This window comes from Paracoccus sp. SMMA_5_TC (genome assembly GCF_009696685.2).
In the GTDB taxonomy this organism is placed as follows: Bacteria; Pseudomonadota; Alphaproteobacteria; order Rhodobacterales; family Rhodobacteraceae; genus Paracoccus.
Window position 1 is genome coordinate 2,318,314 of the sequence record NZ_CP102355.1, and the last position, 223,769, is coordinate 2,542,082.

Annotated in this window: 216 protein-coding genes, 2 tRNA genes and 1 pseudogene (2 of these 219 only partly in view); 97 read left to right on the forward strand and 122 right to left on the reverse strand. The window is 64.7% G+C overall.

Annotation, left to right across the window (positions count from 1 at the left end; translation table 11 throughout):
• The 10 genes from GB880_RS11995 to GB880_RS12040 form a co-directional block, all read right to left on the reverse strand.
• On the reverse strand, nucleotides 1-306 hold the 5' portion of the coding sequence (locus GB880_RS11995; RefSeq protein WP_154489929.1) for a pore-forming ESAT-6 family protein. 147 nt of this gene lie to the left of the window's left edge; the window shows 306 of its 453 coding nt (coding positions 1-306); the start codon lies at nucleotides 304-306; the stop codon falls past the left edge of the window.
• A 97-nt stretch (nucleotides 307-403) separates the two neighbouring features.
• Nucleotides 404-1,501 (reverse strand): ABC transporter ATP-binding protein, encoded by a 1,098-nt coding sequence (locus GB880_RS12000; RefSeq protein WP_154490140.1) that lies wholly within the window; start codon nucleotides 1,499-1,501, stop codon nucleotides 404-406.
• A gap of 53 nt (nucleotides 1,502-1,554) precedes the next feature.
• On the reverse strand, nucleotides 1,555-2,361 hold the full coding sequence (locus GB880_RS12005) for an ABC transporter permease (protein WP_154489931.1): 807 nt from the start codon (nucleotides 2,359-2,361) through the stop codon (nucleotides 1,555-1,557).
• Nucleotides 2,358-3,227: an ABC transporter permease gene (locus GB880_RS12010; protein ID WP_154489933.1), complete on the reverse strand. Its 870-nt coding sequence runs from the start codon at nucleotides 3,225-3,227 to the stop codon at nucleotides 2,358-2,360. Before GB880_RS12010 ends, GB880_RS12005 begins: the two co-directional genes overlap by 4 nt.
• A gap of 97 nt (nucleotides 3,228-3,324) precedes the next feature.
• Nucleotides 3,325-3,750 (reverse strand): secondary thiamine-phosphate synthase enzyme YjbQ, encoded by a 426-nt coding sequence (locus GB880_RS12015; RefSeq protein ID WP_154489946.1) that lies wholly within the window; start codon nucleotides 3,748-3,750, stop codon nucleotides 3,325-3,327.
• A complete protein-coding gene (rmuC, locus tag GB880_RS12020; RefSeq protein ID WP_154489948.1) occupies nucleotides 3,747-5,174 on the reverse strand; it encodes a DNA recombination protein RmuC in 1,428 nt (475 codons plus the stop codon). The genes GB880_RS12015 and rmuC overlap by 4 nt, the downstream gene beginning before the upstream one ends.
• 85 nt (nucleotides 5,175-5,259) lie before the next feature.
• A complete protein-coding gene (locus GB880_RS12025) occupies nucleotides 5,260-5,673 on the reverse strand; it encodes a BLUF domain-containing protein (protein WP_154489950.1) in 414 nt (137 codons plus the stop codon).
• Nucleotide 5,674: 1 nt separating this feature from the next.
• Complete coding sequence (gene rpoD, locus GB880_RS12030) at nucleotides 5,675-7,663, reverse strand: RNA polymerase sigma factor RpoD (protein ID WP_154489952.1); 1,989 nt, start codon at nucleotides 7,661-7,663, stop codon at nucleotides 5,675-5,677.
• A gap of 162 nt (nucleotides 7,664-7,825) precedes the next feature.
• Nucleotides 7,826-9,757 (reverse strand): DNA primase, encoded by a 1,932-nt coding sequence (dnaG, locus tag GB880_RS12035; protein WP_154489954.1) that lies wholly within the window; start codon nucleotides 9,755-9,757, stop codon nucleotides 7,826-7,828.
• A gap of 41 nt (nucleotides 9,758-9,798) precedes the next feature.
• Entirely contained in the window at nucleotides 9,799-10,383 is a 585-nt protein-coding gene (locus GB880_RS12040; protein ID WP_154489956.1) for a TetR/AcrR family transcriptional regulator, read from the reverse strand.
• A gap of 100 nt (nucleotides 10,384-10,483) precedes the next feature.
• Here GB880_RS12040 and GB880_RS12045 point away from each other — a divergent pair, with 100 nt between their 5' ends.
• Both GB880_RS12045 and GB880_RS12050 read left to right on the forward strand, forming a co-directional pair.
• Nucleotides 10,484-10,834, forward strand: coding sequence for a hypothetical protein (locus GB880_RS12045; protein ID WP_154489958.1), 351 nt, complete (start codon nucleotides 10,484-10,486; stop codon nucleotides 10,832-10,834).
• Nucleotides 10,835-10,843: 9 nt separating this feature from the next.
• Nucleotides 10,844-12,016: an alpha-hydroxy acid oxidase gene (locus GB880_RS12050; RefSeq protein WP_154489960.1), complete on the forward strand. Its 1,173-nt coding sequence runs from the start codon at nucleotides 10,844-10,846 to the stop codon at nucleotides 12,014-12,016.
• Between the two features lie 9 nt (nucleotides 12,017-12,025).
• Here the strand turns inward: GB880_RS12050 and GB880_RS12055 are convergent, their stop codons facing one another.
• Entirely contained in the window at nucleotides 12,026-13,000 is a 975-nt protein-coding gene (locus tag GB880_RS12055) for an acyltransferase family protein (protein ID WP_229774246.1), read from the reverse strand.
• 192 nt (nucleotides 13,001-13,192) lie between these two features.
• On the opposite strand from GB880_RS12055, the gene GB880_RS12060 reads away from it, so the two are divergent.
• The 3 genes from GB880_RS12060 (at nucleotide 13,193) to gluQRS (ending at nucleotide 16,096) form a co-directional block, all read left to right on the forward strand.
• Nucleotides 13,193-13,804 (forward strand): 50S ribosomal protein L25/general stress protein Ctc, encoded by a 612-nt coding sequence (locus GB880_RS12060; RefSeq protein WP_154489964.1) that lies wholly within the window; start codon nucleotides 13,193-13,195, stop codon nucleotides 13,802-13,804.
• A gap of 112 nt (nucleotides 13,805-13,916) precedes the next feature.
• Complete coding sequence (gene trmFO, locus GB880_RS12065; RefSeq protein ID WP_154489966.1) at nucleotides 13,917-15,257, forward strand: methylenetetrahydrofolate--tRNA-(uracil(54)-C(5))-methyltransferase (FADH(2)-oxidizing) TrmFO; 1,341 nt, start codon at nucleotides 13,917-13,919, stop codon at nucleotides 15,255-15,257.
• Nucleotides 15,236-16,096 (forward strand): tRNA glutamyl-Q(34) synthetase GluQRS, encoded by an 861-nt coding sequence (gene gluQRS / locus GB880_RS12070; protein ID WP_154489968.1) that lies wholly within the window; start codon nucleotides 15,236-15,238, stop codon nucleotides 16,094-16,096. Before trmFO ends, gluQRS begins: the two co-directional genes overlap by 22 nt.
• On the opposite strand, the gene hisI is transcribed toward gluQRS, so the two are convergent.
• The gene (hisI, locus tag GB880_RS12075; RefSeq protein WP_154489970.1) at nucleotides 16,085-16,444 is read right to left on the reverse strand and encodes a phosphoribosyl-AMP cyclohydrolase; all 360 of its coding nucleotides are present in this window, start codon (nucleotides 16,442-16,444) and stop codon (nucleotides 16,085-16,087) included. The two genes, gluQRS and hisI, sit on opposite strands and share 12 nt — an antisense overlap.
• 60 nt (nucleotides 16,445-16,504) lie before the next feature.
• Between hisI and GB880_RS12080 the strand changes: the two genes are divergently transcribed.
• A complete protein-coding gene (locus tag GB880_RS12080; protein ID WP_154489972.1) occupies nucleotides 16,505-16,942 on the forward strand; it encodes an iron-sulfur cluster assembly scaffold protein in 438 nt (145 codons plus the stop codon).
• Nucleotides 16,943-17,239: 297 nt separating this feature from the next.
• On the opposite strand, the gene recG is transcribed toward GB880_RS12080, so the two are convergent.
• The 4 genes from recG to sciP all read right to left on the reverse strand — a co-directional run bounded on the left by recG (nucleotide 17,240) and on the right by sciP (nucleotide 22,777).
• A complete protein-coding gene (gene recG, locus GB880_RS12085) occupies nucleotides 17,240-19,354 on the reverse strand; it encodes an ATP-dependent DNA helicase RecG (RefSeq protein WP_154489974.1) in 2,115 nt (704 codons plus the stop codon).
• Nucleotides 19,330-21,597, reverse strand: a complete 2,268-nt coding sequence (gene ligA / locus GB880_RS12090; RefSeq protein WP_154489976.1) for an NAD-dependent DNA ligase LigA — start codon at nucleotides 21,595-21,597, stop codon at nucleotides 19,330-19,332. Before ligA ends, recG begins: the two co-directional genes overlap by 25 nt.
• A 96-nt stretch (nucleotides 21,598-21,693) precedes the next feature.
• Nucleotides 21,694-22,410 (reverse strand): response regulator transcription factor CtrA, encoded by a 717-nt coding sequence (gene ctrA, locus GB880_RS12095; RefSeq protein ID WP_154489978.1) that lies wholly within the window; start codon nucleotides 22,408-22,410, stop codon nucleotides 21,694-21,696.
• Nucleotides 22,411-22,501: 91 nt separating this feature from the next.
• A complete protein-coding gene (gene sciP / locus GB880_RS12100; protein ID WP_154489980.1) occupies nucleotides 22,502-22,777 on the reverse strand; it encodes a CtrA inhibitor SciP in 276 nt (91 codons plus the stop codon).
• 190 nt (nucleotides 22,778-22,967) lie between these two features.
• Here sciP and mnmA point away from each other — a divergent pair, with 190 nt between their 5' ends.
• On the forward strand, nucleotides 22,968-24,104 hold the full coding sequence (mnmA, locus tag GB880_RS12105) for a tRNA 2-thiouridine(34) synthase MnmA (protein WP_263467380.1): 1,137 nt from the start codon (nucleotides 22,968-22,970) through the stop codon (nucleotides 24,102-24,104).
• On the opposite strand, the gene GB880_RS12110 is transcribed toward mnmA, so the two are convergent.
• Complete coding sequence (locus GB880_RS12110; protein ID WP_154489982.1) at nucleotides 24,101-24,508, reverse strand: SufE family protein; 408 nt, start codon at nucleotides 24,506-24,508, stop codon at nucleotides 24,101-24,103. The two genes, mnmA and GB880_RS12110, sit on opposite strands and share 4 nt — an antisense overlap.
• Nucleotides 24,509-24,628: 120 nt before the next feature.
• Here GB880_RS12110 and GB880_RS12115 point away from each other — a divergent pair, with 120 nt between their 5' ends.
• Nucleotides 24,629-25,132, forward strand: coding sequence for a hypothetical protein (locus GB880_RS12115; RefSeq protein ID WP_154489984.1), 504 nt, complete (start codon nucleotides 24,629-24,631; stop codon nucleotides 25,130-25,132).
• Nucleotides 25,133-25,166: 34 nt separating this feature from the next.
• On the opposite strand, the gene GB880_RS12120 is transcribed toward GB880_RS12115, so the two are convergent.
• The 6 genes from GB880_RS12120 to GB880_RS12145 all read right to left on the reverse strand — a co-directional run bounded on the left by GB880_RS12120 (nucleotide 25,167) and on the right by GB880_RS12145 (nucleotide 28,767).
• A complete protein-coding gene (locus GB880_RS12120; RefSeq protein WP_154489986.1) occupies nucleotides 25,167-25,715 on the reverse strand; it encodes a GNAT family N-acetyltransferase in 549 nt (182 codons plus the stop codon).
• 112 nt (nucleotides 25,716-25,827) lie between these two features.
• Nucleotides 25,828-26,100, reverse strand: a complete 273-nt coding sequence (rpmA, locus tag GB880_RS12125) for a 50S ribosomal protein L27 (RefSeq protein WP_154489988.1) — start codon at nucleotides 26,098-26,100, stop codon at nucleotides 25,828-25,830.
• A 19-nt stretch (nucleotides 26,101-26,119) separates the two neighbouring features.
• Nucleotides 26,120-26,488: a 50S ribosomal protein L21 gene (gene rplU, locus GB880_RS12130; RefSeq protein ID WP_154489990.1), complete on the reverse strand. Its 369-nt coding sequence runs from the start codon at nucleotides 26,486-26,488 to the stop codon at nucleotides 26,120-26,122.
• Between the two features lie 172 nt (nucleotides 26,489-26,660).
• Nucleotides 26,661-27,740, reverse strand: coding sequence for a CaiB/BaiF CoA transferase family protein (locus GB880_RS12135; protein ID WP_154489992.1), 1,080 nt, complete (start codon nucleotides 27,738-27,740; stop codon nucleotides 26,661-26,663).
• Nucleotides 27,741-27,761: 21 nt separating this feature from the next.
• A tRNA-Val gene (locus tag GB880_RS12140) sits at nucleotides 27,762-27,837 on the reverse strand.
• Nucleotides 27,838-27,900: 63 nt separating this feature from the next.
• Nucleotides 27,901-28,767: an NAD(P)-dependent oxidoreductase gene (locus GB880_RS12145; protein ID WP_154489994.1), complete on the reverse strand. Its 867-nt coding sequence runs from the start codon at nucleotides 28,765-28,767 to the stop codon at nucleotides 27,901-27,903.
• 129 nt (nucleotides 28,768-28,896) lie between these two features.
• On the opposite strand from GB880_RS12145, the gene GB880_RS12150 reads away from it, so the two are divergent.
• Nucleotides 28,897-31,350 (forward strand): penicillin acylase family protein, encoded by a 2,454-nt coding sequence (locus tag GB880_RS12150; protein ID WP_154489996.1) that lies wholly within the window; start codon nucleotides 28,897-28,899, stop codon nucleotides 31,348-31,350.
• A 69-nt stretch (nucleotides 31,351-31,419) separates the two neighbouring features.
• Nucleotides 31,420-32,367, forward strand: coding sequence for a nucleoside hydrolase (locus GB880_RS12155; RefSeq protein ID WP_154489998.1), 948 nt, complete (start codon nucleotides 31,420-31,422; stop codon nucleotides 32,365-32,367).
• A 129-nt stretch (nucleotides 32,368-32,496) separates the two neighbouring features.
• On the opposite strand, the gene GB880_RS12160 is transcribed toward GB880_RS12155, so the two are convergent.
• The 9 genes from GB880_RS12160 to pyrH all read right to left on the reverse strand — a co-directional run bounded on the left by GB880_RS12160 (nucleotide 32,497) and on the right by pyrH (nucleotide 41,563).
• On the reverse strand, nucleotides 32,497-32,907 hold the full coding sequence (locus GB880_RS12160; RefSeq protein ID WP_154490000.1) for a cupin domain-containing protein: 411 nt from the start codon (nucleotides 32,905-32,907) through the stop codon (nucleotides 32,497-32,499).
• Nucleotides 32,908-33,010: 103 nt separating this feature from the next.
• Nucleotides 33,011-33,655, reverse strand: coding sequence for an OmpH family outer membrane protein (locus tag GB880_RS12165; RefSeq protein ID WP_154490002.1), 645 nt, complete (start codon nucleotides 33,653-33,655; stop codon nucleotides 33,011-33,013).
• Nucleotides 33,655-35,991, reverse strand: a complete 2,337-nt coding sequence (bamA, locus tag GB880_RS12170; RefSeq protein WP_154490004.1) for an outer membrane protein assembly factor BamA — start codon at nucleotides 35,989-35,991, stop codon at nucleotides 33,655-33,657. The genes GB880_RS12165 and bamA overlap by 1 nt, the downstream gene beginning before the upstream one ends.
• A 101-nt stretch (nucleotides 35,992-36,092) precedes the next feature.
• Nucleotides 36,093-37,418 carry an RIP metalloprotease RseP gene (rseP, locus tag GB880_RS12175; RefSeq protein WP_154490006.1) on the reverse strand — a complete coding sequence of 442 codons (1,326 nt, stop codon included), beginning with the start codon at nucleotides 37,416-37,418 and terminating at the stop codon, nucleotides 36,093-36,095.
• A complete protein-coding gene (gene dxr / locus GB880_RS12180) occupies nucleotides 37,418-38,590 on the reverse strand; it encodes a 1-deoxy-D-xylulose-5-phosphate reductoisomerase (RefSeq protein WP_154490008.1) in 1,173 nt (390 codons plus the stop codon). The genes rseP and dxr overlap by 1 nt, the downstream gene beginning before the upstream one ends.
• Nucleotides 38,591-38,593: 3 nt before the next feature.
• A complete protein-coding gene (locus tag GB880_RS12185; protein ID WP_263467162.1) occupies nucleotides 38,594-39,349 on the reverse strand; it encodes a phosphatidate cytidylyltransferase in 756 nt (251 codons plus the stop codon).
• A gap of 95 nt (nucleotides 39,350-39,444) precedes the next feature.
• A complete protein-coding gene (gene uppS / locus GB880_RS12190) occupies nucleotides 39,445-40,179 on the reverse strand; it encodes a polyprenyl diphosphate synthase (protein ID WP_154490012.1) in 735 nt (244 codons plus the stop codon).
• Between the two features lie 4 nt (nucleotides 40,180-40,183).
• Complete coding sequence (frr, locus tag GB880_RS12195; RefSeq protein ID WP_154490014.1) at nucleotides 40,184-40,747, reverse strand: ribosome recycling factor; 564 nt, start codon at nucleotides 40,745-40,747, stop codon at nucleotides 40,184-40,186.
• An 81-nt stretch (nucleotides 40,748-40,828) separates the two neighbouring features.
• Nucleotides 40,829-41,563, reverse strand: a complete 735-nt coding sequence (gene pyrH / locus GB880_RS12200; RefSeq protein WP_154490016.1) for a UMP kinase — start codon at nucleotides 41,561-41,563, stop codon at nucleotides 40,829-40,831.
• A gap of 91 nt (nucleotides 41,564-41,654) precedes the next feature.
• On the opposite strand from pyrH, the gene miaA reads away from it, so the two are divergent.
• Together miaA and GB880_RS12210 are read left to right on the forward strand one after the other, a co-directional pair.
• Nucleotides 41,655-42,533 (forward strand): tRNA (adenosine(37)-N6)-dimethylallyltransferase MiaA, encoded by an 879-nt coding sequence (miaA, locus tag GB880_RS12205; RefSeq protein ID WP_229774247.1) that lies wholly within the window; start codon nucleotides 41,655-41,657, stop codon nucleotides 42,531-42,533.
• A 358-nt stretch (nucleotides 42,534-42,891) separates the two neighbouring features.
• On the forward strand, nucleotides 42,892-43,647 hold the full coding sequence (locus GB880_RS12210; protein WP_195840840.1) for an AraC family transcriptional regulator: 756 nt from the start codon (nucleotides 42,892-42,894) through the stop codon (nucleotides 43,645-43,647).
• Here GB880_RS12210 and GB880_RS12215 read toward each other — a convergent pair.
• On the reverse strand, nucleotides 43,644-44,417 hold the full coding sequence (locus tag GB880_RS12215; protein WP_154490022.1) for an RlmE family RNA methyltransferase: 774 nt from the start codon (nucleotides 44,415-44,417) through the stop codon (nucleotides 43,644-43,646). The two genes, GB880_RS12210 and GB880_RS12215, sit on opposite strands and share 4 nt — an antisense overlap.
• Entirely contained in the window at nucleotides 44,418-45,542 is a 1,125-nt protein-coding gene (locus GB880_RS12220; protein WP_154490024.1) for a Ppx/GppA phosphatase family protein, read from the reverse strand.
• 106 nt (nucleotides 45,543-45,648) lie between these two features.
• Between GB880_RS12220 and GB880_RS12225 the strand changes: the two genes are divergently transcribed.
• Genes GB880_RS12225 through GB880_RS12245 form a run of 5 tightly spaced genes read left to right on the forward strand, consistent with a single transcriptional unit; the run spans nucleotide 45,649 to nucleotide 50,370 of the window.
• The gene (locus GB880_RS12225; RefSeq protein ID WP_195840839.1) at nucleotides 45,649-45,813 is read left to right on the forward strand and encodes a hypothetical protein; all 165 of its coding nucleotides are present in this window, start codon (nucleotides 45,649-45,651) and stop codon (nucleotides 45,811-45,813) included.
• On the forward strand, nucleotides 45,813-46,994 hold the full coding sequence (locus tag GB880_RS12230; RefSeq protein ID WP_154490026.1) for a vWA domain-containing protein: 1,182 nt from the start codon (nucleotides 45,813-45,815) through the stop codon (nucleotides 46,992-46,994). Before GB880_RS12225 ends, GB880_RS12230 begins: the two co-directional genes overlap by 1 nt.
• A 53-nt stretch (nucleotides 46,995-47,047) precedes the next feature.
• The gene (locus GB880_RS12235; protein WP_154490028.1) at nucleotides 47,048-47,731 is read left to right on the forward strand and encodes a M48 family metallopeptidase; all 684 of its coding nucleotides are present in this window, start codon (nucleotides 47,048-47,050) and stop codon (nucleotides 47,729-47,731) included.
• A 54-nt stretch (nucleotides 47,732-47,785) separates the two neighbouring features.
• Nucleotides 47,786-48,976: a hypothetical protein gene (locus GB880_RS12240; RefSeq protein WP_154490030.1), complete on the forward strand. Its 1,191-nt coding sequence runs from the start codon at nucleotides 47,786-47,788 to the stop codon at nucleotides 48,974-48,976.
• Nucleotides 48,961-50,370, forward strand: coding sequence for a cytochrome P450 (locus tag GB880_RS12245; protein WP_263467163.1), 1,410 nt, complete (start codon nucleotides 48,961-48,963; stop codon nucleotides 50,368-50,370). Before GB880_RS12240 ends, GB880_RS12245 begins: the two co-directional genes overlap by 16 nt.
• Here GB880_RS12245 and GB880_RS12250 read toward each other — a convergent pair.
• The 3 genes from GB880_RS12250 to GB880_RS12260 are packed head-to-tail and all read right to left on the reverse strand — an operon-like array spanning nucleotide 50,358 to nucleotide 53,756.
• A complete protein-coding gene (locus GB880_RS12250; RefSeq protein WP_154490032.1) occupies nucleotides 50,358-51,830 on the reverse strand; it encodes a carboxypeptidase M32 in 1,473 nt (490 codons plus the stop codon). The genes GB880_RS12245 and GB880_RS12250 overlap by 13 nt on opposite strands.
• Nucleotides 51,827-52,972 (reverse strand): heme A synthase, encoded by a 1,146-nt coding sequence (ctaA, locus tag GB880_RS12255; RefSeq protein WP_154490034.1) that lies wholly within the window; start codon nucleotides 52,970-52,972, stop codon nucleotides 51,827-51,829. The genes GB880_RS12250 and ctaA overlap by 4 nt, the downstream gene beginning before the upstream one ends.
• A 55-nt stretch (nucleotides 52,973-53,027) precedes the next feature.
• Nucleotides 53,028-53,756, reverse strand: coding sequence for an RNA methyltransferase (locus tag GB880_RS12260; RefSeq protein WP_154490036.1), 729 nt, complete (start codon nucleotides 53,754-53,756; stop codon nucleotides 53,028-53,030).
• Nucleotides 53,757-53,842: 86 nt separating this feature from the next.
• Between GB880_RS12260 and GB880_RS12265 the strand changes: the two genes are divergently transcribed.
• Nucleotides 53,843-54,454 carry a thiamine phosphate synthase gene (locus GB880_RS12265; protein ID WP_154490038.1) on the forward strand — a complete coding sequence of 204 codons (612 nt, stop codon included), beginning with the start codon at nucleotides 53,843-53,845 and terminating at the stop codon, nucleotides 54,452-54,454.
• Nucleotides 54,455-54,516: 62 nt separating this feature from the next.
• Complete coding sequence (gene guaA, locus GB880_RS12270; RefSeq protein ID WP_154490040.1) at nucleotides 54,517-56,076, forward strand: glutamine-hydrolyzing GMP synthase; 1,560 nt, start codon at nucleotides 54,517-54,519, stop codon at nucleotides 56,074-56,076.
• A gap of 74 nt (nucleotides 56,077-56,150) precedes the next feature.
• Here guaA and GB880_RS12275 read toward each other — a convergent pair whose 3' ends face one another.
• Nucleotides 56,151-56,462: an ETC complex I subunit gene (locus tag GB880_RS12275; RefSeq protein ID WP_154490042.1), complete on the reverse strand. Its 312-nt coding sequence runs from the start codon at nucleotides 56,460-56,462 to the stop codon at nucleotides 56,151-56,153.
• A gap of 138 nt (nucleotides 56,463-56,600) precedes the next feature.
• Here GB880_RS12275 and uvrB point away from each other — a divergent pair, with 138 nt between their 5' ends.
• Entirely contained in the window at nucleotides 56,601-58,787 is a 2,187-nt protein-coding gene (uvrB, locus tag GB880_RS12280; protein WP_154490044.1) for an excinuclease ABC subunit UvrB, read from the forward strand.
• A 9-nt stretch (nucleotides 58,788-58,796) separates the two neighbouring features.
• Here uvrB and GB880_RS12285 read toward each other — a convergent pair whose 3' ends face one another.
• From GB880_RS12285 to GB880_RS12295, 3 genes are all read right to left on the reverse strand, one after another.
• Entirely contained in the window at nucleotides 58,797-59,108 is a 312-nt protein-coding gene (locus GB880_RS12285) for an I78 family peptidase inhibitor (protein WP_229774249.1), read from the reverse strand.
• A 76-nt stretch (nucleotides 59,109-59,184) separates the two neighbouring features.
• Entirely contained in the window at nucleotides 59,185-59,820 is a 636-nt protein-coding gene (gene parA, locus GB880_RS12290; RefSeq protein ID WP_154490047.1) for a ParA family partition ATPase, read from the reverse strand.
• A gap of 79 nt (nucleotides 59,821-59,899) precedes the next feature.
• Nucleotides 59,900-60,223: an antibiotic biosynthesis monooxygenase family protein gene (locus GB880_RS12295; protein ID WP_154490049.1), complete on the reverse strand. Its 324-nt coding sequence runs from the start codon at nucleotides 60,221-60,223 to the stop codon at nucleotides 59,900-59,902.
• A gap of 149 nt (nucleotides 60,224-60,372) precedes the next feature.
• Between GB880_RS12295 and GB880_RS12300 the strand changes: the two genes are divergently transcribed.
• A complete protein-coding gene (locus tag GB880_RS12300) occupies nucleotides 60,373-61,422 on the forward strand; it encodes a dipeptidase (protein ID WP_154490051.1) in 1,050 nt (349 codons plus the stop codon).
• 152 nt (nucleotides 61,423-61,574) lie between these two features.
• Here the strand turns inward: GB880_RS12300 and GB880_RS12305 are convergent, their stop codons facing one another.
• The 4 genes from GB880_RS12305 to GB880_RS12320 form a co-directional block, all read right to left on the reverse strand.
• Entirely contained in the window at nucleotides 61,575-63,116 is a 1,542-nt protein-coding gene (locus GB880_RS12305) for a Ppx/GppA family phosphatase (protein WP_154490053.1), read from the reverse strand.
• Nucleotides 63,117-63,182: 66 nt separating this feature from the next.
• Nucleotides 63,183-65,348 carry an RNA degradosome polyphosphate kinase gene (locus tag GB880_RS12310; protein WP_154490055.1) on the reverse strand — a complete coding sequence of 722 codons (2,166 nt, stop codon included), beginning with the start codon at nucleotides 65,346-65,348 and terminating at the stop codon, nucleotides 63,183-63,185.
• A 28-nt stretch (nucleotides 65,349-65,376) separates the two neighbouring features.
• Nucleotides 65,377-66,066 carry a DnaA ATPase domain-containing protein gene (locus tag GB880_RS12315; protein WP_263467164.1) on the reverse strand — a complete coding sequence of 230 codons (690 nt, stop codon included), beginning with the start codon at nucleotides 66,064-66,066 and terminating at the stop codon, nucleotides 65,377-65,379.
• Nucleotides 66,067-67,377 carry an AI-2E family transporter gene (locus GB880_RS12320; RefSeq protein WP_154490057.1) on the reverse strand — a complete coding sequence of 437 codons (1,311 nt, stop codon included), beginning with the start codon at nucleotides 67,375-67,377 and terminating at the stop codon, nucleotides 66,067-66,069.
• A 127-nt stretch (nucleotides 67,378-67,504) separates the two neighbouring features.
• On the opposite strand from GB880_RS12320, the gene proS reads away from it, so the two are divergent.
• The 16 genes from proS to mnhG all read left to right on the forward strand — a co-directional run bounded on the left by proS (nucleotide 67,505) and on the right by mnhG (nucleotide 84,374).
• The gene (proS, locus tag GB880_RS12325) at nucleotides 67,505-68,857 is read left to right on the forward strand and encodes a proline--tRNA ligase (protein WP_154490059.1); all 1,353 of its coding nucleotides are present in this window, start codon (nucleotides 67,505-67,507) and stop codon (nucleotides 68,855-68,857) included.
• Nucleotides 68,858-68,951: 94 nt separating this feature from the next.
• Nucleotides 68,952-70,076, forward strand: coding sequence for a GDP-mannose 4,6-dehydratase (gmd, locus tag GB880_RS12330; RefSeq protein ID WP_154490061.1), 1,125 nt, complete (start codon nucleotides 68,952-68,954; stop codon nucleotides 70,074-70,076).
• The gene (locus GB880_RS12335; protein ID WP_154490063.1) at nucleotides 70,077-71,000 is read left to right on the forward strand and encodes an NAD-dependent epimerase/dehydratase family protein; all 924 of its coding nucleotides are present in this window, start codon (nucleotides 70,077-70,079) and stop codon (nucleotides 70,998-71,000) included.
• Nucleotides 70,997-72,166 (forward strand): DegT/DnrJ/EryC1/StrS family aminotransferase, encoded by a 1,170-nt coding sequence (locus tag GB880_RS12340; protein ID WP_154490065.1) that lies wholly within the window; start codon nucleotides 70,997-70,999, stop codon nucleotides 72,164-72,166. The genes GB880_RS12335 and GB880_RS12340 overlap by 4 nt, the downstream gene beginning before the upstream one ends.
• A 24-nt stretch (nucleotides 72,167-72,190) precedes the next feature.
• Nucleotides 72,191-73,354, forward strand: a complete 1,164-nt coding sequence (locus GB880_RS12345; protein WP_154490067.1) for an SGNH/GDSL hydrolase family protein — start codon at nucleotides 72,191-72,193, stop codon at nucleotides 73,352-73,354.
• A gap of 117 nt (nucleotides 73,355-73,471) precedes the next feature.
• The gene (locus GB880_RS12350) at nucleotides 73,472-74,464 is read left to right on the forward strand and encodes a glycosyltransferase family 61 protein (RefSeq protein WP_263467165.1); all 993 of its coding nucleotides are present in this window, start codon (nucleotides 73,472-73,474) and stop codon (nucleotides 74,462-74,464) included.
• Between the two features lie 96 nt (nucleotides 74,465-74,560).
• Nucleotides 74,561-75,097, forward strand: coding sequence for a serine O-acetyltransferase (locus GB880_RS12355; protein ID WP_154490070.1), 537 nt, complete (start codon nucleotides 74,561-74,563; stop codon nucleotides 75,095-75,097).
• The gene (locus tag GB880_RS12360; RefSeq protein WP_154490072.1) at nucleotides 75,090-76,667 is read left to right on the forward strand and encodes an AMP-binding protein; all 1,578 of its coding nucleotides are present in this window, start codon (nucleotides 75,090-75,092) and stop codon (nucleotides 76,665-76,667) included. Before GB880_RS12355 ends, GB880_RS12360 begins: the two co-directional genes overlap by 8 nt.
• 13 nt (nucleotides 76,668-76,680) lie before the next feature.
• Nucleotides 76,681-76,917, forward strand: a complete 237-nt coding sequence (locus tag GB880_RS12365) for an acyl carrier protein (RefSeq protein ID WP_154490074.1) — start codon at nucleotides 76,681-76,683, stop codon at nucleotides 76,915-76,917.
• Entirely contained in the window at nucleotides 76,910-78,139 is a 1,230-nt protein-coding gene (locus GB880_RS12370; protein WP_229774250.1) for a type III PLP-dependent enzyme, read from the forward strand. The genes GB880_RS12365 and GB880_RS12370 overlap by 8 nt, the downstream gene beginning before the upstream one ends.
• Before the next feature lie 138 nt (nucleotides 78,140-78,277).
• Nucleotides 78,278-81,151, forward strand: coding sequence for a monovalent cation/H+ antiporter subunit A (locus GB880_RS12375; protein WP_154490078.1), 2,874 nt, complete (start codon nucleotides 78,278-78,280; stop codon nucleotides 81,149-81,151).
• Complete coding sequence (locus GB880_RS12380; protein ID WP_154490080.1) at nucleotides 81,151-81,495, forward strand: Na+/H+ antiporter subunit C; 345 nt, start codon at nucleotides 81,151-81,153, stop codon at nucleotides 81,493-81,495. Before GB880_RS12375 ends, GB880_RS12380 begins: the two co-directional genes overlap by 1 nt.
• Nucleotides 81,492-83,222 carry a monovalent cation/H+ antiporter subunit D gene (locus GB880_RS12385; protein WP_154490082.1) on the forward strand — a complete coding sequence of 577 codons (1,731 nt, stop codon included), beginning with the start codon at nucleotides 81,492-81,494 and terminating at the stop codon, nucleotides 83,220-83,222. The genes GB880_RS12380 and GB880_RS12385 overlap by 4 nt, the downstream gene beginning before the upstream one ends.
• Nucleotides 83,219-83,707, forward strand: coding sequence for a Na+/H+ antiporter subunit E (locus tag GB880_RS12390; protein WP_154490084.1), 489 nt, complete (start codon nucleotides 83,219-83,221; stop codon nucleotides 83,705-83,707). The genes GB880_RS12385 and GB880_RS12390 overlap by 4 nt, the downstream gene beginning before the upstream one ends.
• Complete coding sequence (locus GB880_RS12395; RefSeq protein ID WP_154490086.1) at nucleotides 83,704-83,985, forward strand: K+/H+ antiporter subunit F; 282 nt, start codon at nucleotides 83,704-83,706, stop codon at nucleotides 83,983-83,985. Before GB880_RS12390 ends, GB880_RS12395 begins: the two co-directional genes overlap by 4 nt.
• Nucleotides 83,982-84,374 (forward strand): monovalent cation/H(+) antiporter subunit G, encoded by a 393-nt coding sequence (gene mnhG, locus GB880_RS12400; RefSeq protein ID WP_154490088.1) that lies wholly within the window; start codon nucleotides 83,982-83,984, stop codon nucleotides 84,372-84,374. Before GB880_RS12395 ends, mnhG begins: the two co-directional genes overlap by 4 nt.
• On the opposite strand, the gene aroB is transcribed toward mnhG, so the two are convergent.
• Complete coding sequence (aroB, locus tag GB880_RS12405; RefSeq protein ID WP_154490090.1) at nucleotides 84,350-85,453, reverse strand: 3-dehydroquinate synthase; 1,104 nt, start codon at nucleotides 85,451-85,453, stop codon at nucleotides 84,350-84,352. The genes mnhG and aroB overlap by 25 nt on opposite strands.
• Nucleotides 85,450-85,986 (reverse strand): shikimate kinase, encoded by a 537-nt coding sequence (locus GB880_RS12410; protein ID WP_154490092.1) that lies wholly within the window; start codon nucleotides 85,984-85,986, stop codon nucleotides 85,450-85,452. Before GB880_RS12410 ends, aroB begins: the two co-directional genes overlap by 4 nt.
• Nucleotides 85,987-86,116: 130 nt before the next feature.
• Between GB880_RS12410 and GB880_RS12415 the strand changes: the two genes are divergently transcribed.
• From GB880_RS12415 to GB880_RS12425, 3 genes are read left to right on the forward strand one after another with little or no spacing between them, the layout of a single operon-like run.
• On the forward strand, nucleotides 86,117-86,347 hold the full coding sequence (locus tag GB880_RS12415; protein ID WP_154490094.1) for a hypothetical protein: 231 nt from the start codon (nucleotides 86,117-86,119) through the stop codon (nucleotides 86,345-86,347).
• Nucleotides 86,334-87,956, forward strand: a complete 1,623-nt coding sequence (locus GB880_RS12420) for a hypothetical protein (protein ID WP_154490096.1) — start codon at nucleotides 86,334-86,336, stop codon at nucleotides 87,954-87,956. Before GB880_RS12415 ends, GB880_RS12420 begins: the two co-directional genes overlap by 14 nt.
• Nucleotides 87,953-88,939, forward strand: a complete 987-nt coding sequence (locus GB880_RS12425) for a site-specific tyrosine recombinase XerD (RefSeq protein ID WP_154490098.1) — start codon at nucleotides 87,953-87,955, stop codon at nucleotides 88,937-88,939. The genes GB880_RS12420 and GB880_RS12425 overlap by 4 nt, the downstream gene beginning before the upstream one ends.
• A gap of 21 nt (nucleotides 88,940-88,960) precedes the next feature.
• On the opposite strand, the gene GB880_RS12430 is transcribed toward GB880_RS12425, so the two are convergent.
• The 3 genes from GB880_RS12430 to GB880_RS12440 form a co-directional block, all read right to left on the reverse strand.
• Nucleotides 88,961-90,451 carry a nucleobase:cation symporter-2 family protein gene (locus GB880_RS12430; protein WP_154490100.1) on the reverse strand — a complete coding sequence of 497 codons (1,491 nt, stop codon included), beginning with the start codon at nucleotides 90,449-90,451 and terminating at the stop codon, nucleotides 88,961-88,963.
• 72 nt (nucleotides 90,452-90,523) lie between these two features.
• Nucleotides 90,524-91,849, reverse strand: a complete 1,326-nt coding sequence (locus GB880_RS12435; RefSeq protein ID WP_263467166.1) for a hypothetical protein — start codon at nucleotides 91,847-91,849, stop codon at nucleotides 90,524-90,526.
• Between the two features lie 75 nt (nucleotides 91,850-91,924).
• Complete coding sequence (locus GB880_RS12440) at nucleotides 91,925-92,485, reverse strand: hypothetical protein (RefSeq protein ID WP_263467167.1); 561 nt, start codon at nucleotides 92,483-92,485, stop codon at nucleotides 91,925-91,927.
• 56 nt (nucleotides 92,486-92,541) lie between these two features.
• Between GB880_RS12440 and tkt the strand changes: the two genes are divergently transcribed.
• From tkt to aat, 6 genes are all read left to right on the forward strand, one after another.
• Nucleotides 92,542-94,560: a transketolase gene (tkt, locus tag GB880_RS12445; protein ID WP_154550528.1), complete on the forward strand. Its 2,019-nt coding sequence runs from the start codon at nucleotides 92,542-92,544 to the stop codon at nucleotides 94,558-94,560.
• A gap of 122 nt (nucleotides 94,561-94,682) precedes the next feature.
• Nucleotides 94,683-95,603, forward strand: coding sequence for a DMT family transporter (locus tag GB880_RS12450; RefSeq protein ID WP_154490104.1), 921 nt, complete (start codon nucleotides 94,683-94,685; stop codon nucleotides 95,601-95,603).
• A complete protein-coding gene (locus tag GB880_RS12455) occupies nucleotides 95,600-96,490 on the forward strand; it encodes a lysophospholipid acyltransferase family protein (protein WP_154490106.1) in 891 nt (296 codons plus the stop codon). The genes GB880_RS12450 and GB880_RS12455 overlap by 4 nt, the downstream gene beginning before the upstream one ends.
• Nucleotides 96,491-96,589: 99 nt before the next feature.
• Nucleotides 96,590-97,114, forward strand: a complete 525-nt coding sequence (gene accB / locus GB880_RS12460; RefSeq protein ID WP_154490108.1) for an acetyl-CoA carboxylase biotin carboxyl carrier protein — start codon at nucleotides 96,590-96,592, stop codon at nucleotides 97,112-97,114.
• A 7-nt stretch (nucleotides 97,115-97,121) separates the two neighbouring features.
• A complete protein-coding gene (gene accC / locus GB880_RS12465; protein ID WP_154490110.1) occupies nucleotides 97,122-98,471 on the forward strand; it encodes an acetyl-CoA carboxylase biotin carboxylase subunit in 1,350 nt (449 codons plus the stop codon).
• A gap of 32 nt (nucleotides 98,472-98,503) precedes the next feature.
• A complete protein-coding gene (gene aat, locus GB880_RS12470; protein WP_154490112.1) occupies nucleotides 98,504-99,142 on the forward strand; it encodes a leucyl/phenylalanyl-tRNA--protein transferase in 639 nt (212 codons plus the stop codon).
• Here aat and GB880_RS12475 read toward each other — a convergent pair.
• The 5 genes from GB880_RS12475 to GB880_RS12495 all read right to left on the reverse strand — a co-directional run bounded on the left by GB880_RS12475 (nucleotide 99,106) and on the right by GB880_RS12495 (nucleotide 102,608).
• Complete coding sequence (locus GB880_RS12475; protein WP_154490114.1) at nucleotides 99,106-99,597, reverse strand: DUF2155 domain-containing protein; 492 nt, start codon at nucleotides 99,595-99,597, stop codon at nucleotides 99,106-99,108. The two genes, aat and GB880_RS12475, sit on opposite strands and share 37 nt — an antisense overlap.
• The gene (gene mlaD, locus GB880_RS12480; RefSeq protein WP_327077746.1) at nucleotides 99,594-100,022 is read right to left on the reverse strand and encodes an outer membrane lipid asymmetry maintenance protein MlaD; all 429 of its coding nucleotides are present in this window, start codon (nucleotides 100,020-100,022) and stop codon (nucleotides 99,594-99,596) included. Before mlaD ends, GB880_RS12475 begins: the two co-directional genes overlap by 4 nt.
• Before the next feature lie 45 nt (nucleotides 100,023-100,067).
• A complete protein-coding gene (locus tag GB880_RS12485; RefSeq protein WP_154490118.1) occupies nucleotides 100,068-100,442 on the reverse strand; it encodes an NADH:ubiquinone oxidoreductase subunit NDUFA12 in 375 nt (124 codons plus the stop codon).
• A 110-nt stretch (nucleotides 100,443-100,552) separates the two neighbouring features.
• Nucleotides 100,553-101,818: an ATP-dependent Clp protease ATP-binding subunit ClpX gene (gene clpX / locus GB880_RS12490; RefSeq protein ID WP_154490120.1), complete on the reverse strand. Its 1,266-nt coding sequence runs from the start codon at nucleotides 101,816-101,818 to the stop codon at nucleotides 100,553-100,555.
• Nucleotides 101,819-101,978: 160 nt separating this feature from the next.
• Nucleotides 101,979-102,608, reverse strand: coding sequence for an ATP-dependent Clp protease proteolytic subunit (locus GB880_RS12495; protein ID WP_154490122.1), 630 nt, complete (start codon nucleotides 102,606-102,608; stop codon nucleotides 101,979-101,981).
• A gap of 196 nt (nucleotides 102,609-102,804) precedes the next feature.
• Here GB880_RS12495 and pth point away from each other — a divergent pair, with 196 nt between their 5' ends.
• Together pth and GB880_RS12505 are read left to right on the forward strand one after the other, a co-directional pair.
• The gene (gene pth / locus GB880_RS12500) at nucleotides 102,805-103,509 is read left to right on the forward strand and encodes an aminoacyl-tRNA hydrolase (RefSeq protein ID WP_154490124.1); all 705 of its coding nucleotides are present in this window, start codon (nucleotides 102,805-102,807) and stop codon (nucleotides 103,507-103,509) included.
• Nucleotides 103,510-103,738: 229 nt separating this feature from the next.
• Nucleotides 103,739-104,116 (forward strand): DUF2237 family protein, encoded by a 378-nt coding sequence (locus tag GB880_RS12505; RefSeq protein WP_195840748.1) that lies wholly within the window; start codon nucleotides 103,739-103,741, stop codon nucleotides 104,114-104,116.
• On the opposite strand, the gene GB880_RS12510 is transcribed toward GB880_RS12505, so the two are convergent.
• Complete coding sequence (locus GB880_RS12510) at nucleotides 104,113-104,472, reverse strand: YigZ family protein (RefSeq protein ID WP_154490126.1); 360 nt, start codon at nucleotides 104,470-104,472, stop codon at nucleotides 104,113-104,115. The genes GB880_RS12505 and GB880_RS12510 overlap by 4 nt on opposite strands.
• On the reverse strand, nucleotides 104,469-104,891 hold the full coding sequence (locus tag GB880_RS12515) for a Fur family transcriptional regulator (RefSeq protein ID WP_154490128.1): 423 nt from the start codon (nucleotides 104,889-104,891) through the stop codon (nucleotides 104,469-104,471). The genes GB880_RS12510 and GB880_RS12515 overlap by 4 nt, the downstream gene beginning before the upstream one ends.
• An 89-nt stretch (nucleotides 104,892-104,980) precedes the next feature.
• Here GB880_RS12515 and GB880_RS12520 point away from each other — a divergent pair, with 89 nt between their 5' ends.
• The 4 genes from GB880_RS12520 to GB880_RS12535 are packed head-to-tail and all read left to right on the forward strand — an operon-like array spanning nucleotide 104,981 to nucleotide 108,405.
• Entirely contained in the window at nucleotides 104,981-105,874 is an 894-nt protein-coding gene (locus tag GB880_RS12520) for a metal ABC transporter substrate-binding protein (RefSeq protein WP_154490130.1), read from the forward strand.
• Nucleotides 105,867-106,721 carry a manganese/iron ABC transporter ATP-binding protein gene (locus GB880_RS12525; protein WP_154490132.1) on the forward strand — a complete coding sequence of 285 codons (855 nt, stop codon included), beginning with the start codon at nucleotides 105,867-105,869 and terminating at the stop codon, nucleotides 106,719-106,721. The genes GB880_RS12520 and GB880_RS12525 overlap by 8 nt, the downstream gene beginning before the upstream one ends.
• A complete protein-coding gene (locus tag GB880_RS12530) occupies nucleotides 106,718-107,575 on the forward strand; it encodes a metal ABC transporter permease (protein ID WP_154490134.1) in 858 nt (285 codons plus the stop codon). Before GB880_RS12525 ends, GB880_RS12530 begins: the two co-directional genes overlap by 4 nt.
• Complete coding sequence (locus GB880_RS12535) at nucleotides 107,572-108,405, forward strand: metal ABC transporter permease (protein WP_154490136.1); 834 nt, start codon at nucleotides 107,572-107,574, stop codon at nucleotides 108,403-108,405. Before GB880_RS12530 ends, GB880_RS12535 begins: the two co-directional genes overlap by 4 nt.
• A gap of 6 nt (nucleotides 108,406-108,411) precedes the next feature.
• Here GB880_RS12535 and GB880_RS12540 read toward each other — a convergent pair whose 3' ends face one another.
• Both GB880_RS12540 and GB880_RS12545 read right to left on the reverse strand, forming a co-directional pair.
• Entirely contained in the window at nucleotides 108,412-109,161 is a 750-nt protein-coding gene (locus GB880_RS12540; RefSeq protein ID WP_229774251.1) for an SDR family oxidoreductase, read from the reverse strand.
• Nucleotides 109,162-109,174: 13 nt separating this feature from the next.
• Nucleotides 109,175-110,620 (reverse strand): aldehyde dehydrogenase family protein, encoded by a 1,446-nt coding sequence (locus GB880_RS12545; protein WP_263467168.1) that lies wholly within the window; start codon nucleotides 110,618-110,620, stop codon nucleotides 109,175-109,177.
• A gap of 123 nt (nucleotides 110,621-110,743) precedes the next feature.
• Between GB880_RS12545 and GB880_RS12550 the strand changes: the two genes are divergently transcribed.
• Nucleotides 110,744-111,460 (forward strand): VIT1/CCC1 transporter family protein, encoded by a 717-nt coding sequence (locus GB880_RS12550; RefSeq protein WP_263467169.1) that lies wholly within the window; start codon nucleotides 110,744-110,746, stop codon nucleotides 111,458-111,460.
• Here GB880_RS12550 and GB880_RS12555 read toward each other — a convergent pair whose 3' ends face one another.
• The 5 genes from GB880_RS12555 to GB880_RS12575 form a co-directional block, all read right to left on the reverse strand.
• The gene (locus GB880_RS12555; protein ID WP_154494099.1) at nucleotides 111,461-112,213 is read right to left on the reverse strand and encodes an ABC transporter ATP-binding protein; all 753 of its coding nucleotides are present in this window, start codon (nucleotides 112,211-112,213) and stop codon (nucleotides 111,461-111,463) included.
• Between the two features lies 1 nt (nucleotide 112,214).
• Nucleotides 112,215-113,066, reverse strand: coding sequence for an ABC transporter ATP-binding protein (locus tag GB880_RS12560; RefSeq protein WP_154494090.1), 852 nt, complete (start codon nucleotides 113,064-113,066; stop codon nucleotides 112,215-112,217).
• The gene (gene nikC, locus GB880_RS12565) at nucleotides 113,063-113,971 is read right to left on the reverse strand and encodes a nickel transporter permease (protein WP_154494091.1); all 909 of its coding nucleotides are present in this window, start codon (nucleotides 113,969-113,971) and stop codon (nucleotides 113,063-113,065) included. Before nikC ends, GB880_RS12560 begins: the two co-directional genes overlap by 4 nt.
• Nucleotides 113,968-114,960 carry an ABC transporter permease gene (locus GB880_RS12570; RefSeq protein ID WP_195840833.1) on the reverse strand — a complete coding sequence of 331 codons (993 nt, stop codon included), beginning with the start codon at nucleotides 114,958-114,960 and terminating at the stop codon, nucleotides 113,968-113,970. Before GB880_RS12570 ends, nikC begins: the two co-directional genes overlap by 4 nt.
• Before the next feature lie 67 nt (nucleotides 114,961-115,027).
• On the reverse strand, nucleotides 115,028-116,623 hold the full coding sequence (locus tag GB880_RS12575; RefSeq protein WP_154494092.1) for an ABC transporter substrate-binding protein: 1,596 nt from the start codon (nucleotides 116,621-116,623) through the stop codon (nucleotides 115,028-115,030).
• Nucleotides 116,624-116,768: 145 nt separating this feature from the next.
• Here GB880_RS12575 and GB880_RS12580 point away from each other — a divergent pair, with 145 nt between their 5' ends.
• The 4 genes from GB880_RS12580 to groL all read left to right on the forward strand — a co-directional run bounded on the left by GB880_RS12580 (nucleotide 116,769) and on the right by groL (nucleotide 120,712).
• The gene (locus GB880_RS12580; protein WP_154494093.1) at nucleotides 116,769-117,992 is read left to right on the forward strand and encodes a glutathionylspermidine synthase family protein; all 1,224 of its coding nucleotides are present in this window, start codon (nucleotides 116,769-116,771) and stop codon (nucleotides 117,990-117,992) included.
• Between the two features lie 2 nt (nucleotides 117,993-117,994).
• Nucleotides 117,995-118,600 (forward strand): DUF1190 domain-containing protein, encoded by a 606-nt coding sequence (locus tag GB880_RS12585; RefSeq protein WP_154494094.1) that lies wholly within the window; start codon nucleotides 117,995-117,997, stop codon nucleotides 118,598-118,600.
• 148 nt (nucleotides 118,601-118,748) lie between these two features.
• On the forward strand, nucleotides 118,749-119,036 hold the full coding sequence (gene groES, locus GB880_RS12590; protein ID WP_154494095.1) for a co-chaperone GroES: 288 nt from the start codon (nucleotides 118,749-118,751) through the stop codon (nucleotides 119,034-119,036).
• 38 nt (nucleotides 119,037-119,074) lie between these two features.
• Complete coding sequence (groL, locus tag GB880_RS12595) at nucleotides 119,075-120,712, forward strand: chaperonin GroEL (protein ID WP_154494096.1); 1,638 nt, start codon at nucleotides 119,075-119,077, stop codon at nucleotides 120,710-120,712.
• A gap of 804 nt (nucleotides 120,713-121,516) precedes the next feature.
• Here groL and GB880_RS12600 read toward each other — a convergent pair.
• Nucleotides 121,517-123,340: an ABC-F family ATP-binding cassette domain-containing protein gene (locus GB880_RS12600; protein WP_154494097.1), complete on the reverse strand. Its 1,824-nt coding sequence runs from the start codon at nucleotides 123,338-123,340 to the stop codon at nucleotides 121,517-121,519.
• A gap of 160 nt (nucleotides 123,341-123,500) precedes the next feature.
• Between GB880_RS12600 and GB880_RS12605 the strand changes: the two genes are divergently transcribed.
• From GB880_RS12605 to recR, 4 genes are read left to right on the forward strand one after another with little or no spacing between them, the layout of a single operon-like run.
• The gene (locus tag GB880_RS12605) at nucleotides 123,501-123,791 is read left to right on the forward strand and encodes a DUF2218 domain-containing protein (RefSeq protein ID WP_229774438.1); all 291 of its coding nucleotides are present in this window, start codon (nucleotides 123,501-123,503) and stop codon (nucleotides 123,789-123,791) included.
• Between the two features lie 58 nt (nucleotides 123,792-123,849).
• Nucleotides 123,850-125,637, forward strand: coding sequence for a DNA polymerase III subunit gamma/tau (locus tag GB880_RS12610; RefSeq protein ID WP_263467170.1), 1,788 nt, complete (start codon nucleotides 123,850-123,852; stop codon nucleotides 125,635-125,637).
• Nucleotides 125,638-125,640: 3 nt separating this feature from the next.
• Nucleotides 125,641-125,985, forward strand: coding sequence for a YbaB/EbfC family nucleoid-associated protein (locus GB880_RS12615; protein ID WP_154493993.1), 345 nt, complete (start codon nucleotides 125,641-125,643; stop codon nucleotides 125,983-125,985).
• Nucleotide 125,986: 1 nt separating this feature from the next.
• Complete coding sequence (gene recR, locus GB880_RS12620; protein WP_154493992.1) at nucleotides 125,987-126,586, forward strand: recombination mediator RecR; 600 nt, start codon at nucleotides 125,987-125,989, stop codon at nucleotides 126,584-126,586.
• 210 nt (nucleotides 126,587-126,796) lie between these two features.
• On the opposite strand, the gene GB880_RS12625 is transcribed toward recR, so the two are convergent.
• The 11 genes from GB880_RS12625 to GB880_RS12675 all read right to left on the reverse strand — a co-directional run bounded on the left by GB880_RS12625 (nucleotide 126,797) and on the right by GB880_RS12675 (nucleotide 138,978).
• Nucleotides 126,797-127,243 (reverse strand): Hsp20 family protein, encoded by a 447-nt coding sequence (locus tag GB880_RS12625; protein ID WP_154493991.1) that lies wholly within the window; start codon nucleotides 127,241-127,243, stop codon nucleotides 126,797-126,799.
• A gap of 113 nt (nucleotides 127,244-127,356) precedes the next feature.
• On the reverse strand, nucleotides 127,357-128,676 hold the full coding sequence (glcF, locus tag GB880_RS12630) for a glycolate oxidase subunit GlcF (protein ID WP_154493990.1): 1,320 nt from the start codon (nucleotides 128,674-128,676) through the stop codon (nucleotides 127,357-127,359).
• Nucleotides 128,676-129,710 carry an FAD-binding protein gene (locus GB880_RS12635; protein WP_154493989.1) on the reverse strand — a complete coding sequence of 345 codons (1,035 nt, stop codon included), beginning with the start codon at nucleotides 129,708-129,710 and terminating at the stop codon, nucleotides 128,676-128,678. Before GB880_RS12635 ends, glcF begins: the two co-directional genes overlap by 1 nt.
• Nucleotides 129,711-129,712: 2 nt before the next feature.
• Nucleotides 129,713-131,158 carry an FAD-linked oxidase C-terminal domain-containing protein gene (locus GB880_RS12640; protein WP_154493988.1) on the reverse strand — a complete coding sequence of 482 codons (1,446 nt, stop codon included), beginning with the start codon at nucleotides 131,156-131,158 and terminating at the stop codon, nucleotides 129,713-129,715.
• Nucleotides 131,159-131,283: 125 nt separating this feature from the next.
• A complete protein-coding gene (locus tag GB880_RS12645) occupies nucleotides 131,284-132,072 on the reverse strand; it encodes a crotonase/enoyl-CoA hydratase family protein (protein ID WP_154493987.1) in 789 nt (262 codons plus the stop codon).
• Nucleotides 132,072-132,929 carry a hydroxymethylglutaryl-CoA lyase gene (locus GB880_RS12650; RefSeq protein ID WP_154493986.1) on the reverse strand — a complete coding sequence of 286 codons (858 nt, stop codon included), beginning with the start codon at nucleotides 132,927-132,929 and terminating at the stop codon, nucleotides 132,072-132,074. The genes GB880_RS12645 and GB880_RS12650 overlap by 1 nt, the downstream gene beginning before the upstream one ends.
• Nucleotides 132,913-133,581 carry a glutathione S-transferase family protein gene (locus GB880_RS12655; RefSeq protein WP_154493985.1) on the reverse strand — a complete coding sequence of 223 codons (669 nt, stop codon included), beginning with the start codon at nucleotides 133,579-133,581 and terminating at the stop codon, nucleotides 132,913-132,915. Before GB880_RS12655 ends, GB880_RS12650 begins: the two co-directional genes overlap by 17 nt.
• The gene (locus GB880_RS12660) at nucleotides 133,574-135,499 is read right to left on the reverse strand and encodes an acetyl-CoA carboxylase biotin carboxylase subunit (protein WP_154493984.1); all 1,926 of its coding nucleotides are present in this window, start codon (nucleotides 135,497-135,499) and stop codon (nucleotides 133,574-133,576) included. The genes GB880_RS12655 and GB880_RS12660 overlap by 8 nt, the downstream gene beginning before the upstream one ends.
• A 105-nt stretch (nucleotides 135,500-135,604) precedes the next feature.
• Entirely contained in the window at nucleotides 135,605-137,209 is a 1,605-nt protein-coding gene (locus GB880_RS12665; RefSeq protein WP_154493983.1) for a carboxyl transferase domain-containing protein, read from the reverse strand.
• Between the two features lie 102 nt (nucleotides 137,210-137,311).
• Nucleotides 137,312-137,818 (reverse strand): lysozyme inhibitor LprI family protein, encoded by a 507-nt coding sequence (locus GB880_RS12670; RefSeq protein ID WP_154493982.1) that lies wholly within the window; start codon nucleotides 137,816-137,818, stop codon nucleotides 137,312-137,314.
• The gene (locus tag GB880_RS12675; RefSeq protein ID WP_154493981.1) at nucleotides 137,818-138,978 is read right to left on the reverse strand and encodes an isovaleryl-CoA dehydrogenase; all 1,161 of its coding nucleotides are present in this window, start codon (nucleotides 138,976-138,978) and stop codon (nucleotides 137,818-137,820) included. The genes GB880_RS12670 and GB880_RS12675 overlap by 1 nt, the downstream gene beginning before the upstream one ends.
• 189 nt (nucleotides 138,979-139,167) lie before the next feature.
• Here GB880_RS12675 and GB880_RS12680 point away from each other — a divergent pair, with 189 nt between their 5' ends.
• Complete coding sequence (locus GB880_RS12680; protein WP_154493980.1) at nucleotides 139,168-139,716, forward strand: histidine phosphatase family protein; 549 nt, start codon at nucleotides 139,168-139,170, stop codon at nucleotides 139,714-139,716.
• On the forward strand, nucleotides 139,713-140,654 hold the full coding sequence (gene cbiB, locus GB880_RS12685; protein WP_263467172.1) for an adenosylcobinamide-phosphate synthase CbiB: 942 nt from the start codon (nucleotides 139,713-139,715) through the stop codon (nucleotides 140,652-140,654). Before GB880_RS12680 ends, cbiB begins: the two co-directional genes overlap by 4 nt.
• On the opposite strand, the gene hemC is transcribed toward cbiB, so the two are convergent.
• Complete coding sequence (hemC, locus tag GB880_RS12690; protein ID WP_154494290.1) at nucleotides 140,651-141,592, reverse strand: hydroxymethylbilane synthase; 942 nt, start codon at nucleotides 141,590-141,592, stop codon at nucleotides 140,651-140,653. The two genes, cbiB and hemC, sit on opposite strands and share 4 nt — an antisense overlap.
• A gap of 73 nt (nucleotides 141,593-141,665) precedes the next feature.
• Between hemC and hemE the strand changes: the two genes are divergently transcribed.
• Complete coding sequence (gene hemE / locus GB880_RS12695; RefSeq protein ID WP_154494289.1) at nucleotides 141,666-142,694, forward strand: uroporphyrinogen decarboxylase; 1,029 nt, start codon at nucleotides 141,666-141,668, stop codon at nucleotides 142,692-142,694.
• A gap of 21 nt (nucleotides 142,695-142,715) precedes the next feature.
• Here the strand turns inward: hemE and GB880_RS12700 are convergent, their stop codons facing one another.
• On the reverse strand, nucleotides 142,716-143,303 hold the full coding sequence (locus GB880_RS12700; RefSeq protein WP_154494288.1) for a LysE family translocator: 588 nt from the start codon (nucleotides 143,301-143,303) through the stop codon (nucleotides 142,716-142,718).
• Between the two features lie 150 nt (nucleotides 143,304-143,453).
• On the opposite strand from GB880_RS12700, the gene GB880_RS12705 reads away from it, so the two are divergent.
• From GB880_RS12705 to GB880_RS12715, 3 genes are all read left to right on the forward strand, one after another.
• Complete coding sequence (locus GB880_RS12705) at nucleotides 143,454-143,846, forward strand: Lrp/AsnC family transcriptional regulator (RefSeq protein WP_327077761.1); 393 nt, start codon at nucleotides 143,454-143,456, stop codon at nucleotides 143,844-143,846.
• 48 nt (nucleotides 143,847-143,894) lie between these two features.
• Nucleotides 143,895-145,442 (forward strand): ATP-dependent DNA helicase, encoded by a 1,548-nt coding sequence (locus GB880_RS12710; RefSeq protein ID WP_154494286.1) that lies wholly within the window; start codon nucleotides 143,895-143,897, stop codon nucleotides 145,440-145,442.
• A gap of 89 nt (nucleotides 145,443-145,531) precedes the next feature.
• Nucleotides 145,532-146,548 (forward strand): nucleotidyltransferase family protein, encoded by a 1,017-nt coding sequence (locus GB880_RS12715; protein ID WP_263467173.1) that lies wholly within the window; start codon nucleotides 145,532-145,534, stop codon nucleotides 146,546-146,548.
• Here the strand turns inward: GB880_RS12715 and GB880_RS12720 are convergent.
• The 3 genes from GB880_RS12720 to GB880_RS12730 are packed head-to-tail and all read right to left on the reverse strand — an operon-like array spanning nucleotide 146,545 to nucleotide 149,555.
• Nucleotides 146,545-147,420 (reverse strand): sigma-54-dependent transcriptional regulator, encoded by an 876-nt coding sequence (locus tag GB880_RS12720; protein ID WP_263467174.1) that lies wholly within the window; start codon nucleotides 147,418-147,420, stop codon nucleotides 146,545-146,547. The genes GB880_RS12715 and GB880_RS12720 overlap by 4 nt on opposite strands.
• Before the next feature lie 27 nt (nucleotides 147,421-147,447).
• Nucleotides 147,448-147,876 (reverse strand): sigma-54-dependent Fis family transcriptional regulator, encoded by a 429-nt coding sequence (locus GB880_RS12725; RefSeq protein ID WP_263467175.1) that lies wholly within the window; start codon nucleotides 147,874-147,876, stop codon nucleotides 147,448-147,450.
• Nucleotides 147,873-149,555, reverse strand: a complete 1,683-nt coding sequence (locus GB880_RS12730; RefSeq protein WP_263467176.1) for a sensor histidine kinase — start codon at nucleotides 149,553-149,555, stop codon at nucleotides 147,873-147,875. The genes GB880_RS12725 and GB880_RS12730 overlap by 4 nt, the downstream gene beginning before the upstream one ends.
• A 205-nt stretch (nucleotides 149,556-149,760) precedes the next feature.
• Here GB880_RS12730 and GB880_RS12735 point away from each other — a divergent pair, with 205 nt between their 5' ends.
• On the forward strand, nucleotides 149,761-151,128 hold the full coding sequence (locus GB880_RS12735) for a dicarboxylate/amino acid:cation symporter (protein ID WP_154491767.1): 1,368 nt from the start codon (nucleotides 149,761-149,763) through the stop codon (nucleotides 151,126-151,128).
• Nucleotides 151,129-151,199: 71 nt separating this feature from the next.
• Here GB880_RS12735 and GB880_RS12740 read toward each other — a convergent pair whose 3' ends face one another.
• Nucleotides 151,200-152,021: an EcsC family protein gene (locus GB880_RS12740; RefSeq protein ID WP_154491770.1), complete on the reverse strand. Its 822-nt coding sequence runs from the start codon at nucleotides 152,019-152,021 to the stop codon at nucleotides 151,200-151,202.
• Between the two features lie 112 nt (nucleotides 152,022-152,133).
• On the opposite strand from GB880_RS12740, the gene GB880_RS12745 reads away from it, so the two are divergent.
• Complete coding sequence (locus GB880_RS12745) at nucleotides 152,134-152,628, forward strand: Ivy family c-type lysozyme inhibitor (protein WP_154491773.1); 495 nt, start codon at nucleotides 152,134-152,136, stop codon at nucleotides 152,626-152,628.
• On the opposite strand, the gene GB880_RS12750 is transcribed toward GB880_RS12745, so the two are convergent.
• On the reverse strand, nucleotides 152,619-153,203 hold the full coding sequence (locus tag GB880_RS12750; protein ID WP_154491776.1) for a GNAT family N-acetyltransferase: 585 nt from the start codon (nucleotides 153,201-153,203) through the stop codon (nucleotides 152,619-152,621). The genes GB880_RS12745 and GB880_RS12750 overlap by 10 nt on opposite strands.
• Before the next feature lie 185 nt (nucleotides 153,204-153,388).
• On the opposite strand from GB880_RS12750, the gene GB880_RS12755 reads away from it, so the two are divergent.
• The 6 genes from GB880_RS12755 to GB880_RS12780 are packed head-to-tail and all read left to right on the forward strand — an operon-like array spanning nucleotide 153,389 to nucleotide 157,289.
• Nucleotides 153,389-153,982, forward strand: coding sequence for a flavin reductase family protein (locus GB880_RS12755; RefSeq protein ID WP_154491779.1), 594 nt, complete (start codon nucleotides 153,389-153,391; stop codon nucleotides 153,980-153,982).
• Nucleotides 153,982-154,533 (forward strand): adenine phosphoribosyltransferase, encoded by a 552-nt coding sequence (locus GB880_RS12760; protein ID WP_154491782.1) that lies wholly within the window; start codon nucleotides 153,982-153,984, stop codon nucleotides 154,531-154,533. The genes GB880_RS12755 and GB880_RS12760 overlap by 1 nt, the downstream gene beginning before the upstream one ends.
• Before the next feature lie 36 nt (nucleotides 154,534-154,569).
• Nucleotides 154,570-155,520 carry a 4-hydroxy-3-methylbut-2-enyl diphosphate reductase gene (ispH, locus tag GB880_RS12765; RefSeq protein WP_154491785.1) on the forward strand — a complete coding sequence of 317 codons (951 nt, stop codon included), beginning with the start codon at nucleotides 154,570-154,572 and terminating at the stop codon, nucleotides 155,518-155,520.
• A 35-nt stretch (nucleotides 155,521-155,555) separates the two neighbouring features.
• Nucleotides 155,556-156,161: a glutathione S-transferase family protein gene (locus GB880_RS12770; protein ID WP_154491788.1), complete on the forward strand. Its 606-nt coding sequence runs from the start codon at nucleotides 155,556-155,558 to the stop codon at nucleotides 156,159-156,161.
• A gap of 31 nt (nucleotides 156,162-156,192) precedes the next feature.
• Entirely contained in the window at nucleotides 156,193-156,660 is a 468-nt protein-coding gene (gene rnhA / locus GB880_RS12775) for a ribonuclease HI (RefSeq protein ID WP_263467177.1), read from the forward strand.
• Nucleotides 156,657-157,289 (forward strand): trimeric intracellular cation channel family protein, encoded by a 633-nt coding sequence (locus GB880_RS12780; protein ID WP_154491791.1) that lies wholly within the window; start codon nucleotides 156,657-156,659, stop codon nucleotides 157,287-157,289. The genes rnhA and GB880_RS12780 overlap by 4 nt, the downstream gene beginning before the upstream one ends.
• Here the strand turns inward: GB880_RS12780 and GB880_RS12785 are convergent.
• Entirely contained in the window at nucleotides 157,286-157,609 is a 324-nt protein-coding gene (locus tag GB880_RS12785) for a VOC family protein (protein ID WP_154491794.1), read from the reverse strand. The genes GB880_RS12780 and GB880_RS12785 overlap by 4 nt on opposite strands.
• 49 nt (nucleotides 157,610-157,658) lie before the next feature.
• Nucleotides 157,659-158,060 (reverse strand): group III truncated hemoglobin, encoded by a 402-nt coding sequence (locus GB880_RS12790; protein ID WP_154491797.1) that lies wholly within the window; start codon nucleotides 158,058-158,060, stop codon nucleotides 157,659-157,661.
• A 232-nt stretch (nucleotides 158,061-158,292) separates the two neighbouring features.
• Here GB880_RS12790 and ileS point away from each other — a divergent pair, with 232 nt between their 5' ends.
• The 3 genes from ileS to GB880_RS12805 all read left to right on the forward strand — a co-directional run bounded on the left by ileS (nucleotide 158,293) and on the right by GB880_RS12805 (nucleotide 162,252).
• Nucleotides 158,293-161,196, forward strand: a complete 2,904-nt coding sequence (ileS, locus tag GB880_RS12795; protein WP_154491800.1) for an isoleucine--tRNA ligase — start codon at nucleotides 158,293-158,295, stop codon at nucleotides 161,194-161,196.
• A gap of 240 nt (nucleotides 161,197-161,436) precedes the next feature.
• Nucleotides 161,437-161,700, forward strand: coding sequence for a hypothetical protein (locus GB880_RS12800; RefSeq protein ID WP_154491803.1), 264 nt, complete (start codon nucleotides 161,437-161,439; stop codon nucleotides 161,698-161,700).
• 147 nt (nucleotides 161,701-161,847) lie between these two features.
• Complete coding sequence (locus tag GB880_RS12805; RefSeq protein WP_154491806.1) at nucleotides 161,848-162,252, forward strand: hypothetical protein; 405 nt, start codon at nucleotides 161,848-161,850, stop codon at nucleotides 162,250-162,252.
• Here the strand turns inward: GB880_RS12805 and miaB are convergent, their stop codons facing one another.
• On the reverse strand, nucleotides 162,253-163,590 hold the full coding sequence (gene miaB / locus GB880_RS12810) for a tRNA (N6-isopentenyl adenosine(37)-C2)-methylthiotransferase MiaB (RefSeq protein WP_154491809.1): 1,338 nt from the start codon (nucleotides 163,588-163,590) through the stop codon (nucleotides 162,253-162,255).
• 232 nt (nucleotides 163,591-163,822) lie between these two features.
• Between miaB and GB880_RS12815 the strand changes: the two genes are divergently transcribed.
• On the forward strand, nucleotides 163,823-165,184 hold the full coding sequence (locus GB880_RS12815; RefSeq protein WP_442793763.1) for an aminotransferase: 1,362 nt from the start codon (nucleotides 163,823-163,825) through the stop codon (nucleotides 165,182-165,184).
• Nucleotides 165,185-165,202: 18 nt separating this feature from the next.
• Here GB880_RS12815 and GB880_RS12820 read toward each other — a convergent pair whose 3' ends face one another.
• Entirely contained in the window at nucleotides 165,203-165,472 is a 270-nt protein-coding gene (locus GB880_RS12820; protein WP_154491815.1) for a DUF3572 domain-containing protein, read from the reverse strand.
• A gap of 114 nt (nucleotides 165,473-165,586) precedes the next feature.
• Between GB880_RS12820 and GB880_RS12825 the strand changes: the two genes are divergently transcribed.
• The 3 genes from GB880_RS12825 to GB880_RS12835 all read left to right on the forward strand — a co-directional run bounded on the left by GB880_RS12825 (nucleotide 165,587) and on the right by GB880_RS12835 (nucleotide 168,181).
• Nucleotides 165,587-166,978, forward strand: coding sequence for a diguanylate cyclase (locus GB880_RS12825; RefSeq protein WP_154491818.1), 1,392 nt, complete (start codon nucleotides 165,587-165,589; stop codon nucleotides 166,976-166,978).
• A 91-nt stretch (nucleotides 166,979-167,069) separates the two neighbouring features.
• Entirely contained in the window at nucleotides 167,070-167,480 is a 411-nt protein-coding gene (locus tag GB880_RS12830) for a DUF983 domain-containing protein (RefSeq protein ID WP_154491821.1), read from the forward strand.
• Entirely contained in the window at nucleotides 167,477-168,181 is a 705-nt protein-coding gene (locus GB880_RS12835) for an NUDIX domain-containing protein (protein WP_154491824.1), read from the forward strand. The genes GB880_RS12830 and GB880_RS12835 overlap by 4 nt, the downstream gene beginning before the upstream one ends.
• On the opposite strand, the gene GB880_RS12840 is transcribed toward GB880_RS12835, so the two are convergent.
• The 8 genes from GB880_RS12840 to GB880_RS12875 form a co-directional block, all read right to left on the reverse strand.
• Entirely contained in the window at nucleotides 168,178-168,948 is a 771-nt protein-coding gene (locus tag GB880_RS12840; protein WP_154491827.1) for an enoyl-CoA hydratase-related protein, read from the reverse strand. The two genes, GB880_RS12835 and GB880_RS12840, sit on opposite strands and share 4 nt — an antisense overlap.
• Before the next feature lie 64 nt (nucleotides 168,949-169,012).
• Nucleotides 169,013-169,465 (reverse strand): cytochrome c-type biogenesis protein, encoded by a 453-nt coding sequence (locus tag GB880_RS12845; RefSeq protein WP_154491830.1) that lies wholly within the window; start codon nucleotides 169,463-169,465, stop codon nucleotides 169,013-169,015.
• Between the two features lie 3 nt (nucleotides 169,466-169,468).
• Nucleotides 169,469-171,427 carry a heme lyase CcmF/NrfE family subunit gene (locus GB880_RS12850; protein WP_263467178.1) on the reverse strand — a complete coding sequence of 653 codons (1,959 nt, stop codon included), beginning with the start codon at nucleotides 171,425-171,427 and terminating at the stop codon, nucleotides 169,469-169,471.
• Nucleotides 171,428-171,515: 88 nt separating this feature from the next.
• Complete coding sequence (locus GB880_RS12855; protein WP_154491832.1) at nucleotides 171,516-172,031, reverse strand: holin family protein; 516 nt, start codon at nucleotides 172,029-172,031, stop codon at nucleotides 171,516-171,518.
• On the reverse strand, nucleotides 172,022-172,633 hold the full coding sequence (locus GB880_RS12860; protein WP_154491835.1) for a holin-associated N-acetylmuramidase: 612 nt from the start codon (nucleotides 172,631-172,633) through the stop codon (nucleotides 172,022-172,024). The genes GB880_RS12855 and GB880_RS12860 overlap by 10 nt, the downstream gene beginning before the upstream one ends.
• Nucleotides 172,634-172,708: 75 nt before the next feature.
• Nucleotides 172,709-173,152: a cytochrome c maturation protein CcmE gene (ccmE, locus tag GB880_RS12865; protein WP_154550542.1), complete on the reverse strand. Its 444-nt coding sequence runs from the start codon at nucleotides 173,150-173,152 to the stop codon at nucleotides 172,709-172,711.
• A 3-nt stretch (nucleotides 173,153-173,155) separates the two neighbouring features.
• Nucleotides 173,156-173,983, reverse strand: a complete 828-nt coding sequence (locus GB880_RS12870; protein WP_154491838.1) for a glutamate racemase — start codon at nucleotides 173,981-173,983, stop codon at nucleotides 173,156-173,158.
• A 63-nt stretch (nucleotides 173,984-174,046) separates the two neighbouring features.
• Nucleotides 174,047-177,445 carry an indolepyruvate ferredoxin oxidoreductase family protein gene (locus GB880_RS12875; RefSeq protein ID WP_263467179.1) on the reverse strand — a complete coding sequence of 1,133 codons (3,399 nt, stop codon included), beginning with the start codon at nucleotides 177,443-177,445 and terminating at the stop codon, nucleotides 174,047-174,049.
• Nucleotides 177,446-177,602: 157 nt separating this feature from the next.
• Between GB880_RS12875 and GB880_RS12880 the strand changes: the two genes are divergently transcribed.
• Together GB880_RS12880 and purL are read left to right on the forward strand one after the other, a co-directional pair.
• Nucleotides 177,603-178,523 (forward strand): LysR family transcriptional regulator, encoded by a 921-nt coding sequence (locus tag GB880_RS12880; RefSeq protein ID WP_154491844.1) that lies wholly within the window; start codon nucleotides 177,603-177,605, stop codon nucleotides 178,521-178,523.
• Between the two features lie 311 nt (nucleotides 178,524-178,834).
• The gene (purL, locus tag GB880_RS12885; RefSeq protein ID WP_154491847.1) at nucleotides 178,835-181,006 is read left to right on the forward strand and encodes a phosphoribosylformylglycinamidine synthase subunit PurL; all 2,172 of its coding nucleotides are present in this window, start codon (nucleotides 178,835-178,837) and stop codon (nucleotides 181,004-181,006) included.
• Between the two features lie 68 nt (nucleotides 181,007-181,074).
• On the opposite strand, the gene GB880_RS12890 is transcribed toward purL, so the two are convergent.
• From GB880_RS12890 to GB880_RS12930, 9 genes are all read right to left on the reverse strand, one after another.
• Nucleotides 181,075-182,601 (reverse strand): DegQ family serine endoprotease, encoded by a 1,527-nt coding sequence (locus GB880_RS12890; protein ID WP_154491850.1) that lies wholly within the window; start codon nucleotides 182,599-182,601, stop codon nucleotides 181,075-181,077.
• 151 nt (nucleotides 182,602-182,752) lie between these two features.
• Entirely contained in the window at nucleotides 182,753-183,073 is a 321-nt protein-coding gene (locus GB880_RS12895; RefSeq protein WP_229774310.1) for a hypothetical protein, read from the reverse strand.
• On the reverse strand, nucleotides 183,073-186,672 hold the full coding sequence (locus tag GB880_RS12900; RefSeq protein WP_263467180.1) for a vitamin B12-dependent ribonucleotide reductase: 3,600 nt from the start codon (nucleotides 186,670-186,672) through the stop codon (nucleotides 183,073-183,075). The genes GB880_RS12895 and GB880_RS12900 overlap by 1 nt, the downstream gene beginning before the upstream one ends.
• Nucleotides 186,673-186,783: 111 nt before the next feature.
• Nucleotides 186,784-187,011: a hypothetical protein gene (locus GB880_RS12905; protein ID WP_154491853.1), complete on the reverse strand. Its 228-nt coding sequence runs from the start codon at nucleotides 187,009-187,011 to the stop codon at nucleotides 186,784-186,786.
• A gap of 67 nt (nucleotides 187,012-187,078) precedes the next feature.
• Entirely contained in the window at nucleotides 187,079-187,621 is a 543-nt protein-coding gene (locus GB880_RS12910; RefSeq protein WP_154491856.1) for a 5-formyltetrahydrofolate cyclo-ligase, read from the reverse strand.
• A complete protein-coding gene (mgtE, locus tag GB880_RS12915; RefSeq protein ID WP_154491859.1) occupies nucleotides 187,606-188,991 on the reverse strand; it encodes a magnesium transporter in 1,386 nt (461 codons plus the stop codon). Before mgtE ends, GB880_RS12910 begins: the two co-directional genes overlap by 16 nt.
• 66 nt (nucleotides 188,992-189,057) lie before the next feature.
• Entirely contained in the window at nucleotides 189,058-189,873 is an 816-nt protein-coding gene (locus GB880_RS12920; protein WP_154491861.1) for an inositol monophosphatase family protein, read from the reverse strand.
• Between the two features lie 77 nt (nucleotides 189,874-189,950).
• A complete protein-coding gene (locus GB880_RS12925) occupies nucleotides 189,951-190,310 on the reverse strand; it encodes a helix-turn-helix domain-containing protein (protein WP_154491864.1) in 360 nt (119 codons plus the stop codon).
• A gap of 228 nt (nucleotides 190,311-190,538) precedes the next feature.
• On the reverse strand, nucleotides 190,539-191,765 hold the full coding sequence (locus GB880_RS12930; protein WP_154494635.1) for an IS256 family transposase: 1,227 nt from the start codon (nucleotides 191,763-191,765) through the stop codon (nucleotides 190,539-190,541).
• 125 nt (nucleotides 191,766-191,890) lie between these two features.
• Here GB880_RS12930 and GB880_RS12935 point away from each other — a divergent pair, with 125 nt between their 5' ends.
• Both GB880_RS12935 and GB880_RS12940 read left to right on the forward strand, forming a co-directional pair.
• Nucleotides 191,891-192,859, forward strand: coding sequence for an NADPH:quinone oxidoreductase family protein (locus GB880_RS12935; protein ID WP_154494284.1), 969 nt, complete (start codon nucleotides 191,891-191,893; stop codon nucleotides 192,857-192,859).
• A 125-nt stretch (nucleotides 192,860-192,984) separates the two neighbouring features.
• Nucleotides 192,985-193,728 (forward strand): Bax inhibitor-1/YccA family protein, encoded by a 744-nt coding sequence (locus GB880_RS12940; RefSeq protein ID WP_154494283.1) that lies wholly within the window; start codon nucleotides 192,985-192,987, stop codon nucleotides 193,726-193,728.
• 121 nt (nucleotides 193,729-193,849) lie between these two features.
• Here the strand turns inward: GB880_RS12940 and GB880_RS12945 are convergent.
• The 7 genes and pseudogenes from GB880_RS12945 to argH all read right to left on the reverse strand — a co-directional run.
• Nucleotides 193,850-194,266: pseudogene (locus GB880_RS12945) on the reverse strand (transposase); the annotation flags it as partial.
• A 71-nt stretch (nucleotides 194,267-194,337) separates the two neighbouring features.
• The gene (locus tag GB880_RS12950) at nucleotides 194,338-195,249 is read right to left on the reverse strand and encodes a polysaccharide deacetylase family protein (RefSeq protein ID WP_154494282.1); all 912 of its coding nucleotides are present in this window, start codon (nucleotides 195,247-195,249) and stop codon (nucleotides 194,338-194,340) included.
• Nucleotides 195,250-195,252: 3 nt separating this feature from the next.
• On the reverse strand, nucleotides 195,253-196,650 hold the full coding sequence (locus tag GB880_RS12955; protein WP_154494281.1) for an MmgE/PrpD family protein: 1,398 nt from the start codon (nucleotides 196,648-196,650) through the stop codon (nucleotides 195,253-195,255).
• A gap of 51 nt (nucleotides 196,651-196,701) precedes the next feature.
• Nucleotides 196,702-197,529, reverse strand: a complete 828-nt coding sequence (locus tag GB880_RS12960; protein ID WP_154494280.1) for an ABC transporter substrate-binding protein — start codon at nucleotides 197,527-197,529, stop codon at nucleotides 196,702-196,704.
• Nucleotides 197,530-197,548: 19 nt separating this feature from the next.
• Nucleotides 197,549-198,319 (reverse strand): amino acid ABC transporter ATP-binding protein, encoded by a 771-nt coding sequence (locus GB880_RS12965; protein WP_154494279.1) that lies wholly within the window; start codon nucleotides 198,317-198,319, stop codon nucleotides 197,549-197,551.
• Between the two features lie 10 nt (nucleotides 198,320-198,329).
• Complete coding sequence (locus GB880_RS12970; protein ID WP_154494278.1) at nucleotides 198,330-199,196, reverse strand: amino acid ABC transporter permease; 867 nt, start codon at nucleotides 199,194-199,196, stop codon at nucleotides 198,330-198,332.
• Entirely contained in the window at nucleotides 199,193-200,578 is a 1,386-nt protein-coding gene (gene argH / locus GB880_RS12975) for an argininosuccinate lyase (protein ID WP_229774464.1), read from the reverse strand. The genes GB880_RS12970 and argH overlap by 4 nt, the downstream gene beginning before the upstream one ends.
• Before the next feature lie 174 nt (nucleotides 200,579-200,752).
• Here argH and GB880_RS12980 point away from each other — a divergent pair, with 174 nt between their 5' ends.
• The gene (locus GB880_RS12980; protein ID WP_154494635.1) at nucleotides 200,753-201,979 is read left to right on the forward strand and encodes an IS256 family transposase; all 1,227 of its coding nucleotides are present in this window, start codon (nucleotides 200,753-200,755) and stop codon (nucleotides 201,977-201,979) included.
• Nucleotides 201,980-202,192: 213 nt separating this feature from the next.
• Complete coding sequence (locus GB880_RS12985; RefSeq protein ID WP_154493016.1) at nucleotides 202,193-203,059, forward strand: LysR substrate-binding domain-containing protein; 867 nt, start codon at nucleotides 202,193-202,195, stop codon at nucleotides 203,057-203,059.
• 402 nt (nucleotides 203,060-203,461) lie between these two features.
• Here the strand turns inward: GB880_RS12985 and GB880_RS12990 are convergent.
• A tRNA-Tyr gene (locus GB880_RS12990) sits at nucleotides 203,462-203,545 on the reverse strand.
• A gap of 166 nt (nucleotides 203,546-203,711) precedes the next feature.
• Between GB880_RS12990 and rlmB the strand changes: the two genes are divergently transcribed.
• The 3 genes from rlmB to GB880_RS13005 all read left to right on the forward strand — a co-directional run bounded on the left by rlmB (nucleotide 203,712) and on the right by GB880_RS13005 (nucleotide 205,657).
• Nucleotides 203,712-204,533 (forward strand): 23S rRNA (guanosine(2251)-2'-O)-methyltransferase RlmB, encoded by an 822-nt coding sequence (gene rlmB / locus GB880_RS12995; RefSeq protein WP_154493018.1) that lies wholly within the window; start codon nucleotides 203,712-203,714, stop codon nucleotides 204,531-204,533.
• A 75-nt stretch (nucleotides 204,534-204,608) separates the two neighbouring features.
• Nucleotides 204,609-205,022, forward strand: a complete 414-nt coding sequence (locus GB880_RS13000) for a YHS domain-containing (seleno)protein (protein ID WP_154493020.1) — start codon at nucleotides 204,609-204,611, stop codon at nucleotides 205,020-205,022.
• Nucleotides 205,023-205,207: 185 nt separating this feature from the next.
• Nucleotides 205,208-205,657: a CoA-binding protein gene (locus GB880_RS13005; RefSeq protein ID WP_154493022.1), complete on the forward strand. Its 450-nt coding sequence runs from the start codon at nucleotides 205,208-205,210 to the stop codon at nucleotides 205,655-205,657.
• A 61-nt stretch (nucleotides 205,658-205,718) separates the two neighbouring features.
• Here GB880_RS13005 and GB880_RS13010 read toward each other — a convergent pair whose 3' ends face one another.
• Nucleotides 205,719-206,738, reverse strand: a complete 1,020-nt coding sequence (locus tag GB880_RS13010; protein ID WP_154493024.1) for a ribose-phosphate pyrophosphokinase — start codon at nucleotides 206,736-206,738, stop codon at nucleotides 205,719-205,721.
• 78 nt (nucleotides 206,739-206,816) lie between these two features.
• Here GB880_RS13010 and GB880_RS13015 point away from each other — a divergent pair, with 78 nt between their 5' ends.
• Nucleotides 206,817-207,416, forward strand: a complete 600-nt coding sequence (locus tag GB880_RS13015; RefSeq protein ID WP_154493026.1) for a 2-hydroxychromene-2-carboxylate isomerase — start codon at nucleotides 206,817-206,819, stop codon at nucleotides 207,414-207,416.
• Nucleotides 207,413-208,189, forward strand: a complete 777-nt coding sequence (locus tag GB880_RS13020; protein ID WP_154493028.1) for an alpha/beta fold hydrolase — start codon at nucleotides 207,413-207,415, stop codon at nucleotides 208,187-208,189. The genes GB880_RS13015 and GB880_RS13020 overlap by 4 nt, the downstream gene beginning before the upstream one ends.
• A gap of 6 nt (nucleotides 208,190-208,195) precedes the next feature.
• Here GB880_RS13020 and GB880_RS13025 read toward each other — a convergent pair whose 3' ends face one another.
• The 7 genes from GB880_RS13025 to GB880_RS13055 form a co-directional block, all read right to left on the reverse strand.
• Nucleotides 208,196-208,441 carry an H-type lectin domain-containing protein gene (locus GB880_RS13025; protein WP_327077747.1) on the reverse strand — a complete coding sequence of 82 codons (246 nt, stop codon included), beginning with the start codon at nucleotides 208,439-208,441 and terminating at the stop codon, nucleotides 208,196-208,198.
• Between the two features lie 199 nt (nucleotides 208,442-208,640).
• Nucleotides 208,641-209,087, reverse strand: coding sequence for a F0F1 ATP synthase subunit epsilon (locus GB880_RS13030; protein WP_154493032.1), 447 nt, complete (start codon nucleotides 209,085-209,087; stop codon nucleotides 208,641-208,643).
• Nucleotides 209,088-209,096: 9 nt separating this feature from the next.
• Nucleotides 209,097-210,521 carry a F0F1 ATP synthase subunit beta gene (gene atpD, locus GB880_RS13035; RefSeq protein ID WP_154493034.1) on the reverse strand — a complete coding sequence of 475 codons (1,425 nt, stop codon included), beginning with the start codon at nucleotides 210,519-210,521 and terminating at the stop codon, nucleotides 209,097-209,099.
• An 18-nt stretch (nucleotides 210,522-210,539) separates the two neighbouring features.
• Nucleotides 210,540-211,412: a F0F1 ATP synthase subunit gamma gene (locus GB880_RS13040; RefSeq protein ID WP_154493036.1), complete on the reverse strand. Its 873-nt coding sequence runs from the start codon at nucleotides 211,410-211,412 to the stop codon at nucleotides 210,540-210,542.
• 12 nt (nucleotides 211,413-211,424) lie between these two features.
• Nucleotides 211,425-212,960: a F0F1 ATP synthase subunit alpha gene (gene atpA, locus GB880_RS13045; protein ID WP_154493038.1), complete on the reverse strand. Its 1,536-nt coding sequence runs from the start codon at nucleotides 212,958-212,960 to the stop codon at nucleotides 211,425-211,427.
• Nucleotides 212,960-213,526 carry a F0F1 ATP synthase subunit delta gene (locus tag GB880_RS13050; protein WP_154493040.1) on the reverse strand — a complete coding sequence of 189 codons (567 nt, stop codon included), beginning with the start codon at nucleotides 213,524-213,526 and terminating at the stop codon, nucleotides 212,960-212,962. The genes atpA and GB880_RS13050 overlap by 1 nt, the downstream gene beginning before the upstream one ends.
• 260 nt (nucleotides 213,527-213,786) lie before the next feature.
• The gene (locus GB880_RS13055; RefSeq protein WP_154493042.1) at nucleotides 213,787-214,569 is read right to left on the reverse strand and encodes a class I SAM-dependent methyltransferase; all 783 of its coding nucleotides are present in this window, start codon (nucleotides 214,567-214,569) and stop codon (nucleotides 213,787-213,789) included.
• Nucleotides 214,570-214,620: 51 nt separating this feature from the next.
• On the opposite strand from GB880_RS13055, the gene gloB reads away from it, so the two are divergent.
• Nucleotides 214,621-215,367, forward strand: coding sequence for a hydroxyacylglutathione hydrolase (gene gloB / locus GB880_RS13060; RefSeq protein WP_154493044.1), 747 nt, complete (start codon nucleotides 214,621-214,623; stop codon nucleotides 215,365-215,367).
• Between the two features lie 247 nt (nucleotides 215,368-215,614).
• Nucleotides 215,615-217,936, forward strand: coding sequence for an ATP-dependent Clp protease ATP-binding subunit ClpA (gene clpA / locus GB880_RS13065; protein ID WP_263467182.1), 2,322 nt, complete (start codon nucleotides 215,615-215,617; stop codon nucleotides 217,934-217,936).
• A 78-nt stretch (nucleotides 217,937-218,014) separates the two neighbouring features.
• Here the strand turns inward: clpA and mfd are convergent, their stop codons facing one another.
• The gene (gene mfd / locus GB880_RS13070) at nucleotides 218,015-221,479 is read right to left on the reverse strand and encodes a transcription-repair coupling factor (RefSeq protein ID WP_154493046.1); all 3,465 of its coding nucleotides are present in this window, start codon (nucleotides 221,477-221,479) and stop codon (nucleotides 218,015-218,017) included.
• A gap of 42 nt (nucleotides 221,480-221,521) precedes the next feature.
• The gene (locus GB880_RS13075) at nucleotides 221,522-222,088 is read right to left on the reverse strand and encodes a hypothetical protein (RefSeq protein WP_263467183.1); all 567 of its coding nucleotides are present in this window, start codon (nucleotides 222,086-222,088) and stop codon (nucleotides 221,522-221,524) included.
• Between the two features lie 165 nt (nucleotides 222,089-222,253).
• On the opposite strand from GB880_RS13075, the gene hemB reads away from it, so the two are divergent.
• Both hemB and GB880_RS13085 read left to right on the forward strand, forming a co-directional pair.
• Complete coding sequence (gene hemB, locus GB880_RS13080; protein ID WP_154493048.1) at nucleotides 222,254-223,258, forward strand: porphobilinogen synthase; 1,005 nt, start codon at nucleotides 222,254-222,256, stop codon at nucleotides 223,256-223,258.
• A gap of 59 nt (nucleotides 223,259-223,317) precedes the next feature.
• On the forward strand, nucleotides 223,318-223,769 hold the 5' portion of the coding sequence (locus GB880_RS13085) for a YSC84-related protein (protein ID WP_154493050.1). It continues 121 nt past the right edge of the window; the window shows 452 of its 573 coding nt (coding positions 1-452); the start codon lies at nucleotides 223,318-223,320; its stop codon lies off the right edge, out of view.

The following is a 223,769-nucleotide window of genomic DNA, read 5'->3' on the forward strand; positions in this document are numbered from 1 at the left end:
TTCGGCGGCGTCGCCCTTGGCGGTGTCGCCGGGCGGGATCATCGCCAGCAGCCGGTTCTGCGTCTCGACAGCGGCGGCATCGATGAAGCCTTTCTCCTGGCAATAGATCAGCACACCCAACTGGTTGCGCGCGCTTTCATAGGTGGCGCCGCTATCCTGGGGGGCGGCCGCGCTGTCGGTTGGCGTGGCTGCGGGGGCGGTCTGCGGGGCCGGGGCGGCCTGTTCCTGCGCGCCGGCGACCCCGGCGGACAGCAGGGTCAGGGCGGACAGCAGGACGGCCCCAAGGGCTGCGGAACGTGCGATCATGGCGATCTCCGTCTGTTGCAATGTGGCGCGACAGTGGCATGGCGGGCCGGGGGCTGCAAACCGGCTGCGCGGATTGCCGCGCCCTGCCCGGTCCCGATCAGCGGAAAAGCACCAGCGACCCCGGCGACCAGCTGACATTTGCGCGAGTGCCCACATCCTGCACCTCGCGGCCAAAGACGTTGCGCATGGCGATGCGCACCGGCCGCGCCTTGCCGTCAAAGGAGTCCGCGCCATCCAGCCGCACGTCGTAATAGGTCATGTCGCCGTAATAGACGACTTCATCGACCACGCCTTCGGTAACGCGATTTGCCCCCTGCTGACCGGGGGCGACCAGCGACACCGCCTCGGGGCGGAAACCGATCGACGGTCCTTCGTCGCCGGGATCGGCATGGCTGACGTTCGACAGCGGAATATCGACCCGCCCCAGGCCCGGCGCCTCGACCTGCACGGCATCTGCGGTTTCGCCCAATACGCGGGCGGGCAGGAAGTTCATCACCCCGATGAAATTGGCGACCCGGCGGCTTGTCGGCCGGGCATAAAGGGCCTCGGGTCCGTCCAGCTGGGCAATCTGCCCCTCGAACATCACCGCGATGCGGTCCGACATCACCAGAGCCTCTTCCTGATCGTGGGTGACCAGAACAAAGGTGATGCCGACCTGACGCTGCAGCTTTATCAGCTCGACCTGCATCTGCTCGCGCATCTTGCGGTCCAAGGCCGACAAGGGTTCGTCCAGCAGCAGAACCTTGGGCTTCAGGATCAACGCCCGCGCCAGGGCCACGCGCTGACGCTGGCCACCGGAAAGGGCATGGCTGGCGCGCGCGCCGTATCCTTTCAGCCCGACCATCGCCAGCGCCTCTTCGACCGCCGCGGCCTTTTCGGCCTTGGATCGCGGATCGCGGCGCAGGCCGAAGCCCACATTCTCGGCCACGCTCAGATGCGGAAAGATGGCATAGGACTGGAACACCATGTTGGTGGGGCGACGGTTGGCCGGAACTGCCTCCATGTCCTGGCCGTCGATCAGCACCACGCCCGAGGATATGTCCTCGAACCCCGCGATGGTGCGCAGCAGCGTGGTCTTGCCGCAGCCCGATGGCCCCAGAAGCGAGAAGAATTCGCCCGAACGGATCGTCAGGTTGATGCCGCGCAGCGCGTGATAGTCGCCGTAATACTTGTGGACATCGCGGCATTCGATCATCGGCCGGGCCGCGGCCATGACCGCACGATGGGCTGCGGTGCTTTTCTGGGTGGTCAAAGGAAGCCCCCTGTATCTTTGGCGCCGGTCCTGGCGATGCCGCGGCGGCGGAAGTATTCGGCAATGGTCAGCAGCAATATCGACAGCAGCACCAGCACCGTGCCCAAAGCCATGATCATCGGGATCTGCTTGGGAAAGCGCAGCTGGCTGAAGATATAGGTGGGCAGGGTCGGTTCGTTGCCCGCAAGGAAGAAGGCGATGATGAATTCGTCCAGGCTGATGGTAAAGCTCATCAGCAGCGACGAGATGATGCCGGGCATCACCAGCGGCAGGATCACCAGCCGAAAGGCGCTGGCGCGGGTTTCGCCCAGATCATAGGCGGCCTCTTCGAGCGAGCGGTCCAGCGAGTTGAAGGCCGTGGTCAGGATCACCGTCGCATAGGGCATGCAGATCAGCGTGTGGCCTACGATCACCGTCAGGATCGACAGCTGCACCCCCAGCGACAGCAGCACCACCAGCAGCGAAATCGACACGATGATCTCGGGCAGGACCAGCGGCAGCATGATCAGCCCCATGATCGGCCCCTTGCCCGGAAACTCGAACCGGGTCGAGGCGCGGGCGGCGAAAACCCCCAGACAGGTCGCCAGGATCGAGGCGCTGACGGCGATAGTCAGCGAATTGGTCAGCGCCCGCCGCAGCGTGGCATTTCCCGCCATCTGCGCGAACCATTCCGTGGTGAAACCCTTCAAGGGAAAGGCGATGATCGTTCCCGAGTTGAAGGCAAAGATCGGCAGCAGCAGGATCGGCGCGTAAAGAAACAGCAGATAAAGGATCGCATAGATGCGCAGCCCGCCCCCCTTCATTGCCGCACCTTCAGAAAGCGGCGGTTCAGGGCGATGAACAGCACGCTCAGCACGGCCACGATCAGCATGGCGGTGACCGCCAGCGCCGAACCCAGAGGCCGGTTGTCCTGGTCCAGCATCTGGCTCTGGATCATGTTGGCGATCATCGGGATCTTGCCGCCCCCGATCAGCGCCGGGGTGACATAATCGCCGATGGTGGGAATGAATACGATCAGCGCCGCGGCCACCACACCCGGCATGGCCAGCGGCAAGGTCACGCGCCAGAAGGTCATGGCGCGGCTTTCGCCCAGATCGCGCCCGGCCTCGAGCAGCGAGCGATCGATTTTCTCAAGCGCGATGAAAATCGGCAGGATGGCAAAGGGCGCATAGGCATGGGCCAGCGTAATCACCATGGAATTGACATTGTAGAGGATGAAGGTCAGCGGCTGTTCGATCAGCCCCAGCGTCTTGAGCCCCGAGTTGATGACGCCGTTGTAGCCCAGGATCACCTTCCACAGGAATACCCGGATCAGATAGCTGGTCCAGAACGGAATGGTAATCAGGAACAGCCACATCGACTTGCGTTGCGGCGACACGGCAAAGGACAGGAAATAGGCCACCGGAAACGCCAGCAGCACCGTGACCAGCGTCACCATGCCGGCTACCGCCAGGGAACGCAGCATGATCTTGTGAAAGATCGGATCGCTCCAGACGGCGCGATAGTTTTCCAGCGTGAATTCGCGGATGACGGTCAGATAGCCGTCCTTGAAAAAGGAATAGGCCAGAATCGTCAGCAACGGCGCCGCCAGTACCAGAACCGCATAGCCCAGGGGCGGTGCAATCAGCGTCAGACCCTGGGCGGCCTGTGATCGGTTCGCAGAAGCCATGCCGTGAATACCCTTTGCGCCGTGCCTTCTGCCCCGCAAGTTTCCACATGCTGCCGCCAAGGGGAAGGCACTTTTGCGCGCCTGTCCACAGCTTTTGTCAGCCGGACAGGAACTTGCACAGGATTTCGCGCCGATGCGGCGCGCGACGATGCTCGAGCAGATAGACACCCTGCCAGGTGCCCAGCAGCATCCGCCCGCCAGCAACCGGGATATGCAGGCTGACCGGCAGGATGGCCGCCTTGAGATGGGCGGGCATGTCATCCGGACCCTCTGCGCGATGGGTCAGATAGGTCATGGCGGGACTGTCGGCCGATGGTGCGATACGGTCAAGCCAGGACAGCAGATCGCGTTGAACGTCGGGATCGGCGTTTTCCTGAATCAGCAGCGAGCATGAGGTATGCCGCACGAATATCGTCAGAACGCCGTCCTCGGCGCCGATCCCGCCCAGCCAATCGGCGATGCGCGCGGTCAGGTCATGAAAGCCCGGGCCATGCGTGGCGACGCGAAACCGCGTCAGGCTCATTCGGCGGCCTCGCCCGGCGCCTCGAGCGCGGCGCCTCCATCGTGATCCAGATCGATCCGCTTTTGCGTGCGTGCGCCCAGTTCGCGCAGCATCTCGGCCTGGCGGATGACATTGCCGGGGCCGCGTGTCAGCCGGTCCAGCGCCAGTGCATGGCTTTTCTGCGCCTTGTCCAGCGCCTGGCCGACATCCTCGATGGCCGACACGAATCCGTGCAGCTTGTCATAAAGCTGCCCTGCCCGGGCGGCGATCTGCATGGCATTGGATTCGCGACGCTCGACCGTCCAGATGTGATCGACGGTGCGCAGCGTCAGCATCAATGTCGTCGGGGTCGCGAGACCCACGCGATTTTCCATCGCAAACCGTGTCAGATCCGAATCGACGCGCAGCGCCTCGGAAAAGGCGCCCTCAATGGGAATGAACATCAGCACATAATCGACCGAACCTTCGTCAAGGGCCTGATACCCCTTGGCCGCCAAAGCCGTCACATGCGCGCGGACAGCGGCGACATGACGCCGCAAGGCCGCATCGCGCGCAGCGTCATCCTCGGCATTCACCGCATCTTCATAGGCATTCAGCGAAACCTTGCTATCGATGACCAGAAGCTTGCGCTGCGGCATCCTGACCAGCACATCCGGTCGCCAGATCCGTCCCTCGGCGTCACGTCGACTGACCTGGGATTCGTAATGGATCCCCGCCATCAGGCCGGATTGCTCAAGAATACGTTCCAGAATCATTTCGCCCCAGGCGCCTCGTTTCTGGCTGTCGCCCTTGAGCGCGCGTGTGAGCGCCACCGCCTCGCGCGAAATATCCTCGGAACGCTTGTGCAGGTATTCGATCTGCGCATGCAGGCGGGCGCGTTCCTCGTCCGTCGCCTTGTTGCGCGCCTGAAGTTCGGTCTGGAAGCGATGCACCTGATCACGAAAGGGCGTCAGCAAGGCCGACAGCTGCTCGCCATGCCGTTTCTGCAATTCGGCGCCCTGGCTTTTCAAGGTCTCATGCGCCATCAACCGGAAATGGCCAGTCATTTCCTCGCGCAATTCGCGCAGCGTGGCGATATCGCGCTGCGCCGCCTCGCGGTCCTTTTGAGCCGCAAGCCGGGTTTCGGCAAGATCGCGTTCAAGCCGCGCGGTCGTCTGACGTTCCCGGTGCAGTGCATCGCCCAAGCCGTCGCGTTCCTCGATCAGTTCCTGCACGCGCGCTGCCAGCGCCTCCGCCCGTGTCTCGAGCCGGCTCAGCGCCAGCAACTGGTCGCGCGATTCTGCCGCCGCCTGCTCGATCCGGTGCGTCATCGCCTGCTCATGCGCGCGCAAGGCCGCCTGGGTTTGCCGCTGGCGCCAGACCACCACCAGCAGCACGATCGCAAGCAGACACAGTACCATCACCAGCATCCGCAGACGTTCGGTATCCGTCAGCCAGGTTTCCATGTCCCACGCCCTTGCTTGCAGCGGCAGTTCAGGGGCCAGAATGTTCACGATTTACCCCGAATTGCAAGCCAGCATGAACCTGCCGTCAGCCCTGTTGCTGGCGCGCCCCCGCCAACATGAACCCCAGCAGACCGCGCGCAAAACCTGCGACGTCCCCCACGGTGACGCCGCTGCGCACCACCCAGTCGAAAAGTGTGCCGGGATCGGCGCTGCCAAAGCCCATATGCCAGTCGCCGAACATCCGCTGGGGCTGCGTGCCGCGCCACAGATATGTCATGTCGTAGTGACGCGGATCGGCTTCGATCAGGGCGGCGACCTGGTTCAGCGCGGCTTCCGGTCCCTCGAGCCATTGATAGAACTGGCCATCCTCGAGATGCAGATAGCCGCTGAGATGCAGTTCCTCATTGCGCCTGCGTGCCGATGCCAGAATGTCGCTGCATTCTGCCGAACGGGGCTGAACCCCCGTCCGGCTTTTATAAAGCAGAAAAGCGCACTCCACTCTATTGATCCAGGAAGGAACGCAGCTTACGCGACCGCGAAGGGTGCTTGAGCTTGCGCAGCGCCTTGGCCTCGATCTGGCGGATGCGTTCGCGGGTGACGCTGAACTGCTGACCCACTTCTTCCAGCGTGTGGTCGGTATTCATGCCGATGCCGAAGCGCATGCGCAACACCCGTTCTTCGCGCGGGGTCAGGCTGGCCAGCACGCGGGTGGTGGTCTCCTTGAGGTTTTCCTGGATCGCGCTGTCCAGCGGCAGGACGGCATTCTTGTCCTCGATGAAATCGCCAAGCTGGCTGTCCTCCTCGTCGCCGATGGGCGTCTCGAGGCTGATCGGTTCCTTGGCGATCTTCATCACCTTGCGGACCTTTTCCAGCGGCATCTGCAGCTTTTCGGCCAGTTCCTCGGGGGTGGGTTCGCGGCCGATCTCGTGCAGCATCTGGCGGCCGGTGCGCACCAGCTTGTTGATCGTCTCGATCATGTGAACCGGGATGCGGATGGTCCGCGCCTGGTCCGCGATGGACCGGGTGATCGCCTGCCGGATCCACCAGGTCGCATAGGTCGAGAACTTGTAGCCGCGGCGATATTCGAACTTGTCGACGGCCTTCATCAGGCCGATGTTGCCTTCCTGAATGAGATCAAGGAATTGCAGACCACGGTTCGTGTATTTCTTGGCAATCGAGATCACCAGGCGCAGGTTGGCCTCGACCATTTCCTTCTTGGCCTGCCGCGATTCCTTTTCGCCCCGCTGAACCTGCGAAACGATGCGGCGGAATTCCTCGATGTCGACGCCTACGTGCTGGCCGACCATGGCCATTTCGCTGCGCAGTTCCTCGACCTGGCGACGCGACTTTTCAAACAGCGCCTGCCAGCCGCGGCCCTTGTTTTCCATCATGCGCTCGACCCAGGTGGGGTCAAGTTCGCTGCCGCGGTAGGCCTCGATGAACTCACGCCGGTTGATGCGCGCGGCATCCGCCAGCTTGACCATGTTGGAATCGATGGTGACGATGCGGCGGTTGATGCCATAGATCTGATCGACCAGGGCCTCGATACGGTTGTTGTGCAGGTGCAGTTCGTTCACCAGCCCGACGATCCTGGCGCGCAACTCCTGATAGGCGGTTTCCTGTGCCGCGGAAAAGGTGCCGTCCTCGTTCAAGGTGGCGGACATGCGGTTGTCCTGCATATGCGCCAGTTCTTCATAGCCCTGGGCAATCGCTTCCAAGGTCTCGAGAACCTTGGGCTTCAGCGACGCTTCCATCGCCGCCAGCGACAGGTTCTGGCCGTCGTCCTCGTCCTCATCCTCTTCGATGCGGCTCATGGGATTGCCGTCGGCGTCCAGCTCCTCCTCGTCGCGGGCAGCCGCGCTTGCAACAGGACGGGGCGCGTCCGTCCCCAGCACCACCTCTTCGTCGCCCTCGTCATCCATGGAGCGACCGAAGGTGGTTTCCAGATCGATCACGTCGCGCAGCAGGATTTCCTCGTCCAGAAGTTCCTGACGCCACATGGTGATGGCCTTGAAGGTCAGCGGGCTTTCGCACAGACCGGCAATCATCGTATTGCGACCGGCCTCGATGCGCTTGGCGATCGCGATTTCGCCTTCGCGCGACAGCAGTTCGACCGAGCCCATCTCTCGCAGATACATGCGCACCGGGTCATCCGTGCGATCCAGCTTTTCGGTTTCGCTGCTGGCAACCGCCAATTCGCGCGAACCCGATCCGGTGGTGGTCAATTCGCCCCCGGCAGCCTCGGCCTCTTCGGCGTCCTCGTCGTTCTCGACCACGCGGATGTCCATTTCGGACAGCATGGACATGACGTCCTCGATCTGGTCGGAACTGACCTGTTCAGGGGGAAGAACGGCGTTCAGCTGATCATAGGTGATGTAGCCACGCTCACGCCCTTCGGCGATCATGCGTTTGACCGCAGCCTGCGACATGTCCAGAGAATGATCGTCGTCCTTGGTGTCGGGCTTCTGGTCGTCGTCGTTGGCTGCCATGCTGGCTCCCTTGAAGCGGTGATTCGCGAATCGGCGAATCGGGGTCGGCGGTCGAAGGGTTCTAGCCCGAATCGCAGGCGATTCAAAGCCTGCTCCAAGCCGGGAACCCCGTGATTCGGCAGGGCTGATTCGCCCCCGAGGATGACGCAAGCCCCGTGCCGGTCATCGACGAGGCTTGCGCCAGATTTCGTTGCGCAGCGCCGCCTCGAGGATGGCGCGATGCGCTTCGCTGTCCTCGCCCAGATCCGACAGATCGGCCAGCGAGGGGTGGTCTGCGCGTTGCCGGGCCTTGGCCGACTGCGCCATGCGCCAGGTCAGCCCTTCATCGGCCAAACCCTGGATTTCGGCTTCGGCCCGGGCGATTTCCTCACGGGCGGCGCGGCGCGCCTCGATCCGGTCGAGGGCATTGGTCAGAATTTCGGCGGCAGCGTCACCGTCCTGCGGACGCAGGATCGCCGGAGCGGTCTTGACATGGGGCTCGGCCATGATGCTTTCAAGGGCGCGCTGTCCGGCCTGCGATTGACCGCCCGACAGCAGATCGTGAACCAGAGCGGCCCGGTCCGCATCCTGCGGCGCCAGCCGTTCAAGGCGGGATTCAACATTGGCGATCAGCGAGGGATGCGTGGCGCATATGGCCAACACCATCGCCTCGATCAGCAGTTCGGCGTCGGTTTCATCGGCATCCGGCGAGGAAAGCCGCGAGGCGCGTGTCGGCGCGGCCGGCGCAGCCAAAGGTGCATGACGCAGATCCCGCGGCCAGGACGTGCGCGGCGTTCCGGCGCCGCGCGCCCCTGACGCGCCACGGCGGCTTGCGCCAAACAATTCCCATTTCAACTGCCGCAAAGTGGCAAAGTAATGGTCTCGGGTATCCTTGTCGGGAATGCGGGCCACTGCCTCGGCCAGGGCCCTGTCCAGCGCCGCGCGCCGCTCGGGGCTGTCAAAGACCTTGCCCTCGGTCTCGCGCCGCCACAGCAGATCGACCAGCGGCCTTGCCTGATCGAGCACCGCCTGCATTGCGCCAGAGCCCTTGGCACGGATCAGATCGTCGGGGTCCATGCCCTGCGGCAGAAACGCGAAACGCAATGCCTGCCCCGGCCCGGTCAGCGGCAGTGCCAGGTCGATCAGCCGCATGGCGGCGCGCAGCCCGGCACTGTCGCCATCCAGCGCGATCACCGGCTCGGGCGAGACGCGCCACATCAGCCGCAGCTGTTCCTCGGTGATCGCGGTGCCCAGCGGTGCGACGGCGCCGTCGAAACCGGCGCGAACCAGGGCGATCACATCCATATAGCCTTCGGCCACGACCAGCGGCCGGCCCTTGGCCACGGCAGCGCGGGCGGGGCCGATGTTGTAAAGGTTCCGTCCCTTGTCGAACAGGGCGGTTTCGGGGCTGTTGAGATATTTCGCCCGCGCGTTCGGGTCGAGCGAACGCCCGCCGAAGGCGATGCAGCGCCCGCGGCCGTCGCGGATGGGAAAGATGATACGGCCACGAAAGCGGTCGAAGGGCGCGCCGCCACCATCGGGGCGCGCGGCAAGGCCGGCATCGACGATCAGCGCCTCGGCCACGCCCTTGCTGCGCAGCGCATTGAACAGGCCCTGGCGCTGGTCGGGGGCAAAGCCGATACCGAACTGTTCGCAGGCCGCCGCATCCAGGCCGCGGCGTTGCAGATAGGCGCGCGCGTCCTCGGCCGGGGCCATGCCCAGCTGCATGCGGAACCAGCGCTGGGCCAGCTCCATCACCTCGACCAGTTCGTTGCGGCGGTCGCTACGCTGGACCTGACGGGGGTCGCGTTCGGGCATGGGCAGGCCGGCCTCGGCCGCAAGCAGTTCGACCGCCTCGATGAACCCCATGCCCTCGGCCTCGCGCAGAAAGGTTAGCGCATCGCCCTTGGCGTGGCAGCCGAAGCAGTAATAGAATCCCTTCTGATCATCGACATGGAACGAGGCGGTTTTCTCGCCATGAAACGGACACGGCGCCCACCAGTCGCCCTTGGCCTGGTTGGAACGCCGCAGATCCCAGACCACCTTTTTCCCGATGATGCGCGACAAGGGCACCCGGGCGCGGATCTCGTCAAGGAATTGGGGCGGCAGGCTCATGCCGTCTTATATCGGATCGACATGGCGGGTTGCAAAGGGGTTCACGCGCCGACCGCGCCGCGCACCAGATCCCAATAGACGGCCAGCACGCGGTCCTGATCCAGGCGGCCGCCTTCGCGATACCAGTTCGTCACCCCGGTCAGCATTGCAATCAGCGCCATGGTGGCCAGCCGTGTGTCCGGCACCGACATGCTTCCTTCGGCCTCGCCGGCGATCAGGATGGCTTCCAGTGCGTCCTCGTAGCGGCGGCGCAGTGCGGCAATGCGACTGCGGTTTTCGGGCGTCAGGTTGCGCAGTTCCATATAGGACAGGAACACCGATTCGGGGCGTTCCAGGCTGTTGCGAATGTGAAAGCGCAGGAACCGCTCCAGTCGCTCCAGCGCCGGGCGCGACGGATCGTCCACCCAGGCGGCCAGCAACTCTTCCATATGACCATGCAGCAGATCGGCCAGCAGTGCCTGCTTGTCGGGGGTATAGGCGTAAAGCGCGCCGACCTGCACCCCGACCTCGGCCGCGATCTGGCGCATGGACACCGCGGCATAGCCATGGCGGGCAAACAGCCGCCGCGCCGCCTCGCGGACAAGCGGTCCGGTGATTTCTGCCCTTGATCCCTGTTTGCGTGCCATACCGTCGTTTAGGTCTGACACTCGGCAAAGAAAAGACCGCATCTTGCCCCTGCCCCCGACGCCGCCCTATGGTTCGCGCAACGATCGTCCGGGGAATGGAATGCGACAGCCATTGATTGCAGCATCGCTGGCCTTGCTGGGGCTGAGCGCCTGCGGCGACGACAGCGGCGATTATCCGGCGCTGCTGCCGACCGAACAGATGCTGGCCGAACCGGCCCTGCCTGCTCATGCCGCGGATGCCGCGCGGCAGGACAACCTGGCGACAGCCTTGCAGGCACGCGCAGGGGCGCTGTCCGGGCGCGCGCCTGCCCCAGTGATCGATCAGGCCGCGCTGGCGCGACGCGCACAGGCGCTGCGCGACCGCGCCGCGGCACTGGCACGCCAGCCGCTGGACAGCGCGGCAACCGCCTGTCCCGACGATGCGCCAGAATGCACCGCCACGACCCGATAGGATTGTTCCATGCCCGTGATTACCTGCATCGACGATCTCAAGCGCATCTACCGCCGGCGGGTGCCGCGCATGTTCTACGATTACGCCGAAAGCGGCAGCTATACCGAGACCACCTTTCGCCAGAACAGCGACGATTTCAGGCGCATTGCCCTGCGTCAGCGCGTGGCGGTCGACATGTCCGACCGCAATACGGCCAGCACCATGATCGGACAGCCGGTCAGCATGCCGGTCGGCCTGGCGCCTGTTGGTCTGACAGGCATGCAATCTGCGGATGGCGAGATCAAGGCCGCACGCGCCGCGCGGGATTTCGGCGTGCCCTTCACGCTTTCCACTATGTCGATCTGTTCGATCGAGGATGTGGCGCAGGCTACCGGCCATCCGTTCTGGTTCCAGCTCTACGTCATGCGCGACCAGGAGTTTCTTGAGGCGATCATCGAACGCGCCCGGCAGGCGCAATGTTCGGCCCTGGTGCTGACGCTGGACCTGCAGATCCTGGGACAGCGGCACAAGGATCTCAAGAACGGCCTGTCCGCCCCGCCCAAGCTGACCCTGCCCGTGCTGATGGACCTGGCGACGAAATGGCGCTGGGGGATCGAGATGCTGCAGACCCGCCGCCGCTTTTTCGGCAATATCGTCGGCCACGCCAAGGGCGTCGGCGACACCTCGTCGCTGGCCAGCTGGACCGCCGAGCAGTTCGATCCGCAACTCGATTGGGACAAGATCGCGCGCATCCGCGACCTTTGGGGCGGCAAGCTGATCCTGAAAGGCATCAACGACCCCGAGGACGCGCGCATGGCGGCGGGCTTTGGCGCCGATGCGATCGTCGTCAGCAATCACGGCGGCCGGCAACTGGACGGCGCCGTCAGCTCGATCCGGATGCTGCCGCATATCGTAAAGGCGGTTGGCGATCAGGTGGAAATCCACCTCGACAGCGGCATCCGCTCGGGACAGGACGTGCTGAAGGCCCTGGCGCTGGGGGCGCATGCCACCTATATCGGCCGCGCCTTCATCTATGGGCTGGGGGCCATGGGCCAGGCTGGAGTCACCACGGCGCTGGATATCATCCGTCGCGAACTGGACGTGACCATGGCGCTGTGCGGCGAACGCGATGTGCGCAACCTGGGCCGACACAATCTGCTGCTGCCGAAAGATTTCCTGAACCCCTGGGCCGATCCGGCCTGAGCACCTGCCTCACGGCCGCGCGTGGTCCCGCCGCCCAGAGGGATGGCGCGGTTTGCCAAAGCCGGGAATGGGGAAGCGCTGCAGGATCAGGGCGACCAGCGTCGGTAAACCGACGGCAAATAGCATCTGTTCCCCCAGGTTTCTGTAACCCATCTGGGTGGCCAGCCACAATCCGATCACATGCATGAAGTAGATCGAGGCGGAAATGGGATCCAGACGCATGGGTGGCGCGGGCATGCGCGTGCCCAGGGTGGCAATGAACAATGCCGGGGCGGCAACATACGAACTCAGCGGAATATCCAGCATCACCTGCAAACCCCAGCGAGCCTGAACCAGCCAGGATTCCACCATCAACAGCCCCAGACCGACGACTGTTGCCAGCAGCACCAGCGGTCGGGCCGGCAATGCCTCCATCCCACAGCGGGCGACACGGCGGCCAATGACATAGCCGATTGCCAGAAACGGAAAGCACATGAACAGCCCGTTTGAAAACTTGTGCACCCCAACCTTGGCGATCCCGGAAAGCGAGACATATTGCAGCACCACCCCGATGATCGCGCAGACCGCCGCCACCGCCATCATCAGCCGGTATTGTGCCAGTGGCGCCACGCGCTGGCCGATCTCGCGCAGGATCAGCACGAAGGCGCCGGCCGCCAGGATTCCGGCCATGAACCAGAGGTGAAAATACCCCCAGACCAGGGTCTTGACCAAGGACAGCGGCCCATGCACCTCGTTGCTCCAGAACGGCAGATAGACGGCCATCCAGAACAGATACAACACCGCCACGCGCTTCAGCCATTTCAGCCCCTTGCCACGGGCCACCGCGGAATAGAGGAAATATCCGGCAGTAATGCAGAACGTCGGCACCATCACCCGCATCAGCCCGTTGCCGATCATGAACAGCTGCGGTGTCATGTGGGTCTGCAGCCAGTAGGTGTGGCCGAAGGCAACCGCGATTGCCAGGCCGAGTTTGAGATAGTCCAAGGAATGAATGCGGTGCAACCTGTGTCCCCGCCGGTTCGGAAATGTGTTGGTATGGTGCCTCTTGATCGTGCCATTTCGGTCCGTCATGCAAGCTTTTTCTGCTTCACATTTCATTTGCGTCGCGTTATAGGCCCGGCCTTGGCCATGCACCCTTGGAGGATGGCCGCCAACGCTTAACAAAGGATTACCGACATGGCCAAAGAGATCCCGGATCTGGTGGCCGAGGCACGCGCGGGGACAGGCAAGGGGGCCGCCCGCCAAGCTCGCCGCGAAGGCAAGGTGCCCGGCATCGTCTATGGCGACGGCAAGGAACCGCAGCCGATCGCCCTGGACTTCAACTATCTGCTGACCAAGCTGCGCGCCGGCCGCTTCATGTCCACCCTGTGGAACCTGAAGGTCGAAGGTCAGGATGACGTCCGCGTCGTCTGCCGCGGCGTGCAGCGCGATGTGGTCAAGGATCTTCCGACCCATATCGACTTCATGCGCCTGCACCGCAACACCCGCGTCAACCTGTTCATCCACGTGAACTTCGAAAACCACGAAGCTTCGCCGGGGCTGAAGCGTGGCGGCACGCTGGTCGTCGTGCGTCCCGAGGTTGAACTGGTCGTGACGGCGTCGGACATCCCCGATCACATCACCGTCGACCTGACGGGCAAGCAGATCGGCGACACGATCCACATCAACGATGTCGAGCTGCCCAAGGGCGTCAAGCCGACCATTGATCGCAACTTCGTCATCGCCAACATCGCGGCGCCTTCGGGCCTGCGGTCCGAGGAAAACGAGGAAGCCGCGGCCGAGGCCTGATCGCCACGTCCCGATCCAGTCGCGGGCGGCATCCCTTGCGGATGCCGCCCTTTTGCTTGTGATGCGCTGCGCGCCTTGTTAACAGGCCCGCCGTAGTGAAAAAGGGGAAGCCATGGAACCGATCCATGTCATCGGCGCCGGTCTGGCCGGGTCCGAGGCCGCCTGGCAGATTTCGCGTTTGGGGGTGCCGGTTGTCCTGCACGAGATGCGGCCACAGGTCGGAACCTTTGCCCATCGCACCGGCGATTGCGCAGAAATGGTCTGCTCGAACAGCTTTCGGTCGGATGACGACCGCATGAACGCGGTCGGGCAGCTGCATTGGGAAATGCGGGCCGCAGGCGGGTTGATCATGGCCATGGCCGAACAGCATCGACTGCCGGCCGGAGGGGCGCTGGCGGTCGATCGCGAGGCATTTTCGGCCGCTGTTACCCGGGCCCTGCATGAGCAGCCCCTGATCAGCTTTGCCCCCGGGGAAATCACCGAACTGCCGCAGGACGGCCGCTGGATCATCGCAACTGGTCCGCTGACATCGCCGGCGCTGGGACAATCGATCCTGGCAGCGACTGGCGAAGGCGCATTGGCCTTTTTCGACGCCATCGCGCCGATCGTTCACGCCGACACCATCGACATGTCCATCTGCTGGCGTCAAAGTCGCTACGACAAGGGCGAAACCGAGGCCGAACGCACCGCCTATATCAACTGCCCCCTGACGCGCCAGGAGTATGAAGATTTCATAGACGCCCTGCTGGCTGCCGAGAAAACCGAATTTCACGAAGGCGAAACCGCGGGTTATTTCGACGGCTGCCTGCCCATCGAAGTTATGGCCGAACGCGGCCGCGAAACCCTGCGCCATGGGCCGATGAAGCCCGTCGGGCTGACCAACGCCCATAAGCCCAGCGAAAAACCCCATGCGGTCGTGCAGCTGCGCCGAGATAATGCGCTGGGCACGCTTTATAATATGGTCGGCTTTCAGACAAAGATGAAATATGGCGCGCAAGTCGATGTTTTCAGACGCATTCCTGGGCTGCAAAACGCCAGCTTTGCACGTCTGGGCGGAATTCACCGCAATACATTCCTGAATTCCCCCAGGTTGATCGACAATCGCTTGCGTCTGCGCGATCGCCCGAACTTGCGCTTTGCCGGTCAGATAACCGGGGTCGAAGGCTATGTCGAATCTGCGGCCATGGGGTTGTTGGCGGGCCGTATGGCCGCAGCCGAAGCGCTGGGCCGCGATCTGCCGCCACCGCCCGCCACGACATCCATGGGGGCGCTGGTCAACCACATCACCGGCGGGGCTGATGCGCGCAGCTTCCAGCCCATGAATGTGAACTTTGGCCTGTTCCCGCCGCTGGATGCAGGCAGCACCGGGCGCAAGGGGCGCAAGGATCGCTATCCCGCTTACACTGATCGGGCGAAAAAAGATTTTTCCCAATGGCTTGCGGGTCAGATATAACGCGCACGCGCTTTGCACCATCGCCCACCGGCCCGCTGCATCTGGGCCATGCCTTTGCAGCCTTGACGGCCGCGCAACTGGCCAGCCCGGGCCAGTTCCTGCTGCGGATCGAGGATATCGACCAGAGCAGATGCCGCGCGATCTATGAAAACATGATCGATGAGGATCTGCACTGGCTGGGCCTTGAATGGCCGCAACCGGTCATGAGGCAGTCGGAACGCCTGGAGGTTTACAGGGCGGCCCTGGACCGCCTGACACAACTGGGACTGCTATATCCTTGTCGCTGTCGCCGCGCCGATATCCGGCAAGCGTTGTCAGCCCCGCAAGAGGGTGCGACCCCCAACCTTGGCCCCGATGGACCGGTCTATCCTGGCACGTGTCGTGGCCGCAGCATGCGCGATGCCGCAGCAGGTGACGCGCTGCGGTTGGATGTGGGTAGGGCCTTTGCTCACCTGGGCTGCGAGGGGCTTGGTTTTGTCGATCAGATCGTCGGGCCGGGGTATCATTCCCTGTCTGCCGCAGAATTCAGGGCGCGGATCGGCGATGTGGTGCTGGCGCGGCGCGGCATGGGGACCAGCTATCATCTGTCGGTAGTGATCGACGATGCCGAGCAGGGCATCACATTGGTGACGCGCGGCGAAGATCTTTTTGAATCTACATGGATACATGTTCTTCTTCAGAAACTTCTTGGCTTTCCTCAGCCAAGCTATCACCATCATCGCCTGATCCGCGACGCACAGGGCAAAAGGCTGGCCAAGCGCGACGACGCCCGCGCGCTGCGCCTGCTGCGCGACGAAGGCATCACCCCCGACCAGATCCGCCAGCAACTAGGGTTCTAGCGGCTGCATGATCTCGACCTCGGCATCGTCACGCAGCGCCGAATAGAAGCAGCTTCGCCGGTTGGTGTGGCAGGCCGGGCCGATCTGCTCGACCAGCAGCAACAGGCAGTCGCGGTCGCAATCAATGCGGAGTTCGACCAGCTTCTGGACATGCCCCGATGTTTCGCCCTTGGCCCAGAACGCCTGCCGCGAGCGCGACCAGTAGGTGACCTGACCGCTGTCCAGCGTTCGGCGCAGGGATTGCGCGTTCATCCAGGCCATCATCAGCACCTCACCGCTGCGATGATCCTGGGCGATGGCGGGAATCAGCCCGTTGGCATCGTATTTCAGGCTGGCGAGGTCGAACATCGGCTTTCCTTTCGGCATGACCATGCCTATCTAGATGCGGTGGCAGAAAGGGAAAAGTCCATGTCCGACAGCGACCTGATGCAGCTTTATTCGCGCCGCATCCTGGCCTTGGCGGCGGACATTCCTCACCTGGGCACATTGCCTGCGCCGACAGGCAGCGCGCATCGGCGTTCGCCGCAATGCGGATCCTCGGTCACGGCGCATGTGGTGATGCAAGACGGCCGTATCGCCGAATTCGCGCAAGAGGTCCGGGCCTGTGCCCTGGGTCAGGCATCGGCCGGGGTGGCGGGTCGCGTGGCCATCGGCCGCAGCCGCGAGGAAATCGGCGCCGCGCGCGACGCGCTGGAACGGATGCTGAAGCAGGACGGCCCTGCCCCCGAACCGCCCTTTGACGCGCTGGAGGCCCTGTTGCCGGCGCGCGACTTTCCCAACCGCCATGCCTCGATCCTGCTGGCCTGGGACGCGATTCTGGGTGCGATCGACGCATCGCCCGCCTGAAACCGCCTTATTCCCCCCAAAAAAAGCCGGCCCATGGGGCCGGCAGTGGCGCGCGTATTCGCCGGGGGACGTCGAACCGCCCAGGCGACAGACGGTTCTGCGCGCGGGGCAGTCAGGGTCACGCCGCCAGGATCGACGGCAGGGAAAACAGGATGATGGCAGTGACCGAAATCGCAATCGTGCCAAGCAGATCGGACAATGTTTCGCGGTTCATGCGGACCTCATCAGGTTGTTTATGGTTTGTTCTCATACGGTGCGATTCGTGTAAAGAACTTTTTAAGAACATCTTAAGGAATATTACCCGGCGTTGATCAGGCGGATTGCCTGATCCTGCTCCAGCAACCACAGCAGAAAGCGCACGGCCTCGGCCCGGGGTGTCTGCATCTGCGGGTCGCGTTCCAGAAACGCCTGCGCATCCTTGCGCGCCATTGCCATCAGCCCCGCCTGACGTTCCAGATCGGCGATGCGGAACCGCGGCAACCCCGACTGCGCGGTGCCGATCACGTCGCCGGCCCCCCGCAGGGCCAGATCCTCTTCGGCGATGCGAAAGCCATCCTCGGTCTCGCGCAGGATGGCCAGCCGCCTGCGGCCGGTTTCGGACAGCGGTTCCTGATACATCAGCACGCAGCTTGATGCGCCGCTGCCCCGCCCGACGCGGCCACGCAACTGGTGCAGCTGAGCCAGGCCAAAGCTTTCTGCCCGTTCGATCACCATGATCGTGGCCTCTGGCACGTCCACCCCCACCTCGATCACCGTGGTCGCGACCAGGATCTGCGCCCGTCCGGCGGCAAAATCGGCCATGGCGACATCGCGTTGATCCGGCGGCATCTGGCCGTGCATCAGCCGCACCTGATCGCCAAAGCGCGCGCGCAACGCCTGAAACCGCGTTTCCGCAGCGGTCAGATCGACACGTTCGCTTTCCTCGACCAGCGGGCAGACCCAATAGGCACGCGAGCCGGCGGCAATCGCCCGCGCCAGGTGCGACATGATCTCTTCGATCCGGCTGTCAGGAATGACCGTGGTGCGGATCGGCTGGCGGCCGGGGGGCTTTTCATCCAGAACCGACAGGTCCATGTCGCCGAATTGGGCCAGCGCCAGCGAGCGCGGGATTGGTGTTGCCGTCATCACCAGCATGTCCGGCGGCGCAGCGGCGCCCTTGCTGGCCAGTTCCAGCCGCTGATTCACGCCGAAGCGATGCTGTTCGTCTATGATTGCCAGGCGCAGGTCATGAAATGCGACCGCCTTCTGGATCACCGCATGGGTGCCGATCAGGATGTCGATCGCGCCGGCCGCAAGATCGGTCAGAATCGTCTCGCGCGCCTCGCCTCGATCGCGGCCGGTCAGCGCCTCGATGCGGATGCCGGCCAGTTGCGCCCAGGGGCGCAGCGCCTGCAGATGCTGGCGGGCCAGGATTTCGGTGGGCGCCATCAGCACCCCCTGCCCGCCCGCCTCGACCGCGATCAGCAACGACAGGAACGCCACCAGCGTCTTGCCGGCGCCAACATCGCCTTGCAGCAATCGGCTCATCCGGCGCGGGGCTGCCATATCGGCTGCGATCTCGGCCAAGGCCCGTTTCTGGGCGCCGGTCGGGGGCCAGGGCAGCCCGGCCAGCACCCGCGCCTGCAACGCGCCATTGCCCCGGGTTTCCAACCCCCGCTGCCGTCGCCTGTTGCGCCGCAACAGCGCCAGCGTCATCTGATGGGCGAAAAGCTCGTCATAGGCCAGGCGCTGGCGGGCGGGATCGGTGGGCGACAGCCCTTGCGGACCCGCTGGCGCATGGGCCAGGCGCAATGCCTGACGCCAGTCCGGCCAGGCTTCGCGCGCGATAACGCCGGGATCGATCCATTCGGCGGGCTGGGGCAATTGAGCCATCGCGGCCGCCACAGCCTTGTGCATCACCCCCTGCGTCAGACGGCCAGACAGGGGATACACCGGCTCGAATGACGGGGGCGGGGCCGCATCGGCAGGCAGGACATGATCGGGATGCACCATTTGCGCCACGCCGTCGAACAGTTCGAGCTTGCCCGAGATCAGCCGCCACGCACCGACCGGCAGATGCTGTTCAAGCCAGGGTTTGCGCGCGTGAAAGAAGACCAGTTGCAGGTCGCTGTCGCCGTCGCTGCACAGGATACGCCAGGGCCGACCCTTGGCCGTGGCGGGTATGTGCCGTTTGACATCAATGACAATGCTGATCACCTCGGGCGGGGTCGCTTGCGCGAGCCGCTCGATCAGCCGCCTGCGTATACCCCCATGCGGCAGGGTCAGCACCAGATCGCGCGGGCGGGTAACGCCCATCTGCGCCAGCGCCTCGGCCGCACGCGGCCCGACACCGGGCAGGTTCTGGACCGGCGCGAACAGCGGAAACAGCGCTTCCGGCCGGCCCGGGGTTAGCCTAGCGCGATCGCCAGCCATTCGTCCTCATCGATCACGCGGATGCCCAGTTCGGCAGCCTTGCGTGCCTTGGACCCCGCGCCAGGGCCGGCAACAACCAGATCCGTCTTGGCCGAGACCGAGCCCGCGACATGGGCGCCCAGGGCCTCGGCCCGAGCCTTTGCCTCGGCACGCGTCATCTTTTCCAGCGTTCCGGTGAAAACCAGGGTCTTGCCGGCAATGGCACTGTCGGTCGCGCGCGCCTTGGCCGGCAGCACGTTCAGATGCGCGATCAGCCGATCGATCGCACCACGCTCGCCGGGGTTGGCGAAAGCATCCGAAAGCGACAATGCCAACACCGGCCCGATGCCATCCGCGGCAATCAGATCAGACCAGGCGGCGCTGGCCTCGGGAGGAACCTGAGCGCGGGCCAGAACAGAGGTCCGCACCTCTGCCAGGCGCGGTCGGCGCTGTTGCGCTGCCGCGGCCTCACGTTCGGCCATCATGGCTGTTTCGGCCTCGCGATGGGCAAGGGCGGCGGGACGCGCGATATCCAAGGCGCGCACCAACTCCGGCCAGGTATGATAGTGTCTTGCAACGGCGCCCGCGGCGACTTCGCCCAGATGGCGGATGCCCAAGGCAAACAGCAGACGCTCGAAGGAAATTTCACGCTTGCGACGGATCGATGCGAAAAGCGCCGCGGCGCTCTTGTCGCCCCAGCCCTCGCGGTTGCGCAGCTGGGTCAGGCTGCCGGGACCAAAGCGCTGCTCGAGCGTGAAGATATCGGCCGGTTCACCAATCCAGCCATCCCGAAACAGTTCTTCGACAAGCTTGCTGCCCAGCCCCTCGATATCGAAAGCTGCGCGAGACACGAAATGACGCAGCTTTTCCACCGCCTGCGCAGGACAAATCAATCCGCCCGTGCACCGCCGAACGGAATCGCCTTCTTCCCGAATGGCTGGTGAGCCGCATTCAGGGCAGGTGTCGGGAAAACGATAAGGTTCGGCATCCGCCGGTCGTCGTCCCAGATCGACGTCGGCAACCTTGGGGATCACATCGCCCGCGCGATAGACCTGCACCCAGTCGCCGACCCTGAAATCCTTGCCCTCGCGGATGATCGTGCCATCGGCGCTGCGCGCTTGAATATAATCCTCGTTATGCAGCGTGGCGTTTGACACGACTACGCCGCCCACCGTCACCGGCAGCAACCTCGCCACCGGGCTCAGGGCACCGGTTCTGCCCACCTGGATGTCGATTGCCAGCAAGCGAGTCCACGCCTTTTCTGCCGGAAACTTGTGCGCCAGCGCCCAGCGTGGCGTCGTCGAGCGAATCCCCAATCGGGATTGATAGGTCAGGTCGTTCACCTTGTAGACGACACCGTCAATGTCATAACCCAAGGTGGCGCGCATCTGCTCGATCTCACCCCAGGCCCGCATCAACTCATCGACGTTGTGGCACAACCGCATGATCGGATTGGTGCGAAAACCAAGATCGGCCAGTTTCTCCACCGCATCGAACTGGGTTTCCGCCAAGGGTTCACTGACCTCGCCCCAGGCATAGGCAAAGAAACGAAGAGGCCGCGCTGCCGTGACCGAAGGATCGAGCTGGCGCAAGGATCCCGCGGCTGCATTTCGAGGATTGGCAAACGTCCGGGCGCTGTCAGATCGGTTCAGGGCAGCAAAATCTTCATGCGACATGAAGCACTCACCCCGCACTTCCAGCACGCCAGGCGCGGCCGCGGGCAGAACGTGCGGAATGTCGGCAATGGTGCGGGCATTGGCCGTCACATCCTCGCCAATCGCGCCGTCACCCCTTGTCGCGGCCTGAACCAGACGACCGCCCTCATAGCGCAATGAAAGGGATAATCCATCGATCTTTGGTTCCGCGGTGAAGGCCAGCGTCCTATCCTTCGCCAGGTTCAGGAAGCCGCGGATACGCTGCACGAAATTCGCCACATCCTCTTCGGAAAATGCGTTTTCGAGCGAGAGCATCGGCTGACGATGCGCCACCTTTGCAAAGCGGCTGTCCGGGGCATAACCCACCTGCCCCGTCGGGCTGTCGGCCGCGCGCAATTCGACAAAGGTCTGCTCGATTTCCTGAAGGCGCCGCTTTGCCGCGTCATATTCGGCATCGCTGATGAAGGGGGCGTCTTCGCCATGATACGCCCGGTTTGCCCGCTCCAGCAGATCGGTCAGCCGCCTTGCCTCGGCCTTTGCCTCTTTCAGACGTGCTTCGCGACCCTTCTCGGCTGCGGCTGCCTGATCAGATTGCGTTGCGTCGCCCATCCGCTTCCCCATCCTGGTCTGCCTTGCAGAGCATGCTTCAGATCAAGGGTGATAGCGGCGCCCGCCCAATCTTGTCCAGCCAGTCACGGGGTCGCGTCAGGCACGCAAGGCCAGCCGTTCGACATTTGCGGTCTCGGTTACCGGATCTCGCAGCACATAGCCGCGCCCCCAGACAGTCTCGATATGGCTTTCCCCGCCCATCGCTGCGGCCAGTTTCTTGCGCAGCTTGCAAACGAAGACATCGATGATCTTGAGTTCAGGCTCGTCCATGCCACCGTAAAGATGGTTGAGAAACATCTCCTTGGTCAATGTCGTCCCCTTGCGCAGGCTCAGCAGCTCAAGGATCTGATATTCCTTGCCGGTCAGATTGACGGGTCGTCCATCGACCTCGACCGAGCGGGCATCCAGGTTGACGACCATGCTTCCCGTGCGGATAACCGACTGGCTATGCCCCTTTGAGCGCCTGATGATCGCCTGGATACGGGCAATCAGTTCATCCCGATTGAATGGCTTGGTCATGTAATCGTCAGCCCCGAATCCAAAGCCGCGCAGCTTGCTTTCGGTGTCGTCCGAGCCTGTCAGGATCAGAATGGGGGTATCGATACGTGACATCCGGATCTGACGCAGCACTTCCATCCCGTGCATGTCGGGCAGGTCAAGATCCAGCAGGATCAGGTCATAATCATACAGCTTGGCAAGATCGATACCTTCCTCACCCATATCCGTTCGATAGACGTTGTAGCTGGCATTCGTCAGCATCAGTTCGATGCTGCGCGCCGTTGTCGGATCATCCTCCACCAGAAGAATGCGCATGGTGCCCCCTTGCTCGCCAAGTCCATGTGCCGACATTGTCAGCAAATGGTTAATATCACGTTAGCAGGGCAACCATATAATGAAATTCAATCTATGGTTGTCTGAATTTCTGCATCTGTGTCACCTTTAGCGCATTGGCACCGTATCGGGACAGAGCAGCATCCCAGCTGTCAAATTCTTCCTCAGTCAAACCATAGCGGGCTATCGCTTCGGATCGGGGCAGCAGGCCATAACGCACGGCGTCCACGACAACGGCCTTGCGACTGGCCACCCAGCGCGTCTGCGGATCTGGCAGATCGGCCAGGGTAAGAATGCGGCCATCGGGCAAAATCGCGGTTCGCGGTCCTGTGGTCTTTTTCAAAAACATCGGCAAGTCCCTGTCTTTCTTGCCTCAATTTGCCATGAACTTCTTAAGCCTCGGTGAAACGAACGGCGTTTTCAACCGGCCTACCCTTGAGAATTTTAACGGTTACGCCTAAATGGCGGGAAATGCGGCGCATCCTGACGCTGCAGAAGGATGATCCGTGACAATCGCACCCGAGACGCCGCATACGCCGGTGACAGACAGCCGCCTGAATTCCCTGGGTTTCGCCAAACCGCCGGAACAGACGCGCGTGGTCGTGGCCATGTCGGGCGGTGTCGACAGTTCGGTCGTGGCGGCCATGCTGGCGGCCGAAGGCTATGATGTCATCGGCGTGACCTTGCAGCTTTACGATCATGGCGCTGCCTTGGCAAAGAAAGGGGCTTGCTGCGCGGGTCAGGACATCCACGATGCGCGTCGTGTCGCCGAAAGGGTGGGCTTCCCCCATTACGTTCTGGATTACGAGAACCGATTCCGCGAATCGGTCATCGAGGAATTTGCCGAGGCATATCTTGCCGGGGCAACGCCTGTGCCGTGCATCAGATGCAATGAAAGGGTCAAGTTTCGGGATCTGCTGGAAACAGCCCGCGAACTCGACGCCGATTGCATGGCGACGGGTCACTACATCCGGCGCATCCCAGGCCACGAACGCGCAGAGCTGCATATGGCCGCCGATCCGACCCGCGATCAAAGCTATTTTCTGTTTTCGACCACGCAGGAGCAGCTCGACTTTCTGCGCTTCCCGCTGGGTGGGCTCGTGAGCAAGGCCGAAACCCGGGCGCTGGCCAGCCGATTTGGTCTGCCGGTTGCAGACAAGCCGGACAGCCAGGACATCTGTTTTGTTCCGAACGGCGATTACGCCAGCGTCATTGAAAAGCTGCGCCCCGGTGCTGCCGATGCGGGCGACATTGTCGATATGGACGGGAACATTCTTGGCCAGCATCGTGGCGTGATCCACTATACGATCGGTCAACGGAGGGGGCTGGGCATCGGCGGATTGGGCGAACCGCTTTATGTTGTCCGCCTGCAACCTGACAAGCGCCGCGTGGTGGTCGGGCCCAAGTCGGCACTTGCGACCCGTATCGTGCCCGTGACCGAAGTGAACTGGCTGGGAGATCAACCGTTCGAGGGCGAAATCGCCATTGCCGCACGTATTAGGTCAACCCGGCCACCGCGCCCTGCGATCCTGCGGGTCACGGGCAGCGACCGGGCCGAGGTCGAACTGCTCGACCCCGAAGAGGGTGTCAGCCCCGGTCAGGCCTGCGTGTTTTACGCGACCGAGGGCACACGTGTCCTGGGCGGCGGTTGGATTACCCACCGCCGCGGCAGTTAGGCAGTCGCTGCCAGGCGACGGATACGCTCGACCATGGCGCGCAGGCCGTTCGAGCGTTGCGCTGACAGATGCTCATGCAGACCCAGACGGGCGAGTTCGGCAGCTGCATCTATCCGGCCGACCTCGCTGACCGGAACGCCCGAATAAAGGGCATGCAGGATTGCGATCAGACCGCGCACGATCAACGCGTCGCTATCGCCTTCGAAATCGAAACGATCCTTCTGAATTCGGGGCAGGATCCACACCTGACTGGCACAGCCTTCGACCTTTGTCGCCGGCACCTGCAAAGCGGGGTCCATGGGCGGCATCGCCTTTCCCAGCTCGATGACATGGCGATAGCGCTCCTCCCAGTCATCGAGGAACTCGAAGGTTTCGGCAATCTCTTCGAAAGCAGGGGTCGCCATTCAGGATCCTTTTGCGTTTGGTCGGGCAGGCATAACCTGCCCATGCGCACAGGTCAAAGAGGCTTTCGCGCCGCGCCGACTTGGCCTATCACTGCGCCAAGGACAAGATCGGGGACCGGTATGGGCAAGAGGACTTGGGGCGCGCTGGCCTGTATGCTGCTGGTGGTTGCAGGATGTGGCCGATTCGGCGACAGCAGCCTCAACCCGCTGCGCTGGATGGGGTCAGCGCAACCGGCAAGCATCGAACCCAAGGGGGGCTATCCCACCGAACGTGCTGACGGACGGCTGCCGCTTTCCCGCATCACCGCCGCCCGCTGGGAGCCGCTGTATGAAGGCCGCTTGCTGGTCGTCGAAGGACTCGGCGCCAGCAAGGGTTGGTGGGACGCAAGGCTGCAAACCGAAACCCCGATGCCTGCGGGCCGCCTCAGCCCGGACGAAAACGGTGTGCTGCGTTTGCTTCTCGTAGGCAAGCCGCCCCAAGCCAACACGTTCGAGGCTGCAAATCCGCCCAACCCGGTCACCGATCGGATTACCGTCGGCCTGCCCGTTCCGAATGCAGTGCTGGACAATCTGCGCGAGGTGGTAATCACCAGCGCCGGAAATTCGGTAACCCTGCGGCGCTGATGACGGGCCTGCGCATCGACAGAAATCCGCCGGGTCAGGCGGACATCTTGCGCAGGTAAGTCCAGGTGGGCACCCGCGCATTGCGGGCAACCGACCAGCTTTCGGCATCCCCCAGATACTCGAACCCGCAATTGGTCAGCACGCGCGCCGAGCCGGGATTGTCCTGAAAGGCTTCGGCAAACAGGGTGCGCGATCCATGAGGGTTGGCGGCCACCAATGCCTGAACAGCCTCTGTTGCAAAACCGGTATTCCAGAATCCGGCGCCAATCCAGAAACCCAGTTCGGACTGCTGCTTGTCAATTCGGGTCAGGGACACAACGCCCAGCAGCTCGGCCAGCTTGTGATCCGATCCATCGATGGCCCAGACATCTTCATCCCTGTCCGCGGCGCTGGCGCGGCGCACATAGGCCTCGGCTGCGCCGGGCGGAAGCGGATGGGGGATAGAGCGGGTTCCCTCGGCCACGCGTCGATCGGCAGTATAATGGGCAATCAGCCCTGCATCCGACGCGCGCAACGGTCTGAGCAAGAAGCGTTCGGTGCGGATTTCGATCTGCTGCGTGTCCGAGGTAATCAGTTCGCTCATCTGGGTTTCTCCCCCGCAATACTTTGGAAAGATATGGGTGCAGAAGGTTGAAATGCGAAGAGGACCGGCCGGGGCCGATCCTCCTTCTAGCACCCGAGTATGAAGAATCGGCTTACTCGGCCGCTTCGATGGTGGCCGGCAGCACCGAAATATAGGTGCGGCCTTTCAGGCCCTTGCGAAAGGTTACCTGACCGTCGGTCAGCGCAAACAGGGTGTGATCGCGACCCATGCCGACATTGGCGCCAGGCCACCAGGTGGTGCCGCGCTGGCGCACGATGATGTTGCCGGCGACGGCCTGCTGACCGCCATAAAGTTTCACGCCAAGACGACGGCCGGCCGAATCGCGACCGTTGCGGGACGAACCGCCTGCTTTCTTATGTGCCATGGTTCAGTCTCCTTCTGGGTCAGTTGGCGGTTTCGACACGGGTGCGGGCACCCACGGCGGGCTTGACGTCGGTCTTGTCGGCCCCGGTTTCCAGCAGGTCGGTAACACGGACCAGGGTCAGTTGCTGGCGATGACCGCGCGTGCGCTGCGACGAATGCTTCCGGCGGCGCTTGACATAGGTGATGACCTTGTCGGCCTTGATCGTGTCGATCACTTCGGCCTGCACGGCCGCACCGGCCACCAGCGGCGCCCCGATGGTCGAGCCGATCATCAGCACGTCGTTGAACTGCACCTTGTCGCCCGCTTCGGCGTTCAGCTTTTCGACGCGCAGCACGTCACCGGCCTGAACCCGGTATTGCTTGCCACCCGTCTTGAGAACTGCGAACATTCCGTCTTTCCTTGTTCTTCCGCGCCCTTTGGCCCCTGCATCGCAGGTGTTTCGGATCCCGGACCCGCCTTCGGACAGCGCACCCGTCTGAGGGGTGAGGTTCAAAATAACAACCCGGCAACGGGCGAAAGCCCGGCCGGTCGCGGGTATATGGTCGATCCCGTGGCAGAAGTCAACGCAATTGCCGCCGATCAGGCCAGTTTTCCAGAGCATGGGCCATGTCGATCCGCCCTTCCCCACCGATGCTGCCTGGCGTAACCGTAAGGCGTGGTGCCGGCGCAGGTTCCCCGTTGCAAAAGACGGTCCGGGCGCGATTGTGCGGGTGCAGCGGCGCCTCGTCCATGGACAACACGGGCGCCACGCAGGCGTCGCTGCCCTCGAACAAGGATGCCCATTCGTCCCGGCTGCGGCGCAAAAACCTGTCGGCAAGGAGCGCGCGCAATTCCGGCCAGTGCGCCGGATCGTGACGATCGGGTAAAGTCAAGGCGTCCAGCCCCAATCCGCGCAACAGCACCTCCCAGAACTGTGGCTCGATGGCGCCGACAGCAACATGACCCGCGCAGGCGCAAGCATAACAGGTGTAATAGGGTGCCGCCCCGTCCAGAAGGTTGGCCGCACGCCGGTCGTGCCATTTGCCGGCGCTGCGCAGCCCGGTGATCATCGCCATCAGATGCATGACGCCATCGGTGATCGCGGCATCCACCACCTGTCCCTGCCCGGTTTCGCGCGCATGCAGAACCGCGGCCAGCATCCCGGCGACCAGATACATCGAGCCGCCGGCAAAATCGCCCAGCAGATTCAGCGGCGGCGACGGGTGCATGGCCGGCCCGATGGCATGCAGCGCCCCGGTGATGGCCAGATAGGTGATGTCATGACCGGCAGAATGCGCCAGCGGTCCCGATTGGCCCCAGCCGGTCATCCGCCCGTAGACGAGTGCCGGATGCTCGGGGAAATCCGCGGGCCCCAAGCCCAGGCGCTCGACCACGCCGGGCCGCATGCCTTCGATGACAGCGTCTGCCCGCAGGACAAGTTCGCGCGCAGCGGCACGGCCATGGTCCGACTTCAGATCCAGCTCGACCCAGGGCCGCCCCCGGTCCAGCACGTCGCGGTCGAGCCCGAAGATGTGCCGGCTGCCTGGCCGCAGGATGCGCAGCACACTGGCGCCGTGATCGGCCAGCCACATCGCCGCGAAAGGAGTCGGTCCCAGGCCGGCGAACTCGACCACCCGCAACGATGACAGCGCGCCAGCCATCAAGGCAATACCCGTGCAGGGTGGTGGGCGGTGAGGGACTCGAACCCCCGACATTCTCGGTGTAAACGAGACGCTCTACCAACTGAGCTAACCGCCCGACGTGTGGCTGATAGCCCGAGCAGTCGGTGTTTGGCAAGCCACAGGCGATCGGCCGCTTCAGTCATTTGCGCAGCCTTGCAATCAGCGAGGACGTATCCCAGCGCCCGCCTCCCATCTTCTGCACATCCTTGTAGAACTGATCCACCAGCGCCGTGACAGGCAAGCTGGCGCCGTTTTCATCGGCTGTTGCAAGGCAGATCGCCAGATCCTTGCGCATCCAGTCCACCGCAAAGCCGAAATCGAAGCGGCCTTCGGCCATGGTCTGATGGCGGTTCTGCATCTGCCAGCTTCCAGCGGCGCCCTGGCTGATCACCTCGACCACATCCGGAATCGACAGTCCGGCGCTCTCGGCAAAATGCAGCGATTCGGCAAGACCCTGCAACAGGCCGGCAATGGCGATCTGGTTGCACATCTTGGTCAGCTGGCCAGAGCCGGAGGGGCCCATGAGCTTGCAGATGCGGGCATAGCTGTCGATTATGGGTCGCGCGCGATCGAAATCCTCTGTGCTGCCGCCGCACATCACCGAAAGCTGCCCGTTTTCTGCCCCAGCCTGGCCGCCGGAAATCGGCGCATCGACAAAGCCAAGTCCCGCCTGTCCGGCCAGCGCCGACAGTTCGCGCGTGACCGCGGCCGACACGGTGGTGTGATCCACCAGCACCGCGCCCGCCGTCATTCCGACAAAAGCCCCATCCGCGCCAAGGCAGACCTCGCGCAGGTCATTGTCATTGCCAACGCAGGTCATGACGAATTCGGCCCCCTCGGCCGCTTCGCGCGCAGTGCTGGCCGCCTTGCCGGGGTGACGCTGAATCCACGCCTCGCGACGCGCAGGCGAGCGGTTCCAGACAGTGATCTGATGCCCCGCCGCTGCCAGGTGACCCGCCATCGGAAAGCCCATCACCCCCAGTCCCAGAAATGCAACGCGCGCCATCACTTTCCTCCTTGGCGTGTCGAAGGCGCGTTGATCCGCTGCGCGCCCTGCCCTATTCAGCCCGATGATTTCCACCACCCGGCGCGGGGGTCAACCACCGCGCCGCAGCTTGGGACAGCGACGCGCCTCATGGTGACAGTTTTCCGTTGGCTCTTGCGGCTGACCGTCGGATCCATCGTGCTGGCTGCGGCACTGATGGGGCTGGCCGTCTATTTCGCCCTGCGCTCCTTGCCCGATTACGACCAGACCTATCGCGTCGACGGCATTTCGGCCCCGGTCGAGATCGTGCGCAGCACCGAAAATGTGCCGCATATCTTCGGACAGACCGACAATGATGTTTTCTTTGCCCTGGGTCTGGCGCACGCGCAGGACCGGCTGTTCCAGATGACGGTTCTGCGTCGCGCGGCACAGGGTCGTCTGGCCGAAATCTATGGCCCAGCGGCTGTGCCTGCCGACGATCTGGCGCGGCGGCTGGGGCTTTATCGCAACGCACTTGCTTCGGTCGAGGTGCAGGACAAGGCAACAGGTGAGGCGCTTGCCGCCTACGCACGCGGAGTCAATGCCTGGATCGAACAGGTCAATCTGGGTGCGCGCGGTCGCGGCGCGCCTGAGTTCTTCCTGTATCCGGAGGAAATCGCCTATTGGGAGCCCGCCGATTCGCTTGCCATCCTGAAACTGCTTGCCGCGTCGTCGAGCACCGAACTGCGGCGCGAGATCCTGCGGGCAAGATTATCCCTGGTGGCGCCCGAACGTGGACAGGAGTTGCTGGCCGCGCCGGGCGAGCCGCCTTTGCCGGCTTATGCCAGCCTGTTTCCGGGTGCCCAGTTCAATGGCACAGAGCCCGTTGCTGTTGCAGGTGACTGGGCGACATCGCTTGCAGGCTATCTGGCCCCTTTTTCCGGGGCGTCTGCGAACGGTTGGGCGGTCGCGGCCTCGCGCACGGCGGCAGGGGGGGCCTTGCTGGCCAATGACCCGCAATTTGCGTTAACTGCGCCGGGTCTGTGGTATCTGGCGCGTCTGGAACTTTCGGGCGGGGGTGTAATCGGCGGCACCATTCCCGGCATGCCGCTGGTTCTTTCGGGGCGGAACCGGAATCTTGCCTGGGGGGTAACGCCCACCCAGATTGACGACCAGGATTTGTTCATCGAAGAGGTCCAACCGGGTGATGCCAACCGCTATCGTGGCCCGAACGGCTGGACCGAGTTCGCGACCCGGCAGGAAATCATCCGGATCAAGGGGCATGAGCCCGAAACCATCACCCTGCGCGAAACCGGCAATGGCCCTGTGATCCCCTCCGCGCATCTGGGTCTGGGGGCCGTGGTGCCTTCCGGTCATGTCGCAACCCTGGCCTGGACAGGCAACACGGCCGAGGACCGAAGCATGACAGCCTTGCTGGGACTGATGCATGCCCGCGACCGAAGCCAGGCTGCCGACAGCCTGGCAGTTCTGGTCGCGCCTTCGATGACCTTCACCTTGGCCGACAAGCAGGGAGTGGCGCAGGTTCTGGCGGGCGCCGTGCCCCAGCGCCTGGCCGATCACCAGACCGCAGGACGCCTTCCCGCGCCCGGCTGGCTGCCCCGAAACCATTGGCAGGGTCTGGCCCCGGCCCCATCAGACCTGACCGACAACAGCTCACAGAACGGAACTGTGGCCAGCAGTGGCAACGCCCCCGGCGACCCTAGGCTGGGTCTGGCTCGCGGCGATCAGCACCGTTACGGTCGCCTGCGGCATCTGCTGGACAGCCGCGAGGTTCACTCTCGCGACAGTTTCATCGCCATCCAGAATGATACTGTCAGCCCGGTCGCGCGCGCCTTGCTGCCGCTGGTCGGTGCAGACCTGTGGTTCACCGACGATCCGGCGGCACCTGGCACACCCCAGCGCTTGCGGCAGGACGCCTTGAACCTGCTGGCGAACTGGGACGGCAACATGAACGAGCACCTGCCAGAGCCATTGATCTATGCCGCCTGGATGCGGGCGCTGCAGGACCGGCTGCTAAGGGATGATCTGGGCCCGCTGGCCGATACGCTGACCCAGCTTTATCCGGATTTCATCGAGCGGGTGTTCCGCAACACCAACGGGGCGTCCGCATGGTGCGACATTCGTCAGTCGGCCCCGGTGGAAACCTGCACCCAGATCGCGCGACAGGCGCTCGATGCGGCGCTGCTGGATCTGTCGGCGCGTTTCGGGCCAGACCTGGCCAGCTGGCGCTGGGGCGACCTGCACCGGGCCCGGCACGTCCATCCGGCTCTGGGCGACATGCGCGGCCTGTCCTATCTGGTCAACCTGATCCAGCCGACATCGGGCGGCGAAAACACGGTGGCACGCGCCGGCTTTCTGGGCATGGGGCGCAACCCGTGGCTGAACGTCATCGGCCCCGCCTATCGCGGCGTCTATGACCTGGCCGATCCGGACAGTTCGGTATTCATCATCTCGACCGGGCAATCGGGTCATCCGCTGTCACGCCACTACGACGATCTTGCCGAATTGTGGCGGCGTGGCGAATATATCGTGATGTCACTGGACCCCGCGCTGGCCCGTGCGGCGGCGACCGGCATCACCCATCTGGAACCGGCAAGCCCCTAGCAGGGCACAGCCCGCTTGCATCGGCAACGCCGACACGCTTCCCTGCAACAACGAAGGACGGAGGACGACATGCCGCGCAAGATCATCATCGACACCGACCCCGGCCAGGACGACGCCGTCGCCATCCTGCTGGCGCTGGCCAGCCCGGAGCTTGAGGTGCTTGGTCTGTCGGTGGTGGCGGGGAATGTGCCCCTGCACCATACCGAACGCAACGCCCGCCTGATCTGCGAGCTGGCGGGGCGCAGCGATCTGGCGGTTCATGCGGGCGCCGATGCCCCCCTGGCGCGGCCGCTGGTGACTGCCGAGCATGTCCACGGCAAGACAGGGCTCGACGGGCTGACCCTGCCCGAACCGCGCATGCAGCTGGCTGCCGACCATGCGGTCGATTTCCTGATCCGCACCTTGCGGTCCGAACCGTCGGGCAGCGTGACGCTGGTGCCCATCGGGCCGCTGACCAACATCGCCCTGGCGTTTCAGCGCGCCCCCGACATTATTGGTCGGGTTCAGGAAATCGTGCTGATGGGCGGCGCCTATTTCGAGGTCGGCAACATCACCCCCACCGCCGAGTTCAACATCTATGTCGACCCCGAGGCCGCGCGCATCGTCTTTGCCGCCGGCGTGCCCCTGACGGTGATGCCCCTGGATGTCACCCACAAGGCGCTGACCAGCCGCGCCTGGGTCGAGCGCATGCGTGCGATGGGCCGGATCGGTCAGGCCGTCGCCAGCTGGACGGATTACTTTGAACGCTACGACCGCGAGAAATACGGCAGCGAGGGCGCCCCGCTGCATGATCCCTGCACGATCGCCTGGCTGCTGGCACCGGAACTGTTCTCGGGCCGCCACATCAATGTCGAGATAGAGACACAGGGCCAATACACCCTGGGTATGACCGTGGCCGACTGGTGGCGCGTTAGCGGGCGTGCCCCCAACGCCACTTTCATCCGCGATGTCGATGCGCCGGCCTTGTTTGAGCTGATCACGGCGCGCCTTGCGCAACTGGATCGCCTGGTGGGTTAGCACCTGGCGGCATTCGTCAGGACAAGTTGCGCGCCAACCGCGTCAAGACCGATCACCGGCAGCCTGCTGGGCGCTCTGCGCCTTGGCATGGCTGCACAGTCCGAAAGCGCAAGGACCAGACGGCAGGAATCATTCGGCCTCGGCCCCCGGCTCGTTGGCCCAGTAATCCGGATCCTGCCCCAGCCAGCCGATGTGGCGAAAGCGGGCAGACAGCAGGCCTTGGCCCGGCGGAATGCCTGCAGCGACCAGCAGCTTGCTTGAATCCGGATATTCGACCACATCTGGATCGTGCCGGGTCGAAATCACCAGATAGCGCAGATCGTCGCTTCCGGTGTTGGTCAGCCGATGCGCGGTCGACGCATCCCCGGCGGGCGCCGCAATCACATCACCCGCCCCGACCGACCATTCCCGGTCCCCCATGCGATACTTGCCCGATCCCGCGAGGATAACGAAAAATTCTTCGTTGCAGTGATGATTGTGGCGCGGAAAGGCGGACTTTCCCGCCGGCACCTCGAAATACTGGGCACCAAGGTCGCTCATCGGCAGCACCGCCCCGATACGCGCACTGCGACTGGCAAAATCGCGCCCTTTGCTGGTCGCCTTGAGCGTCAGTTAGTCAAGGTTCACGATGGGCGGGTGCCTGTCAGTCATCCTGGGACTTTGGCTGCTCGGGTTCGGTCTTGGCGGGCTGCGGGCCGGCGCCAATCTCCTGGTTCAGTCGGGCGATCAGCGCATCGGTGATATCTATGGACTGGGCGGCAACGAAAATCGCGCGCTGGTCCAGCACGGCCACTGCCCCGCGCTCTTTCATCAAGGCCGCCAGCACCGGTAGCGCCGCGCGAAAAAAGGCCTGCCGCTCTTCTTCTGCACGGGTCTGCAACGCGCGCGCAGCAATGTCGCGCTCGCGGCGCACCTCGACCACGCGCTTGTCGAATTCGTCGGCGCGCGCACGGAACTCGTCTGCCGGCAGGCTTTGGCGCAGGGCGGTAAGCTGTTGCTCTTCTGCCGCGAACTCCTCGGCCAGGCGATCATTTTCGGCAGCGATGTCGCGTCCCTGCTTTTCAAGTTCGGCCTGCACCCGCTGCCCCCAGTCCGAGCGCAGATAGACCTCGTCCTGATCAAGGGTCATCAGCGGCAAGCTGGCCTCGCCAGCCTTGTCCGCTGTCTCGACCACCAAAGGCGGCAGATCGTGACCGATGCCGCCCGTTGCCGGCGCCGAGTTCTGTGCAGCGGTCACGCAGGGAAATGACACCGCCAGCACCAGCCCGCAAACCCCAGAACCACGCATCAGAACTTGGTCGAAATCGTAAGGTCGAAGGCCTGTTCCTTGTCGTAGTCCTCTTTCTTGATGGCCTTGGCAAAGTTGAAGCGCAGCGGACCGATCGGCGTGGTCCAGAACAGCGATGCCCCGACCGAGGCCCGAACATGCATGCTGTCATCGACGGTAAATCCGCCGGCACCCAGCGTGTCGTCCAGCCCCCAGACCGATCCCGCATCGGCAAACAGGCCGCCGGTGATGCCATATTCCTCGGGCAGACCCAGCGGGAATTGCAATTCGGTGCGCAAAGCCCAGAAATAGTTGCCGCCCAAGGCATCGCGGTTCGGCGCGTTCAGATCGCGCGGGCCAAGACCATTCGGCTCGAAGCCGCGGATCTTGTTGTTGCCGGTGTAGCGGTTCATGAAGCGGCTGTTCTGATCGTCCAGCATATAGACGGCGCCGGCCTCGAATTCGGCCAGCATGGTCACGCTTTCGCGCCACGCGCGGCTTTCCACCCCGGCATAAAGCGCCGAGGTGACCGCCTTGATGTCGCCGCCCAGCCCCGCATAATCCTGGCTGAACCGCAGGCGATAGCCTGTCAGCGGGTCCAGCCCGGAGATGCGGCTGTCCCAGCTGTAGGTATAGCCCAGGGCCGATGTGAAATAACCGCCCTGATCGCGCACCAGGATCGGTGACGACCCCACCAGTTCACCGGTTTCTTCGTCGTATTCGATAGGCCGCACGCCGTTCAGCGTGTCCTTGCTGAGCTTGTAGCGCAATTCCAGCCGGCCGTTTTCGGAAACCGGAAACTCCAATCCCGTCAAAAGGCCGACGGTGCGGGTATTGTATTCAGAGTTCAGGCGGTCGGTGGTGTTGTACCACGTCTGGAAACGCGCGCGCAGGTCGCGACCCAGGAAATAGGGTTCGATGAAGGTCAGACCTGAACTTTTTGTTCCCGAACCGGTTGCAAGCGACAGGTCGACCTGCTGACCGCGGCCCAGGAAGTTCTTTTCCGACAGCGATGCGTTGAAGCCCACCCCGGTCGCAACGCCGTAGCTTACACCGAAGCTGAGGCTGCCGGTCGGCTGTTCCTCGACATTGACATCGACGATGACCTGCTCGGGCGACGACCCCTGGCGGCTTTCGGCCTGAACGTCCGAGAAATAACCCAGGGCCCGCAGACGCTCGGCGGAATTGCGGATCTCGCGCGGGTTGAAGGGATCGCCTTCGACGGTGGTGAACTGGCGACGGATCACCTCGTCCAGCGTGGTGGTATTGCCTTCGATATCGATGCGCTCGACAAAGACGCGCTGTCCGCGGGTCAGGGCGAAAGTCAGATCCAGAATCTGATTGCGCTCATTGCGCGTGATGCGGGGTTCGATATTGACGAAGTTCAACCCCTTGCGCAGGGCAAGCGCCTCCATCCGCCGGATGGTGATATCGATGGCGGCAGGGTTGTAGACATCGCCGCGGCGCACGCGGTTCTGCGCCTGGAACTCGGCCGCGTCCACGCCGGGAATTTCGCTGACCGTGGTCACATTGCCGAACCTGTAACGCGGTCCTTCCTGGATCTGGAAGGTGATGTAGAAGGCATCGCGTTCGCGCGCCACCTCGGGTGCGATGCCCTGCACCTTGAAGTCGGCATAGCCGCGCGAGCGATAGAAATCGGTCAGCAGCTTTTCATCCACCGCGATCCGATCCGGGGCGAATGTGTCACGCTTGATGAAGGTCCGCAGCAATCCCGCCTGCTTGGTTTGCAGCACATTCCGCAGTCGCGCGTCGGAAAATGCGCGGTTGCCTACAAAGCCGATGCGTTCGATTTCGGTCACCGCACCTTCGCGGATCTCGAACACCAGGTCGACACGGTTGTCGCTGCGCCGGATGATGCGCGGATCGACCCGCGCCGCCAGCCGACCCTCGGCGGCATAGGCCTTGCTGATTTCGGCGGCATCGGCCTCGGCCTGGGCGGGCGAATAGACGCGGCGGGCCTGGGACTTGATGATCTTGGACAGATTCTCGTCCTTGAGCCGCCGGTTGCCTTCAAAGCTGATGACATTGATGGTGGGGTATTCGGACACCCGCACCACCAGAGTTCCGCCCGAGGGAACAAGTTCGACGCTTTCGAACAGGCCCGAGTTCTGCAGCCGCTGCAGCGCATCGTTCAGCGCCCCGGCCGAAACATCCTGACCGCGCGGCAGGTCCAGATAAGCCAGGATCGTCTGGGGCTCGATCCGCTGATTGCCTTCGATCCGGACGTTGCTGAACACATAGGCCGAAGCAGGGCTGGCCACCATGGCCACGGGGGCCGCCACCGCCAGCGCCGAAATCAGCGCCAGCGCGCCCTTGCCAAGTTTCCTGTCCGTCATCCGCTGCCCCTTGCGTGATAGGTGCCGGACGGGTTAGCCCCGCCCCATTTGCCCCGATGGATACAGCGAAGCGGGCGCGACTGTCAAAAGGCTAGGCCGCTTCAGGGGCAGAAAAGATCGTTCGAGAGGCCAAAGAACATCAGCGCCAGCACCGCTGCCAGCCCCAGGGCGGACAGGATATCCACCACCCGCCGCGAGGGCGGCCTGCCGGTGATCGCCTCATAGGCGTAAAACATCAGATGCCCGCCATCCAGCACCGGCACCGGCAGCAGGTTCAGAAAGCCCACAGCCGTCGACAGCACCGCGATCCACCAGATGAAGCTGCTGCCCCCCGCAGCCGCCGCCTGCCCCGTGGTCTCGGCGATCGAGATTGCACCGCCCAGGTTGCAGCTGTCGATCTGGGCGGTGATCATCGCCCAGATTCCGGACAGGGATGATGCGATGATGTCCCAGGTCCGTCGCGCCCCCAGGCCAAGGGCCTCGATCAACCCGGCGCTGCGGGTCGCCGGCTCGAAATAGGCGCTGCCGCCGGTAATGCCGATCAGCCAGCGCCGTTCGTATCCGGTCGCGGTGGGCAAGTCCTGCTCGCGCGGCGCCAGTGTATAGTCCGTATGACCCTGATCCGGGCGCCAGACACGCAAAAGCACAGGGCGCCCCTGGGCAGCCGCCAGATGCTGGCGCAGTTCGTCAAAGCTGGCCACTGCCTGCCCGTCGATGGCCAGGATCACGTCGCCGCCCCGCAGGCCGGCATCCGCCGCCGGGCTGCGCGGCGCAATGCCCGAAATCAGCGGCGGCAGCGGGTGCGGACCGGGCACGGTCACCTCTTTCCCGTCGCGCAGGACCGTCCAGCGATGAATGTCCTGGGCCGGCAGATCCTGACCGATGCGCGCCAGATCGGCCCAGCGCTGCACCCTCTGGCCATCCAGCGCCAGCACCGTGTCGCCGGGTTGCAACTGCATTTCGACGCCGGGCGGGGTTTGATACAGCTTGCCCACCCGCACCTCGTCGACAGGCAAGCCTTGCCACAGGGTGATGCCCGCAAAGACCAGGATGGACAGCACGAAATTGAACACCGGGCCTGCCGCGACCGTCGCCGCACGCGCCCATAGCGGCGCACCGTTCAGGCTTTGACGGCGGCGGGCAGGATCGACCTCTTGCCCCGTGCCTGCGCTGGCGGCGTTGCTGTCGCCCAGAAAACGGACATACCCCCCCAACGGCACGGCAGCGATCTGCCATAGCGTCCCACGGCGGTCGCGCCGCGCCAGCAGCCGCGGGCCGAAGCCCAGCGAAAACACCTCAGCCCGGATGCCGCACCAACGCCCGACGATGTAATGGCCGTATTCATGCACCGCGACGATGATCGATAGCGCAAGGATAAAGGCGCCCACCGTCCACAGGCTGTCGAGCAGTCCCGCCACCACCGTCATCACGCCGCCCCCTGCCATTGGGCCGCGGCGCGGCGGGCAAAACCGTCCCAGTCCAGAACCTCGTCCAGCGACGCCGGGCTTTGTGCAAATCCGGCCCGGGCGGCGGCCTGATCCAGCGCATGTTCGACGGCCGCGGCCATGTCGGTGAAGCGGACACGACCGGCGATGAAGTCATCCAGCGCCTGCTCCTTGGCCGCATTTAACACCGCGCCGGCGGCGCCCCCCGCCTCGACCGCCTGCCGCGCCAGGCGCAGGGCCGGCCAGCGCGCCTCGTCGGGCTCTTGAAAAGTCAGGCTGCCGATACGCGCCAGATCCAGCGGCGGCACCGGAAGCGGCTGGCGCTGCGGCCAGTGCAGCGCATAACCGATGGCATGGCGCATGTCGGGGGCGCCCAGATGTGCAATGCTGCCACCGTCGCGATGCGTGACCATAGCGTGAACGATCGATTGCGGATGCACCAGCACGCGCAACCGGCCCATGCCCAGGCCAAAGAATTCATGCGCCTCGATGATTTCCAGTGCCTTGTTGAACATGCTGGCGCTGTCGATGGTGATGCGCTGGCCCATGTCCCAGTTGGGATGGCAGCTGGCCTGGGCAACCGTGGCGCTGGCCAGGCGTTCCAGCGGCCAATCGCGGAAGGCCCCGCCCGAGGCGGTGATGGTCACATGTTCAACGGTTTCAAGGTTTTCCCCCTGAAGTGCCTGAAATATCGCGGAATGTTCGGAATCGACGGGCAGAATGGTTGCACCTTCGCGGCGGGCGGTGGCCATGACCAGCGGGCCGGCGGCGACCAGGGTTTCCTTGTTCGCCAATGCCAGGGTGCCGCCGCGTCCCAGCACCTTGAGCCCCGGCGCCAGACCCGCCGCACCGATGATCGCCGACAGCGTCCAATCGGCCGGCCGCCCGGCAGCCTCGACGATGGCGTCAGCCCCGGCCGCCGCCTCGATGCCGCTGCCCGCAAGGGCCGCGCGCAGCGCCGGCAAGGCATCCGGCCAGGCCGTCACCGCGATTTCCGCCCTGAGCGCCCGGGCCATCTCGGCCAGGCGCGCCACATTGGTGCCCCCGGTCAGGGCGACCGTCCGCCACCGTTCCGGCCCGCCCGAGCGCATCAACAGATCGAATGCGCTTTCGCCGACCGACCCGGTCGCCCCCAGAACGCTGATGCTGCGCATGTCTCAGCCTCCGACACTCGGCAAAAGATTGACGATCAGCAAGGCCAGCGCCAGTAGCAATGCCCCGGACATGGCGTCGAACCGATCCATCGCCCCGCCGTGGCCGGGAATCAGATCGGAACTGTCCTTGACCCCGACGCGCCGTTTCAGCCAGCTTTCCGCGATGTCGCCGAACTGCCCCGACAACGCGATCAAGGGACCGACGATCAGCACCGCCCAGCCGGCCTGCCCCGAAACTGCCAGTCCCAATGCCAGGGCAAAGGCGCCCACCCAGCCGGCGATGGTGCCGCTCCAGGTCTTTTTCGGGCTGATTGCCGGCCAGAATCGCGGCCCGCCCATTTTTCGACCGACGAAATATCCCAGGACATCGGACAGAACCACGGTCAGCACGATCCACAGCAGCGTCGGCAGGCCCATAACCTCGCGGATCACCACCAGGGCATAGCCGGCTGCAATGATCGCCAGCGTGAACAGGACAAAGGCAAGCCTTTCATGCGAATGCGTGCCGCGCCAGCCCGCCACCACCGGCACCAGCGCCAGAAGGAACGGCCAGTCCCCCGGCAGCGCCAGAATGGTCAGCATCACCAGCCCGGCAAGCACGCCGATCAGAACCGGATGCCGGGGGCTGTGAAATTCCGGATGACGCCAGGCCGTCAGCCGCGCCAGTTCCCAAAGCATCAGGCCGATCACGATCGACACGCCAAATCGCAGCCAAAGCCCGGACGACAGCAGCAGCACCACCCCCAGCACTGCCAGCACCAGACCGGATACCACCCTTGGCCAAAGGTCAGCCCATTTGTCCCGACCGCGGCGCAAGGCGTTCCGAATGCGGCCGCGCTGAGGATCCGAGACGTTCATGCGCCGCCAAAACGCCGGTCACGCAAGCCGAAGCGATCCAGGATGGCTGCGAGGTGTTCGGACGTGAAATCCGGCCACAAGGTCGGCGTGAATTCGTATTCCGAATAGGCGGCTTGAAAGGGCAAAAAATTCGACGTTCGCGTTTCGCCCGACGTGCGGATCACCAGGTCGGGGTCAGGATGACCAGCCGTGTCCAGGCAATCGGCCAGATCGCCCTCGGTCGGGGTCACGATTTCGCCGCGCGCGATTTTCTGCGCCAGGCGCGCCGCGGCGCGGGTCAGCTCGTCGCGGCCGCCATAGTTGATGGCCACGGTCAGGTTAAGACGGCTGTTCATGGCAGTGCGCGACTCGATCCCGGCCATCAGCCGCTGCAACTTCGGATCCAGCCGCTCACGCCCGCCGATGAAACGCATCCGCACGCCTTCGGCTGCCAGGCCATCGGCCTCGCGTTCGATGTAGCGGGCGAAAATCGCCATCAGACCCAGCACTTCCTCGGTCGAGCGCTTCCAGTTTTCGGTCGAGAATGCGTAAACCGTCAGCCAGTTCACGCCCAGGTCAGGACAGGCGCGCACGATCTGCTTGACCCTTTCGGCGCCGCGCCGGTGGCCGACAAGCCGCGGCCAGCCCCGGTTCTTGGCCCAACGGCCGTTGCCGTCCATGATGATGGCAACGTGGCGTGGCCGTTGATGCCCTGCCCCGGAAGTCGGCAGGCTGGCTGCGGTTTCGGCCATGCGCTCAGACCTGCATGATTTCGGCTTGCTTGGATTCCAGCGCCTGATCGACCGCCGCAATCATCTTGTCGGTCAGCTCCTGCACCGCGCCTTCCCAGAACTTCTGGTCGTCCTCGGACATTCCGGCGGCCTTGGCCTTCTTGATCTGGTCCATGCCATCGCGGCGCACGTTGCGGATGGCGACGCGGGCATGTTCGGCATATTGCGCCGCCACGCGTGTCAGTTCCCGGCGGCGCTCCTCGTTCAGCTCGGGGATCGGCAGCATGATGATGGTGCCGTTGAGCTGAGGATTGATGCCCAGACCGGATTCGCGGATCGCCTTTTCCGCCTTGCCCACCAGCGCCTTGTCCCAGATGTTGATCGTCACCATGCGCGGTTCGGGCACGTTGATGGTGCCGATCTGGTTGATGGGCGTGGGCGAACCGTAAGCATCGACCATGATGGGTTCCACCATGCTGGCCGAGGCGCGTCCGGTGCGCAGCGACGCAAATTCGTGGCGCAACGCATCCATCGCCCCCTTCATCCGGCGCTCCAGGTCGTCGGTGTCGATTTCAAACTCGTCGGACATGCTCGGTCACGGCCCTTGTTGCTGTGGTTTTCAGCGCTTTTAGCCGAGCGGCGTGCGCAAGGCAAAGCCTATGCGGTCATTTTAGCCATGCACGCGCGTATATGTGCCGGAACCGGCGAGGATGCCGCGGAATCCGCCCGGCTCGTCCAGCGAGAACACGATGATGGGCAGATCGTTGTCGCGCGCCAGCGCAATGGCCGAGGCGTCCATGACCCCCAGATGCTGTTGCAGCACCTCGTCATAGGTCACGTCATCATAGCGCTTGGCATCGGCGAACTTGGCGGGATCCTTGTCATAGACGCCATCGACCTTGGTGCCCTTGAAGATGGCTTCGCAGTTCATTTCATTGGCGCGCAGGGTGGCGGCGGTATCGGTGGTGAAATAGGGGTTGCCCGTGCCGGCGGCAAAGATGCAGACGCGTTTCTTTTCCAGATGCCGCACGGCGCGGCGGCGGATGTAGGGCTCGCACACCTCATCCATGCGGATGGCGGAAATCACACGGGTATGGATGTTCAACGCCTCGAGCGCGGCCTGCATCGCCAGGGCATTCATCACCGTGGCCAGCATCCCCATGTAATCGGCTGTCGCGCGCTCCATGCCCTGCGCGCTGCCCTGCAAGCCGCGGAAGATGTTTCCCCCGCCGATGACCATGCAGATTTCGACGCCCAGATCGTGGACCGACTTGACCTCGCGGGCGATGCGGGCCACCGTCGGCGGGTGCAGGCCATAGCCCTGATCGCCCATCAGCGCCTCGCCCGAGATCTTCAGCATCACTCGGGAGTAGCTGGCGGCAGGTTTCTGGGCGAGGTCCGACATGGGATTACCTTTTTGCGGGTGTTTCATCGGCCCGCAAAATGTCGCAAACAGTGCCCATGTTCAACCGCCGCCGTCAGACGACAGGCCAAAGATGACGACCTCATTCGTTCGCAACCTGCCGCCCGATCGCCACGTGGTCATCGCAGGACCGACCGCCAGCGGCAAATCCGCCCTGGCATTGCGCATCGCCCAGACCCAGGGCGGCACGGTCGTGAATGCCGATGCGCTTCAGGTCTGGTCCTGCTGGCAGATCCTGACAGCGCGCCCCGATGCGACCGATCTGGCCCAGGCGCCGCATGCCCTTTACGGACATGTCGCACCCGGGTGCCACTACTCGGCAGGCGAATGGCTGTCCGAGGTATCCCGAATTTCGGGGCGCCTGATCGTGGTGGGCGGCACCGGGCTATATCTGAACGCCCTGACCCGCGGTCTGGCCGAGATCCCGCCCACACCTGCGGAAATTCGCGCAGCCGGCGATGCAATGATGCGCATGCCGCAAGGTTTGGCCCGGATGGTGGCGCAGCTGGACCCAGCCACCCGCGCGCGGATCGATTTGAACAACTCTGCCCGCGTGCAGCGCGCATGGGAGGTGCTGCAAACCACCGGCAAAGGTATCGTCACGTGGCAGCAACACACGCCGCCGCCGCTGATCGATTCTGCCCGGGCCTGCATGGTGGTGCTGGAATCGGATCGCGATTGGCTCGCCACCCGGATCGAACGGCGCTTTCACCGGATGATGGACCAGGGCGCCTTGGATGAGGTGCGCGCGAACCTGCCCCGCTGGGATCAGGGCGCGTTGTGGGCCAGGGCAATCGGGGCTTCGGAACTTGTCGAACATCTGCAAGGGCGTATATCGCTGGAAACCGCCATTGACCGGGCAATTGCCGCCACGCGACAATACGCCAAGGCGCAGCGAACATTCTTTCGTGGGCGCATGCGGGATTGGCCACGGCTGCGCGTTGATGCCTGAAAGCCGCAGACCCGCAATCATTCCGCGCAACGCGCGATCAAGCTTCTGCACGATTGGCAGCGCCCGTATTATATAGGCAGATATTTGCCGAAAGATGCCGCCGATGAGCGATTCGCCGCCAAGCCCCCATGATTCAGCACAAGATCCCGTGATCCAGCGCCTGGTGGCGGCCGGGGTCAGCGCCCCAGAGATTCCAGGGGAAAACCCTGCTCCAATGCGCAGGCTGGTGTTGGTGGCCGGTGGCAAGGCAGGATCGGCGCCATTCAGGCAGCCACCCCAGGCCGGCCGCCGCCCTCCGAACAGGACGGTCGATCGCCTGCGGCTGGTGCCTTTGGCAGGGTTTCACTGGGGCCGGCCGATGACCGGCACGATGCAGGGCGACCTGCCGCGCGTGCGCAACGACCACGTGCTGATCCGCATCTCCGAAGGCATCACCACGATCCGTTTTCCGCGCCACGATCATGTGCTGGGCAGTCAGCAGCTGGCCTTTCTGCCGGCAGGCACGGCGTTTTCCCTGCGTCCCTCGGCAAACGTGCAGGGCGAGGTGATCCTGATTCCGCTGATCGCCGCGCGCCATGTCAGCTTGCCCCATGAGTTCCGCAGCGGCCTGCCGGAAAGCGGTGATGTCGGCCTTTTGCGTCCCGCACTGCAAAGGCTCGAGGCGGATACCAGCGCCGTGGACCCGCTGCCCATGATTGCCGCGATCCTCTCGCGCCTGCGCCCGTCAACGGCCCAGCCCACGACAGCCGACGGTGCATTCGATCTGGCGAAAGATCTTGTTGATCGCTTTCTGAACCGCGCACTTGCCGATCTGGGCAACAGCCCGAGCATTGCCGAACTGGCGCGGGGGCTTGACTGCTCACAGGGACATCTGGATCGGGCCTGCAAGCTGGTGCGCGGACGCAACGCATTGCAACTGCTTTACGACCTGCGGTTGCAGACAGTCCGCCAGGCCCTGGCCTGCCCCGAACCGGCGCTGCCCCAGCTGGCAAAGGATCTGGGGTTTGCAGATATGGGCCATTTCATCCGCGCCTTTCAGGCCGCCACAGGACAGACCCCTGCGGCATATCGCCAGCAATGCCTGCAAGCCAAGGGCAGTGAAGGCGCGGCCTAATCCGTATCCGGTGCGGTTGCAGAGCTGGCTTCAAGCTCCTGCGCCCGGCCGCGAAAGCCCTGAGCGACGACAAATTTTTCGGAACTGTCCGAACGGCTGGCCGGCGGCTTTACGTTAGCGACCTTGCGGAAGTTGCGCTTGAGCATTGCCTGCATCTCGTTTTCGGCGCCACCGGCCAGCACCTTTGCAACAAAGGTGCCACCCGGTTCCAGCACATCAAACGCCAGTTGCGCGGCGGCCTCGACCAGGGCGACGATGCGCAGATGGTCCGTGCCCTTGTGCCCCGAGGACGCCGCAGCCATGTCCGACATCACCACATCGGCACGACCGCCAAGCCACTGCTTGACCTTGTCGTCGGCACCATCGGACAGGAAATCCAGCTGATGAATCTCGGCCCCGGCAATGGGATCAACCTCTTGCAGGTCCACGCCCAGAACCCGCCCTATCTTTTTCCCCGGCTTGTCGCCCAAGGCATTGACCCGGGCAACTGCCACTTGGCACCACCCGCCCGGCGCGCAGCCCAGGTCGACCACGCGCGCACCGGGCACCAAAAAGCCATACTTGTCGTCAAGTTCGATGATCTTGAAGGCCGCGCGGCCGCGATAGCCTTCGCGGCGGGCGCGTGCAACATATGGGTCGTTCAATTGCCGTTCCAGCCACAGGGTGCTGGACAACTTCCTGCCCTTGGCCGATTTGACCCTGACCCGCAATTCGCGCTGCCCACGCCCCGAAGATTTCTTTTCCCCACCCGGTTTCTTGCCCTGGGTCATCTAAGCCACCCCATTCACGCCCTCGGGCGTCAATACACCGTCCTTGACCATCTGTGCATAAAGCAGCCCCTCGCGCAGGCCCCTGTCGGCCACCGAAAGGCGCGTGGTCGGCCAGACCCGCATCAAGGTCTGCAGGATCGCCGCACCCGACATGATCAGCGCATGACGTTCCCGACCGATACGCGGATCTGCCCGCCGCCCGTCCGGTCCCAAGGCCAGATAGTCGCGTATCACCCGGTCTATCTGTGCCGAGGTCATGGTCAAGCCGTCCACCTTGGTGCGGTCGTAACGTCGCAAACCCAGATGGCTGGCGGCAACCGTTGTCACCGTGCCCGACGTGCCGATGACCTGAAAATTCTCTATCCCGTCCAGCGCCCGGCTATAGGGGGTGAAATCGGACAGCATTTCCTCGAAATGCCAGGACATCAGGGCAAAGCGGCCTTGGTCGTCCTCGACATCCTCGAACTGGTCGCGAAGGGTGGCGACACCCAGGGGCACGCTGATCCAGTCGATCACCCGCGCCCCGCCCGGCTGCGGATCGCCGAACCCGTCGCCCAGACGCATGATGGCGCGCGGACGTTCGGCCGGCTCGACATCCTCAAGATCGATCCAGACCAGTTCGGTCGAACCGCCGCCGATATCGACCACCAGCAATTGTTCGGTGCGCAGGCTGACCAGGGGCGCGCAGGAAATCACCGCCAGCCGCGCCTCCTCCTCGGCGTTGATGATCTCGACCGGCAAACCGGTCTCTCGCCGGATCATGCGCATGAATTCACGACTGTTGCGCGCGCGCCGGCAGGCCTCGGTTGCCACCAGGCGCATGCGCGTGACGTTATGCGCCTCGAGCTTGCGCCGGCACACCTGCAAGGCATGCACCGTCCGCGCCATCGATGGGCGCGACAGCCTGCCTGATGCCTCGAGCCCCTGGCCCAGCTGGACCGGCTTCGAGAAACTGTCGACCACCTGGAACTGGCTGCCCGCCGGGCGGGCAATCAGCATCCGGCAGCTGTTGGTGCCAAGATCCAGGGCCGCATACAGCGGCCCCTCCTCGGCCGGGCGGGTGGCGAAAGGCTCGACCGCTTTCTTCGAGAACGCGTCCGCACCCGCAGGACGCCTGGGCGCCATTCTTACGCCCTCCGATAACAAGTTGTTACAAAGTTAACCCGCCCCCCGCGGGCGTTCAAGGGGTTGGCGACTCGACAGCGGCGGGCAGGAAGGCTATGCCCGGGCCATGATCGTGATTGCCGCATTCCTGATCGGCGCAGCGATCGGCTGGAAACGTGCCGCCAAGGCTGGGGGCAACCGCGCCGACAAGCTGCAATATGCCGCCGCCCATGGCTTGGCACTGACCGTGCTGGGCGTATTCCTGACCGTTCTGATCAGCCGGATGGCGTGATGTTCAGGCCGTTTCTCGACAGTCTGCGCCGGCATGGTGTCCCGGCCAGCCTGCGGGAATATCTGGATCTGCTGGCAGGGTTGCAGGCGGGCCTGTCCGACTGGAGCCCCGACGGCTTCTATCACCTGGCCCGCGCCACCCTGGTCAAGAACGAAGCCCATATCGACCGTTTCGACCGCGCCTTTGCCGAGGCGTTCTCGGGCCTGGATCAGATCCCCGTCGAATCGCTGGTCGATCAGGTGTCGATTCCCCGCGAATGGCTGGAAAAGCTGGCCGAGAAGCTGCTGAGCGAAGAAGAGCGCGCCGCGATCCAAGGTGCCGGCAGTTTCGACGAGCTGATGCGGCGCCTGCGCGAACGTCTGGCTGAACAGCGCGAGCGCCATCAGGGCGGCAGCAAATGGATCGGCACCGCAGGCACCTCGCCATTCGGCGCCTATGGTTACAACCCCGAGGGCATCCGCATCGGCCAGGATGCCAGCCGCCACCGCCGCGCCGTCAAGGTCTGGGATCGGCGCGAGTTTCGGGATTTCGACGATTCGGTCGAACTGGGCACGCGCAACATCAAGGTGGCGCTGAAACGGCTGCGGCAATGGGCGCGTCACGGCTCGGCCGAGGAGCTTGACCTGCCCGGCACCATCCGGGCCAGCGCCGAACATGGCTATATAGACGTGCAGACCCGGCCCGAGCGGCACAATGCCGTCAAGGTGTTGCTGTTTCTGGATGCCGGCGGCAGCATGGACGATCATTCCCGGCTGGTGAACGAGCTGTTTTCAGCCGCGCGGGCCGAGTTCAAGCATCTTGAGCACTTCTATTTCCACAACTGCGTCTACGAGGCGCTGTGGCGGGACAACCGCCGCCGCTGGAACGAAACCATCCCGACCTGGGACGTGCTGCACCGCTATGGTCGCGACTACAAGCTGATCATGGTCGGCGATGCCTCGATGTCGCCCTATGAAATCGCGGTGCCGGGCGGGGCCAACGAACACTGGAACCCGGAACCGGGCGAATTGTGGCTGCGCCGCCTGCGCGAAGCCTGGCCCGATCATGTCTGGCTGAACCCGGTGCCGCAGGCGCACTGGCGCCAAACGCCTTCGATCGGGATGATCCGCACCATCTTCGAGGACCGGATGCAGCCATTGACGCTGGAGGGGCTGACCCAGGCGATGCGGATTCTGGGCTGAGCGCGGCCCGGTCCGGCCTTGGCGCGGACGGGCGCGCCGCCCATATTGATCCCATGCTGAAACTGACGCCGATCCTGCTGATCCTGCTCTACGCCGCAGTGATGTGGATGTTCTCGGCATGGCGGCTGCGCGCCGATCTGGACGCGCGTTCGACGCCGCTGGATCATCCCCGGCTGGTGCCGATGTTGCGCCGCCTGGGCCAGGCCATGGACCTGCCGCCGATCCGGGCGCATGTCTATGAAATCGCGCCCGTCAACGGGCTGGCGGCGCCGGACGGCCGCATCTTCCTGACCCGAGGCTTCATCGACCGTCTGGATTCGGGCGAAGTGACCGAGGCGGAACTGGCGTCGGTCATCGCCCATGAGCTGGGCCATGTCGCCCATGGCCACGCCCGCCGCCGCATGGTCGATTTCGCCGGCCAGAACGTGATCCGGGTGGTGCTGTCGGGGGTTCTGGGCCGCATCCTGCCCGGGATCGGCGGCTGGCTGGCCAGTCTGGCGGCCGCGGCGCTGGCGGCACGCCTGTCGCGCCAGGACGAGTTCGAGGCCGACGCATTCGCCAGCGCGCTGATGATCAAGGCAGGTCTTGGCACCGCGCCACAGAAAAGCCTGTTTCACAAGCTGGATCGCATGTCGGGCGCGCGCGGCACCGCCCCGGCCTGGCTGATGTCGCACCCACCCCTGCCCGCGCGCATCGCCGCCATCGAGAAGCTGGAAGCGCGCTGGCAGCGGCGCTGACTTGCCCATGCCGACACTTGGGCTATGCTGCGCCTGCCCAATGGCCAGGCTTTCATGACCCGCCCCTTTCGCCGTCGCATCCTGTATATTCCGGGCTATGACCCGCTGCCGCCGCGCCGCTATCGCGAGACGTTCCGCAGCGAAGGGGCCACGCAGGCGATGCTGTCGGGCTATCGGCTGCAGATGGGGCCACGCGGCGATGCGACCGGCTTTGGCTGGGGTGTGCGCGGCGATTTTCCCGAAGGCCGCAGCGAATGCGATTTCGAGGTGCTGGTGTGGTCCGATATCGTGCAGGGCTCGATGGGTCATGGCATCCTCGCAACCTATGGCCAGATGCTGCGCACCGCCGCCATCTATCTGGGTTCGGGCGCGCTGTGGCGGATGACCAGACTGCGGCGCGGGCCGGTGCTGGCGGCGCTGTATCCGGTGGCGGTGCTGCTGGCGCAACTGCTGCTGGCGCTGGCCCTGGGGGGAATTGCCGGCGGGCTGCTGGCTTCACTGACCGGGTTGGGGCTTTGGGTGTCGCTGCCCGTTGCGGGTGTCCTCGCCTGGGCCCTGCTGCGCCTGTTCCGGCGGGCGGACAGCCGGTTCATGGCCTGGTATCTGATGCACGATTTCGCCTTTATCGCCAGCGGAGCGGGCGCATGGCCGCCTGCCCTTGATCGCCGGCTGGACCAGTTCGCCGCAAGGCTGGGTCAGGTTCTGAGGCAGGACTGGGACGAAATTCTGGTGGTGGGCCATTCGACCGGCGCCTGCCTTGCAGTATCGGCCGTGGCACGCGCGATGAAGGACGCGCCAAAGGACGCCAGATTGTCGCTGCTGACCCTTGGCCAGGTAGTGCCGATGATGTCCTTTCTGCCGCGCGCGCGCGGGCTGCGCCGCGACCTGCGGTCGCTGTCGATCAATCGCCAGGTCGATTGGGTCGATGTCTCGGCACCGGGCGACCCCTGCTGCTTCGGCTTGTGCGATCCGGTAGCGGTGTCGGGGGTGCGCCCGCCGCAGGCGCACCAGCCGCTGATCCTGTCGGCGGCGTTTTCCCGCAGCCTGTCGCGCGCCCGGTTGCAGGCGCTGCGCGGCCGGTGGCTGCGTATCCATTTCCAGTATCTGTGCGCCTTTGACCGGCCACAGGGTTACGACTATTTCGCCATCACCGCCGGCCCCCTGCCCCTTGCCCGGCGTTACCGCGACCGCAGCCATTCCCCCGGCCGCATCGACCGTCCGGTGAGCCCATGGACGACGACCTGATCCCGCCCAAACCGCCGGCCCGCCAAGGCCCGCCGCGGCTGTGGCGCTTTCTGCGCGACTTTCGCCGCGACATCCTGTCGGCGCAATCCGACCGGCTTTACCACGCCTGGATGGCGGAATACCGCAACCCGCTGGTGCACAGTTTTACCTGCAACGATCCGCGGCTGGTCGATCTGATCCTGTGCCAACGCCCGCTGGACTTTCCCAAGTCGCGCCGCATGGCCGCGGGGCTCGAGCCCTTGCTGGGTCAGTCCAGCTTCGTGTCGAACGGCGACAGATGGCTGCATCAGCGCCGCATCATCGACCCCGCCTTCGAAGGCGGCCGCCTGCGCCAGTCGCTGCCGGCGATCTGGCAGGCGGCGCAATCGGGGGCCGCGCGGCTGGCCCTGCTGGCCGATGGCGCGGATGTGGACATTCAGCCGCACACCAGCCATGTCGCCGCCGACGCCATCTGCCGGGCGATGTTTTCGATCCCGATCGAGGATCGCACCGCCAGCCAGGTCTTTGCCGCCTTTGGCGAACATCAGGACGCCCAGCCGATGGTCAATCTGGGGGCCTTGCTGCCGGTGCCGCGCTGGCTGCGTCTGCACCGCAGGCGGGCGCGACGCAGCGCCCGCCGCATCCGCGATCTGGTCGCGCAGATGGTCGCGGCCCGCGCGACGCAGATCGCCGAAGGCCGCGCACCCGATGATCTGGCGACGAAACTGATGACCCTGCCCGATCCGCAAACCGGCCAGCGTTTTGCCCGGCACGAGATGATCGACGAGGTGGTGACCTTCTTTCTGGCCGGGCATGAAACCAGCGCCTCGGCCCTGGCATGGGCGCTTTACCTGCTGGCGATCAGCCCCGCATGGCAGGACCGGCTGGCGGCCGAGGCGCGCGCCTGCCTGCCTGCCGCCGGCATCCCCGATCTGGGCACCGTGCGGCAGTTGACGGTGGCCCGCGCCGTGTTTCGCGAGGCGCTGCGCCTCTATCCCCCTGTCGCCATGACCGTGCGCGAGGCGCGGCGATCCGAAACGCTGCGCGGCCGCACGGCGCGGCCCGGCGCGCAGATGGTGCTGTCGCCCTGGCACCTGCATCGCCATCAGCGGCTATGGCCCCGCCCCGACAGCTTCGACCCGGGACGCTGGCTGGAGCCTGCGGTGGACGCCTGCCCGCGCCACGCCTTCATCCCGTTTTCGGCCGGGCCGCGCGCCTGTCCCGGCGCGGGTTTTGCGATGATCGAAGGGCCTTTGGTGCTGGCGGCTCTGCTGCGCGATCTGGCGGTCGCACCGGGGGCAGAACCACCGGTGCCGGTCATGCGGCTGACCCTGCGCGGCCGCGACGGCATCGGGCTGCGCATCACCCGCCGGTCGCGCGCCGCGGGCTCAGGGCCAGACGATCAAAGGCGGTAGATGGCCGCGAACTTCTGTTCCAGATAGTTCAGCAGCGGCTCTTCGCTGATCTCGCCGCCAATGGCGCGCTGGATCAGTTCGCGCGGCGGGTATAGGCCGCCGTGGCGCTGCATGTTCTCGCGCAGCCATTCGACCGCAGGCTCGGCATCGCCTTGCGCCAGCGACTGATCCAGTTCTGGCAACGCCTCGCGCATGGCTTCATGCAGGCAGCCGGCATAGACATTGCCCAGCGTATAGGTCGGGAAATAGCCGAAAAGCCCCACCGCCCAATGCACGTCCTGCAGCACGCCATTGGCGGGACGATCCACCGCCACGCCGAAATCCTTCAGGAAGCGGTTGTTCCACGCCTCGGGCAGGTCGTCGACATCCAGGCGGCCGGCGATCAGGTCGCGCTCCAGGTCAAAGCGCAGCATGACATGCAGGTTATATTGCACCTCGTCAGCCTCGGTGCGGATGAAGCCAGGGGTCACCCGGTTGACGGTCGCATAAAACGCGTCGGCATCGGCAACAGACAGGCCGCCGAAGGCGTCGCACATCCGCCGATAGAGCCAACCCGTAAAAGCCTGGCTGCGCCCGATCTGGTTTTCATAGATCCGGCTTTGGCTTTCATGCGCGCCCATCGACACCCCGCGCCCCAGCGGGGTAAAGGCATAGTCGCTGTCGATGCCCAGTTCGTAGCTGGAATGACCGACCTCGTGAATGGTCGAATACAGACAGTTGAACGGGTCGGTTTCGACCACCCGGGTGGTTATGCGGCTGTCCTGCCAACGGCCCGAACTGAACGGATGCACCGCAAGATCCATCCGTCCGCGCGTCCAGTCGTAGCCAAAGGCGGTGGCGCAGATGCGTGCCAGACGCAGCTGGGTTTCCTGTGGAAAATGTCCCGTCAAGGGTTGCGGCTGGAACTCGGCGCCCAGGATCTCGTCACGCAGCGCCACCAGGCGCGGGCGCATGGCGTCGAACAATCTTGCGATTTCCCACTGGCTGGCGCCGGGCTCGTAATCATCCAAGAGCGCGTCATATAGATCGCCGCCATCCGCCAGTGCCGCCGCCTCTTCGCGTTTCAGCATCAGGATGTCGTTCAGCACCGGCAGGAAATCGTCCGGCGAATCCTTGGCGCGTGCCTCGGCCCAGATGCCCTGCGACAAAGAGGTCTGCCGTGCCAGTTCCGTCGCCAGCCGCGCGGGAATGCGGATGGCGCGGCGATGCTCGCGCGCGATCAGATCCAGGATGCGCTGATCCTCGGCATCCTCGGGTTCGGCGCGGTCCAGCCATTCGCCGATGCGGGGGTCGGTGCGGCGTTCATGCAGCACCGCCTCCATCGCGGCCATTTCCTCGGCCCGCTGTTCTGATGCGCCGCGCGGCATAACCGTTTCCTGGTCCCAGCCAAGCCGTTCGGCGACCGAGCTCAGCGCCTCGGTCTGGCGTTGAAAGGCCAGCAGCTCGTCAAGAGCGGTCATCGCACAGTTCCCCGCACCGAAGTTTCATATGGATAGCGTGCGTGGTGCCGCGCCCGCAGGATCAGGGTGAACAGTGCCACGGCGCCCAGCTGATGCGCCAGCGCCAAATGCAGCGGCGAGGCATGCAGCACGTTCATGATCCCCAGAAAGATTTGCAGACCGACTGCGGCCAGCATCACGTGATAGGCGCCGCGGGTGACCGGATGCGGCGATCGGCGCGCCCGCAGCCAGACAACGATTGCAAAGATCGCCAGCAGATAACCGACCATGCGATGGACAAACTGAACCAGCGCCGGATTCTCGAACAGGTTGCGCCAGCCAAGAGCAGGATCCCAGATCGCGCTTGGTATCCATTCTCCGCCCATTGTCGGCCAGCCTGTATACATCCGCCCGGCATCGATCCCGGCAACCAGCGCTCCGATCAGGATTTGCAGGAATGCCAGATGCAGCAGGCCCGTCGTCATTGAAAACAGCTTGGCCTCGCCGGCGCGACGTGCCCTTAGCAGCGCTGCTTCGGGGCGCGACAGCTGTAACGCATACCAGGCAATCAGCCCCAGGATGGCAAAGGCCAGGCCAAGATGCACCGCCAGTCGATACGAGGCCACGCGCACCATCTCGCCCGACAGGCCGGAATGCACCATCCACCAGCCGATGGCTCCCTGCGCCCCGCCCAGAATACCCAGAAGCAGCAGGCGCGGCGTCCAGCCGGTCGGAATCCGGCGCGTCGCCCAGAACGCCAGCAAGCCGATCGCCCAGACCAGCCCGATCAATCGCCCCAGCAGCCGATGGGACCATTCCCACCAGTAGATCCACTTGAAGCCCGCCAGATCCATGTCGGGGTTCTGCAACCGGAATTGCGGGATCTGTCGATACTTGTCGAATTCGGCCTGCCAGCTTGCTGCATCCATCGGCGGCAGGGCGCCAGTCACCGGCTTCCATTCGGTGATCGACAGCCCCGATCCGGTCAGCCGGGTGGCGCCACCCAGGGCAATCATCGCCACCACGAGCACAAACAGAACCATCAGCCAAGCACGGATCAGCGTGCGCGCACCGCGAGGGGCGGTGTCGATCAGCCCGCCTTTGGGCAGGGTTTCGCGCGGCGCGCTGTCCGCGACCTCCTGGAACACGGGGCGTTTTGCCATTTCTGCTTCCTTGTGTTTTGGGCGCAACCTTGGCGGGCAGCAGGCCGAAAATCAATCAGCCGCGTCGGACAAGTTGCCGCAACATGCCGTGAAAGACGCGGGCATCGGCGCGGGTGAGATCCAGACGCGACCACAGGTTGCGCAATGCCAGCTTCATCGTCGGAGCCTTTTCGGGCGGAAAGAAGAAGCCGGCCTCGTCAAGGCGCTGCTCCCAGTGATCGGCCAGGCGCTCTATCTCGATCCGGGTGGCAGGCTGTTCGCCCTCGGGTCGGCGCGCGATCGGCGCGGGCTGGGCAGGCAGGCTGTCGCGACCCCATTCATAGCCGGTCAGCAGCACCGCCTGAGCCAGGTTGAGCGACGGGAAATCCGGGTTGACCGGGACGGTGATGATGGCATTGGCCCGCGCCACGTCGTCGTTTTCAAGGCCTGCGCGCTCCGGGCCGAAGATGATGCCAATTCGACTGCCCTGCGCGGTGCGTGCCCGGGCATCCTGCATCGCGCTGGCGGGCGTCAGAACAGGCTTCGTCAGTTCGCGGCCGCGCGCGGTGGTGGCATAGGCATAATCGATGTCTGACATCGCCTGTGCCAGACTATCGAATACCCTGGCCCGGTCCAGAACCCGCCCGGCAGCGCCCGAGGCCATGGCCACGGCGCGGGGATTCGGCCAGCCGTCGCGGGGTCCAACCAGACGCATGTCTGTCAGGCCAAAATTCAGCATGGCGCGCGCTGCCGCGCCGATGTTTTCGCCCATCTGCGGGCGCACAAGGATGATCGCGGGTTCCATGCGCGGGCCATATCCTTACCGCGACCCACTGGCAAGGCGCGCCGCAACAGGCTATCTGCGGGAACGACATCAGGGATGACAGGACCATGACGGACCAAGCCAATACGCCGCAACTGTATCTGATCACGCCCGTCGGCGCGGCGGCATCGACCCTGGGGCCGATGCTTGCCGATGTCATGGATCGCTTTCCGGTCGCCTGCCTGCGCATTCCCGGTGCCGGGACCGAGGACGAGCTTGGCCGTCTGGCCGATCTTGCACGTGAGATTGCCCATGCCCGCGATGTTGCGGTCGTGATCGACGATCACGTGATGCTGGCACAACGCCACGGTCTGGACGGGGTGCATCTGACTGATGGCGCACGCAGTGTGCGTCACGCCCGCAAGGAGCTGGGCGCCGACGCGATCGTCGGCGCATTCTGCGGCGCCTCGCGGCATGATGGCATGACCGCTGCCGAAGCCGGCGCGGATTATGTCAGCTTTGGCCCCTGCGGCACCACCGCCCTGGGACACGGCCAGATTGCCGAGCATGACCTGTTCCAGTGGTGGTCCGAGATGATCGAGGTGCCGGTGGTGGCCGAAGGCGCGCTGACCCCGTCGCTGATCGCCCAGCTTGCGCCTGTTGCCGATTTCATTGCGCTTGGCGGCGAAATCTGGTCGGAACACGATCCCGTCGAGGCATTGGGCCACCTGTGGCGCTGACGACCCGCCCCGGACCATCGGCCCCTCTTGCGAAGCGCCCTGTCGCGGCCTAAAGCCTTGCCATGACCCAGCATCAGCGCCTTCTCATCATCGACTTCGGTTCGCAGGTCACGCAACTGATCGCCCGCCGCCTGCGCGAACTGAATGTCTATTGCGAAATCCATCCGTTCAACACGGTCGATGACGCCTTCCTGGAAAGCTTCGCGCCCCAGGCCGTGATCCTGTCGGGCGGGCCCGCCTCGGTCACGCAGGCGGATTCGCCCCGCGCCCCGCAATCCCTGTTCGACATGCAGGTGCCGATCTTTGGCATCTGTTACGGCCAGCAGGTGATGATTGCGCAGCTGGGCGGGGAGGTCGAATCGGGCCACCATGCCGAATATGGCCGGGCCTTCATCACCCCCGCCGAAGGCCATCGCGGCGACGGCATCTTTGCCGGGCTGTTCGATGCCGGCCGCGAAGAGGTGTGGATGAGCCATGGCGACCGTGTCACCCGTCTGGCGCCGGGCTTCGAGGTGATCGGCACATCGCCCAATGCCCCCTATGCGATGATCGCCGATCCGGCGCGCAACTTCTTTGCCGTCCAGTTCCACCCCGAGGTGCATCACACCCCGAACGGACGGCGGATGCTGGAAAACTTCGTGCGGCTTGCCGGGTTCACCGGCGACTGGACCATGGCCAGCTATCGCCAGGATGCGGTGCGCAAGATCCGCGAGCAGGTCGGCGACAGGAAGGTCATTTGCGGCCTGTCGGGTGGCGTCGACAGTTCGGTGGCGGCGGTGCTGATTCACGAGGCGATCGGCGACCAGCTGACCTGCGTCTTTGTCGATCACGGGCTGTTGCGGCTGAACGAGGCCGAGGAAGTCGTGACCATGTTCCGCGACACCTACAACATTCCGCTGATCCACGCGGACGAGGCCGACCTGTTCATCGGCGCGCTCGAGGGCGTTTCGGATCCCGAGGTCAAGCGCAAGACCATCGGCAAGCTGTTCATCGACGTGTTCCAGAAATACGCCAACCAGATCGAGGGCGCCGAATTCCTGGCACAAGGCACGCTCTATCCCGATGTGATCGAATCGGTGTCCTTCAGCGGCGGGCCGTCAGTCACCATCAAGAGCCACCACAACGTCGGCGGCCTGCCCGAAAAAATGGGGCTGAAGCTGGTCGAACCCCTGCGCGAACTGTTCAAGGACGAGGTGCGCGCGCTTGGCCGCGAACTGGGCCTGCCCGAAAAGTTCATCGGCCGCCACCCCTTCCCCGGACCGGGGCTGGCCATCCGCTGCCCCGGCGAGATTACGCGCGACAAGCTCGACATCCTGCGCAAGGCCGATGCGGTGTTCATCGACCAGATCCGCAAGCACGGGCTGTATGACGAGATCTGGCAGGCGTTTGTCGCCATCCTGCCGGTGCGCACCGTGGGCGTGATGGGGGACGGCCGGACCTATGACTATGCCTGCGCGCTGCGGGCGGTAACCTCGGTCGATGGGATGACGGCGGATTATTACCCCTTTACCCACGAATTCCTGGGCGAAACCGCAACCCGCATCATCAACGAGGTCAAGGGCATCAACCGCTGCACCTACGACATCACCTCGAAGCCGCCCGGCACGATCGAGTGGGAATGATCGGCCCGGATCACTAAAGTAAAAACCGCCGGGTACGGTCCGGCGGTTTCCTGGCTGTCATTCAAGGCGCAATTTCAATGCGTCCAGGGCATCCTGCGATCCGTGGCGAAGTTTTCGCCATATCCGCGGGGGCGCACATTGGCGGCGCGGAAATGCGGCTCGATCACTTCGTATTCCAGACCATGTTCGCGGGCATAGTCCTCGGCCTGCTTGCGGGTTTCAAACCGCAGCCGGACCTGGCTTTGCGTATCGTCGCTGCCAATCCAGCCCATCAGCGGGTCGATATCGCGCGCGTCTGCGGGGGGAAACTCGAGAACCCACAGTTTGGTTCGGGCTGTGCCGGACTGCATCGCGTTGCGGGCAGGCTTGTAGATGCGGACGCGCATGGCGGAAACCTCTGATCTTCTTTGCGTCCTTATCCATCATGCCGCCGACCGGTTCAAGATGTCAGCATCAGGCCCGCGATTGACCCTTGCATCCTGCCCCCGCAATGCCAGATTCAACTCTGGAACAAAGGTGAAACGATGGGTCACAACAACACCAACGCCCCGGTCATGCGATTTCCCGAAGTCACGCGCCCCAAGCTGGAAGGCGGCAAGCGTTTTGTCATGCATTCGGAATTTCAGCCGGCGGGCGATCAGCCGGCCGCCATCGCCGAACTGGCGCAAGGAATCCTGACCGGGGAACGCGATCAGGTGCTGCTGGGCGCGACCGGAACCGGCAAGACCTTTACCATGGCCAAGGTGATCGAGGTGACGCAGCGCCCGGCCATCATCCTGGCTCCGAACAAGACCCTTGCCGCCCAGCTTTACGGCGAGTTCAAAGGCTTCTTTCCGGAAAACGCCGTCGAATATTTCGTCAGCTATTACGACTATTACCAGCCCGAGGCCTATGTGCCGCGCAGCGATACCTACATCGAGAAGGAATCGCAGATCAACGAGGCCATCGACCGGATGCGCCATTCCGCCACGCGGGCGCTGCTGGAACGCGATGACGTCATCATCGTGGCTTCGGTCAGTTGCATCTATGGCATCGGCTCGGTCGAGACCTATTCGGCCATGACCCAGGACATGATCGTGGGCCAGAACTATGACCAACGCAGCTTTCTGGCCGAACTGGTGGCCCAGCAATATCGTCGCCTGGACACGGCCTTCCAGCGCGGCAGTTTCCGCGTGCGCGGCGATATCATCGAGGTCTGGCCCGCGCACCTCGAAGATCGGGCCTGGCGCTTTGATTTCTTTGGCAACGAGCTTGAAGCGATTACCGAGTTCGACCCCCTGACCGGGGCCAAAACCGACAGTTTCAAGCAGATCCGCATCTATGCAAATAGCCATTACGTTACCCCAAGACCGACATTGCAACAGGCAATCAAGGGGATACGTGCCGAACTTCAGGCACGATTGAAACAGTTGACCGATGAAGGAAAGCTTCTGGAAGCGCAACGGTTGGAGCAACGTACGAACTTTGACCTGGAAATGCTTGAAGCCACAGGGGTTTGCAACGGCATCGAAAACTACAGCCGCTATCTGACCGGACGCGCCCCAGGCGAGCCGCCGCCCACCCTGTTCGAGTTCATTCCCGACAATGCCATCGTCTTTGCCGACGAATCCCATGTCAGCGTCCCCCAGATCGGCGGGATGTATCGCGGCGACTTCCGCCGCAAGTTCACCCTGGCCGAGCACGGTTTTCGTCTGCCCAGCTGCATGGACAACCGCCCCCTGAAGTTCGAGGAGTGGGACGCCATGCGGCCGCAATCGATCTTCGTATCGGCCACGCCCGCGCAATGGGAACTTGATCAGACCGGCGGCGTCTTTACCGAACAGGTGATTCGTCCGACCGGGCTTCTGGACCCTGTCGTCGAGATCCGCCCTGTGGAGATGCAGGTTGACGATCTGCTTGACGAGGTGCGCAAGGTAACGGCGCAGGGTTACCGCACCCTGGTCACCACCCTGACCAAGCGGATGGCCGAAGACCTGACCGAATACCTGCACGAACAGGGCATCAAGGTTCGCTACATGCATTCCGACATCGACACCATCGAGCGGATCGAAATCCTGCGCGATCTGCGGCTGGGGGCGTTCGACGTTCTGGTGGGCATCAACCTGCTGCGCGAGGGGCTGGACATCCCCGAATGTGGCCTGGTGGCGATCCTTGATGCCGACAAGGAGGGTTTCCTGCGCAGTGAAACCTCGCTCATCCAGACCATCGGCAGGGCAGCGCGGAATGCGGACGGGCGGGTCATCATGTATGCCGACCGTGTGACCGGTAGCATGGAACGCGCCATGGCCGAAACCGAACGGCGCCGGCAAAAGCAGATCGCCTACAATCTGGCGCATGGCATCACGCCCCAGACCGTGCGCAAGAATGTCGAGGATGTTCTGGCCGGTCTGTGGCAGGGTGACACCGATCAGTCGCGCATCACGGCGCGGGTCGACAAGCCCCTTGTCGGGGCCAATCTGGCCGCCCATCTGGATGCATTGCGCGCGCAGATGCGCAAGGCGGCCGAAAACCTGGAATTTGAAGAGGCAGCGCGCCTGCGCGACGAGGTCAAGCGGCTCGAGGCCGTGGAACTGGCCGTCGCCGACGATCCGCTGGCACGTCAGTCTGCGATCGAAGAGGCCGCCGAAGCTGCGGTCGCCTCCAGCGGTCGTTCGACGGCGGGCCGCGCCGGTCAGCGCGGGGGCAACAAACGCCCCCGGCGGCGATCCTGAACGGCCGCGTCAACCGCAGGTGACTGACAGCAACTTGCCTTGCCGATCGGTCACAAAGGTCAGACGCTCCTGGATATAGTCCATGGTGGCGGGCTGGCCCTCGCGCAGCATGCGATAAACCTGACCTTCGGGAATGGTTATGGTCGGCGATGTCTGGCCGATCAGCTCAGCGTAACGATTCGCCCCGCACGTGTCGTGGGCGGGTGCTGGCACAGAGGCGAGGGGCGTATCGGAATCCGTGCTGGGGTCGTCAGGTGCGCAGCCGGCCAGAGGCAGCGCAACTACCAGCGCGCCCAACCAGGCAAAGGATTTCATGGTCATGACCTCATGGGCTGTTGACGCTACGCCAACGCCCGAACTGCGCAAGGGTTGCAGGCGGACCGAGTGCAGGCCGAACTCAGCCCAGAGCGCCCAGAACCTCGTCGGTCAGGGCATCGACCTCGGCCCGGGCTACCGGGCTGCGTGCCGCTTCGCCCGCGCCCAGACCCAGACCCAGCGATTCGGCATAGGCAACCCGATTGGCCAACTGTGCCACCGCCACATCTGCGCCAAGTTCTGCCGCACCTTCGGCCACGTCACCCGTCAGGCGGCTGTTCGGGCGGGTTCGGTTCAGCACGATCAAGGTTTCGCATTTCTCGCGGCGTGCCAGGTCCAGAACACCCTCGGTCGCCCAAAGATCGACATGACTGGTTGCCACCGGAACCAGAACCAGATCGGCGGCGCGCAACGCCGGGCGCAGGTCGCTGTCGATCTTCGGCGGAGTATCGATGATGACGAAATCGAAACGTTTCTTGAGCTTGTCGGATTCGTAGCTGGCACCCCAGGCCGAAGATGTGGAAAGCTCCAGCGCCTCATCCTCGCCCAGGCGCTGCAACCGCTCCAGATACCAACGCCCCAGGCTACCCTGTGGATCGATGTCCAGCAGCGCAACCGAATGCCCGCGACCGCGCAGGGCCACCGCCAGGTTGACTGCAATCGTCGTCTTGCCCGAACCGCCCTTCTGCTGGGCCACCGTTATGATGCGTCCTGCCATATGCCCCCCGCCGCCTCTGTCTGGCCCAGACTCTAGGACCTATGCCCGGGCGAGGCGAGTGTTTTTCGCAGGCGCAGCATCAGTTCTGCCAGACATCGATAACCTCATACATCACCGGCTCGAAATGACGGCACATGGCGTGGATGGCCCTGTTTCTTTCGCGCATCTCGGCGCTGCGCAACATCGCCTGGTAATCGCTGCGATCGCGCCATTGCGAATAGGTGGCAATCCGGGTCTGCGCGTCGTTGAGGTGGATCGCGCCCGAGATGTATCCGGGTTGATGCCGGATCACCTCATCATAAGCAGCGGTCAATGCATCAAGGACATCATGAGCGCTGCCGGGGGTGACATCGAAGGTGCAGATCACGGTTTGTCCATGAAAATCCTTGCTAATCTGCGTCATGGCCGCGTCTCCTGTTCTGGGGTGCCGACTTCAGATTAGCGCGGCGCGCTTTCGGGAAAAGGAAAAATCGTGTTGCCCATCACAAATGCCGCGGCTTGCGGCGCGGCGGCTTCGGCCCCATGGTGCGGACAGGACTGAACGAGGCAGCAATGATTCCGGTTTTCGACGGGCACAACGATTTTCTGCAGCGCATGGTGATGGCCGGAAAGGACCGCGACCGGCTTTGGCGGCAGGGCGACGGGACCGGCCACATGGATCTGCCGCGGATGCGGGCAGGCGGCATGGTGGGCGGATTCTTTGCCATCTGGACACCATCGCCGCCCGGTCCGGACGATGCTGCCGCCACGCTGATGAAGCAGAACCCGCCCTTTGCCCTGGACCTGCCGCCCGAGGTGCCCGCCGCCGAGGCCATACCCCATGCCTTGGCCCAGGCTGGCAACCTGCTGGCGATGGAGCGCGACGGTGCGCTTTCGATCTGCCGCAGCGCGCGCGAGATTCGCGCCGCCATGGCCGCCGACCGCATTGCCGCAATCCTGCATATCGAAGGCGCCGAGCCGATCCCCGATCTGGACGCGCTTTATCTGTGGCATCGGCTGGGCCTGCGGTCCTTGGGACCGGTATGGTCGCGACCGACGCGCTATGGCCATGGTGTGCCCTTTGCCTTTCCGTCCTCCCCGGACACCGGGCCGGGCCTGACCGACGCGGGCAAGGAACTGGTGCGTGAATGCAATCGGCTGCGGATCATGCTGGACCTGTCGCATCTTAACGAAAAGGGCTTTGACGACATCGCACGCCTGTCAGATGCGCCGCTGGTCGCCAGTCACAGTTGCGCCCATGCCGTGGCGCCCAGCTCGCGCAACCTGACGGATCGTCAATTGCGGATGATCGCGGAAAGCGGCGGTCTGGTCGGATTGAACTTTGCCGTGGGTTTTCTGCATCCGCAGGGACGGCGCGATCCGATGGCAGGTTTTGATGTGATCCTGCGACATCTGGACCACCTGCTGTCCATCCTGGGCGAAGGCGGCGTGGCGCTGGGTTCGGATTTCGATGGGGCCGACATGCCCGGCGACCTGTCCGATGCCGCGGCCTTGCAGAATCTGATTTCTGCCATGATGCATCACGGCTATGGTCGCGACCTGGTCGAGGCCATTGCCTGGCGCAACTGGGTCAATGTGCTGGAACGAACCTGGGGCGAATGAGACGATAGTTCGTCGGGGGCCGACGACCGCATCTACGCCCACCAGTGCACCACCACCGGGCCGACGCCCCCGTGACATGAAGATGCCACGCGGGGGCGCATCCGTTAACTTGTCTGTTCAGTCAATAACAGGCGCGAAATATCCCAAGGGGATCAATTCGCGACGACGACCGGCGTTGCGCCCATTGCGCTTGCCAGGGCGCGAAAACGGCTTTCTGCCACCTCGCCCATCAGTGCCCGCCCGATCTTGGTCAGGCGCAATTCCAGAACCTTGTCGGCCGGTCGATATTGCAGGCTGCCAGCCTCGGTCGGATCCTTGACCGAGAACATTGCGCCAAAGCGCATCGCCTTGCCAAGAACTTCGGCTTCCTTGATTTCCGCATCGCTCAGCAGCGCGAACAGCGGCGCCATGGGCGAGTTGGAACGGCTGTTCTTGTAGCGATGCAGCAATGACAGGCCCAGAAACACACGCTCGGGATGGGACAGGGCCGCCATGTTGGCACGGGTCACATTGTCGAAACAGGCATCGGCACGGTAATCGGGATGCGTGCGCCAGGTCGTATCATGCAAGAGGCAGGCCGCCCGGATGAGACGGTCGCGCCCCTTGGGCAGATCGACAAACAGCGGTTGCAGGAACTGATACAGTTTCTTTCCGAATCCCGGCATCCGCGCCATCTGCCTTTCGGCAAAGCGCGCCGCCTCGATCAAGGGATCGCGCGAACGCAGGCTGTCGGGCATCTGTTCGTAAAGCAGACCTTCCCGGATGCCATAGGACGAAACCGCCAGCGACCGCGGCGCCAGACTTTCCACCAGCTGACGCAGGACCAGGCTTGCCAAGGGGACAAGCTCCATCCGCCCTTGCGAAATTCCGGTAAGGGCACGCATCTCGGCCACCGACTTGTCGGCAATCCATCTGACGGTCTGCTGCACGGCCTGCGGGCTCATGCGATATTCGTGCAGGACCGTCATCGGGTATTTCGCGCGTTCCATGTCCAGCCGCGCTATGGCCCGCCACGAGCCCCCCACCAGATATATCTGGTCGTGATCGCGCCCCAGTTTTTCGGCGGCATCTTCCATGATGGTGCGGATATGCTCGCGCAGGCCGGCACTGCCGCCCTTGACCTGTTGCAGGCGGAACGGACCCAATGGGGTTGAAATCCGACGCCCCACCTTGCCGTCGGCCACCTCGGCCAATTCCATCGAGTTGCCACCGATGTCGCAGACCAGACCACGCGCGTCCGGCCAGCCCAGCAGCACCCCCTGCGCCGACAGGCGCGCCTCTTCCTCGCCATCGATGACCAGAAGCTTCAGCCCGGTCTCTTTCTCGACGGCTTTCCTGAAGGCGGGACCATCCTCGGCCTCACGCACTGCCGCAGTGGCAACACAGGTCAACGGCTTGATCCCCATGCCGTCGGCCAGCGCCGCGAACCGTCGCAGCGCGGCCATGCCCCGCCGCACACCTTCGGGATTGAGCCTTCCGGTGCTGACCAGCCCCTGTCCAAGCCCGGCCATGACCTTTTCGTTGTAGTAATATGCCGGCGAGCGTGCCGCCCCGTCAAAGACCACCATGCGGATCGAGTTCGAACCCACATCGACGACCCCCACCCGGCTGAGCGAGCGTTCCGAACTGCGTTCGAACAACTGGCGTCCGAAAGGTTCGACGGTTTCTCCGCTTGCGGTCACGACACCGTTCATCGGGCCCTCTCGATTCCGTTATCGCGCCAGCGCGCGGGCTTTGGATGCGGCAAATCGGTTCGGGCGTCAATCCGTCGAGTGTGTCAGCGCCGGAACGTCGCGTGCCCCCGCACTGCCGCGACCCGACAATGACGGGTTTTCCATGAAGAATTTGTGACAGGAAAACAGGTCGTCGCGCCCCGCCGGCAGATAGCGCAGATAGCGCCCATCGGGTTGCAGCAGCCAGCTTTGCGCTTCGTCGGCCATGTTGGCGGCCATGACCTGGCTGACGATCTGTGCCTTGACGGTTTCGTTCATGCACTCGACCAGAGCTTCGACCCGGCGGGACAGGTTGCGCCCCATCCAGTCGGCAGAACTGATGAACACCCGCGCCCGTTTCGACGGCAGGCCGAAGCCGTTACCGAAGCAGACGATGCGGGAATGTTCCAGAAACCGCCCGACGATGGACTTCACCCTGATATTGTCGCTCAGACCTGCGATGCCGGGGCGCAGTCCGCAAATGCCCCGCACCACCAGGCTGATCCTGACGCCCGCCTGACTGGCGGCGTAAAGCGCCTCGATCACGTCCTTTTCGATCAGGCTGTTCATCTTGGCCCAGATTTCGGCCGGTCGGCCGCGACGCGCGAAATCGGCTTCGCGCCCGATCAGATCCAACAGCCTTTCCTTGAGGTCGATGGGCGAAATCGCGATGTTTTCAAGGCCCTCTGGCTGAACATAGCCAGACAGGAAATTAAACACCTTCGAGGCATCGCGCCCCAGCGCCGGATCGCAGGTGAACAAGGACAGATCCGTATAGATGCGGGCGGTTATCGGGTGATAGTTGCCGGTGCCGAAATGCGTATAGGTCACCAGCTGATCGCCCTCTCGCCGGACAACCGCGCTGATCTTGGCATGGGTCTTGTATTGCATGAAGCCATAGACCACATGCGCGCCGGCACGCTCCAGCCGCCGCGACTGGCGAATGTTTGCGGCCTCGTCGAAGCGCGCTTTCAGTTCGACCAGCGCGGTGACGGATTTGCCCGACTCTGCCGCCTCGCACAGGGCGTCGACGATCGGGCTGTCGCGCGAGGTGCGATACAGCGTCTGCTTGATGGCCAGCACGTTGGGATCGCGCGCGGCCTGGGCCAGGAAGCTGACAACCATGTCGAAGGTTTCGTAGGGATGGTGCAGCAGCATGTCCTTTTGCCGAATGGCCGCGAACATGTCGCCGTCATGGTCCTGGACCCTTTCAGGAACCCGCGGCGTAAAGGCCGGCCATTGCAGATCGCGGCGGCTGTCCAACACCAGTTCGCGCAGATCGGCCATTCCCAGCAGACCTTCGACCTCGATCACCTCTTCGGGGTTGACGTCCAGTTCCTCCATGATCAGCTTGCGCAGGCGCACCGGTGCCCCGGCCGTAATCTTGAGACGGATGACAGAGCCGCGCCGCCGCCGCTTCAAGGCGGTCTCGAATTCGCGCACCAGATCCTCGGCCTCTTCCTCGACTTCCAGATCGCTGTCGCGCAGCACCCGGAAGGCGCAATGACCGATGTCCCGATATCCCGGGAAAAGACTTGGCAGATGCATCAGCAGCAAGTCCTCGAGCCGCAGGAAACGCTTGCCGCCGGGCAGCGGGACGAAACGCGCGATCTGCTGGGGAATGGGCAGCAGGGCCTGCATCTGGCGACCGTCGCTTTCACGCGCAAGCTCAAGGGCCAGCGAAAAGCCCGTGTTCGGAATGAACGGGAAGGGATGCGCGGGATCGATGGCCAGGGGTGACAGGACCGGAAACACCTGATCCATGAAATGGCGGCGCAGGAATTCATCTTCGGCCCGGGTGACGCGCGACCGCGACAGGATCACGATATCTTCCTGTTCCATTTCGCGGCGCAGACCGTTCCAGACTGCCTGCTGGGCACCCATCAGCCGCCGGGCGTCGGCGTTGACCAGCTGCAACTGTTCGCTGGCGGTCAGGCCATCGTCGGAGATGGTCGAATTTCCCTCGCGCACCAGTTCACGAAGGCCCGCCACGCGCACGGTATAGAACTCGTCCAGGTTGGTGGCTGAAATGGACAGAAAGCGCAGCCGCTCTAGCAATGGCACCTTGGGGTTGCGGGCCTCGTCCAGAACCCGCCAGTTGAAGGCCAGCCAGCTGATTTCGCGATTGAAGAAGCGCGCCCCCCCCTGCGGCAAGCCATCGGGCAGTTCACGAGCGACGGGGAAAGGCGATTTCAGGAAATTGGCAAGGGTCATGGCGAAGGGCTTCGGGCTGATAGGCGGATCATGTGTCGGGCGACGCCAGCTTGTCCAGCAGTTCGGCAGCGAGGCGCCGGGTAATGGCACGGCGGTCGGCCAGCGACTGGCGGTCGATTGCCGCCACCAGCCGGCGGGCCAGATCAAGGTCGCGATCCATCCGCAGTGTCAGCCAGTCGATGACCTCGGGCGCCACCTGAATCTGGCGGTCGGCGAACAGCTTGACCAGAATTGCCGGCAGCAGGGCGTCGTCGGGTGGCCCAAGCACCGCCTGCGCCGAGGCATTCAGCCGCGACACAAGATCGGCGAGTGTCAGCCCCCAGTCGCGCGGCGCAGACCGCGCGGTGACCAGCAGCAGCATTTCGCGCGCCGCAGCAAGGTTCCACAGATGGAACAGCCCCTGCTCGGCCTGGGGCTGGCCGGCGATTTCGTCGGCATCCTCGACCACCAGCGCGCCACCGGTCACGGCCATCGCATCGACATTCGCAGGCGACAGTGTCCATCCCTGGCAGATATGCGCCTGATGCTCGGCCGCCCAGAACCCGGCAAGATGGGTCTTGCCCGATCCTGGCGCGCCGATCAGCAACAATCGTCCCTGCGGCCAATGCCCCGGCGCATCCAGCATCGCAAGCGCGTCGCGATTTGCCGAAGTGATCAGGAAATCGCTGCGCGAAGACGCCGGGGGCATGGTCAGATCCAGCGTGAGCTGCTGGGCCACCTAGCGCTCCTTGCTGTCTTGCTGCTGGCGCGCCCGGCTTTCTGCCCATAATTGGGCCGGAGACGGCGGGCCGACATGGTCGCGGATCTGCCCGGCACGCTGCAACTCCAGATATTCATCCAGCAGCTGCGCCATCGCCTCGTCGCGCTGCAACTGCGCCACCACCACATCGCGCGACAGCTGGGCAAAACGACGGCGCCGTTCGGTCGTTCCACGCGGCACCATTTCGACCATGATCGGGGGATTGGGCGGAGCCGGAACTTCGCGGCCGGTGTAAAGTGCGCTTTCCTTGTAAAGACCGACCGCGTGCCGGACCAGAACGCCCAGCGCCGCCGCCATCGGAACCGCGACCAGCAAGCCGACAAAGCCGAACAACGTCCCGAAAACCGTCAGCGCGAGCATCAGCCACACCGGATGCAGCCCGACCGAATTGCCGACGATCTTGGGCTGGAGGAAATTGCCCTCGATGAATTGTCCTGTCGCAAAGATGCCCACCACCACGGCAATCCACATCGGCTCGCCCCAGAAGCTGAACAGCGCCACCCCGATGGCCAGCGCGCCCCCGATCAGAACCCCGACATAGGGGATGAACGACAGCGACGCCGCGATAACCCCGATCGCCACGCCGAAGGGCAGGCCTGCGATACCAAGCCCGACGGAATAGAAAATCCCCAGAATCAGGATCACCAGCCCCTGGCCGCGCACGAAACCGGACAGCGCCCGGTCGATGTCGCGCGCCAGCGTGCGGATGGTGTCGGCGTGTTCCCGAGGCAGCAGCTCGTCCAGCCGGTCGACCATGTTGTCCCAGTCGAGCAGCAGGTAAAAAGCCACGACCGGCACGATCACCACCAGCGCCAGGATGCTGACCACCCCCATGACCGAACCCAGCACGGTGCTGAGCATGGTCATGCCGCTTTCGCTGATCTTCTTGCCGGCATCGGTCAGCGCAGTGTTCCAGGTGCTGCCTTCGGCAAATGCCTGCGGGTAGTGGATCATCAGGTAAAGCTGAAGCTTGTCGATCATCTCGGGCGCCGTGGAAATCAGCGCCGATGTCTGCTTGATCAGCACCGGCAGCAGCATCAGCACGATGGCGACAATCAGCAGCACCGCAAACAGCGTGATGACCACGACCGACAAGGCGCGGCTCAGCCCCAGACGCTCCAGCCGGTCCGCCAGCGGGTCCAGTAGATATGCGACTGCGGCGCCGAGAATGAAGGGCGTGACCGCATTGCCCAGAAACCACAGCACCAGCAGCAGGACGATCAGCGCCCAGCCCCAGTACCACACCTGCTTGTGTGCCGCCAATCGCATCCTGATCCCTCGTTCACGCGCTACGCCGCGCCCTATGTGGAACGTCCGCGCGCGGCTTGCAAGGAAGGGCGTTGCCGACCATGGTGCGGTGCGCTAACTCGGTCCCGCCCATCATGAGGATTTCGCCATGCGTCTGTCGCGCTATTTCATGCCCGTCCTGAAGGAAGACCCCAAAGAGGCCCAGATCGTCAGCCACCGGCTGATGTTGCGGGCAGGCATGATCAAGCAGCAGGCGGCGGGCATCTACTCCTGGCTGCCGCTGGGCTACAAGGTGCTGAACCGAATCCAGCAGATCGTGCATGAGGAACAGGCCCGCGCCGGACATATCGCGATGCTGATGCCGACGCTGCAATCCGCCGAACTTTGGCGCGAATCCGGCCGCTATGACGATTACGGCGAAGAGATGCTGCGCATCAAGGATCGGCACAAGCGCGATCTGCTTTACGGCCCCACCAACGAAGAGATGATTACCGACATCTTCCGGTCGCATGTGACCAGCTACAAGGATCTGCCGCTGACGCTGTATCACATCCAGTGGAAGTTCCGCGACGAGATCCGGCCGCGCTTTGGCGTCATGCGCGGGCGCGAGTTCCTGATGAAGGACGGCTACAACTTCGACCTGACCAAGGAAGCGGCCCTGCATGCCTATAACCGGCATCTGGTCAGCTATCTGCGCACTTACGAACGCATGGGCTTGCAGGCCATCCCGATGCGCGCCGACGGCGGCCCGATCGGGGGCGATTATACGCACGAATTCCTGGTGCTGGCGGAAACCGGGGAATCCGAGGTGTTCTATGACAGCCAGATCACCGACCTGAAATTCGGCGACCGCCAGATCGATTATGACAGCGTCGAACAGTGCCAGGCCGTGCTGGAAGAATTCACCAGCCGTTATGCCCGCACCGACGAAACCCATGACGAGGCGATCTTCAATCAGATCCCCGAGGAACGCCGCCGCTCGGCCCGCGGGATCGAGGTGGGCCAGATCTTCTATTTCGGCACCAAGTATTCCGAACCGATGGGCGCGACGGTCGTGGGGCCCGACGGCGCGCGCGTGCCGGTGCACATGGGCAGCCACGGCATCGGTGTCAGCCGTCTTTTGGGCGCCATCATCGAGGCCAGCCATGATGACAAGGGCATCATCTGGCCCGAAGGCGTGACGCCCTTCCATGTCGGCATCGTGAACCTGAAACAGGGCGACGGCTCGACCGACAGCGCCTGCGAGGCGCTTTACCGCGAATTGCAGGCCCATGGGCTGGAACCGCTCTATGACGACCGCGACGAACGGGCGGGGGCGAAATTCGCCACCATGGACCTGATCGGCCTGCCTTGGCGCATCACCGTCGGGCCGCGCGGTCTGGCCGCGAACAAGGTCGAGCTGACTTCGCGCAAGACCGGAGAATCGATCGAGATGTCGCCCCAGGACGCTGTCCTGCGCCTGAAGGAGATCTATCAGCCGGTCTTTGACGCGGCAAAGTGATGCGTGCCGCCCCGCGGGCCTCATCGCCTGCGGGGCGACCTGCAGCAGGCGCTGGCGGCCGGAACGATCGCCGTGCCGGAAGGGGGGAGCGGGATTGGTCAAGAAGGCGCTGATTACCGGGGTGACCGGGCAGGACGGCTCTTACCTGGCCGAGTTTCTGCTGGAACAGGGTTATGAGGTCCATGGCGTCAAGCGCAGGTCGTCATCCTTCAACACCCAACGCATCGACCATATCTTTCAGGATCCCCACGAACCCCAGCCGCGATTCCTGCTGCATTACGGCGATCTGACCGACAGTTCGGCCTTGACGCGGCTGATGGCCGAAATACGCCCGGACGAGGTTTACAACCTGGGCGCCCAGTCCCATGTCGCCGTCAGCTTCGAGGCGCCCGAATATACCGCCGATGTCGATGCCCTGGGCACGCTGCGGCTACTGGAAGCCATCCGCTTTCTTGGCCTGGAACGGCAGACGCGATTCTATCAGGCGTCAAGTTCCGAACTGTATGGTCTGGTCCGGCAAAGCCCGCAAACCGAACAGACCCCGTTCCATCCGCGCAGCCCCTACGCCGTGGCCAAGCTTTATGCCTATTGGATCACGGTCAACTATCGCGAAGCCTATGGGATGTTTGCCTGCAACGGCATCCTGTTCAATCACGAAAGCCCGCGCCGGGGCGAGACCTTCGTCACGCGCAAGATTACCCGTGGCCTCGCGCATGTCGCGCAGGGGCTTCAGGATTGCCTGTATCTGGGCAATCTGGACGCGCTGCGCGACTGGGGTCATGCGCGCGACTATGTCCGCATGCAATGGCTGATGCTGCAATGCGACCAGCCAGACGATTACGTGATCGCCACGGGCCAGCAGCACAGCGTGCGACAGTTCCTGACCTGGGCGGCACAGGAACTGGGCATCGAACTGGAGTTTCGCGGCCATGGCCTTGATGAGGTCGCGGTGGTCGCATCGATATGCGGCGACAAGGCCCCTGCCCTGACGCCGGGGGCGGTCATCATGCGCGTCGATCCCAGATATTTTCGCCCGGCCGAGGTAGCCAGCCTGCTGGGCGATGCCCGCAAGGCGCGCGAACGGTTGGGCTGGCGGCCTGAAACCGATCTGCGCCAGACGATCGCCGAAATGGTCGAAAGCGATCTGGCTATTGCTCGCCGCCACGCCTTGCTGCGCCGTCACGGCATGGGTTTGCCGATGTCGTCCGGGGGCGAATAGATGCGACGGCTGTTTCTGACAGGCGGCAATGGCATGGTCGGACGAAACCTGCGCGAGGCGCCGGGGATCGAGGAATGGCAAGTGCTGGCGCCTTCGCGAAGCCAGCTTGACCTGCTGGACGCACAGGCGGTGCGCGACTGGCTGGAACGGCACCGGCCGGATGCGGTTGTCCATGCCGCCGGGGTGGTGGGGGGCATCCAGGCCAATCTGGACGCGCCCTGGCGCTTTCTGGACGAAAATGCCCGCATCGGGCTGAACGTGATCGGCGCCTGCCGGGATATGCGGGTGCCGGTGCTGATCAACCTCAGTTCAAGCTGCGTCTATCCGGCGGATCTGGGCCGCGACCTGTCCGAGGAGCAGATCCTGACCGGCCGGCTGGAGCCCAGCAACGAAGGCTATGCCCTGGCCAAGATCATGGCGATGCGTCTGGTCGAACTGGCAAGGCGCCAGGATCCGGGCCTGCAATGGTGCAGCCTGGTGCCCTGCAACCTCTATGGCCCCCACGATCATTTCGCGCCCGAACGCTCGCATCTGCTCGCAGCGATCATTCACAAGCTGCATCGGGCCCGCGTCGACAACAGCAACCGCGTCGAGATCTGGGGTGATGGCGAGGCGCGCCGCGAATTCATGTATGCCCCCGATCTGGCGCAGGCGATCCTGCGCGCCTTGCGCGATCCGGGTCGCCTGCCCGGGGTGATGAACATCGGTCCCGGTGTCGATCACACGATCAACGATTACTATTGCCTCGCCGCCGAAATCATCGGCTGGGAGGGGCATTTCATCCACGATACCGACCGCCCGGTCGGGATGCGACAGAAGCTGCTATCGATCCGCCGACAGCAGGACTGGGGCTGGATGCCCACCACGCCGCTGGATCGCGGCATCGCCGCCACCTATGCCCATTATCTGGACCATCACGCATGAGTCGCTTCCCTCTGGCCACGTCAAGCTGGGATCAGGCCGAATATGCGGCCCTGCAACGCGTGATCGATTCCGGCCAGTTCAGCATGGGCCCCGAGGTCGCGGCGTTCGAGGCCGCCTTTGCCCGCCATGTCGGCAGCCGTTTCGCGGTGATGGTCAACTCGGGCTCATCGGCCAATCTGGCGATGGTGGCGGCGTTGCGCCACACCACCAACCCACGGCTTAGGCTGGAACCCGGCGACCAGGTGATCGTGCCGGCGGTATCCTGGTCGACCACCTATTTTCCGCTGCACCAGTATGGGCTGCATCTGAAGTTTGTCGATATCGACCCCCTTACGCTGAACTATGACCTGCAGGCGCTGGCCGATGCCATCGACGGACGCACGCGGGCCATCATGGCGGTCAATCTGCTGGGAAATCCCAACGATTTCGCCGCCATCGCGCGTATCGTCGCCGACCGCGACATCGTGTTGATCGAGGACAATTGCGAATCGATGGGCGCCATCCTGGACGGACGCCAGACCGGCACCTTCGGGACGATGGGCAGTTTTTCGTGCTTTTTCTCGCACCACATCTCGACGATGGAGGGCGGCCTGGTCGTCACCGATGACGAGGAACTTTACCACATCCTGCTGTGCCTGCGCGCTCATGGCTGGACGCGAAACCTGCCCGTCGTGAACCGCGTGACCGGGACCAAGGGCGACGATCCGTTCGAGGAAAGTTTCCGCTTCGTGCTGCCGGGATACAACCTGCGCCCGCTGGAGATGTCGGGCGCGGTGGGGCTGGCGCAGCTGGAAAAGCTGCCCGGCCTGATCGCCGGGCGGCGCGCCAATGCCGCCTATTGGCAGCAGGTCATGGCCGATCACCCGTTGCTGCGCATCCAGCAAGAGATCGGGGCCAGCAGCTGGTTCGGCTTTTCGCTGGTGGTCCGCCCCGAAGCCGGGGTCAGCCGTCGGCAGGTGCTTGACCGCATGGAACAGCTGGGCTTCGAGACACGCCCCATTGTCAGCGGCAACTTTACCCGCAATCCGGTGCTGGCGATGATGGATCATTCGCTGCACGGGCCGATGACCCATGCCGAGGAAATCGATCTTTACGGATTTTTCATCGGCAACCATCACTATGACATTCGTCAGGCGATCGATCTTGTGGCTGCGCTGCGGCTTTAGGCCGGGTTCGGAAAAGGGGTGAAAATGCGCGACAGCAAGATCGGCAAGCTGGGACTGGCTCTGGCTGCGGTGCTGATGATCGGTGCTGCGGTCTGGATCGCGACGCGACCGGCTCGGCCCCAGGTGCCGGTGCCGATGCTTTCCGTTCCTGCCGACGCCGGATTTCGGGCCGAACTGGTTCCTTGGCAAGCCGAGCTGACGCCCCTGCCCGCCAGGATCGGCGGCCCTGTGGCCGCTGCCAGTGATGGCGGCTTGCTTCACGAATGGCCGGGCATCACGTTGCAGGCGGAATTTTCGGGAACCGCGATCAATCTTCGACTGGACGATTCCGAAAATCGCTGGCGGGTGGAAATCGACGATAGCACCATCGAACTGTCGCGACCTGGGCGACAAGAGCTGCATGTTCACGACCTGCAGCCGGGCGCGCATCGCATCACCGTGCAAAAGCTGGGAGAGAGCGCCGCCGCATCCGAACTGTCAGGCCTGTATCTGCCGCCCGGAACAAAGCCCTTGCCCGCTCCGCCCGCTCGCGCAGAACTGGTCGAATTCATAGGCGATTCCGACACTGTGGGGTTTGGCAATACCGCGGCGATCCGAAGCTGCACGGGCGAGGAAATCTTTGCCGCCACGGACACCACGCGCGCATATCCTGCCCTGGTGGCCAAGGCGATGGGGGCCGATCTTCGCATCTATGCGCGATCCGGTATCGGTCTTTTGCGCAATTACGGCGGCGGCGGGACGGTGATGCCACAGCTTTATCCCCATCCCCTGCCCTCGCAGCGGGCAATTCCTGAACTGCCCCACCAGGCCGCGAATGTCATTGTCATCGCACTGGGATCCAATGACTTCGGCTCTCCCTTGCCGCCCGGCGAAGCCTGGAGCAACAAGGCAGAACTGGCCGCCGATTTCGCGCCCGCGCTGGTCAGGCTCGCGCAACAGGCGCTGGCCCGATCGCCCTCGGCTCGGTTGGTTCTGCTGGCCTTTGGCGAATACGGTCCTGAACTGATCGAAGCGCATGAGATCGCTGCGCGCGATCTGCGGGCAACGGGCGTTCCCGTGCAGGTGGTAAAGCTTGGCAAGCTGCGACGGAACGCATGTCTGTGGCATCCCTCACTGGCCGATCACCAGGCGATTGCACGACAATTGCTGGCGGCACTGGCGCCCGACATGCAATTGCAGCCCGACTAGGCTTTCACGACATGCTGCCCCATGCCATGCTGAACCACAACCGATCATGAGGCCCGCATGCCCTCGTTCCGACCGCTTCGCAATCGTCTGCGCCGAATTCTGACACCAAATCACAGCGTGTTCCTGAATCAGGCAGTCGAGTCCTGGATTGTTGCGCCCGCCGAAACCGTTGCCATCCCGCGCGGGATCTGGTTGACGGACGAGATCGACCGCGTACAGCGCACCGAATTCGGCGATCTGGCCGACGTGATTGCGCAAATGTCCGGCGATCCCGCCGAACACGTTCCCGCCACCATGGCCTATCGCCTGCGGGACGTCGATCTTGTGGACGGGGTGCTTCATGCCGAGGGGGGCGAAATGCATCTGCGGGCCCGCAATGGCCGGCGATTGGCCTATCACCGCCCACAGCAGGCAATATCGGGTGCGATGTATGAAAGCTGGACGGGCAACCGTTGGTTCGGCAACTGGCTGCTGAACGATTGCCTGGCCTATCGCCTTGCCGAGGCGGCGGGAAAGCCCGTCACATCGATGCCCGTCCGGGGCGGCCATGCCGACCGATACGAGCAATTGTTGCAGGTGACGCCGGAAAGGGTCGCCAACGTGCATTTCGACGAGCTGATCCTCTTTGATGATCTGCACAATAACAGCAACCGTCAGGCTCGGGCCCAATACAATCGGGGACTTCTGCTGGCTGGACGCGATCCTAAATCCGTGCCGGGGGTATTCCTTTATCGCGGTCGCAGCGGCGATGCCCGAATCCTGGAAAATGAGGACGAGATCGCCGAAAGATTCGAAAGCGAGTTCGGTTTCCGCACGCTGTATCTGGACCGCATGAGCGCTGACCAGCTTGCCGATGCGATCGGGGGCGCGCGGTTGGCGGTCGGGGTCGAGGGCAGCCAGATGGCCCATGCCGTGCTGGCGATGGCGCCCGGATCGACCCTGTTGACGCTTCAGCCTGCAGATCGGGTGACCACCTCGATGAAGTTGCTGACCGATTGCTGGCAGCAGCGTTTTGCAATGGTGATCGGCCAGGGCCCGGCGACCGGCTACCGAGTCGACTGGGATCGGATCTTGCGCGTGATGGACCTGATCGCGGCCGAAAACCCTTAAAACCCGTCCTAACAGTCAGGTTGAGTTTGACCTCCAATGACAGAATATTGGTCGAAACACCCGTTTTGATGCAGAAGTATTTGTCAGTGTATCCAGATGTTTGAAAATCTGCGCGATGATTACAGACGACATGGCAGATCGTTGACCGATCCGGCATTCGTGTCGCTGGCGGTTTATCGCTACGGACGCTGGGCGCTGGGTTTGCGTCAACCCGCGCTGAGATGGATTGCCAGCAAGCCCTATGCGCTCATGCGGATCTTCATTCTGAACATCACCAAGGTCTGGATCCCGCCGCAGGTGCGCATCGGCAAGGACTTCCACATCATCCATGCCGAGGGATCGTTGTCGATCCACCCCGATACGGTCATCGGCGATCGCTGCGGGGTGATGCACAACGTCACCATCGGCACCAACATGCGCCCCGGCGCCCCCGTCATCGGCGATGATGTCTTTATCGGGGTCAACTCCTGCGTTCTGGGGCCGATCACGATCGGGGACCGCGTTCGCATCGGGGCAAACACGGCGGTAACGACAAACGTGCCTTCGGATTCGGTGGTGATAGGCTCTCCGGCGAAGATCTATCCAAGTCTGCCGATCTTTGCGGCACGAAAGAAGGACGTCGGCGATGCCTGATGATTTCGACCGCTGCATGTGGAGCCTTCTGTCCGACAACCTGCCGGGGAATGCGACCAAATCCGCGGCCGAGGACGCCGACCGCAGCGTGACCTACGCCGAACTGGCGGCGCTGTCGGGTCAAGTGTGCGACTGGCTGCGGCGGCGGGGCGTGCGGCCGGGCGATCGGGTCATCGTGCATTTGCGCAAGAGCATCGACGAAGTGGCCGCGATGTTCGGCATCTGGAAGGCCGGGGCGGTCGCAGTCAATGTCAATATCCGGTGGACAGCGGCGCAATTGGCCTATGTCGCCCGCGACTGCCGCGCCCGGGCCGTCATCCTGCCGCAGGCGGCACTGAGCGGACTGGTCGGCGACAACGCCCTTGCCGACGGCACCGCCTATCTGGTTCACGGCAAGACCGCGGGTCTTGCCCAGGGCGCAGACCCGTGGTCTGCCTTGCCGGCCGACAGCGGCTCTGCGCCCGACGAATGCGACCCCCGATCCCTGGCCATGATCATCTATACCTCGGGCTCGACCGGCGCGCCCAAGGGGGTGATGCTCAGCCATCGCAATATTCGCGTGGGGGCCATATCGGTCGCGAGCTATCTGGGTCTGGGGGCCGATGACCGGCTGCTTTCCGTGCTGCCCTACAGCTTCGATGCCGGGTTGAACCAGCTCACGACGATGATGCTGACCGGTGGCACGGTGGTGCATCAGCCACTGACCATGCCGGCCGAGATCCTGCGCATGGCGCGTGACAAGGCTGTCACGGGCATCGCAGGCGTGCCACCTTTGTGGAATCAGATCGTGCGGGTGCTGGCAGATCGACCCATGGCCCTGCCAGCGCTGCGTCGGATCACCAACACCGGCGGCAAGATACCCCCGAATATCCTCGAACTGCTGCCGCAGGTCTTTCCGGATGTGAATATCTACCTGATGTATGGCCTGACCGAGGCATTCCGCTCGACATATCTGCAACCCGATCGTTTTGCACGCAAGATGGGGTCGATCGGACAGCAGATCCCGAATGCACAGGTGTTCGTTGTCAAGCATGGCCAAGGGATTGCGGGCCCCGGCGAACAGGGCGAGCTGGTCCACGCCGGACCGCTTGTCAGCATGGGCTATTGGGAAAAGCCTGATATCACCGCGCAGAAGATCCGTCCCTGCCCCGAGCTTGCGCATCTGATCGGGGACGAGCCGGTCGTCTATTCGGGCGATCTGGTCCGGGTGGACGAGGACGGCGATCTGTGGTTCGTGAGCCGCATGGACGAGATGATCAAGACCCTGGGCTTTCGCCTTTCCCCGACCGAGGTCGAGGATGCGATTTCCCAAAGCGGCATGGTCGCCGATGTGGTCGCCTATGGTGTCGACGACCCCGAACTGGGTCAGGCCGTGCATGTGGCGGTCAGTTACCTGCCGCACGGGAATGCTTCGGCGCTGGCGACCCACTGCTTGCGGGTGATGCCGCACTACATGCGGCCGCAGCACTATTTCACCTGGGACGGAGCGATGCCTCGCACCGCCAGCGGCAAGCTTGATCGTCCCGCCATCATCTCGACCGCCAAGGCGGCCACCCCGCAGATTGCATGAAAGGCACAAGCCGATGAGCCTGAACCCGGAAAACCTGATCGCCTACATCCGGCGCGAACTGAACATAGACATGCCGATCGATGGGGACAGTGAACTGTTTTCCAGCGGCATGCTGGATTCGGTCGCGATGGTCGGGCTGATTTCCTTTGTCGAAGAACATGCGGGCATCCGGGTCCAGCCTGGAGACGTGACCCTGGACAATTTCGATACCGTGAACGCCATTCTGGCCTATGTTGACTCCCTTGGCTGAGCCCTCTCTGGATCGGGTTCTGACCCAAGCGGCCACGCAGTTCGGCACACCCGCATATGTCTATTGCGCCGACACGATGGCGCAACGGCTGGCCGATCTGCGTGCGCATTTCAGCCGTTGGTTCAAGATAAGCTTTGCGGTGAAAAGCAACCCGAACCCCGGCGTTCTGGGGTGGATGCTCGGCCGTGTCGATAGCCTTGACATTTCCTCGGGTGGTGAGTTCGCTCTTGCACGGCAGGCGGGCTGGCCGGCCGACCGCATCAGCTTTACCGGACCGGCCAAGCGCGAGGCAGAGTTGCGCGCCGTCATTCAGGGCGGGATAGGCGAGCTGGTCGTGGAAAGCCTGCGCGAGGCGCGACTGGCCGATCAGATCGCTGCCGAATGCAACCGAGTCCAGGAAATCATGGTGCGCCTGGCCCCGGATCGGGTGCCGCGGGGGTTTGGCGACCAGATGGCCGGCCGGCCCAGCGCCTTCGGCATCGACATCGAGGATGCGGCCGAGGTTCTGCCCCAGATAGCCGCATTGCCGCATCTGCGCATCATCGGCCTGCACATCTATTCGGGCACGCAATGTCTGAAGCCCGAAGCCATCTGCGAGAACTGGCGGATCTTCATGCGGGTGTTCCGCGATACCTGCGCGACAATGGGGCTGAAGCCGCGCAGGCTGATTTTCGGTGCCGGACTGGGCATCCCCTATCATCCCGGCGACACTGCGCTGGATCTGGCGGCAATCGCCGCCGATATCGGCCCGGATCTTGATGCGTTTTGCGCCGATGCTGGCTTTGCCGACTGTCAGTTGGTGCTGGAACTGGGCCGCTATCTGGTCGGCCCGGCGGGCTGGTTCCTGACGCGGGTTCTGTCGGTCAAGCAATCGCGCGGCACCCGAATGGCCATTTGCGACGGGGGCCTCAACGCCAATCTGGCCGCCTCGGGGAATTTCGGTATGGTTCTGCGGCGCAACTATGTCATGCATCGCATCGACCAAGGCGACAACGCGGCGCGCGCCGAGGAAAAGACCGACATCTGCGGCCCGCTCTGCACCTCTATCGACAAGCTGGGCAGTGGCGTGTTGCTGCCGCGTCTGGACGAAGGCGACCTTCTGGCGATCCACGCTTGTGGGGCTTATGGACCGACAGCCAGCCCGGTCCACTTCATCAGCCATCCCATGCCGCGCGAAATTCTGGTCGAGAACGGCGAACTGCGGGAGATCACGCGCCTGTAGCCCCGAACAGGGGACACGCTCGCAGCAGATAAAATCTTCATGAGCGGACAGAAAATCGTGGTTTTTCCCTCAGGAACGATTGTGATTGGCGCGACCACCCGTCTATGATCGAGCACATTCCAATCGAAAAGGGTGCCGATGGTCGAACAGAACCTGTTGCTGTTACTTGTTCTGGCACCATTCGGCGCAGCCGCGCTGGCCGCCACACTTTCGATCCGCGCCCGCAATGCCGAAGCGATCCTTTCCGGCGTCACCATGCTGGTGATGCTGGCGATCCTCGGTTGGCTTTACCCGGCGGTCGCTGATTCGGGCCGTATTCACGCCCGGATGAACTGGGTCCCCTCTCTGGGGCTTGATCTGAACTTTCGCATGGACGGCTTTGCCTGGTTGTTCATGGTGCTGGTCGCCGGCATCGGGCTGCTGGTGACGATCTATGCCCGCTACTACATGTCGCCCGAGGATTCCGCGCCCCGGCTGTATTCATGCCTGCTGGCTTTCGCGGGGGCGATGGCAGGGGTGATCCTGTCAGGCAATATCCTGATGATGGTGATCTTCTGGGAGATTACCAGCCTCGCCTCATTTCTGCTGATCGGTTACTGGTATCATCGTCAGGATGCGCGTGACGGCGCAAGGATGGCGCTGATCGTGACCGCCGGCGGGGGGCTGTGCCTGCTGCTGGCCATGGTGCTGCTGGGACAGGTGGCGGGCAGTTACGACCTGGACAAGGTGCTGCAGGCCGGGCCACAGGTTCGCGCACATCCGCTGTATGCAATCATCCTGGGCTTGTTCCTGCTGGGGGCATTCACCAAATCGGCGCAGGTTCCGTTTCATTTCTGGCTACCCAATGCCATGGCCGCCCCGACCCCGGTTTCGGCCTATCTGCATTCGGCCACAATGGTGAAGGCCGGGGTATTCCTGTTGCTGCGCTTTCACCCGGTGCTGGGCGAAACCGACCTGTGGTTCCAGATCGTCACCGGATTCGGCCTGGCCACGCTGGTCATTGGTGCCTTTGTCGCCATATTCTGCCACGATCTCAAAAGCCTTCTGGCCTATTCGACCATCAGCCACCTGGGTCTGATCACGGCACTGATCGGCATCGGCAGCCCGCTTGCGCTGGTTGCGGCGATATTTCACATCGTCAACCATGCCGTGTTCAAGGCATCGCTGTTCATGGCCGCCGGCATCATCGATCATGAAACCGGCACCCGCGACATGCGCCGCCTGTCGGGTCTGGCGCGATCGATGCCGGTCACCGCGGCCCTGGCGATGATTGCATCGGCGGCGATGGCCGGGGTGCCGCTGCTGAACGGTTTCCTGTCCAAGGAGATGTTCTTCGAGGCGACTTACGTCTGGAACAATGGCAGTCCGCTGGACAATGTCGCCCCCTATATCGCCGTGCTGGCCGGTGCGTTCAGCGCCGCCTATTCGCTGCGCTTCATCGTGACGGTGTTTTTCGGCCCACCGGCGCAAGACTTGCCGCAGACCCCGCACGAGCCGCCGATGCTGATGCGCCTGCCGGTGGCGGTCCTGGTGACGATCTGCCTGGCGGTCGGCATCTTTCCCCAAAAGGTGCTGGGCCCATGGCTGGCCACCGCCAGCCTGGCGGTTGTGGGAACCTCGCTGCCGACCTACAGCATCAAGCTGTGGCATGGCGTCACCCCGGCCCTGATCATGAGCCTGATCGCCATGAGCATCGGGGCGCTGATCTATCTTTTGCCCCGTCGCCTGATCGACAGCGGGGCCGAAGGCTTTCGCCTGCTGCGCGTGATCGACGTGGCCCGAGGCTTCGAGTGGTCGCTGCACCTGCTGACGCAGCGGCTGCCGGTGGCGTTCATGGGCCTGTTCCAGGCCAACGGCTTGCAGGCACAGATGCGGGCGATCGTGCTGCTGGCATTGGCCTCGGCCTGGTTCGTGCTGGCGGTGCTGGAATGGAACGTGCCGCTGCCCAGGATTGCCGCCTCGGAAGCCGTGTTTGCGCTGCTGTGGGTGGTCGGCGGCATCTGCGCCATAGGCGCGGCCTGGCAGGCCAAATATCACCGCTTTGCCGCGCTGGTGCTGATGGGGGGCGCCGGTCTGGTGACCTGCGCCACATTCGTCTGGCTGTCCGCGCCCGACCTTGCCGTGACCCAGCTGTTGGTCGAGATCGCCACCACGACCCTGCTGCTGCTGGGTCTGCGCTGGTTGCCCAAGCGTGACGACACCATTCCCGGTGACGGGGATCTGGCCGCGCGCTATCGCCGGTTTCGCGACCTGCTGATCGCGGTTGCCTGTGGGGCGGGTATGACAGCGCTGGCGCTGGCGGTGTTGCTGACACCGCCGGGCCCATCGGTGGGCGACTGGTTCCTGCGCAATGCCTATGTCGAGGGCGGCGGCACCAATGTCGTCAACGTCATTCTGGTTGATTTCCGTGCCTTTGACACCTTCGGCGAAATCACCGTGCTGGCGGTGGTGGGGCTGACGGTCTATGCGCTGCTGCGCCGCTTTCGCCCCGCCCCCGAAAGCGTGGCCCGCCCGCGCCCGCAGCAGGATGCCGAGGAACAGGGGTTGGCCAGTTACCTGTTCGTTCCGGCCGTGCTGATGCAATGGATGTTTGCCCCGATCATCACCTTGTCGGCCTATCTGTTCTTTCGCGGCCATGATCTGCCGGGCGGCGGCTTTGCAGCTGGCGTCACCCTGGCAATCGGCCTGCTGCTGCAATATGTGGCCGCAAATGTTCGCTGGGTCGAGGCGCGGCTGACCATTCTGCCGGTGCGGTGGATGGCAGTGGGGCTGACCACTGCGGCGGTGGTCGGGATGGGATCCTGGCTTTTCGGCTATCCATTCCTCAGCGCGCATGCGCAATACCTGCAGCTGCCGCTGCTGGGCAAGGTGCCGTTTTCGACGGCGATGCTGTTCGACCTGGGTGTGTTTGCGCTGGTGCTGGGGGCGATCGTCCTGATGCTGGTGGCGATCGCGCATCAGTCGCTGCGCGTCTCCCCCCGACCAGCCAACCCTGAACACGAGGAGGCGTGATGGAACTGATCCTGGCCCTGGCCATCGGCGTCATGACCGGATCGGGGGTCTGGCTGCTGCTGCGGCCGCGATCCTATCAGGTGATCGTGGGCCTGTGTCTGCTCGCCTATGGCGTCAACCTGTTCATCTTTGCGATGGGGCGGCTTTACGTCGGCGCCGCACCGATCATGCCCAAGGGCGGCTTTGTCGATCCGACCGCCTATGCCGATCCGCTGCCGCAGGCGCTGGTGTTGACCGCAATCGTCATCAGCTTTGCCACCACCGCGCTGTTTCTGGTGGTCATGATCGCCGCGCGCGGCGCGACGGGCACCGACCATGTGGACGGCAAGGAGCGCAAGCCATGACCGCCGCGGACCACCTGATCCTGGCGCCCATCCTGATCCCGATCCTCACCGGGGCCATCATGCTGTTCTACAGCGACACCGCCCGCCAGAAAAAGCTGGTGTTCGGACTGGTGGCGGTGGGGTTGACCTTTCTGGCCTCGGCCGAGTTGCTGGCCGATGTGAAATCCGCAACCGAGCGCGGCGGCACGGTTGTCGGCCTGTATCGGCTGGGGGACTGGCCGGTGCCGGTGGGGATCGTGCTGGTGCTGGACCGGCTGTCGGCGATGATGGTGATGCTGACCTCGTTGCTGGCGGCGCCGTCGCTGATCTATGCGGCGGCGGGCTGGCACGGCAAGGGACAGCATTATCACAGCATGTTCCAGTTCCTGCTGGCAGGGGTCAACGGGGCCTTCCTGACCGGCGACCTGTTCAACCTGTTCGTGTTTTTCGAGGTGATGCTGGCGGCCTCATACGGATTGATGCTGCATGGTTCGGGGCCCGAACGGATCAAGGCCGGCCTGCATTACATCGCCATCAACCTTGCCGCATCGCTGCTGTTCCTGATCGGGGTGGCGCTGGTCTATGGCACCACCGGCACGCTGAACATGGCCGATGTGGCGCGCGCCCTGCACTGGCTGGATGACGAGCGCCGACTGCTGTTTCACGCCGCCGCGGGTTTCCTGGGGCTGGCCTTCCTGATCAAGGCGGCGGCCTGGCCGCTGTGCTTCTGGCTGCCGCCGACTTACGGCGTCGCCTCTGCGCCGGCCGCCGCGATCATGGCGATCATGACCAAGGTGGGGGTCTATGTGATCCTGCGGCTGTCGATGCTGGTCCTGGGGGTCGATGCCGGAATTTCGGCCGGTTTCGGCGCGCCTGTCCTGATCGTCGCCGGCATGCTGACCATGGGATATGGCATGGTCGGCCTGCTGGCCACCCCGCAACTGGCGCGCAAAGGGGGGTATCTGGCAATCCTGTCCTCGGGGACGGTGCTGACCGCCATCGGCTTTGCCCAGGCGGGTGGCGGTCCGGGCATCCTCAGCGGGGCGCTATTTTACATGATCGGCTCGACCGCGGCGGTTTCGGCATTCTTCCTGGTGGCCGAGCCGGTCAGCCGCGACGACCCGCGCAGTCAGGATGCCATCGATGGGTCCGAACCCGAACTGACGAACGCCACCTGGGCGCCGATGGGGCTGGACACGGTCGAGGATGCGCCCGCCCCGGCCAGCGAACGCACCGTCAGCTGGTTGACGATGACCGTGTGTTTCGCGTTGCTGGCGGCGATGCTGGCGGGGTTGCCGCCGCTGCCGGGCTTCATCGGCAAGCTGGCGATCCTGCAAGGCATGTTCGGCGACAACATGGCGGCACAGGAGCGCCTGTCGCCGCTGCTATGGATATATTCGGGGCTGCTGATCGTCAGCGGCCTTGCGGTGCTGATCGGGCTGATGCGCTTTGGCATCCGCCGCTTTTGGGCCGATGAATCGGCGCCGCCGCGCATCTTGGCGCTGGAGCTGTTCCCGGTTCTGATCCTGCTCGGCATGATCGGCCTGCAGACCCTGCGGGCCGAGCCGCTGATGGCTTATGCCCGCGACACCGCCAGCGCGCTGTTGCAGCCCGGCGTCTATCGCAACGCGGTCCTGGTCGATGCCCAGGACGTGCGCGCCGCGCCCAAGGACAGTGCCGCGCCGCAAGTCGCCGCCCCCAGCCCGGGCGAGGCGGTTGGCCCCACACCGCCAGAGGAGGCGCGATGACCCGGTTGATCCCCCATCCGCTGATGTCGCTGGCCCTGGTGGTGATGTGGCTGTTCCTGACGGCGTTTTCGCCGGGTCATCTGGTGCTGGGCACGATCATCGCGCTGATTGCCGGCTGGGCGGTGGAATATCTGCATCCGCCGCGACCCCGCATCCGCCGCTGGTCGGCGATCCCGCAGCTGATGTGGGTTGTGGCGCGCGATATCCTGCGGTCGAATATCAGCGTCGCACGTGTGTTGTTGCTGGGGCCGAACCATCCGGCCTATCATTCCGGGTTTGTCGAATTGGAATTGCAGCTGCGCGACCCCAACGCCATCGCGCTGCTAGCGGTCATCCTGTCGACCACCCCCGGCACCGCCTGGATCGAATACGAGCCCGAGGACGGACGCTTGCTGCTGCATGTCCTGGATCTGCGCAGCAGCGGCGACTGGCAGGAGTTTGTCCGCAACCGATACGAGACCCTGCTGATGGAGATTTTCGAATGAGCGTCCTGATCCTGAAGCTTGCCTTGGGCTACGCGCAGATCGCCCTGGTTCTGGCGCTGGGCCTGGCCTGCTGGCGTATGCTGCGCGGCCCGCGCGCGCAGGATCGGGTGCTGGGCCTCGATACCATGTATATCAATGCCATGCTGCTGTTTTTGGTCATCGGCATGGGCAATGGCACGGTGTTCTTTTTCGAGGGGGCGCTGGTCATCGCGGTTCTGGGCTTCGTCACCACCGTCTGCGCGGCCAAGTTCCTTATGCGCGGCGAGGTGATCGAATGACCCATCTTGAGCTGCTGCCGCCCTGGGCGGCCATCGTCATCGCGCTGTTCGTGACCATCGGTGCCAGCCTGACGCTGCTGGGCGGGATCGGGTTGATCCGGCTGAAAAGCTTCTATCAGCGGCTGCACGCGCCGACCTTGGGCTACAGCTATGGCACGTTCCTGATAATCCTCGCCTCGATGCTGATGTTTTCGCTGACCCAGACCAGGCCGGTGGTGCATGAGATGATGGTCGGCATCTTCATCATGCTGACGACGCCCATCACGCTGCTGATGCTGGGGCGGGCAGCCCTGCGGCGCGACCGCGACCGCAAGCTGATGCATGACGAGGTGGTGCCGCCGCGCCACCCCGCCACTGCCCAGGATCAGCGCGATGACGCCAGCACCTGACGCAACAGCGCCGGATCGACCTGGTCGGTGACGAAGGCCCGGCCAATGCCGTGCACTAGGATAAAGCGCAGCCGGCCGTCCTGCACCTTCTTGTCCTGCGCCATCAGGGCGATCAGCGCCTCGTCATCGGGCAGATCGCCCGGAATGTCGCCGATGCGGCAGGGCAGGCCCATGGCGGCGAAATGCGCGGCGACCCGCGACGGCGCCTCTTGGCTACACAGGCCCATGCGCGCGGACAGTTCAAAAGCCAGTGTGCAGCCGATGGCCACCCCCTCGCCATGAAGCAGCCGCGCACCATAGCCGGTGGCCGATTCCAGCGCATGGCCGAAGGTATGCCCCAGGTTGAGCAGCGCCCGTTCGCCCTGTTCGGTTTCATCGCGCTGGACGATCCCTGCCTTCATGGCGACGGAATGGCGCACGGCCCGTTGCAGCTTGCCGGGATCATGCACCAGCCCCGGCCCGGCCTCTTCCAGCCAGGCAAAGAACGCCTCATCCCCCAGCAGGCCGTATTTCGCCACCTCGGCGTAACCTGCACGAAAATCGCGCGGGGTCAGGGTCTGCAGGACGTCGATGTCGGCCAGCACCAGCGATGGTTGATGAAAGGCTCCGATCAGGTTTTTCCCCTGCGGGCTGTTGATGCCGGTCTTGCCGCCCACGGAACTGTCCACCTGCGCCAGCAGGGTGGTGGGAATCTGCACGAAGCGCAGGCCACGGCGCAGGATCGCCGCGGCAAAACCCGCCAGATCGCCGATCACCCCGCCCCCCAGCGCGATCACCAGATCCTTGCGCTCGATGCGGCAGGACAGCAGCCATTCGACGGCCCGGCCCAGTTCGGCCCAGGATTTGGTGGCCTCGCCCGCCGGCAAGGCCAGGGAACTGGCGGCAAGCCCTGCCTGCGCCAGCGATTGCTGCAGGCGCGGCAAATGCAGGCCCGCGACGGTCTCGTCGGTCAGGATCGCGACCCTTCGCGGACCGGCAAGGGCCCGGATTTCTTCCCCGGCCCGATCCAGCAGCCCTTGGCCGATGCGCACGTCATAGGATCGCGCATCCAGATCGACGCGCACGGTTTCGATGGTCATGTCGCCTCCAGAATCGCCGGATCATGGGCGCGAATGGCATCCATCACCCGGTTCGTCGTCTGATCGATGCTGTCGCCACGCCGTGCCGGCACGCGAATGGTCGCCAGTTCGTAAACCGGCCGGCGTTCGTTCAGCAGTCGTTCCAGCGTGCCGCGAGGATCGGGGGTTTGCAGCAACGGCCGCGTCGGCCTGCCCTTGACCCGTTGCCACAGCGTTTCCAGGTCGCAGTCCAGCCACACCGCCAGGCCGTGGCTGTCGATGGTCTCACGGTTCTGCGGCCGCATCCAGGCGCCCCCCCCGGTCGAGACGATGCCGCTGCCCGATTGCAGCACCCGCGCGAGTATTTCGGATTCGCGTGCGCGGAAGAATTCTTCGCCATCGCGGGCGAATATCTCGGGAATGGTCATCGCGGCGGCACGCTCGATCTCGGCATCGATGTCGGTGAATGGCCGGTGCAGCCGGCGCGACAATTCGCTGCCAATGGCCGTCTTGCCCGCCCCCATCATCCCGATCAGCACGATATTCCGCCGCATCCCCGCCCCGGCAACCCATTCTGGAACCGAGGTGACTGATGGCGTGATCTTTCGCAAAATGCCATATATATTTCGCACGAACCGGCGACAGACCGGATTTAGACATGACATTGAGCAGAAGGGACATTTCATGCGCTTGATCAAGACGGCAGCCATCCTGATGATTCTGGTGCTGCTGGGGCTTGTCGGATATGCCTATCTTGGCGACATGAGTTCCAAGCCGCGCGAAATGAGGATGCCCGTGCAACTGGATCTTGGCGCAAGCCCCCAGCCCTCGCCCGCCACGGGATCGGCCGAACCTGCGGCCAGCGCGGCACCACCCGCCCCTGCTGCGCAAGCGTCCCAAAATGATCTGGACTGATATCCGTCCGCTGATGTTCGCGGCACTGGCGGCCGCGATGGGCATGGCACCCGCCGCCCAGGCCCGGCCACCTCTATCCGCCAGCGACTGGTTATCGGGCAGCGTCCAGGCTCCGGGCACGGTGTCCGCGTGGCGCCCCGGCGACCCGCGCCCGGCCGAGACTCAGCGCCGCAGCAAGGACCAGATCGCCCGATCAGGGGCTGTCGAACCGGTCGGCGTGACCCGCCTGGGTGAAGGCAATCCCGATGGCAAGGGCACGGTCTCGCCCCGCGCGGCCGGCCTGCCGGCCGATCTTTGGGGTGACAGCGAGGTGCAGACGCTTGTTCGGCTGATCCGCGCCTCGAACCCGCGACTGCCGTCCTTGCGCCGGCTGGAACGGCGTTTGCTCGCCGCGCAATTGAATCCTCCGCGCACCCAGGCGGGCGAGGAAGGTCAGCTGTTCCTGGCGCGGGTGGACAAGCTGCTGGACATGGGTGCGACCGGCGCAGCCAAGGAGTTGTTGCGCACTGCCGGCCCTGGCGACCCCGAACGTTTTCGCCGCCTGTTCGATATTGCGCTGCTCTCTGCCGACGAAGCGCAGGCCTGCGAGGTGATGGACCGCACGCCGGGCGTGGCGCCCAGTTTTTCGGCGCGCATCTTCTGCCTGGCCTATAGCGGCGACTGGGCCGCCGCCGCGCTGGTCTTTCACGGCGCAGAGATGATGGGCCAGTTGCCGCCCGACATGGCCCCCCTGCTGGCGCGTTACCTGGATGACGCCTATGCCGACACCGTCGAAGACCTGCCGCCGCCGCAGGTGGTCACGCCACTGCATCTGCGTTTGCATGAGGCGATCGGGCAACCGCTGCCATCGGGCAGTCTGCCGCTGCCTTTCGCGCTGGCCGATCTGGGCGAGAACGGCGGCTGGAAGGCACAGCTGGATGCTGCGGAACGCCTGGCGCGGGCGGGTGCGATTCCGGCATCACAGCTGCGCGCCATCTATCTGGCGCAGAAGCCGGCAGCTTCGGGCGGGGTCTGGGACCGAGCGGCAGCAATCCAGGCGTTGGCCGATGCGCTGGCCTCGCGTCAGGATGAACAGATCGGGCCGGCCCTGATCCGGGCTTTCGACAGCATGGTTGCGGCCGGGCTTGGCCCGGCGCTTGCCGACATGGTCGGCGCCGAGGTTGGTGGATTGAATCTGCCCGATCGCGCTGGCCAGATTGCCTTGTGGCTGGCGTTACAGGCAGGTCAGGCGCAGGTCGTTCAGGCCACACCCCAAGGCGCCAGCCCCCTCGACGTCTGGTTGCTGGGATTCGCCCAGGGCGAGCCGGCATCTGCCCCCCCGACCGCTGACCGCCCGGCGGCCGAGCAGCTTTTTCCCGCGTTTCTGGGCCCATCGGAACGAAATGTCCCCGAAACGACTGCACGGCTGATTGTTGCAAACCGTCGTGGCGAGGCGTTGTTGCAGGCCATGGCCGATGTCGATGCGGGGCTGGATGGCGACCTGGCGCGCGCAGCGCAGGGGTTGCGGGTGCTGCGGGTGCTGGGACAGCAGGAAATCGCGCGCCAAGCCGCCGTCGAGTTGATTCTGGCGCCCGATCTTATGGGCGCACCGGGTGGCAAGACGCCATGACGCGGCATGGATTGGGCGATCAGGGGCGGGTTTCGGCCTTTCTGGACGCTCAGGCGGCCGAGGCAGGGGCAGCGCGCAATACGTTGCTGGCCTATGGACGCGACCTGTCGGACCTGCTGGACTGGCTGTCGGGTCAAGGCGTTGGTCTGCTGAAGATCACGCGGGAGATGATCGAGGATTACCTGTCCCACTGCGCTGCGCAGGGCCTGTCGCGCGCAACGCGCGCCCGCAGGCTGTCCGCAATCCGCCAGTTCTGTCGCTTTGCGCTGGAAGAAGGTTGGCGCGACGACGATCCGGCCATTCGCATCAGCGGTCCTGGTCGCGCACAGCGTCTGCCGCGCACGCTGAGCCGGGCAGAGGTGCAGGCGATGCTGGATGCGGTGCCTCGCCTGGGACGCAGCGCGGCCGAGCGCAGCCGGAATGCCGCGCTGATCGAACTGATCTATGCAACCGGCATGCGGGTCAGCGAACTGGTGACGCTGCCGATCAGTGCTTGCCGCGGCGATCCGCAATTGTTGCTGATCCGCGGCAAGGGGGGCAAGGAACGCTTGGTGCCCCTGAACGACCCGGCGCGACGGGCGCTGGCGGATTGGATCGCGCATCGCGACCAGTCCCCGCCTGACAGCCCGCTGGGCAGGCTGGTCGCCGGCAAGGGCGCAAGATGGCTGTTTCCCGCCAGCGGACGCGAAGGGCACATGACCCGGCAGGCGATGAACGGGCTTTTGCGCCAGCTGGCGCTGGCCGCCGGCATCGATCCATCGCGGGTGTCGCCGCATGTGATGCGCCATGCCTTTGCCACCCATCTGCTCGAGGGCGGCGCCGATCTGCGGGTCATCCAGTCACTGCTTGGCCACGCCGATCTGGGAACGACCGAAATCTATACCCATGTGCTGGACGCGCGGATGCGTGATCTGGTGCTGAACCATCATCCGCTGGCGGCGCCGCCCGCCAAGGACCGCGAAGACCAGACAGGCAGCGCCTGAGCCCTGCCCGTCCGGCTGCTCTCAGTGGTCGGCCATGCTGGCAGCGCGCTTGGCGTCCTCGATGCTGCCGCCGGTGCCGTTGAAATAGGCGTTCAGCCCGACAGCCGCGATTGTCGCCAGCAGAATCCCCGATTCGATCAGCGGATGAATGGCATGCGGCATCCATTGCTTGAAGTCGGGCGCCAACAGCGGGATCATGCCAAAGCCCAGCGATACCGCCACTACGAACAGGTTGTTGCGATTTCCTGCGAAATCCACAGTTGACAGGATGCGGATACCGGTCGCTGCCACCATCCCGAACATGACCAGCCCCGCGCCCCCCAGGACCGATGTCGGCAAGGATTCCACCGCCGCACCCATCTTGGGAATCAGGCCGAACAGGATCAGGATGACTCCACCGGCCACGCAGATGAAGCGGCTCTTGATACCCGTCACGCCCACAAGCCCGACATTCTGGCTGAAGGACGTGTAGGGGAATGTATTGAAGATGCCGCCGATCACCGTGCCTAGGCCATCGGTGCGCAGACCGGCCGTCAGCCGTTCGGGCGTGATCTTGCGGCCGGTCATGTCCCCCAGCGCAAGGAACATGCCGGTCGATTCGATCATCACCACGATCATCACCAGGACCATGGTGATGATCAGCACCGGGTCAAAGATGGGCATGCCGAAATGGAACGGGGTGACAATGCCGAACCAATGCGCCTCGGCGACCTTTTCAAATGTCATCTGCCCCAGCGCGATGGTCAGCGCCGCCCCTACCAGCATCCCCAGCAGCACAGCGATGTTGGCCACAAAGCCGCGTCCGAACCGGGCGATCAGCAGGATCGCCACCAGGACCACGGCCGAGATCACCATGTTGATCGGCCGGGCATAAAGCGGGTTCTGCACGCTGGGCGCAGGGGCAAAATTTTCAGGCAATGCCGGCACTGCGCCGGTCCCGGCCAGTTCCTTCAACTGATTCAACCAGCCTACCGCCACCGGATCCACCACCTTAGGCGCCGTGGGTCCGACCGGGTTGCCGAAGATCCAGTTGATGCCAACCCGCATCAAGGTCACCCCGATCACCAGGATGATGGTCCCCGTGACCAACGGCGGAAAGAATCGCAGCATGCGGCCGATGAACGGGGCGATAAGCATGGCGATGATGCCGGCGCCAATGATGGCACCAAAGATCATCCGCGCCCCATCCGGCCCGGGATAGGCGTTTGCCATCGCGACCATCGGTCCGACCGAGGCAAAGGTCACACCCATCATGACCGGCAACTGGATGCCGAAATACCGGGTTACACCAAGCGACTGGATGATTGTGGCGATGCCGCAGCAGAACAGGTCGGCAGAAATCAGAAACGCCACGTCCTGCGGCGACAGTTTCAGCGCCCGCCCCACGATCAGCGGCACGGCAACCGCCCCGGCATACATCACCAGCACATGCTGCAAGCCCAGCGTTGCCATCCGCACTGGCGGCAATATCTCGTCAACGGGATCGACGGATCTGGTCTGATGCTCGGTCATGACACCCCCCTGCCTGTCGTTCCGACTCCCTTCCCAGAAGTGTGCCGGCAGTTCGTTTTCATGACAACGATATTATTCGCTGACCTTTTCCGGGGGCGGCAAGCTGCGGCGCAATTGTCGACGGGTCTGCGCGATCAGCGGCAGATCGGGCCACAGGTTACTGGCCGTCTCGAGATGCCGCATGCCGTCGCCGAGCGCGCCTTCTTCAGCAAGACGCAAGGCAGCCGACAGGTGCAACAGCGGGTTATCGGGCGCCAGCGCCAATGCCGATCGCAGCCAGCGCCCCCCTGCGCGTCGGTTGCCGGCGCTGTAACATGCATCTGCCAGTCTTTTGTGCGTCAACGGCTGGTCAGGGCAATGTGCATCCAGCCAGTGCAGCAGCGAAAACGCCCGGTTCAGGCGCCCATGTGCCCGCAGCACCGCGCCCGCCAGGCCCAGGCGAACGGGCGCCGAATCCTCGGGTATGTCCGGGCAGCCACCAGCGGAAATCGCGGCCTCGAGCTGCGCCAAACCGGGCGCGATCATGCCGAGCTTGCGGTGCAGGTCAGGGCTTAGCAGCAAATCGCCATGCAAGCGCGGGTTCCCGATCAATTCCGCCCAGTCGCAGCGCAAGACCCACAGCGGCAGGCTTGGCTGGCCCGTGGCGGCATCGACCTGCGCAAGCGCCCCGGCCAGTATCGGCGCCGCCATCAGCGCGCGTCCGGCCGGGCCCTCCTCCATCACCAGCCGATGGGCGAGGCGCGGCATCAGCACCCCCTCGGCAGCGCGCCCGGAAAACAGCAGTTCCAGAAACTCTGCCGCGACGGTCGCCTGCTCGTCGTCGCCGCGTGCAAGCAGCAGCACCTGCCGCGGCAAGGCCCGATCGCGCTTTTGCAACATTTCTGCGTCAAGGCCCCGCCGCGCAAGCCTTCTGGCCTGGGGCAGATCGCCGCTGTCCAGTGCGACGGCTGCCAGTTCGCCATGCAGAAAGGGAAAGCGGTTCAGAAAAGCCTTCTGTGACGCATAGACGGCCAAAAGCTCGTTTCCGCGACCCCGCAGCACGGCGTGACGGCCCAGATAGGCCAGGCTTTGCGCAAGATCGCCCGGTGCAAGAAAGCTGTCGGGACGCGCCACGACCCTGTCCAGCAGCGCATCATAGGCTGCTTCGCGCTGATCCGGGGACAGGCCGGATGGCAGGCCCACGATCCGGCACCCCCCGATCAGCGCCGCTGCGCGGGAAAATGCGCTTTGATGCGGCGCACCCACCAGATCGCAACGCGCCATCAACAGCAGCTCCAGCAGGTCGCGCGCGGCAACCGGCAGGCGCAGCCCTTGCAACAGATCGGCCACCGCCAGAACCCGCGGATCGCCCTGCGCCAGATGAGGGATTGCGGCCAAAGTGTCAGAGAATGCCAGCACCGGCCCGCCCGTCTCGGCAAGAAAGGCGCGAAAGAACTCGTCCGGAACGTATTTCGAGGACCATCCGGAATAGGACTAGGGATGCGCATCCAGAATATCGCCGCGCCGCACATGAATGGCCGCAATCTGACCATTGCCCCAGTGCCCCAGCATCTGGACGCAGTCCTGCAACGCTGTCCGCAGCGGCGCGGCCAGTGCCAGGTCGGCGGCGACGCCGCGCATTTCGGCCGCCACATCGGCCGCCGATTCGTCCATGAACACCACCGGCTCGGCCATCGCATCGCAGACAAAGCGATGTCCCTGGTCCAGCATCTGCGCGAACTGCCGCTGGCTCACGCGCCGCGCCACCACGCCGATATTTTGACGCCCGGTCAGATCGGGCGCCCGGCCCACCACCTGAACATGCGCGGCAATCGTCGAATCTGCCAGGACATCGCCGGGATCCAGCAGGTCGGCATAGGGTCCGGTCGCATCCGACAACCAGAGGTATTTTCCAGTCACATCGAACTTGCGCGACAGGCGCATCACGTTCAACAGGCAGATGATCCGGGCGCCGATCCGGTCCTGGCGAAAACCGACAATGGGGTGGTCCTGCTGCATCGCCACGGCAATGCCCGATCCGCTGGCGGGTTGCAACTGCGGGCGCGCCTGCCTATCAGAACGGGCATCCCGCTTTTGCCAGGAGCCTGACCATGGACTTCGCCGCGCGCCGCAAGGCCGATCCCGCCCACTGGCGTCTCGCCACCGCCATCCGTGTCCTTTCCATGGATGCCGTCGAGGCCGCCAATTCCGGCCATCCCGGGATGCCGATGGGCATGGCCGACGTGGCCACCGTGCTGTTTCGCAACCACCTGAAATTCGACGCGGCTGCGCCGCACTGGTTCGATCGCGACCGCTTCGTGCTGTCAGCGGGCCATGGCTCGATGCTGATCTATTCGCTGCTCTACCTGACGGGGTATGAGCAGATGTCGCTGGATCAGATCCGCAACTTCCGGCAGTGGGGGTCGATCACCGCCGGTCATCCCGAATACGGCCACGCCGAAGGTGTCGAGACCACGACCGGCCCCCTGGGTCAGGGCATCGCCACCGCTGTCGGCATGGCCATCGCCGAAGAGGCGATGCGTGCCCAGTTCGGCGCCGAGCTGTGCGATCACAAGACCTGGGTCATCGCCGGAGATGGCTGCCTGATGGAAGGCATCAGCCAGGAGGCGATCGCCCTGGCCGGCCATCAGAAGCTGAAGAACCTGATCGTCCTGTGGGATAACAACGACATCACCATCGACGGGCGCGTGTCGCTGTCGGATTCGACCGATCAGCTGCGCCGCTTCGAGGCCTCGGGCTGGCGCACGCTGTCCTGCGACGGCCATGATGCCGCCGACATCGACCGCGCGCTTGCCGACGCGGCCTCGGGCAAGGATGACCGGCCGGTGCTGGTCGCCTGCAAGACCATCATCGGCTTCGGCGCGCCGAAGAAACAGGACACTTCGGGTGCGCACGGCTCGCCCCTGGGGGCCGAGGAAATCGCCGCCGCGCGGCAGAATTATGGCTGGGACAGCCCGGCCTTCGTCATTCCCGACGACATTCTGGCCGAATGGCGCCAGATCGGCGCACGTGGCCGGGCCGCGCGCGAGGCATGGAATGCCCGCGTGGACGCAGCCGAAAACCGCGATGAATTCGCCCGCCGCATTTCCGGCGCGGTCAGCGACCGCCTGGCCCCTGCCATTGCGGCGGTCAAGCAGCAGGCATTGGCCGACAAGCCCAAGGTAGCGACCCGCAAGGCCAGCGAGATGGTGCTGGAGGCCGTGAACGCCGCCCTGCCCGAAACCATCGGCGGTTCGGCCGACCTGACCGGCTCGAACAACACCAAGACCAGGGATCTGGGCAGCTTCACCCCCGAAAACCGCAGCGGGCGCTATATCTATTACGGCATCCGCGAACACGGCATGGCGGCGGCTATGAATGGCATCTGGCTGCACGGCGGGCTGCGGCCCTATGGCGGCACCTTCATGTGCTTTACCGATTATGCCCGCGGCGCCATGCGCCTGTCCGCGCTGATGGGGCTGCCCGTCACCTATGTGATGACCCATGACAGCATCGGCCTGGGCGAGGACGGCCCCACCCACCAGCCGGTCGAGCATCTGGCGATCTGCCGCGCGACGCCGAACACGCTGACCCTGCGCCCCTGCGATCTGATCGAGACCGCCGAGGCCTGGGAAATCGCCCTGACCAGCGAATCGACGCCCGCGGTGCTGGCGCTGTCGCGGCAGAACCTGCCCACGCTACGCCAGGAGGCCGGCGACAACCTGACGGCACGCGGCGCCTATGTGCTGCGCGAGGCATCGGCCGAACCCAAGGCAATCCTGATGGCCTCGGGCTCCGAGGTGGAAATCGCCGTCGCCGCGCGCGACCTGCTGGAGCAGAAAGGCATCCCCACCCGCGTGGTGTCGGTCCCGTCGATGGAGCTGTTCCGCGACCAGGACGAAGCCTATCGCCGGCAGGTCCTGCCCAAAGGGCCGGTGCGCGTCGCCGTCGAGGCCGCCGTGCGCCAGCCCTGGGACTGGCTGTTGCTGGGCGAACGCGGCAAGGAAAAGAAAGCGGGCTTTGTCGGCATGATCGGCTTTGGCGCCTCGGCCCCGGCGCCCACGCTTTACAAGGAATTCGGCATCACGGCCGAAGCTGTCGCGGCTGAAGCGCTGCGGCTGCTGGACTGAGCCCTTTCGTCAACGACGATCGGCCGCGCCATGGGCGCGGCCGTTCCTTGTCTGCGCCTTGTCAAAGGCCATGGACCCCGACGCCCAGCCCCGGCATAACCGGCAGCGAAGGGAACATCCGCATGAGTCACCCCCCGCTCGCCGCCCCCGGCACCGCAGCCGCACTGTCACCGCCCAAGGGCAGCCAGATGCAGGGCATCCTGTTGCTGCTGCTGGCGATATTTACCTTCACGCTGATGGACGCCACCGCAAAATACCTGGCGACCAGCTATCATCCGGTCCAGATCGTCTGGGCGCGCTTCGTCACCAATCTGGCCATCGTGGCCGCGATCTTTGCCCCGCGACTGCGGGCGACCATGGCCACGCGGCGGCCGGTCTTGCAGCTGTTCCGAGGGCTGACGCAACTGGGCTCGGTCGGGTTGTTCTTTGCCGCGCTGCAATTCATCGGCCTGGCCGAGGCGACGGCGATCATGGACATCAATCCGGTGCTGATCACCCTAGGCGCAGCGCTGTTTCTGGGCGAGCGGATCGGCATTCGCCGCATCATCGGCATCCTGGTGGCGCTGTGCGGGGCGCTGATCATCATTCGCCCCGGCGCCAGCGTCTTTCAGCCGGCGGCGCTGCTGCCGCTGCTGGCGGCCTTCAGCTACGCGGCGGGGGCGCTGCTGACCCGCCTTGCACGCAGCGACAGCACCGCAACCTCGATCCTGTGGTCGGCCAGCGTCGGCACGGTCCTGACGACCCTGGCGGTGCCCTTCTTCTGGCAGCCGGTGGCGGCGGGCGACCTGTGGGCCTTTGTTCTGGTAGGTATTCTGGGCACCATTGCCCAGGCCATGCTGATCCGCGCCTTTGCTTTGGCCGAAGCCGGCGCCATCGCGCCATTCGGTTATACCGGCCTGGTCTGGGCGGGGCTGTGGGGCTGGCTCTTCTGGGGCACCCTGCCCGATTTCTGGACTGTCATCGGTGCGTTGATCGTCGTGGGCGCGGGCCTATATGTCTGGATGCGCGAAGCGCGTGCGATGAGGGAAGCCGACAGCAGATGAGCGAGCCGCAGCCCAAGGCGAAACCGCCCCTGCGCGACCGATTGGCCAATGCCGCCTTTCTGGTGGTGATGGGGCTTGCACGAATGCTGCCCTATGATCGTCGCGTGCCGGCGATGGGTTGGCTGTTTGCGCATGTGCTGGCGCCCCTGGCGGGCTGGCGCGGGCGCATCCGCGATAACCTGGCCCTCGCCCGTCCTGATCTGACGCAGCGCGAAGTCCGGCGCCTGACCCGGGCTGTCCCGGACAATGCGGGGCGCTCTCTGGCCGAAATCTATTCGGGAACCGAGTTCATCGGCCGCATCCAGCAAACCGGCCATCTGGGCGGCCCAGGGCTGGCGGCGCTGGAACAGGCTGCCCAGGCCGGCCGGCCGGTGATCCTGGCGGTCGCGCATTTCGGCAATTACGATGCCATGCGCGCTGCCCTGGCACTGCGTGGCTGGCCGGTTGGCGCGCTGTATCGGCCCATGAACAACGAGGCCTTCAATCGCCACTATATTCCGGCGATGCAGGCGATCGCGCAACCGCTGTTCCCGCGTGGCCGCGCTGGACTTGCCGCGATGCTGCGCTTTCTGAAGGGCGGGGGCTGGTTGGCGCTGGGCTTTGACCAGTTCGACGACCATGGTGCCGAGTTGCGATTTTTCGGCCTGCCCACGAAAACCGTGCTGACCCCGGCCGAGCTGGCGCTGCGCCACGATGCGTTGATTCTGCCTGTTGCCGGCATCCGGCAATCCGATGGGATCAGCTTTCACATCCATGTCGGCGATCCGGTCGCACATGGGGATGCCGCGACCATGATGCAGGCGCTGAACGACGACCTGGAACGGCTTGTGCGCAAACATATGGATCAGTGGTTCTGGGTGCACCGGCGCTGGAAACACCGTGACTGAAGGGCGAAACCCTTTTCCTTGGCAGTCAGCCTGGTCTATAAACCCCCGAAACGCCGCAGCAGCGACAAGGCGGCCCAACAAACATATCCAGAGGACGGCATGAGCGACGATTCCAAACACGCTGGTCACGAAAAGCGTCATCACGAAGGCGATGTAGCCTTTATTCAGGCGCTGGCCGAACTGCTGGAACGCAACAGCCTGACCGAACTTACCGTCAAGCGCGAATACGACGAAAACGATCGGCTGACCGTCAGCCTGTCGAAACACCCCAAGCAGCTCGCGGTTCAGACCTATGCGACGGCACCTGCCGCGCCCTCGGCGGCTGCGCCAGCTGCTGCGCCGGCACCGGCCGCTGCCGCCCCCGTCGCGAACGACGATCCCGCCACTCTGCCCGGCGTTGTCACCTCGCCCATGGTCGGCACCGCCTATCTGTCGCCGGAACCGGGCGCGACACCCTTTGTTGCCCTGGGTCAGCAGGTGAAGGAGGGCGACACGCTGATGATCGTCGAGGCGATGAAAACCATGAACCACATCCCCTCGCCCCGCGCCGGCACGGTCAAGCGCATCTTCGTCGACGACGGCAGCCCGGTCGAGTTCGGCGCGCCCCTGATGGTCGTCGAGTGAGGCGCGAATGTTCGACAAGATCCTGATTGCCAACCGTGGCGAGATCGCGCTGCGGGTGATTCGTGCTTGCCGCGAAATGGGCATCGCCTCGGTTGCGGTGCATTCCACCGCAGATGCCGATGCCATGCATGTGCGCATGGCCGACGAATCCGTCTGCATCGGCCCACCGCCTTCGACGGACAGCTATCTTTCGCCACCGGCCATCATTTCCGCCTGCGAGATCACCGGCGCCCAGGCCATCCATCCCGGATACGGCTTTCTTTCCGAAAATGCCGGCTTCGTGCAGATGGTCGAGGATCACGGCATCACCTTCATCGGCCCCTCGGCGGAACATATCCGCATCATGGGCGACAAGATTACCGCCAAGGAGACCGCCAAGGCGCTTGGCATCCCGGTCGTGCCTGGCTCGGATGGGGGGGTGCCCGACGTGGCGGCGGCCAAGCGGATCGCGGCCGAGATCGGCTATCCCGTCATCATCAAGGCTACCGCAGGCGGTGGCGGCCGCGGCATGAAGGTGGCCCCGGATGAGGCCGGTCTGGAAAACGCCTTCCGCACTGCCCGTGCCGAAGCCAAGGCCGCATTCGGCAATGATGAAGTCTATATCGAGAAGTATCTGCAGCGACCGCGTCATATCGAAATTCAGGTATTCGGGGATGGCCGCGGCAATGCCGTGCATCTGGGCGAACGCGATTGTTCGCTGCAACGCCGCCATCAAAAGGTTTTCGAGGAGGCTCCGGGCCCTGTCATCACGCCCGAGCAGCGCGCCGAAATCGGCAGCATCTGCGCCAATGCCGTTGCCAGGTTGGGGTATCGTGGCGCGGGAACCATCGAATTCCTGTTCGAGGACGGGCAGTTCTATTTCATCGAGATGAACACCCGCCTGCAGGTCGAACACCCGGTGACCGAGGCAATTTTCGGCGTCGATCTGGTTCGGCAGCAAATCCTGGTGGCCGCCGGCGAGCCGATGGAGTTCCAGCAGCAGGATCTTCAGATCCGCGGCCATGCCATCGAGGTGCGCATCAACGCCGAGAAGCTGCCGAACTTTACCCCCTCGCCCGGGCGCATTAGCCAGTATCATGCGCCCGGCGGGCTGGGAGTGCGCATGGATTCGGCAATCTATGACGGCTACCGGATTCCGCCCTATTACGACAGTCTGATCGGAAAGCTGATCGTGCATGGCCGCGACCGGCCCGAGGCATTGGCGCGGCTGAACCGGGCCCTGGGGGAATTGATCGTCGATGGTATCGACACCACGATCCCGCTGTTCCGCGAACTGCTGAAAAATCCCGACATCCAGCGCGGCGACTATTCGATCCACTGGCTCGAGCGTTGGCTGGCCGAATTCAACGCCGGCTGAGCCATGTCCGAATACCGGCCAATGGCCCCCGAATGATGGGGGGCCTGACCGCCGCCGAGATGCTTGCAGGCTATGCCAGAGGGATCTTCCCGATGGCCGAATCGGCCGCCGACCCAAACCTTTACTGGTTCGAACCGGAATTGCGAGGCATCCTGCCCATCGGCCGGCTTCACCTGTCACGGTCCATGCGCCGCTTCATGGCGCGCAGCCATTGGCAAGCCCGGCTCAACGGCGATTTCATGGCGGTGGTCCAGAATTGTGCTGACCGCCCGGAAACCTGGATCAATGAGCCCCTGAAGCTTCTCTATCAGCAGCTGCACGCGATGGGCCATGCACATTCGATCGAGGTCTATGACGGCGATGAATTGGTCGGGGGCACATTCGGCCTGACGCTTGGGGCCGCATTCTTTGCCGAAAGCATGTTTTCACGCCGCAGCAATGGCTCGAAAATGGCGTTGTTCTGGCTTTCCCAGCATCTTGCGCGCTGCGGTTTCACCTTGTGGGATACGCAATATCCCAATCCTCACCTGGCCTCGTTGGGGGGCATATCACTGCCGCGTCGCGAATATCGCCGACGGCTTTCCGCCGCCTTGCGTCTTTCGGCAGACATCACGGCGCAGGCTTTACCCGACGCTCAGGCGTTGCTGCAGGAAATCACCCAGACATCATAGCGCGGATCATCCATGGCAGATAATGCCGGCGCCGAGGCAATCATCCAGCCGGAAAACACGCGCTTGTCCTGCCGGCTGTCGGTGATGGTCAATTCGGCATAAGCATCAGACCCCGGATCAGCCGCAGGAAAGCGGCATTCGTTCAGCCTGACCTGCAAACGCCCGAACTGGACCACATCACCGATTGCCAGAGAAAGATCATGCGTTCGGCCCGTAACCTTGTCGAGCCCCCGCAGTTCAGCCCGTTTCCCCCGGGCAGTTTCCGGGCCTCGAGCAGCTTCGACCGCGCGTTGGCGCTCTGCCGCCGAAGGTTCGGCGGGCACGACATCCTGCGGATCGTCGCTGAACGCCGGATCGATCAGCAGGCGATCATCCTCGGGAGAAATATCCTGGGCATTCAAAGGCAAAGCGACCAAGACCAGGCACGCGCAGGCATGGATCATAGTCCTGATCATGGATTTCCATCCCGCGAGGATTGCGCATCGACAAACTTCATCATCAAGGTAAGCAGGCTGACCGCCCCTTGCACATCTTCGATCTCGTCGCCGGGTTGAAGCAACTCGTCAGCGCCGCCGGGCTGCAATTCGATATAGGCCCCACCAAGCAAGCCGTCGGACTGGATCAAGGCCGCGCTATCGACCGGAAGCTGCAAGGCAGCGGGCAAAGCCATGCGCGCCTCGGCCAGATAAGTCTGGGGATCCAGCTCGATCCCGGTAACCTTGCCGATCCGGACACCCGCAACTCTGACTTCTGTGCCTATTTCGATGCCGTCCACGCTGGGGAAGGCGGCGCGCAATTCGTAACCCGAACCCAGTCGCGCCGACATTGTTGTTCCCTTGGTTGACCAGAAAAGGAACAGGGCGGCAATGGCCAGAACCAACGCCCCGACCCAGAATTCGGCCCGTTCAGCCCTGGATTGCATTGATTACTCTGGCTGCCAGGCGTCGTAATCGCGGCGTTCCACCGGCTTGGCACGGTAAAGCGATCCCGCAGGGCGATAAGCTTCTGCTGTTCCGGTCAGGTTGGGCAGGTGTGGCTTTTCCCAGGCCTTGTGCCCCAAGGGATCCTGCGTCGGCGGCAATTTATAGGTATGGTGCAACCATCCATGCCATTCGGGGGAAACGCGGCTGGCTTCAGCCTCGCCATTGTAGATGACCCAGCGCCGCTTGCCGCCGCCTGATTGGTAATAGACGTTACCCTGATCGTCCTCACCGACCTTTTCGCCATAAAGCCTGGTCCAGACCTGGGTATTCAAGGTCTGGCTGTTCCACCAGGTCAGGATGCGCAGCAGAAGCGACATGGCAACGAACCTTCTAGTTTCTTTCGCCGGGTTATGGCCCAAATCCCGGACAAGGTCCAGTCAGCACACAATCCGCCAGCCTATGGCGTGCAGTGCGCCAAGCGGACGGATCAGCTGGCGGTGGCCGTTTCCTTCTTGGCGTCGGTGTGGATCAGCAAGGGCTTGGCTGCGGGATTGTCGACCGCCTCTTCGTTCACCACCACTTCCTCGACGCTATCCATGCCGGGCAGATCGAACATCGTGTCCAGCAGGATATCCTCCATGATCGAACGCAGTCCCCGCGCGCCGGTCTTGCGCTTGATGGCGCGGCGCGCAATGGCCACCAACGCATCTTCGGTGAAGGTCAGCTTGACGCCTTCCAGCTCGAACAGACGCTGATACTGCTTGACCAGCGCATTCTTGGGCTGGGTCAGGATCGTGATCAGCGCCTGCTCATCCAGGTCACCCAGCGTGGCGATGACCGGCAGGCGGCCGACAAACTCGGGGATCAGGCCGAATTTCAACAGATCCTCGGGCTCGAGCTGCTTGAACAGTTCGCCCACGCCCTTGTCGTCGTTTTCCTTGACGCTGGCACCAAAGCCCATGGCGGTGCCCTTGTTGCGCTGCGCGATGATCCGGTCCAGCCCGGCAAAGGCGCCGCCGCAGATGAACAGGATGTTGGTGGTGTCCACCTGCAGGAATTCCTGCTGAGGATGCTTGCGGCCGCCTTGGGGCGGAACGCTGGCCACCGTGCCCTCCATGATCTTCAACAGAGCCTGTTGCACACCCTCGCCAGACACGTCGCGGGTGATCGAGGGGTTGTCGGACTTGCGCGTGATCTTGTCGACCTCGTCGATATAGACGATGCCGCGTTGCGCACGCTCGACGTTGTATTCGCTGGCCTGCAACAGTTTCAGGATGATGTTTTCGACATCCTCGCCGACATAGCCCGCCTCGGTCAGGGTGGTGGCGTCGGCCATGGTAAAGGGCACGTCCAGAATCCGGGCCAGGGTCTGGGCCAGAAGCGTCTTGCCACAGCCGGTCGGACCGATCAGCAGGATATTCGATTTCGCCAGTTCGATGTCGGTCTTGGAACTGTGGTTCAGGCGCTTGTAATGATTGTGCACGGCGACCGACAACACGCGCTTGGCATGTTCCTGACCGATCACGTAATCGTCCAGCACGTTGCAGATTTCGCGCGGGGTGGGCACGCCGTTGCCGGACTTCAGCGCCGAGGTCTTGGTCTCCTCGCGGATGATGTCCATGCACAGTTCGACACATTCATCGCAGATAAAGACCGTCGGGCCGGCAATCAGCTTGCGGACCTCATGCTGGCTCTTGCCGCAGAAGCTGCAATAGAGCGTGTTCTTGCTGTCGCCACCGGACTGACTGGCCATCAATTGATCCTCGTACTGCATCGGCTACCGGATCCATGCGCCCGAGAGCCGCCTGTGTGCGTGGCCGGCCGGAACCGGACACGCGTCATGGTCATGTTACGGGCCGCCATGGCGCGTCACAATCCCCAAAAAGCCCCAAGTTTAGCGATCGGCCCAACAATCAGGCCCCGGGCTCGGCCTTGCCGCGCGCCACCAGGATTTCGTCGATCAAGCCCCAGTCCCGCGCTTCTTCCGGCGACATGAAGCGATCGCGCTCCAGCGCCTGCTCGACCTCTTCAAGCGTGCGGCCGGTGTGGGTGACGTAGATTTCGTTCAGCCGCCGCTTCAACTTTTCGGTTTCGCGCGCGTGAATCAGGATATCGGTTGCCTGGCCCTGAAAGCCGCCCGAGGGCTGGTGCACCATGATCCGGCTGTTGGGAAGCGAATAGCGCTGCCCGGGCTGGCCCGCGCACAGCAGAAGAGACCCCATCGAGGCCGCCTGCCCCACGACCAGGGTCGAGACGCGCGGCTTGATGTATTGCATCGTGTCATAGATCGACAGGCCGGCAGTCACGACGCCGCCGGGGCTGTTGATATACATGCTGATGTCCTTGGTCGGGTTTTCCGCCTCGAGAAACAGCAGCTGCGCCGAAATCAGCGTCGCCATGCCGTCATGGACGGGCCCCGACAGAAAGATGATCCGTTCCTTGAGCAGGCGCGAAAAGATGTCATAGGCACGTTCGCCGCGGCTGGTCTGTTCGACGACCATGGGGACGAGGGTGTTCATGTAGAATTCTGCCGGATCGTGCATGTCTGTCCTTGCTCTTGTCCCTGCCTGGCCTGCCCGTTTCGCGATTCGCCCGACTGCCAGCGATCGCCAGGGATCGGTCTTAGGCGCGAAAGGTTGACAGAGTCTTAGTAACGCCGCGCCCCAAGGACAAGAGAGCGATAAAATTTGCCCCGCTTTCGCACGCCCGCTAATCTGTCGCCCCAGGACGGAGAAACGCATGAAACTGATCGTGGGGCTGGGCAATCCCGGTCCGAAATACGCCGCCAATCGTCATAACGTGGGTTTCATGGCACTGGACCGCATCGCCGCCGATCATGGCTTTCCGGTTTGGCGCAGTCGCTTTCAGGGCGAAACGACCGAAGGCCGGCTGGGCGAACAGCGCGTGCTGCTGCTGAAACCTGCGACCTTCATGAACCTGTCGGGTCAGTCCGTGGGCGAGGCGATGCGCTATCTGAAGCTGACGCCGGCCGACGTGCTGGTGCTGCATGACGAGCTGGACCTGCCGCCGGGCAAGCTGCGGCTCAAGACCGGGGGCGGGCATGCCGGGCATAACGGCCTACGCTCGCTGCATCAGCATATCGGCGACAGTTACCGGCGGCTGCGCATCGGGGTGGGTCACCCGGGCGACAAGAATCGGGTCGCTGATTATGTGCTGTCCGATTTCCCCAAGGCCGAAGCGAGGATGCTGGACGATCTGTTGCGCGCCATTTCCGATGGCGCAGAGCATCTCGCCGCAGGCGACGATGGCCGTTTCATGAATGCGGTCCATGGTGGCAAGAAGGCCGCCGGACATCAGCCCACAGCCGAACCCATGCCCGCCCGGCCAGGGTCCGCGTCGGGAATCGTTTCCACGCCGCAGCCGGACCCTGCCCCCGCCACCTTTGCCGACAAACTGAGGGCACTGGGTCAGAAGTTCAGGTAAATTCATATAATTCATTATGTTAGAGCAGAAAGCGTCAGACTTTCAAATTTTTGCCTTGCGCATTTTCCCAGGCGGTCGATGAAATGCACGCGACGCAAGCCTCTGCCGGAAGGTGACGACTGGTGTTTGATCGCCCGGCGGCGCAATATCTTCGGGCATCGCCTGACGGCAAAACGCTGCGCCTTCAGGTCGAAGATTGCGTCGGGTCGGTCACCACCATGGAGCCTTGATGATGGAACCGCAGATCAATGTCCTGGGCGGCAAGCTGCTGCCCTGTTCCAATGCGCCGCTGACCGGCTTCTATAGGGATGGCTGCTGCAATACCGGCCCCGAGGATCGCGGGCGTCATACCGTCTGCGTGATCGTCGATGCCGAGTTTCTGGCGCTGTCGAAATATCTGGGCAACGACCTCAGCACCCCGCGCCCCGAATTCCGCTTTCCGGGGTTAAAGCCGGGCGACCGCTGGTGCCTGTGCGCCAGCAGGTTCCTTCAGGCCGCACAGGAATTCGCAGCGCCGCGCGTGCTGCTGCAAGCCACGCATATCCGCACGCTGGACATCGTGCCGCTGGAGCTGCTGCGCGCCCACGCCGCGCCAGAGCCGAATTAGCGATCGAGCCGTGCCAGATAATGCCGCACGGCATCGACCACATGCCTAAAACGATCGCCACCCAGATGCTTTCCGCCATACCATCGCGTCACGATCACGACATGGTCATGCAGATCGGCCCGTTGCAGCATTTGCAGGATGATCTGCGCCGCACCCGCCTCGCCGTCATCGTCGCGGACGGGTTCATTGTCCAGGATCGCGGCCCAGGTGTTGTGGGTGGCCTTGGCAAAACGCTTGTCGCGTTTGAGTTCGGCCAGAACCGCCAGCACCTCGGCTCGGTTGCGGGCCGGGGCGCCTGACACCGCATAGCGCGATCCGCGATCGCTGATGATCTTGTCAAAGATCGTCAGCGTCATTTGCGGCGCCGCACGTAAAGCTCCAGCCGGTGACGGACAATTTCATAGCCCATTTCGGCGGCGATTTCTGCCTGCAACCGCTCGATCCGTTCGTTGACGAACTCCATGACCTCGCCGGTTTCGACATCGATCATGTGGTCGTGGTGGCAGCCGTCGGCAGGCTCGAACCGCGCGGGCTCGCCCTCGAACTCGAGCCGCAGGATCACGCCCTGCGACTCCAGCGCGGCAAGCGTCCGATAGACCGTGGCCAGCGAGATGCTTTCGCCGCTGTCGGTCGCCCGCTGATGCAGGCGCGTGGCATCCGGGTGATCCTCGGCCGCGGCAAGCAGCCGCAGCAAGGCAGCCCGCTGGCGGGTGATGCGCACGCCGGCGCGGCGCAGGGCCTGTTCAAAGGCCAGGGCTCGGGCTTCGATCTCCATCCGCTTTTTCTGACCTAGTTGCGAGCGAATTGCAACTGGCTTGACAGTTGCGAACGGTTCGCAGATATTGCGTGCAAACGGAGTCGATCATGCAGCGCAGAAGCTTTCTGGCCGGCACGGCGTTCATGCTTGCCGCGCCCGCCTTGGTGCGGGCCCAGGGCGCACGTCCGAAGGTCGTGACCACCTTTACCATTCTGGCCGACATGGCCCGCAATGTGGCCGGCGACCGGGTCGATGTGGTCTCGATCACCAAGCCGGGGGCCGAGATTCACAATTACGAGCCCACCCCCAGCGACCTGATCGGTGCGCGGGACGCGCAGCTGGTGCTGCGCAACGGCCTGAACCTCGAGCTGTGGTTCGAGCAGTTCCTGCGCAATCTGGGCAACCTGCCTTCGGCCACGCTGACCGAGGGGATCGAGCCGATGCCCATTGCGGGCGGCAGCTATCAGGGCAAGCCCAACCCCCATGCCTGGATGGCCCTGGATTCGGCGATGATCTATGTGGACAACATCGCGGGGGCGCTGGCCGCGATCGATCCGACCGGGGCTGGCGGCTATCGCAGCAATGCAGACAGCTACAAGGAAAAGATCGCCGCCACCATCGGCCCGATCCGCGACCGCGCGCGATCCCTGCCCCCGGACCGGCGCTGGCTGGTCACCTCAGAGGGGGCGTTTTCCTATCTGGCGCGCGATTTCGGCCTGCAGGAACTGTATCTGTGGCCGATCAACGCCGACGCCCAGGGCACGCCGCAGCAGGTGCGCCGGGTCGTCGATGCGATCCGCACACATCGGATTCCGGTGGTGTTTTCGGAAAGCACCGTCTCGGACCGGCCGGCGCGCCAGATCGCGGCCGAAACCGGCGCCCGCTATGGCGGGGTGCTGTATGTCGACAGCCTGTCCGAAGCCGATGGACCAGTGCCGACCTATCTGGACCTGCTGCGCGTGACCGCCGAGACCATCGTCAAGGGGCTGTCCGATGGCTGACGGGATCGTGGCGCAGGGGCTGACGGTCACTTATCGCAACGGCTTCACCGCGCTGCGCGATGCCAGCTTTGCGGTCCCCACGGGATCGATCACCGCGCTGGTCGGGGTGAATGGGGCCGGGAAATCCACCCTGTTCAAGGCGCTGATGGGCTTTCTGCCCGCCGCGCGCGGCGAGGTGCGGGTGCTGGGCATGAGCGTGGCCCAGGCGCTGCGCCAGAACCTGATCGCCTATGTCCCCCAGGCCGAGGAAGTGGACTGGACCTTTCCGGTTCTGGTCGAGGATGTGGTGATGATGGGCCGCTATGGCCACATGGGGTTTCTGCGCCGTCCCCGCGCCGCCGACCGCCAGGCTGTCGATCAGGCATTGGCGCGCGTCAGCATGCAGGATTATCGCCACCGCCAGATCGGCGAGCTTTCGGGCGGCCAGCGCAAGCGCGTGTTCCTGGCCCGCGCCTTGGCGCAGGGCAGCCGGGTGATCCTGCTGGACGAACCTTTCACCGGGGTCGATGTCCAGACCGAGGCCGCGATCATCACCCTGTTGCGGCAGATGCGCGACGAGGGTCGGGTGATGCTGGTTTCGACCCATGACCTGGGCGCGGTGCCCGAATTCTGCGACCGGGTGGTGTTGGTCAAGGGCACGGTGCTGGCCCATGGCCCCACCGATCAGGTGTTCACCCCCGACAATCTGCGCCTGACCTTTGGCGGGGTGCTGCGGCATTTCGTGCTGGGCGCGCAGAACCTGCACGATGACGACGACCCGCGCGGGCTGACGGTGCTGTCGGATGACGAAACACCGCTGGTATTCTATGACGGCCAGCAGCAACCGCGGCAGGAGCAACGGGAATGATCCAGACCCTGCTGCTGCCGTTCGATTATGGCTACATGTGGAACGCGATCTGGGTTTCGGCGCTGGTCGGCGGCGTCTGTGCCTTCCTGTCGGCCTATCTGATGCTCAAGGGCTGGTCGCTGATCGGCGATGCGCTGAGCCATTCGATCGTCCCCGGCGTCGCCGGGGCCTATATGCTGGGCCTGCCCTTTGCCCTCGGGGCCTTTCTGTCGGGCGGGCTGGCGGCACTGGCGATGCTGTTTCTGAACCAGCGCAGCGGCTTGAAGGAAGATGCGATCATCGGCCTGATATTCACCGGCTTTTTCGGGCTGGGCCTGTTCATGGTTTCGCTCAACCCGATGGCGGTGTCGGTCCAGACCATCACCATGGGCAATATCCTGGCGATTTCCCCGCAGGATACGCTGCAACTGGTGTTGATCGGCGGCATCTCTTTGCTGGTCCTGTCGTTGAAATGGCGCGACCTGCTGGTAGTGTTCTTTGACGAAAGCCACGCCCGCACCATTGGACTGCGTCCCGGTCGGCTGAAGGTGCTGTTCTTTACCCTGCTGTCGGCATGCACGGTGGCGGCGATGCAGACCGTCGGGGCATTCCTGGTGGTGGCGCTGGTCGTCACGCCCGGCGCCACCGCCTATCTGCTGACCGACCGTTTCGCGCGACTGATCCTGCTGTCGGTGGCCATCGGGGTGAGCACATCGGCGCTGGGGGCCTATGTATCGTTCTTTCTGGACGGGGCGACCGGCGGGGTGATCGTCTGCCTGCAGACGCTGATCTTTCTGGCGGTGTTCCTGCTGGCGCCGAAACACGGGCTGATGGCAGCCCGCCGCCGCGCTGGCTCAGCCGGGAGGGCCGCATGATCGAGGCCTTGCTGCTGCCCCTTTCCTTTCCCTTCATGCGCGATGCGGTGCTGGTGGGGCTGATGATCTCGGTCCCGGCGGGGCTGTTGTCGTGCTTTCTGGTGCTGCGCGGCTGGTCGCTGCTGGGCGACGCGGTCAGCCATGCGGTGCTGCCGGGGGTGGTGCTGGCCTATATCGCCGGGCTGCCGCTGATCCTGGGCGCATTCCTGGCGGGTCTGGGCTCAGCGCTGCTGTCGGGTTGGCTGCAAGGCAACAGCCGGGTCAAGCAGGACACGGTGCTGGGCGTGGTCATGTCGGGCATGTTCGCGCTGGGGGTGGTGCTTTATACTTGGGTTCAGACCGACCTGCATCTTGACCACATCCTGTTTGGCAACATGCTGGGCATCGCCCCCGAGGATCTGCGCATCGCCGGCGTGCTTTCGGCGCTGATCGGCGGGGTGGTGCTGCTGAAATGGCGTGATCTGGCGCTGATGGCCTTTGATCCGGTGCAGGCGCGGGTGTCCGGGCTGCCGCTGGGCCTGTTGCGGCACGGCTTTCTGGCCATGGTCGCGGCAACGGTGGTGGCGATGCTCAGCGCGGTGGGGATCATCCTGGCGGTGGCGCTGTTGATCGCGCCCGGAGCCATCGCCTTTCTGCTGACACGGCGGCTGCCGGTCATGATGGCCACGGCCGTGGCGGCAGCGGCTGTGGCAAGCACCAGCGGCGTATGGGCAAGTTTCTGGCTGGACAGCGCCCCGGCACCGACCATTGTTCTGGTGCTGATGATCCAGTTCCTGCTGGCGCTGACCTGGCGCAACCTGGCCACCCGGATGGCGCAGACCCGCGCCTAAGCCGCCTTAGATCGTGCGGCCGCCGTCGACCTCCAATATCACCCCGGTGATGAAGGCCGCCTCGTCCGAGGCCAGGAACAGCGCGGCATTGGCGATGTCTTGCGGCTGCGACAGCCGCCCAAGCGGGATGGTCGCGATGAAGCGCGCACGGTTTTCCGGCGTGTCCTCGCAGCCCATGAACTGCGACAGCATCCCGGTTTCGCCCATGACCGGCGCCAGCCCGTTCACGCGGATGCCTTCGGGCGCCAGTTCGACGGCCAGGCTGCGGGTCATGGTGTTCACCGCCCCCTTCGAGGCGTTATACCAGGTCAGGCCAGGACGCGGCCGAATTCCGGCGGTCGAGCCGACGTTGATCATCACCCCCTGCCCGCGCTGGCGCCAATGCGGCAGGACCGCGTGGGTCATGTGAAAGATCGACAGCACGTTCACGTCGAAGATGCGGCGGAACGCGGCCTCGTCCGTATCCAGCAGCGGCCCGTTGGGCACCGTCCAGCCGGCGTTGTTGACCACGATGTCCAGCCCGCCCATGGCTTGCATCGCGGCCTCGACCGTGGCGGCGACCTGATCGCCCCGGCTGACGTCGCAGCCAAGCGCCAGGGCCGAGCCACCGATGCCCTGCGCCACGCTTTCGGCCGCATCGGTGCGAATGTCGACCACCGCGACCCGCGCCCCTTCGCGCGCAAAGGTCTGGGCAATGCCGCGACCAAAGCCCGAGCCTGCCCCCGTCACCAATGCCGTCTTGCCCTGCAGCCGCATCCGTCGCCTCCTGTCAGTCAAATCGATGCACGATGGTCTTGAGGCGCGAAAATTCCTGCAGCGCCACAAAGCCTTTTTCCCGGCCGTGACCGGATTTGCGCAGCCCGCCAAAGGGCAGCTCCACCCCGCCGCCGGCGCCATAACAGTTGATGAACACCTGGCCACAGCGCAGTGCACGGGCCATGCGCGCCTGCCGGTCGCCGTCGCGGGTCCAGACCCCGGCAACCAGCCCGTAATCGGTGCCATTGGCAATGGCCACCGCCTCGGCCTCGGTGTCGAAGGGGATCGCCGCCAGCACCGGGCCAAAGATTTCCTCTTGCGCCAGCGGGCTTTGCGGATCGACCGGGCCGAACAGCGCCGGCGCGACATAGAACCCGCCCGCCGGCACCGCGGGCGCGATGCGGCCCCGTGCCAGCAACGGAGCATCGGCCTGGGCGATATAGGCCTCGACCCGCGCCTGCTGGCGGGCCGAGATCAGCGGCCCCAGCACGGCGCCTTCGGTCGAGGGGCGGGCCTCGACCGCCTCGAACGCCTGGGCCAGCATCGCGGTCAGCCGATCCCAGATGCCGCGCTGGATCAGCACACGCGAGCCGGCAGAACAGGTCTGGCCGCCGTTCTGGACGATGGCATTGACGATCACCGGCAGCGCCGCTGCCAGATCAGCGTCGGCAAAAACGATTTGCGGCGACTTTCCGCCCAGCTCCAGCGTGCAGGGAATGTGGTTGCGGGCGGCCGCCCTCTGGATCTGCTGGCCGACCTGGGGCGAGCCGGTAAAGCTGATGAAATCGACCCCCGGATGTTCGCATAGTGCCCTGCCCGCCACCTCGCCCAGACCGGTGACGATATTGATCGCGCCGGGGGGAAATCCCGTCTCAACGGCCAGTTGCCCCAGCCGCAGGATGGTCAGGCAGGCGTCCTCGGCCGGCTTGGTGACGGTGGCATTGCCCATGGCCAGTGCCGCGCCCACCGAGCGGCCGAAAATCTGCACCGGATAGTTCCAGGGAATGACATGCGCGGTCACGCCATGCGGCTCGCGCAGGCTCAGCGCCTGATGCCCGGGAAGGAACGGGATGACATCGCCATGCAGCTTGTCGGCGGCGCCGCCGTAATATTCCAGATAACGGACCAGCGCCGTCATGTCGGCGCGCGACTGGGCGATCGGCTTGCCGTTGTCGCGCGTCTCGATCTGCGCCAGGGTCTCGGCATCGGCCTCGACCCGCAGAGCCAGGCGCAGCAGCAGCCGCCCGCGCTGGGCCGCGCTCAGCGTCCCCCATTCCCCCGCCAGCGCCGCGCGCGCCGCCGCCACGGCGGCATCGACATCGGCGGCCTCGGACGCCGCGATCGCGGCAAAGGGCTGGCCGTCGATCGGCGAGATCATCGGCAGTTCCCGGCCGCTGGCCGCCGCCCGCCAGCGCCCACCGATCAGATTCATTGCCGGCGGCAACGCAAGATCGTCCATGTTGCTGTCCCTGCCCCGAACGTCATTGGCATGTATGCCACAGTGACCGCAGCCACCGTGCGCTGCAAGGCTGGCCTTTCGCCCGCGCCGGTATAATCTGCGCCAAAACCGACCGAGGCCGCCATGACCCGCACCCGCACCCGCACCAGTGCCCACCCCGACGATCCGCATTTCGTCAGCCGCATGGGCTGGCTGCGCGCCTCGGTGCTGGGGGCGAACGACGGCATCGTGTCCGTCGGGGCGCTGATCGTCGGCGTGGCCGCCGCCGATCCGGGGGGTGATGCCATCCTGATTGCCGGCATGGCGGGGCTGGTCGGCGGGGCACTGTCGATGGCGATGGGTGAATATGTCTCGGTCAGTTCGCAATCGGATACCGAGCGCGCCGATATTGCCCGGGAAACCGCCGCCCTGCGCGACACCCCCGAGGACGAGTTGCACGAGCTGGCGGCGATCTATGAATCGCGGGGCATGTCGCCTGGCACCGCCCTTCAGGCCGCGCGCGAGGTCAGCCGCCACGACGCGCTTGCGGCGCATCTGCGCGACGAGCTGGGGCTGAGCGAGGTGTCGAACGCCAACCCGATCCAGGCCGCGCTGGCCTCGGCCGCGACATTCAGCATCGCCGCGGCGCTGCCACTGCTGGCCGCGATTCTGGCCCCGGGCGGCGCGGTGATCGCCAGCGTGATCGTCGCGGTGGTGCTGGCGCTGGCGGCGCTGGGGGCACTGGGGGCCTGGGCGGGCGGCGCCCCGCCGCTGCGCGCGGTGCTGCGGGTGGTGCTGGGCGGTCTGCTGGCCCTGGCCGTCACCGCCGGCATCGGGCGGCTGTTCGGAATCGCGGTCTAGTCAGCCCTCGGCATAGCTGCTGCTGGCGGCCAGCAGGGCGCGGGCATATTCGCTGCGCGCCCGGCCCTGGCGCAGATCGGCGGCGGACATTTCTTCGACGATGGCACCGGCGCGCATCACTGCCAGCCGGTCGCACATATGCGCCACCACCGCCAGATCGTGACTGACCATCACATAGGTCAGGCCGCGCTCGCGCCGCAGATCGCCGAGCAGGTTCAGGATTTCGGCCTGCACGCTGACATCCAGCGCCGAGGTCGGTTCGTCCAGCAACAGCAGCCGCGGCTCGGCCGCCAGTGCCCGGGCGATGGCCACGCGCTGGCGCTGGCCGCCCGACAGCTGGTGCGGATAGCGAAAGCGAAAGCCCCGCCCCAGCCCCACGCTATCCAGAAGCCGGGTGATGCGGGCGTCGATCTGATCCATGCCTTGCAGATGCAGGGTTTCGGACAGCACCCGATCCACCGAATGTCGGGGGTGCAGGCTGGCATAGGGGTCCTGGAACACCATCTGCACCGCCTTGTGAAACCCGGCCGAACGCCGCTGACCCCGCACCGGTTGGCCCGCGACCTCGACCCGGCCCGACCAGGACGCGATCAGTCCCGTTATCGCCCGCAGGATCGTCGATTTCCCCGAGCCCGATTCCCCCACAAGGCCGAAGCTTTCACCCTGCGCCACGCGAAAGCTGGCGTCGCGCACGGCATCGACCCGGTCGGGACCGTCGCCGAACCAGACGTCCAGCCCCTCGACCGTCAGCATATCATCGGGCATCGCCAATCTCCTCGCGCCAGCTGTCGTGACGCTGCAACACCGACAACCGCGCCACCGGCCGATCCAGCCGCGGCAGGCTGTTCAGCAGTCCCTGGGTATAGGGGTGGCGGGCCAGGTGCAGGTCGCGCGCCGGCAATTCCTCGACCACCTGGCCGGCATACATGATCAGCACCCGGTCGCAGAATTGCGCCACCAGGTTCAGGTCGTGACTGATGAAGATCAGCCCCATGCCGCGGGCGCTGACCAGACGGTCCATGATGCGCAAGACCTCGTTGCGGACCGATACGTCCAGCGCCGATGTCGGTTCGTCCGCGATCAGGATGTCGGGATTGGGCGCCAGCATCATCGCGATCATCACCCGCTGGCCCATGCCGCCCGACACTTCGTGCGGATAGGCGTCAAAGACCCGCTCGGGGTCGCGGATCTGCACCGCGCGCAACATCTCCAGCGCCTTGTCCCGGGCCGCGGAACGCGCGTCGACACCGTGCAGGCGATAGGCCTCGACGATCTGGGCGCCGATGGTCATCACCGGGTTCAGGCTGAACTTGGGGTCCTGCATCACCATGCTGATGCGCGCGCCGCGCAACCGGCGCATCTGTCGCTCGGGCAGGTTCAGGATGCTTTCGCCGCCAAGCTCCAGCCGATCGGCGCTGACCCGGCCCGGCGGGCGCACCAGGCCCAGGATCGCCCGCCCGGTCATCGATTTGCCCGAGCCCGATTCCCCGACCACGCCCAGCCGCTCGCGCCCCAGGTCGAAGCTGACGCCGCGCACGGCCTCGAACAGGCCGCTGCGGGTGGGAAAGCTGACGCGCAGATTGCGCACCGACAGGAGCGGGCTCATGTCCGGTCCCCCTTGGGGTCAAGAACGTCGCGCAGCCCGTCCCCCAGCAGGTTGAAGGCCAGGCTGACGACAAAGATCGCCATGCCCGGCATCGCCGCCACCCACCAGAAATCCAGAATGTAGGTGCGGCCGTCGGAAATCATCGCCCCCCATTCGGGCATTGGCGGCTGCGCGCCCAGCCCCAGAAAACCCAGGCCGGCCGCCGACAGGATGATCCCCGCCATATCCAGCGCCACCCGCACGATCATCGAGCTTATGCACAGCGGCCAGACATGGCCCACCAGCAACCGCAACCGACCCGCCCCCTGCAGGCGGGCGGCGGCGATATAGTCGGCCTTGCGGATGGTCAGCGTCTCGGCCCGCGCCAGCCGGGCATAGGCCGGCCATGAGGTGATCGCCAGCGCCAGCACCGCATTGCCGATTCCCGGCCCCAGCGCCGCCACGAATGCCAGAGCCAGGATCAGCTTGGGAAAGGCCAGGAAGATGTCGGTGACGCGCATCAGCACCTGATCGACCCAGCCGCCGGCAAAGCCCGCCACCGTGCCGATCAACAGCCCGATCACCGGTGCCACCAACGCCACCGTGCCCACGATGAACAGCGTGACGCGCGAGCCGTAGATCAGCCGCGACAGGATGTCCCGGCCCAGGGCATCGGTGCCCAGCCAATGCGCGGCCGAAGGCGGTTGCAGCCGCTGCGCCAGATTCTGCGCCAGGGGATCTTGCGGCGCAATCCAGGGCGCGAACGCCGCCACCAGCACCAGCAGCACCAGGATCGCCAGCCCCAGCATCGCCAGCCGATTGGCGCGAAAGGTCAACCAACCCTGATACAGCGCCCCCAGCCGCGCCTGTCGACGGGTCTGCGGCGCATCGCTGAGCAGCCATTCGCGGGTGGTGGTCTGGGTCATTTCGCCCTCGGATCCAGAACGCGATACAGGATGTCGGACAACAGGTTCAGCGCCACGAAGCAGCTGCCCACCACCACCGTGCCGCCCAGGACCGCGTTCATGTCCCCGGCCAGCAGCGCCTTGGTGATATACTGGCCGATGCCGGGCCAGCTGAACACGATCTCGGTCAGCACCGAACCCTCCAGCAGCGACCCGAAGCTCAGCGCGATCACCGTGATCAGCGGCACCAGCACGTTGCGAAACGCATGGCCCCAGATGACGCGGGTTTCGCTTAGCCCCTTGACGCGGGCGGTGGTGACATATTCGGCCGACAGTTGGTCCAGCATGAAGCTGCGGGTCATGCGGCTGATATAGGCCAGGCTGAAATAGCCCAGCAGGCTGGCGGGCAGGATGATGTGGCTGAAGGCATCGCGGAAAGCCGACCAGTCGCCGGCGATCACGCTGTCGACCAGGATCATCCCGGTCACCGTGGGCACCATGCCGTCATAGATGATGCCCTGTCGCCCCGGGCCGCCGACCCAGCCCAGCGTTCCGTAAAACAGCAAAAGCCCCATCAGCCCCAGCCAGAAGATCGGCATGGAATAGCCGATCAGCGCGACGACGCGCGCGATCTGGTCGACCCAGCCGCCGCGTCGAGCCGCCGCCACCACCCCCAGCGGCACCCCGACGCCCACGCCGATCAGCGTGCCCAGCGTCGCCAGTTCCAGCGTGGCGGGGAACACCCGCCGCAGGTCTTGCGCCACCGGATGCCCGGTCGAGATCGAGCGTCCGAAATCGCCGCGCAGCACATCGCCCAGATACAGCAGGAACTGCTGCCACAGCGGCTTGTCCAACCCCATCGCCAGGCGGGCGGCATCGTATTGCGCCTGGGTGGCGCGTTCGCCCACCACCTTCAGCACCGGATCGATCGGCATGACCCGACCGATGACGAAAGTGACAAGCAGCAGCCCCAGCAGCGTCAGCAGCAGCGACAGCGCGACCCCGCCCAGGCTTTTCAGGCGTCGGTGATGGCGCGCCCGGTTGCGACCGGGCGCGATTGCAGGCACGGCCAAGCGACTATTCCTTGGTCACCTGACGATACATGATCGAACTGACCGAGCCGCCGGTGGTCCAGTGCTGGACGTTCTTCTGCATCGCCGATTGCTCGATCTTCTGGAACATCGGGATGATCGGCGCGATCTCGCGATACTGGCTTTGAATGTCCAGATACATCTGCACGCGCTTGTCGGTGTCACCCTCGAGCGTGGCAGCGATGGTGGCCTTGTTCATCTCGTCCGGGACGGCCCAGCTGTTGCGCCAGGCCAGCTGCGACAGCTTGGCGTCATCGGCATTGTTCGGGTTATAGGCAAAGGTCGAGGCATTGGTGTTCGGGTCGGCATAATCCGGCCCCCATTCGCCGATAAAGATCGGCACCTGCCGGGCGCGATAGGCGTCCAGCACCTGCGCCCCGGTCATCTGCTGGATTTCCAGCGTCAGCCCGACCTGCGACATCGCCGCCTGCAAGGTCTGGGCGACGTTCACATATTCGGGGATGTCGCGCACCACCGTCTTGACCGTCCCCGAGGTGATGCCGGCGTCGGTCAGGATCTTGCGCGCCTTTTCGATGTCATGGCTCCAGGGGTTTTCGTCCGAGGCGCCCAGATAGCCCGCGGGCAGGAAGTTCTGATGGGTTTTCCACTGCCCCTTCAGGAAGCTGCCCTCGATACCGGCGTAATCGACCAGATGCTTCATCGCCTGGACCACCTCGGGGCGCGACAGCAGCGGATCCTTCTGGCTCAGGCCCATATACAGGATGCGGCCGCGCATTTCGTCCACCACCTTCAGCTTGTCATTGCCGGCGATGCCCTCGACATCGGTGGGGGTCAGGTTGCGGGCAACATCGATGTCGCCCTGTTCCAGCAACAGCCGCTGGGCGCTGCTTTCCTGAACGTTGCGCACGATCACCCGCTGCATTGCGGGCGCGCCTTGCCAGTAATCGGCATAGGCGGCCAGTTGCACCGCCTCGTTCGGTTTCCACGCGGCCAGGGTGAAGGGGCCGGACCCCGCGTCATTGGTCGACAGCCAGGCATTGCCCAGATCATCGCCCTCGACATGGGCCATCACCGTTTCCTTGTCGATCACCGACCCGATTTCCGACGCCAGGCAATTCAGCACGAAGCTTTGGGCATAGGGCTGATCCAGCTTCAGGATCAGGCGGTTGCCCTCGAACGTCACCTGCTGGTCGACATTTTCCGGGGTAAAGCCGAACTGGTTCAGGATGAAAGCGGGCGACTTGTTCAGCTTGACGGCGCGTTGCAGCGACCAGGCGGCATCCTCGGCCCGGACAGGGTTGCCGGAATGGAACTTGACGCCTTCGCGCATGGTAAGGGTGATGGTCTTGCCGTCCTCGCTGACCTCCCAGCTTTCGGCCAGGCTGGGCTTGATGCCGGCGTCCAGATCCAGCGGGTCGAAATCGACCAGCCGGTCATACAGGTTCTTGACCACGTCCTGGCCCGAAAACTCGAAGCTCTGCCCCGGATCCAGGCTGATGATGTCGTCGATCTGCGCGGCGACGACCAGCGTATCGGCCGGGGTTTCGGCAAGGGCGGCCGGCGCGGCAATCGCGACGGCCGTCGCCATCAGAAGCGCGCGAAGCGGGAAACGGTGCTGCATGATCTGTTCATCCCTGTTGTCGCGCCCCGTCACACGCGGGGCTGGAATGGCAGCAGCTTGGCGTGAAGATTACGGCATCGCAAGCCCCCCGACGGTCTTGCGTCACCCCGCCCCCGCACCCTATCTGGATTGCCAAGGAGATATCATGGAAAAACGCATCCTGCCCGAACGGCCGGGCTGGCGAGACGAGGCCGCACGGCTGGGGTTCAGTTTTGCCGACATGGACGGCCAGCCCTACTGGGATGAAACCAGCGCCTATTGCTTTACCCTTTCCGAAATCGAAGATCGGATCGAGGCGCCTTCTACCGAGCTGCATCAGATGTGCCGGGCGGCGGCCGAGCGGATCCTGGGCGAAGAACAGCTTTTGAGGCGCCTGCATGTCCCGGCCGAACACTGGGATCTGCTGGCCGAAAGCTGGCGACAGGGCGAACCCGAACTGTATGGCCGGCTGGATCTGGCCTATGACGGCCAGGGCCCGGCGCTGCTGCTGGAATACAATGCCGACACACCGACGGCGCTCTACGAATCGGCGTCCTATCAGTGGCTGTGGTTCGAACAGCAGCAGGCGGCCGGCGTGCTGGGCGCGGATTGCGACCAGTTCAACAGCATCCACGAATCGCTGGTGGCGCGCTGGGCCGAGATCTGCGCCCCCGGAGAGGACGTGCATTTCGCCGCCGACAGCAGCAACCCCGAGGATTACGCCACCGTCGAGACCCTTGCCTGGGCCGCACGCGAGGCAGGCCTGGGCGCGCATTTCACCGATCTTGCGCAGATCGGTCTGACCAGTGATGGACAGTTTGCCGACGGCCAGTCCCGCGTCATCGGCACGCTGTTCAAGCTTTATCCATGGGAGGACATGCTGCGCGACAGCTACGCCGAACATCTGGTCGGCTCGGGCACGCGCTATATCGAACCGCCGTGGAAGGCGGTGGTGTCGAACAAGGGGTTGCTGCCGGTGCTGTGGCAGATGTTTCCCGGCCACCCGAACCTGTTGCCGGCGTTCTTTGCCGAGGACGTCGAGCAGGCGCTGACCGGCGGCCAGCCCGCCGCCCATGTCGCCGCGGCCTTCGACGCCGCCCGCGACCGGCTGGCGCGCGGACATGTGACGAAGCCGATCTATTCCCGCGAGGGCGCGGGGGTCACCCTGCACCGGCCGGGCCAGCCGCCGCTGTGCCATGCCGATGACAGCTATTCGCATCACCCGATGATCGTGCAAGCCCTGGCGCCACTGCCGGATTTCGGCGGCTTTCACCCGGTGCTGGGCAGCTGGATCGTTGGCCAGCATTGCTGCGGGCTTGGCCTGCGCGAGGACACATCGCCCATCACCCACAACCTGTCGCGCTTCAAGCCGCATTTCATCGAGGGCTGACCATGACCACGACCCGCCACCGCAAACGCTCGCGCCATGTCGCCCTTGTGCTGGCCGGAACCGCGACCCTGGCCCTTGCCGCCTGCGAGGACGAGCGCGTCGATGCGCGCTCTTTCCCGGATCTTGAAAGCTGTATCGCCGCCAGCAAGGACAACAGCCTGTGGTTCACCGAACAGGATTGCCGCCAGAACTTTGCCGCCGCGCAACAGGAACATCTGGAAACAGCGCCGCGCTATGAATCGAAGGAGCTGTGCGAACAGCAGCACGGGGTCGGAAATTGCGGCAGCGACCCGGCCGCGCAACAGGGCGGTGGCGGGTTTTCCTTCATGCCGCTGTTGGTGGGTTACATGATGGGATCGATGCTGTCGCGCGGCGGCGGCATCTTTTCGCAACCGATGGTGCGCACGGCCGACGGCCGCTTCGCCACCCCGAAGGGCGACCAGTCCTTTGCCACCAACAACGGCGCGGGCAAGGTTGCCAGCTCCACCTTCAATCGCGCGCCCGCCACGATCGGCAAGCCGCCGATGACTGCGGCGCAGGTGCAAAGCCGCGGCGGCTTCGGCGCAAGTGCGACCAGCCGAAATCCCGGCCGCTCGCTTGGCGGCTGAACCTGCCGATGCTGACAGCTCGGGATGCGATCTTTTTTTGCGCGCCTCCCTGTTGACAGGCCGCCGGGCTCTGCCTAGATCAGCGGCACTGGCACTCACCAAGGCAGAGTGCCAACAACATAATCACCTGTAACACCGGAGTGTTCACATGGCTTTCAAACCGCTGCATGACCGCGTTGTGGTCCGTCGCGTCCAGTCGGACGAGAAAACCAAGGGCGGGCTGATCATCCCCGACAGCGCCAAGGAAAAACCGGCCGAAGGCGAAGTCGTCGCCGTTGGCGAAGGTGCGCGCAAGGATTCGGGCGAACTGATCGCGCCGGCGGTCAAGGCTGGCGATCGGGTGCTGTTCGGCAAATGGTCGGGCACCGAGGTCACCGTGGACGGCGAAGAGCTGCTGATCATGAAGGAAAGCGACATCCTGGGCATCATCGCCTGATCGCTTTTTCCAGATAACTCATTCAAGGAACACACCAAATGGCTGCGAAAGAAGTCAAGTTCAACAGCGACGCCCGCGACCGCATGCTCAAGGGCGTGAACATTCTGGCCGATGCCGTCAAGGTGACGCTGGGCCCGAAAGGCCGCAATGTCGTGATCGACAAGTCCTATGGCGCGCCGCGCATCACAAAGGACGGCGTGTCGGTGGCCAAGGAAATCGAACTGTCGGACAAGTTCGAGAACATGGGCGCCCAGATGGTCCGCGAAGTTGCTTCGCGCACCAATGACGAGGCCGGCGACGGCACCACCACCGCCACCGTTCTGGCTCAGGCCATCGTGCGCGAAGGCATGAAGGCCGTTGCTGCGGGCATGAACCCGATGGATCTCAAGCGCGGCATCGATCTGGCCACCGCCAAGGTTGTCGACGCCATCAAGACCGCTGCGCGTCCCGTCAACGACAGCTCGGAAGTCGCTCAGGTCGGCACCATCTCGGCCAACGGCGAAAGCTTCATCGGTCAGCAGATCGCCGAAGCCATGCAGCGCGTGGGCAATGAAGGCGTCATCACGGTCGAAGAAAACAAGGGCATGGAGACCGAGGTCGAAGTGGTCGAAGGCATGCAGTTCGACCGTGGCTACCTGTCGCCCTATTTCGTGACCAATGCCGACAAGATGGTCGCCGAGCTGGAGGATGCCTATATCCTGCTGCACGAAAAGAAACTGTCCTCGCTGCAGCCGATGGTGCCCCTGCTGGAGGCTGTGATCCAGTCGCAGAAACCGCTGCTGATCGTTGCCGAGGATGTCGAGGGCGAGGCGCTGGCCACGCTGGTCGTCAACAAGCTGCGCGGTGGTCTGAAGATCGCGGCCGTCAAGGCCCCCGGCTTTGGCGATCGCCGCAAGGCCATGCTGCAGGATATCGCCATCCTGACCGGCGGTCAGGTCATCAGCGAAGACCTGGGCATGAAGCTGGAGAACGTCGGCATCGACATGCTGGGCCGCGCCAAAAAGATCACCATCAACAAGGACAACACCACCATCGTTGATGGCGCCGGCGAAAAGGCCGAAATCGAGGCGCGCGTTGCCCAGATCCGCCAGCAGATCGAGGAAACCACCTCGGACTACGACCGCGAAAAGCTGCAAGAGCGTGTGGCGAAGCTCGCTGGCGGCGTTGCCGTCATCCGCGTCGGCGGCATGACCGAAGTCGAGGTCAAGGAGCGTAAGGACCGCGTCGATGACGCGCTGAACGCGACCCGCGCTGCGGTGCAGGAAGGCATCGTGGTGGGCGGCGGCGTCGCTCTGGTGCAGGCCGGCAAGGTGCTGGAAGGCCTGACCGGCGCGAACTCGGATCAGGACGCCGGCATCGCCATCGTCCGCCGCGCCCTGGAAGCCCCGATGCGCCAGATCGCCGAGAACGCTGGTGTGGACGGTGCAGTCGTGGCCGGCAAGGTTCGGGAATCGACCGACAAGGCTTTCGGCTTCAACGCCCAGACCGAAGAATATGGCGACATGTTCAAGTTCGGCGTCATCGACCCGGCCAAGGTCGTGCGCACGGCGCTGGAAGATGCTGCCTCGGTCGCAGGCCTGCTGATCACCACCGAAGCCATGATCGCCGACAAGCCCGAGCCGAAGGCTCCGGCTGCTGGCATGCCCGACATGGGCGGCATGGGCGGCATGATGTAATCGCGCCGAAACGCATATCGGGCCGCCCCTCGGGGCGGCCTTTTTCGTTGCACGCAGCTATCCCCGCGCCACGCCGGTTGCGGGCTTCGTGCTGTCTCGACAGGCTCATCCGCCGGTCCAGAAAATCGCGATAGGCTGGAAGGCCGCAGCAATCGACCGCATGGCAGGCCGGTTCACATCCTTTCAACGATGCGCGCTATCGGGATGCGATGCGCCGTCATCCGGCCGCGCCCGCTGCGACAGGTTGCCCCTGGCACAGGCGAAACCGTCAAACACTTGCTGACCGGTGCAATTCGTTCCTGGCCAAGGTGATCCGGGCGGGGGCGCCGCGCCCACGGCTGCCCCATGCCCGGCCCGATGGCCTTCACCCGTGTTCGTTTCCGGATGGCCATGCTTCGCGCCAGACCGCCATGCCGACCCGGCACGCCGCAGATGGACCAGCCGGACGCACATGAAGCCCTGCCCCCCTTGATCTGCGGCCCGAGACGACACCGGATACGGATTGCCCCATTCTTCTCGGTAGCCAAGCCTGCATCAGCCGCCCGCTCTGGTCAGAGGCACCGAGACGCAGCGCGCCAGAGGCAGACCCGATCCCGAAACAGCGCGGCCCATGCCGGTATCTGCCGGATCATGATCGCCGGGTCAGCGGCGGCGCGGGCACAAGACGCCCTGCGGCAACGCATCGGTGCTTGCGCCACGGAAAGGCCACAGGGGCTTGATCGGCGCGCGGCCATGGCGATCTGACTGTTCAAAGCTGAACAGGTGATGCCGTTGCGGCTGGCGGAACACGACTGGGGGTTCGGTTCAGCCCTGCTGATCGCGTTCGGCCAGCTGCAACCATTCCTCTTCGGCGGCGGCAAGGGCGGCCTGGCGCTCGGCGAGACCTTCACTGGCCTTCTGGAACTTGACCGGGGCGGTCTGGAACAGGTCGGGTTGCGCCAGAAACTCGGTCAGCCTGGCCATTTCCGCCTCGAGCCGTTCGATGATGCCCGGCAGCGCCTCAAGCCGCTTCTTTTCGGTAAAGCTGAGCCCGCTGCGCTCGGGCGCTGGGGTGACCGGTTCGGGCCTGGGCGCGGTCGCGCGCACGGGTTCGGCTGCGGCAGCGGGTTCGGCGTTGGATTGCGGGCGCTGGGCGATATAATCCGACCAGCCGCCGGGATAGATCACCGCCCGGCCGTCGCCCTCCATCGCCACCGTCTGCGTCGCCACGCGGTCTATGAAATCGCGGTCGTGGCTGACCAGCAGCACGGTGCCGTCGTAATCGCCCAGGATGTCCTGCAGCAGGTCCAGGGTTTCCACGTCCAGGTCGTTGGTCGGTTCGTCCAGCACCAGCAGGTTGGACGGTCGCGCCATGATCCGCGCCAGCAGCAGCCGCGCCTTTTCGCCACCCGACAGGCTGCCCACCGGCGCCCGGGCCTGCGCCTCGTCGAACAGGAAATCCTTGAGATAGGCAACGACATGGCGCGGATTGCCGCGAACCATGACCTGATCCGACCGCCCCGAAACCCGCATCGCCGGATCGCCCGCCAGCGCGTCCCACAGCGTCACGGTATCGTCGATGGCCGAACGCGCCTGATCGAACACCGCAATCTCGAGATTGGTGCCATGGCGGATTTCGCCGCTGTCGGGCGCGATCTCGCCGGTCAACATCTTGATGAGCGTGGTCTTGCCGGCGCCGTTCGGCCCGACGAAGGCCACCCGGTCGCCGCGCAGCACCCGCAGGTCAAAAGGCCGCAGGATGACGCGGTCGCCAAAGCGTTTCGAGATGCCCTTGGCGTCGATCACGCGCTTGCCCGATTGCGGCCCCGCGTCCAGTTCCATCGCGGCAGTGCCCTGACGGCGAATCTGACTGGCGCGTTCCTGACGCAGCGCGGCCAGCGCGCGCAGACGGCCCTGATTGCGCTTGCGCCGGGCGCTGATCCCTTCGACGGCCCAACGCGCCTCGGCCTTGATCTTGCGGTCCAGCTTGTGACGGGCCTCGTCCTCGGCCGCCCAGACGGTTTCACGCCAGTCCTCGAAATGTTCAAAGCCGCGATCCTGGCGGCGCACCTCGCCGCGGTCGATCCACAATGTCGCGCGGGTCAGCGCCCGCAGAAAAGCGCGGTCGTGCGAAATCAGCACGAATCCCGCCCGGGTTGCCGACAGCTGCTCTTCCAGCCAGCCGATGGCCTGGATATCCAGATGGTTCGTCGGCTCGTCCAGCAACATCAGTTCGGGCGCTTCGGCCAGCAGCCGCGCCAGCGCCGCCCGTCGCCTTTCGCCGCCCGAGGCGGTGGCGACCGGCCGATCGGGATCGAACTTCAGCCCCTCGGCCGCCATCTCGACCCGATAGGCTTCGGTTTCGGGCAGGCCGGCGCCGGCAAATTCGCCCAGCGTGCGAAAGGCCGACAGGTCGGGATCCTGTTCCATATAGCCGACCTTGACCCCGGCCGGGGTAATGACCTGGCCGCTGTCGGGTTCGACCAGCCCGGCCATCACCTTCATCAGCGTCGATTTGCCAGAACCGTTGCGACCAACCAGCGCCAGCCGGTCGCCGGGTTGCACGGTCAGGTCAAGTCCGTCGAAAACCGGATTGCCGCCAAAGGTCAGCGAGATGCCGGAAAGCTGAAGAAGGGGTGCGCGTGCCATGCAGCGCAGATATGCCGGCCGGCGTGGCGGGTCAACGGTGCGCGCGCGGGATTGATCCTGCGCCCGGCGACGGTATACCCATGCCCACGAACGGGCCAATCATGCCCACGCCCCACCAGCCAGCCGACGCCAGCCGGACCAGATCAGACAAGGACAACCGATGACCATGGACCGATCCACCTGCCGCGTCGCCACCCCCCATGCCAGCCGCTACCTGCAACAGCTCTGCAAGCACTGGGCCCACAAGTTCCAGGTCAGCTTCGATCCCCAGCAGGGCCGGATCGAGCTGCCGGACGGGCGGTTGCTGGAAATGACAGCCTCGGCGGCGGAACTGCATCTTTGCGCCACCGCCCCAGCCGCAGACATGGCGCAGTTTCAGGACATCATCGCCAAGCATATCGCCGGCTTCGGCTTTCGCGAGCAGCTGGTGTTCGACTGGCAGGCAGACTGATGCGGTTGCCGGCCCGCGCCGGCCCCGTTAATCTGCCCCGGTCGAACAGGACCGGAAGATGAGCGAAAGCGACACCACCTATCAAGTGCTGGCCCGTAAATACCGGCCCGAGACCTTTGCCGATCTGGTCGGTCAGGACGCGATGGTGCGCACCTTGCGCAATGCCTTTGCCGCCGACCGGATCGCGCAGGCCTTCGTGATGACCGGCATCCGCGGCACCGGCAAGACCACGACCGCGCGCATCATCGCCAAGGGGCTGAACTGTATCGGTGCCGATGGTCAGGGCGGCCCCACCACCGAACCCTGCGGCACCTGCCAGCATTGCGTTGCCATCAGCGAGGGGCGCCATGTCGATGTCATGGAAATGGACGCCGCATCGCGCACCGGCGTGAACGACATCCGCGAGATCATCGAATCCGTCCACTATCGGGCGGCCTCTGCCCGCTACAAAATCTATATCATCGACGAAGTTCACATGCTGTCGACCAGCGCCTTCAACGCGCTGCTCAAGACGCTCGAGGAACCGCCGCCGCATGTGAAGTTCATCTTTGCCACCACCGAAATCCGCAAGGTGCCGGTGACGGTGCTGTCGCGCTGCCAGCGCTTCGACCTGCGCCGTATCGAACCCGAGGTGATGATGGCGCTGCTGCGCCGGATCGCCACGCGCGAGGGGGCGCAGATCAGCGACGATGCGCTGGCGCTGATCACCCGCGCCGCCGAAGGTTCGGCCCGCGACGCGACCAGCCTGCTGGATCAGGCCATCAGCCATGGCGCCGGCGAGACCACCGCCGTGCAGGTGCGGGCGATGCTGGGTCTTGCCGATCGCGGCCGGGTGCTGGATCTGTTCGACATGATCCTGCGCGGCGCCGCGGCCGAGGCATTGGCCGAATTGCAGGCGCAATATGCCGATGGCGCCGACCCGCTGGCGGTGCTGCGCGATCTGGCGGAAATCACGCATTGGGTCTCGATCGTCAAGATCACCCCCCAGGCGCTCGAGGATCCGACCATCGGCCCCGACGAACGCGCCCGGGGCCAGGACATCGCCGGCCGGGTGGCGATGCGGGTGCTGACGCGGCTGTGGCAGATGCTGCTGAAGGCGCTGGAAGAGGTCGCCGCCGCGCCCAATGCCATGATGGCGGCGGAAATGGCGGTGATCCGCCTGACGCATGTCGCCGATCTGCCCGACCCCGATGCGCTGATCCGCAAGGTGCAGGCCGCGGCGGCGGCGGGCGATTTCAGCCGCAGCGGCGCGGCCCCGGCCCCCGCGGCCAGTGCGCCGGCCGCGGCCCCGCGCGCCGCCCGGCCGCCCGCGCAGGTCTCCCTGCGCCCCGGTGGCAGCGCGGCGGCCCTGGCGGTGTCACCCGATGCGCTGGCGGCGTTCCCCGATTTCCAGGCGGTGCTGGAACTGATCCGTCGCATGCGCGACATGAAGCTGCTGCTCGAGGTCGAGGATCATCTGCGCCTGGTGCGATATGCCCCCGGCCGCATCGAGTTCCAGCCGACCGACAACGCGCCGCGCGATCTGGCGCAGCGTCTGGCCGAAAGGCTGCGCGGCTGGACCGGGGGACAGCGTTGGGCGGTCATCGTGGCATCCTCGGGTGGGCAGCCCACGATCAGCGAACAGCGCACCCTGCGCGAAGCCGAGGCGCGGGCGCGGGCGATGGAAAGCCCGACCGTGCAGGCGATCCTGGCCGCCTTTCCGCAGGCGAAAATCACCCGTATCCGCCCGGTCCCGCAGCCGGTGGCGGTTGAAAACCCCATGGGCGAGGATACATCCCCCCATGACCGCACCGATGGCCCCGTGGCCGAGGTCGAGGAATGGGATCCCTTCGAGGACGAGGAGTAAGCGATGTTCAAGGGTCTGGGCGACATGGGCGATCTGTCGAAAATGATGGAGGCCGCGCAGCAGATGCAGGCCAAGATGGCCGAGATGCAGGAAGGTCTGAACCGACTGACGGTGACCGGCGAAGCCGGCGGCGGCCTGGTGCGCGCCACGGCGACCGCCAAGGGCGAACTGACGGGGCTGGAGATCGATCCGTCGATCTTTCGGCAAGAGGACAAGGAAGTGGTCGAGGATCTGATCCTGGCCGCGATCAAGGATGCGCAGCGTCGCGCCCAAGACAAGGCCGGCGAAGAAATGCAGCGGGTGTCGCGCGAACTGGGCCTGCCGGCCGATCTGAAGATGCCGTTCTGACATGGCCCCTGCCGGGGACGAAATCGAGGCGCTGATCGCGGCGCTGGCCCGGCTGCCCGGCCTGGGACCACGCTCGGCCCGGCGTATCGTGCTGCACCTGATCCGCAAGCGTGCGGGGCAGATGGCACAGTTGTCGGCCATGATGGCCAGCGTCGCCGAAAAGGCGCGCGAATGCCTGATCTGCGGAAACGTGACCCAGGCCGATATCTGCCCGATCTGTCAGGATCCGGCGCGGGCAACTGGCGAGATCTGCGTGGTGACCGATGTGGCCGATCTTTGGGCCCTGGAACGCGGGCGCGCGTTTCGCGGACGCTACCATGTGCTGGGCGGCAACCTGTCGGCCCTGGACGAGATCGGTCCCGATGAGTTGCGGGTGCCGCAGCTGATCGCCCGCATCGGCAGCGAGAACATCACCGAGGTCATCCTGGCGCTGTCCGCCACGGTCGACGGCCAGACCACCGCCCATTACATCGCCGAGGCGCTGGCCCCGACCGGTGTCGCGGTCACCAGCCTGGCGCAGGGGGTGCCGATCGGCGGCGAGCTTGATTACCTGGACGACGGCACCATCACCGCCGCACTGCGGGCACGCCGACGGTTCTGACCTTACCAACGGTCATGGCCACGCGAAAAAGGCGCCTGCAAGGCAGGCGCCAACGGCAATTCCGAGAGAGTTTCGAGGGCGGTCAGCAATCCGCCCGGGTCCGCCGTTCGCGCCCCATCGAAGGGCGCGCCCGGCGCGGGGCCTTTCGGCCCCGGCCCGTTCGTCGCGGCAAGCCTGGTTTACGGGCTTCAGGCGCGCAAGCCTGAAGGCTCAGGCGTCCAGACGCTCGACCGCCTTGGCAGGGCGGCTGATCTCGATCCGGCGGGGCTTCAGCGCCTCGGGGATTTCACGGACCAGATCGATATTGAGCATGCCGTCCTCGTGGCTGGCGCCCTCGACCCGGACATGATCGGCCAGGGTAAAGCGACGCTCGAAAGCGCGGGTGGCGATGCCGCGATGCAGATAGGTGCGGCCTTCGTCCTCGGCGGCTTTCTTGCCCGAAACGATCACGGCGCCATCCTTGACCTCGACGGTCAGATCCTCGGCACCGAAACCGGCCACGGCGATGGTGATACGATAGGTATTTTCGCCGGTCTTTTCGATGTTGTAGGGGGGATAGCTGGCGATATCGGCCGACAGGGCACGATCCATCACATCAGCCATACGGTCGAAGCCGACCGAAGCACGGTAAAGCGGGGTCAGGTCGAAATTACGCATGTTTCGCATCCTTGGTTCAAGCGATACAAATGGCGCCCCCCGATCAGGGCGGGCAATCCGTCGACGCCATCTGGCCGTCGACAGCATTCAGTTGGGAAATGCCGTCCAGGTTTTCAAGGGGTCAGCGCCGCCGGTCTTGGCCCGCCGCTGGCCCAGTCCAGCAGTTCGACCGTATGCACGACCGGCAGGTCGGTTCCTGCGCCTATCTGGACCATGCAACCGATGTTTCCCGTAGCAACGACCTGCGGGCTGGTCGCCTGGATGGTGGCGACCTTGCGCCTGCGCAGTTCGTTTGCAAGCTCGGGTTGCAAGAGGTTGTAGGTTCCAGCCGATCCGCAGCAAAGATGCGCATTCTCTGGCTCGACCACCTCATAACCCGCCCGCGCCAGAAGGGACTTCGGCGCCGATCGGATCTGCTGGCCATGCTGCAATGAACATGCCGCATGGTATGCGACCCGCAGCCCCTTTCCGGCGGCAGATGTCTCGAAAAACCCCGCGGATAGGTGCCCGCCATCAGGCCAGCTTCCATCGAGAAATTCGGTGATGTCGCGGGCAAGGCTGGCGACACGTTGCGCCTGCGGCAATATCGGGTCGCCGGTGAAGAGGCTGGGATAATCCTTGATCGTGGTGCCGCAGCCCGAAGCGTTGATGATGATGGCGTCCAGCGGCGCCCGGGCATCGGCGGCCAGCAGGCTTGCGATGCTGGCGCGGGCAGCATGCAGCGCATCATGTTCCCGCCCCATGTGATGGGTCAGCGCGCCGCAGCAGCCGAAGCCATCGGGGATGACGACCTCGCAACCAGCACGGCGGAGCAGACGGATGGTGGCATCATTGATATCGGTGTTGAGCGCGCGCTGGGCGCAGCCCGGCATCAGCGCCACGCGCGCACGCCTCGGGCCATGGGGGGCAAGAACCTGGCCATCATCATTGCGGCTGACCGGCGGCAGGCTGCGCGGCGCCATGGCCAGCATCGCGCGCAGACGCGCATCGGGGAGTACGCGGGCAAACGGCCGCGCCAGTCGCGCGCCCAGAAGGGCCAACCGGAACCGGGTCGGATAGGGCAGAACCCGGGCCAGAAGCCAGCGCAGCGCCCGGTCGCGCCAGGGCCGCCGATAGGTCCGTTCGACATGCAGCCGCGCGTGATCGAGCAGATGCATGTAATCGACCCCCGACGGGCAGGTCGTCATGCACGACAGGCAGCCAAGGCAACGATCCAGATGGGTGACGGTGCGGGCATCGGCGTCACGACCGCTCTCGAGCATTTCCTTTATCAGGTAGATGCGGCCGCGCGGGCTGTCCAGTTCGTCACCAAGAATCTGATAGGTCGGACAGGTGGCGGTGCAGAAACCGCAATGCACACAAGCCCGCAGGATGCGGTTCGATCGCGCGGTCAGAGGATCCTTGAGCTGATCTTCGGTGAAACGCGTCTGCATCACGCCCCCCCCTGGAACAGCGCGCGCGGATCGAAGCGCCGGCGCAGGCTGTCGTTCAGCCGCGCCACCAGCGGCGCCGTGGCCGGCAATGTCATCGCATGATCCCCGGTCACACGGGTGGCATGCCCGGACCAGGGCGGCAGATCCGGCGCCTGCCCCGCAGGCAGGTCCGCCCAGATCAGCGCCCCGCCCCAATCCATGGCCAGAACCTGCGGCAGATGCGCCAGCAGCGCCGGCGCCTCGGACGGGCGGCAGATCACCCGCCACAGATCGCCTTGCGCCATGCGCGGCACCAGGCGCGGCCACAGCGCAGCATCGGATTCGATCAGGGAACCAAAGGGTGCAAGTCGGTCGGTCAGCGCCCGGCGCCGTTCCCGGACCGAAACCGGCAGCCCCTCGAGCCGCAGCAGAACCCCGGCATCCGGAAGCCACCCCGCCCCGGAGACATCGAAAGGCCCGCTCAACGCCGCCGTCAGCGCAGGCAATGCCGCGGCGGCATCCAGCCCGGGTAAGGCCAACGTGACGGCACAAGGCGGCAGCGGCGCCGTGCGCAGGGCGATTTCGCTCAGCACCCCCAGCGTGCCCCGGGAACCCGCCATCAGCTTGACCAGATCATAGCCGGTCACGTTCTTCATCACCCGTCCGCCATTGCTGATGACCTGACCCCGACCGTCGACAAATCGCACGCCCAGCATGGCATCGCGGCAGGCCCCAACCAGGACCCGGCGCGGCCCGGAACTGTTGCTGGCCGCCACCCCGCCGATGGTCGATCCCGGCCGAAGGTCCGGCTCAAAGGCCAGCATCTGCCCTTCGGACGCCAGGATCTGTTGCAGATCCTGAAGCAAGGTGCCGGCGCGAACCACGACGGTCAGCGCGGCGGGTTCATACAGCACCACACCCGACAACCCGGTCGTCTCCAGCCGCTGCCCCTGCCCCTCGTCCGGGCGCAGGCGGCTGCCGCCCCCGGTCACCGACAGAGGCACGCGCGTCTCGCGGATGATCTGGGCCAGTTCGGCTTCGGTTTCAGGACGCATGGTCAGGCCGCATCGGCTGTCCCCTGACGGCGCGGGGCAGAAATGGCCAAGGGAAACACCTTGGCGGGGTTCAGCAGCCATGCATGATCGAACACGTCCTTGACGCGCATCTGCGCCTCGAGATCGATGTCGGAAAACTGTTCTGTCATCAACTCGCGCTTTTCGACGCCGACACCGTGCTCGCCGGTCAGGCAGCCGCCCACGCGCACGCACAGCTTGAGGATTTCGGCCCCCATGTCCTCGCATCGTTGCAATTCGCCCGGAGCATTGGCGTCATACAGGATCAAGGGATGCATGTTCCCGTCACCGGCATGAAAGACATTGGCAACATCCAGCCCGAAGCGGCGCGACAATTCGGCGATGCCCCCCAGAACCTGCGGCAAGGCGCTGACCGGAATGGTGCCATCCAGGCACATGTAGTCGTTGATCTGGCCCATGGCGCCAAATGCAGACTTCCGGCCCAGCCAGATGCGACGGGATTCATCCTCGGACCGGCTTTCCCGGAACTCCAGCGGCGCAAAGCCTTGGGCGATCTGGCGGATCAGCGCCATCTGTTCGTCGATTTCCGGGGCTGTTCCCTCGACCTCGACGATCAGCAGCGCCTCGCAATCGGGATAGCCGGCATTGGCAAAGGCTTCCGTCGCCCGAATGCAGGGGCGATCCATGAATTCGATGGCCACCGGCAGGATGCCGGCGCGAATGATGGCGGCCACGCAGGCGCCGGCGGTTTCGGAACTGTCAAAGGCGATCAGGGCCGGCCGGGCGCCGGCCGGGCGGGGAAGGATGCGCAATGTCGCCTCGGTCACGATGCCAAGCTGACCTTCGGAACCGCAGACCACGCCCAGCAGATCAAGCCCCGGCGCCTCGCCCATCGGTCCGCCCAGTTCGACGACCGAACCATCCATCAACACCAGCGTCACCCCCAGCAGGTTGTTGGTGGTGACGCCGTATTTGAGGCAATGCGCCCCGCCCGAGTTCATGGCGATATTGCCGCCGATCGCGCAGGCCAGCTGGCTGGAGGGATCGGGCGCGTAAAAGAACCCCTGCCCCTCGACCGCCTGGGTGACCGACAGGTTGGTGCGTCCGGCCTGCACCCGGATCAGCCGGTCGGTCAAGTCGACCTGCAGCAGCGCAGTCATCCGCGACAGACCGATCACCACCGCATCCGCTGTTGGCATGGCGCCGCCAGCCAGGCTGGTGCCGGCACCGCGAGGCACCACCGGCACGCCTTCTTCATGGCAGATGCGCAACACCGTTGCCACCTGTGCCGTATCGGCTGGCAGCACCACTGCCAGCGGCGGGCAGCGATAGGCCGACAGCGCATCGCATTCATAGGCGCGGGTTTCCGCCGGATCATCGATCACGGCATCGGGGACCGCTTGTCGCAAACGGGCGACGATGGCCGCCCGACGGGCCACGATGGCCGCATTGGCAACAGGCATCTGCATCAGCACCCCCTATGGACCACCAGGGAAAACGATGAAGCCATGCGCCCTGCGATCATGGCCATCCGGACACGGATGCCTGCAATGATTATGCCCGCATGGCATCGCAGGCAATAGCCTGGCAATGGCTAGCCCTGCGCCACCGCCCAGGCAGGCTTGCGCTTGTCGAAAAAGGCGGAAATGCCTTCGGCCGCCTCGCCGCCTTCCCAGGCATCGACCAGCGCCTGGATGCTCATGTCGATCTGGGTGGCGGTTATGGGGGGACCAAGGCGTCGGGCAAGCCGTTTTGCCGCGGCGACGGCTCCGGGCGCGCAGGATAGATAGGGCAGAACCTCGGCCTCGACAGCGGCGTCCAGTGCGTCCGGGGCGGCGGTGGCGGCCAGCAGGTTCAGCCGCATCGCCTCTTCGGCACCGAAAAGCCGCGCCGACATGAAGACGCGCCGGGCCTTGTCCTCGCCCATGCGGGCCAGGACATAGGGGCCGATGGTGGCGGGGATCAGCCCCAGCCGGGTTTCCGTCAGGCCAAAGCGCGCCTCGGGCACGCCGATCGCCACGTCGCAGACCGAAATCATCCCCACGCCGCCGCCAAAGGCATTGCCCTGCACGCGACCGATCAGCGGCTTGGGCAATTCGTTCAGCGCATTCAGCATCATCGCCAGCTCGCGGGCGCCCGCACGGCGGGTTTCGGCATCGGCCCGCATCTGGTCCTGCATCCAGCCCAGATCCCCGCCGGCGCAAAAGCTGGCGCCTTCGGCAGCCAGCACAACCGCGCGCACCTGGGGATCCTGGCCCAGGGTCTGCGCGGCAGCGGTCAGTTCACGGATCATCTGCGCGGACAGGGCATTGTGTTTTTCCGGGCGCGCCAGCCACAGATGCGCAATGCCGCGCGCGTCGGTCTCTATCCGGATCGTGGACATCACAGATCTCCTCGCATCTTGCGGGCCATCTCGGCCGCCTGTTCGATCACCGCCATGTCAAGCCCGGTGTCATAGCCATGCGCCGCCAGATGCCGCGCCACCTTTTCCGTTGCCACATTGCCGGCCGCGCCGGGGGCGTAGGGACAGCCCCCCAATCCGCCCACAGCGGCGTCGAATACCCGCAGCCCGCGCGCCAGGCTGGCATCGATGTTCTGCAGCGCGCGCCCGGCGGTGTCGTGATAATGCCCGGCCAACCGGTCGGCAGGCAGTTCGTCCAGCACCGCCGACAGCATGGCATCAATGCTTTCCGGGCGGCCCTGACCGATGGTATCGCCCAGGCTGACTTCATAGCAGCCCATGTCGCGCAGCGCCGCGGCCACGCGGGCGACCTGCTCCGGCGGGGTCGGCCCGTCAAACGGGCAATCCGTCACCACGCTGACATAGCCGCGCACGGGAATACCGTCGGCGCGCGCGGCGGCCGCGACCGGTGCCAGCCGCTCTAGGCTTTCGGCAATGGTCGCGTTCAGGTTGGCGCGCGAGAAGCCTTCGGAGGCCGAGGCAAAGATCGCCACCTCGGATGCCTGCGCGGCGCGCGCGCCCTCATAGCCTTTCATGTTGGGGGTCAGGACGGCATAGCTGACGCCCGGCGCGCGGGTGATGCCGGCCATCACCTCGGCGGCGTCGCCCATCTGCGGCACCCATTTCGGGCTGACGAAACTGGTCACCTCGATGCGCCGATAGCCGCCGCGCGACAGCAGATCGACCAGCGCGATCTTGTCGGCGGTGGGGATCAGGCGCTTTTCGTTCTGCAACCCGTCGCGCGGGCCCATCTCGAATATCTCAACCTGCCGGGACATCGGGCACCTCATAGAAATCGCGTTCATAGATCACGGGCGTGCCGGGCGGGGGCAGCGCGCGCTGAAAGGCCGGGCGCGCCGCGCAGCGGTCGCGATAGGCGGCCAGCAACGGGCGGTCGCGCAGATCGACGAAGCGCGCCGCCACCCAGACCGAATAGCCCAGCTGGCAATCGACGCCCGAAAACATCCCCATCAGCCAGTCGTGACGCTCCAGCGCCTGTTCGACAAGACCGAGCGCACGCGACAGCCGTGCGGTTTCAAGCCGCATGACCGTGGGCGAACGCTGCCAGTCGTGGCGCAGCACGATATGGTGCTGCGTCAGATTGGCGATGTGCTGGCCCAGGGTTTCGCCGAAATGCATCCAGTCCAGCCATGCAGCGCGGCCCGGTGCGCCGGGCGGGCAGCCCAGATGCGGCGCACGGGTCTCGCACAGCCATTCGACGATGGCGCCGGATTCGTGCAGGACGTGGGTGCCGTCGCGCAGCGCCGGCACCCGTCCGACGGGGTGAATGGCGTCATAGGGCGGGCGCCGCAGCGATCCGTCGAAGAAGTCCATCGTCTCGACCCGAAAGGGACAGCCGATTTCCTCGAGCAACCACAGCGCCCGCATCGAGCGTGACTGCGGCACATGCCACAGCGTCAGCTCATCCATCCTCGTCCTCCAGCCGGATCAGCGGCGCGCCGGCCTCGACCTGATCGCCGGCCTGGGCCAGAACCTCGGCCACGCGGCCGTCGCGGGCGGCGGTGAGGGTGTGTTCCATCTTCATCGCTTCCAGCACTGCCAGCCGGTCACCGGCCGCGACCTCTTGCCCGGCGCTGACGAATACCGCCTTCACCAGGCCGGGCATGGGCGAAAGGGTCAGCCCGCCGCCGGTCTCGGCGCCACCCCGCGCCAGCGGGTCCAGCGGCACCAGCGTCAGCGAGCGGCCGCCAAAGACGCTGCTGCCGGCGGCATGGTTGACGATGCGCCAGCGCCGGGGCCGACCATCGACCCACCAGCGGCCACCTTCGTAGCCGATCTGATGGGTGCGCTCGTCAAGGGTCACGCGCGCAGCGCCGGGGCCCAGAACCTCCAGCACCGCCTCGCCGCCGTCCCAGGCAATGGTGCGACGCAGGGGTTGCCACAAGGTGACACCGCCGCGCTTGGCCGGGTCGTCCAGACCGGCAAGCCCCAGCACCCCCAGCGCGCGGCTGCCCGGATCGGGGGCTGCGGCCTCGACCAGACTGTCCAGATCGCGGCCGATCAGGCCGGTATCGACCTCGCCACGGACAAAGCCGGGATGGCGGGTCAATGCAATCAGGAAATCGACATTGGTGACCGAACCGGCCACCTCGGTATCCTCGAGCGCAGCCTCAAGCTCGCGCAGCGCGATGGCGCGGGTAGCGCCATGGGTCACGATCTTGGCGATCATCGGGTCATACCAGGGCGAGATGACATCGCCCTTGCGCACGCCGGTTTCGATGCGGGCGTGTTCGGGAAAGGCCAGATGCGCCAGCGTGCCGGTGGCAGGCAGAAAGCCCGCCGGAACATCCTCGGCATACAGCCGGGCCTCGAAGGCATGGCCGGTGATGGTCAGCTGGTCCTGGCTTGCGGGCAACGGCTCGCCACTGGCGACGCGCAGCTGCCATTCGACCAGATCGACGCCGGTGATCAGTTCGGTGACCGGATGTTCGACCTGCAGGCGGGTGTTCATTTCCATGAACCAGAAACCATCGGGCCGCAGGCCCTGGCTGCCATCGACGATGAATTCGATGGTCCCGGCCCCGGCATAGCCGATAGCCTCGGCCGCGCGCACCGCCGCCGCGCCCATGGCGTCGCGCATCTGGGGCGTCATGCCGGGGGCGGGTGCTTCCTCGATCACCTTCTGATGGCGGCGCTGCAGCGAACAGTCACGCTCGAACAGATGCACGGCGCGCGTGCCGTCGCCGAACACCTGCACTTCGATGTGGCGCGGCTGCTGGATGTATTTCTCGATCAGGACGGCGGGGTTGCCGAAGGCTGTTGCCGCCTCGCCCCGGGCCGATTCCAGCGCGGCGGGGAAATCGCCCGCGCGTTCGACCAGGCGCATTCCCTTGCCGCCGCCGCCTGCGACAGCCTTGATCAGCACCGGATAGCCGATGGCGTCGGCCTGCGCCTGCAGATGCGCCGGATCCTGGTTTTCGCCGTGATAGCCCGGAACCACCGGCACCCCGGCTTCGGCCATCAGCGCCTTGGCGGCATCCTTCAGCCCCATCTTGCGAATGGCGCTGGCCGAAGGTCCGATGAACACCAGACCCGCCGCAGTGACCGCATCGACGAAATCGGGGTTTTCGCTGAGGAACCCGTAACCCGGGTGGATCGCCTCGGCCCCGGTATCAAGCGCGGCCTGGATGATGACATCGCCGCGCAGGTAGCTGTCGCGTGGCGCCGGCCCGCCGATATGGACGGCCTCGTCCGCCAGCGAGACGTGGCGCGCACCGCGGTCGGCATCCGAATAGACGGCGACGGTGCGCACGCCCAGCTTGCGGGCGGTGTCGATGACCCGGCAGGCGATTTCGCCGCGGTTGGCGATCAGGATTTTCTGGAACATCAGACAGCTCCTGTAGCGCGCGGGAGCGGGGCGGACAGTTCCGCCTGGTCCGGCGCGGGAATGAAGGAAACGGCGATTGTCGCGGCGGGATGCAAGCCCATCGTCCTACATCCTGAATATGCCGAAGCGCGGCGCCGGGATCGGAGCATTCAGGCTGGCGCGCAGTGACAGCGACAGCACATCGCGGGTGCGGCGCGGATCGACCACGCCATCGTCCCACAACCGGGCCGAGGCATAGAGCGGGTGGCTCTGGCGCTCGAACATCTCGATGGTGGGGCGCTTGAACTCGGCCTCTTCCTCGGCCGACCAGGTGCCGCCGGCGCGTTCGATGCCGTCGCGGCGCACGGTTGCCAGAACGCCCGCCGCCTGTTCGCCGCCCATGACGCTGATGCGGCTGTTGGGCCAGGTCCACAGGAAACGCGGCGAATAGGCCCGGCCGGCCATGCCGTAGTTCCCCGCCCCGAAGCTGCCGCCGACCAGCATGGTGATCTTCGGCACATTGGTCGTCGCGACGGCCGTCACCATCTTGGCGCCATGCCGGGCGATGCCTTCGTTTTCGTATTTGCGGCCAACCATGAAGCCGGTGACGTTCTGCAGGAACACCAGCGGGATGCCCCGCATCGAGCAAAGTTCGATGAAATGCGCGCCTTTCTGTGCCGCTTCGGAAAAGATCACGCCGTTGTTGGCGATGATGCCGATGGGGCAGCCTTCCAGATGTGCGAAGCCGGTGACAAGCGTTTCGCCGAAGCGCGCCTTGAATTCGTCGAAGCGCGAGCCATCGACCACGCGGGCGATGACCTCGCGGATGTCATAGGGCGTGCGCAGATCGGCCGGAACGACGCCCAGAATCTCCTCGGGGTCGTAGGCGGGGGGCTCGGGCGACTGCCATTGCACCGTTGCCGGGGTGGTGCGGTTCAGGTTGGCGATCGCGCGGCGGGCCATGGCCAGGGCATGGGCGTCATCCTCGGCCAGGTAATCGGCCACACCGGAGAGGCGCGTGTGCACGTCGCCCCCGCCCAGATCCTCGGCGCTGACCACCTCGCCCGTGGCGGCGCGCACCAGCGGCGGTCCGGCCAGGAAAATGGTGCCCTGGTTGCGCACGATGATGGTGACATCCGACATCGCCGGCACATAGGCGCCCCCGGCCGTGCACGAACCCATCACCACCGCGATCTGGGCGATGCCCTGCGCCGACATCTGCGCCTGGTTGTAGAAGATGCGGCCGAAATGGTCGCGATCGGGAAACACCTCGTCCTGGTTGGGCAGGTTGGCGCCGCCGCTGTCCACCAGATAGACGCAAGGCAGATGGCATTGCTGGGCGATTTCCTGGGCGCGCAGGTGCTTTTTCACCGTCATCGGGTAATAGGTGCCGCCCTTGACGGTGGCATCGTTGGCCACGACCATCACATCCTGACCGTGGACGCGACCGATCCCGGCGATGACCCCGGCCCCCGGGGCCTCGTTGTCATACATGCCATGCGCCGCGGTGGCGCCGATTTCGAGGAAAGGGCTGCCCGGGTCAAGCAGATTGGCCACCCGTTCCCGCGGCGGCATCTTGCCGCGCGCGACATGGCGCTGCATCGCCTTTTCGCCGCCGCCGGCCGCTGCGGCCAGCGCCGCACGGCGCACGGTTTCCAGCATGTCCAGATGCGCGGCGCGGTTGGCGCGGAACGCATCGGACGACGGCAAGGCTGCGGAAAGCAGTTTCATGTTGTCATCCCTTGTCGCCCCGGACAGCAGGGGCATGATGAAAGGCGGTCGCTTGCGCCCGACAGGCGCGACCCGGGGGCCGCAGCATCGGCCCCCCGGCATTCATGGCCGGTCACCGACCAAGGCATGCAGGCGCAGCGCGTGGCGGGCGGTCAGGTCCAACCCGCAATTGGCCTGCGCCAGACTGGCCGTATCCGAAGCGCCGTCCAGCAGCAGCGAATAGCGGCACATTTCCGTGCGATAGCCGACCCAATGGGCCTGCGCCTGTTGCAGGACCGGCGCCAGAGGCTCGGCCCCCGCATTGGCGCCGTCGCGCTGACGCGCCACTTGCAGGGCCTTTTCCAGCCAGGCGGTCATCAGCATGTCCCATTCGCGCATCTCGGCCACGACACAACCCACCAGCCCAGGCGGATCGGCCGTCTGAAGGCTTTCCTGGCATTGACGCGCCGGCGACCCGACGCAGCCGGCAAGGTCGCCACGCTGCGATGCCGTGCGATCCAGACAGGCAGACAGCGCGGCGGAGTCATAGGGCACCCGGGCCGGGGCCTGCTCGGCCGTGGCAGACATGGGCAGAGCCAGCATCAACGCCGGCACCGCCAGCCAACGCATCAGGCCAGGTCCATCAGCTGGCGGCCGATCAGCATGCGGCGGATCTCGCTGGTGCCGGCGCCGATTTCCATCAGCTTGGCATCACGGAACAGGCGACTGACCACGCTGTCGTTCAGGAAACCCGCCCCACCCAGGGCCTGCACGGCCTGATGCGCCTGCACCATCGCCTGTTCGCTGGCATAAAGCACCGCGCCCGCCGCATCCTGACGCGTCACCTTGCCGGCATCGCAGGCCTTGGCGACTTCGTAGACATAGGCGCGCGCGGTATTCAGCGCCACATACATGTCGGCAATCTTGCCCTGCATCAGCTGGAAGGAACCGATCGGCTGGCCGAACTGCTTGCGCTGCTTGACATAGGGCATCACCTCGTCAAGGCAGGCCGCCATGATGCCGGTGCCAATCCCCGACAGCACCAGACGTTCGTAATCCAGCCCCGACATCAGCACCCGCACGCCGCGGCCTTCCTCGCCCAGGACGTTCTCGAACGGAACTTCGCAGTTGTCGAAGATCAGCTCGCCCGTGTTCGACCCCCGCATCCCCAGCTTGTCGAAATGCGGCGAGGTCGAAAAACCTTTCATCCCCCGTTCCACGATGAAGGCGGTGATCCCCTTGCTGCCAGCCTCGGGATCGGTCTTGGCATAGACTACCAGCGTCTGGGCGTCGGGCGCGTTGGTGATCCAGTATTTATTGCCGTTCAGCACATAGCGGTCGTTCTTCTTTTCCGCCCGCAGCTTCATGCCGACCACATCGCTGCCCGCACCTTCTTCAGACATGGCCAGCGCGCCCACGGCCTTGCCGGAACACAGGTCGGGCAGGTATTTGCGGCGCTGTTCGTCGGTGCCGTTCAGCTTGATCTGGTTCACGCACAGGTTGGAATGCGCGCCATAGGACAGGCTGACCGAGGCAGAGGCACGGGCGATTTCCTCAACCGCGATCACATGCGCCAGATAGCCCATGCCGGTGCCGCCGAATTCCTCGGGGACGGTGATGCCCAAAAGCCCCATCTCGCCCATTTCCGGCCAAAGTTCGTTGGGGAATTCGTTGGTGCGGTCAACCTCTGCCGCGATCGGCTTGACGCGCTCTTGCGCCCAGCGATGCACCATGTCGCGCAGGGCGTTCACATCCTCGCCCAGATCGAATTCCATCCCCGAGGTAAACATCGGCCAGACCCTCCGTTATTGAACGAGCGTTCATTTCGTGCCGTATGCCATCTGCACGGGGGCTGCGTCAAGCCTGTCGTGCGGCGTGGCGGCAATCCTGCGCGCGAGACAGATTCGGCGCAAGCCTTTGCGTGGATTGACATGACCACCCCAGCGCGCCATCCATCCCCGACAGTCCCGGATGCCGCCATGCCCCCTGCCCCCGAATCCCGCCTGCTGCTGTTGCGCCATGCGCCGCTTGCGGTTCCGGGACTGGCAGGGCGACGCGATGCGCCTGCCAATTGTGAAAACCATCAGGCGCTGGCCTGGGCAGCAGCGCAATTGCACAGTGCCGCGACCTTCTGGGCCAGTCCGGCCCTGCGCTGTCGTCAGACCTGCGCCGCAATGGGGATCAAGCCGGAATGGCAACCGGCATTGTGGGAACAGGATTTCGGCAGCTGGGAACAGCCCGGCGCAAGCATGCCGGACCTGGGGGCGCTGTCGCACGCCCAATTGGCCGAGCACCGCCCCCCGGGCGGCGAAAGCTTTCAGGACATGGCCGCACGGGTGCAGCCGGTGCTGCATCAGGCGCGGGGAACGGTGGCGATTGTCGCCCATGCCGGCACCGTGCGGGCAGCGCTGGCGCTGGCGGTCGGCCCCGCCGCGCTGGCCTTTGCCGTTGAGCCGCTGTCGCTCAGCATCCTGATCCGCACCCCCTTCGGCTGGGGGGTCGAGGCCGTGAACAGGCTGCACGCATGATCGCCGGCGACACCACGCTGACCATCGCACTTGTCGCCTTGCTGGTCGATGCGCTGATCGGCTGGCCACAGGCGCTGTATCGCCGTATCGGACATCCGGTGGTCTGGATCGGCCGGCTGATCGCGGCGCTGGACCGGCGCTGGAACCGCGGCCGCGCGCGCGTCCTGCGCGGGGCGCTGGCGGTGGCGGTCACGGTGGTTGCGGCGCTGTTGCCGGCGCTGGCGCTGAGCTGGGTGTTGCTGCCGCTGCCGGGGGGCGCGGTGTTGCTGGGGCTGCTGGCATGGCCGCTGGTGGCGGCGCGGTCGCTTCACGACCATGTCGCCGCGGTGGCGCGCCCGCTGGCAGCGGGCAATCTGTCCGCCGCCCGGGCCGAGGTCGGCAAGATCGTCGGCCGCGACCTGGACGACCAACCCGCGCCCATCGCGCGGGCTGCACTGGAAAGTCTGGCCGAAAACGCCTCGGACGGGGTGGTGGCGCCGCTGTTCTGGGCAGCGATCGCGGGCCTGCCCGGCATCGCCGCCTACAAGGCGATCAACACCCTCGACTCGATGATCGGCCACCGCAGCCCGCGCCACCTGCTGTTCGGACGTGTGGCCGCGCGTCTGGACGATCTGGTGAATCTGCCGGCCGCGCGCCTGACGGCGTTGCTGTTGTTGCTGGCATCCCCGCCCGCAGGCGGCCGCGCTGCCCGCGTCATCTGGCGCGATGCGCGAAGGCACCGCTCGCCCAACGCCGGCTGGCCGGAATCGGCCATGGCGGGCGGGCTGAACGTGCGCCTGTCGGGGCCCCGCAGCTATCAGGGCGTGCAAAACGACGAACCCTGGCTGAACGGGACCGCCCGCGACCCGGACGCGCAGGCGCTGTGGCGGGGTCTTGATCTCTATCGCCGAGCCATCGGCCTGCTGGCGCTGGCGCTGCTGGCGCTGCTGCTGGCCTAGGTCCAGTCGAAGAAATCGGCCGGGGCGCGGCCGCGCAATTCCTCGGCCAGGTCGCGGCCCATGGCGGCGCCGTCGGTGGACAGACCCAGGCGTTCGCCGGCGATCACCTGACTGCCGTCGGGGCGCAGGATCTCGCCCCGCAGTCGCAACCGGTCCCCCTGCAACTCGGCCAGCCCCGCGATCGGCGTCTGGCACGAACCATCCAGCCGGGCCAGGAACGCACGCTCGGCCGCCATGCGCAGGGCGCTGTCGGGGTCAGCGATCGGCGCCAGCAGCGCCGCGACACGCGCATCATCGGCCCGCCGTTCCACACCGATGCAGCCCTGGGCCACGGCGGGCAGCATCTGGTCGGGATCGACGGCGCAGCGGGCGACATCAGTCATGCCCAGCCGCGACAGCCCGGCCATGGCCAGGAACGTTGCCACCGCCACGCCGTCCTGCAGCTTTTTCAGCCTTGTCTGCACATTGCCCCTGAACTCGACCAGCCGCAGGTCCGGGCGCCGCGCCGCCAGTTGCGCGCGCCGCCGCAGGCTCGATGATCCCACCACCGCCCCCGGCGGCAGTTCGGCAATGGCGCCGTAGCGGTCGGACACGAAGGCATCGCGCACATCCTCGCGCGGCAGGTAGCAGTCGATCACCAGCCCATCCGGCTGCTGGGTGGGCATATCCTTCATCGAATGCACGGCGATGTCGATGTCGCCGCCAGCCAGGGCCTCTTCGATCTCGCGGGTGAACAACCCCTTGCCGCCGATGTCCTTCAAGGGCCGGTCAAGGATCCTGTCGCCGGTGGTCTTGATCACCACGATGCGAAAGGCATCCTGGGGCAGGCCATGGGCCGTCATCAGCCGGTCGCGGGTTTCATGCGCTTGCGCCAAGGCCAGGGCCGAGCCGCGCGTGCCGATGCAAAGGGGGTTCTGGGGATCGGGCATCTGGGTCATGCCCCGGCATTACCGCCGGCGCGCGGCCTTGACAACGGGGACAACCCGGCCATGAAGGGGCCAGAGGTGATCCATGTCCGAAAAAACCATCCTGCGCGCGCTGAAGGGCGAGCGTCTGCCCGTTCCCCCTGTGTGGATGATGCGCCAGGCGGGGCGCTATCTGCCCGAATATCGTGCGACCCGCGCCCAGGCAGGCGACTTCCTGTCGCTGTGCTACACGCCCGAACTGGCGGCCGAGGTGACGCTGCAACCGATCCGCCGCTATGGTTTCGACGCGGCGATCCTGTTTGCCGACATCCTGCTGCTGCCCCAGGCACTGGGTGCCAAGCTGTGGTTCGTTACCGGCGAGGGGCCGCGCCTGTCGACCATCACCGATGCCGCCGGCGTGGCGGCGCTGAAACCGGTCGAGGCGATTCACGACACCCTCAATCCCGTTTATGAAACCCTGCGCATCCTGTCGCGCGAATTGCCGCGCGAAACCACGCTGATCGGTTTTGCCGGCGCGCCCTGGACAGTGGCGACCTATATGATCGCCGGGCGCGGCACGCCCGATCAAGGCCCCGCACATGCCTTCAAGGCCGCCGACCGCGCCGCCTTTTCGGCGCTGATCGACCGCATAACCCAGGGCACCATCGAATACCTGTCAGCCCAGATCGAGGCCGGCGCCGAGGTGGTGAAACTGTTCGACAGCTGGGCCGGCTCGCTCAAGGGCGCGGATTTCGACGATTTCGCCATCGCCCCCGCGCGCCGCATCATCAAGGCGCTGAAGTCGCGCCACCCCGGCATCCCGATCATCGCCTTCCCGCGCGAGGCGGGCGCGCGCTACGCCGGATTTGCCCGCGCAACCGGCGCGGATTGCGTGGCGCTGGACAATTCCGTCGCTGCCGAATGGGCAGCGGCCAATGTCCAGTGCGACGGCTGCGTCCAGGGCAATCTGGACCCGCGCCTGCTGGTGACCGGCGGCCCCCGGCTTCAGGCCGAAACGCGCCGCATCGTGCAGGCGTTTTCGGGTGGCCCGCACATCTTCAACCTGGGCCACGGCATCACCCCCGATGCCGATCCCGACAACGTGCATCGCATGCTGGCCGCCATTCGCGGCTAGCCCGGGTCGGCCGGTGCCGTCCTAATGGGTCAGCACCGGCAACATCGACAGCACCAGCAACACAGCCATGCTGCGATTGAACAGCCGCAGTCGCGCCGGCTGTTGCAGCACGCCGCGCAGCCCCTGCCCCAGCACCGTCCAGACCGTGACCGAAGGCAGGTTGACCAGGGTAAAGACCAGCGCCACCACCCAGGCCCCGCCCGCGCTGGCAGCATAGGCCGACAGCGCCCCCAGCGCCATCATCCAGGCCTTGGGATTGACCCATTGAAAGGCGCAGGCCGCCCAGAAGCTCATCGGCCGCGCGGCGACGCGCCCGGCTGTGGGGGCGGAAGCATGCGCGATCTTCCACGCCAGCCACAGCACATAGGCCATGCTGACCCATTTCATTGTCTGCGCCAGGGCCGGCGATTGCGCGATCAGCCGATCGACACCCAGTCCCAGCAGTGCCACCATCGCCCCAAAGCCCAGCGCGACGCCCAGCAGATGCGGCAGGCTGCGCCGCAGGCCGAAATTGGCGCCCGAGGTCATCAGCATGATATTGTTCGGCCCCGGCGTGATCGAGGTGGCAAAGGCGAATCCCGCCAGCGCCAGCAGCACCTGATAGGTCATTGCGCATCTCCATTCGTCCGCGCAATATTGCGGCATCCCGCCCGCAATTCCTGATCTTTCACCACCTCCTTGGAAACATAATTGCAACCTGATTTCGAAATCGACCAGATTTCCGCGCGGATATTGCGCATCCTGGAACGGCAGGGCCGGATGCCGAATCAACAGCTGGCGGCGGCGGTGGGGCTGTCGCCCTCGGCCTGCCTGCGAAGGGTGCAGGACCTGGAACGGCGCGGGCTGATCCAGGGCTATCGCGCCGTCCTGTCGCCGGCGGCGCGGCAGGCGGGCTTTACCGCCTATGTCACCGTCGGCCTGTCGCGCCATTCCAACGAGGCGCAGAAGGCCTTCGAGCGCGCCTGCATCGCCGCGCCGCAGGTGCGCGAATGTCATAACATCACCGGGTCGGTGGAATATCTGCTGCGCGTCGAAGTGCCCGATCTTGACGCCTATCGCCGCTTTCACATCGAGGTGCTGGGCGCATTCCCCCAGATCGCCACCATCACCACCCATGTGGTGATGGATTCACCAAAGGACGAGCGCGGCTGAACCCTCGGGCGCCCTTTCCAGCCCCCGCCGCAGCCGCTACAAGGGCGCATGACCCAACCCGCGCTTTCCCCCGATCAGGCCGAGGCCTGGGACGCCATTGCCCTTGCGCTGGAACAGGCGGGCGTCGATCTGATTTCCGAGGAACTGTCGCCGCCTGTCGAAGGCCAGTCCCGGGTGCTGGCGGTGATCGGCAAGGCCGGTTCGGGCAAGACCTTGCTGCTGGCGCAACTGACCAGGGCGCTGCGCGGCATCGGCGTCGATCTGGTTTCGGGCGATTACGAGGGCAAGCGGCGCAAGGACCGGCGCAGCGTGGCGATCCTGGCGCCCACGAACAAGGCCGCCTTCGTGCTGCGCACCCGCGGCGTGCCGGCAACCACCATTCACCGCATCCTCTACACCCCCGTCTATGATCCCGACTATGAACGCATCGCCGACTGGCTGACCGGTGCGGGCGACCGCCCGAAGGTCGAAGGCGTGATCGAGGGCCTGACCGAGACGGCGCTGGATCGGGCCAAGGCATTCTATGACCAGCACGCCTCGATCCCCGGCGCATTGGCGGCGGCCGGGCTGCGGGGTTCGGACTTTATCCGCGGCTGGAAACGACGCGAGGACGGGTTGGACATCGGCCTGATCGACGAGGCATCGATGCTGGACGAACGCCAGCTTCAGGACCTGCGCGAAATCTTTCCCGTGCTGATCCTGTTTGGCGATCCGGCACAGCTGGCACCTGTGGGGCAATCGGGGCAGATGGTGTTCGACCGGCTGCCGGCACCGCAGCGGCTGATGCTGAATCGCATCCACCGCCAACAGGACGACAGCCCCATCCTGGACCTGGCCCATGCCCTTGCCGACCCCGATCTGGAGTTCGACGGGTTCGAGCGCATGATCCGCGACGCCGCCGCCCGGGATCCGCGCGTGGTCTGGGCCGAACGCGTCGAATCCGACCTGATGGCGCAAAGCCCGGTCCTGGTGTGGCGCAACATCACCCGCGTCAAGCTGATCCAGGCCTTTCGCGCCGCCTATGGCGCCCCAGGCGATGCCCTGCTGCCGGGCGAGCCGTTGATCTGCGACGGGCTGGAACTGCCGCTGAAGCATCGCAAGAAGCGCATCGATCTTGAGGCGCGAGGCCTGATCAAGGGCGCGCAGGTGGTCTATCTGGGGCCGGGACGCAAGCCGGGGTTTTCGCGCCTGCATGTCGTCGGGGCCGAAGATCCGCGCCTTTCCGCCGCCAGCATCGTCAAGATCGAGACCCCGGATGTCGAGGAACCCTTTATCCCCTATGCCGCGCGCATGGGCGCAACCTTCCTGCACGGCGCGGCCGTGACCATCCACAAGGCCCAGGGCAGCCAATGGCCGGATGTGCAGGTCTTTGCCCCCGACATTGCCGCGGCCGCCTGGTCGGGCCGCAGCGAGGCCGGCGTGGCGCTGTGGAAACGCCTGGCCTATGTGGCGATCACCCGCGCGCAGCAGCGGCTGCTGTGGGTCGTCAGGTCGCGACTGGCGCGACCCACCGCGCCGCTGGGGGTCGAGCATCTGGATGCTCCGGCCGCGCCGCTGGAACTGGTTGCCGCCAGCCCGGACCAGCCGATGGACTGAGCGGGACCGCTTACCCCACATGAAATTTATTGTGGCACAAGATGTTTCTCGCTATCTTACCCCACAATAATTATTCCGTGGGGTAACCCGTGATCCAGAACCTTTCGCCGGTCGCGGTCGCGGCCTGGACCGACCTGCTGCGCCATCTCAAGGATGCGGCGGTCAGCGAATTGCGCGGGGTGCCGCGGTTGAAAAAGGTGGGCCAGAAAAGTTACTGGTATGACCATTTCCGTATCGGCGACCGCACCATCGACCGCTATATCGGCGAAGACGATGCCGAACTGCGCCAGCGCCTGGAACGGTTGCAAGCCCTGCGCGCGGCCGAACAGGACAGCCAGCCCGAACGCGCCCGGCTGATGCGTATCCTGCGGGCCGAAGGTTGCCTGATGACCGACCAAGGCTCGGGTCAGGTGATTTCGGCCATGGCGCGCACCGGCGTGTTCCGCCTGGGCGGCACGCTGGTCGGAACCCAGGCGTTTCGCTGCTACGAGGGCGAACTGGGGGTGCGGATCGGCTTTGACCAGACCGCGATGACCGACGATATCGACATCGCCAGCTTTCAGCGCCTGTCGCTGGTGCTGGGCGATCAGGTGACCGAACCACTGGCCGAGGTGTTCCGTGATCTGCGGTTCGAGCCCCTGCCCTCGGTCGAAGGGCAGCGGGTCTGGCGCTGGCGTCAGGGGCGGCAACAGACGCTGGTCGAATTCCTGACCCCATGTTTCGACGGGAACGAGACCTTGCGCGACCTGCCCGCGCTGGGGGTTTCGGCGCAAAGCCTGCATTATCTGAACTATCTGATCGCCCAGCCGATCCGGGTGCCGCTGCTTTATCGCGCCGGCTTCCTGATCCAGGTGCCACGGCCGGAACGCTTCGCCATTCACAAGCTGATTGTCGCCGATCGCCGACGCGACGGACCCGAAACGCTCAAGGCGCGCAAGGACCGCGCACAGGCGCAATTCCTGATCGAGGTGCTGGCCGAGGATCGCCCGGACGACCTGCGCGAAGCCTATGAAACCGCGCTGGCGCAGGGGCCGTCCTGGCGCCGGCGGCTTGAGGCGACGCTGGCGCGGATGCCGCATCTGCGGCAGCGCCTTCAGGCGCTTTAGCCCGGGCGGAAATCGGCGGGCCGGATGCCGTGCCGCGTCAGCTTGTCATAGAATGTCTTGCGCGGCAGCCGCAGCCGGGTCATCGCCTGGGTCGCATTGCCCTGGGCAAGGCGCAGCGCCTCGCGGATCAGTTCGGCTTCGTATTCTGCAACCAGATCGGCAAGGCCGGGTGCCTCGCCCCCGTCGCTGCGCGGATCGAATGGCGTCAGCCCAAGGGCATGGCTTTCGGCGAATTGCTGCAATTCGCGCAGGTTCCCGGGCCAGCCATGACCGGCCAATCGCGCCTTGACCGCGCCGGTGACAGGGGCCACCGGCAGATTCAGCCGCGCCGCCGCCATCAGCAGGAAATGCCGGAACAGTTCGGGAATGTCCTCGCGCCGGTCTGCCAGCGGCGGCAAGCTGAGCGTGGTGCCAGACAGCCGGTAATAAAGATCGCTGCGAAAGCGACCTTGCCGCATCAGCGCCTCCAGATCGGCACCGGTCGAGGCGATGATGCGCAGATCCAGCGGACGGGGCGTGGCGCTGCCCGGCGGCAGGAACTGGCCCGCCTCGATCAGCGCCAGCAGGCGGGCTTGCAGCACAGGGGCGAGGGCATCGATTTCGTCCAGATACAGCGTGCCGCGATGGGCGGCCTCCAGCCGGCCGGGCTGGCGCGGGGCGCGGCCCTGCGGCTCGCTGCCCAGCATCTCGGCCTCGAACCGGGCTTCGTCCAGGGCTGCACAGGCGACATGGACAAAGGCGCGCGTCCGGCGTGGCCCCTGCCGGTGCAGGGCACGGGCCACGGTCTGCTTGCCCGATCCGCTGGGGCCCAGGATCAGCACATCGCCGCCCGCCTCGGCCAGCCGGGCGATGGTTTCGCGCAAATGCTGCATGAAGGCGCTTTGACCGATCAGCCGAGTTTAACGGGCGGCGCCTTCCTGATTTTGGCGGCGCAGGGCGCGGTTTTCCAGCACAAGGGCGCGGCTGAAGGACGCGCGCGTCAGGGCTGCGGCCAGCGTCCCCCCGCCCACCGGCTTGGTCAGAAAGTCATAAACCCCCTGCTTCAGGGCCGCCACCGCCATCGGCACATCGCCGTGTCCGGTCAGCAGGATCACCGGCAATTCCGGGTCGATGGCGTGGATGCGCTGGAACAGCTGGAATCCGTCCATCCCCGGCATGCGCACGTCAGACAGCACCACGCCGGGCCATTCCGGGCCCAGCCCGGCCAAGGCCTTCGCCGGATCGGTAAAGGCTTCGGTGCGAAAGCCGGCGATGTGCAGCGCCTGCACCTGCGCCTCGATCAGGTCGGGGTCGTCATCGACCAGGCGAACCAACGCGGCGTCGGTCATGGCGCCCTCGGCAGGTCAAGGTGAAAGGTCGCCCCTGCGCCCGCCACCACCGGCCCCGCGGTCAGGCTGCCGCCGAAATCCCGCGCAATGTCTTGCGAGATCACCAGGCCCAGCCCCAGCCCGCCGGGTTTGGTGGTGGCAAAGGGCGTGAACAACTGGGCGGCAATCTGCGGCGACAGGCCGGGCCCATTGTCGGAAATGCTCAGCCGCAGCATCGGCCCCTCCTGCAAGGTGATGCGAATTTCGGGATCTGGGCGTCCCTCCAGCGCCTCGGTGGCGTTCTGAATCAGGTTCACCAGGATCTGTTCCAGGCGCACGGTTTCGGCCATGACCCGCAGGTCGGGCGGAATCTCGGGCTGGACCAGGCGGATGTTCTGCGCCCTGCGGCGGCTGGCCGTCAGCAGCAAGGCCGCATCCAGCGCGTCGCGAATCGACACCAGCGCCAGTTCCCCCGTCGCCTTGCGGGCAAAGCCGCGCAATTCGGTGGTGATCTGGGCGATGCGGTCGGACATGCGCAGGATCTGGCCCAGGTTGCGGTGCACCTCGGGTTGCGATTGCCCCAGCAGGCTGCGGCCATTTTCGGCCAGAAGGCGGATGGTGGCCAGGGGGGTGTTCACCTCATGCGCGACGCCGGCAGTGATCTGGCCCAGGGTCGCCAGCTTGTTGGCCTGCACCAGTTCCCCCTGCAAATGCGCCAGCCGCTGCTCGGCGGCGCGGCGTTCGCGCATCTCGGCCGTCAGGTCGCGCGTGCGTTCGGCGACCGCGCGTTCAAGATCGGCGCGATAACGTCGTTCGGTCGCGATGCGGCGGGCCGTGCGGGTGCGGGCACGCGCAAGCCAAAGCCCCGCGCCCAGCACCAGCAGCCCCAGAAACCCGACCCTGCCCGCAGCCAGCAGCGCCGACCGCGTGGCCTCGGCCGCCGGTGCCCGCACCCACAGCACCCAGCCGGCACCCGCGATGTCACGCCGTGCCGAAACCTGCCCGGCGCCGGGCAGCGGCAGCGGCGCAAAGCGCAATCCCGGCTGGCTGGAGAGGATGACCTGACCGTCGCTGCCGGTGACGATGGTGGTTTCAGCCGCCTGCGCCCAGGCGGTCTCCAGGGCGTCGAATTCGACCTTGACCACGATGACGCCCAGCGCCGTGCCCGCCTGGCTCACATCATGCGACAGGTACAGCCCGGGCCGCTTGCTGACCGTGCCCAGGGCGAATTGCGTCGCCTCGCCCCGCAGCAGCGCGTCGCTGAAATAGCTGCGAAAGCTGTAGTCCGAACCGATGAAGCTGTCGGGATTGTCCCAGTTCGAGGCGGCTATGGCCACGCCGCTGCGGTCAAGCAGATAGATCACCGCGCTGCCGGTCTGTTCGCGCAACCGCTCGAACTTTCGGGACACGCGCGCGACACTTTCAGGCGAGGGGTCGACCAGCGCCTGACGCACGGCGGCATCGTCGGACAACACCGTGGCGACGGCCCGCTGCTTGCCCAGGATGCTTTCCAGCGTCTGTGCCCGGCTTTGCGCACTGACCCCAAGCCGCTCGGCCTGGGTCCGGGCCGCATTGTCATGCGCGATGCGAAAGGCCGCACCCATTGCCGCGAGAAGCACCAGCACGATCAGCGCCGCGACCACCACGCGCCGCAGGGTGGCGGCCGCGGCGGAATCTGACGAATCGGTGGTGACGGCCATCCCTCCCCCAACGCGGGCGCAGCTGTGTGGATTTCCACACTAGCAAAGACGGAATGTGTTGGAAACCACACGTTTCAAGCGGCGCTTGTTGCTCAAAAAGTCATGATTTCAACGCATTACCGCCTTGCGCACAGCTTTTGGGCACCACTGACCACAGCCTTATCATGCGTCACATCATCGTCACATGCATGTCGGAGGAGGCCCCATGCACATCGACACCACGGCCGCGCCGGTGGCTCATGCCCCGCGCCCCTTTTACCGTCATCTCTATTTCCAGGTGCTGTGCGCCATCGTCGCCGGCGCGCTGATCGGTCATTTCTATCCCGAAACCGGCGAGGCGCTGAAGCCGCTGGGCGACGGCTTCATCAAGCTGGTCAAGATGATCATTGCCCCGGTCATCTTTCTGACCATCGTCACCGGCCTGGCCGGCATGGGCACCATCCGCGGCGTCGGCTCGGTCGCTGGCAAGGCCTTCGGCTATTTCCTGACCTTCTCGACCCTGGCGCTGATTGTCGGTCTGGTCACCGCCAATGTCATCCGCCCCGGCGTCGGCATGAACATCGATCCCGCGACACTCGATGCCAGCAAGGTGGCCGATTATGCCAGCAAGGCGCATGAAACCTCGCTGACCGGCTTTGTCATGGACATCATCCCGTCCACGATCACCTCGGCCTTTGTCGACGGCAACATCCTGCAGGTGCTGTTCGTCGCCATCCTGTTCGGCATCGGCCTGATCCTGATCGGCGAAAAGGGCAAGCCCGTCGTCGCCCTGTTCGAGGCGATCAGCCATGCCGTTTTCCGCATGGTGGACATCCTGATGAAGGCCGCGCCCATCGGTGCATTTGGGGCCTTTGCCTTTACCATCGGCAAATACGGCATCGCCTCGGTGGTGAACCTGGCGACGCTGGTCGGCACCTTCTATCTGACCTCGGCGCTGTTCATCGTGGTGATCCTGGGCACGGTCTGCATGCTGAACGGCTTTTCGATCTTTCGCCTGATCGCCTATCTCAAGGCCGAGATCCTGCTGGTGCTGGGCACCTCGTCCTCGGAATCGGCGCTGCCTTCGCTGATGGAAAAGATGGAGAAAGCCGGCTGCAAGCGTTCGGTGGTGGGTCTGGTCGTGCCCACGGGCTACAGCTTCAACCTGGACGGCACCAACATCTACATGACGCTGGCGGCGCTGTTCATCGCCCAGGCCACCAACACCGACCTGTCGCTGCAACAGCAGATCCTGCTGTTGCTGGTGGCCATGCTGTCGTCGAAAGGCGCGGCGGGCGTGACCGGGGCGGGCTTCATCACCCTGGCGGCGACGCTGTCGGTGGTGCCCACCGTGCCGGTCGCTGGGATGGCGCTGATCCTGGGCGTTGACCGCTTCATGTCGGAATGCCGTTCGATCACCAACTTCATCGGCAACGCGGTGGCCACGGTTGTCGTCAGCCGGTGGGAAGGTGCGCTGGACCGCGAGCGTTTCGAGCGGGTGCTGGCGGGCGGCGATGCGGCGGATGCCCGGCCGATCGACCACCTGCAAGGTGCCCCCGCCGGGCTGCGCCTGCAAGAGGCCAGCGCCGACTGAGCGCGACCGCCGCAGATGCGGATGATCCGGGGCGTCCGCAGGGGCGCCCCTTTTTGCAGTCGTGGAAGGATCTAGCGGCGGCGCATCAGCTTGCGCGCGGCGGTATTGGGACGCAGTTGGATCATCCGCGCCTCCATCGCCTCGGCCAGCGCCTCGCGCGGGATGCCGGTTTCCCGCGCCAGCCGCAGCAGCCCGAAATGCACCCGCGCCAGTTCCTGATAGTAACGGCTGAAATTGTAGTTGATCGTCGCCCCAGCCAGGGCGCCAAAGATCGGAACGGTCTGCGCTGCCAGCTTCTGCGCCAGCGAGGCCGACAGACGCGGCGCCACCCGCGCGATCAGCGCCTGCAGTGTCTGTCCGGTGATGGTCATCCGCGCGGCAAGCAGGCCCAGATCGGTGCCCTCGTCATCGGCAAGCGGCCCGGCCGCGGCAAAGACATGCAGCGCCTCGCGCCGGGTTTGATCGGATTCCGGGTCGAAACCGTGTTCCGAGGCGATGTCCATGATCGCCCGCAGCAGCAGCGTCACCGTCACCGGCAATTCGATCATCGCCCCGCCCAGGCCACCCAGCCCGCCGACCGCGCCCGTGGTCGTCGACAGCAGCCGGTTGAACATGTCGCCACGTTCGCGCAGCACTCCGCGCGAGCGGCCCGCGGCATCAAAGGCCCGGTTCAGCGCCGCCAGGGTGATGCGGTCCATGCGCTTGCGGACAGGATCGGGCAAACGCTCGATCAGCCCTTCGGCCTTGCCGCCGACCGCGGTCAGGATCTCCATGGCAAAGCCGCCGGCATCCAGATAGCGCCGGGCCAGCCGGTCGATCTGGACATGAACGGTCGGGTCGGTGATCGGCGGCAGGACGGTCTGGCGCGGCGGGATCTGGCTGTGTTCGGTCATCCGTGGCAAGCTCTGGAAAGCGGATCGTTCAGGGAACCCCCGGCGGGCCCCGCCGGTTCCACAAGGGTGGCGCGGATACCTTGCCACCATGAACGACATAAAGGATCAAGCCATGATGATTTCCCGCCCCCTGCAATCGCTGACCCTGGCCCTGGCGCTGAGCCTGTCGGCAGGCGCGATGGCGGCTGCCCAGGAACAGCCCGCCCAGCAGCCCGCGTTCGAGGGCCCGACCCTGGCCGACCTTGGGCAGGATCAGGCGCTGACGGCTGCCTATGACAGGATGGCCGAAGGGCACGAGATGCCCGAATGGGTGCGCAAGGCGATCGTGGTGACACCGGCGCAGAAAGTCGGGTTCGGCGGCAAGGAATATCTGGTGCTGACGGGCTGCGAACAGCACAATTGCGGCGAAAACCAGATCGCGATGCTTTACCAGCCCGACAGCGGCACCGCGCACGGCCTGCTGTCTGTCAGCGACGGTAAGGGTGCCGAGCTTCTGACCTGGCTGAACATCGGGGGCGGCCCGGAATCGATCGACGGGCGCACGATCCTTTTTGCCGCGCTGACCGGCAGCCTGGCCAATCACCCCCAGGCGTTCAACTATGACTGATCGGGGCTGCCCTGGGGGCTGACACGGATGCGGCCCATGCTGGGGGGCGGCAAGTGGGGTTCATCGGGCTGCAGGGCGGCTGCCTCGGCGCCGCTGGCCTTTTCAACGGGCCCTTGCACCCCCGCCCAGGCGCCGGCAACAAGTTCGTGGCCCAGGATGCGATCGGGGTTCGTAGGGGGCGGCATCTCGACCCCCTTCAGCCGCTGAAAGCCAAAGCGCTGATAATAGGGCAGATCGCCGACCAGCATGACCCGCCCCCACCCAAGGGCGCGCGCCCGCGCCATGCTTTCGCGCATCAGCAAGGCGCCCAGCCCCTCGCCCTGGGTGGTGGGGTGCACCGCCACCGGACCCAGCAGCAGCGTTTGCTGCCCGCCGACCCGCACCGGCCAGTATCGGATCGCGCCGACCAGAACCCCCAGTTCGTTGCGCAGGGTCAGACACAGCGGCCAGACCGGCGCCACCCCGTCGCGCAACCGATAGGATGACAGGGCCGTCCGCCCCGGTGCAAAGCACAGGTCCAGCAGCGCCTCGACCTCGGGCGAGTCCTCAGGGCTTTCGGGGCGAAGTTCGTACATCCTGTCCAGGCCTCGACACCAGATTCGGCCGCGACCCCGCCGGCCGAGCAGGGGCCTAACATGGCTGCGCAGCGACGAAAACCGGCTTTCACGACATGGCGACGAAACGCGCGCCACGCGGAACGCGCTTGACGCCCGCGCCCGCGCCCGGCACTGCTGATGGGCGCAAGACAGCAGGAATGACGATGTTCTACCGACCCGAAAACGGCCACGGCCTGCCCCACAATCCGCTGAACGCGCTGGTGGCGCCGCGCCCGATCGGCTGGATCTCGACCCGCGGCCGGCTGGGCGACAACCTTGCCCCCTATTCCTTCTTCAATCTGACCGCATATGTTCCCCCGCAGGTGATGTTTGCCTCGACCTCGGCCAAGCCTGACCGTCCCGGCACCAAGGACAGCGTGGCCCAGATCGTGGAAAGCCGCGTCTTTTGCGTGAACATCGCCGATGGCGCGCTGCGCGAACAGGTCAACGCCAGCTCGGCGATGCTGCCCGCCGGCACCAGCGAATTTGCCGCCGTGGGAATCGAGGCCGCCGAATGCGAAACCATCGATTGTCCGCGCGTCGCCGGCGCGGCGGCGTCCCTGGAATGTCGCATGACCCGGGTGCTGCGCCTTGCCGGAGAGGCGAATGTGATGGTGCTGGGCGTGGTCACCGGCATCCATCTGCGTCCCGACTGCCTGCAACAGGGACGCTTTCGCCCACCCTCGGGCTGGCTGGCGCGCCTGGGCTACATGGACTACTGCATCACCACCGAAACCTTTGAAATGGAGCGCCCTTGATGGACAAGCGCCCCCGCGACAGCCGCAACGTGCGCGACTATATCCGCACCATCGTGGATTTCCCGCACGAAGGCATCCTGTTTCGCGATGTCACCACCCTGTTTGCCGACGCGCGCGGCTTTCGCATGGCGGTGGACCAGTTGCTGACCCCCTATGCCGGCGAGCCGATCGACAAGGTGGTGGGGCTTGAGGCGCGCGGCTTCATCCTGGGGGGCGCGGTCGCGCATCAGCTTTCCGTGGGCTTCGTGCCGATCCGCAAGAAAGGCAAGCTGCCCGGCACCGTCCTGTCCGAGGCCTATACCCTCGAATACGGCGAAGCGGTAATGGAAATTCACGACGACGCCCTGCGCCCCGACGAAAGGGTGCTGATCGTCGACGACCTGCTGGCCACCGGCGGCACTTGCGTCGCCGCGATCAACCTGTGCCAGCGCCTGGGCGCAACCGTCACCGGTTGCGCCTTTGTCATCGACCTGCCCGATCTGGGCGGGCGCGCCTTGCTTGAGGGCATGGGCCATGACGTTCACGTGCTGACCAGCTTTGACGGCAGCTGACTTGCAGGCGCGGCCGCGGACCGCTAGGTGACAGGCATGACCCAGAAACCCGCACTGACCCTGTATCTGGCCGCGCCGCGCGGCTTTTGCGCCGGAGTGGACCGCGCCATCAAGATCGTCGAAATGGCGCTGCAGAAATGGGGCCCGCCGGTCTATGTCCGGCACGAGATCGTCCACAACAAGTTCGTGGTCGACGGTCTGCGCGCCAAGGGGGCCGTCTTTGTCGAGGAACTGTCCGAATGTCCCGATGACCGGCCGGTGATCTTTTCGGCCCATGGCGTGCCAAAATCGGTCCCGGCCGAGGCGCGCCGCCGCGACATGGTCTATGTCGACGCCACCTGCCCCCTGGTCAGCAAGGTGCATGTCGAGGCCGAACGTCACCATGCCGAGGGGTTGCAGATGGTGATGATCGGCCATGCCGGCCACCCAGAGGTGCTGGGCACCATGGGCCAGCTGCCCGAGGGCGAGGTGATCCTGGTCGAAACCGTCGAAGATGTCGCCACGGTCCGGCCCCGCGACCCGCAACGGCTGGCCTTCATCACCCAGACCACGCTGTCGGTCGATGACACCGCCGCCATCGTCGCGGCCTTGCAAGCGCGCTTTCCCGCCATCGTCGGCCCGGCCAAGGAAGATATCTGCTATGCCACCACCAACCGCCAGGGCGCGGTCAAGGCGATGGCGCCGCTGATCGACGCGCTGCTGGTGATCGGTGCGCCGAACAGTTCCAATTCGCGCCGGTTGGTCGAGGTGGGGCGCGCCGCCGGCTGCGCCTATGCGCAACTGGTGATGCGTGCCGATCAGATCGACTGGCGCGCCATCACGGGCGCGCGCGCCGTCGGCGTCACCGCCGGCGCATCGGCCCCCGAGGTGCTGGTGGACGAGGTGATCGCCGCCTTCCGCGACCGCTACGAGGTGACGTTGGAGCTGGTGGAAACCGCGCGCGAGAATGTCGAATTCAAGGTGCCGCGCGTCCTGCGCGAGGCCTGAGGCCGGCCCGCGCGGCGTCGGAAAGGTTCAAGACAATGAAACTGTGGTCCATGCCCTCGTCGGGGAACAGCTACAAGGTGCGGCTGCTGCTGGCGCTGCTGGGTCGCGATTGCGAGATCGTTGATGTCGAATACCAGACACCGGCCCTGGAAAAGGCCCATGCCGAAGGCCGGCTGCCTTTTGGCAAGGCGCCGGTCCTTGAACTGGACGACGGTCAACTGTTGCCGGAATCGAACGCCATCCTGTGTTACCTGGGCGAAGGCACGCGCCTGGTGCCGGCCGATCCGGCGGACCGCGCGCGGATGCTGGCCTGGATGTTCTGGGAACAGAACCAGCACGAGGCAGTCATTGCCGTGCGCGGCGCGCTGCTGACCTATCCCCATCGTCGCGCGCAGGCCACGCCCGAGCGGCTGGCAGAGCTGCTGACCCGCGGGCATCAGCTTTTGCAGATCATGGAAAACCGGCTGCGCGATCACGACTGGCTGGTGGGCGATGCGATCAGCCTGGCCGATGTCTGCCTGTATGGCTATACCCACAGCGCCGAACGGCTGGGTGGTTACGACCTGGGGCGCTATCCCGGCATCACGGCCTGGCTGGCACGGATCGCGGCGCAGCCCGGCTATCGCGGGTTGGGGCAATGATCGCGCCGGCAAGCCTGTCGGGGGCCGCACGGTGACGGCGCTGTTTGCCTGGACCGATGGCGCCTGCAGCGGCAACCCCGGCCCCGGCGGCTGGGGGGTGCTGATGCGGGCCATGGACGGCGCCACCGTCCTGAAGGAACGCGAATTGCAGGGCGGCGAGCCCGAGACCACCAACAACCGTATGGAATTGATGGCCGCCATCGCCGCGCTGGAAACCCTGACCCGGCCCAGCGAGATCACCATCACCACCGACAGCGCCTATGTGAAAAACGGCGTGACCCAGTGGATCCACGGCTGGAAGCGCAACGGCTGGCGCACCGCCGACCGCAAGCCGGTCAAGAACGCCGAGCTGTGGCAACGGCTGGATGCCGCGCAGGCGCGTCACAAGGTGCGCTGGGAATGGATCAAGGGTCACGCGGGCCACCCGGAAAACGAACGCGCCGATGCGCTGGCCCGGGCAGGCATGGCCCCGTTCAAGCCCCAGAAGGCGGCGCCATGAGCCTCGAGGTGCTGATCGCGGTGCTGGATCATGCCAGCGTTCTGGTCTTTGCCCTGACCGGGGCGCTGGTAGCCAGCCGGGGGCAGCTGGATGTGGTCGGCTTTATCTTTTTCGCCACGCTGACCGGGGTCGGCGGCGGCACGCTGCGCGACCTGGTGCTGGGGCGCACGCCGGTGTTCTGGGTCGATCGGCCGGAACTGATCCTGCTGACATCGGGCGCCGCGATTGTCGTGTTCTTTAGCGCGCATCTGCTGGAAAGCCGCTATCGCGCCATTGTCTGGCTGGACGCCTTTGCGCTGGCGGTGGCGGTTCCCGCGGGTGTCGGCGTCGCGCTGGAGGCAGGCGCCAGCCCTGTGGTCACGGTGATGATGGGGGTGATGACCGGCACCTTTGGCGGGTTGATGCGCGATGTCGTGGGCAACGAGGTGCCGATGGTGCTGCGGCAGGGCGAACTTTACATCACCGCCACCTTCGGCGGGGCGGTGGCGGCGCTGACGCTGTTGTGGCTGGGAACGGGTCGGGGCTGGTCGCTGATCGGCTGCGCGCTGGTGGTGCTGGCACTGCGCGCGGGCAGCATGTGGCTGGGCTGGCGCCTGCCCGTCTACAAGGCCCGGCCGCCGCGCAACTAGGCCTCGGACCAGATCGCCATTTCGGTGCCGCCAGGTTCGCGGAACTGGAACCGCCGGCCGCCGGGGAAATCAAAGATCGGCAGGGTGATGGTTCCGCCCGCTGCCTGCACCTGGGCCAGGGCCTGTTCAAGATTGTCCGATTTCAGGATGACCACGGGCGGGGCCAGCGGCGCTGCCGCCACCCCGCCCGCCAGGCCGGCATCGGCAAGTTCCTGATATTCCGGCCCATAGTCATTGAAATTCCAGCCGAAAGCCTGGGCGAAAAGCGCTTTGGTTGCCTGCAGGTCCGGCGAACTGAATTCGATGTAATCAATCTGCATCGCGGTAGCCCCTGCTTATGTTCGCGCTTTGTTTTCGCGCCATTCCGCGTCAGCGCAAGACCGGCGGGCCACGGCGACGCTCGCGCAGATCCTCGACCCCCATGCGTAGACCCGCACCGATACGATGCGCCAGCGCGGACCAGGCGCGGGCGCTGTCTGCGGGCAACTCCCGACGCAGGGTTTCGTCGAACAGCATCAGCCAGGGGGCGAAATGATCGGCCCTGACATCGCCGGCCCGCATGTGCACCTGCATCGGATTGCCGTCATATCCGCGCTCATAAAGGATCGCATTGCGCCAGAAACCGGCGATCTTGGCCTCATGCGCGGGCCAATCGGCGACATGGGCGGCAAAGACCGGGCCCAGCACCTCGTGCCGGCGGATGGCGGCATAAAACACCGCGACGACGCGGTCGATCTGTTCAGGCGTGATATCGAAGCGCGGCGGGATCATGGGCCAAGATATGGCCCCGCGCCCCCGTTCCCGCAAGGCGGCGCATTGCCGCGCCCCCATGCGCCCGGCGGGTGCGGCCCGCAAGCCGCGCTTGCAGCGCGCAGGACGGTTTCCTATAACCCGCGCATGTTCGTCAGGACCGGAATTTTTCGAATTAGTCGCCCGGCGGCGTAGGATGCCCTCGCCGTCGGGTTAAGCATGCCTGCCCTGCCACCCAAGGATTTTCCGCCAGATGAGCGATACCACCGCCGCCGTGCCCGACTACCGCGATACCGTATTCCTGCCGCAGACCGATTTCCCGATGCGCGCCGCCCTGCCCCAGCGCGAGCCCGAATGGCTGGCGCGCTGGGAACGCATCGGCATCTACGACCGCCTGCGCGAACGTGCCGAAGGGCGCAGCCCCTTTATCCTGCACGATGGCCCGCCCTATGCGAACGGCAACCTGCACATCGGCCACGCCCTGAACAAGACGATCAAGGACATCATCGTGCGCAGCCACCAGATGATGGGCCGCGATGCGCGCTATGTGCCGGGATGGGATTGTCACGGCCTGCCCATCGAATGGAAGATCGAGGAAAAATACCGCAAGGACGGGCGCGACAAGGATGCCGTCGATGTGGTCGAGTTCCGCCAGGAATGCCGCCGCTTTGCCGCCGAATGGGTGGATATCCAGCGGCAGGAATTCAAGCGGCTGGGCGTGACCGGCAAATGGGACGCCCCCTATCTGACCATGGATTACCATGCCGAGGCGGTGATCGCGGCCGAGTTCATGAAGCTGCTGATGAACGGGGCACTTTACCAGGGCTCGAAGCCGGTGATGTGGTCACCGGTCGAAAAGACCGCCCTGGCCGAGGCCGAGGTCGAATATCACGACCACACCAGCCACACGATCTGGGTGCGCTTCCGGCCGCTGTCGGGGCTTGACGGGGCATCGGTGGTGATCTGGACCACCACCCCCTGGACCATCCCGCAAAACCGGGCCGTCGCCTACAATCCTCAGATCGCCTACAGCATCTATCGCGTCATCGAGCTGGCCGAGGGGGCGACCGCCCGCGCCGACGAGCTGCTGGTTCTGGCCGATGCGCTGGCGGAATCGGTGATGGGCGCGGCCAAGGTCACCCGGTTCGAGCGTCTGCGCCCGGTCCCCGCCGACGAACTGGCGGGCCTGGTCCTGGCCCACCCCCTGCGCGGGGTCGAGGGTGCGGCCGGCGAATGGGATTACGACGTTCCGATGCTGCCCGGCGATCACGTCACCGAAGACGCCGGCACCGGCTTTGTCCATACCGCGCCCAGCCATGGCGACGACGATTATCAGCTGGGGCTGAAATTCGGTCTGCCCATGACCTACAATGTCGAGCCGGACGGCAGCTATCGCGCCGACCTGCCGCTGTTCGGGGGTCAGGCGATCATCGGCCCCGATGGCAAGGAAGGCCCGGCAAACGTCAGCGTCATCAAGCAGCTGGCCTATGCCGGCGCCTTGCTGGCCAAGGGCAAGATCAAGCACAGCTATCCCCACAGCTGGCGTTCCAAGGCGCCGCTGATCTACCGCAATACCCCGCAGTGGTTCGCCTCGATCGACAAACCGCTGAACGACGGGATGGGACAGTATGGCGATTCGATCCGCAGTCGCGCGCTGAACAGCATCGACAAGCTGGTCAAATGGTGGCCGCAATCCGGGCGCAACCGCATCCATGCGATGGTGGAAAACCGACCCGACTGGGTGCTGTCGCGCCAGCGCGCCTGGGGTGTGCCGCTGACCTGCTTTGTCAAGCGCGGCACCAGACCGGGCGACGCGGATTTCCTGCTGCGCGATCAACGCGTCAACGACCGCATCATCGCCGCCTTCGAGGCAGAGGGCGCCGATGTCTGGTATCGCGACGGCTTCAAGGCACAGGTGCTGGACGGCATCGCCGATCCCGACGCCTATGACCAGGTGATGGACGTGCTGGATGTGTGGTTCGATTCCGGCTCGACCCACGCCTTCGTGCTGCGTGACCGGGCCGACGGCGCACCCGACGGCATTGCCGACCTGTATCTGGAAGGCACCGACCAGCACCGGGGCTGGTTCCAGTCCTCGCTGCTGCAGGGCTGCGCGACCAAGGGCCGGGCGCCCTATCGCAATGTGGTGACGCATGGCTTCACCCTGGACGAAAAGGGCATGAAGATGTCCAAGTCGCTGGGCAACACCATCGTCCCGGCGCAAGTGATCGAACAATACGGCGCCGACATCCTGCGGCTGTGGGTGGCGCAGACCGACTATACCGCCGACCAGCGCATCGGGCCCGAAATCCTGAAAGGCACCGCCGACAGCTATCGCCGCCTGCGCAACACGCTGCGCTTCATCCTGGGCAACCTCGCCGGGTTTGCCGAAAGCGAGCGGGTCGAGCCGGCGCAGATGCCGGAACTGGAACAGTGGGTGCTGCACCGTCTGGCGCAGATCGACCAGCAGTTGCGTGCGGGCTATGCCGGTTTCGATTTCCAGGGCGTGTTCCAGACCGTGTTCCAGTTCGCCACCGTGGATCTGTCGGCCTTTTACTTCGACATCCGCAAGGACGCGCTTTACTGCGATGCGCCGATGGCGTTGCGGCGACGGGCGGCGCGCACGGTGCTGGACATCCTGTTCCACCGCCTGGTCACCTGGCTGGCGCCGATCCTGCCCTTTACCATGGAGGACGTGTGGCTGAGCCGGTTCCCCTCCAAGACCGACTCGGTGCATCTGCACGATTTTCCGGTGACGCCGACGGCCTGGCTGAACGAAACGCTGGCCGGCAAGTGGGATGCCATCCGCCGCACCCGTCGCGTGGTCACGGCGGCGCTGGAAATCAAGCGCACCGACAAGGTGATCGGCGCCAGCCTGGAGGCAAGCCCCATCGTCCATGTCGAGGATGCCGAGGTGCTGCGCGCGCTGAAATCGGTCGAGTTCGCCGATATCTGCATCACCTCGGGAATCGGGCTGACCTCTGATCCCGCCCCGGCCGAAGCGTTCCGACTGGCCGATGTGCCCGGCATCGGCGTGGTCTTTGAACCTGCCGAGGGCGAGAAATGCCAGCGCTGCTGGAAGATCCTGCCCGATGTCGGCAACCACCGCCACCCCGGCACCTGTGCGCGCTGCGATGAGGTGCTGGGCCTGGACTGAGGTCTGCAACGGTCAACTTGCCCGCCGCGCCGCGGCGGGCGTTCCGGATGCCGAAGCAGGCACTATATATGCACTAAATGCTGCTACGGGTGACGGCCCCTTGCAGTTACCTTCCCGCGCGTAAGGCGCGAGGGGTGATATGAAAGCATTTGGCCAAGTTCTATTCTTCTCGGCAACTCTTGGGGGTTGCGCCTCGGCGTCATGCAATCCTATGTGGGGAATGATGTGACCTAGGCGGCGATGGACTACGGCCCGGCTTCGGCGGTGATGGACCTGCCCGATGGCCGCCGCGCCTTCATGTGGCAGTCGACCCAGACCATGACCATGCCAGCCACCACCAATTACAATGCCGTAACAGCAGGAAGCTGGGTCACCGGCAGCGCCACCACCTATGGTGGCGGTGTTTCGCAGTGGCAATGCACCTATACGCTTATCGGTCAGAAGAACCCCCGCAACAGCGATACCGTCGTCGATCATCGCAAGCCCAGCCTTGCCTGCGAGTAAGCAAATATCCCAGCTGGCAAGCCACTGCGGCAATGCCACCACAGCTTGGCGGGGCAGTCGTCCCGACGCATCCGCCGAGCCTTTCCTTCATGTTGTGCGATCGTTAGCCTTGCGCCGGAACACATCTGAACCGGAAAGGGTCGCAAGATGAAACCTCTGCTGCTGCTGGCTGCTGCAACCCTGCTGCTGGGCGCCTGCGCCGAAGGCGACCGCTATGCCGAGATCATCGCCAGGTCCACCCCGCCCAGCCCACAACTGCGGGCCGAACTGGCCAAGGGCGCGCAGATGCTGGCCTATGACCCGGCCTCGATCCGGAACGCCGAGATTTCCAATGTGGCCAGCTTTGACGACGGGTTGCAGGGTGTCTGCGTGCGCGCCGACAGCAAGAACGTGAAGGGTGTCTATACCGGCGTGCACAACATCGGCATCCCGCTGCGCGATGGCAAACCCGTCGGCGGCACGCTGGATCACCCGATCTGCAATCGCAGCGACGTGCCCTGGCAGAAATTCCCCGAACTGGAACAGCTGCGCGCGCCCAAAAGCCGCCGCTAGCTAGGCGACCAGTTCCCCCGCAAGCGAATTGGGGGCGCTGTGGGTGATGCGCACGCGCACCAGATCGCCCGGCCGATGGTCGGGCGCATCCACGAACACGGCGTGCAGGTAATCGGACTTGCCCACCATCTGCCCCGGATTGCGGCCGGGCTTTTCAAACAGCACGCCCAGTTCGCGACCCACCATTGCCGCCTGCGCCGCCTTTTGCTGGCTGCTCAGCAAGGCCTGCAATTCCTGCAACCTTGCGTCGGCCACCGCGCCGTCGATTTCAGGGCGGTCATAGGCCGGCGTGCCGGGACGCGGCGAATACTTGAAGCTGAAGGCAGTGCCAAAATTCACCTGCCGGATCAGCGCCAGCGTGTCGCGATGGTCCTGATCGGTTTCGCCCGGAAAGCCGACTATGAAATCGCTGGTCAGCATGATGTCGGGCCGCGCGTCGCGGATGCGGTCGATCAGCCGCAGGTATTGCGCGACCGTATGGCGCCGGTTCATCGCCTTCAGGATGCGATCGCTGCCCGATTGCACCGGCAGGTGCAGATAGGGCATCAGCTTGGCCTCGTCGCGATGCGCCTCGATCAGGTCGTCGGCCATGTCGTTGGGATGGCTGGTGGTGTAGCGAATACGGTCCAGCCCGTCGATTTCCGCAATCGCCCGGATCAGCCGGCCAAAGCCCCACTCGCTGCCCTGCGGCCCCAGCCCGTGCCAGCCGTTCACATTCTGTCCCAGCAGGGTGATTTCGCGCACGCCGCGCGCGACCAGATCGCGGGCCTCGGCCAGGATGCGATCGACGGGGCGGCTGACCTCGGCCCCCCGGGTATAGGGGACGACGCAAAAGGCGCAGAACTTGTCGCAACCCTCTTGCACGGTCAGGAAGGCAGCCGGGGCGCGACGGGTTGCAGCGGGTTTCGGCAGATGCTCGAACTTGTCCTCGGCCGGGAATTCGGTATCGACCCCCTTGCCTGCCCGCACCATGGCGGGAAGCCGGTGATAGGCCTGCGGCCCGACCACCAGATCGACCAGCGGCATCCGGCGCTGAATCTCCTCGCCCTCGGCCTGCGCGACACAACCCGCCACGCCGATCTTCAGATCCGGCTTTTCGGCCTTGAGCGGCTTCAGCCTACCCAGGTCGGAATACAGCTTTTCAGCCGCCTTCTCGCGGATGTGACAGGTGTTCAGCAACACCATGTCCGCCTCCGCCTGGTTTTCGGTCAGCACATAGCCCTCGGCGCCCATGGCCTCGGCCATGCGCTGGCTGTCATAGACGTTCATCTGACAGCCATAGGTCTTGATGAAGAGCTTTTTGGTCGCCGAAGCGGTGGTGCTGGCTTGATCGGTCATGCCGTGTTTTCCCATGGAATGGGGCGCTGATACAGGAAATGGCGCGCCTTGGAAAGTGGCGGTGCCGCAGCGCGCGCATGTGCTTCGGCGCCGAAATTGCCGTGCCGGCGGGCAGATTGCCTGCTGTCGGCCGCGCGGGCCGGCCAAACTGCCAGCCGCCGCTTCAGCCCCATTGAACGCCCGCTGGCGCCCGGCTAGCCTGCCGGCACAACTGCTCATGGAGGCTGACGCGATGAACCAACCGCAAAGCTGGGAAGCCCGCGCCGAGGAATATTCGCTGTATGGTTTCACCGACATGCCCTCGGTGCATCGGCGCGGCACCGTGGTCGTGACCCATGGCGAAGGCCCCTATATCGTCGATGTGAACGGCCGGCGCTATCTGGATGCCAATTCCGGCCTGTGGAACATGGTCGCCGGCTTTGACCATCGCGGGCTGATCGAGGCCGCCAAGGCGCAATACGAGCGCTTTCCCGGCTATCACGCCTTTTTCGGCCGCATGTCCGACCAGACGGTGATGCTGTCGGAAAAGCTGGTCGAGGTGTCGCCCTTTGCCAGCGGCCGGGTGTTCTATACCAACTCGGGCTCCGAGGCCAACGACACCATGGTCAAGATGCTGTGGTTCCTGCACGCCGCCGAAGGCAACCCGCAGCGGCGCAAGATCCTGACGCGCTGGAACGCCTATCACGGCGTGACCGCGGTGTCGGCCAGTATGACGGGCAAGCCCTACAACTCGGTTTTCGGCCTGCCGCTGCCCGGCTTCATCCATCTGACCTGCCCCCATTACTGGCGCTATGGCGAAGCGGGCGAAACCGAACAGCAGTTCGTCGCCCGCCTCGCGCGCGAACTCGAGGACACCATCCAGCGCGAAGGCCCCGACACCATTGCCGGATTCTTTGCCGAACCGGTGATGGGTGCGGGCGGGGTGATTCCGCCGGCGCAAGGCTATTTCCAGGCCATCCAGCCCATCCTGCGCAAATACGGCATTCCGCTGATTTCGGACGAGGTGATCTGCGGCTTTGGCCGCACCGGCAACACCTGGGGCTGCGTGACCTATGATTTCATGCCCGATGCCATCATTTCCTCCAAGAACCTGACCGCGGGCTTCTTTCCGATGGGGGCGGTCATCCTGGGGCCCGAACTGGCATCGCGCGTGCAATCTGCGGTCGAGGCGATCGAGGAATTCCCGCATGGCTTCACCGCCTCGGGCCATCCGGTCGGCTGCGCCATCGCGCTGAAGGCCATCGACGTGGTGATGAACGAAGGCCTGGCCGAAAACGTGCGCCGCCTGGCACCCCGGTTCGAGGCCGGCCTGCAGCAGTTGGCCAGCAAGCCCAACATTGGCGAATATCGCGGCATCGGCTTCATGTGGGCCCTTGAGGCGGTCAAGGACAAGGCGACCAAGACCCCCTTCGACGGCAACCTGTCGGTCAGCGAACGCATCGCCAACACCTGCACCGACCTGGGGCTGATCTGTCGGCCGCTTGGCCAGTCGGTGGTGCTGTGCCCGCCCTTCATCCTGACCGAGGCGCAGATGGACGAAATGTTCGACAAGCTGAACACCGCGCTGGACAAGGTGTTTGCCGAAGTCGCCTGAAGCACGAGCCGGCGCCCCCTACCAGGGGGCGTCGCCACCCAGAACCGCGCGCGCCATCTGCACCCGCTGCGGCGCCAGGCCCGTAGCCGCCGCAAAATCCAGCACCCGTTGATCCTGCTCCAGCAGGAAATCCAGCACAAAGACCGCGAATTCGGGCCGCGCCGCCATCTGTCGCAACCCCGCGACATCGCAGCCAGATTGCGCCAGAAACGCCCCGATCAGTTCGGGATTTCCCGCAATATGGCCAAAGCCGCTGTCGGCGATCCCGGCTGCCTCGCGCGGGGTCATTCTGCTCGCGCCGATGTGAAGCCCATCCGTGAATTCCTGCTCGCGTGAAAGGAATTGTTAACTAATTTCCGGCAAGTTGACGTTGAAACGGGTCGATGTAAAGCGGGCATGAACATGACAGGACGCATTCTTGTCGTCGATGGCGTGCCGACGGCGCGCTATTCGCTCAAGGCCCGACTTTCGGCTGCCTGCTATGACGTTTCGGCCGCCGCGACCGCCGACGAGGCATTGCGGATGGCGCGCATGCTTTCCCCCCAGATCGTGATTCTGGGCGCGAACCTGACGGATATGGACGCGCCGCAGCTGTGTCGAGCCTTGCGGCAACTGCCCCATGGCGACGAGCTTGCCGTGCTGGTGGCTGCGCGGCCCGGCGACCGTCTGGCGGCACTGCAGGCTGGGGCAACGGCGCTGATCGAACCGGTCGGGGACGATCTGACCCTGCTGGCCCGCATCCGCGGATTGATGCGGCACGACGACGGACCCGTCGAAGTGGCGTATGGGTTGGCCGAGTCCGCAGCCGGTTTCCAGCACGCAGACGACCGCCCGCGCGCAGTATTCGTGGCGGAAAGCCCGGCGATAGCGCTGGCCTGGCGTCACGCCTTGCAGGATCATGTGGGCTTTTCCATCGCGGTGCGGGATGCGGACAGGGCGCTGGCCGAAGCTGCCAGCGGCCGAAGCGCCGATCTTTATCTGATCGCCGCCGACATTGCCCAACCGGGCGACGGGCTGAGACTGCTCTCCGAACTGCGCTCGCGCCCTGGCTCGCGTGCGGCGGCCTTTGTGATGGTCCTGCGCGGCGACCGCACCGACATGGCGCCGGTGGCCCTGGACCTTGGGGCGGGCGATGTGCTGAGCTGGGATCTGGCAAGTATCGACAAGGCGCCCGAAGCAGCCGTGCGCCTGCAGGCACAGCTGGGTCTGAAGCACGAGGCAGATCGCCGCCGTCGCGAAACCCGCCGCAATATGCAATGGGCGATGACCGACCCGTTGACCGGGCTTTACAATCGCCGCCACGCCTTGCCCCGGTTGACCGAACTGACACAGTTAGCCCGGGACCGGGCCGAGGATCTGGCGGTGATGCTGCTGGATCTGGATCGGTTCAAGCTGGTCAACGATGTCCATGGACACGCCGCAGGGGACGCGGTCCTGGTCGAGACCGCCCGTCGCATGGCCCTGACACTGCCGGCGGACGCCTTGCTGGCCCGCATCGGCGGCGAGGAGTTCCTGATTGCGCTGCCCGGTCATGGCACAAGGGCGGCACGCCACATGGCCGATGAATTGCGCCAGGCGATCATGCGCCAGCCGATCGCGCTGCCCGACAGCGCCATGCAGCCGCGACTGACGATCACGGCATCCGTCGGGGTCATGGTGGCGCCCGGTGGTAGCCTGCAACAGGGCAGCCCGGACTGCGACATGCTTCTGGCCCATGCCGATCGCGCGCTGCTGAATGCCAAGGCGCTGGGACGCAACAGGATCGTGATGGCCGCGCCCGTCCTTGCCGCCTGAGCCCTGCGACGCCTTGCCCAATGGGCTGTGCGCTTTCCTTTTGCACGGCATTGGCCTAGAAACAGGACAATCACAGACAGGAATTTTCACCATGCCCGACATCCGTCCCGATCAGGCCGATCGTCCGGTCAAACCTGCGCTGCTGCGCGGTGCCCTGGGCCGCTGCCCCGCATGTGGACAGGGGCGCCTTTTCCACGGCTATCTCAAGGTTCGCGACACCTGCCCCCACTGCGCCGAACCGCTGCACCACCAGCGCGCCGATGATGGCCCGGCCTATGTGACGATCCTTCTGGTGTCGCATCTGGGGGCTCCGCTGCTGTTGGCGATCTTCATGATGTATCGCCCATCGGCCATGTCGATGCTGCTCGGTTTCGGCCTGGGGGCGGTCGCCCTTTCACTGCTGCTGCTGCCGCGCATCAAGGGTGCATTCGTCGGCTTTCAATGGGCGCGGCGCATGCATGGTTTCGGCGGCGAGGCCGAGCCGCAGGCCACAACGCCATGACTGTGCCTGACCGGCAGGTCATCCGCGATGCAGCAACAGTGCTTGTGCTGGACAGGGATAGCTCGGGGCAGCCCTCGGTGCTGATGGGTCAGCGTGGCGCATCTGCTGCCTTCATGCCGTCGAAATACGTCTTTCCCGGTGGTGCCGTGGACGCCGAGGACGCGCAGGTGGCCTTGGCAAGGCCGCTGTCACCTGTCACCGAAACGCGCCTGCGGGCCGAACCACGGACCCCCTCGACCGTTTCCCCGCAGATCCTTGCCGCCGCCGCGCTGCGCGAACTGGCCGAGGAAACGGGCCTGCTTTCGGGCGTCCCCGGCCCCGCGCCCACGGGCTGGGGTCAGTATCAGCGCGCCGGGCTGGCGCCGGATGCCTCGGGGTTGATCTATCTGTTCCGCGCCATTACGCCGCCCGGCCGCACCAGACGCTTCGACGCGCGTTTCCTGGTGCTGGATGCGGGCCAGCTGCATGGCGACCGCCATGATTTCCGCGATGCCTGCGATGAGCTGTCGCATCTGCACTGGGTGCCCTTGGATCAGGCACGCAGATTGGACCTGCCTTTCATCACCGAGGTTGTTCTGGCCGAACTGGCCAACCTGGTGCAGTTGTCAGGCGGCGGGCCACTGATCGACCCGCCATCGGTTCCCTTCTTCGACAACCGCGGGGATGAGCCGCGCTTCCTGCGTCTGGGTCTGGACGGCTAGTTTCCCCGGAACTGCGGCGCGCGTTTTTGCAGAAAGGCGGCGACGCCTTCGGCAAAGTCGTGACTGCGCGCCATCTGCGCCTGCAGTCGTGCCTCGACCTGCAACTGCGCGGCCAGGTCATTGCTGGCCGATGCGCGCAGCGCCTCGCGCGTGGCCAGAAAGGCCGCCGTCGGTCCCTGAGCCAGCATGGCTGCACGACCCGCAACCACAGAGGCGAATTCGTGATCCGGGACAGCCTCCCAGATCAGCCCCCATTCGGCTGCCTTTGCAGCCGGGATCCGGTCGGCAAACAGCATCATCCCCATCGCCCGCGCCATGCCCACCGTGCGCGGGACGATATAGGTGCCGCCGGCATCAGGGATCAGGCCGATGCGGCTGAATGCCTGGACAAAGCTGGCGCTTTCGCAGGCAATGACCACGTCAGCCGCCAAGGCCAGATTGGCCCCGGCCCCGGCCGCCGTGCCATTGACCGCGCAGATGACCGGCACCGGAGCGTTCCGAATGGCCATCAGCATCGGCTCGTATTCCTCGCGCAGGATGCGTTCGACATCCAGCCCACCCTGGGCATCGGTCAGATCCTGCCCCGAACAGAAGGCCCGCCCGGCGCCGGTCAGGACAACGCAACGGGTTTGATCAGGCAGCGAGGTCATCGCGGTGACGATTTCGCTGCGCATACGGCGATCCAGGGCGTTCATCACCTCCGGGCGGTTCAGTGTCAGCCGCGCAATGCCGTCAGCAAATGCGAAATCGATGGTCTGGAATTCCATGGTCACCCCCTGTCTGGCGGCATCCTGACGCGGGCGGGGGAACGGTGAAAGCCCCGACCTTGCGTCAGTCGCGCATGATGCGATCCAGCCGGGCCTGTTCCTCGGGCGTCAAACCGGTGGTTTCCGGATCGGGGCGGTTTCGTGCCCGCAAAAAACGCCATCCCAGCAGCAGCGCCAGAACGGCCATGACCGGTCCGGCCAGATAGAGCAGCCAGTTGATCCCCCGCGCCTGCGGTTTGAACAGCACATATTCCCCGAAACGGTCTGTCACTGCCGCGATTGCCTGCGCGTCGCTGTCGCCCGCGACCAGCCTTTCGCGCAGGTAAAGCCGCAGGTCGCGGCTGATCGGGGCGTTCGATTCGTCGATATTTTCGCCCTGGCAGACCGGACAGCGCAGGATCTTGGAAATCTCTCGCGCGCGGGCCTCCAGCACCGGGTCGGACAGCACCTCGTCGGGCTGCACGGCCAGGGCGGGTGCGGCCAGCAACAGCGACAGGATCAACAGCAATATCCGCATGGGTCACTCCGCCGGCTGCGCCACGGCACTGCGGCGCGCGCCCGCCGCCACCCGATACCGCCGGTCGCTGAGGCTGATAAGCCCCCCCAGCGCCATCAGCGCCGACCCCAGCCATATCCAGGCGGCAAAGGGCTTGATATAGCTGCGCACCGCCCAGCCGCCGCCGTCCTGCGGATCGCCGATCACCAGATAGATGTCGCGCCAGGGTCCGCCGTGAATCGCGGCCTCGGTCGTCGGCATGGCCTGGACGGGGTAGACCCGTTTTTCGGGGTAAAGCACGGCGACGCGGCGGCCGTCGCGCTGCACGGTCATCGTCGCCACGGTCGCGTTGTAATTAGGCCCCGGCACCTGCTCGACCTTGTCCAGGGTGATCTGATAGCCGCCGACGGTAAAGGTTTCGCCAATGCGCGCCACGCGGATATCCTCGACCTGCCAGGCCATCAGCAGGCTGATGCCCACGAAGGTCACGCCCAGCCCGGCATGAGCTATGGCCTTGCCCCAGTCGGCGCGCGGCAGCCGCGCCAGACGGCTCAGGCCCGAATTTCCGGTGCGCAGCCACAGATCGACGGCGGCGCCCGCGATCAGCCAGCTGCCCAGCCCCGCGCCGATCACCGCCAGCGCCGAATGGCCTGTCGAGACCGCATAGACCAGCCCCATCACCGCAAATGCCAGCAATGCCGCGACGCGCAGCGGCGCCACCAACCGCCCCAGCCGCCCGCGTTTCCACGGAATGATCGCCCCCAACGGCAGCACCAGCGCCAGCACGATCATGAAGGGGGTAAAGGCCTGTTCAAAGAACGGCGGGCCAACCGACAGCTTGCGGTCCCACAGCATCTCGGCGATCAGCGGCCAGACCGTGCCGATGAACACGACAAAGGCCGACACGGTCAGCAGGATGTTGTTCAGCACCAGCCCGCCTTCGCGCGACACCGGCGAAAACGCGCCCCGCGCCTGCATCGAGGGTGCCCGCACGGCATAAAGCGTCAGCGCGCCCCCCACGAACACTGCCAGAATTGCCAGGATGAACACCCCGCGCTCTGGGTCGGAGGCAAAGCTGTGGACAGAGGTGATGACGCCCGAACGCACGATGAAGGTGCCGATCAGCGAAAAGCCGAAGGCCATGATCGCCAGCAGGATGGTCCAGCTTTTCAGCACCTCGCGCTTTTCGACCACGATGGCGGAATGAAGCAGCGCGGCCGAAATCAGCCAGGGCATGAAGCTGGCGTTTTCCACCGGATCCCAGAACCAGAAGCCGCCCCAACCCAGCTCGTAATAGGCCCACCACGATCCCAGTGCGATGCCGATGGTCAGAAACATCCACGCCGCCAGCGTCCAGGGCCGCACCCAGCGGGCCCAGGCGGCATCCACCCGCCCCTCGATCAGGGCGGCGACGGCAAAGCTGAAGGCCATGCTGAGCCCGACATATCCCAGGTAGAGAAAGGGCGGGTGAAACGCCAGTCCGGGATCCTGCAGCAGCGGATTCAGGTCGCGCCCGTTGAAGGGCGGGCTGGCCATGCGCAGGAACGGATTCGATGTGAACAGGATAAAGGCCAGAAAGGCCACGCCAATGGCCGCCTGCACCGACAGCACCCGCGCCCGCAGGCTGGGCGGCAGATTGGCGTCGAAGGTTGCCGCCGCCGCGCCGAACAGCGCCAGGATCAGCACCCACAACAGCATCGAGCCTTCGTGATTGCCCCAGACGCCGCTGATCTTGTAGATCATCGGCTTGGCGGTGTGCGAATTCTCATAGACCAGGGCGACCGAGAAATCCGAGGTCACGAAGGCAATCGTCAGCGCGGCAAAGGAAATGGCGATCAGGCCGAACTGGGCCAGCGCCGCAGGCCGGGCGCTGTCGATCCAATTGCTGCGACCCTGAGCCGCACCGACCATCGGCACGATCATCTGGAAAATCGCCACGACAAAGGCAAGGATCAAGGCGAAATGGCCGATTTCGGCGATCATGGGCTTCCTCCGGGTGGCTGTCCCGAAGAATAGCGGCGACGCGGGCGGCAAGCCAGCCCCCCGCGCCGGTCAGATTGTCACAGCATCGCTAGCGCGCCGCCTGTTCCGCCGCCCAGTCCCGCAGCGCGGCATTGTCCTCGAAACCGCTGCCGTCACCCGCCAAGGACAGGGGCGCTGTTGGCGGCGCATCGGCGGCCCGGATGACGGGTCGGGTGCGGAAGTAATGCGCCTCGCGCGCGCCGAAATAGAAGCTGATGATGGCCCCCAGCAGCCACCAGAGCGGTTCCGGCACCAGATTCAAGTTCTGCATCCGCACTCCGAATCCGGCAGGCTCAACCATGGCATAAACGAACAGACCGATCGTGCCCAGGGTAAGCAATGGACGCGGCATCCGGTTCAGACCATTCATCAGATTGTCGAACCAACCTCTTGGTTGCGCAGAAAATTCACCGGACATCTGGGCGATGGCACGGGCATAGGCCTCTTCGCTCAATTCCATGCGCCGGGTGCTGTTTTCGCGGAATACCTCGGCCAAACCGGTTGCTGCATTTGCAACCGTTCCAACCGCCGAACCCGGCCTGAGAAGCCGATCCATCATCCCCATTTTGCCACCCTTGCCCTATGTTCTGCCAGTGTCAGATGATAGCGCGGCGAAATGAACTCCTCGGCCCGAAGGATCCAGCCGCCTTTCCCTCCCGACTTGCTGCGGGCGAACTTGCGGCTGGCAGGGCGCGCATCTGCAATGGCGTAGTAGTAATTGCGCCGCTCGATCCCGTAGGCATCGGCGAAATAACCCGGCGCGGCCGCATCCGCCTGACGCGCAGCCAGTATCGTGCGCGGACCCACCTGCCCGTCGTCGGTGGCCATGAATCCCATGCGCGTGCACAAACGTTGCAGGATGCGCACCGCATTGGCGCCTGCGTTCACATACATGTCAAACACCGACGCCTGCACCGACTGCGGCAGTTCTGCCAGCCGCGGCTTGCGAAAGTAATGTTCGACATAGATGCGCTGCGCGTCGGCGCGGCTTAGCGCCTTGACATCGCGGGTGTCGATACGCCCATCGCCTGTCTTGTCGAACCCCAGACGCCGTAGTGTCGTCAGCGTGACCCCGAAGTTCGTCGCACCGCCCGGATCATCGGGGTCATTGACGTAGCCCCCTTCGCGCGCGACGATTTCCGCCGCGATCTCTTCGACTGTCTTCATCCCAGCCTCCGCCTTGTCCTGTGGCAAAGGCTGAAGCAGCGCGATTAACCGATTGTTAACCTTGCGCGCGTTGCGTCAGGAATTGGGCGCTTCGTAGACGCCCTGCTTCTTGAGCGAGTCAATGACTTCCCGCGGCATGTAGTTTTCATCGTGCTTGGCCAGGATTTCCGAGGCGACGAACGTGTCCCCCTGCATCTGGCCGGTGCCGATCATGCCCTGACCTTCGGCAAACAGATCCGGTAGAACGCCGGTGAAGCGGACCGGCACGCTGGCGCCGCCATCCGTGACCCGGAAGGTAACCGTCTCGCCCGCGCCGCGCTGCAAACTGCCAGTTTCGACCAGCCCCCCCAGGCGAAACACCTCGCCTGCTGCTGGGGGCTGATCCGCCAGCTGACTGGGCGCGCGATAGAGGTTGATGCCATCCCGAAAGCCGTAACCGATCAGCGCGACCGCCAGAACAAGTGCCAGCGAAGCCGCAGCGATGATCTGAACTCGACGTTTTTTCTTGAGCGATTTCATTGATCAAACCTGCGTATCGTAAGCACTTTCAAACCGGATCGGCTGGCGCAGGAACTGCGTTGCCTTGCCCGAGACCCGCTGCGGATCGCCCGTGGTCAGAAAGCGGGAAGCCCGCCCTTTCCCCAGCATTTCCGGATGCCGATTCAGATAGTCCTCGAGGCTTTCGGCCACAAGGTCGGGTTGGGAATAGACTTTAACCTGCGGCCCCAGCGCCTTCTGAAAGGCCGTCTGGACCAGAGGATAATGCGTGCAGCCCAGAATCGCCGCTTCGGGATGCGGCATCCGGCGCAGCAACGCCTCGACATGACTGGTCACTAGCGCTTCGGCCAGGATTTCGTCACCCATCTCGATCGCATCGACGACGCCGCCGCAGGGCTGGGCCTCGACATCGACGCCGATCGCACGGAAGGCCAGTTCGCGCTGAAAGGCCCGGCTGGCTACAGTCGCCGGTGTAGCAAACAGCGCGACATGCTTGACCGCGACCTCGCGCGGGGGCGAATTGTCGCCCCAACGCCGTTCCGTCAGCGCCTCGATCATCGGAACGAACACGCCCAGCACGCGCTTGTCCGCCGGCAGCCAGGTTTCCTGCATCCGCTTCAAGGCGGCCGCCGAAGCGGTGTTGCACGCCAGGATCACCAGATCGCAGCCCTCGCGCCACAGCCGTTCGACCCCGGCGCAGGTCAGGTTGAAGATGTCATCGGCATCGCGCACGCCATAAGGCGTGTGCTTGTTATCGCCCAGATAGACCAGGGGCAGATCGGGCAGACGCGCGGAGATGGCGCCCAGCACCGTCAGCCCGCCCAGACCCGAATCGAAAACGCCCACCGCCATGACCGACCTCCTGCTCGCACCGCGCCTTTTTAGGTCGCGATGCGAGGGATTGCCATGGTTATGTCATTCTGCCGCCTGCGCCATCGGGCTACCGCCAGCGCGGATCGCAGCCAGCAGTTCCTGACGACGCGCCGCGGCCAGTTCGGCGGCCTTTTCCTTGACCGGACCATAGCCGCGCACTGTCAGCGGCAGTTCGGCCAGCTCGCGGACAAGCCCCAGAGTTGCCGGGGTAACCTGCCCCAGCACCTCGGTCATGTCGGCTTCGTATTCGACAATGGCGGCGCGTTCGGCCCGGCGTTCGGACAGCCAGCCAAAGGGGTCCAGCGCCGTGCCACGCAGTCCCTTCATCGCCGCCAGCGCCCGGAACACCGGCAGCACCCAGGCGCCGAATTCGCGTTTCAGCGGCCGGCCGTCGGGGTCGCGTCCGGGCAGCAGCGGTGGCGCCAGATGAAAGCTCAGCCGTGCCTCGCCGTCAAATTCCTGTGCAACCTGACGGGCAGTGGCCAGATGCAGCCGCGCGACCTCGTATTCATCCTTGTAGGCAAGAACCTTGTAATACCCGGCCGCCACGCTGTCGCGCAGCTCCGCAGGCGCGCGGGCGACAAGGGCGCGGAAACGGTCGGCCAGCGCCTGATTCTGATACTCGACCAATCGCGCAGCGCGGTATTCGACCGGATCGACGGCATTGCCGACCGATTCCGGGCCACGGCAGATCGCTTCGGCCTCGGACGGATGCAGCATGGCCCAGCGGCCGATCTGGAAGGCGCGCTGGTTTTCGGCCACCTTGGCACCGTTCAGCTCGATCGCCTGCATGATCGCGGCCTCGCTCAGCGGCAGCAGCCCCTGCTGCCAGGCCGCGCCAAGCACAAGCATGTTGGAATAAATCGAGTCGCCCAGCAGCCGCAGCGCCAGGTCCGAGGCGTCAAAGAAGGCCACCCGATCCCCCAGCCGCGCCTGCAACGACAGCTTCAGCCGGTCGGCCGGTATCTGGAAATCGCGGTTGCGGGTGAAATCGCCGGTGACGATTTCGTGATCGTTCACCACCCCGCCGGTGCGCCCCTTGGTCATCAGGCCGATGGTCTTGGCCCCGGCAGTCACCACCAGATCGCCACCGATGATGCAGTCGGCCTCGCCCACGGCGACACGGATGGCGCTGATATCCTCGGGCCGGTCGGCCAGACGCAGGTGGATGTGAACGGCGCCACCCTTTTGCGCCAGCCCGGCCATTTCCATCATGCCGGCGCCCTTGCCATCGATATGCGCGGCCTGCGCCAGCACTGCGCCGATGGTAACGACGCCGGTGCCGCCGACGCCGGTGATGACGACATTATGGGTGCCGTTGATCTTCGGCAGTTGCGGGGCAGCCATCGCCGGCAAATCCAGCGCCTGGGCCGCAGGTTTTTTCAGCTTGGCGCCGCGGACAGATACGAAACTGGGGCAGAAGCCCTTGACGCAGCTGTAATCCTTGTTGCAGCTGGACTGGTCAATCGCCCGCTTGCGGCCCAGTTCGGTATCCAGCGGCACGACGGAAACGCAATTCGACTGCACCCCGCAATCGCCGCAGCCTTCGCAGACCTCGGGGTTGATCCACACGCGGCGGTCGGGATCGGGGAAAAGCCCGCGCTTGCGCCGGCGCCGCTTTTCGGCAGCACAGGTCTGGATATAGACGATGGCGCTGACCCCGGGGACGTTTTCCAGTTCGCGCTGGACCGCCAGCATCGAGGCGCGCTCTTCAAACCGCAGATCGGCGGGGAACTGGCTGCGGTCGATTTCTTCCTTTTCGTCATAGACGGCGATGACCGGCTTGACGCCCATGGCCTGCAATTCGCGCACGATCTGCGGCGCTGTCAGCCCGCCTTCGTTGGGCTGCCCGCCGGTCATGGCGACGGCATCGTTGAACAGGATCTTGTAGGTGATATTGGCGCCCGCAGCCAGTGCCGCACGGATCGCCAGAGACCCCGAATGATTATAGGTTCCGTCCCCAAGATTCTGGAAAACATGCTTTCGCTTGCTGAACGGGCCTTCCCCGATCCAGTTCGCACCTTCGCCGCCCATATGGGTGAAACCTTCGGTCTCGCGGCCCATCCATTGCACCATGTAGTGACAACCGATGCCGGCATAGGCGCGCGCGCCTTCCGGCAGACGGGTCGAGCTGTTGTGCGGACAACCCGAACAGAACCACGGCGTGCGGGTGATGATCTCGGGCGCATTGTCGTTGCGGCGCACCTCGGTCAGGCGGGTCAGGCCGGCCTGGATTGCCTCGGTGCCGCGGCCTTCCTCGATCAGGATGGCGCCCAGTTTCTGCGCGATCATCACCGGATCCAGCGCATAGCGCGTCGGAAACAGTTCCTCGCCGGTGCGATCGTGTTTCCAGCCCAGAACCCGCCTGCCGTGACGGTGGTCAAAGATCGCCTCCTTGACCTGAACTTCGATCAGCTTGCGCTTTTCCTCGACGACCACGATGACTTCCAGGTTTTCGGACCATTCCTGAAAGGATTTCATGTCCATGGGCCAGGTCTGGCCCACCTTGTAGGTCGAAATGCCCAGACGGTCGGCCTCGGCCTCGTCGATGCCCAGCAGGCTCAGCGCGTGGACAAGATCCAGCCAGTTCTTGCCCGCAGCGACAAAGCCGATCCGGGCGCCCGGCTTGCCCCAGACCATGCGGTCGATCCGGTTGGCGCGGGCAAAGGCTTCGGCCGCGAAGCGCTTGTAGTCGATCATTCGCGCCTCTTGCGCGACAGGGGTGTCGCGCAGGCGGATGTTCAGCCCGCCTTCGGGCATGTCGAAATCGGGCAGCACGAAGCGCATGCGAAACGGGTCGCCGTCAACGACGCTGGTCGCCTCGACCGTATCCTTCATGGTCTTGAGCCCGGTCCAGACCCCGGCAAAGCGCGACATGGCAAAGCCGTAAAGCCCGTAGTCCAGGATTTCCTGAACCCCGGCAGGCGACAGCACCGGGATATAGGCGTCGACCATCGCCCAGTCGGACTGGTGCAGCACGGTCGAGCTTTCGCCGGTATGGTCATCGCCCATGGCCATCACCACGCCGCCATGGCGCGAAGACCCGGCCATATTGGCATGGCGCATCACGTCGCCCGTGCGATCGACGCCCGGACCCTTGCCATACCACAGCGCGAAAACGCCGTCGTGCTTGCCCTCGCCACGCAGTTCGGCCTGCTGGCTGCCCCAGATCGCCGTGGCCGCCAGATCCTCGTTCAGGCCCGGTTGGAACAGGATATTGGCGGCCGCCAGTTCCTTGCGCGATTTCATCATCTGCAAATCGACGCCGCCCAGAGGCGAGCCGCGATAGCCGCTGACAAGCCCGGCCGTATCCAGCCCCGCGGCCTTGTCGCGGGCCGATTGCATCAGCATCAGACGCACCAGCGCCTGGGTGCCGTTCAAAAGAACGTGACGCTTCGACAGGTCGAATCGATCTGCAAGGCTGAAATTCTGTGCGCTCACCTGGCCCTCCCAAGCTTGATGGCTGTCTGACAGGCAGTATAGGTCAGTAAACCTGACCGATAAAGCGTTTTCTTGCGGATTTGCAGACTTGCCCCGCTAACAGCGTATGGTAAGGGTTGCGCCAATTGCATGGCTGATGCCGCAAGAAAGCACTGGTATGGATTGGGACAAGTTAAGAATCTTTCACGCCGTCGCCGACGCGGGTAGCCTGACCCACGCCGGTGATGTCCTGCACCTGTCCCAATCAGCCGTCAGCCGACAGATTCGCGCCCTGGAAGATTCGCTGGGCACGACATTGTTCCACCGTCACGCGCGCGGCCTGATTCTGACGGAACAGGGCGAGCTGCTATTTGACGCCACCTCGGCCATGGTGCGCAAGCTGGACACCACCGCCGCGCGCATTCGCGACAGCGAGGAGGGCGTGTTCGGCGAGCTCAAGGTGACCACAACCACCGGTTTCGGCACCATGTGGCTGGTGCCGCGGCTGGCCAAGCTTTACGAGCGCTATCCCGATCTCAAGATCGACCTGCTGCTGGAAGAGCGTGTCCTGGACCTGCCGATGCGCGAAGCCGATGTCGCCATCCGCATGAAGGAACCCAATCAGCAGGATCTGATCCGCCGGCGACTGCTGAACATCCGCATGCGTCTGTATGCCACGCCGGAATACCTGGCCAAGAACGGCACGCCAGAAACGCTGGACGATCTGACACCGCATCGTCTGATCTGTCAGACTCCCAGCACGCCCCAGGTCAGTTCAGGAATGGCCCTGTCGCAGATGCTGCTGACCCGCAACATCGCTTCGACCCTGACGGTGAACAATTATTTCGGCGTGCTGCAAGGCGTGCTGCATCATGTGGGCATCGGTATCCTGCCCGATTACCTGACCACCGACTTTCCGCAACTGACCCGCGTATTGCCGGACGTCGAATCAACCGAAGTTCCGGTTTTTCTTGCTTTCCCCGAGGAACTGCGCACTTCACGACGCGTCGCGGCGTTCCGCGACTTCGTGCTCGAGGAAATCCAGGCGATCCGACGCTCGCAGGCCGAGGAAAAGGCGGCAACGGAATCTGCCGACTGACGCGCGAACAGGCAGTCGGCTGGGCTGCGCGCTCAAGATATTCGCAAACTGCATACCGGCCATGCCGCGGCAAACGGATTTGATCCTTGAACCGCGGCCTCCACCGCCATATCTCCACCCTCGAAGGCGATGATCCGAGGCAACTCTCATTACCTTCAACCTCCCTGTTGGACTTGAGCCGGGCTTCATGCCCGGCTTTTTTTTTGCGCCATCGTTGCGCCGGGCAATGCCCTGCCCGCCATGCCGCGAACCCTTTCCTAAATGTCGCCCACAGCTTAAAAGGCCCCAAACCGGGGAAAAGGGGCGCCAGAATGAACGAACCGCAGATCACCGAAGAGCTGATCGCCGCGCACGGGCTGAAACCCGACGAATATCACAGGATTCTCGAGATCATCGGACGCGAGCCCAGCTTTACCGAACTGGGCATCTTTTCGGCGATGTGGAACGAACATTGTTCCTACAAATCGTCCAAGAAGTGGCTGCGCACCCTGCCCACCACCGGACCCCAGGTCATTTGCGGCCCCGGCGAAAATGCGGGCGTGGTCGACATCGGCGACGGCCAGGCGGTGGTGTTCAAGATGGAAAGCCACAACCACCCCAGCTATATCGAGCCGCATCAGGGCGCAGCGACCGGCGTCGGCGGCATTTTGCGCGACGTGTTCACCATGGGCGCCCGCCCGATTGCGGCCATGGATGCGCTGTCCTTTGGTCGCCCCGACCATCCCAAGACCGCGCATCTGGTCAAGGGCGTGGTCGAGGGCATCGGCGCCTATGGCAACGCCTTTGGCGTGCCGAACGTGGGCGGCGAGGTGCGCTTTCACCGCAGCTATGACGGCAACTGCCTGGTGAACGCCTTTGCCGCAGGTCTGGCCGATGCCGACCGGATCTTCTATTCGGCCGCTTCGGGCGTCGGCATGCCCGTGGTCTATCTGGGCGCCAAGACCGGCCGTGACGGCGTCGGCGGCGCCACCATGGCCAGCGCCGAATTCGACGATACGATCGAGGAAAAGCGCCCCACCGTTCAGGTCGGCGACCCCTTCACTGAAAAATGCCTGCTCGAGGCCTGCCTAGAACTGATGCAGACCGACAGTGTGATCTCGATCCAGGACATGGGTGCTGCGGGGCTGACCTGCTCGGCGGTCGAGATGGGCGACAAGGGCGGGCTGGGGATCAAGCTGATCCTCGACAACGTTCCCCAGCGCGAAACCGGCATGACCGCCTATGAAATGATGCTGTCGGAATCCCAGGAACGGATGCTGATGGTGCTGAAGCCGGAAAAAGAGGCCGAGGCCCGCGCCATCTTTGAAAAATGGGATCTGGACTTTGCCATTGTCGGCGAAACCATCGCCGAGGACCGTTTCCTGATCATCCACGGCAACGAGGTCAAGGCCGACCTGCCGCTGTCGAAACTGTCCTCCAGCGCGCCGGAATACGACCGGCCCTGGATCGAGACGCCGCCGCCCGAGGCCCTGCCCGATCTGCCCGCCATCGCCCCGATCGCGGCGTTGCGGGCGCTCATCGGCAGCCCCAGCTATGCGCACAAGGGCTGGGTCTGGGAACAATATGACACCCAGGTCGGAGCCGATACGGTGCAGCGGCCAGGGCTGGGAGCGGGCGTCGTCCGCGTCCACGGCACCCGCAAGGCGCTGGCTTTTACCAGCGACGTGACCCCCCGCTATGTCAAGGCCAACCCGTTCGAGGGCGGCAAGCAGGCCGTCGCCGAAGCCTGGCGCAACCTGTGCGCGGTGGGCGCCCTGCCCTTGGCAGCGACCGACAACCTCAACTTCGGCAATCCCGAAAAGCCGGAAATCATGGGACAGTTTGTCGGTGCCATCAAGGGCATCGGTGCAGCCTGCGCGGCGCTTGATTTCCCGATCGTGTCGGGCAACGTGTCGCTTTACAACGAAACCGACGGCAGGGGCATCCTGCCCACCCCCACCATTGGCGGCGTCGGGTTGATCGACGACCTCGCAAACCTGATCGCCGGCCAACCGGGGGCAGGTGACATCGCCCTGGTGATCGGGGAAACCCGCGGTCATCTGGGCCAGTCGGCGCTGGCCGCCGAAGCCTTCGGCATCGAGGCGGGCGATGCGCCGCCTGTCGATCTGGCGGCCGAGCGCAAGCACGGCGAATTCCTGCGCGCCCAGCGCAAGCTTGTCCGCGCCGCCTGCGATCTGTCGGATGGCGGGCTTGCGCTGGCCGCCTTTGAAATGGCCGAAGCCGCCGGGATCGGCATGTCACTGGACAGCGCCGACATTGCCCAGCTTTTCGGCGAAGATCAGGCCCGCTATCTGGTCGCCTGCGCCCCCGAACAGGCATCCGCTTTCGAGCAGGCCGCGGCCGCAGCGGATGTGCCTGTCAGCCGGGTAGGCAGCTTTGGCGGTGATCGCATTGCCCTGGGCGGGGACAGTGCAGCGCTGGCGGAACTGTCGCAGCTCTATCGCAGTGCCTTTGAAAAGCAGCTCGGCCTGGAATTGGCCTGAAGCCTGATCCCCGAAACAAAGAACGGCCCCGCAAGGGGCCGTTGCCGTTTCATATCGCTGCCGCCCGCCTATTGCACAGGCAGCGCCACAAAGCGCGGCTCACCGGCGCGGCGCACCATCACCAGGATCGATTTGCGGCCGGCATCGCGCGCCTCCTTGATCCGGGCTTCCAGATCGTTCAGGCTGGCTACGGGCTTCTGCCCGGCCTCGGTGATGACATCGCCGGGGGTCAGGCCCTTGTCGGCTGCGGCACCTGAGGGGTCCACCGATTGCACCACCAGCCCCTGCATGTCGCGCGACACGCCCAGTTCCGCCGCGATCTCGGGCGTCAGCGGCGCCAGGGTCATACCCATCAGATCGCTGGCCGAGGCTGTGGCACTGCCCACGCTGCCCGCTCCGGTGCCTTCCGCCAGTTCGCGGCGGCCCAGCGTGACCTTCAGCTCGACCTGCTTGCCATCGCGCTGCACGGTCACATCGACGGCCTCGCCGACCGGCGCATCGGCGACCCGGCGCACAAGATCGCGGGGATCCTTCACCTCGCCGCCGGCAAAGCGGATGATGACATCGCCCGCCTTCATGCCGGCATCGGCCGCAGGCCCGGTGGGGACATCCGTGACCATCGCGCCTGCGGCAGTTCCCAGCCCAAGCGATTCGGCAATGTCAGGCGTCACCGGCTGGATCTTGACCCCCAGCCAGCCGCGCCGCGTTTCGCCGAACTGTTCCAGCTGTTCGACCACCTTGCTCACCACATTCGACGCCATCGAGAAGCCGATGCCGATCGAGCCGCCGTTCGGGGACAGGATGGCGGTGTTCACCCCGATCACCTCGCCATCCATGTTGAACAGCGGACCGCCGGAATTGCCGCGGTTGATCGCCGCGTCGGTCTGGATGAAATCGTCATAGGTGCCAGACAGCGCCCGGTTACGCGCCGAAACGATCCCGGTCGAGGCCGAGAACCCCTGTCCCAGCGGATTGCCCAGCGCCAGCACCCAATCGCCCACGCGCGCCTTGTCGCTATCGCCGAACTTGACGAACGGCAGGGCTTGGGTGCTTTCCACCTTCAGCACCGCGATGTCGGTCTTGTCGTCACGCCCCACGACCTTGGCGGGCAGCTTTTCGCCGGAAAAGAACTCGACCTCGATCTCGTCGGCGCCGTCGATCACGTGATTGTTGGTCACGATCAGACCTTCGGGCGACACCACGAAGCCCGACCCCAGCGCGTTCGAGCGCTGTTCGGTCATCGGTCCGCCAAAGGGGCCGCCCTCGCGTCCGGGCGGAAAGCCGGGAAATCCGAATTCGCGGAACAGATCGCTGAAGGGGCTGCCTTCGGGCAGTTGCGGGCCGCGCGCCAGCGGCGTTGCCACTGTAGCGGTCGTTGTGATGTTCACGACGGCCGGGCTGACCTGCTCGACCAGGTCGGCAAAGCTTTCCGGCATCACCCGCTGCTGCCGGGCGGCGCTGTCGGGCGCGGTCAGCGGCTGGCTGTCGGCGGCAGAGCCCGCAGCAGGCGGCTGTTGGGCAGTCGCCGGATTCATGGCCAGCAGCAGCGCCAGACCCGAGGCGGTCAAAAGATGACGGGACGAAACGGTTTTCATCAGGACGATCTCCTTGGCGGCCGGGCCTTCGCAGTGCCCTGCGGCAATATGCTTATCTTCGGCCGGATTTTCGAGCCCGTTTCAAGCCCGCGCCGCATCCACCGACATGAACTGATCGTGACTGCCGTCACCTGCATTAGCGCCTGACAGATCAGTTCAAGGGCTGGCAGCGCTCCGCGCAGGTCAGCAAGACGCGACTGCTGGCCCCCTGCATGCTGATGGCAGAAACCTGCGCCCGATGGCGATGCCAGCGGCCGCCCAGAACCTCGATGCTGTCCTGACCCTGAAAACTGGCATCCAGAACCGCCAGCAGTGCCGGCCCGCGCAGCTCGACCTCGATGCCGCCGGCGACCGCGCGCACGGCTTGCGGGGTTACGCGCCGCGCGCCCACGATCAGCTCCACCCCCGCGACGTCAGGGCTCGGCAGGGGTTGCCCCGGCGCGGCGGCCGGATGGGTGTCCAGACGCGCCATCAGCTGCACCCGCTGGTCGCGCCGCAGGTGTTGCACTTCATGCAGGTGCCGTTCCTGACAAGGGTATAGTTGCCGCATTCGCCACAGGGATCGCCCTCATAGCCCTGCATCCTGGCCTTGGCGCGTGCATCCATGGTGGCAACCCCGCCCTCGGGCAGCGCAACCGCCATGGCCGAAACCCCGGATTGCAGCGCCATCAGATCCTGCGGCAGACGCTTGCGCAGATAACCGGTCGAACTGATCTGGCGCAGCATTTCCAGCGAACGCGACGCGCCGTCGCTGACCGGGCCGACATTCGGCTGCGGCTCGCCCTCGCCCAGGTCGTCAAACCGCGCCCCCTGCGGGGGCACATGTGCCAGATCGGTGCGGTCCAGATAGCTGATGGCCAGTTCGCGGAACACGTAATCGAGGATCGAGGTCGCATTCTTGATGCTGTCATTGCCCTGCACCGTGCCCGCCGGCTCGAAGCGGGTAAAGGTAAAGGCATCGACGAATTCCTCCAGCGGCACGCCGTATTGCAGGCCGACCGACACCGCGATGGCGAAATTGTTCATCATCGCCCGAAAGCCGGCACCTTCCTTGTGCATGTCGATGAAGATTTCACCCAGACTGCCGTCGTCGTATTCGCCGGTGCGCAGATAGACCTTATGTCCGCCGACGATCGCCTTCTGGGTATAACCCTTGCGCCGATGCGGCAGCTTTTCGCGGTGGCTGCGCACGGCCTCCTTGACGATGATCCGCTCGACCACCTTCTGGGCAATGACGGCGGCCTTTTCCTGCGCGCTGCCGGTGGCCAGGGTTTCCTCGGCGTCCTCGTCATCCTCGACCAGGGCGGCGGCCAGCGGTTGCGACAGTTTCGAGCCATCGCGGTAAAGCGCATTCGCCTTGATCCCCAAGGACCAGGACAGTTCGTAGGCCGCCAGCGCATCGGCAATCGTGGCGCTATTCGGCATGTTGATCGTCTTGCTGATCGCCCCCGAGATGAAGCTTTGCGCCGCCGCCATCATGCGGATGTGGCTGTCGACCGACAGATAGCGGCTGCCCTTCTTGCCGCAGGCATTGGCACAGTCGAATACTGGCAGATGCGCCGGGTCCAGATGCGGGGCCCCCTCCAGCGTCATGGTGCCGCAGACATGGTCGTTGGCGGCGTCGATCTGCGCCTTGCTGAAGCCCAGGTGGCGCAGCAGGTCAAAGGTCGGGTCGGCCAGCTTTTCCGCCGGGATACCCAGGGTTTCGCGGCAGAAGCTTTCGCCGAGCGTCCACTGGTTGAATACGAAACGGATGTCGAAAGCCGCTTCCAGCGCCGACTCGATGCGTTCCAGCTCGCGCGGGCCGAAGCCGTGGCCGATCAGGCTGGCATGGTTGATGGCGGGACAGTTGCCCAGGCTGGCGTGACCCACGGCATATGCGATGATGTCCGCGATCTGGGTCGATGTGTAGCCCAGCGCCTCGAGCGCGGCGGGAACCGAGCGGTTGATGATCTTGAAATAGCCGCCACCGGCCAGCTTCTTGAATTTCACCAGGGCAAAATCGGGCTCGATCCCGGTGGTGTCGCAATCCATCACCAGACCGATGGTGCCCGTGGGTGCGATCACCGTGGCCTGGGCGTTGCGATAGCCGTGCCGTTCGCCCAAGGTCAGCGCATCGTCCCAGCTTTGCCGGGCCAGCGCGACCAGATGCGGATCGGGGCAGTTCTGCGCATCCAGCGCCACCGGGGCGACGTTCACGCCCTGATAGTCGCCGCTGCCATGCGCCGCGGCCCGATGGTTGCGGATCACCCGCAGCATATGGGTGGCATTGCGGGCATAGCCCGGAAACGGCCCCAGTTCGGCCGCCATCTGCGCCGATGTGGCATAGGCCACGCCGGTCATGATCGCGGTCAGCGCCCCGCACAAGGCCCTGCCCTGATCGGAATCGTAGCCCAGCCCCATGGTCATCAGCAGACCGCCGATATTGGCGTAGCCCAGCCCGAGGGTGCGGAAATCATAGCTGCGCTGGGCGATTTCGCGGCTGGGGAACTGTGCCATCAGCACGCTGATTTCCAGGGTCAGCGTCCACAACCGGGCGGCATGGACATAGGCCTCGGCATCGAAATTGCGACCGTTCCAGAAAGTCAGCAGGTTCATCGACGCCAGGTTGCAGGCGGTATCGTCCAGGAACATGTATTCCGAACACGGGTTCGAGCCCCGGATCGGCCCGTCCGCCGGACAGGTGTGCCAGGCGTTCACGGTGTCGTGGAACTGGATGCCCGGATCGGCGCAGGCCCAGGCGGCGTGCCCGATCTGATCCCACAACTCGCGCGCCGAAACCGTGCGCGCCACCTTTCCGTCGGTGCGGCGGATCAGCTCCCAAGGCAGATCCTCACGCACCGCCCGCAGGAAGGCGTCGGTCACCCGCACCGAATTGTTCGAGTTCTGCCCCGAGACCGAGACATAGGCTTCGGAATCCCAATCGGTATCGTAGGTCGGAAATTCAATCGAATCAAATCCCTGACGGGCATATTGCAGAACCCGGTTCACATAGGTTTCCGGGATCATGCTGCGTTTGGCACTGCGAATTGCCGATTTCAACGCCGCGTTCCGGGCCGGGTCGGTCGCATCCTCGATGCTGCCATCCCAGCCACGGATCGCGGCGAAGATTTCGTTCAACTTGCGTTCATGCATCTTGGAACCAGCCACCAGCGCGGCGACCTTCTGTTCCTCGATGACCTTCCAGTTGATGAACTGCTCGATGTCGGGGTGATCCATGTCGCAGATCACCATCTTTGCCGCGCGCCGGGTCGTGCCGCCCGATTTGATCGCGCCGGCTGCGCGGTCTCCGATCTTCAGAAAGCCCATCAGCCCCGAAGATTTGCCGCCGCCCGACAGTTTCTCGCCCTCCCCTCGAAGGGACGAAAAATTGGTGCCCGTGCCCGAGCCATATTTGAACAGCCGCGCCTCGCGGACCCACAGGTCCATGATGCCGCCTTCGTTCACCAGATCGTCGGCAACGGACTGGATGAAACAGGCGTGCGGCTGGGGATGCTCATAGGCGCTGTCCGATCGGGTCAGCTTGCCCGTGCGGTAATCGACGTAGAAATGCCCCTGGCCCGGGCCGTCGATCCCATAGGCCCAATGCAGGCCGGTGTTGAACCACTGCGGCGAATTGGGCGCGCCCATCTGCGCGGCCAGCATGAAGCGCATTTCGTCGTAATAGGCGCGGGCGTCATCCTCGGTGGTGAAATACCCGCCCTTCCAGCCCCAATAGGCCCATGCCCCGGCCATGCGGTCGAATACCTGCCGGGCCGAGGTTTCCCCGATGTAGCGCTCTGCCTCGGGCAATTCGGCCAGCGCCTGTTCGTCGGCGACCGAACGCCACAGGAATTCAGGCACCGATTTTTCGCGCACGGGCTTCAGCCGCGCCGGCACCCCGGCCTTGCGAAAGTATTTCTGGGCGATCACGTCAGCGGCGACCTGGCTCCAGCCTTCGGGAACCTCGACGGCCTCGTTGCGGAACACGATCTGGCCGTCGGGGTTGCGGATTTCGCTGCTGGTGGTCTTGAAAGTGATGCCACCATAGGCCCCGGTTTCGACCTTGGTAAAGCGCCGTTCGATCCGCATTTGTGCCGTCCCTGCCGCCTGGGTGGCGCGAACCGATCGGGCAGATGCCTGCGCATCCCTGCCCGGCCGGCCACCGCCGCCCTCACCTGTTGTTGACCCGATGCGATCTGTTCAGCCACTAAATCTGGTGGCCAGATCGCTACGCGCCACAAACTGGCGTGAGTGAATGCGTGTTTCAACCGAATTATTTTTTCCGATCTCCGCGTTCGCCATTGACAGGCGAGCCTTGCCGCAGCCGCAAAGATTCGTCCCCAGAATGCCGCAGAAGGCGCAGGTTTTCACGCATAGCGCGAAATTCCTGCAATCCGGGGCGCTTCGCAGCCGCTGTTCAAGCATCATCCACAATTTCATCCACAGCGACACGGCATCCGCGTCAGCGTGAATGCTGCATGGGCAAAAATCGACTTCAGGGGCTGGGCGTGATGATTTCCCGGTCGGTGACGATCATATCAAGCGGTTGATCGGTCGGCTCCGTGGGAATCAGGCGAATCTCTTGCCCGGCAAAGGCCAGGCCGATGGCTGTGGTCGGACCGGCAGCGCGCAGCTGCGCCAGGGTCCGGTCGTAAAACCCGCCGCCGTAACCCAGTCGCGCACCGTTACGGTCGAAACCTGCCAGTGGCACGATCAAGACCTGCGGCCGCAACTCGGGCGCATCGGGGGGTGGATGGCGGGTATCATACCGCCCGACTTCAAGCCGCCCGTCGTATCGACGGAATATAAGGGGCTGCGCCGGCGCAGTCACCACCGGCAGACAGACCGGCCCATCGTGAGCCGTCATGGCGGGACGGGGATCGGCCTCGCCCCGCATGGGCCAGTAACCGGCCAATACCTGCCCGGACCAGGGGGCAAGCACTTCCCTTAAATTCTGGCTCAACGCATGCGCATCACCGCCGCGTTCACGCGCCTGCAAAGCCTGCCGGCGCAACGCATGCTTTACATCAACATCCATGATGCCAGGCCCAGAAAGGCGAAAAAGCCCATCACATCGGTCATGGTGGTCACAAATGTTCCCGAAGCCAGCGCCGGATCCAGCCCCAGACGGCTCAGCCCCAGCGGCACCAGCACCCCGCCCAGCGCCGCCACGACCTGATTGACCATCATCGCCATGCCCAGCACCATGCCGATCCAGACCGATCCCAGGATGACGGTGCCCGCCAGAAGCAGGATGGCAGCCAGACCCAACCCGTTCAGCAGCCCGGCGAACAGCTCGCGAAAGATCACGCGCCGCGCGTTGGCACTGGTCAGTTCGCGGGTTGCCAGACCACGCACTGCAACTGCCAGCGACTGCGTGCCGGCGATACCACCGGTCGAGGCGACAATCGGCATCAATGCCGCCAGCACGACCAGCTGTTCCAGCGTCGATTCAAAGCGCGAGATCACCAGCGCCGACAGCGAGGCCGTGAACAGGTTGGTGACCAGCCACGGCAGGCGCTGACGTGCGGTTTGCAGGGGACCGTCGGACACATGGCTTTCGTCGGAAACGCGGGCCATGCGCAGAAAATCCTCTTCATGCTCTTCGTCCAGCACGGCCATGGCATCGTCGATGGTGATGACACCCACCAGCCGGTCGTGATCGTCCACCACCGGCGCGGAAATCAGGTGATACTTGTTGAAGGCATAGGCGACATCGCCTTCGTCCTGCCGCGCGGAAATGGTGCGAAAGCTGTCCTCTGTAATCTCGCGCAGCGGAACATGACGACGGGTGGCCAGCAACTTGCCCAAGGTCACATAGCCCGTCGGATGGCGGCGCGGATCGACAAGGATCACGTGATAGAACTGATCGGGCAGCCATTCCTCGGAGCGCAGAAAGTCGATGGTCTCGCCCACGGTCCAGTGTTCGGGCGCGGTCACCACCTCGGACTGCATCAGACGCCCGGCCGAATATTCGGGATAGGTCAGCGAGCGTTCGACAGCCGCGCGGTCCGAATCGTCAAGCGCGGCCAGGATCGCCTGCTGCTCGGGCTCTTCCATGTCCTCGATCAGGTCGACGACATCGTCGCTGTCCATTTCCCGCACGGCTTCGGCAAGCACCTCGCGCGGCATCTGCTCGACGACTTCCTCGCGGATCGATTCGTCGATTTCGGACAGGATCTCGCCGTCGATTTCGCCCGAATAAAGCTGCAGGAAGGCGCGCCGACGCTGCGGCGTCAGCTGTTCGATCAGGTCTGCGATATCGGCGGCGTGCAACGGCTCGAGCAGCGCGTCCAGTCGCGGGCCGTCACCTTCGTCTATGGCCCGCAAGATCGCATCAAGATCCTGCTTCTTGAGCTGAAATTCTTCCTCGCTGGCTTCGGTTTCGGCGTCGCGCGGGTCAGACATCGGCGGCCCCTCGTGTCAGTTCGGGTCTGAAGGTTAGCGGCACCATAGTGCCCAGCGGCACGGGCCTCAATCGCCGTTCAGCAAATCCAGCGCCTGCGCGTGCAATTCCCGGGAAGCGGCGGCGACAATACGACCGCCGTGATGCGCCGGCCCGCCCTGCCAGTCGCTGACCACACCGCCAGCGGCCTCGATCAGGGCGATGGGCGCCACGACGTCATAGGCTTGCAGCCCCGCCTCGATCACCAGATCGACATGCCCCGCTGCCAGCAGGGCATAGGCATAGCAATCAAGGCCATAGCGCACCAGTCGCACCCGGTCGGCCACGCGGCGAAAGGACCGGTGTTCCTGCGGGGTGCCAACTTCGGGATAGGTGCTCATCAAGGTGGCATCTGCCAGTTCGACCCCCTGGCGGACGGCAAGCGACTGACGGGCGCCGCGCCCGGCCAGCCAGGCCCGACCAAAGCCGCCCTCGAAACGTTCATCCAGATGCGGTTGATCGATCAGGCCATAGATCGGACCCTGCCCATCGGTCACACCGATCAGCACCCCCCAGCTGGGCGCGCCCGCCATGAATGCGCGCGTGCCGTCGATCGGATCAAGCACCCATGTGAGGCCGCTGCTTCCGGACCGCGGACCGTATTCCTCCCCCAGGATAGCGTCCAGCGGCCGCTCGGCCTCGAGGATCGCGCGCATCGCGCGCTCGCTGGCTCGATCAGCCTCGGTCACAGGATCAAATCCGGCCGAAGCCTTGTTGTCGGGCCGCAGGGCCGGGCTGCGGAACAGCCTCAAAGTCTCGAGACGGGCGGCGTCGGCCAGCCGATGCGCCACCTGCACGATCCGGTCGGCCTGTTCGGCCGAAATCTGAAGCGTTTGCGGAACCATCGGCGCACCTTTCCTGTCCCTTTCAGGCAGGTTCTAGCGCCCATTGCAGGCAAGCGAAAGCCTGCGTCGCAGCAGTGTCAGGCGGCGTCGGACAGCACGCGGGCCAGCTCGAAGATCTGGCGCCGTTGTGCTTCGGGCATGGCGTAATACGCCCGAACCAGCTGCAGCGCCTCTTTATCGGCAAGAATGTCGCCGGGCACGGCCTCGGTCAGGTTCGCCTCATCCAGACCTTCAAAGAAGAAGCTGATCGGCACATCGACCGCGCGCGAGATATCCCAAAGCCGCGAAGCCGAAACCCGGTTCATCCCGGTTTCATATTTCTGGATCTGCTGGAACTTGATCCCGACCTTTTCCGCAAGCTGCTGTTGGGTCATGCCGATCATCCAGCGGCGATGCCGGATGCGCTTGCCGACATGCACGTCCACATTGTGTTTCATGGTAACACCTCACTCAATCTAAAGTGGCGCTACACCAAGTTGGCGCAATTTTCGAGTTCGATCATTGGCACTTGTCCAAAAAGACAATGGTCCCCCCAGGCCAGAAAAGGCTGGCGGCCCACCCCTGCCCGGTGTCAAGAATGCGGCGGCATATCCGACGAGCGTTGTGTCGCGAATGTGGTGGAATTTGCCAAGCAGCGCGCTCCGGGCATGTAACGTTGGCTCCGGTCAGGCCGCGAGGTCAAGAGGCATCGGCACGAGAGGCTGAGAGAGGGTTTCCCAGCCATCGACTTTTCGCATCTGGATCTGCCCTGACGCCAGGAGCGCCCATAGCAGCATCGGCACGGTTTCAGCGCAGGGCAGCACGGTCTGGGTCTTGATCCGGCGCCGGAATTCCTCGTTCAGGCGCTCGATGGCATTGGTGGTCCGTGCGGATTTCCATTGTGAAGGATCGAGGCGCGTGAAGCTGAAGAGCCGGTCACCTGCTTCCTCCAGGCTATCGGCCACGGCCCGGCACTTCAGCTTCCACTTCCGCAGGAAAGCCTTGCGACGCTTCTCGATCTCGGCGGCGGTGTCGGCGTAGATCATGTCGCGGTAGTCTTCGCTCAACTCGTCGTGCAGGCGCTTGGGGGCGTGGCCGAGCAGGTTACGGTGCTTGTGAACCGTGCAGCGCTGGATCGGCAGGTCCTCGCCCCAGAGCGCCACAAGCGCGGCCTCAAGGCCGGGGGCACCATCAACGATCACGAACTCGGGCCGTCTGAGGCCCCGCGCATCCAGGTCGGCGAGGAAGCTGCCCCAGGCAGCCGTGCTTTCGCCGCCCATGTTCCTGATCGAGAGGAGCACCTTTTGCCCGTCGCGCCGCACGCCGATCGCCGCCAGCACCGAAATGTTGGTGGCCTTGCGGTCCAGCCGGGTCTTGATGACGGTGCCGTCGAGAATGAGCCGCACGATCTCTTCGCCGGTCAGGTCGCGGGCGGACCAGGCGTCCCAGTCGACCTTCACCTTGCGCCAGGCCCGGCTGACGACATCCTTGCTCACGGCGCCTTCGAATAAGCCGAACAGCGCCCGCTTGACCCGGCGCGTGTTGGTGCCAGCCAGGTAGACCGCTGCGATCAGTGCCTCGGCCCTCTTCGTCAGCCGCTTGTAGCGTGGCAGGGCCTTCGAGCGCCATTCGCTGATCTTGCCGGCCTCGTCCTCGATCCGGGCACGAGGAACCCGCACCGTCTCAGTGCCGAATGTGCCGGTCAGCTGTCGGTCGCGATGCCCGTGGCGGTAGCCCCTGGACCGCTCGTTGCCGCGGCCGTAACGAAGCCGACCAAGAAAGTCGGCAAGTTCCTCTTCGAACATGGCCTCAATGGTGGCCCGGACATTCGCCCGCAGGCGATCCTCGATCGGATCATACCCGCCTGCCTCGGGCAGTAGCGAAAAGGACGAGTTGTCGATATTCTGCTTCATGGCGTGATCTCCCTGGCGGTTGCAGCCGCCGGTTGGGTGGGTGTTGGTTCACCCGGAGATTACGCCACCAGCCAATTTCTACCACTTCCGAGACACGACCCCGACGAGCGCAGGAAGGGACCGATATGGAAAAGCACTGGCAGATCATGCAGGTCAGGGAAATGGAGGGCGATCCGGTGCCCGATACCCATGGGCTGGGCCAACCCGGCCCCGGTCAGGTGCTGGTGCGCATGCACGCCGCCGCGCTGAATTTCGCCGATCTGCTGATGGCCCAGGGCCGCTACCAGGAAACCCCGCCGCTGCCCTTCATTCCAGGGCTGGAAGGCGCGGGCGAGATACTTGCCGTCGGCCCGGAGGTGAGCCTGTCGCCGGGCACGCGCGTGGCAGTCCAGGCGCAGGGCACAATGGCCGAGGCCAACCTTTTCCCGGCTTCGCGTTGTTATCCGATCCCCGAAGGCATGACCTATGAAGAGGCCGCCGGTTTTCTGGTCGCCTATGGCACCAGTCACCTGGCCCTGACCCATTTGGCGCGGCTGCAGGCGGGGCAAACGCTGGTGGTGCTGGGGGCCGCGGGCGGAGTCGGACTGACCGCGGTCGAAATCGGCGCCGCATTGGGCGCGCGGGTGATCGCAGTTGCCCGCGGCAAGGACAAGCTTCAGATTACCCGGGAGGTCGGGGCCAGTGACACGCTCGACAGCGACGACTGCCCCGATCTGCTGGCCGCGCTGCGTGAAATGGGTGGCGTCGATGTGGTGTATGATCCCGTCGGTGGCGCACTGGCCGAACAGGCATTTGCCGCCTTGCGCCCAGGCGGACGCTTTCTGCTGATCGGCTTCGCCAGCGGCAAGCCCCCGGTGCTGCCGCTGAACCATGCGCTGGTCAAGAACATCGCCATTCATGGACTTTACTGGGGCGGATATCATCAGCTTGATCCCGACACCCTCAACAAGGATATTCAGGCGCTGTTCGATCTTTATCGCGCCGGCAAGCTGCACCCTCATGCCGGGGCTGTCGTGAAGCTGCAGAACCTGAAGGACGGCTATGATCTGCTGCGCAACCGAAAGGCGACCGGAAAGGTGATCGTTAGCATCTGAAATTTTCGTCATATCGCCCCCCGAGGCGGACGCGGCGGATTGAAAAAAGTGCCCGTGTGACCAATATTTGGCTCGATGGTGGGCCAATCCGCGGCCGCACCGCGATTTTCGACCGGGGAGAACCTATGCAAGACTACAATTCGATCCGCACGGCCGGGACCGCGACGCGCTCGGCTGCGGTGGATGAAGGCCTGCGCGCCTATATGAACAAAGTCTACGGCCTGATGGCCGTGGCCATGCTTGTCACCGCCGGCGCCGCCTGGGGCATCGCCGGGCTGGCGCAGAATCCCGACGGCACGCTGACTGCGCTGGGCGCGGCGATCTATACCTCGCCGCTGCGCTGGGTCATCATGTTCGCGCCGTTGCTGGTCGTGTTTGCCTTTGGCGCGGCGGTCAACCGCCTTTCGGTCAGCGCCGCTACGACGCTGTTCTATTTCTTCGCCGCGCTGATGGGGCTGTCCATCAGCTGGATCTTCATGGTCTACACCTCGTTCTCGATCGTGCAGACCTTTCTGGTGACGGCAATCGCCTTTGCCGGGCTGTCGCTTTACGGCTACACCACCAAGCGCGACCTGTCGGGAATGGGAACCTTCCTGCTGATGGGGCTGATCGGCCTGATCGTGGCGTCGATCGTCAACATCTTCCTGAAATCCAGCGCCATGCAGTTCGCGATCTCGGTCATCGGGGTTCTGATCTTTGCCGGTCTGACCGCTTTCGACACGCAGAACATCAAGAATACCTATCTGCAGCTGGCGAATTCGGATCGCGACTTCCTGGGCAAGTCGGCCATCATGGGTGCGCTGCAGCTTTACCTCGACTTCCTGAACCTCTTCATGTTCCTGCTGCAGTTCATGGGTAACCGCGAATAAGCCATAGGCTTTGAAAACCATTGCAAAGGCCGGGCATATGCCCGGCCTTTCGCGTCAGGTATTTGCGTGCCGGAACGTAGATGCTTCATTGACCATACCGCTGCGCGACAGCGATCAAGATCACGCGCCGAGAGCCGAAGCGACGGCGCTTCCCGCGATCTTGTGCATCTCCTCATGGATTTGCGGGTTGTCTGGCGGCCGTTCACGTCGCACCGTCTTGGAATCGAGATCGATCAGGGCACAGGTCCGGAAAGGTGAGACCGGATGATCCTTCACCGCCCGCAGCACTGCGTCTCGCCGCGCCATCTGTGCCGTCAGGGCTTTCCCAAGAGATCCCTCAACACCGCATTGTCCATCATGCATCTGACAACAGCCGCTTGAGCTACGCATTCTCATCCTTGAGCTGCTTCAGCCGCCGGGTGTCGTACAGGTCCATTCCGCCATACTGGGCCTTGAGCTTGTAGAAGGTCGCGGGGATCAACCCGTGATTCCGACAGAGTGCGGAGGGTGGCAAGCCAGCCTCCTGTTCCTTGATCATCCCGATAATCCGCGCCTAGGTGACACGGCTTTTCCTCATCTCGTCTGGCCCCCTCTCAGGTTGGGCAGACTCTACATCGCAGCGCGGGAGCTTCCGGGGGCAGGTCGATTCGCTTCCAGCGTGCCTTCGCAATTCTCGAAATGCTCGAGTATTTGCGCGCCCGTGGCGATCCATACGTCATCGCGCCGGACCACGTTTGTCAGGAAATCACGCAGAAGCCGCCAACGCATCGGACGGCCCGAGACCTGCGGATGCAGGACCAGTGTGGTAACACCACCCCACGCATGTGTCGCCTCGAACTCGTCCAGCCACAGCGGCAGGATCGAATCCCGGCCGAAGATTGGACGAGAATCCAGGCGGCTGGTCATACCGAAATTCCAGTCATCAAAGGCATAGTTGACCGGAATTTCCACCGGCCCCGGACGACCGTCCGGCAAGCGATGACGATAGGGACGAATATCATCGCGGAACGAACTTGAATAACGCAGTCCACGATCTGCGAGATAGGCGAGAAGCTCGGGAAAGTTTTCGCCCGATGGAGCGCGATAGCCCACGGGACGCACACCAAGACGGGCTTGCAATGCCTCCAGCCCACGATCGATTTCCTCGCGCGCCTCCTCAAGCCTGTTTCTGTCAGGACACTTGTGCAGATATCCGTGATGGGCGATCTCGTGCCCGGCTGCGACAATGGGCTCACATGCTGCCGTATGCGCCTCTGCCGTCCAGCCGGGAATGAAGAAGGTGGCCGTCAGACCCGTTTCATCCAGCAGTTCCAGAATTTTTGCAATTCCGACACGGGCGTCATAACCACCATATGAGGTCGTGACCATCCGATCCACGTTTTCGGGTCGGTTGCCGATCCAGGCGGTTTCGGCGTCCACGTCGAAGCCGATGAAAACCGCGCTGCGCTTGCCTTCAGGCCAGGGGAAATCCGGCGCGGCAGGTGCCGGGTTCAGCGGGCGGGGCGTCAGGTCATGGGTCATCGGCTATCCGAAAAGAGAGGGCTCGGGCATATCGCAGGTCAGCATTGACGGCAGGCAGCGGCAATCGCTCTGATCCTTGATCGACAAGGTAAATTCGGCCAGCGCCTGGGCCTGGGCCGGCGAAAGCACCATGGCCGACAGCTTGTCGAATTTGGCGCGAATGGCTGCGTCTGTCATTGGTCGCTCGCCCGAACCGGTTGCACGCGGAACCATGCGCGTTTCTTGCGCGCCGTCAGCGAAGGTTACGGTAACCATCGGCTCGGCCATCTGCGGAAGGTCCGGGTCAGGATGAAAGCGGATCCTTGCAAGGAATGCAGCAATGCGGCTATCGCTTCGTGCCTCGGCAGCGTATTGAGCCAGATCGACCCGGCCGAATACGCATAGCGCCGCCAGAGCATAGCCAAGGCTCATCTGCGCGCCGGCCAGGGTATCCAGCCGTGCGGTGCCGCACATATCCATCAGGAATGGGCTGAGCACTACGTCGATGACCTCGATCGAACCTGCATCGCGGTCGGTCTCGGCCAGGATGTCACCGACCGCGTCAATCGCGGAATGCGCGCCCCGGCAGGCGGCATAGGGTTTCAGCGAGGCCCGCTCGATCATCCAGTCCTGGCCCAGGCCACGCGATAGCGCCTCGGGCGCGGCCTGACCTGTAAGGGTTCTGAAAAAGCCCCCCCAGACATCTTCGAATACCAGTGAAGGCCCCGAAAGTCCCGCCCGAGCAAGATCGGCAGCCAGCATGCCACCTTCGGCAGCCCGACCGGCATGGATCTTCTTGGCCTGACTGCCATCGTGAATGAATGCCCATAGCCCAGATGAGAGGCTGGTTGCCATTGTGATCGCCTGCCCGGTCGTGGCGGCATCATAGCCGCGCAAACGCGAGACAGCGGCGGCCGCGGCCAACGTCCCGCAGGTGCCGGTCGAATGCCATCCCGCGCCGTTATGCGCCCCATAGCCGCCAGAAGCGTCCAGAACGCGCCGGCCGACCTCATAACCTGCAAGCCATGCACACAGGAAATCTGCGCCCGCAACCGGCTTTGGCATTCCCGCCAGCGCCGCCAGCAGCGCAGGCAGAACCACCGCCCCGGTGTGATCGCAGCCCCCGGAATCGTCCAGTTCAAAAACATGGGCAGCCACCCCGTTGACCAGGGCAGCGTCGCGGGCGGTGGTCCCTTGTCCGCCGCCCAGCAGCCGGGCCGGGCCGTCCGGGGCCACCAGATTGCGAAGATTTCTGAACTCGACCGAACAGGTGCCAGCCAGCGCTGCACCCATGGTGTCAAGCAGATGCCAAACCCCACGCCGCACCACCCGATCAGGCAGCATGTCGAGTGTCAGCGAACCACAGAATGCAGTCAGTTCCTGAAAATGCGGCGATGCCGTGAAAGCGGGATCGGTTTGCATGTTGCTTTCGGCCTGAAATAGCGGCCCCGGCATTTGCCGGGGCCATTGATGTCAGTTGACGGCTTCGCCGTTGATCATGACCTGATCGAGCATGGTGTGAGCCAAGCCGTATTTCTCGAAGATTTCCTTGTATTCTCCAGACTGCATCAAGGACTTGAGGGCGCCGGCGAAAGCGTCGCGCAGGTCGGTTGCGTCCTTGGGGAATGCAATGCCCTGATGAACCGAGGTGAAAGGCTCGCCGACCACGGCATAGGTGTCGGGTTCAAGCTGCATCAGATAGGGAAGCGTTTCCGCGCCCTGGACGGCACCATCAAGCCGTCCCTGCTTCAACTGGGTGCGCGCATCGGCGGATCCTTCGGTGCCGACAACCTGCAAGGCCGGTTTGCCATTTGCCTCGCAATGTTTCTGACTCCAGGCGGCGGCTTCGTCGGGAAACGAGGTGCGACGGCTCATGCCGACCTTCTTGCCGCAAAAATCAGTCAGTTCCTTGAACTCTGCGGCGCGTTTGGCAGAGGTATAGAATTGTGCGCCAGACTGCATGTAATCGACGAAATCCATGGTTTCGCGACGCGTGGGCAGATCGCTCATTCCGCTCAGCACGATATCGATGCGACCGGTATTCAGTGCAGGCACCATTTGCTCGAACCCGATTTCAGACCATTCGATTTCGGTGCCGAGTTTGCTGGCAAGCGCCTTGCCCAGGTCAATATCCAGACCAATCAGTTCATTCGTGGCGGGATCGCGGTATTCCATCGGCGGGTAGTTTGGCGTGTTCGCCGCGACGATCTTGCCCTTTTCCACATATTTTGCCGGCAGATCCTGCGCCTGCGCGGCAAAGGCCAGCATGCAGGCCGAGACGGTCAGTAGTGCTTTCTTCATTTTGGTTACCTTCCTGTTTTCAATGTTGGACGGCACGAAGGAAATTCGCTGTCCGGGGGTTTTCAGGGTTGGAGAGTATCTTGGCCGACGGGCCATGCTCGACCAGCCTGCCACCTTCCATGAAGGCGACATTGGTGCTGACGTTCCGGGCAAAGCCCATCTCGTGGGTAACGACGATCATGGTCATCCCCGAGGCGGCCAGGTCGTTCATCACGTTCAGCACCTCGGCCACAAGTTCAGGATCAAGCGCCGAAGTCGGTTCATCAAACAGGATCAGCGAAGGCCGCATGCCCAGCGCGCGGGCGATGGCGACGCGCTGCTGCTGCCCCCCCGACAGTTCTGCGGGATAGCTTCCAGCCTTGTCGGCAAGGCCGACACGCGCCAGCAACTCTGTCGCATGGTCCTTGGCGGCCTTGCGGCCTTCGCCCAGCACCTGCACTGGGCCTTCCATGATGTTTTCCAGTGCCGTCTTGTGAGGGAACAGGTTGAAGCGCTGGAACACCATGCCGATTCCACGACGCTGCCGGGCCAGTTCTGCATCCGACATCTCATAGAGCTTGTCGCCTTCGCGCCTGTAACCGATCAGTTCTCCATTGGCCCAGATTGCCCCGGAATCAATGCGCTCCAGCAGGTTGATGCATCGCAGGAACGTGCTTTTCCCCGATCCTGAAGGACCGATGATACAGCTGACCTCGCCCTTCTTGACCTCGAGGCTGACATTGTCGAGCGCCTTGAAGCCCCCGAAGTTCTTGCAGACATCTACGGCTTTGACCAGAATAGCGTCACTCATTGGCCGCCCCTTACAAGGTTGTGCGGCGGGTGCCGCGTGCATAGTATCTTTCGATCCGGGACTGGATCAGCGAAAGCACGGTGACGATGACCAGGTACCAGAAGCTGGCGACCAGCAGCAGTTCAAGCACGCGGGTATTGGCGTAATAGATCACCTGCGATGCGTGCAGGATCTCGGAATACTGGATCACCGAGGCCAGCGAAGTCAGCTTGACCATGCTGATCACCTCATTCCCGACCGGCGGCACCATGACGCGCATGGCCTGCGGCAGCACGATGCGACGCAGCGTTTGCATGCTGGTCATGCCGATGGTCTTTGCCGCCTCATACTGCCCCTGATCGACTGACAGAAGGCCACTGCGCACCACCTCGGACGTGTATGCGCCCTGCTGGATGCCCAGACCGATCAGCGCGGCCACAAAAGGGGTCATCACATCGACGGTATTCACCTCGAACAGGCCGGGGATTCCGATGGTCGGAAAGATCAGGGCCAGGTTGAACCACAACAGCAGCTGCACCAGAGCCGGTGCCCCCCGGAAGATCCAGATATAGACCAGTGCGATCTTTTCGAGGACCGGGTTGCCCGAGATGCGCATGATCGCGATGACGACGCCCAGGAATATGCCCAGTGACATGGCGCAGGCTGTCATCAGCAGGGTGTTCCAGATCGCCTTCACGATCTGCGGCGCAAAGAGATACTGACCTACGACGTTCCACTCGATCTGACCCAGAACGAAGGCACGAACCAGCAGCGCCACCAGCACAAGGACCACGGCGGCAGATATCTTGCGACCCAGGTATCTGCGCGGAACCAGTTCCAGATGCGCAATGTCATGCGCGTCGCGACTGGATTGCGGCAGGGTGATGGTCTGGCTCATGCCGGCACCCCCTGCTCTCGCGACAAGGCCGCCCCCCGTGGCAAGCGGTTCGCCCATTCCTTTTGCATGGCGCAAGTTCTGGCGAAGGCAGCAAGCTGTTCGCGCACCCGATCGGGGGCCGTGCTGCCATGGCCACGACGCGATGCGATAGCACGGGCCGGATCGATCGTTTCCAGCACGCCCGGGGCCAAGGCTGCATCGATTGCAGGCAAATCTGCCTCTGTCAGCCCATCCAGTTCCATGTTGCGAGCCTCGCAGTAACGCACCGTTGCGCCCGAAATGTCATGGGCTCTGGCAAATGGGATGCCTTGGCGCACCAGCCAGTCGGCCACCTCTGTCGCCAGAGTGAAGCCCCGCGGCGTGTCAGCCGCCATGCGCTCGGCGTCGAATTTCAGCGTTTCGATCATGCCGGCAAAGGCGGGCAGGATAAGCTCCAGCAGGTCGATGGTTTCAAACAGGTTGCGCTTGTCCTCGGCAAGATCGCGATTGTAGGCCAAAGGCATGGCCTTCAAGGTTGCCAGCATGCCCGTCAGGCTGCCAATCATCGTGCCCGACATGCCGCGCGTCAGTTCCGCGATGTCCGGGTTCTTTTTCTGCGGCATGATCGACGAGCCGGTCGAATATCCGTCATCCAGCCTGATCCAGGCGAATTGGCGCGATGCCCAGATGCAGATCTCTTCGGACAGTCGCGACAGATTCACGCCCAGCATGGCGGTAATGAACAGGAACTCTGCCACCGCGTCGCGGCTGGCCACGGCGTCGATCGAGTTTTCGCAAGGTGCAGAATAGCCCAGATCGGCGGCCGAAGCCCTGCTGTCGCAGGCGAAGGCCGAGCCTGCCAGCGCCGCGGCGCCAAGCGGCGCCTGGTCAAACCGGCGATCCCAATCGATGAAACGGGAAATGTCGCGGCTAAGCGACTGGGCATGTGCCATCAGATGATGGCCCAGCGACACGGGCTGAGCGGGTTGCAGATGCGTGAAACCCGGCATCAGCGTATCGACATGAGCATTTGCTTGCGCCGCCAGCGCGTCTTGCACCTGCAAGACCAGTCCCGACAATTCACGCGCCTTGCGACGCAGATATAGACGGGTGTTGTTCGCGGTCTGATCGTTGCGCGACCGTCCGGCACGTAGCTTGCCGCCAAGTGCGCCCAGGCGTTCGACCAGCAGACGCTCGTGAAAGGTATGGACATCCTCGTCCGCCTCGCCGGGCGTTTCGCGACCCGCCGAGACATCTGCGTCGATGGCATCGAGCGCATCCAGTATGCGGTCGCGCTCAGACTCTGTCAGAACCCCGGCGCGGGCCAACTCACGAGCATGAGCGCGCGAGCCTGCCAGATCCTCGGGCGAAAGGCGAAAGTAGGACGGGTGCGAACGCGACAACGCAACCAGCTCGGGTGACGGACCGCTGGCGAAGCGCCCTCCCCAAAGCAGTTTAGCCTGACCGGCCATGTGAAGGTCGTGTCTCGGAAGTGGTAGAAATTGGCTGGTGGCGTAATCTCCGGGTGAACCAACACCCACCCAACCGGCGGCTGCAACCGCCAGGGAGATCACGCCATGAAGCAGAATATCGACAACTCGTCCTTTTCGCTACTGCCCGAGGCAGGCGGGTATGATCCGATCGAGGATCGCCTGCGGGCGAATGTCCGGGCCACCATTGAGGCCATGTTCGAAGAGGAACTTGCCGACTTTCTTGGTCGGCTTCGTTACGGCCGCGGCAACGAGCGGTCCAGGGGCTACCGCCACGGGCATCGCGACCGACAGCTGACCGGCACATTCGGCACTGAGACGGTGCGGGTTCCTCGTGCCCGGATCGAGGACGAGGCCGGCAAGATCAGCGAATGGCGCTCGAAGGCCCTGCCACGCTACAAGCGGCTGACGAAGAGGGCCGAGGCACTGATCGCAGCGGTCTACCTGGCTGGCACCAACACGCGCCGGGTCAAGCGGGCGCTGTTCGGCTTATTCGAAGGCGCCGTGAGCAAGGATGTCGTCAGCCGGGCCTGGCGCAAGGTGAAGGTCGACTGGGACGCCTGGTCCGCCCGCGACCTGACCGGCGAAGAGATCGTGCGGCTCATTCTCGACGGCACCGTCATCAAGACCCGGCTGGACCGCAAGGCCACCAACATTTCGGTGCTGGCGGCGATCGGCGTGCGGCGCGACGGGCAAAAGGTGCTCCTCTCGATCAGGAACATGGGCGGCGAAAGCACGGCTGCCTGGGGCAGCTTCCTCGCCGACCTGGATGCGCGGGGCCTCAGACGGCCCGAGTTCGTGATCGTTGATGGTGCCCCCGGCCTTGAGGCCGCGCTTGTGGCGCTCTGGGGCGAGGACCTGCCGATCCAGCGCTGCACGGTTCACAAGCACCGTAACCTGCTCGGCCACGCCCCCAAGCGCCTGCACGACGAGTTGAGCGAAGACTACCGCGACATGATCTACGCCGACACCGCCGCCGAGATCGAGAAGCGTCGCAAGGCTTTCCTGCGGAAGTGGAAGCTGAAGTGCCGGGCCGTGGCCGATAGCCTGGAGGAAGCAGGTGACCGGCTCTTCAGCTTCACGCGCCTCGATCCTTCACAATGGAAATCCGCACGGACCACCAATGCCATCGAGCGCCTGAACGAGGAATTCCGGCGCCGGATCAAGACCCAGACCGTGCTGCCCTGCGCTGAAACCGTGCCGATGCTGCTATGGGCGCTCCTGGCGTCAGGGCAGATCCAGATGCGAAAAGTCGATGGCTGGGAAACCCTCTCTCAGCCTCTCGTGCCGATGCCTCTTGACCTCGCGGCCTGACCGGAGCCAACGTTACATGCCCGGAGCGCGCTGCTTGGCAAATTCCACCACATTCGCGACACAACGCATGTGAACCTCCGTTGGCGGATTTCTGGTTGCCGCGATTTGTCGTGCATGAAGCGGCGCTTGCGCAAACGCAAAGAATCGCTAACGTTATGACGAAAGCGACTTGCTTTCCCGGGGTGTTCGCTGTTGCGCCAACCAGCTGTTCCGATGCCGTCGATGACGGCACTGCGCGTGTTGCTTGCCCTGTCCGAGCGCGGTTCCACCACAGCTGCCGCCGAAAGCCTGCACATGTCGCAAAGTGCCGTCAGCAAGCAGTTGCTGACGCTTGAAGGCATCCTGGGGGCGAAGGTTTTCCATCGCCAGCAGACTGGATTGATGCCTTCGGAGCTGGGAAAGATTTACATCGAGCAAGCCCGTATCGCCGTGAAGGCCATGGAGGATGCGGCGTTTCGCGCTGCACGCCTGCAGGCGGATCCGCATCGCCTGCGGCTGAAGGTTCTGCCGATATTCGGAGATCGCTGGCTATTGCCCCGCATTGCCGATTTCAATCAGCGATACCCCGAGATCGAAATCCAGCACACGACCTTTTCTGCAACCCATTCCCCCGAACAGCCGGATGCCACCTTTCATTTCGGTCCCGACCCCCTTCCCGGAACCGACACCCTGCGCATGTTCGGACAGGATGTTTTTCTGGTATGCGCGCCTGCGTATCTTGAAAGGTTGGAAGGCGCTGAAACGATTGAGGATTTTGCCCGAGGGACTTTTTTCGAGCACCCTGGCACACCGCTGCATTGGGCGCATCTGGCCGAATGGCACGGCCGGCCGGATTTGCAGCCGCGGAATATCGTCCGCTTCGAATACTATACCCTGGTATTGCGCGCGATAATTCTGGGTCAAGGGTTGGCCCTTGTGCCGCCTCAGCTTATCGAAAATGAATTGGCTTCGGGGCAGTTGGTGAATGCAGGCGGCCTGAGTTACAAATCCCCGTGCAGCTACTGGTTCTCGGTTCCGTCGGACCGCAAGCCATCAGCCGCACTGGTAATATTCCGCAAGTGGCTGCTTACGCAACTTTGACGATTTACCGTTTCCGGAACCGCACGGCTGCTGATCTGCCGGACAGCCGGTGTGCTGCCTCAAACGTCAGAGCGGGTGCAGGATGCTTTCCCGCATCATTCCTGCCAATCCGCCTGTTCGCCCCGCCGAAGGTGGCGGGTCCATGGTCCGGGTGACCTCCAGAAGCGTTCGACGCAAGCCAAAGCCCGATCCCCACCCCGAACGCGGTCTTGCCTTCTTCTACCGGGCGATATTACCCGCGCCTTGAGACCGGATCGCTTGCGCTGTGGCGGCCTATGCGCAATCGGTGATTACGACCTGCCCCCATTCATGCGAAAAGGCATTGCCTGGGGGTGCGGTGTCTTACGCCCATCGGTTGAAAGCCACCGCTTCCACGAAAAACCGAGTGTTTTCAGATTGGAATGGTGGGCGACCCTGGAATCGAACCAGGCATGGGTCTCCCCGGCGGAGTTACAGTCCGCTGCCGCACCTTGCAGCACGTCGCCCGCCGAACGCTTTCGGCGTGTGGGGCGGTGATTATCCGCCCCGGTTGGCGTCGTCAAGCGCAGATCGGTGGAAATCTGCACCACCAGTTGTCATTCTGGTTCCGGCCTCGGTGCGGTTGCAATTGGTCGCAAATTCTGCGCAGGGGGGCGCAAAGCGGGAAAGTGACATGGCCGAAAAAACGCAGAAATCCAGAAAACCTAGTTGGGTCATCGACAAGGAACGCGCCCGCCGCGCCGCAGCAGCGGAAACGGTGTGGCTGTTCGGCCTGCATGCGGTGCGCGATGCGCTGGGCAACCCTCGCCGGCACAAGCTGCGTCTGGTGGTGACGCAGAATGCGCTGGACCGCCTGGGCCCCCTGCCCGCCGGCATCACCCCCGAAATCACCGATGCCCGCACATTCGACCGCCAGGTGCCGCTGGCGCCCGACAGCGTTCATCAGGGCGCCGCGCTGGAGGTCAAGCCGCTGTCCTGGGGCAAGCTGGCCGACATCGCCCTGACCGGCGAGGGGCGGCCGCTGCTGGTGGCGCTGGACCGCGTCACCGACCCGCACAATGTCGGCGCCATCCTGCGGTCGGCCGAGGTTTTCGGTGCCCGCGCCGTGATCGCACCCGCCCGCCACAGCGCGCCCGAAACCGGGGCCCTGGCCAAGACCGCCTCGGGCGCATTGGAACGGCAACCCTATCTGCGCGTGACCAACCTGGCCGACAGTCTGATCGAGCTGAAGGCGATGGGCTATACCGTTCTGGGCCTCGACGGCACTGGCGAATCGCTGCTGCCGCAAGCGCTGTCCGAACTGTCCGATCGCGCGCTGTGTCTGGTTCTGGGCGCCGAGGGCCCGGGCCTGCGCGAGCGCACGCGCGAAACCTGCGACCGGATCGTGCGCATCCCCTTTGCCGCCGATTTCGGATCGCTGAACGTGTCCAACGCGGCCGCGGTGGCGCTTTACGCCGCCTCACAGCATTGCACGGCGGCATCACATCGGCGATAGAAACCGGTCCCCCTGGTTGAGAATGCACCGGCGATTTGCCACATGCCCCTGCATAGCCCCAGCCCAGTGCCGCCGATGATTCGCCCGATATTGCCTTGCCTGATCCTGTGTCTGTCTGCGCCCGCTGCCCTGGCGCAGAACTGGGCACTGGACGGCATGGACCCGGTGTCCTACGGCACCGACAATGCCGCGGTTCCGGGCCGCAGCGACCTGGTCACGGTCTGGCGCGGCGAGGCGTGGCATTTTGCCACGGAACACAACCGCAACCTGTTTGAAGCCAATCCCAAAGCCTATGCACCGGGCCTGGACGGCCTGTGCGTGGTCGCCCTGTCCGAGGGCCGGTCCGAGCCCGGCAACCCCCGCTATTTCGTCGTCATCGGCCAGCGCACCTATCTGGTGCGCTCGGAACAGGCACGCAAACGACTGCTGGCCGACCCTCAGGGCATTCTGATGCAGGCAAAACAGATGTGGATGCGGCTGCATCAATAAAATTTCAACTTTTTTCTCAAAGGGGGGGTGGAACTTTATCGCAACACTTCCCATTTATTTAGCGAACGTGACCACGGAACGGTCATGTTCAGATCACTGTCCCTCGTTCCGCACTTGCGCCCGGCCACAACACTGGACCGGGCGCTTTTTATCTGTCACCTTGCGTGAGACTTGGGGAGGATCTCATGACGCTAGCCATTCTTCGCGATCTCGGCCCCTCACTGATCGATGAGGACATCGCCCGGATCGCGCGCAATACGCGCTGCATCGCCATGGTGGGACTGTCAACGAATGAATCCCGCCCGGCTTGGGGCGTGGCGCGATATCTGAAATCTCAGGGCTTTCGCGTGATTCCGGTCAACCCGCAGCACGCCGGGCAAACCATTCTGGACGAGATCGTCTATGCCGATCTGCGCGCGGTCCCGGCCGATTGCAGGGTGGACATGGTCGACATCTTTCGCCGCCCGGAGGCCGTTCCCGAAATCGTTGATGCCGCACTTGAGATGCCATGTCTGCGGGTGATCTGGATGCAGTTGGGCATCAGCCACCCGCCAGCTGCGAATCGGGCCCGCGCCCGCGGCCTGACGGTGATCGAGGATCGCTGCGCAAAGATCGAATTTTCGCGGTTCCTGTAGTTGCTGACGAAAAGGCCCCGCAAAGCGCGGGGCCAAGGATACCGCACGCTGACCTTGCGGGTCAGACGGTCGAATAGAGCCCTTCGTAGATCGGCCCCAGGGTATCGACCTCGAACAACGAACTGACCGAGGTGCCGTTCCAGATATTCAGGATCGCCTGCGCGAACATCGGCGCGGTCGGCACGATGCGGATGTTGGTGGCGTTGCGCACCTTGTCCGTCGGCTCGATCGAATCGGTGATGACCAGCGATTTCATCACCGAGTTCTGCACCCGCTCGACCGCCGGGCCGGACAGGACGCCATGGGTGATATAGGCATGCACCTCGACCGCGCCATGTTCGGTCAGCACCTGGGCCGCCTTGACCAGGGTGCCGGCGGTATCGCAGATGTCATCAACGATGATGCAGGTCTTGCCGGTGACATCGCCGATCACGGTCATTTCGGCCACTTCGCCAGGTTTTTCGCGACGCTTGTCGACGATGGCCAGCGGCGCACCGATGCGCTGCGCCAGCTCGCGCGCCCGCGCGACACCGCCCACGTCGGGCGAGATCACCATCAGGTCCGACAGCCGGTCGCGGAAGTGGTGCATGATGTCCAGCGCGAAGACCGGCGCCGCATAAAGGTTGTCCACCGGAATGTCGAAAAAGCCCTGGATCTGGGCCGCGTGCAGATCCAGCGTCAGAACCCGGTCGACGCCGGCCTGGGTCAGCAGGTTCGCCACCAGCTTGGCGCTGATCGGCGTGCGTGCCTTGGCCCGGCGATCCTGGCGGGCATAGCCGAAATAGGGGATCACGGCGGTGATGCGATCGGCCGACGATCGCTTCAGCGCGTCGGTCATGATCAGCAGTTCCATCAGGTTGTCATTTGCCGGGTTCGATGTCGGCTGGATGATGAACATGTCCTCGCCGCGGACGTTCTCGTAAACCTCGACAAAGATTTCCTGGTCATTGAAACGTTCGACCCGGGCCTCGATCGGGGCGACGTTCATGCCGCGATGCATCGACATGCGGCGCGCGATGGCATTGGCCAGCGGACGATTGGCATTGCCCGCGATCAGCTTGGGTTCGGTCATGGCCGGCATGGCTGCTCCGATGGATTCGTGTGATTGCGCCCCGCTTATCAGCAAGCTAGCCTGCCCGCAAACCCCGAGGACGCAGTGATGGCGCATATCGACTATTACCTGGGCACAATCAGCCCCTTTTGCTATCTGGCCGGCGACCGGCTGGAACGGATCGCCCAGCGGCACGGCGCCAGCATCACCTACAAGCCGCTGGATGTGCTGCAGCTGCTGGATCGCACCGGTGGGCAGCGGCAAGCGCAGCGTCACCCGAACCGCCTGGCCTATCGCAATCAGGAGCTGATCCGTTGGGCCGATTACCTGCAGATGCCGCTAAATCCGCGTCCGGCGGCATTTCCCGTGAACAGCGCGCCTTCGTCCTATGCGGTGATCGCGGCGCAGGCGGCGGGCGGCGGCGACTTGGCCGGGCTGGTGCAGTCACTGCTGCGCGCCGTCTGGGCCGAAGATCTGGACATTTCCGACGACGCGGTGATCCGCGACCGGTTGGCGCAGAACGACTTTGACCCGGCACTTGTGGACAAGGGGTTGTTCATCGGCGCCGAAACCTATGGACGGAACCTTGATCAGGCGGTCGAGGCCGGCGCCTTCGGTGTGCCGTTCTATCATGTGCCGGCGACCGGGCAGTGCTTCTGGGGCCAGGACCGGCTGGAATTCCTGGACCGACACCTGGCCGAAGCATGAGCGCGCTGCATCTGCGGCAATGGCCGGGGGTTGTGGACCGACCGGCTCTGGCGCTGCACTGCATGATGGGCAGCGGCGCCTATTGGCAACCCATTGCCCGGGCGCTGGCAGACAGGGTCCGCATCACCGCGCCCGACATGCCAGGCCACGGCGACAGTCCCGAATGGGCTGGACCCCCGCCCGACTATCATACCCACGTCACCCGAGAGGTTGCCGCATTGATCGACCGGCCGATGGATCTGATCGGCCACAGCATGGGCGCAACCGTCGCCCTGCGCATCGCCATTGCCGCGCCCGAGGCCGTGCGCAGCCTGACACTGATCGAGCCGGTGCTGTTCGCCGCGGCACCCGATCCCTTGCAGGACGCGGTGATGCGCCATGTCCTGGACCACCTGAAGCACGGCCGGGCCGAGGACGCCGCGCGCATCTTTCTGGACACCTGGGGCGGCCTGGACTGGCAGGGGCAAAGCCCGGCCGGCCGCGCCCGTCTGGCGCGTCAGGTGACCCTGGTTGCCGACTCAAATCCGGTTCTGCGCGAAGATACCGCCCATTTGCTGCGACCGAACGGGCTGGAAAACATCGACGCACCAGTGATGATCGTCATGGGACAGGATTCGCCGGCGGTCATCGCCGCCATCGCCGATGCACTGGCCGCGCGGCTGGCGGATGTCGGGCGCGCTGTCGTGCCCGGGGCCGGACATATGTTGCCGATCACCCATCCCAAGCAGGTCGCCGAAATCATCGGCATCAACCTTGACCGTGCCCAGGGCTAGGTCCGGCTAGTCCACGTCCCAATCGTCCAGATGCGGGACCGGGCCAATGGCCAGCCAAGAGGCGCGCACCCTGGCTACACGGGTATCGCCCCAGGTGCGGAACTGCAGTGTGAAACCGTCGAAACCCACATTCACCGCCTGGATATCCGCGCGCTGATTGGCATGGCGATCGATGTCCCACATGTTCAAACCGACATGCACGACCGGCGGTGCCAGAAAGCTTTCGTCGAATCGCACATCAACCGAAGCCACGCGCGGCCCCTCCCCCGTCCACATCGGACCGCCGTCCTCGAAGGCCGAGAACATGTCTGTAGCGCCCTGTTGGACACCGATTGCCGCATGTGAATACCGCTGCACGCAGATCCCCCCTGGCAACCATATGAACGGAAAACGGGAAAATGATAAAGCCCCGGAATTCCGGGGCTTTGTCTCAAACTGTCATACCAAGGGGCTAGTGCGGAAAATTGGCGTGGTTCGGATCCAGACCGATATGGGTGCCCAGGGCTTCCATGTCGGCCAGCAGCTTCACGGCTGCGGCGACGATCTCTTCACCGGCCGATTCCCGCTCTTTGGCAGCCTGCACGCGGCGATGCGCCTGAGCCATCATCTCGTTAAAGACTTCTTGGGTCATCTCAGCGCGCGGATGTCCACGTTCGGCCAGCAGGCTAACCGATTCGTTGTTGATTTCGGCGAATCCGCCGGTCACCGCAAACTGCGTTTCCGACCCATCGGCCGCGATCACCGTGACCAGCCCCGGGCGCAGGTTAACGATGGCCGGCGCATGGCCGGGCATCGCCGTCAGATCGCCCTCGGCGCCGGGCAGGCGCACCTCGCGCACCGGGACGGAAACCAGGTTCCGTTCCGGTGACACCAGGTCGAACTGCATCGTGTCGGCCATGTCGCCCCCTTACGCCGCGTCAGCGGCAAGACGCTGCGCCTTGGCTTTCACATCCTCGATGCCGCCCACCATGTAGAAGGCAGCTTCAGGCAGATGATCGTATTCGCCGTTCACCACCGCCTTGAAGGACTTGATCGTTTCTTCCAGCGGCACCTGCACCCCGTCCGAACCGGTGAACACCTTCGCCACGTCGAAAGGCTGCGACAGGAAACGCTGGATCTTGCGGGCGCGGGCCACGGTCAGCTTGTCCTCTTCGGACAGTTCGTCCATGCCCAGAATGGCGATGATGTCCTGCAGCGACTTGTATTTCTGCAGGATGCCCTGAACCGCACGCGCGACGTTGTAATGCTCTTCGCCGACGATCGCGGGGTCGAGGATCCGCGAGTTCGAGTCGAGCGGGTCCACCGCCGGATAGATCCCCAGCTCCGAAATCGCACGCGACAGCACGGTCGTGGCGTCCAGGTGCGCAAAGGTGGTCGCGGGCGCCGGGTCGGTCAGGTCGTCGGCCGGCACATAGACGGCCTGAATCGAGGTGATCGAGCCGTTCTTGGTCGAGGTAATGCGTTCCTGCATCGCGCCCATGTCGGTGGCCAGCGTCGGCTGATAGCCCACGGCCGACGGGATGCGACCCAGCAGCGCCGACACCTCGGAACCCGCCTGAGTAAAGCGGAAGATGTTGTCGACAAAGAACAGCACGTCGGTGCCGGTCGCGTCGCGGAACTGTTCGGCCAGCGTCAGGCCGGTCAGCGCCACGCGCATCCGCGCCCCGGGGGGCTCGTTCATCTGGCCATAGACCAGGGCCACCTGCGATTCGGCCAGATTGTCCGGCTTGATAACGCCCGATTCCACCATCTCGTGATAGAGGTCGTTGCCTTCACGGGTCCGTTCACCCACGCCGGCGAAAACCGAATAACCCGAGTGCACCTTGGCGATGTTGTTGATCAGTTCCATGATCAGAACCGTCTTGCCCACGCCGGCGCCACCGAACAGGCCGATCTTGCCGCCCTTGGAATAGGGGGCCAGCAGGTCGATGACCTTGATGCCGGTGACCAGGATTTCCGACGCGGTAGCCTGCTGGGCGAAGTCGGGCGCCGGCTGATGGATCGCACGCTTTTCGGTGACGTTCAGCGGCGCGCCCTCGTCCACCGGCTCGCCGACGACGTTCAGGATGCGACCCAGCGTGGCGTCGCCAACGGGAACCGTGATCGGTGCACCGGTATCGCGCACCGGCAGGCCACGAACCAGACCTTCGGTTGCGTCCATGGCGATGGTGCGCACGGTGTTTTCACCCAGGTGCTGGGCAACTTCCAGCACCAGGCGCTTGCCATTGTTCTCGGTTTCCAGAGCGTTCAGAATCGCGGGAAGATGACCGTCGAACTGCACGTCGACGACAGCGCCGATCACCTGCGTGATTTTTCCTTTGGCCTCTGCCATGTGTTTAACCTCTACGTGTCAGAGCGCCTCTGCGCCCGAGATGATTTCAATCAGTTCCTTGGTGATCGCGGCTTGACGCGAGCGGTTGTACTCGGTCGTCAGCCGGTCGATCATGTCGCCCGCGTTGCGGGTGGCATTGTCCATGGCGGTCATCCGTGCACCCTGCTCGGACGCGGCGTTTTCAAGCAGTGCCGCAAACACCTGCGTGGCGACAGAGCGCGGCAGCAGGTCGTTCAGGATCGCGCCCTCGTCCGGCTCGTAATCGTAAAGCGACGAGGCGCCGGCGGCGCCTTCCTCGATCACGGCGGGGATAACCTGGCGCGCGGTCGGCACCTGGCTGATCACCGATTCGAACCGGTTGTAGAACAGCGTCGCGACATCGAACTCGCCAGCGTCGAAACGGTCCAGAATCTGGTCGGCGATCTCGCGGGCATTGTCATAGCCGATGCGCTTGACCTCGCTGAGATCGACGTGATGCACGAACAGCGCACCATATTCCCGCTTGAGCTGCTCGCGCCCCTTCTTGCCGACCGTCAGGATCGCGACCTGCTTGCCCTGGGCTTGCAGTTCGGCGATGCGCTGACGCGCCAGCTTGACGATGGACGAGTTGAACCCGCCGGCAAGCCCCCGCTCGGAGGTCATCACCACCAGAAGATGCCGACGATCCTCGCCGGTTCCGGCCAGCAATCGCGGCGCCATGTCCGAACCGGCCGCCGCAGCGGTCAGTCCGGCCATGACGGCGGCCATGCGGTCGGCATAGGGACGCGCGGCCTCGGCCGCGTCCTGCGCCCGGCGCAGTTTCGCGGCGGCGACCATCTGCATCGCCTTGGTGATCTTGCGCGTGTTCTTGACGCTGCCGATCCGGTTCTTGAGATCCTTGAGGCTGGGCATCTATCCCTCCTCTCAGGCGTAGGTCTTGGCGTAACCGTCCAGCGCAGCCTTGATCGCATCCTCAAGCTCGCCCGCCACCTTGCGGTCGTTCCTGGTCATGTCGTCAAGCAGATCGGCTTTCTGGTTGCGCAGATACTGGATCAGGCCCTGCTCCCACTTGGTCACTTCGGCGACCGGAATATTGTCCAGATAACCCTTGGTGCCGGCATAGATGACAATGACGATCTCGGCGTTGGTCAGCGGCGAATACTGCGGCTGCTTCATCAGTTCGGTCAGGCGTGCCCCGCGGTTCAGCAGCTTTTGCGTGGCGGCGTCCAGGTCCGAGCCAAACTGCGCGAATGCGGCCATCTCGCGATACTGCGCCAGTTCCAGCTTGACCGGGCCGGCAACCGACTTCATCGCCTTGGTCTGGGCGGCAGAGCCCACGCGCGACACCGACAGACCGGTGTTCACGGCCGGGCGGATGCCCTGGAAGAACAGTTCGGTCTCCAGGAAGATCTGGCCATCGGTGATCGAGATCACGTTGGTCGGGATATAGGCCGACACGTCACCCGCCTGGGTTTCGATGATCGGCAGCGCGGTAAGCGAGCCGGCGCCATTGGCCTCGTTCAGCTTGGCCGAACGTTCGAGCAGGCGCGAGTGCAGGTAGAACACGTCGCCCGGATAGGCTTCGCGCCCCGGCGGACGGCGCAGCAGCAGCGACATCTGGCGATAGGCCACGGCCTGTTTGGACAGGTCGTCATAGATGATCAGCGCATCCATGCCGTTGTCGCGGAAATATTCGCCCATGGCGGTCGCCGAATAGGGCGCCAGATACTGCATCGGCGCCGGGTCCGAAGCGGTCGCGGCGACCACGGTGGTATAGGCCATGGCACCGGTTTCTTCCAGCTTCTTGACCAGCTGTGCCACGGTCGAACGTTTCTGACCCACCGCGACATAGATGCAGTGCAGGGTCTTCATGCCGTCGGCTTCGCGGCCGTTGTAGTTCTGCTGGTTCAGGATGGTGTCCAGCGCGATGGCGGTCTTGCCGGTCTGACGGTCGCCGATAATCAGCTCGCGCTGGCCACGGCCGACGGGAATCATCGCGTCGACGGATTTCAGGCCGGTGGCCATCGGCTCATGCACCGATTTGCGCGGCATGATGCCGGGCGCCTTGACGTCGGCCACCGCCATGATCGGGTTTTCGATCGGGCCCTTGCCGTCGATGGGGTTGCCCAGCGCGTCGACCACGCGGCCCAACAGGCCCTTGCCGGTCGGAACCTCCACGATGGCGCCGGTGCGCTTGACGGTATCGCCTTCCTTGATGTCGCGGTCGTCGCCGAAGATCACGATACCGACGTTGTCGGTTTCAAGGTTCAGCGCCATGCCGCGAATGCCGCCGGGGAATTCCACCATCTCGCCGGCCTGAACCTTGTCCAGACCGTAGACGCGCGCGATGCCGTCGCCGACCGACAGCACCTGGCCGACCTCGGCCACTTCGGCGTCCTGACCGAAATTCTTGATCTGATCCTTCAGGATCGCCGAAATCTCGGCAGCCTGGATTCCCATTATCCGACCTCTTTCATGACATTCTGCAGGGAGGCGAGCTTCGAGCGGATCGAGCTGTCGATCATCTGCGAGCCCAGTTTTACGATCATGCCGCCGATGAGGCTTTCATCGACGCGCGCGTTCAGTTTGACCTTCTTGCCCGATTTGGCGGACAGGGTCTCGGCCAGGCGGGATTTCTGCGCATCGCTCAGCGCCTGGACGCTGACCACATCGGCCGTGACCTCGCCGCGCGCATCAGCGATCAGGCCGCGCAGCTTGGTCAGGAATTGCGGCAGGGCAAACAGCCGGCGGTTGCGAGCCATCAGCCGCAGGGTGTTGGCCAGCTCGGGCGACAGCCCCATCTTGGCGGCCAGAGCGCCGATGGCGGCATCCTGCTGCTGGCGGTTGTAAAGGGGCGAAACGGTCAGCTGACGCAGATCCGCACTGGCGTCATAGGCCGCTGCCAGGTCATCCACCTGGGTGGCCAGCGCATCGATGCCGCCCGACGCCCGGACCAGATCGAACAAAGCCTGCGCGTAGCGCCCGGCAATATCAGCGGAAATCGAAGCGGAGTTGGCCACGGTCATCCTTCCGGTTAGCGCAAGCCCCGCAGACGGGCCGCCCGAAAGGACGGTCTGACACGGAGCGCGGTTCAACAGGGCGGCCCCTGTCATCAAGACCAGGGCATCCCGAAATCTGCGGCGTCCTTAGCAGGTGATTGTCACTGCCGCAACCGCCTTGCGCACGGAAAAATCACGACATGGTGCCAAGAGCGTGAACCGCGCGCCACGCGCCCGGATCAGACCTTGCAGCCTCGCATCAGGCGGCTGCGAGGACGCTGCGATCGTCAGCTTGGATCACGCGCGATCCGGCCCGCGCCCTGCCCTGCCGGGCGCGGCCGCGCGATCCCTTCCAGCACATCCAGCGGGCTTGGCACGCTGACCCGGCGCCCGCGCCCGATCGGTGCCGGAACATGCTTGCTGAATTCGATCAATACCACGCCCGCCACCAGCACCTGACTGACGCGCAGACCGATGCGTTCCCACATCTGCGCACTGCGCAGCCAGAATCGCCGATCGAAAGGCGGGGTATAAAGCGCCGCACCCGTGCGCTCGGCCACGAATCCGGCGGCTCGCGCCTGCGCCTCGAGCTGACCTGCCGTATAGCTTCGGCCGAATCCGAAAGGGGTCGTTTCGGATCGTGCCCAAAGCCCGGCGCGGTTCGGCACCATGATCAACATGCGACCGCCCGGACCCAGCACGCGCCAGCATTCGTCCATCAGCGCAGCCGGCTGATCGGCGGTCTCCAACGCGTGCAGCAGCACCAGCCGATCCACGCTGCCGGTATCGACCGGCCAGGCAAGTTCCTCGCACAACACCGAACAATTGGGCAGCCCCGCAGGCCAGGCCATCACGCCCTGCGGCCCGGGCATCAGCGCACTGACACGCCGCGCCCTTGTCAGATAGGGCCGCAGCAACGGCGCTGCGAAGCCATAACCAAGCACGGTCATACCCTGCGTCAATTCGGGCGGCCACATGCTGATCAGCCGATCGCGCAGCACGCGCTGGACCACCCGGCCCATGGCACGGGAGTAGTAGAACTTGCGCAGATCGTGAACGTCGTGATGCATTGCGTCCTGGCCTCTGACCCGCCAGACTGCGTCATGGAAAGGAATTTGCCAATGCCGCTGCAACTCGTTCCCGTTCGCTGCCTTCAGGACAATTACGCCTGGCTGCTGCATGGGCATGGCCGGACGGCGCTGATCGACGCCCCCGAGGCCGCTCCGATCCTGGCCGAATTGCAGGCCCGCGGATGGGGTCTCGACATGATCGCCCTGACCCATCACCATGCAGATCACGTCCAGGCCGTGGCTGAACTGACATCCGGCACAGGCGCCCGCGTGGTGGGCAATATCCAGGATGCCGCGCGCTTGCCCCGGCTGGATCTGGCGCTGCAGCCGGGCGACAGCTTCGATCTTTGTGGCGAGCGCGCCGATGTCATTGCGGCGGACGGACATACGATCGGCCATGTCGCCTACCACCTGCCGACGTCTGCGATGCTGTTCACTGGGGACAGCCTCATGGCCCTGGGCTGCGGCAGGCTGTTCGAAGGCGATGCGCAGACCATGTGGGACACGCTCGCGCGCCTTGCCGCATTGCCTGGACATACGCAGTTGGGCTCGGGGCACGACTATTGCCGTGGCAACGGTGCCTTCGCCCTGTCAGTCGATCCCGACAACCCTGCCCTGCAAGGCCGATTGCAGGCGATTTCCCGCGGCGAACGTCCCTGCGCACCCTCAACCATCGCGGAAGAACGTGCCACCAACCCATTTCTGCGGGTTGCGGAGTTGCGCGACAGGCTTGGCCTTGCAGGCCGTCCCGAAGTCGAGGTCTTTGCCGCGCTGCGCGCGATGAAGGACAGGTTCTGAGTCGCCTCCGCAGACGCGCCGACACTGGCGAAATCACGTCCGCGTGGCCGCCCGCGGCGCCTTGCTTGAAATATAGGCGCCAAATTATCACATCTGATCCAGCAGCCATGGTTTCGGCACGGAGCGCAGCAAATACCGCTTGAATTGCGCAGAAATCCACCGATTCTTAACTGTATCATGACAGTCTGGTCAGGTGGATCGCTAGATATGGCGGCCCATACCGCCAGCCGACTGACAGGAGCTAGAAGTGCCGTCCTTTTCGACCACGCTGGAACAGGCCATCCATTCCGCGCTTGCGCTGGCCAATGAGCATCGCCACGAACTGGCGACGCTTGAACATCTCTTGCTGGCGCTGACAGAAGAGCCGGACGCCGTGAAGGTCATGCGGGCCTGCAACGTCGATCTGGAAGAATTGCGCCGCATGCTGGTCGAGTTCATCGAGGACGATCTGTCGACCCTGATCACCGATGTCGAGGGCTCCGAGGCTGTGCCCACCGCCGCATTTCAACGCGTCATCCAGCGCGCGGCGATCCATGTGCAAAGCTCGGGCCGAACCGAGGTGACGGGCGCAAACGTCCTGGTCGCCATTTTCGCCGAGCGGGAATCGAACGCTGCGTTCTTCCTGCAGGAACTGGACATGACGCGCTATGACGCGGTGAACTTCATTGCGCATGGCGTGGCCAAGAACCCGTCTTTCTCTGAAAATCGCCCGGTGCAAGGCGCCGAACAGCGCGGCGAACAGGCCCAGTCCGAACAGCCGGTGCCCAAGGATGAATCCGCGCTGGCGAAATATTGCGTCGACTTGAACAAGAAAGCCGCCAAGGGCGAGGTCGATCCCCTGATAGGCCGCGCCGACGAGGTCGAACGCTGCATCCAGGTGCTGTGCCGCCGTCGCAAGAACAACCCGCTGCTGGTGGGCGATCCCGGCGTGGGCAAGACGGCGATTGCCGAAGGGCTGGCGCTGAAGATCACGCGGGGCGAGACGCCCGAGGTTCTTGCGGGCTCGACCATCTATTCGCTGGACATGGGTGCCTTGCTGGCCGGCACCCGCTATCGCGGCGATTTTGAAGAGCGGTTGAAGGCCGTGGTCAAGGAGCTGGAGGAGCATCACGACGCCATCCTGTTCATCGACGAAATCCACACGGTGATCGGGGCCGGCGCGACCTCGGGCGGTGCGATGGATGCGTCGAACCTGCTCAAGCCCGCGCTTGCCGGCGGCAAGCTGCGCTGCATGGGCTCGACCACCTACAAGGAGTTCCGTCAGCATTTCGAAAAGGATCGCGCGCTCTCGCGCCGCTTCCAGAAAATCGACGTGAACGAACCCACCGTGCCCGATGCCATCAAGATCCTGATGGGGCTGAAACCCAGCTTCGAAAAGCACCACGATCTGCGCTACACAAATGACGCGATCCGTTCGGCCGTCGAACTGGCCTCGCGTTATATCAACGACCGCAAGCTGCCTGACAGCGCCATCGACGTGATCGACGAAGCCGGCGCTGCCCAGCATCTGGTCGCGGAAAGCAAGCGGCGCAAGACCATCGGCCCGCGAGAGATCGAGGCGGTTGTCGCCAAGATCGCCCGCATCCCGCCCAAGAACGTCTCAAAGGACGACGCCGCAGTTCTGCGCGATCTTGAGGCGACGCTGAAAAGGCTGGTCTTTGGTCAGGATGCCGCAATCGAGGCGCTGGCTTCGGCGATCAAGCTGGCGCGCGCCGGCCTGCGCGAACCCGAAAAGCCGATCGGCAACTACCTGTTTGCCGGCCCGACCGGCGTCGGCAAGACCGAGGTCGCCAAACAGCTTGCTTCGACCCTGGGGGTGGAGTTGCTGCGCTTTGACATGTCGGAATACATGGAAAAGCACGCAGTCAGCCGACTGATCGGGGCGCCGCCCGGCTATGTGGGCTTTGACCAGGGCGGCCTGCTGACCGACGGCGTCGATCAGCACCCGCATTGCGTGCTGTTGCTGGACGAAATCGAAAAGGCGCATCCGGATGTCTACAACATCCTGTTGCAGGTGATGGATCACGGCAAACTGACCGACCACAACGGCCGTCAGGTTGATTTCCGCAATGTCATCCTGATCATGACCTCGAACGCAGGCGCCGCCGATCAGGCGCGCGCCGCCTTCGGCTTCGGCCGCGACCGGCGCGAGGGCGAGGATACAGCCGCCATCGAACGCACCTTCACGCCCGAATTCCGCAACCGGCTGGACGCGATCATCAGCTTCGCGCCGCTGTCGCGCGAGGTCGTGGTGCATGTGGTCGAGAAATTCGTGCTGCAACTGGAAGCCCAGCTGATCGACCGCGGCGTGCATATCGAGCTCAGCCCGGAAGCCGCCGAATGGCTCGCCGAAAAAGGCTATGACGAAAAGATGGGCGCACGACCGCTGGGCCGGGTGATCCAGGAAACCATCAAGAAGCCCCTGGCCGAGGAACTGCTGTTCGGACGCCTGACCAAGGGCGGCGTGGTCCGCGTGCGGATCGAGAACGACAAGCCCGTTTTCGACATCGCCGGGCCGGAAACGCCCAGGATCAGCAACTCGAAACCGCCACTGCTGACGGCGGACTGATCGCCACACGAATGACACAGGGCGGTGCCAAAGCGCCGCCCTGTGTTTTTCCCAGATCCTATGAGCATCGCGGCGTCGTCAGCCCCGCGCCTTCGCATCCTTCAGCTTGGCCGCCAGATCCTTGGCAATCGCGAAGGCACCCTTGATGCGATCGCCCTCTCCGGGCCAGTCGCGACGAATGATGATGCGATTGTCGCTGACCTTGGCCTGACCGCGCTGGTCCTGCAGGAATTCGACAAGGCCGGCCGGGTTTGGAAACTTGTCCTGGTGGAACTGAACGGTGGCGCCCTTGGGCCCCACATCCAGCCGCGCGATATTGGCGCGCTTGGCCATGGCCTTGATGCGGATCACCAGAAGCAGCGTATTCACCTCTCGCGGCAGCGGCCCGAAACGGTCGATCAACTCGGCCGCAAAACCTTCCAGCTCGACCTTGGTGGTCAGCTCGGCCAGACGACGATAAAGCCCCAGCCGCACGTCCAGATCCGGCACATAGGCCTCCGGAATCGTCACCGGCACGCCCAGGTTAAGCTGCGGCGCCCAATCGTCTTCGGGCGTGCCCTCGATCTCCCCGGCTTTCAGCTTGGCGATGGTTTCCTCGAGCATCGCCTGATACAGTTCAAACCCGACTTCCTTGATGTGACCCGACTGTTCCTCGCCCAGCAGATTACCCGCGCCGCGCAGGTCCAGATCCTGCGAGGCCAGGTTGAACCCTGCCCCCAGGCTGTCGATGGCGCCCAGAAATTTCAGCCGCCGCATGGCTTGCGGGGTCAGCGGCACCCGCGGCTTGGTCGTCAGATAGCAGTAGGCGCGAGTTTTTGAGCGGCCGACACGCCCGCGAATCTGGTAAAGCTGCGCCAGACCGAACATGTCGGCACGCCAGACCACCATCGTGTTCGCCGTCGGGATGTCCAGCCCCGATTCGACGATCGTCGTCGCCAGCAGCACATCCGCCCCGCGATCGTAAAAGGCGTTCATGCGGCTATCCAGATCGCCGGCAGCCAGCTGCCCGTGGGCCACGATGAAAGTGACCTCGGGAACATGCTCGCGCAGCCATTGCTCGATCTCGGGTAGGTCCGCCAGGCGCGGCACCACGAAAAAGCTTTGCCCGCCGCGATATTTCTCGCGCAGCAGCGCCTCGCGGATGGTCACGCTGTCGAATTCCGAGACATAGGTGCGGATCGACAGCCGATCGACCGGCGGCGTGCCGATGACCGACAGGTCGCGGACGCCCGACAACGACAATTGCAAGGTGCGCGGTATCGGGGTGGCCGTCAGCGTCAGCACATGGATGTCGCTGCGCAGTTCCTTCAGCCGCTCCTTGTGGGCCACGCCGAAATGCTGTTCTTCGTCCACGATCAGCAGCCCCAGGTTCTTGAACCTGATCTGCTTGGCCAGGACGGCATGGGTGCCGACGACGATATCGACCGTGCCCTCGGCCAGACCCTTGCGGGTTTCAGCGGCATCCTTGGCGCTGACAAAGCGTGACAGCGGCCGCACAGTGATCGCGGTGCCGCGAAAGCGTTCAGCAAAGGTGCGGAAATGCTGGCGCGCCAGCAACGTCGTCGGCGCCACCACCGCCACCTGCCGCCCCTGCGAGGCAGCGATGAAGGCGGCGCGCATCGCCACCTCGGTCTTGCCAAAGCCCACATCGCCGACCACCAGCCGGTCCATCGGCCGACCGGCAGCAAGATCCTCGGCGACATCAGCGATGGCCGCGGCCTGGTCCTCGGTTTCCGTATAGGGAAAGCGGGCGGCAAAACTTTCGATCTCGTGATGTTCGGGCTCAAGGATCGGAGCAGCTCGCAACATGCGCTCGGCAGCAACCCGCATCAGGCGGTCGGCGATCAGCTTGATGCGCTCTTTCAGCCGGGCCTTTCGCGCCTGCCAGGCGCCGCCGCCCAGCCGATCCAGCAAACCTTCCTCATGGCCATAGCGGCTGAGCAGTTCGATATTCTCGACCGGAAGATACAACCGGTCACCACCGGCGTATTCCAGTGCCACACAATCATGCGGCACACCCAGCGCCTTGACCGTTTCCAGCCCGGTGTAGCGACCGATGCCGTGTTCCACATGCACGATCAGATCGCCCGGCGTCAGCGACGTGGTGTCTCGCAGAAAGTTTTCCGCCTTGCGCCTTTTTCTGGCGCCGCGGATCAGCCGGTCACCCAGCACATCCTGTTCCGAGATCACCGCGAGCGGACCGGTGGCGCTGCCTTGCGAGACGAAGCCTTCCTCTAGCGGCCAGATCGCCAGACCCACCGCGCCAGGTTGCGCCGGCAGATCGCGCAGATCGGCAATCGGCTTTACGCCGGTCAAGCCTTCATCGGCCAAAAGCCCGGCCAAGCGTTCGCGCGCACCTTCGGAAAAGCTGGCAATGACGACGCGATGCGATGTTTGAAGTTTTCTGACGTGATCGGATAACGATCTGAACAGATTTGTATTTTCTGCCTGACGTTCGGGCGCGAAATTGCGACCTGGCCGGCCGCCGGCATCCAGCACCCCGGGACCAGGCGGCCTCGCCAGCACCGACAGGCGCAGGACGCGATGGCGGTCAAGCCATTCGTTCCATTCCGCCTCATCCGGGAACATCTCGCCCGGAGGAACCGGGCGATAGACATTATCCGCGCCGCCCTTGCGGCGCAGCGCCTCGCACCGGGCATCGAACTGCTCGGCAATGGTATGGCTGCGCGCCGCGCGCACCTGGTCGATGTGATCGTCCAGCACCAGCGACGCCTCGGGCAGATAGTCGAACAGGCTTTCCAGCCCATCGTGGAACCACGGCAGCCAATGTTCCATCCCGGCCATCTTGCGCCCGGCGCTGATGCCCTCATACAGGGGATCATTCGCGCCGCCACCGTATTCTGCCCGATAATTCTGGCGAAAACGGGTGATCGCAGCCTCGTCCAGGATCACCTCGGACATGGGGGCGAGCTCGACTTTATCAAGCTTTTCGATGGAACGCTGTGATTCCACGTCAAATCGGCGCGCGCCTTCCAGAACGTCGCCGAACAGATCCAACCTGATAGGGCCGGTGTCACCGGGTGGATAGATGTCGATGATGCCACCGCGCAGCGCATAGTCGCCCGGTTCGGTCACGGTGGGCGCCTGGGAAAATCCCATGCGCGTCAGAAATGCGCGCAAGGCCGCTTCGTCCATGCGGCTGCCCACCCGGGCCGAAAACCCCGCATTGCGCAGGGCCTTGCGGGGCGGCACCCGCTGCATCGCCGCCGACAGCGTGGTCAGCAGCACAAACGGGCCGCGCAGCGCCTGATGCGCCAGCGCGTTCAGCACGGCCATCCGCGCCGCCATCACCTCGGCCGCGGGCGAGACACGGTCGTAAGGGGTCGTATCCCAGGCCGGAAACTCCAGCACGACAGCGGTCGGCGCGAAAAAGCCCAGGGCAGCGCGCATCGCCGCCATGCGCCGATCATCGCGCGCGACATGGATGACGGGCTGGCCGCGCTGCAGCTCGCGCGCGATCAGGGCGGCGTCCATGCCCTCGGGCGCGCCGGAAAGGATCAGGTGTTCGGGTTTTGACGACATGCGGGTTCAGGTAAAGTCGGCGCCGCCGAAGTCAAGCGCGGGTTAGAAGGGAAACGGGTTCAGGATCATCCACAGCGCCGCATAAAAGGCGATGACCGTCACGGCCAGCACAGACAGCGCCAGCACCAGCAGGCGGTGGCGCTGCATCAATCGGGCGGCCTCGGCCCCTGCGACATTCGGCGCCATCCCCGCCTCGGCTTGCTGCAACAGCGCCCGCAGTCGGCCGGCCAGCCGCATCTCGAGCCCGAAGATCGCGGCGAAAGGCAGGGCCAGCAACAGCAGCGCCTGCGCCATTTCCAGGCCATATCCGAAACCCAGGATGGCCAGGCCACTGAACAGGAAGGCCGCGACACCGACCAGCACCGCGCCTTCGCGTGGACGCAAGCGCCACCGCGGCAGGGTCAGTGACAACCAGTCCAGCAGCATGATCGCCGCCGGATCGTCGGGGTTCGCGGGCGCGGGGCGCTCGACTGCGGAAATCACGTCCTGGGGCACGCCCAGCACTCGCCGCCCGGCCAGTGACCAGGCCAACATGACCAATAGCCAGAACCAGATCGAGCTGAACGAGCGGCTGTCCAGCAAGGCAAGGATTGCGTCGGCCCGCAGCACGCCTGTTCCATTTTCCCCTGTTGCGCGGGCGCAGGTTAGCGATACTTCCGCGAAAGAAAAGCGCGATTTCGCCCCCTGCGGACAAGGGGTTGCGCGGGGCGTCGTCAGGGTGCAGTTTGCCGGCACCTCCGATTACAGCGTCCGGCCGTGCAGAAAGGCGTCGCCATGTCCCCCACCCCGATCGTCGCCCCGTTTCCGCAATCGCGCCTGCGTCGACTGCGCCGCACCCCCGCCTTGCGCGCGATGACCCGTGAAACCACTCTGGGCGTGGACAACCTGATCTGGCCGATCTTTGTCACCGAAATGGCGGATGGCGCGGGCGAAATCCCCTCGATGCCCGGGGTCGAACGGCTGACGCTGGACGGGGCGCGTCGCGCCGCCGAAACCGCGATGCGGCTGGGGATTCCGGCGATTTGCGTGTTTCCCCATTCCGATCCCGACCGCAAGACCGACGGCTGCGAACGCGCATGGGACCCCGAGAACATCGGCAACCGCGCCATCCGCGCCATCAAGGCCGAGGCGCCCGAACTGGCGGTGATGACCGACATCGCACTGGATCCCTATAATGCCAATGGCCATGACGGGCTGGTGCGCGACGGGGTGATTCTGAATGACGAAACCGTCGAGGCGCTGTGCCGCATGGCGCTGATACAGGCCGAGATGGGCGCCGACATCCTGGGCCCTTCGGACATGATGGACGGGCGCATCGGCGCGCTGCGCGCCGCGCTGGAATCGGCCGGGCACAAGGATGTGGCCATCCTGTCCTATGCGGCCAAATACGCCAGCGGCTTTTATGGCCCGTTTCGCGATGCCGTGGGCGCATCGGGTCGTCTGGTCGGCGACAAGAAAACCTATCAGATCGACCCGGCCAACCGCGCCGAGGCGCTGCGCTGCGTTGCCCGAGATCTGGCCGAAGGCGCCGACATGGTCATGGTCAAGCCTGGGCTGCCCTATCTGGACATCTGTCGGATGGTGCGCGACCAGTTCGCCGCGCCGACCTTTGCCTATCAGGTCAGCGGCGAATACGCGATGCTGGAAGGGGCGATCCGCAACGGCTGGCTGGGGCGTGAGGTGGTGCTGGAAAGCCTGCTGGCCTTTCGTCGTGCGGGCTGCGACGGCATCCTGACCTACTATGCCCCGCAGGCCGCCGAGGCGCTGGCGCGAAACTGAAATCCTGCCTAATCTGCGCTCTCTTGACGGCGAAAGACCACGGTTTGCACGAGGCACGAATGACAAGCGGAACACAGATAAGCCGACGCATGCTGCTGCTGGGTGGCGCGGCGCTGGGCCTGGCGGGCTGCTCCAATGCGATCGGACAGGATGCGCCTTCACGCCTGGATGCCCGAGTCGATGCCACCCGCGATTTCCTGCTGCGCACCTATCCCAACGTTGCGCCGATGCTGCGCAGTGCCAAGGGCGTCCTTTACATGCCGCTGATGACAGAGGCGGGTTTCGGGCTGGGCGGCGCCTATGGCCAAGGCGCACTGCGTATCAATGACGTGACGGTGGATTACTATTCCGCGACCCAGGCCAGCCTTGGGTTTCAGATCGGCGCCCAGCAATATGCTCATGTGCTGATCTTTCAGACCGACGCCGCCCTGGCGGATTTCCGCAAGGCGCCTGGCTGGGTGGCCGAGGCAGGTGCCTATTATGCGCTGCCAGCCGGGGGGCTGGCGGTTGG

Excerpts from the sequence above, each read along its gene's own strand:
- GB880_RS12000 (WP_154490140.1), bottom strand. The coding sequence starts at position 1,501 with ATGATCGAATGCCGCGATGTCCACAAGTATTACGGCGACTATCACGCG.
- GB880_RS12005 (WP_154489931.1), bottom strand. The coding sequence starts at position 2,361 with ATGAAGGGGGGCGGGCTGCGCATCTATGCGATCCTTTATCTGCTGTTT.
- GB880_RS12010 (WP_154489933.1), bottom strand. The coding sequence starts at position 3,227 with ATGGCTTCTGCGAACCGATCACAGGCCGCCCAGGGTCTGACGCTGATT.
- GB880_RS12015 (WP_154489946.1), bottom strand. The coding sequence starts at position 3,750 with ATGAGCCTGACGCGGTTTCGCGTCGCCACGCATGGCCCGGGCTTTCAT.
- rmuC (WP_154489948.1), bottom strand. The coding sequence starts at position 5,174 with ATGGAAACCTGGCTGACGGATACCGAACGTCTGCGGATGCTGGTGATG.
- rpoD (WP_154489952.1), bottom strand. The coding sequence starts at position 7,663 with ATGGCAGCCAACGACGACGACCAGAAGCCCGACACCAAGGACGACGAT.
- dnaG (WP_154489954.1), bottom strand. The coding sequence starts at position 9,757 with ATGAGCCTGCCGCCCCAATTCCTTGACGAGATCCGCGCCCGGGTGCCC.
- GB880_RS12040 (WP_154489956.1), bottom strand. The coding sequence starts at position 10,383 with ATGGCACGCAAACAGGGATCAAGGGCAGAAATCACCGGACCGCTTGTC.
- GB880_RS12045 (WP_154489958.1), top strand. The coding sequence starts at position 10,484 with ATGCGACAGCCATTGATTGCAGCATCGCTGGCCTTGCTGGGGCTGAGC.
- GB880_RS12050 (WP_154489960.1), top strand. The coding sequence starts at position 10,844 with ATGCCCGTGATTACCTGCATCGACGATCTCAAGCGCATCTACCGCCGG.
- GB880_RS12060 (WP_154489964.1), top strand. The coding sequence starts at position 13,193 with ATGGCCAAAGAGATCCCGGATCTGGTGGCCGAGGCACGCGCGGGGACA.
- trmFO (WP_154489966.1), top strand. The coding sequence starts at position 13,917 with ATGGAACCGATCCATGTCATCGGCGCCGGTCTGGCCGGGTCCGAGGCC.
- gluQRS (WP_154489968.1), top strand. The coding sequence starts at position 15,236 with ATGGCTTGCGGGTCAGATATAACGCGCACGCGCTTTGCACCATCGCCC.
- hisI (WP_154489970.1), bottom strand. The coding sequence starts at position 16,444 with ATGTTCGACCTCGCCAGCCTGAAATACGATGCCAACGGGCTGATTCCC.
- GB880_RS12080 (WP_154489972.1), top strand. The coding sequence starts at position 16,505 with ATGTCCGACAGCGACCTGATGCAGCTTTATTCGCGCCGCATCCTGGCC.
- recG (WP_154489974.1), bottom strand. The coding sequence starts at position 19,354 with ATGGCTGGCGATCGCGCTAGGCTAACCCCGGGCCGGCCGGAAGCGCTG.
- ligA (WP_154489976.1), bottom strand. The coding sequence starts at position 21,597 with ATGGGCGACGCAACGCAATCTGATCAGGCAGCCGCAGCCGAGAAGGGT.
- ctrA (WP_154489978.1), bottom strand. The coding sequence starts at position 22,410 with ATGCGCATTCTTCTGGTGGAGGATGATCCGACAACGGCGCGCAGCATC.
- sciP (WP_154489980.1), bottom strand. The coding sequence starts at position 22,777 with ATGTTTTTGAAAAAGACCACAGGACCGCGAACCGCGATTTTGCCCGAT.
- GB880_RS12110 (WP_154489982.1), bottom strand. The coding sequence starts at position 24,508 with ATGGCGACCCCTGCTTTCGAAGAGATTGCCGAAACCTTCGAGTTCCTC.
- GB880_RS12115 (WP_154489984.1), top strand. The coding sequence starts at position 24,629 with ATGGGCAAGAGGACTTGGGGCGCGCTGGCCTGTATGCTGCTGGTGGTT.
- GB880_RS12120 (WP_154489986.1), bottom strand. The coding sequence starts at position 25,715 with ATGAGCGAACTGATTACCTCGGACACGCAGCAGATCGAAATCCGCACC.
- rpmA (WP_154489988.1), bottom strand. The coding sequence starts at position 26,100 with ATGGCACATAAGAAAGCAGGCGGTTCGTCCCGCAACGGTCGCGATTCG.
- rplU (WP_154489990.1), bottom strand. The coding sequence starts at position 26,488 with ATGTTCGCAGTTCTCAAGACGGGTGGCAAGCAATACCGGGTTCAGGCC.
- GB880_RS12135 (WP_154489992.1), bottom strand. The coding sequence starts at position 27,740 with ATGGCTGGCGCGCTGTCATCGTTGCGGGTGGTCGAGTTCGCCGGCCTG.
- GB880_RS12145 (WP_154489994.1), bottom strand. The coding sequence starts at position 28,767 with ATGGCGCGCGTTGCATTTCTGGGACTGGGGGTGATGGGCTTTCCGATG.
- GB880_RS12150 (WP_154489996.1), top strand. The coding sequence starts at position 28,897 with ATGGTGACAGTTTTCCGTTGGCTCTTGCGGCTGACCGTCGGATCCATC.
- GB880_RS12155 (WP_154489998.1), top strand. The coding sequence starts at position 31,420 with ATGCCGCGCAAGATCATCATCGACACCGACCCCGGCCAGGACGACGCC.
- GB880_RS12160 (WP_154490000.1), bottom strand. The coding sequence starts at position 32,907 with ATGAGCGACCTTGGTGCCCAGTATTTCGAGGTGCCGGCGGGAAAGTCC.
- GB880_RS12165 (WP_154490002.1), bottom strand. The coding sequence starts at position 33,655 with ATGCGTGGTTCTGGGGTTTGCGGGCTGGTGCTGGCGGTGTCATTTCCC.
- bamA (WP_154490004.1), bottom strand. The coding sequence starts at position 35,991 with ATGACGGACAGGAAACTTGGCAAGGGCGCGCTGGCGCTGATTTCGGCG.
- rseP (WP_154490006.1), bottom strand. The coding sequence starts at position 37,418 with ATGACGGTGGTGGCGGGACTGCTCGACAGCCTGTGGACGGTGGGCGCC.
- dxr (WP_154490008.1), bottom strand. The coding sequence starts at position 38,590 with ATGCGCAGCATCAGCGTTCTGGGGGCGACCGGGTCGGTCGGCGAAAGC.
- uppS (WP_154490012.1), bottom strand. The coding sequence starts at position 40,179 with ATGGCCGAAACCGCAGCCAGCCTGCCGACTTCCGGGGCAGGGCATCAA.
- frr (WP_154490014.1), bottom strand. The coding sequence starts at position 40,747 with ATGTCCGACGAGTTTGAAATCGACACCGACGACCTGGAGCGCCGGATG.
- pyrH (WP_154490016.1), bottom strand. The coding sequence starts at position 41,563 with ATGTCGGACCTCGCCCAGAAACCTGCCGCCAGCTACTCCCGAGTGATG.
- miaA (WP_229774247.1), top strand. The coding sequence starts at position 41,655 with ATGACGACCTCATTCGTTCGCAACCTGCCGCCCGATCGCCACGTGGTC.
- GB880_RS12210 (WP_195840840.1), top strand. The coding sequence starts at position 42,892 with ATGACCGGCACGATGCAGGGCGACCTGCCGCGCGTGCGCAACGACCAC.
- GB880_RS12215 (WP_154490022.1), bottom strand. The coding sequence starts at position 44,417 with ATGACCCAGGGCAAGAAACCGGGTGGGGAAAAGAAATCTTCGGGGCGT.
- GB880_RS12220 (WP_154490024.1), bottom strand. The coding sequence starts at position 45,542 with ATGGCGCCCAGGCGTCCTGCGGGTGCGGACGCGTTCTCGAAGAAAGCG.
- GB880_RS12225 (WP_195840839.1), top strand. The coding sequence starts at position 45,649 with ATGATCGTGATTGCCGCATTCCTGATCGGCGCAGCGATCGGCTGGAAA.
- GB880_RS12230 (WP_154490026.1), top strand. The coding sequence starts at position 45,813 with ATGTTCAGGCCGTTTCTCGACAGTCTGCGCCGGCATGGTGTCCCGGCC.
- GB880_RS12235 (WP_154490028.1), top strand. The coding sequence starts at position 47,048 with ATGCTGAAACTGACGCCGATCCTGCTGATCCTGCTCTACGCCGCAGTG.
- GB880_RS12240 (WP_154490030.1), top strand. The coding sequence starts at position 47,786 with ATGACCCGCCCCTTTCGCCGTCGCATCCTGTATATTCCGGGCTATGAC.
- GB880_RS12245 (WP_263467163.1), top strand. The coding sequence starts at position 48,961 with ATGGACGACGACCTGATCCCGCCCAAACCGCCGGCCCGCCAAGGCCCG.
- GB880_RS12250 (WP_154490032.1), bottom strand. The coding sequence starts at position 51,830 with ATGACCGCTCTTGACGAGCTGCTGGCCTTTCAACGCCAGACCGAGGCG.
- ctaA (WP_154490034.1), bottom strand. The coding sequence starts at position 52,972 with ATGGCAAAACGCCCCGTGTTCCAGGAGGTCGCGGACAGCGCGCCGCGC.
- GB880_RS12260 (WP_154490036.1), bottom strand. The coding sequence starts at position 53,756 with ATGGAACCCGCGATCATCCTTGTGCGCCCGCAGATGGGCGAAAACATC.
- GB880_RS12265 (WP_154490038.1), top strand. The coding sequence starts at position 53,843 with ATGACGGACCAAGCCAATACGCCGCAACTGTATCTGATCACGCCCGTC.
- guaA (WP_154490040.1), top strand. The coding sequence starts at position 54,517 with ATGACCCAGCATCAGCGCCTTCTCATCATCGACTTCGGTTCGCAGGTC.
- GB880_RS12275 (WP_154490042.1), bottom strand. The coding sequence starts at position 56,462 with ATGCGCGTCCGCATCTACAAGCCTGCCCGCAACGCGATGCAGTCCGGC.
- uvrB (WP_154490044.1), top strand. The coding sequence starts at position 56,601 with ATGGGTCACAACAACACCAACGCCCCGGTCATGCGATTTCCCGAAGTC.
- GB880_RS12285 (WP_229774249.1), bottom strand. The coding sequence starts at position 59,108 with ATGACCATGAAATCCTTTGCCTGGTTGGGCGCGCTGGTAGTTGCGCTG.
- parA (WP_154490047.1), bottom strand. The coding sequence starts at position 59,820 with ATGGCAGGACGCATCATAACGGTGGCCCAGCAGAAGGGCGGTTCGGGC.
- GB880_RS12295 (WP_154490049.1), bottom strand. The coding sequence starts at position 60,223 with ATGACGCAGATTAGCAAGGATTTTCATGGACAAACCGTGATCTGCACC.
- GB880_RS12300 (WP_154490051.1), top strand. The coding sequence starts at position 60,373 with ATGATTCCGGTTTTCGACGGGCACAACGATTTTCTGCAGCGCATGGTG.
- GB880_RS12305 (WP_154490053.1), bottom strand. The coding sequence starts at position 63,116 with ATGAACGGTGTCGTGACCGCAAGCGGAGAAACCGTCGAACCTTTCGGA.
- GB880_RS12310 (WP_154490055.1), bottom strand. The coding sequence starts at position 65,348 with ATGACCCTTGCCAATTTCCTGAAATCGCCTTTCCCCGTCGCTCGTGAA.
- GB880_RS12320 (WP_154490057.1), bottom strand. The coding sequence starts at position 67,377 with ATGCGATTGGCGGCACACAAGCAGGTGTGGTACTGGGGCTGGGCGCTG.
- proS (WP_154490059.1), top strand. The coding sequence starts at position 67,505 with ATGCGTCTGTCGCGCTATTTCATGCCCGTCCTGAAGGAAGACCCCAAA.
- GB880_RS12335 (WP_154490063.1), top strand. The coding sequence starts at position 70,077 with ATGCGACGGCTGTTTCTGACAGGCGGCAATGGCATGGTCGGACGAAAC.
- GB880_RS12340 (WP_154490065.1), top strand. The coding sequence starts at position 70,997 with ATGAGTCGCTTCCCTCTGGCCACGTCAAGCTGGGATCAGGCCGAATAT.
- GB880_RS12345 (WP_154490067.1), top strand. The coding sequence starts at position 72,191 with ATGCGCGACAGCAAGATCGGCAAGCTGGGACTGGCTCTGGCTGCGGTG.
- GB880_RS12355 (WP_154490070.1), top strand. The coding sequence starts at position 74,561 with ATGTTTGAAAATCTGCGCGATGATTACAGACGACATGGCAGATCGTTG.
- GB880_RS12360 (WP_154490072.1), top strand. The coding sequence starts at position 75,090 with ATGCCTGATGATTTCGACCGCTGCATGTGGAGCCTTCTGTCCGACAAC.
- GB880_RS12365 (WP_154490074.1), top strand. The coding sequence starts at position 76,681 with ATGAGCCTGAACCCGGAAAACCTGATCGCCTACATCCGGCGCGAACTG.
- GB880_RS12375 (WP_154490078.1), top strand. The coding sequence starts at position 78,278 with ATGGTCGAACAGAACCTGTTGCTGTTACTTGTTCTGGCACCATTCGGC.
- GB880_RS12380 (WP_154490080.1), top strand. The coding sequence starts at position 81,151 with ATGGAACTGATCCTGGCCCTGGCCATCGGCGTCATGACCGGATCGGGG.
- GB880_RS12385 (WP_154490082.1), top strand. The coding sequence starts at position 81,492 with ATGACCGCCGCGGACCACCTGATCCTGGCGCCCATCCTGATCCCGATC.
- GB880_RS12390 (WP_154490084.1), top strand. The coding sequence starts at position 83,219 with ATGACCCGGTTGATCCCCCATCCGCTGATGTCGCTGGCCCTGGTGGTG.
- GB880_RS12395 (WP_154490086.1), top strand. The coding sequence starts at position 83,704 with ATGAGCGTCCTGATCCTGAAGCTTGCCTTGGGCTACGCGCAGATCGCC.
- mnhG (WP_154490088.1), top strand. The coding sequence starts at position 83,982 with ATGACCCATCTTGAGCTGCTGCCGCCCTGGGCGGCCATCGTCATCGCG.
- aroB (WP_154490090.1), bottom strand. The coding sequence starts at position 85,453 with ATGACCATCGAAACCGTGCGCGTCGATCTGGATGCGCGATCCTATGAC.
- GB880_RS12410 (WP_154490092.1), bottom strand. The coding sequence starts at position 85,986 with ATGCGGCGGAATATCGTGCTGATCGGGATGATGGGGGCGGGCAAGACG.
- GB880_RS12415 (WP_154490094.1), top strand. The coding sequence starts at position 86,117 with ATGCGCTTGATCAAGACGGCAGCCATCCTGATGATTCTGGTGCTGCTG.
- GB880_RS12420 (WP_154490096.1), top strand. The coding sequence starts at position 86,334 with ATGATCTGGACTGATATCCGTCCGCTGATGTTCGCGGCACTGGCGGCC.
- GB880_RS12425 (WP_154490098.1), top strand. The coding sequence starts at position 87,953 with ATGACGCGGCATGGATTGGGCGATCAGGGGCGGGTTTCGGCCTTTCTG.
- GB880_RS12430 (WP_154490100.1), bottom strand. The coding sequence starts at position 90,451 with ATGACCGAGCATCAGACCAGATCCGTCGATCCCGTTGACGAGATATTG.
- tkt (WP_154550528.1), top strand. The coding sequence starts at position 92,542 with ATGGACTTCGCCGCGCGCCGCAAGGCCGATCCCGCCCACTGGCGTCTC.
- GB880_RS12450 (WP_154490104.1), top strand. The coding sequence starts at position 94,683 with ATGAGTCACCCCCCGCTCGCCGCCCCCGGCACCGCAGCCGCACTGTCA.
- GB880_RS12455 (WP_154490106.1), top strand. The coding sequence starts at position 95,600 with ATGAGCGAGCCGCAGCCCAAGGCGAAACCGCCCCTGCGCGACCGATTG.
- accB (WP_154490108.1), top strand. The coding sequence starts at position 96,590 with ATGAGCGACGATTCCAAACACGCTGGTCACGAAAAGCGTCATCACGAA.
- accC (WP_154490110.1), top strand. The coding sequence starts at position 97,122 with ATGTTCGACAAGATCCTGATTGCCAACCGTGGCGAGATCGCGCTGCGG.
- aat (WP_154490112.1), top strand. The coding sequence starts at position 98,504 with ATGATGGGGGGCCTGACCGCCGCCGAGATGCTTGCAGGCTATGCCAGA.
- GB880_RS12475 (WP_154490114.1), bottom strand. The coding sequence starts at position 99,597 with ATGATCAGGACTATGATCCATGCCTGCGCGTGCCTGGTCTTGGTCGCT.
- GB880_RS12485 (WP_154490118.1), bottom strand. The coding sequence starts at position 100,442 with ATGTCGCTTCTGCTGCGCATCCTGACCTGGTGGAACAGCCAGACCTTG.
- clpX (WP_154490120.1), bottom strand. The coding sequence starts at position 101,818 with ATGGCCAGTCAGTCCGGTGGCGACAGCAAGAACACGCTCTATTGCAGC.
- GB880_RS12495 (WP_154490122.1), bottom strand. The coding sequence starts at position 102,608 with ATGCACGATCCGGCAGAATTCTACATGAACACCCTCGTCCCCATGGTC.
- pth (WP_154490124.1), top strand. The coding sequence starts at position 102,805 with ATGAAACTGATCGTGGGGCTGGGCAATCCCGGTCCGAAATACGCCGCC.
- GB880_RS12505 (WP_195840748.1), top strand. The coding sequence starts at position 103,739 with ATGATGGAACCGCAGATCAATGTCCTGGGCGGCAAGCTGCTGCCCTGT.
- GB880_RS12510 (WP_154490126.1), bottom strand. The coding sequence starts at position 104,472 with ATGACGCTGACGATCTTTGACAAGATCATCAGCGATCGCGGATCGCGC.
- GB880_RS12515 (WP_154490128.1), bottom strand. The coding sequence starts at position 104,891 with ATGGAGATCGAAGCCCGAGCCCTGGCCTTTGAACAGGCCCTGCGCCGC.
- GB880_RS12520 (WP_154490130.1), top strand. The coding sequence starts at position 104,981 with ATGCAGCGCAGAAGCTTTCTGGCCGGCACGGCGTTCATGCTTGCCGCG.
- GB880_RS12525 (WP_154490132.1), top strand. The coding sequence starts at position 105,867 with ATGGCTGACGGGATCGTGGCGCAGGGGCTGACGGTCACTTATCGCAAC.
- GB880_RS12530 (WP_154490134.1), top strand. The coding sequence starts at position 106,718 with ATGATCCAGACCCTGCTGCTGCCGTTCGATTATGGCTACATGTGGAAC.
- GB880_RS12535 (WP_154490136.1), top strand. The coding sequence starts at position 107,572 with ATGATCGAGGCCTTGCTGCTGCCCCTTTCCTTTCCCTTCATGCGCGAT.
- GB880_RS12540 (WP_229774251.1), bottom strand. The coding sequence starts at position 109,161 with ATGCGGCTGCAGGGCAAGACGGCATTGGTGACGGGGGCAGGCTCGGGC.
- GB880_RS12545 (WP_263467168.1), bottom strand. The coding sequence starts at position 110,620 with ATGGACGATCTTGCGTTGCCGCCGGCAATGAATCTGATCGGTGGGCGC.
- GB880_RS12550 (WP_263467169.1), top strand. The coding sequence starts at position 110,744 with ATGACCCGCACCCGCACCCGCACCAGTGCCCACCCCGACGATCCGCAT.
- GB880_RS12555 (WP_154494099.1), bottom strand. The coding sequence starts at position 112,213 with ATGCTGACGGTCGAGGGGCTGGACGTCTGGTTCGGCGACGGTCCCGAC.
- GB880_RS12560 (WP_154494090.1), bottom strand. The coding sequence starts at position 113,066 with ATGAGCCCGCTCCTGTCGGTGCGCAATCTGCGCGTCAGCTTTCCCACC.
- nikC (WP_154494091.1), bottom strand. The coding sequence starts at position 113,971 with ATGACCCAGACCACCACCCGCGAATGGCTGCTCAGCGATGCGCCGCAG.
- GB880_RS12575 (WP_154494092.1), bottom strand. The coding sequence starts at position 116,623 with ATGCAGCACCGTTTCCCGCTTCGCGCGCTTCTGATGGCGACGGCCGTC.
- GB880_RS12580 (WP_154494093.1), top strand. The coding sequence starts at position 116,769 with ATGGAAAAACGCATCCTGCCCGAACGGCCGGGCTGGCGAGACGAGGCC.
- GB880_RS12585 (WP_154494094.1), top strand. The coding sequence starts at position 117,995 with ATGACCACGACCCGCCACCGCAAACGCTCGCGCCATGTCGCCCTTGTG.
- groES (WP_154494095.1), top strand. The coding sequence starts at position 118,749 with ATGGCTTTCAAACCGCTGCATGACCGCGTTGTGGTCCGTCGCGTCCAG.
- groL (WP_154494096.1), top strand. The coding sequence starts at position 119,075 with ATGGCTGCGAAAGAAGTCAAGTTCAACAGCGACGCCCGCGACCGCATG.
- GB880_RS12600 (WP_154494097.1), bottom strand. The coding sequence starts at position 123,340 with ATGGCACGCGCACCCCTTCTTCAGCTTTCCGGCATCTCGCTGACCTTT.
- GB880_RS12605 (WP_229774438.1), top strand. The coding sequence starts at position 123,501 with ATGACCATGGACCGATCCACCTGCCGCGTCGCCACCCCCCATGCCAGC.
- GB880_RS12610 (WP_263467170.1), top strand. The coding sequence starts at position 123,850 with ATGAGCGAAAGCGACACCACCTATCAAGTGCTGGCCCGTAAATACCGG.
- GB880_RS12615 (WP_154493993.1), top strand. The coding sequence starts at position 125,641 with ATGTTCAAGGGTCTGGGCGACATGGGCGATCTGTCGAAAATGATGGAG.
- recR (WP_154493992.1), top strand. The coding sequence starts at position 125,987 with ATGGCCCCTGCCGGGGACGAAATCGAGGCGCTGATCGCGGCGCTGGCC.
- GB880_RS12625 (WP_154493991.1), bottom strand. The coding sequence starts at position 127,243 with ATGCGTAATTTCGACCTGACCCCGCTTTACCGTGCTTCGGTCGGCTTC.
- glcF (WP_154493990.1), bottom strand. The coding sequence starts at position 128,676 with ATGCAGACGCGTTTCACCGAAGATCAGCTCAAGGATCCTCTGACCGCG.
- GB880_RS12635 (WP_154493989.1), bottom strand. The coding sequence starts at position 129,710 with ATGCGTCCTGAAACCGAAGCCGAACTGGCCCAGATCATCCGCGAGACG.
- GB880_RS12640 (WP_154493988.1), bottom strand. The coding sequence starts at position 131,158 with ATGCAGATGCCTGTTGCCAATGCGGCCATCGTGGCCCGTCGGGCGGCC.
- GB880_RS12645 (WP_154493987.1), bottom strand. The coding sequence starts at position 132,072 with ATGTCCACGATCCGGATAGAGACCGACGCGCGCGGCATTGCGCATCTG.
- GB880_RS12650 (WP_154493986.1), bottom strand. The coding sequence starts at position 132,929 with ATGTCCCGGCAGGTTGAGATATTCGAGATGGGCCCGCGCGACGGGTTG.
- GB880_RS12655 (WP_154493985.1), bottom strand. The coding sequence starts at position 133,581 with ATGGATGAGCTGACGCTGTGGCATGTGCCGCAGTCACGCTCGATGCGG.
- GB880_RS12660 (WP_154493984.1), bottom strand. The coding sequence starts at position 135,499 with ATGTTCCAGAAAATCCTGATCGCCAACCGCGGCGAAATCGCCTGCCGG.
- GB880_RS12665 (WP_154493983.1), bottom strand. The coding sequence starts at position 137,209 with ATGAAACTGCTTTCCGCAGCCTTGCCGTCGTCCGATGCGTTCCGCGCC.
- GB880_RS12670 (WP_154493982.1), bottom strand. The coding sequence starts at position 137,818 with ATGCGTTGGCTGGCGGTGCCGGCGTTGATGCTGGCTCTGCCCATGTCT.
- GB880_RS12675 (WP_154493981.1), bottom strand. The coding sequence starts at position 138,978 with ATGTTTACCTCGGGGATGGAATTCGATCTGGGCGAGGATGTGAACGCC.
- GB880_RS12680 (WP_154493980.1), top strand. The coding sequence starts at position 139,168 with ATGCCCCCTGCCCCCGAATCCCGCCTGCTGCTGTTGCGCCATGCGCCG.
- cbiB (WP_263467172.1), top strand. The coding sequence starts at position 139,713 with ATGATCGCCGGCGACACCACGCTGACCATCGCACTTGTCGCCTTGCTG.
- hemC (WP_154494290.1), bottom strand. The coding sequence starts at position 141,592 with ATGACCCAGATGCCCGATCCCCAGAACCCCCTTTGCATCGGCACGCGC.
- hemE (WP_154494289.1), top strand. The coding sequence starts at position 141,666 with ATGTCCGAAAAAACCATCCTGCGCGCGCTGAAGGGCGAGCGTCTGCCC.
- GB880_RS12700 (WP_154494288.1), bottom strand. The coding sequence starts at position 143,303 with ATGACCTATCAGGTGCTGCTGGCGCTGGCGGGATTCGCCTTTGCCACC.
- GB880_RS12705 (WP_327077761.1), top strand. The coding sequence starts at position 143,454 with ATGCCGAATCAACAGCTGGCGGCGGCGGTGGGGCTGTCGCCCTCGGCC.
- GB880_RS12710 (WP_154494286.1), top strand. The coding sequence starts at position 143,895 with ATGACCCAACCCGCGCTTTCCCCCGATCAGGCCGAGGCCTGGGACGCC.
- GB880_RS12720 (WP_263467174.1), bottom strand. The coding sequence starts at position 147,420 with ATGCAGCATTTGCGCGAAACCATCGCCCGGCTGGCCGAGGCGGGCGGC.
- GB880_RS12725 (WP_263467175.1), bottom strand. The coding sequence starts at position 147,876 with ATGACCGACGCCGCGTTGGTTCGCCTGGTCGATGACGACCCCGACCTG.
- GB880_RS12730 (WP_263467176.1), bottom strand. The coding sequence starts at position 149,555 with ATGGCCGTCACCACCGATTCGTCAGATTCCGCCGCGGCCGCCACCCTG.
- GB880_RS12735 (WP_154491767.1), top strand. The coding sequence starts at position 149,761 with ATGCACATCGACACCACGGCCGCGCCGGTGGCTCATGCCCCGCGCCCC.
- GB880_RS12740 (WP_154491770.1), bottom strand. The coding sequence starts at position 152,021 with ATGACCGAACACAGCCAGATCCCGCCGCGCCAGACCGTCCTGCCGCCG.
- GB880_RS12745 (WP_154491773.1), top strand. The coding sequence starts at position 152,134 with ATGATGATTTCCCGCCCCCTGCAATCGCTGACCCTGGCCCTGGCGCTG.
- GB880_RS12750 (WP_154491776.1), bottom strand. The coding sequence starts at position 153,203 with ATGTACGAACTTCGCCCCGAAAGCCCTGAGGACTCGCCCGAGGTCGAG.
- GB880_RS12755 (WP_154491779.1), top strand. The coding sequence starts at position 153,389 with ATGTTCTACCGACCCGAAAACGGCCACGGCCTGCCCCACAATCCGCTG.
- GB880_RS12760 (WP_154491782.1), top strand. The coding sequence starts at position 153,982 with ATGGACAAGCGCCCCCGCGACAGCCGCAACGTGCGCGACTATATCCGC.
- ispH (WP_154491785.1), top strand. The coding sequence starts at position 154,570 with ATGACCCAGAAACCCGCACTGACCCTGTATCTGGCCGCGCCGCGCGGC.
- GB880_RS12770 (WP_154491788.1), top strand. The coding sequence starts at position 155,556 with ATGAAACTGTGGTCCATGCCCTCGTCGGGGAACAGCTACAAGGTGCGG.
- GB880_RS12780 (WP_154491791.1), top strand. The coding sequence starts at position 156,657 with ATGAGCCTCGAGGTGCTGATCGCGGTGCTGGATCATGCCAGCGTTCTG.
- GB880_RS12785 (WP_154491794.1), bottom strand. The coding sequence starts at position 157,609 with ATGCAGATTGATTACATCGAATTCAGTTCGCCGGACCTGCAGGCAACC.
- GB880_RS12790 (WP_154491797.1), bottom strand. The coding sequence starts at position 158,060 with ATGATCCCGCCGCGCTTCGATATCACGCCTGAACAGATCGACCGCGTC.
- ileS (WP_154491800.1), top strand. The coding sequence starts at position 158,293 with ATGAGCGATACCACCGCCGCCGTGCCCGACTACCGCGATACCGTATTC.
- GB880_RS12800 (WP_154491803.1), top strand. The coding sequence starts at position 161,437 with ATGGACTACGGCCCGGCTTCGGCGGTGATGGACCTGCCCGATGGCCGC.
- GB880_RS12805 (WP_154491806.1), top strand. The coding sequence starts at position 161,848 with ATGAAACCTCTGCTGCTGCTGGCTGCTGCAACCCTGCTGCTGGGCGCC.
- miaB (WP_154491809.1), bottom strand. The coding sequence starts at position 163,590 with ATGACCGATCAAGCCAGCACCACCGCTTCGGCGACCAAAAAGCTCTTC.
- GB880_RS12815 (WP_442793763.1), top strand. The coding sequence starts at position 163,823 with ATGAACCAACCGCAAAGCTGGGAAGCCCGCGCCGAGGAATATTCGCTG.
- GB880_RS12820 (WP_154491815.1), bottom strand. The coding sequence starts at position 165,472 with ATGACCCCGCGCGAGGCAGCCGGGATCGCCGACAGCGGCTTTGGCCAT.
- GB880_RS12825 (WP_154491818.1), top strand. The coding sequence starts at position 165,587 with ATGACAGGACGCATTCTTGTCGTCGATGGCGTGCCGACGGCGCGCTAT.
- GB880_RS12830 (WP_154491821.1), top strand. The coding sequence starts at position 167,070 with ATGCCCGACATCCGTCCCGATCAGGCCGATCGTCCGGTCAAACCTGCG.
- GB880_RS12835 (WP_154491824.1), top strand. The coding sequence starts at position 167,477 with ATGACTGTGCCTGACCGGCAGGTCATCCGCGATGCAGCAACAGTGCTT.
- GB880_RS12840 (WP_154491827.1), bottom strand. The coding sequence starts at position 168,948 with ATGGAATTCCAGACCATCGATTTCGCATTTGCTGACGGCATTGCGCGG.
- GB880_RS12845 (WP_154491830.1), bottom strand. The coding sequence starts at position 169,465 with ATGCGGATATTGCTGTTGATCCTGTCGCTGTTGCTGGCCGCACCCGCC.
- GB880_RS12850 (WP_263467178.1), bottom strand. The coding sequence starts at position 171,427 with ATGATCGCCGAAATCGGCCATTTCGCCTTGATCCTTGCCTTTGTCGTG.
- GB880_RS12855 (WP_154491832.1), bottom strand. The coding sequence starts at position 172,031 with ATGGGGATGATGGATCGGCTTCTCAGGCCGGGTTCGGCGGTTGGAACG.
- GB880_RS12860 (WP_154491835.1), bottom strand. The coding sequence starts at position 172,633 with ATGAAGACAGTCGAAGAGATCGCGGCGGAAATCGTCGCGCGCGAAGGG.
- ccmE (WP_154550542.1), bottom strand. The coding sequence starts at position 173,152 with ATGAAATCGCTCAAGAAAAAACGTCGAGTTCAGATCATCGCTGCGGCT.
- GB880_RS12870 (WP_154491838.1), bottom strand. The coding sequence starts at position 173,983 with ATGGCGGTGGGCGTTTTCGATTCGGGTCTGGGCGGGCTGACGGTGCTG.
- GB880_RS12880 (WP_154491844.1), top strand. The coding sequence starts at position 177,603 with ATGGATTGGGACAAGTTAAGAATCTTTCACGCCGTCGCCGACGCGGGT.
- purL (WP_154491847.1), top strand. The coding sequence starts at position 178,835 with ATGAACGAACCGCAGATCACCGAAGAGCTGATCGCCGCGCACGGGCTG.
- GB880_RS12890 (WP_154491850.1), bottom strand. The coding sequence starts at position 182,601 with ATGAAAACCGTTTCGTCCCGTCATCTTTTGACCGCCTCGGGTCTGGCG.
- GB880_RS12895 (WP_229774310.1), bottom strand. The coding sequence starts at position 183,073 with ATGGCGCGTCTGGACACCCATCCGGCCGCCGCGCCGGGGCAACCCCTG.
- GB880_RS12900 (WP_263467180.1), bottom strand. The coding sequence starts at position 186,672 with ATGCGGATCGAACGGCGCTTTACCAAGGTCGAAACCGGGGCCTATGGT.
- GB880_RS12905 (WP_154491853.1), bottom strand. The coding sequence starts at position 187,011 with ATGATGCTTGAACAGCGGCTGCGAAGCGCCCCGGATTGCAGGAATTTC.
- GB880_RS12910 (WP_154491856.1), bottom strand. The coding sequence starts at position 187,621 with ATGGATGTTGATGTAAAGCATGCGTTGCGCCGGCAGGCTTTGCAGGCG.
- mgtE (WP_154491859.1), bottom strand. The coding sequence starts at position 188,991 with ATGTCTGACCCGCGCGACGCCGAAACCGAAGCCAGCGAGGAAGAATTT.
- GB880_RS12920 (WP_154491861.1), bottom strand. The coding sequence starts at position 189,873 with ATGGTTCCGCAAACGCTTCAGATTTCGGCCGAACAGGCCGACCGGATC.
- GB880_RS12925 (WP_154491864.1), bottom strand. The coding sequence starts at position 190,310 with ATGAAACACAATGTGGACGTGCATGTCGGCAAGCGCATCCGGCATCGC.
- GB880_RS12930 (WP_154494635.1), bottom strand. The coding sequence starts at position 191,765 with ATGAAGCAGAATATCGACAACTCGTCCTTTTCGCTACTGCCCGAGGCA.
- GB880_RS12935 (WP_154494284.1), top strand. The coding sequence starts at position 191,891 with ATGGAAAAGCACTGGCAGATCATGCAGGTCAGGGAAATGGAGGGCGAT.
- GB880_RS12940 (WP_154494283.1), top strand. The coding sequence starts at position 192,985 with ATGCAAGACTACAATTCGATCCGCACGGCCGGGACCGCGACGCGCTCG.
- GB880_RS12950 (WP_154494282.1), bottom strand. The coding sequence starts at position 195,249 with ATGACCCATGACCTGACGCCCCGCCCGCTGAACCCGGCACCTGCCGCG.
- GB880_RS12955 (WP_154494281.1), bottom strand. The coding sequence starts at position 196,650 with ATGCAAACCGATCCCGCTTTCACGGCATCGCCGCATTTTCAGGAACTG.
- GB880_RS12960 (WP_154494280.1), bottom strand. The coding sequence starts at position 197,529 with ATGAAGAAAGCACTACTGACCGTCTCGGCCTGCATGCTGGCCTTTGCC.
- GB880_RS12965 (WP_154494279.1), bottom strand. The coding sequence starts at position 198,319 with ATGAGTGACGCTATTCTGGTCAAAGCCGTAGATGTCTGCAAGAACTTC.
- GB880_RS12970 (WP_154494278.1), bottom strand. The coding sequence starts at position 199,196 with ATGAGCCAGACCATCACCCTGCCGCAATCCAGTCGCGACGCGCATGAC.
- GB880_RS12980 (WP_154494635.1), top strand. The coding sequence starts at position 200,753 with ATGAAGCAGAATATCGACAACTCGTCCTTTTCGCTACTGCCCGAGGCA.
- GB880_RS12985 (WP_154493016.1), top strand. The coding sequence starts at position 202,193 with ATGCCGTCGATGACGGCACTGCGCGTGTTGCTTGCCCTGTCCGAGCGC.
- rlmB (WP_154493018.1), top strand. The coding sequence starts at position 203,712 with ATGGCCGAAAAAACGCAGAAATCCAGAAAACCTAGTTGGGTCATCGAC.
- GB880_RS13000 (WP_154493020.1), top strand. The coding sequence starts at position 204,609 with ATGATTCGCCCGATATTGCCTTGCCTGATCCTGTGTCTGTCTGCGCCC.
- GB880_RS13005 (WP_154493022.1), top strand. The coding sequence starts at position 205,208 with ATGACGCTAGCCATTCTTCGCGATCTCGGCCCCTCACTGATCGATGAG.
- GB880_RS13010 (WP_154493024.1), bottom strand. The coding sequence starts at position 206,738 with ATGCCGGCCATGACCGAACCCAAGCTGATCGCGGGCAATGCCAATCGT.
- GB880_RS13015 (WP_154493026.1), top strand. The coding sequence starts at position 206,817 with ATGGCGCATATCGACTATTACCTGGGCACAATCAGCCCCTTTTGCTAT.
- GB880_RS13020 (WP_154493028.1), top strand. The coding sequence starts at position 207,413 with ATGAGCGCGCTGCATCTGCGGCAATGGCCGGGGGTTGTGGACCGACCG.
- GB880_RS13030 (WP_154493032.1), bottom strand. The coding sequence starts at position 209,087 with ATGGCCGACACGATGCAGTTCGACCTGGTGTCACCGGAACGGAACCTG.
- atpD (WP_154493034.1), bottom strand. The coding sequence starts at position 210,521 with ATGGCAGAGGCCAAAGGAAAAATCACGCAGGTGATCGGCGCTGTCGTC.
- GB880_RS13040 (WP_154493036.1), bottom strand. The coding sequence starts at position 211,412 with ATGCCCAGCCTCAAGGATCTCAAGAACCGGATCGGCAGCGTCAAGAAC.
- atpA (WP_154493038.1), bottom strand. The coding sequence starts at position 212,960 with ATGGGAATCCAGGCTGCCGAGATTTCGGCGATCCTGAAGGATCAGATC.
- GB880_RS13050 (WP_154493040.1), bottom strand. The coding sequence starts at position 213,526 with ATGACCGTGGCCAACTCCGCTTCGATTTCCGCTGATATTGCCGGGCGC.
- GB880_RS13055 (WP_154493042.1), bottom strand. The coding sequence starts at position 214,569 with ATGCATCACGACGTTCACGATCTGCGCAAGTTCTACTACTCCCGTGCC.
- gloB (WP_154493044.1), top strand. The coding sequence starts at position 214,621 with ATGCCGCTGCAACTCGTTCCCGTTCGCTGCCTTCAGGACAATTACGCC.
- mfd (WP_154493046.1), bottom strand. The coding sequence starts at position 221,479 with ATGTCGTCAAAACCCGAACACCTGATCCTTTCCGGCGCGCCCGAGGGC.
- hemB (WP_154493048.1), top strand. The coding sequence starts at position 222,254 with ATGTCCCCCACCCCGATCGTCGCCCCGTTTCCGCAATCGCGCCTGCGT.